At 59.0% G+C, this 229,754-nt stretch carries 200 protein-coding genes, 5 tRNA genes, 1 other RNA gene, 4 pseudogenes and 1 riboswitch (2 of these 211 only partly in view); of the genes and pseudogenes, 127 read left to right on the forward strand and 83 right to left on the reverse strand.

The annotated features are described in order from the left end of the window. Positions 1 to 369: the 5' portion of a glycoside hydrolase family 17 protein gene (locus POF45_RS24765; RefSeq protein WP_282316967.1), read on the reverse strand. It extends 1,227 nt beyond the left edge of the window; the window shows 369 of its 1,596 coding nt (coding positions 1–369); the start codon lies at positions 367 to 369; the stop codon falls past the left edge of the window. A gap of 300 nt (positions 370 to 669) precedes the next feature. Here POF45_RS24765 and POF45_RS24770 point away from each other — a divergent pair, with 300 nt between their 5' ends. The 3 genes from POF45_RS24770 (at position 670) to POF45_RS24780 (ending at position 3,694) form a co-directional block, all read left to right on the forward strand. Continuing rightward, entirely contained in the window at positions 670 to 1,521 is an 852-nt protein-coding gene (locus POF45_RS24770; protein ID WP_259500872.1) for a glycine betaine ABC transporter substrate-binding protein, read from the forward strand. 206 nt (positions 1,522 to 1,727) lie between these two features. Then, positions 1,728 to 2,039, forward strand: a complete 312-nt coding sequence (locus POF45_RS24775; protein WP_259500876.1) for a DUF485 domain-containing protein — start codon at positions 1,728 to 1,730, stop codon at positions 2,037 to 2,039. Beyond that, positions 2,036 to 3,694, forward strand: coding sequence for a cation acetate symporter (locus POF45_RS24780; RefSeq protein WP_282316968.1), 1,659 nt, complete (start codon positions 2,036 to 2,038; stop codon positions 3,692 to 3,694). The genes POF45_RS24775 and POF45_RS24780 overlap by 4 nt, the downstream gene beginning before the upstream one ends. A gap of 1,682 nt (positions 3,695 to 5,376) precedes the next feature. Here the strand turns inward: POF45_RS24780 and gltA are convergent. Then, positions 5,377 to 6,666, reverse strand: coding sequence for a citrate synthase (gene gltA / locus POF45_RS24785; protein ID WP_071486445.1), 1,290 nt, complete (start codon positions 6,664 to 6,666; stop codon positions 5,377 to 5,379). 349 nt (positions 6,667 to 7,015) lie between these two features. Between gltA and sdhC the strand changes: the two genes are divergently transcribed. The 12 genes from sdhC (at position 7,016) to POF45_RS24845 (ending at position 21,561) form a co-directional block, all read left to right on the forward strand. After that, positions 7,016 to 7,402 carry a succinate dehydrogenase, cytochrome b556 subunit gene (gene sdhC / locus POF45_RS24790; protein ID WP_259500882.1) on the forward strand — a complete coding sequence of 129 codons (387 nt, stop codon included), beginning with the start codon at positions 7,016 to 7,018 and terminating at the stop codon, positions 7,400 to 7,402. Beyond that, the gene (gene sdhD, locus POF45_RS24795; protein WP_259500884.1) at positions 7,396 to 7,764 is read left to right on the forward strand and encodes a succinate dehydrogenase, hydrophobic membrane anchor protein; all 369 of its coding nucleotides are present in this window, start codon (positions 7,396 to 7,398) and stop codon (positions 7,762 to 7,764) included. Before sdhC ends, sdhD begins: the two co-directional genes overlap by 7 nt. A 3-nt stretch (positions 7,765 to 7,767) precedes the next feature. Then, complete coding sequence (sdhA, locus tag POF45_RS24800; RefSeq protein WP_259500887.1) at positions 7,768 to 9,540, forward strand: succinate dehydrogenase flavoprotein subunit; 1,773 nt, start codon at positions 7,768 to 7,770, stop codon at positions 9,538 to 9,540. Positions 9,541 to 9,551: 11 nt separating this feature from the next. Further along, positions 9,552 to 10,256 (forward strand): succinate dehydrogenase iron-sulfur subunit, encoded by a 705-nt coding sequence (locus tag POF45_RS24805; protein WP_259500889.1) that lies wholly within the window; start codon positions 9,552 to 9,554, stop codon positions 10,254 to 10,256. 261 nt (positions 10,257 to 10,517) lie between these two features. Beyond that, the gene (locus POF45_RS24810) at positions 10,518 to 13,349 is read left to right on the forward strand and encodes a 2-oxoglutarate dehydrogenase E1 component (protein ID WP_259500892.1); all 2,832 of its coding nucleotides are present in this window, start codon (positions 10,518 to 10,520) and stop codon (positions 13,347 to 13,349) included. Between the two features lie 44 nt (positions 13,350 to 13,393). Beyond that, a complete protein-coding gene (gene odhB, locus POF45_RS24815; RefSeq protein WP_259500895.1) occupies positions 13,394 to 14,614 on the forward strand; it encodes a 2-oxoglutarate dehydrogenase complex dihydrolipoyllysine-residue succinyltransferase in 1,221 nt (406 codons plus the stop codon). 98 nt (positions 14,615 to 14,712) lie between these two features. Next, positions 14,713 to 16,149, forward strand: coding sequence for a dihydrolipoyl dehydrogenase (lpdA, locus tag POF45_RS24820; RefSeq protein WP_259500897.1), 1,437 nt, complete (start codon positions 14,713 to 14,715; stop codon positions 16,147 to 16,149). 201 nt (positions 16,150 to 16,350) lie between these two features. Continuing rightward, positions 16,351 to 17,517 carry an ADP-forming succinate--CoA ligase subunit beta gene (sucC, locus tag POF45_RS24825; RefSeq protein WP_092271323.1) on the forward strand — a complete coding sequence of 389 codons (1,167 nt, stop codon included), beginning with the start codon at positions 16,351 to 16,353 and terminating at the stop codon, positions 17,515 to 17,517. Beyond that, positions 17,517 to 18,398 (forward strand): succinate--CoA ligase subunit alpha, encoded by an 882-nt coding sequence (sucD, locus tag POF45_RS24830; RefSeq protein ID WP_008148605.1) that lies wholly within the window; start codon positions 17,517 to 17,519, stop codon positions 18,396 to 18,398. The genes sucC and sucD overlap by 1 nt, the downstream gene beginning before the upstream one ends. A 387-nt stretch (positions 18,399 to 18,785) precedes the next feature. Further along, the gene (brnQ, locus tag POF45_RS24835) at positions 18,786 to 20,099 is read left to right on the forward strand and encodes a branched-chain amino acid transport system II carrier protein (RefSeq protein WP_259500905.1); all 1,314 of its coding nucleotides are present in this window, start codon (positions 18,786 to 18,788) and stop codon (positions 20,097 to 20,099) included. Positions 20,100 to 20,422: 323 nt separating this feature from the next. Continuing rightward, the gene (locus POF45_RS24840) at positions 20,423 to 21,160 is read left to right on the forward strand and encodes a DUF599 domain-containing protein (protein ID WP_282316969.1); all 738 of its coding nucleotides are present in this window, start codon (positions 20,423 to 20,425) and stop codon (positions 21,158 to 21,160) included. Then, entirely contained in the window at positions 21,160 to 21,561 is a 402-nt protein-coding gene (locus POF45_RS24845; RefSeq protein WP_259500907.1) for an MAPEG family protein, read from the forward strand. Before POF45_RS24840 ends, POF45_RS24845 begins: the two co-directional genes overlap by 1 nt. A 68-nt stretch (positions 21,562 to 21,629) precedes the next feature. Here POF45_RS24845 and POF45_RS24850 read toward each other — a convergent pair whose 3' ends face one another. Then, on the reverse strand, positions 21,630 to 21,881 hold the full coding sequence (locus POF45_RS24850) for a hypothetical protein (protein ID WP_259500909.1): 252 nt from the start codon (positions 21,879 to 21,881) through the stop codon (positions 21,630 to 21,632). A 157-nt stretch (positions 21,882 to 22,038) separates the two neighbouring features. On the opposite strand from POF45_RS24850, the gene POF45_RS24855 reads away from it, so the two are divergent. From POF45_RS24855 to POF45_RS24870, 4 genes are all read left to right on the forward strand, one after another. Further along, positions 22,039 to 22,515 carry a PaaI family thioesterase gene (locus tag POF45_RS24855; RefSeq protein WP_259500912.1) on the forward strand — a complete coding sequence of 159 codons (477 nt, stop codon included), beginning with the start codon at positions 22,039 to 22,041 and terminating at the stop codon, positions 22,513 to 22,515. Further along, complete coding sequence (locus tag POF45_RS24860; protein ID WP_259500914.1) at positions 22,512 to 22,964, forward strand: PaaI family thioesterase; 453 nt, start codon at positions 22,512 to 22,514, stop codon at positions 22,962 to 22,964. The genes POF45_RS24855 and POF45_RS24860 overlap by 4 nt, the downstream gene beginning before the upstream one ends. An 81-nt stretch (positions 22,965 to 23,045) precedes the next feature. Beyond that, complete coding sequence (gene htpG, locus POF45_RS24865; RefSeq protein WP_259500916.1) at positions 23,046 to 24,950, forward strand: molecular chaperone HtpG; 1,905 nt, start codon at positions 23,046 to 23,048, stop codon at positions 24,948 to 24,950. A gap of 65 nt (positions 24,951 to 25,015) precedes the next feature. After that, entirely contained in the window at positions 25,016 to 25,744 is a 729-nt protein-coding gene (locus tag POF45_RS24870; protein WP_259500918.1) for a dienelactone hydrolase family protein, read from the forward strand. A 151-nt stretch (positions 25,745 to 25,895) separates the two neighbouring features. On the opposite strand, the gene POF45_RS24875 is transcribed toward POF45_RS24870, so the two are convergent. Beyond that, the gene (locus tag POF45_RS24875) at positions 25,896 to 26,756 is read right to left on the reverse strand and encodes a pirin family protein (RefSeq protein ID WP_259500920.1); all 861 of its coding nucleotides are present in this window, start codon (positions 26,754 to 26,756) and stop codon (positions 25,896 to 25,898) included. Positions 26,757 to 26,817: 61 nt separating this feature from the next. Continuing rightward, positions 26,818 to 27,234 carry an OsmC family protein gene (locus POF45_RS24880; RefSeq protein WP_259500923.1) on the reverse strand — a complete coding sequence of 139 codons (417 nt, stop codon included), beginning with the start codon at positions 27,232 to 27,234 and terminating at the stop codon, positions 26,818 to 26,820. 310 nt (positions 27,235 to 27,544) lie between these two features. Between POF45_RS24880 and POF45_RS29935 the strand changes: the two are divergent. Then, positions 27,545 to 27,958, forward strand: a pseudogene (locus tag POF45_RS29935) (MCP four helix bundle domain-containing protein); the annotation flags it as partial. A gap of 105 nt (positions 27,959 to 28,063) precedes the next feature. Next, positions 28,064 to 29,107, forward strand: coding sequence for a methyl-accepting chemotaxis protein (locus POF45_RS29940; protein ID WP_431978633.1), 1,044 nt, complete (start codon positions 28,064 to 28,066; stop codon positions 29,105 to 29,107). A gap of 129 nt (positions 29,108 to 29,236) precedes the next feature. Here the strand turns inward: POF45_RS29940 and POF45_RS24890 are convergent, their stop codons facing one another. Genes POF45_RS24890 through purM form a run of 3 tightly spaced genes read right to left on the reverse strand, consistent with a single transcriptional unit; the run spans position 29,237 to position 31,667 of the window. Further along, complete coding sequence (locus POF45_RS24890; protein ID WP_259500926.1) at positions 29,237 to 29,950, reverse strand: DUF3108 domain-containing protein; 714 nt, start codon at positions 29,948 to 29,950, stop codon at positions 29,237 to 29,239. A gap of 8 nt (positions 29,951 to 29,958) precedes the next feature. Beyond that, the gene (purN, locus tag POF45_RS24895; protein ID WP_259500927.1) at positions 29,959 to 30,609 is read right to left on the reverse strand and encodes a phosphoribosylglycinamide formyltransferase; all 651 of its coding nucleotides are present in this window, start codon (positions 30,607 to 30,609) and stop codon (positions 29,959 to 29,961) included. Beyond that, complete coding sequence (purM, locus tag POF45_RS24900; RefSeq protein ID WP_259500929.1) at positions 30,609 to 31,667, reverse strand: phosphoribosylformylglycinamidine cyclo-ligase; 1,059 nt, start codon at positions 31,665 to 31,667, stop codon at positions 30,609 to 30,611. The genes purN and purM overlap by 1 nt, the downstream gene beginning before the upstream one ends. Positions 31,668 to 32,048: 381 nt before the next feature. On the opposite strand from purM, the gene POF45_RS24905 reads away from it, so the two are divergent. The 5 genes from POF45_RS24905 (at position 32,049) to POF45_RS24925 (ending at position 36,766) form a co-directional block, all read left to right on the forward strand. Beyond that, positions 32,049 to 33,104 carry a DUF2066 domain-containing protein gene (locus tag POF45_RS24905; RefSeq protein ID WP_259500931.1) on the forward strand — a complete coding sequence of 352 codons (1,056 nt, stop codon included), beginning with the start codon at positions 32,049 to 32,051 and terminating at the stop codon, positions 33,102 to 33,104. Positions 33,105 to 33,137: 33 nt separating this feature from the next. Then, positions 33,138 to 34,211, forward strand: coding sequence for an AI-2E family transporter (locus POF45_RS24910; protein ID WP_259500933.1), 1,074 nt, complete (start codon positions 33,138 to 33,140; stop codon positions 34,209 to 34,211). Positions 34,212 to 34,440: 229 nt separating this feature from the next. Next, on the forward strand, positions 34,441 to 35,145 hold the full coding sequence (gene hda / locus POF45_RS24915; protein WP_054049492.1) for a DnaA regulatory inactivator Hda: 705 nt from the start codon (positions 34,441 to 34,443) through the stop codon (positions 35,143 to 35,145). Positions 35,146 to 35,370: 225 nt separating this feature from the next. Beyond that, entirely contained in the window at positions 35,371 to 36,009 is a 639-nt protein-coding gene (locus POF45_RS24920) for a C40 family peptidase (protein WP_259500935.1), read from the forward strand. Between the two features lie 220 nt (positions 36,010 to 36,229). Then, entirely contained in the window at positions 36,230 to 36,766 is a 537-nt protein-coding gene (locus POF45_RS24925; RefSeq protein ID WP_259500937.1) for a C40 family peptidase, read from the forward strand. Positions 36,767 to 36,838: 72 nt separating this feature from the next. On the opposite strand, the gene POF45_RS24930 is transcribed toward POF45_RS24925, so the two are convergent. Both POF45_RS24930 and POF45_RS24935 read right to left on the reverse strand, forming a co-directional pair. Continuing rightward, positions 36,839 to 38,152, reverse strand: a complete 1,314-nt coding sequence (locus POF45_RS24930) for a PQQ-dependent sugar dehydrogenase (protein WP_259500939.1) — start codon at positions 38,150 to 38,152, stop codon at positions 36,839 to 36,841. Between the two features lie 71 nt (positions 38,153 to 38,223). Next, entirely contained in the window at positions 38,224 to 38,808 is a 585-nt protein-coding gene (locus POF45_RS24935) for a hypothetical protein (RefSeq protein ID WP_259500941.1), read from the reverse strand. Between the two features lie 164 nt (positions 38,809 to 38,972). Further along, a riboswitch (cobalamin riboswitch) is annotated at positions 38,973 to 39,208 on the forward strand. Between the two features lie 81 nt (positions 39,209 to 39,289). On the opposite strand from POF45_RS24935, the gene cobO reads away from it, so the two are divergent. From cobO to POF45_RS25000, 13 genes are all read left to right on the forward strand, one after another. Then, complete coding sequence (gene cobO, locus POF45_RS24940) at positions 39,290 to 39,901, forward strand: cob(I)yrinic acid a,c-diamide adenosyltransferase (protein WP_259500943.1); 612 nt, start codon at positions 39,290 to 39,292, stop codon at positions 39,899 to 39,901. Further along, positions 39,898 to 41,280 carry a cobyrinic acid a,c-diamide synthase CobB gene (locus tag POF45_RS24945; RefSeq protein WP_259500946.1) on the forward strand — a complete coding sequence of 461 codons (1,383 nt, stop codon included), beginning with the start codon at positions 39,898 to 39,900 and terminating at the stop codon, positions 41,278 to 41,280. The genes cobO and POF45_RS24945 overlap by 4 nt, the downstream gene beginning before the upstream one ends. After that, positions 41,277 to 41,927: a 5,6-dimethylbenzimidazole synthase gene (gene bluB, locus POF45_RS24950; protein ID WP_259500949.1), complete on the forward strand. Its 651-nt coding sequence runs from the start codon at positions 41,277 to 41,279 to the stop codon at positions 41,925 to 41,927. The genes POF45_RS24945 and bluB overlap by 4 nt, the downstream gene beginning before the upstream one ends. Continuing rightward, entirely contained in the window at positions 41,924 to 42,832 is a 909-nt protein-coding gene (gene cbiB / locus POF45_RS24955; protein ID WP_259500976.1) for an adenosylcobinamide-phosphate synthase CbiB, read from the forward strand. Before bluB ends, cbiB begins: the two co-directional genes overlap by 4 nt. Further along, a complete protein-coding gene (gene cobD, locus POF45_RS24960) occupies positions 42,825 to 43,817 on the forward strand; it encodes a threonine-phosphate decarboxylase CobD (protein WP_259500988.1) in 993 nt (330 codons plus the stop codon). The genes cbiB and cobD overlap by 8 nt, the downstream gene beginning before the upstream one ends. Further along, positions 43,814 to 45,265 carry a cobyric acid synthase gene (locus POF45_RS24965; protein WP_259500990.1) on the forward strand — a complete coding sequence of 484 codons (1,452 nt, stop codon included), beginning with the start codon at positions 43,814 to 43,816 and terminating at the stop codon, positions 45,263 to 45,265. Before cobD ends, POF45_RS24965 begins: the two co-directional genes overlap by 4 nt. A gap of 350 nt (positions 45,266 to 45,615) precedes the next feature. Further along, positions 45,616 to 46,137: a bifunctional adenosylcobinamide kinase/adenosylcobinamide-phosphate guanylyltransferase gene (cobU, locus tag POF45_RS24970; RefSeq protein WP_259500993.1), complete on the forward strand. Its 522-nt coding sequence runs from the start codon at positions 45,616 to 45,618 to the stop codon at positions 46,135 to 46,137. Next, positions 46,134 to 47,189 carry a nicotinate-nucleotide--dimethylbenzimidazole phosphoribosyltransferase gene (gene cobT, locus POF45_RS24975; protein ID WP_259501002.1) on the forward strand — a complete coding sequence of 352 codons (1,056 nt, stop codon included), beginning with the start codon at positions 46,134 to 46,136 and terminating at the stop codon, positions 47,187 to 47,189. Before cobU ends, cobT begins: the two co-directional genes overlap by 4 nt. After that, positions 47,186 to 47,761, forward strand: coding sequence for an alpha-ribazole phosphatase family protein (gene cobC, locus POF45_RS24980; protein ID WP_259501005.1), 576 nt, complete (start codon positions 47,186 to 47,188; stop codon positions 47,759 to 47,761). Before cobT ends, cobC begins: the two co-directional genes overlap by 4 nt. Positions 47,762 to 47,763: 2 nt before the next feature. Then, positions 47,764 to 48,495 (forward strand): adenosylcobinamide-GDP ribazoletransferase, encoded by a 732-nt coding sequence (locus POF45_RS24985; RefSeq protein ID WP_259501007.1) that lies wholly within the window; start codon positions 47,764 to 47,766, stop codon positions 48,493 to 48,495. A gap of 89 nt (positions 48,496 to 48,584) precedes the next feature. Further along, positions 48,585 to 48,989, forward strand: a complete 405-nt coding sequence (locus tag POF45_RS24990; RefSeq protein ID WP_259501020.1) for a MarR family winged helix-turn-helix transcriptional regulator — start codon at positions 48,585 to 48,587, stop codon at positions 48,987 to 48,989. 52 nt (positions 48,990 to 49,041) lie between these two features. Continuing rightward, positions 49,042 to 50,250 (forward strand): MFS transporter, encoded by a 1,209-nt coding sequence (locus POF45_RS24995; RefSeq protein ID WP_259501028.1) that lies wholly within the window; start codon positions 49,042 to 49,044, stop codon positions 50,248 to 50,250. Positions 50,251 to 50,440: 190 nt separating this feature from the next. Further along, entirely contained in the window at positions 50,441 to 50,992 is a 552-nt protein-coding gene (locus POF45_RS25000) for a glutathione peroxidase (protein WP_259501029.1), read from the forward strand. An 88-nt stretch (positions 50,993 to 51,080) separates the two neighbouring features. Here the strand turns inward: POF45_RS25000 and POF45_RS25005 are convergent, their stop codons facing one another. The 3 genes from POF45_RS25005 to POF45_RS25015 all read right to left on the reverse strand — a co-directional run bounded on the left by POF45_RS25005 (position 51,081) and on the right by POF45_RS25015 (position 53,482). Beyond that, positions 51,081 to 52,352: an OmpP1/FadL family transporter gene (locus tag POF45_RS25005; protein ID WP_259501032.1), complete on the reverse strand. Its 1,272-nt coding sequence runs from the start codon at positions 52,350 to 52,352 to the stop codon at positions 51,081 to 51,083. A 146-nt stretch (positions 52,353 to 52,498) separates the two neighbouring features. Beyond that, on the reverse strand, positions 52,499 to 52,981 hold the full coding sequence (locus tag POF45_RS25010) for a hypothetical protein (protein WP_259501034.1): 483 nt from the start codon (positions 52,979 to 52,981) through the stop codon (positions 52,499 to 52,501). A 276-nt stretch (positions 52,982 to 53,257) separates the two neighbouring features. After that, positions 53,258 to 53,482 carry a hypothetical protein gene (locus POF45_RS25015; protein ID WP_007945191.1) on the reverse strand — a complete coding sequence of 75 codons (225 nt, stop codon included), beginning with the start codon at positions 53,480 to 53,482 and terminating at the stop codon, positions 53,258 to 53,260. A gap of 936 nt (positions 53,483 to 54,418) precedes the next feature. Between POF45_RS25015 and POF45_RS25020 the strand changes: the two genes are divergently transcribed. After that, positions 54,419 to 54,742, forward strand: coding sequence for an SEL1-like repeat protein (locus POF45_RS25020; RefSeq protein ID WP_259501037.1), 324 nt, complete (start codon positions 54,419 to 54,421; stop codon positions 54,740 to 54,742). 175 nt (positions 54,743 to 54,917) lie between these two features. After that, the gene (locus POF45_RS25025; RefSeq protein WP_259503123.1) at positions 54,918 to 56,282 is read left to right on the forward strand and encodes a DNA recombination protein RmuC; all 1,365 of its coding nucleotides are present in this window, start codon (positions 54,918 to 54,920) and stop codon (positions 56,280 to 56,282) included. 141 nt (positions 56,283 to 56,423) lie between these two features. Here the strand turns inward: POF45_RS25025 and POF45_RS25030 are convergent, their stop codons facing one another. Beyond that, positions 56,424 to 59,894 carry a hybrid sensor histidine kinase/response regulator gene (locus tag POF45_RS25030; protein ID WP_259501048.1) on the reverse strand — a complete coding sequence of 1,157 codons (3,471 nt, stop codon included), beginning with the start codon at positions 59,892 to 59,894 and terminating at the stop codon, positions 56,424 to 56,426. A gap of 178 nt (positions 59,895 to 60,072) precedes the next feature. Continuing rightward, positions 60,073 to 60,612 carry a TetR/AcrR family transcriptional regulator gene (locus POF45_RS25035; protein ID WP_259501051.1) on the reverse strand — a complete coding sequence of 180 codons (540 nt, stop codon included), beginning with the start codon at positions 60,610 to 60,612 and terminating at the stop codon, positions 60,073 to 60,075. Between the two features lie 91 nt (positions 60,613 to 60,703). On the opposite strand from POF45_RS25035, the gene POF45_RS25040 reads away from it, so the two are divergent. The 4 genes from POF45_RS25040 (at position 60,704) to POF45_RS25055 (ending at position 65,483) form a co-directional block, all read left to right on the forward strand. Continuing rightward, the gene (locus tag POF45_RS25040; RefSeq protein WP_259501054.1) at positions 60,704 to 61,894 is read left to right on the forward strand and encodes an MFS transporter; all 1,191 of its coding nucleotides are present in this window, start codon (positions 60,704 to 60,706) and stop codon (positions 61,892 to 61,894) included. 46 nt (positions 61,895 to 61,940) lie between these two features. Then, positions 61,941 to 62,252: a cupin domain-containing protein gene (locus POF45_RS25045; RefSeq protein WP_259501057.1), complete on the forward strand. Its 312-nt coding sequence runs from the start codon at positions 61,941 to 61,943 to the stop codon at positions 62,250 to 62,252. 106 nt (positions 62,253 to 62,358) lie between these two features. Then, complete coding sequence (locus tag POF45_RS25050; RefSeq protein WP_259501058.1) at positions 62,359 to 63,510, forward strand: TDT family transporter; 1,152 nt, start codon at positions 62,359 to 62,361, stop codon at positions 63,508 to 63,510. A gap of 98 nt (positions 63,511 to 63,608) precedes the next feature. After that, positions 63,609 to 65,483, forward strand: coding sequence for an MFS transporter (locus POF45_RS25055; RefSeq protein WP_282316970.1), 1,875 nt, complete (start codon positions 63,609 to 63,611; stop codon positions 65,481 to 65,483). A gap of 124 nt (positions 65,484 to 65,607) precedes the next feature. Here POF45_RS25055 and sugE read toward each other — a convergent pair whose 3' ends face one another. The 3 genes from sugE to rdgC form a co-directional block, all read right to left on the reverse strand. Continuing rightward, positions 65,608 to 65,922 (reverse strand): quaternary ammonium compound efflux SMR transporter SugE, encoded by a 315-nt coding sequence (sugE, locus tag POF45_RS25060; protein ID WP_123599434.1) that lies wholly within the window; start codon positions 65,920 to 65,922, stop codon positions 65,608 to 65,610. 118 nt (positions 65,923 to 66,040) lie between these two features. Beyond that, positions 66,041 to 67,006, reverse strand: coding sequence for a bile acid:sodium symporter family protein (locus POF45_RS25065; RefSeq protein WP_282316971.1), 966 nt, complete (start codon positions 67,004 to 67,006; stop codon positions 66,041 to 66,043). Between the two features lie 174 nt (positions 67,007 to 67,180). Further along, positions 67,181 to 68,101 (reverse strand): recombination-associated protein RdgC, encoded by a 921-nt coding sequence (gene rdgC, locus POF45_RS25070; protein ID WP_259501067.1) that lies wholly within the window; start codon positions 68,099 to 68,101, stop codon positions 67,181 to 67,183. 159 nt (positions 68,102 to 68,260) lie between these two features. On the opposite strand from rdgC, the gene POF45_RS25075 reads away from it, so the two are divergent. The 4 genes from POF45_RS25075 to POF45_RS25090 all read left to right on the forward strand — a co-directional run bounded on the left by POF45_RS25075 (position 68,261) and on the right by POF45_RS25090 (position 68,791). Continuing rightward, positions 68,261 to 68,336: transfer RNA gene (locus tag POF45_RS25075), tRNA-Val, on the forward strand. A gap of 19 nt (positions 68,337 to 68,355) precedes the next feature. After that, a tRNA-Asp gene (locus POF45_RS25080) sits at positions 68,356 to 68,432 on the forward strand. A gap of 187 nt (positions 68,433 to 68,619) precedes the next feature. After that, positions 68,620 to 68,695: transfer RNA gene (locus POF45_RS25085), tRNA-Val, on the forward strand. A gap of 19 nt (positions 68,696 to 68,714) precedes the next feature. Then, positions 68,715 to 68,791 (forward strand) — tRNA-Asp (locus tag POF45_RS25090). A 144-nt stretch (positions 68,792 to 68,935) separates the two neighbouring features. On the opposite strand, the gene POF45_RS25095 is transcribed toward POF45_RS25090, so the two are convergent. Together POF45_RS25095 and POF45_RS25100 are read right to left on the reverse strand one after the other, a co-directional pair. After that, positions 68,936 to 70,072: a catalase family protein gene (locus POF45_RS25095; RefSeq protein WP_282316972.1), complete on the reverse strand. Its 1,137-nt coding sequence runs from the start codon at positions 70,070 to 70,072 to the stop codon at positions 68,936 to 68,938. A 28-nt stretch (positions 70,073 to 70,100) separates the two neighbouring features. Continuing rightward, positions 70,101 to 71,909 carry a di-heme-cytochrome C peroxidase gene (locus POF45_RS25100; protein WP_282316973.1) on the reverse strand — a complete coding sequence of 603 codons (1,809 nt, stop codon included), beginning with the start codon at positions 71,907 to 71,909 and terminating at the stop codon, positions 70,101 to 70,103. Positions 71,910 to 72,179: 270 nt separating this feature from the next. Between POF45_RS25100 and bamJ the strand changes: the two genes are divergently transcribed. The 9 genes from bamJ to POF45_RS25150 all read left to right on the forward strand — a co-directional run bounded on the left by bamJ (position 72,180) and on the right by POF45_RS25150 (position 82,530). Next, positions 72,180 to 72,896: a BamJ family beta-barrel-assembly machinery protein gene (bamJ, locus tag POF45_RS25105; protein WP_259501072.1), complete on the forward strand. Its 717-nt coding sequence runs from the start codon at positions 72,180 to 72,182 to the stop codon at positions 72,894 to 72,896. Positions 72,897 to 73,189: 293 nt separating this feature from the next. Then, positions 73,190 to 73,660, forward strand: a complete 471-nt coding sequence (locus POF45_RS25110) for a YkvA family protein (protein ID WP_259501075.1) — start codon at positions 73,190 to 73,192, stop codon at positions 73,658 to 73,660. 99 nt (positions 73,661 to 73,759) lie between these two features. Continuing rightward, positions 73,760 to 74,101 (forward strand): helix-turn-helix domain-containing protein, encoded by a 342-nt coding sequence (locus POF45_RS25115; protein ID WP_259501077.1) that lies wholly within the window; start codon positions 73,760 to 73,762, stop codon positions 74,099 to 74,101. Continuing rightward, positions 74,098 to 74,469, forward strand: coding sequence for a hypothetical protein (locus tag POF45_RS25120; protein ID WP_003223109.1), 372 nt, complete (start codon positions 74,098 to 74,100; stop codon positions 74,467 to 74,469). Before POF45_RS25115 ends, POF45_RS25120 begins: the two co-directional genes overlap by 4 nt. Next, a complete protein-coding gene (locus tag POF45_RS25125; RefSeq protein WP_259501082.1) occupies positions 74,470 to 74,877 on the forward strand; it encodes an SEL1-like repeat protein in 408 nt (135 codons plus the stop codon). Between the two features lie 222 nt (positions 74,878 to 75,099). Continuing rightward, entirely contained in the window at positions 75,100 to 79,860 is a 4,761-nt protein-coding gene (locus tag POF45_RS25130) for an RHS repeat-associated core domain-containing protein (protein ID WP_282316974.1), read from the forward strand. Positions 79,861 to 79,875: 15 nt separating this feature from the next. Then, the gene (locus tag POF45_RS25135; RefSeq protein ID WP_349016871.1) at positions 79,876 to 80,295 is read left to right on the forward strand and encodes a hypothetical protein; all 420 of its coding nucleotides are present in this window, start codon (positions 79,876 to 79,878) and stop codon (positions 80,293 to 80,295) included. Positions 80,296 to 81,190: 895 nt separating this feature from the next. Next, positions 81,191 to 82,117 (forward strand): RHS repeat domain-containing protein, encoded by a 927-nt coding sequence (locus POF45_RS25145; RefSeq protein ID WP_431978618.1) that lies wholly within the window; start codon positions 81,191 to 81,193, stop codon positions 82,115 to 82,117. Further along, on the forward strand, positions 82,114 to 82,530 hold the full coding sequence (locus POF45_RS25150; protein WP_282316976.1) for a hypothetical protein: 417 nt from the start codon (positions 82,114 to 82,116) through the stop codon (positions 82,528 to 82,530). The genes POF45_RS25145 and POF45_RS25150 overlap by 4 nt, the downstream gene beginning before the upstream one ends. A 308-nt stretch (positions 82,531 to 82,838) precedes the next feature. On the opposite strand, the gene POF45_RS25155 is transcribed toward POF45_RS25150, so the two are convergent. Continuing rightward, positions 82,839 to 84,629, reverse strand: coding sequence for a bifunctional diguanylate cyclase/phosphodiesterase (locus POF45_RS25155; protein ID WP_259501096.1), 1,791 nt, complete (start codon positions 84,627 to 84,629; stop codon positions 82,839 to 82,841). A 133-nt stretch (positions 84,630 to 84,762) separates the two neighbouring features. Continuing rightward, positions 84,763 to 86,844: a carboxy terminal-processing peptidase gene (locus POF45_RS25160; protein WP_259501097.1), complete on the reverse strand. Its 2,082-nt coding sequence runs from the start codon at positions 86,842 to 86,844 to the stop codon at positions 84,763 to 84,765. Positions 86,845 to 86,982: 138 nt separating this feature from the next. Here POF45_RS25160 and POF45_RS25165 point away from each other — a divergent pair, with 138 nt between their 5' ends. Then, positions 86,983 to 87,945 (forward strand): NAD(P)H-quinone oxidoreductase, encoded by a 963-nt coding sequence (locus POF45_RS25165; protein WP_259501098.1) that lies wholly within the window; start codon positions 86,983 to 86,985, stop codon positions 87,943 to 87,945. Between the two features lie 133 nt (positions 87,946 to 88,078). Here the strand turns inward: POF45_RS25165 and POF45_RS25170 are convergent, their stop codons facing one another. The 6 genes from POF45_RS25170 to POF45_RS25195 all read right to left on the reverse strand — a co-directional run bounded on the left by POF45_RS25170 (position 88,079) and on the right by POF45_RS25195 (position 93,435). Then, positions 88,079 to 88,732 carry an HAD family hydrolase gene (locus POF45_RS25170; RefSeq protein ID WP_259501099.1) on the reverse strand — a complete coding sequence of 218 codons (654 nt, stop codon included), beginning with the start codon at positions 88,730 to 88,732 and terminating at the stop codon, positions 88,079 to 88,081. A 34-nt stretch (positions 88,733 to 88,766) separates the two neighbouring features. Continuing rightward, positions 88,767 to 89,756 carry an ABC transporter ATP-binding protein gene (locus POF45_RS25175; protein ID WP_259501101.1) on the reverse strand — a complete coding sequence of 330 codons (990 nt, stop codon included), beginning with the start codon at positions 89,754 to 89,756 and terminating at the stop codon, positions 88,767 to 88,769. Further along, a complete protein-coding gene (locus tag POF45_RS25180; RefSeq protein WP_259501103.1) occupies positions 89,753 to 90,553 on the reverse strand; it encodes an ABC transporter permease in 801 nt (266 codons plus the stop codon). Before POF45_RS25180 ends, POF45_RS25175 begins: the two co-directional genes overlap by 4 nt. Continuing rightward, positions 90,540 to 91,376 (reverse strand): ABC transporter permease, encoded by an 837-nt coding sequence (locus POF45_RS25185; protein ID WP_259503124.1) that lies wholly within the window; start codon positions 91,374 to 91,376, stop codon positions 90,540 to 90,542. Before POF45_RS25185 ends, POF45_RS25180 begins: the two co-directional genes overlap by 14 nt. Positions 91,377 to 91,381: 5 nt before the next feature. Continuing rightward, the gene (locus POF45_RS25190) at positions 91,382 to 92,188 is read right to left on the reverse strand and encodes an alkaline phosphatase family protein (protein WP_282316977.1); all 807 of its coding nucleotides are present in this window, start codon (positions 92,186 to 92,188) and stop codon (positions 91,382 to 91,384) included. Positions 92,189 to 92,367: 179 nt separating this feature from the next. After that, the gene (locus POF45_RS25195; RefSeq protein ID WP_259501107.1) at positions 92,368 to 93,435 is read right to left on the reverse strand and encodes an ABC transporter substrate-binding protein; all 1,068 of its coding nucleotides are present in this window, start codon (positions 93,433 to 93,435) and stop codon (positions 92,368 to 92,370) included. A 349-nt stretch (positions 93,436 to 93,784) separates the two neighbouring features. On the opposite strand from POF45_RS25195, the gene POF45_RS25200 reads away from it, so the two are divergent. The 3 genes from POF45_RS25200 to POF45_RS25210 all read left to right on the forward strand — a co-directional run bounded on the left by POF45_RS25200 (position 93,785) and on the right by POF45_RS25210 (position 95,735). After that, a complete protein-coding gene (locus POF45_RS25200; RefSeq protein WP_282316978.1) occupies positions 93,785 to 94,498 on the forward strand; it encodes a UTRA domain-containing protein in 714 nt (237 codons plus the stop codon). A 114-nt stretch (positions 94,499 to 94,612) separates the two neighbouring features. Then, positions 94,613 to 95,185 carry a chromate transporter gene (locus POF45_RS25205; RefSeq protein WP_259501113.1) on the forward strand — a complete coding sequence of 191 codons (573 nt, stop codon included), beginning with the start codon at positions 94,613 to 94,615 and terminating at the stop codon, positions 95,183 to 95,185. Position 95,186: 1 nt separating this feature from the next. Next, positions 95,187 to 95,735 carry a chromate transporter gene (locus POF45_RS25210; RefSeq protein ID WP_282316979.1) on the forward strand — a complete coding sequence of 183 codons (549 nt, stop codon included), beginning with the start codon at positions 95,187 to 95,189 and terminating at the stop codon, positions 95,733 to 95,735. Between the two features lie 5 nt (positions 95,736 to 95,740). On the opposite strand, the gene POF45_RS25215 is transcribed toward POF45_RS25210, so the two are convergent. The 8 genes from POF45_RS25215 to minC form a co-directional block, all read right to left on the reverse strand. Then, on the reverse strand, positions 95,741 to 97,909 hold the full coding sequence (locus POF45_RS25215; RefSeq protein ID WP_259501127.1) for a mechanosensitive ion channel domain-containing protein: 2,169 nt from the start codon (positions 97,907 to 97,909) through the stop codon (positions 95,741 to 95,743). Between the two features lie 77 nt (positions 97,910 to 97,986). After that, a complete protein-coding gene (locus POF45_RS25220) occupies positions 97,987 to 98,163 on the reverse strand; it encodes a hypothetical protein (RefSeq protein WP_282316980.1) in 177 nt (58 codons plus the stop codon). Between the two features lie 156 nt (positions 98,164 to 98,319). Next, complete coding sequence (locus tag POF45_RS25225; protein ID WP_259501132.1) at positions 98,320 to 99,609, reverse strand: M18 family aminopeptidase; 1,290 nt, start codon at positions 99,607 to 99,609, stop codon at positions 98,320 to 98,322. A gap of 70 nt (positions 99,610 to 99,679) precedes the next feature. After that, positions 99,680 to 100,777, reverse strand: coding sequence for a hypothetical protein (locus POF45_RS25230; RefSeq protein WP_282316981.1), 1,098 nt, complete (start codon positions 100,775 to 100,777; stop codon positions 99,680 to 99,682). 48 nt (positions 100,778 to 100,825) lie between these two features. Continuing rightward, positions 100,826 to 101,461, reverse strand: coding sequence for an RluA family pseudouridine synthase (locus tag POF45_RS25235; RefSeq protein WP_003223144.1), 636 nt, complete (start codon positions 101,459 to 101,461; stop codon positions 100,826 to 100,828). A 91-nt stretch (positions 101,462 to 101,552) separates the two neighbouring features. Next, positions 101,553 to 101,807, reverse strand: a complete 255-nt coding sequence (gene minE / locus POF45_RS25240) for a cell division topological specificity factor MinE (RefSeq protein ID WP_007898843.1) — start codon at positions 101,805 to 101,807, stop codon at positions 101,553 to 101,555. Beyond that, the gene (minD, locus tag POF45_RS25245) at positions 101,807 to 102,619 is read right to left on the reverse strand and encodes a septum site-determining protein MinD (protein WP_259501137.1); all 813 of its coding nucleotides are present in this window, start codon (positions 102,617 to 102,619) and stop codon (positions 101,807 to 101,809) included. The genes minE and minD overlap by 1 nt, the downstream gene beginning before the upstream one ends. A 201-nt stretch (positions 102,620 to 102,820) precedes the next feature. Then, a complete protein-coding gene (gene minC / locus POF45_RS25250; protein ID WP_259501138.1) occupies positions 102,821 to 103,558 on the reverse strand; it encodes a septum site-determining protein MinC in 738 nt (245 codons plus the stop codon). 118 nt (positions 103,559 to 103,676) lie between these two features. Here minC and POF45_RS25255 point away from each other — a divergent pair, with 118 nt between their 5' ends. Further along, positions 103,677 to 104,609, forward strand: coding sequence for a lipid A biosynthesis lauroyl acyltransferase (locus tag POF45_RS25255; protein ID WP_259501139.1), 933 nt, complete (start codon positions 103,677 to 103,679; stop codon positions 104,607 to 104,609). A 37-nt stretch (positions 104,610 to 104,646) separates the two neighbouring features. Further along, positions 104,647 to 105,807 (forward strand): patatin-like phospholipase family protein, encoded by a 1,161-nt coding sequence (locus POF45_RS25260; protein ID WP_282316982.1) that lies wholly within the window; start codon positions 104,647 to 104,649, stop codon positions 105,805 to 105,807. Between the two features lie 108 nt (positions 105,808 to 105,915). Here the strand turns inward: POF45_RS25260 and POF45_RS25265 are convergent, their stop codons facing one another. The 7 genes from POF45_RS25265 to puuE form a co-directional block, all read right to left on the reverse strand. Then, positions 105,916 to 106,707 carry an outer membrane protein OmpK gene (locus tag POF45_RS25265; RefSeq protein ID WP_259501143.1) on the reverse strand — a complete coding sequence of 264 codons (792 nt, stop codon included), beginning with the start codon at positions 106,705 to 106,707 and terminating at the stop codon, positions 105,916 to 105,918. Positions 106,708 to 107,285: 578 nt separating this feature from the next. Next, entirely contained in the window at positions 107,286 to 108,644 is a 1,359-nt protein-coding gene (locus POF45_RS25270; RefSeq protein WP_259501145.1) for a nucleobase:cation symporter-2 family protein, read from the reverse strand. A 165-nt stretch (positions 108,645 to 108,809) separates the two neighbouring features. Then, positions 108,810 to 110,108 carry a urate hydroxylase PuuD gene (locus POF45_RS25275; protein WP_259501147.1) on the reverse strand — a complete coding sequence of 433 codons (1,299 nt, stop codon included), beginning with the start codon at positions 110,106 to 110,108 and terminating at the stop codon, positions 108,810 to 108,812. Between the two features lie 50 nt (positions 110,109 to 110,158). Next, positions 110,159 to 110,662, reverse strand: a complete 504-nt coding sequence (locus POF45_RS25280) for an ureidoglycolate lyase (RefSeq protein WP_109628737.1) — start codon at positions 110,660 to 110,662, stop codon at positions 110,159 to 110,161. 151 nt (positions 110,663 to 110,813) lie between these two features. Further along, on the reverse strand, positions 110,814 to 111,809 hold the full coding sequence (gene alc / locus POF45_RS25285) for an allantoicase (protein ID WP_259501151.1): 996 nt from the start codon (positions 111,807 to 111,809) through the stop codon (positions 110,814 to 110,816). Positions 111,810 to 111,897: 88 nt separating this feature from the next. Further along, the gene (uraD, locus tag POF45_RS25290) at positions 111,898 to 112,413 is read right to left on the reverse strand and encodes a 2-oxo-4-hydroxy-4-carboxy-5-ureidoimidazoline decarboxylase (protein WP_282316983.1); all 516 of its coding nucleotides are present in this window, start codon (positions 112,411 to 112,413) and stop codon (positions 111,898 to 111,900) included. Further along, positions 112,410 to 113,336 (reverse strand): allantoinase PuuE, encoded by a 927-nt coding sequence (gene puuE / locus POF45_RS25295; protein WP_282316984.1) that lies wholly within the window; start codon positions 113,334 to 113,336, stop codon positions 112,410 to 112,412. Before puuE ends, uraD begins: the two co-directional genes overlap by 4 nt. A 421-nt stretch (positions 113,337 to 113,757) precedes the next feature. On the opposite strand from puuE, the gene uraH reads away from it, so the two are divergent. Beyond that, positions 113,758 to 114,111, forward strand: coding sequence for a hydroxyisourate hydrolase (gene uraH, locus POF45_RS25300; RefSeq protein ID WP_008031462.1), 354 nt, complete (start codon positions 113,758 to 113,760; stop codon positions 114,109 to 114,111). A 200-nt stretch (positions 114,112 to 114,311) separates the two neighbouring features. On the opposite strand, the gene POF45_RS25305 is transcribed toward uraH, so the two are convergent. The 7 genes from POF45_RS25305 to POF45_RS25335 all read right to left on the reverse strand — a co-directional run bounded on the left by POF45_RS25305 (position 114,312) and on the right by POF45_RS25335 (position 119,549). Further along, the gene (locus tag POF45_RS25305) at positions 114,312 to 114,938 is read right to left on the reverse strand and encodes a LysE family translocator (RefSeq protein WP_282316985.1); all 627 of its coding nucleotides are present in this window, start codon (positions 114,936 to 114,938) and stop codon (positions 114,312 to 114,314) included. Between the two features lie 64 nt (positions 114,939 to 115,002). Next, positions 115,003 to 116,352, reverse strand: a complete 1,350-nt coding sequence (locus POF45_RS25310; RefSeq protein WP_409077924.1) for an NCS2 family permease — start codon at positions 116,350 to 116,352, stop codon at positions 115,003 to 115,005. Between the two features lie 415 nt (positions 116,353 to 116,767). After that, complete coding sequence (locus POF45_RS25315) at positions 116,768 to 117,139, reverse strand: glutathione S-transferase N-terminal domain-containing protein (RefSeq protein ID WP_282316986.1); 372 nt, start codon at positions 117,137 to 117,139, stop codon at positions 116,768 to 116,770. Positions 117,140 to 117,239: 100 nt separating this feature from the next. Further along, entirely contained in the window at positions 117,240 to 117,785 is a 546-nt protein-coding gene (gene folE / locus POF45_RS25320; RefSeq protein ID WP_003204506.1) for a GTP cyclohydrolase I FolE, read from the reverse strand. Positions 117,786 to 117,862: 77 nt separating this feature from the next. Further along, positions 117,863 to 118,420 (reverse strand): Smr/MutS family protein, encoded by a 558-nt coding sequence (locus POF45_RS25325; protein ID WP_259501184.1) that lies wholly within the window; start codon positions 118,418 to 118,420, stop codon positions 117,863 to 117,865. An 86-nt stretch (positions 118,421 to 118,506) separates the two neighbouring features. Next, positions 118,507 to 118,827 (reverse strand): hypothetical protein, encoded by a 321-nt coding sequence (locus POF45_RS25330; RefSeq protein ID WP_259501185.1) that lies wholly within the window; start codon positions 118,825 to 118,827, stop codon positions 118,507 to 118,509. 131 nt (positions 118,828 to 118,958) lie between these two features. Beyond that, positions 118,959 to 119,549: a cysteine hydrolase family protein gene (locus tag POF45_RS25335; RefSeq protein WP_259501187.1), complete on the reverse strand. Its 591-nt coding sequence runs from the start codon at positions 119,547 to 119,549 to the stop codon at positions 118,959 to 118,961. 238 nt (positions 119,550 to 119,787) lie between these two features. Between POF45_RS25335 and prmB the strand changes: the two genes are divergently transcribed. Then, complete coding sequence (prmB, locus tag POF45_RS25340) at positions 119,788 to 120,696, forward strand: 50S ribosomal protein L3 N(5)-glutamine methyltransferase (RefSeq protein ID WP_259501191.1); 909 nt, start codon at positions 119,788 to 119,790, stop codon at positions 120,694 to 120,696. A 129-nt stretch (positions 120,697 to 120,825) separates the two neighbouring features. On the opposite strand, the gene POF45_RS25345 is transcribed toward prmB, so the two are convergent. Both POF45_RS25345 and POF45_RS25350 read right to left on the reverse strand, forming a co-directional pair. Continuing rightward, the gene (locus tag POF45_RS25345) at positions 120,826 to 121,617 is read right to left on the reverse strand and encodes a hypothetical protein (protein ID WP_259501192.1); all 792 of its coding nucleotides are present in this window, start codon (positions 121,615 to 121,617) and stop codon (positions 120,826 to 120,828) included. Positions 121,618 to 121,712: 95 nt separating this feature from the next. Next, the gene (locus tag POF45_RS25350; RefSeq protein WP_259501193.1) at positions 121,713 to 122,678 is read right to left on the reverse strand and encodes an alpha/beta hydrolase; all 966 of its coding nucleotides are present in this window, start codon (positions 122,676 to 122,678) and stop codon (positions 121,713 to 121,715) included. 130 nt (positions 122,679 to 122,808) lie between these two features. Between POF45_RS25350 and aroC the strand changes: the two genes are divergently transcribed. From aroC to mtnC, 5 genes are all read left to right on the forward strand, one after another. Then, complete coding sequence (aroC, locus tag POF45_RS25355) at positions 122,809 to 123,900, forward strand: chorismate synthase (protein WP_259501201.1); 1,092 nt, start codon at positions 122,809 to 122,811, stop codon at positions 123,898 to 123,900. Between the two features lie 35 nt (positions 123,901 to 123,935). Then, positions 123,936 to 125,081, forward strand: a complete 1,146-nt coding sequence (locus POF45_RS25360) for an MFS transporter (protein ID WP_259501203.1) — start codon at positions 123,936 to 123,938, stop codon at positions 125,079 to 125,081. Further along, the gene (locus tag POF45_RS25365; protein WP_259501205.1) at positions 125,078 to 125,698 is read left to right on the forward strand and encodes a methylthioribulose 1-phosphate dehydratase; all 621 of its coding nucleotides are present in this window, start codon (positions 125,078 to 125,080) and stop codon (positions 125,696 to 125,698) included. Before POF45_RS25360 ends, POF45_RS25365 begins: the two co-directional genes overlap by 4 nt. Before the next feature lie 99 nt (positions 125,699 to 125,797). After that, positions 125,798 to 126,343 carry a 1,2-dihydroxy-3-keto-5-methylthiopentene dioxygenase gene (locus tag POF45_RS25370; RefSeq protein ID WP_259501208.1) on the forward strand — a complete coding sequence of 182 codons (546 nt, stop codon included), beginning with the start codon at positions 125,798 to 125,800 and terminating at the stop codon, positions 126,341 to 126,343. A 4-nt stretch (positions 126,344 to 126,347) separates the two neighbouring features. Beyond that, positions 126,348 to 127,031, forward strand: a complete 684-nt coding sequence (gene mtnC, locus POF45_RS25375) for an acireductone synthase (protein ID WP_259501209.1) — start codon at positions 126,348 to 126,350, stop codon at positions 127,029 to 127,031. A gap of 151 nt (positions 127,032 to 127,182) precedes the next feature. Here mtnC and POF45_RS25380 read toward each other — a convergent pair whose 3' ends face one another. Further along, positions 127,183 to 127,461, reverse strand: coding sequence for a DUF3509 domain-containing protein (locus POF45_RS25380; RefSeq protein ID WP_259501211.1), 279 nt, complete (start codon positions 127,459 to 127,461; stop codon positions 127,183 to 127,185). A gap of 382 nt (positions 127,462 to 127,843) precedes the next feature. Here POF45_RS25380 and POF45_RS25385 point away from each other — a divergent pair, with 382 nt between their 5' ends. The 10 genes from POF45_RS25385 (at position 127,844) to POF45_RS25430 (ending at position 136,947) form a co-directional block, all read left to right on the forward strand. Beyond that, complete coding sequence (locus POF45_RS25385) at positions 127,844 to 129,682, forward strand: long-chain-acyl-CoA synthetase (RefSeq protein WP_282316987.1); 1,839 nt, start codon at positions 127,844 to 127,846, stop codon at positions 129,680 to 129,682. 95 nt (positions 129,683 to 129,777) lie between these two features. After that, positions 129,778 to 130,296 carry an ankyrin repeat domain-containing protein gene (locus tag POF45_RS25390; protein WP_259501214.1) on the forward strand — a complete coding sequence of 173 codons (519 nt, stop codon included), beginning with the start codon at positions 129,778 to 129,780 and terminating at the stop codon, positions 130,294 to 130,296. 197 nt (positions 130,297 to 130,493) lie between these two features. Further along, positions 130,494 to 131,024 carry a hypothetical protein gene (locus POF45_RS25395; RefSeq protein ID WP_282316988.1) on the forward strand — a complete coding sequence of 177 codons (531 nt, stop codon included), beginning with the start codon at positions 130,494 to 130,496 and terminating at the stop codon, positions 131,022 to 131,024. A gap of 71 nt (positions 131,025 to 131,095) precedes the next feature. Beyond that, positions 131,096 to 131,287, forward strand: a complete 192-nt coding sequence (locus tag POF45_RS25400; protein ID WP_003223221.1) for a PLDc N-terminal domain-containing protein — start codon at positions 131,096 to 131,098, stop codon at positions 131,285 to 131,287. 262 nt (positions 131,288 to 131,549) lie between these two features. After that, the gene (gene speE, locus POF45_RS25405; protein WP_282316989.1) at positions 131,550 to 132,425 is read left to right on the forward strand and encodes a polyamine aminopropyltransferase; all 876 of its coding nucleotides are present in this window, start codon (positions 131,550 to 131,552) and stop codon (positions 132,423 to 132,425) included. Positions 132,426 to 132,591: 166 nt separating this feature from the next. Continuing rightward, positions 132,592 to 132,825 carry a hypothetical protein gene (locus POF45_RS25410; protein ID WP_259501221.1) on the forward strand — a complete coding sequence of 78 codons (234 nt, stop codon included), beginning with the start codon at positions 132,592 to 132,594 and terminating at the stop codon, positions 132,823 to 132,825. 212 nt (positions 132,826 to 133,037) lie between these two features. After that, on the forward strand, positions 133,038 to 133,385 hold the full coding sequence (locus POF45_RS25415) for a ribonuclease E inhibitor RraB (protein ID WP_259501223.1): 348 nt from the start codon (positions 133,038 to 133,040) through the stop codon (positions 133,383 to 133,385). Positions 133,386 to 133,768: 383 nt separating this feature from the next. Continuing rightward, a complete protein-coding gene (locus tag POF45_RS25420; RefSeq protein ID WP_282316990.1) occupies positions 133,769 to 135,178 on the forward strand; it encodes a circularly permuted type 2 ATP-grasp protein in 1,410 nt (469 codons plus the stop codon). Positions 135,179 to 135,190: 12 nt separating this feature from the next. Beyond that, the gene (locus tag POF45_RS25425; protein ID WP_259501228.1) at positions 135,191 to 136,141 is read left to right on the forward strand and encodes an alpha-E domain-containing protein; all 951 of its coding nucleotides are present in this window, start codon (positions 135,191 to 135,193) and stop codon (positions 136,139 to 136,141) included. Continuing rightward, entirely contained in the window at positions 136,138 to 136,947 is an 810-nt protein-coding gene (locus POF45_RS25430) for a transglutaminase family protein (protein WP_259501229.1), read from the forward strand. Before POF45_RS25425 ends, POF45_RS25430 begins: the two co-directional genes overlap by 4 nt. 169 nt (positions 136,948 to 137,116) lie before the next feature. Here POF45_RS25430 and POF45_RS25435 read toward each other — a convergent pair whose 3' ends face one another. After that, positions 137,117 to 137,938, reverse strand: a complete 822-nt coding sequence (locus POF45_RS25435; protein ID WP_282316991.1) for a c-type cytochrome — start codon at positions 137,936 to 137,938, stop codon at positions 137,117 to 137,119. Between the two features lie 579 nt (positions 137,939 to 138,517). On the opposite strand from POF45_RS25435, the gene POF45_RS25440 reads away from it, so the two are divergent. The 3 genes from POF45_RS25440 (at position 138,518) to POF45_RS25450 (ending at position 142,709) form a co-directional block, all read left to right on the forward strand. Further along, positions 138,518 to 139,723, forward strand: a complete 1,206-nt coding sequence (locus POF45_RS25440) for an acetyl-CoA C-acetyltransferase (protein ID WP_282316992.1) — start codon at positions 138,518 to 138,520, stop codon at positions 139,721 to 139,723. Between the two features lie 24 nt (positions 139,724 to 139,747). Beyond that, positions 139,748 to 141,892, forward strand: a complete 2,145-nt coding sequence (locus POF45_RS25445) for a 3-hydroxyacyl-CoA dehydrogenase NAD-binding domain-containing protein (protein ID WP_282316993.1) — start codon at positions 139,748 to 139,750, stop codon at positions 141,890 to 141,892. 94 nt (positions 141,893 to 141,986) lie between these two features. Beyond that, the gene (locus POF45_RS25450; RefSeq protein ID WP_259501234.1) at positions 141,987 to 142,709 is read left to right on the forward strand and encodes an amidotransferase; all 723 of its coding nucleotides are present in this window, start codon (positions 141,987 to 141,989) and stop codon (positions 142,707 to 142,709) included. A 125-nt stretch (positions 142,710 to 142,834) separates the two neighbouring features. On the opposite strand, the gene POF45_RS25455 is transcribed toward POF45_RS25450, so the two are convergent. The 3 genes from POF45_RS25455 to POF45_RS25465 all read right to left on the reverse strand — a co-directional run bounded on the left by POF45_RS25455 (position 142,835) and on the right by POF45_RS25465 (position 145,579). Then, complete coding sequence (locus POF45_RS25455) at positions 142,835 to 143,806, reverse strand: magnesium and cobalt transport protein CorA (RefSeq protein ID WP_259501235.1); 972 nt, start codon at positions 143,804 to 143,806, stop codon at positions 142,835 to 142,837. A gap of 145 nt (positions 143,807 to 143,951) precedes the next feature. After that, a complete protein-coding gene (locus tag POF45_RS25460) occupies positions 143,952 to 144,674 on the reverse strand; it encodes a 1-acylglycerol-3-phosphate O-acyltransferase (protein ID WP_259501238.1) in 723 nt (240 codons plus the stop codon). A gap of 215 nt (positions 144,675 to 144,889) precedes the next feature. After that, on the reverse strand, positions 144,890 to 145,579 hold the full coding sequence (locus tag POF45_RS25465) for a crotonase/enoyl-CoA hydratase family protein (protein ID WP_259501240.1): 690 nt from the start codon (positions 145,577 to 145,579) through the stop codon (positions 144,890 to 144,892). Between the two features lie 309 nt (positions 145,580 to 145,888). Here POF45_RS25465 and POF45_RS25470 point away from each other — a divergent pair. Continuing rightward, positions 145,889 to 145,978, forward strand: a tRNA-Ser gene (locus POF45_RS25470). A 233-nt stretch (positions 145,979 to 146,211) separates the two neighbouring features. Here the strand turns inward: POF45_RS25470 and POF45_RS25475 are convergent. The 3 genes and pseudogenes from POF45_RS25475 to POF45_RS25485 form a co-directional block, all read right to left on the reverse strand. Then, positions 146,212 to 146,443, reverse strand: a pseudogene (locus POF45_RS25475) (site-specific integrase); the annotation flags it as partial. Continuing rightward, a complete protein-coding gene (locus POF45_RS25480) occupies positions 146,383 to 146,556 on the reverse strand; it encodes a hypothetical protein (protein WP_282317475.1) in 174 nt (57 codons plus the stop codon). The gene POF45_RS25480 and the pseudogene POF45_RS25475, both read right to left, overlap by 61 nt. 90 nt (positions 146,557 to 146,646) lie before the next feature. Then, positions 146,647 to 147,822, reverse strand: a complete 1,176-nt coding sequence (locus tag POF45_RS25485; RefSeq protein ID WP_282316994.1) for a hypothetical protein — start codon at positions 147,820 to 147,822, stop codon at positions 146,647 to 146,649. 291 nt (positions 147,823 to 148,113) lie between these two features. Between POF45_RS25485 and POF45_RS25490 the strand changes: the two are divergent. Then, positions 148,114 to 148,327 (forward strand): annotated as a pseudogene (locus POF45_RS25490) (phage terminase large subunit family protein); the annotation flags it as partial. Between the two features lie 35 nt (positions 148,328 to 148,362). Next, positions 148,363 to 149,371, forward strand: a pseudogene (locus tag POF45_RS25495) (phage portal protein). 91 nt (positions 149,372 to 149,462) lie between these two features. Here the strand turns inward: POF45_RS25495 and POF45_RS25500 are convergent. Together POF45_RS25500 and POF45_RS25505 are read right to left on the reverse strand one after the other, a co-directional pair. Next, on the reverse strand, positions 149,463 to 149,909 hold the full coding sequence (locus POF45_RS25500; RefSeq protein ID WP_282316995.1) for an N-acetyltransferase: 447 nt from the start codon (positions 149,907 to 149,909) through the stop codon (positions 149,463 to 149,465). A 66-nt stretch (positions 149,910 to 149,975) separates the two neighbouring features. Continuing rightward, the gene (locus POF45_RS25505) at positions 149,976 to 152,078 is read right to left on the reverse strand and encodes a P-loop ATPase, Sll1717 family (protein WP_282316996.1); all 2,103 of its coding nucleotides are present in this window, start codon (positions 152,076 to 152,078) and stop codon (positions 149,976 to 149,978) included. Positions 152,079 to 153,158: 1,080 nt separating this feature from the next. Here POF45_RS25505 and POF45_RS25510 point away from each other — a divergent pair. The 3 genes from POF45_RS25510 (at position 153,159) to POF45_RS25520 (ending at position 156,144) form a co-directional block, all read left to right on the forward strand. Then, positions 153,159 to 153,923, forward strand: coding sequence for a hypothetical protein (locus tag POF45_RS25510; RefSeq protein ID WP_282316997.1), 765 nt, complete (start codon positions 153,159 to 153,161; stop codon positions 153,921 to 153,923). Continuing rightward, entirely contained in the window at positions 153,923 to 155,173 is a 1,251-nt protein-coding gene (locus POF45_RS25515) for an AAA family ATPase (RefSeq protein WP_259501264.1), read from the forward strand. Before POF45_RS25510 ends, POF45_RS25515 begins: the two co-directional genes overlap by 1 nt. A 74-nt stretch (positions 155,174 to 155,247) precedes the next feature. Continuing rightward, positions 155,248 to 156,144 carry a hypothetical protein gene (locus POF45_RS25520; RefSeq protein WP_282316998.1) on the forward strand — a complete coding sequence of 299 codons (897 nt, stop codon included), beginning with the start codon at positions 155,248 to 155,250 and terminating at the stop codon, positions 156,142 to 156,144. A gap of 52 nt (positions 156,145 to 156,196) precedes the next feature. Here POF45_RS25520 and POF45_RS25525 read toward each other — a convergent pair whose 3' ends face one another. Continuing rightward, entirely contained in the window at positions 156,197 to 157,042 is an 846-nt protein-coding gene (locus POF45_RS25525) for a hypothetical protein (protein ID WP_259501269.1), read from the reverse strand. Positions 157,043 to 157,582: 540 nt separating this feature from the next. Beyond that, on the reverse strand, positions 157,583 to 157,870 hold the full coding sequence (locus tag POF45_RS25530) for a hypothetical protein (RefSeq protein WP_259501273.1): 288 nt from the start codon (positions 157,868 to 157,870) through the stop codon (positions 157,583 to 157,585). A 248-nt stretch (positions 157,871 to 158,118) separates the two neighbouring features. On the opposite strand from POF45_RS25530, the gene POF45_RS25535 reads away from it, so the two are divergent. The 3 genes from POF45_RS25535 to POF45_RS25545 all read left to right on the forward strand — a co-directional run bounded on the left by POF45_RS25535 (position 158,119) and on the right by POF45_RS25545 (position 159,408). Further along, entirely contained in the window at positions 158,119 to 158,307 is a 189-nt protein-coding gene (locus POF45_RS25535; RefSeq protein WP_259501275.1) for a hypothetical protein, read from the forward strand. A 343-nt stretch (positions 158,308 to 158,650) separates the two neighbouring features. After that, positions 158,651 to 159,019: a bacteriocin gene (locus tag POF45_RS25540; protein WP_259501278.1), complete on the forward strand. Its 369-nt coding sequence runs from the start codon at positions 158,651 to 158,653 to the stop codon at positions 159,017 to 159,019. 128 nt (positions 159,020 to 159,147) lie between these two features. Then, positions 159,148 to 159,408, forward strand: coding sequence for a hypothetical protein (locus tag POF45_RS25545; RefSeq protein ID WP_282316999.1), 261 nt, complete (start codon positions 159,148 to 159,150; stop codon positions 159,406 to 159,408). Positions 159,409 to 159,482: 74 nt separating this feature from the next. On the opposite strand, the gene POF45_RS25550 is transcribed toward POF45_RS25545, so the two are convergent. Then, positions 159,483 to 159,860 carry a hypothetical protein gene (locus POF45_RS25550; protein WP_282317000.1) on the reverse strand — a complete coding sequence of 126 codons (378 nt, stop codon included), beginning with the start codon at positions 159,858 to 159,860 and terminating at the stop codon, positions 159,483 to 159,485. After that, entirely contained in the window at positions 159,853 to 164,664 is a 4,812-nt protein-coding gene (locus tag POF45_RS25555; protein WP_282317001.1) for an RHS repeat-associated core domain-containing protein, read from the reverse strand. The genes POF45_RS25550 and POF45_RS25555 overlap by 8 nt, the downstream gene beginning before the upstream one ends. Before the next feature lie 258 nt (positions 164,665 to 164,922). Between POF45_RS25555 and POF45_RS25560 the strand changes: the two genes are divergently transcribed. After that, positions 164,923 to 165,618, forward strand: coding sequence for an HAD-IA family hydrolase (locus POF45_RS25560; protein ID WP_282317002.1), 696 nt, complete (start codon positions 164,923 to 164,925; stop codon positions 165,616 to 165,618). 71 nt (positions 165,619 to 165,689) lie between these two features. On the opposite strand, the gene POF45_RS25565 is transcribed toward POF45_RS25560, so the two are convergent. Continuing rightward, positions 165,690 to 166,436: a 3-oxoacyl-ACP reductase family protein gene (locus tag POF45_RS25565; RefSeq protein WP_282317003.1), complete on the reverse strand. Its 747-nt coding sequence runs from the start codon at positions 166,434 to 166,436 to the stop codon at positions 165,690 to 165,692. 124 nt (positions 166,437 to 166,560) lie between these two features. On the opposite strand from POF45_RS25565, the gene POF45_RS25570 reads away from it, so the two are divergent. Continuing rightward, positions 166,561 to 167,484, forward strand: a complete 924-nt coding sequence (locus tag POF45_RS25570; RefSeq protein WP_259501303.1) for a LysR family transcriptional regulator — start codon at positions 166,561 to 166,563, stop codon at positions 167,482 to 167,484. Positions 167,485 to 167,607: 123 nt separating this feature from the next. Here POF45_RS25570 and POF45_RS25575 read toward each other — a convergent pair whose 3' ends face one another. Continuing rightward, positions 167,608 to 168,348, reverse strand: a complete 741-nt coding sequence (locus tag POF45_RS25575) for a phosphoadenylyl-sulfate reductase (RefSeq protein WP_259501306.1) — start codon at positions 168,346 to 168,348, stop codon at positions 167,608 to 167,610. 173 nt (positions 168,349 to 168,521) lie between these two features. Here POF45_RS25575 and thrH point away from each other — a divergent pair, with 173 nt between their 5' ends. Then, positions 168,522 to 169,139 carry a bifunctional phosphoserine phosphatase/homoserine phosphotransferase ThrH gene (gene thrH, locus POF45_RS25580; protein ID WP_259501309.1) on the forward strand — a complete coding sequence of 206 codons (618 nt, stop codon included), beginning with the start codon at positions 168,522 to 168,524 and terminating at the stop codon, positions 169,137 to 169,139. An 85-nt stretch (positions 169,140 to 169,224) separates the two neighbouring features. On the opposite strand, the gene pabB is transcribed toward thrH, so the two are convergent. From pabB to rloA, 4 genes are all read right to left on the reverse strand, one after another. After that, the gene (gene pabB, locus POF45_RS25585) at positions 169,225 to 170,562 is read right to left on the reverse strand and encodes an aminodeoxychorismate synthase component I (RefSeq protein ID WP_282317004.1); all 1,338 of its coding nucleotides are present in this window, start codon (positions 170,560 to 170,562) and stop codon (positions 169,225 to 169,227) included. Positions 170,563 to 170,778: 216 nt separating this feature from the next. Continuing rightward, complete coding sequence (locus POF45_RS25590) at positions 170,779 to 171,765, reverse strand: alpha-L-glutamate ligase-like protein (protein WP_259501313.1); 987 nt, start codon at positions 171,763 to 171,765, stop codon at positions 170,779 to 170,781. Beyond that, the gene (gene rloB, locus POF45_RS25595) at positions 171,765 to 173,297 is read right to left on the reverse strand and encodes an osmotic stress tolerance membrane protein RloB (protein ID WP_259501314.1); all 1,533 of its coding nucleotides are present in this window, start codon (positions 173,295 to 173,297) and stop codon (positions 171,765 to 171,767) included. Before rloB ends, POF45_RS25590 begins: the two co-directional genes overlap by 1 nt. A 5-nt stretch (positions 173,298 to 173,302) precedes the next feature. Beyond that, positions 173,303 to 173,839 (reverse strand): retropepsin-like aspartic peptidase RloA, encoded by a 537-nt coding sequence (rloA, locus tag POF45_RS25600; protein ID WP_259501315.1) that lies wholly within the window; start codon positions 173,837 to 173,839, stop codon positions 173,303 to 173,305. Between the two features lie 299 nt (positions 173,840 to 174,138). Here rloA and POF45_RS25605 point away from each other — a divergent pair, with 299 nt between their 5' ends. The 6 genes from POF45_RS25605 (at position 174,139) to prpD (ending at position 182,687) form a co-directional block, all read left to right on the forward strand. Beyond that, positions 174,139 to 174,864: a GntR family transcriptional regulator gene (locus tag POF45_RS25605; protein ID WP_409077925.1), complete on the forward strand. Its 726-nt coding sequence runs from the start codon at positions 174,139 to 174,141 to the stop codon at positions 174,862 to 174,864. Then, complete coding sequence (gene prpB / locus POF45_RS25610; RefSeq protein ID WP_259501317.1) at positions 174,861 to 175,751, forward strand: methylisocitrate lyase; 891 nt, start codon at positions 174,861 to 174,863, stop codon at positions 175,749 to 175,751. The genes POF45_RS25605 and prpB overlap by 4 nt, the downstream gene beginning before the upstream one ends. Positions 175,752 to 175,815: 64 nt before the next feature. Next, positions 175,816 to 176,943 carry a bifunctional 2-methylcitrate synthase/citrate synthase gene (prpC, locus tag POF45_RS25615; protein WP_259501319.1) on the forward strand — a complete coding sequence of 376 codons (1,128 nt, stop codon included), beginning with the start codon at positions 175,816 to 175,818 and terminating at the stop codon, positions 176,941 to 176,943. 202 nt (positions 176,944 to 177,145) lie between these two features. Further along, positions 177,146 to 179,743, forward strand: a complete 2,598-nt coding sequence (acnD, locus tag POF45_RS25620; RefSeq protein WP_282317005.1) for a Fe/S-dependent 2-methylisocitrate dehydratase AcnD — start codon at positions 177,146 to 177,148, stop codon at positions 179,741 to 179,743. A 67-nt stretch (positions 179,744 to 179,810) separates the two neighbouring features. After that, on the forward strand, positions 179,811 to 181,001 hold the full coding sequence (prpF, locus tag POF45_RS25625; RefSeq protein WP_282317006.1) for a 2-methylaconitate cis-trans isomerase PrpF: 1,191 nt from the start codon (positions 179,811 to 179,813) through the stop codon (positions 180,999 to 181,001). A gap of 201 nt (positions 181,002 to 181,202) precedes the next feature. After that, positions 181,203 to 182,687: a 2-methylcitrate dehydratase gene (gene prpD, locus POF45_RS25630; protein ID WP_282317007.1), complete on the forward strand. Its 1,485-nt coding sequence runs from the start codon at positions 181,203 to 181,205 to the stop codon at positions 182,685 to 182,687. Positions 182,688 to 182,723: 36 nt separating this feature from the next. Here prpD and POF45_RS25635 read toward each other — a convergent pair whose 3' ends face one another. After that, a complete protein-coding gene (locus POF45_RS25635) occupies positions 182,724 to 183,656 on the reverse strand; it encodes a DMT family transporter (RefSeq protein WP_259501328.1) in 933 nt (310 codons plus the stop codon). Positions 183,657 to 183,748: 92 nt separating this feature from the next. On the opposite strand from POF45_RS25635, the gene POF45_RS25640 reads away from it, so the two are divergent. Then, positions 183,749 to 185,158 carry an aminotransferase-like domain-containing protein gene (locus tag POF45_RS25640; RefSeq protein ID WP_282317008.1) on the forward strand — a complete coding sequence of 470 codons (1,410 nt, stop codon included), beginning with the start codon at positions 183,749 to 183,751 and terminating at the stop codon, positions 185,156 to 185,158. Positions 185,159 to 185,418: 260 nt separating this feature from the next. Here the strand turns inward: POF45_RS25640 and ppsR are convergent, their stop codons facing one another. Next, positions 185,419 to 186,237 (reverse strand): posphoenolpyruvate synthetase regulatory kinase/phosphorylase PpsR, encoded by an 819-nt coding sequence (gene ppsR / locus POF45_RS25645; protein ID WP_201196270.1) that lies wholly within the window; start codon positions 186,235 to 186,237, stop codon positions 185,419 to 185,421. Between the two features lie 174 nt (positions 186,238 to 186,411). Here ppsR and ppsA point away from each other — a divergent pair, with 174 nt between their 5' ends. From ppsA to POF45_RS25690, 9 genes are all read left to right on the forward strand, one after another. Beyond that, positions 186,412 to 188,787: a phosphoenolpyruvate synthase gene (gene ppsA, locus POF45_RS25650; protein ID WP_259501331.1), complete on the forward strand. Its 2,376-nt coding sequence runs from the start codon at positions 186,412 to 186,414 to the stop codon at positions 188,785 to 188,787. A gap of 94 nt (positions 188,788 to 188,881) precedes the next feature. Further along, positions 188,882 to 189,877: a lysophospholipase gene (locus POF45_RS25655; RefSeq protein WP_259501332.1), complete on the forward strand. Its 996-nt coding sequence runs from the start codon at positions 188,882 to 188,884 to the stop codon at positions 189,875 to 189,877. Between the two features lie 115 nt (positions 189,878 to 189,992). After that, positions 189,993 to 190,484: a ribonuclease E activity regulator RraA gene (rraA, locus tag POF45_RS25660; RefSeq protein WP_282317009.1), complete on the forward strand. Its 492-nt coding sequence runs from the start codon at positions 189,993 to 189,995 to the stop codon at positions 190,482 to 190,484. A 38-nt stretch (positions 190,485 to 190,522) separates the two neighbouring features. Next, entirely contained in the window at positions 190,523 to 191,518 is a 996-nt protein-coding gene (locus POF45_RS25665) for a zinc transporter ZntB (protein ID WP_259501337.1), read from the forward strand. Positions 191,519 to 191,581: 63 nt separating this feature from the next. Then, on the forward strand, positions 191,582 to 191,830 hold the full coding sequence (locus POF45_RS25670) for a CrfX protein (protein WP_259501338.1): 249 nt from the start codon (positions 191,582 to 191,584) through the stop codon (positions 191,828 to 191,830). Between the two features lie 2 nt (positions 191,831 to 191,832). After that, positions 191,833 to 192,657, forward strand: coding sequence for a mechanosensitive ion channel family protein (locus tag POF45_RS25675; RefSeq protein WP_008027407.1), 825 nt, complete (start codon positions 191,833 to 191,835; stop codon positions 192,655 to 192,657). Positions 192,658 to 192,744: 87 nt separating this feature from the next. Further along, positions 192,745 to 193,335 carry an RNA polymerase sigma factor SigX gene (sigX, locus tag POF45_RS25680; RefSeq protein WP_259501343.1) on the forward strand — a complete coding sequence of 197 codons (591 nt, stop codon included), beginning with the start codon at positions 192,745 to 192,747 and terminating at the stop codon, positions 193,333 to 193,335. Between the two features lie 107 nt (positions 193,336 to 193,442). Beyond that, positions 193,443 to 194,417 carry an OmpA family protein gene (locus POF45_RS25685; RefSeq protein ID WP_259501345.1) on the forward strand — a complete coding sequence of 325 codons (975 nt, stop codon included), beginning with the start codon at positions 193,443 to 193,445 and terminating at the stop codon, positions 194,415 to 194,417. 177 nt (positions 194,418 to 194,594) lie between these two features. After that, a complete protein-coding gene (locus POF45_RS25690; RefSeq protein WP_259501347.1) occupies positions 194,595 to 195,614 on the forward strand; it encodes a quinone-dependent dihydroorotate dehydrogenase in 1,020 nt (339 codons plus the stop codon). Between the two features lie 162 nt (positions 195,615 to 195,776). Here POF45_RS25690 and rmf read toward each other — a convergent pair whose 3' ends face one another. Next, complete coding sequence (gene rmf, locus POF45_RS25695; protein WP_003223300.1) at positions 195,777 to 195,992, reverse strand: ribosome modulation factor; 216 nt, start codon at positions 195,990 to 195,992, stop codon at positions 195,777 to 195,779. A gap of 533 nt (positions 195,993 to 196,525) precedes the next feature. Here rmf and rlmKL point away from each other — a divergent pair. Continuing rightward, positions 196,526 to 198,796 carry a bifunctional 23S rRNA (guanine(2069)-N(7))-methyltransferase RlmK/23S rRNA (guanine(2445)-N(2))-methyltransferase RlmL gene (gene rlmKL, locus POF45_RS25700; protein WP_259501352.1) on the forward strand — a complete coding sequence of 757 codons (2,271 nt, stop codon included), beginning with the start codon at positions 196,526 to 196,528 and terminating at the stop codon, positions 198,794 to 198,796. Positions 198,797 to 198,937: 141 nt separating this feature from the next. Continuing rightward, entirely contained in the window at positions 198,938 to 201,328 is a 2,391-nt protein-coding gene (locus tag POF45_RS25705) for a sensor domain-containing diguanylate cyclase (RefSeq protein WP_259501358.1), read from the forward strand. A gap of 136 nt (positions 201,329 to 201,464) precedes the next feature. On the opposite strand, the gene dacB is transcribed toward POF45_RS25705, so the two are convergent. After that, positions 201,465 to 202,925: a D-alanyl-D-alanine carboxypeptidase/D-alanyl-D-alanine endopeptidase gene (gene dacB / locus POF45_RS25710; protein ID WP_259501362.1), complete on the reverse strand. Its 1,461-nt coding sequence runs from the start codon at positions 202,923 to 202,925 to the stop codon at positions 201,465 to 201,467. Positions 202,926 to 203,159: 234 nt separating this feature from the next. On the opposite strand from dacB, the gene POF45_RS25715 reads away from it, so the two are divergent. Continuing rightward, positions 203,160 to 203,504: a YggL family protein gene (locus tag POF45_RS25715; RefSeq protein WP_259501363.1), complete on the forward strand. Its 345-nt coding sequence runs from the start codon at positions 203,160 to 203,162 to the stop codon at positions 203,502 to 203,504. Positions 203,505 to 203,567: 63 nt separating this feature from the next. Here the strand turns inward: POF45_RS25715 and POF45_RS25720 are convergent, their stop codons facing one another. Further along, positions 203,568 to 204,758, reverse strand: a complete 1,191-nt coding sequence (locus tag POF45_RS25720; protein ID WP_282317010.1) for a benzoate/H(+) symporter BenE family transporter — start codon at positions 204,756 to 204,758, stop codon at positions 203,568 to 203,570. 358 nt (positions 204,759 to 205,116) lie between these two features. On the opposite strand from POF45_RS25720, the gene POF45_RS25725 reads away from it, so the two are divergent. Next, complete coding sequence (locus POF45_RS25725; protein WP_259501367.1) at positions 205,117 to 205,881, forward strand: GntR family transcriptional regulator; 765 nt, start codon at positions 205,117 to 205,119, stop codon at positions 205,879 to 205,881. Between the two features lie 84 nt (positions 205,882 to 205,965). Here POF45_RS25725 and guaD read toward each other — a convergent pair whose 3' ends face one another. The 4 genes from guaD to xdhA form a co-directional block, all read right to left on the reverse strand. Next, positions 205,966 to 207,270, reverse strand: a complete 1,305-nt coding sequence (guaD, locus tag POF45_RS25730) for a guanine deaminase (protein WP_259501370.1) — start codon at positions 207,268 to 207,270, stop codon at positions 205,966 to 205,968. 24 nt (positions 207,271 to 207,294) lie between these two features. Continuing rightward, positions 207,295 to 208,137, reverse strand: coding sequence for a xanthine dehydrogenase accessory protein XdhC (gene xdhC / locus POF45_RS25735; RefSeq protein WP_282317011.1), 843 nt, complete (start codon positions 208,135 to 208,137; stop codon positions 207,295 to 207,297). A 138-nt stretch (positions 208,138 to 208,275) separates the two neighbouring features. Continuing rightward, a complete protein-coding gene (gene xdhB / locus POF45_RS25740; RefSeq protein WP_259501375.1) occupies positions 208,276 to 210,675 on the reverse strand; it encodes a xanthine dehydrogenase molybdopterin binding subunit in 2,400 nt (799 codons plus the stop codon). Next, entirely contained in the window at positions 210,668 to 212,122 is a 1,455-nt protein-coding gene (gene xdhA, locus POF45_RS25745) for a xanthine dehydrogenase small subunit (RefSeq protein WP_282317012.1), read from the reverse strand. The genes xdhB and xdhA overlap by 8 nt, the downstream gene beginning before the upstream one ends. A 266-nt stretch (positions 212,123 to 212,388) precedes the next feature. On the opposite strand from xdhA, the gene POF45_RS25750 reads away from it, so the two are divergent. The 6 genes from POF45_RS25750 (at position 212,389) to ffs (ending at position 221,799) form a co-directional block, all read left to right on the forward strand. After that, positions 212,389 to 213,048, forward strand: coding sequence for a GntR family transcriptional regulator (locus POF45_RS25750; protein ID WP_259501379.1), 660 nt, complete (start codon positions 212,389 to 212,391; stop codon positions 213,046 to 213,048). A gap of 2 nt (positions 213,049 to 213,050) precedes the next feature. Further along, the gene (gene smc, locus POF45_RS25755) at positions 213,051 to 216,539 is read left to right on the forward strand and encodes a chromosome segregation protein SMC (RefSeq protein WP_282317013.1); all 3,489 of its coding nucleotides are present in this window, start codon (positions 213,051 to 213,053) and stop codon (positions 216,537 to 216,539) included. A 258-nt stretch (positions 216,540 to 216,797) separates the two neighbouring features. Further along, positions 216,798 to 217,664 carry a cell division protein ZipA gene (gene zipA, locus POF45_RS25760; protein WP_259501390.1) on the forward strand — a complete coding sequence of 289 codons (867 nt, stop codon included), beginning with the start codon at positions 216,798 to 216,800 and terminating at the stop codon, positions 217,662 to 217,664. A gap of 235 nt (positions 217,665 to 217,899) precedes the next feature. Continuing rightward, a complete protein-coding gene (ligA, locus tag POF45_RS25765) occupies positions 217,900 to 220,257 on the forward strand; it encodes an NAD-dependent DNA ligase LigA (RefSeq protein WP_282317014.1) in 2,358 nt (785 codons plus the stop codon). Positions 220,258 to 220,413: 156 nt separating this feature from the next. Continuing rightward, entirely contained in the window at positions 220,414 to 221,577 is a 1,164-nt protein-coding gene (locus POF45_RS25770; protein WP_282317015.1) for a zinc-binding metallopeptidase family protein, read from the forward strand. Between the two features lie 125 nt (positions 221,578 to 221,702). Beyond that, positions 221,703 to 221,799, forward strand: an RNA gene (ffs, locus tag POF45_RS25775) — signal recognition particle sRNA small type. A gap of 184 nt (positions 221,800 to 221,983) precedes the next feature. Here ffs and POF45_RS25780 read toward each other — a convergent pair. After that, positions 221,984 to 222,298: a helix-turn-helix domain-containing protein gene (locus tag POF45_RS25780; protein ID WP_123403304.1), complete on the reverse strand. Its 315-nt coding sequence runs from the start codon at positions 222,296 to 222,298 to the stop codon at positions 221,984 to 221,986. Between the two features lie 416 nt (positions 222,299 to 222,714). Between POF45_RS25780 and POF45_RS25785 the strand changes: the two genes are divergently transcribed. After that, the gene (locus tag POF45_RS25785; RefSeq protein ID WP_259501396.1) at positions 222,715 to 224,415 is read left to right on the forward strand and encodes a putative bifunctional diguanylate cyclase/phosphodiesterase; all 1,701 of its coding nucleotides are present in this window, start codon (positions 222,715 to 222,717) and stop codon (positions 224,413 to 224,415) included. A gap of 47 nt (positions 224,416 to 224,462) precedes the next feature. Here the strand turns inward: POF45_RS25785 and POF45_RS25790 are convergent, their stop codons facing one another. Continuing rightward, positions 224,463 to 225,212, reverse strand: coding sequence for a substrate-binding periplasmic protein (locus POF45_RS25790; RefSeq protein WP_259501397.1), 750 nt, complete (start codon positions 225,210 to 225,212; stop codon positions 224,463 to 224,465). Positions 225,213 to 225,356: 144 nt separating this feature from the next. Here POF45_RS25790 and dnaX point away from each other — a divergent pair, with 144 nt between their 5' ends. From dnaX to recR, 4 genes are all read left to right on the forward strand, one after another. Continuing rightward, positions 225,357 to 227,441: a DNA polymerase III subunit gamma/tau gene (gene dnaX / locus POF45_RS25795; protein WP_282317016.1), complete on the forward strand. Its 2,085-nt coding sequence runs from the start codon at positions 225,357 to 225,359 to the stop codon at positions 227,439 to 227,441. 64 nt (positions 227,442 to 227,505) lie between these two features. Then, positions 227,506 to 227,844, forward strand: a complete 339-nt coding sequence (locus POF45_RS25800) for a YbaB/EbfC family nucleoid-associated protein (protein WP_007905413.1) — start codon at positions 227,506 to 227,508, stop codon at positions 227,842 to 227,844. 270 nt (positions 227,845 to 228,114) lie between these two features. Then, positions 228,115 to 229,149 (forward strand): NADP-dependent oxidoreductase, encoded by a 1,035-nt coding sequence (locus POF45_RS25805; protein ID WP_282317017.1) that lies wholly within the window; start codon positions 228,115 to 228,117, stop codon positions 229,147 to 229,149. Between the two features lie 66 nt (positions 229,150 to 229,215). After that, on the forward strand, positions 229,216 to 229,754 hold the 5' portion of the coding sequence (recR, locus tag POF45_RS25810) for a recombination mediator RecR (RefSeq protein ID WP_123512184.1). Its footprint extends 64 nt past the window's final position; the window shows 539 of its 603 coding nt (coding positions 1–539); the start codon lies at positions 229,216 to 229,218; its stop codon lies beyond the right edge, outside the window.

The raw sequence follows: 229,754 nt of genomic DNA on the forward strand, positions 1-229,754 counted from the left end.
CATCAGCTTCAAGCCGTGTTTGCGCGCCAGATCCGGCAGGGCTTCAAGGCCGGTCATGGAGTAGGTGCGGATGCACTCGAAGCGGGTGGCCAGCAGCGCGAGGTCGGCGTCCATGCGCTCGGGGCGCAGCTTGAACGGCACGTCGAACGGCGATTGATCCTTGTCGAACGGCGTGTAGGAGGCGCATTGCAGCTTGTGCGTGGCAGTGGCGGCGTCCGGCAGGATCACCGGTTTGCCGAGGCCGTACCAGAAGCCGCAGAGGGCAAACAGGCCCAGCAGGCAGGCGAATAGATAAGCAAGGAAAGGGAAGCGTGATGTCGCGGGCATGATCAGGCCGTCTGGGAACAAAGGCGCGCATGTTACCTGCATTTACCCCGCGCTTGGTGGCCTGCATGGTTTTGACATGCAAAGTTCGGGCGGATTGGACGATGGCCTGGCGGTGGTCTTGATTAATGGCGTTCTGATGTCGTTTCTCGTTGCCTTGAGGTCGCTGACAGAGCAGGTCGTGCGTGGCAGCAGGTTGATTATCGAGGCGTCAGTGTGCTCATTGATCAATCGCGCTGATGATCGAACGAGTTTGCGGTGAGGCGTGATGGGGCGCTGTGCACCATAACAATACGTTGACGCCGCTCGGCATCCGTCGGGCGCAGCACTTTCGGGGAAGTAACGATGAAGATGCGACGACTTTTAGGCGCCAGTGCCGCTCTGGTGCTGGCGATTGGCTCCACATTCGCCAATGCCGAGAGCAAGACCCTGAGCATCGGCTACGTTGACGGCTGGTCCGACAGTGTCGCGACCACCCACGTCGCGGCCGAAGTGATCAAGCAGAAGCTTGGTTATGACGTGAAACTGCAAGCGGTCGCCACCGGGATCATGTGGCAAGGCGTGGCCACCGGCAAACTCGACGCCATGCTCTCCGCCTGGCTGCCCGTGACCCACGGTGAATATTGGGCCAAGAACAAGGATCAGGTCGTCGATTACGGCCCGAACTTCAAGGACGCGAAAATCGGCCTGATCGTGCCGGACTACGTCAAGGCCAAGTCCATCGAGGACCTCAAGACCGATGACAGCTTCAAGGGCCGCATCGTCGGTATCGACGCCGGTTCAGGCGTGATGCTCAAGACTGATCAGGCGATCAAGGATTATGGCCTGACCAACTACACCCTCAAGGCCAGTTCCGGCGCCGGCATGATTGCCGAGCTGACCCGTGCCGAGAAGAAAAACGAATCCATCGCCGTCACCGGTTGGGTGCCGCACTGGATGTTTGCCAAGTGGAAACTGCGCTTCCTCGACGACCCGAAAGGCGTCTACGGCGCGGCTGAAACCGTGAACAGCATCGGCAGCAAGGAACTGGCGACCAAAGCACCGGAAGTGGCCAAGTTCCTGAAGAACTTCCAGTGGGCATCGAAAGACGAAATCGGCGAAGTCATGCTGGCGATTCAGGACGGCGCCAAACCTGAAGTCGCGGCCAAGGATTGGGTGGACAAACACCCGGATCGCGTTGCCGAGTGGATCAAGTGATCTGATCGAAAGCGTCAGTCAGCACCCTCCAGAGCCCCTTGGCATTTATGCCAAGGGGCTTTTGCTTTTCCCCACATTTGTTTTTGTTTTCTGAAAAGTGGCAAAACCGTCATGTCGTTCTAATACTAAGGTCGTCTGGAACCTGTTCCGCAGCCGCATAAAGTGGATACGTTCCAACAATAATCTGTGCTGCGAGGATAAAAACAATGAACGACAGCATTTACCTCTCGATTCAAAACAGCCCGCGTTTCAAGGAGCTGGTTAGCAAGCGAGAAAAGTTCGCCTGGATTCTCTCGGCGATCATGCTTGGGCTGTACTCCGGATTCATCCTTTTGATTGCCTACGGGCCGCATGTGCTGGGGGCGAAAATCAGCCCTGAGTCATCGATTACCTGGGGAATACCGATTGGTGTCGGGCTGATTCTTTCGGCCTTTGTCCTGACGGCGATCTACGTGCGACGCGCCAATGGCGAATTTGACGACCTGAACAATGCGATTCTCAAGGAGGCTCAGCAATGATCCGGCGTCTAATGGCTCTATTGAGCATCGCAGCCTTCGCCCCTGGCGCCTGGGCGGCTGAAGCCCTGACCGGCGAAGTGCACAAACAACCGCTTAACGTCTCCGCGATCCTGATGTTCGTGGCCTTTGTCGGCTTGACGCTGTGCATCACCTATTGGGCTTCCAAGCGCAACAATTCGGCGGCTGATTACTATGCGGCGGGCGGCAAGATCACGGGCCTGCAAAACGGCCTGGCGATTGCCGGTGACTACATGTCGGCGGCGTCCTTCCTGGGGATTTCCGCGCTGGTGTTCACCTCTGGCTACGATGGCCTGATCTACTCGATCGGCTTCCTGGTGGGCTGGCCGATCATTCTGTTCCTGATCGCCGAGCGCCTGCGCAACCTGGGCAAATACACCTTTGCCGACGTGGCGTCCTACCGTCTGGGGCAAACCCAGATCCGTACGCTGTCAGCCTGCGGTTCGCTGGTGGTGGTGGCGTTCTACCTGATCGCGCAAATGGTCGGTGCCGGCAAGCTGATCCAGCTGCTGTTCGGCCTGGACTACTACGTTGCGGTAATCCTGGTCGGTATCCTGATGTGCCTGTACGTGCTGTTCGGCGGCATGCTGGCGACCACTTGGGTGCAGATCATCAAGGCGGTGCTGTTGCTGTCCGGTGCCTCGTTCATGGCGCTGATGGTGATGAAGCACGTCAACTTCGACTTCAACACGCTGTTTTCCGAGGCGATCAAGGTTCACCCTAAAGGTGAGGCGATCATGAGCCCGGGCGGCCTGGTGAAAGATCCGATCTCGGCGTTCTCGCTCGGCTTGGCGCTGATGTTCGGTACGGCTGGCCTGCCACACATTCTGATGCGCTTCTTCACCGTGAGTGACGCCAAGGAAGCCCGTAAGAGCGTGCTGTATGCCACTGGCTTCATTGGCTACTTCTACATCCTGACCTTCATTATCGGTTTCGGCGCGATCCTGCTGGTCAGCACCAACCCGGCTTTCAAAGATGCGGCTGGTGCGTTGCTGGGTGGCAACAACATGGCGGCAGTGCACCTGGCTGACGCGGTGGGTGGCAGTATTTTCCTGGGCTTCATCTCGGCGGTAGCGTTTGCCACCATTCTGGCGGTTGTTGCTGGCTTGACGCTGGCGGGTGCCACGGCGGTGTCTCACGACCTGTATGCCAGTGTGATCAAGAAGGGCAAGGCGAACGACAAGGATGAAATCCGCGTTTCGAAAATCACTACCGTTGCCTTGGGTGTGCTGGCGATTGGTCTGGGTATTCTGTTCGAAAGCCAGAACATTGCGTTCATGGTCGGCCTGGCGTTCTCCATTGCGGCGAGCTGTAACTTCCCGGTGCTGCTGCTTTCCATGTACTGGAAGAAGCTGACCACGCGCGGTGCGATGGTGGGTGGCTGGATGGGGCTGATCAGTGCGGTGGGGTTGATGGTGCTTGGGCCGACTATCTGGGTGCAGATTCTGCATCATGAGAAGGCGATTTTCCCGTACGAGTATCCGGCGCTGTTCTCGATGGCCATTGCGTTTGCCGGGATCTGGTTCTTCTCGATTACTGACAAGTCTGCGGCGGCTGACAAAGAGCGGGAGCTGTTCTTCCCGCAGTTTGTGCGTTCCCAGACGGGGTTGGGGGCGAGTGGGGCGGTTTCTCACTAAGGCTTCAAGGTTGGTTGTTTAAGTTGTGTTGAAGGGAATGCCCTGGTCGAGAGATCGGGGCATTTTTTTTGGGCGGTAATCGGCCTCTGGGCCGACCAGGTTCTTGTTGGTGGAGTACATATCCGTTGCTGCGGTCACGGGGGCTTAGGGTTTCGCCCTTACGGCGACTCACTTTTTTTTCAAACGCCAAAAAAAAGTAAGCAAAAAAAGGCTCGCCCCGAGCGTCCGGCCCCTCGCTAAGGCTCGGCGTTCCTTCGTTCCGGTATTCATCTGGGGGCATCGCCTACGGTCTGCTTCGCGACGACCTCCTCTCGATGTGTGCGGCTTCGCCGCACGGCGCTACGCGCCTGACCCCCAGATGAACACCTCCACTCAGCCTCCCGAAGGGGCGGGTAGATCAAGAGCTGCAGGCGAGCTAACGCTCGGCCTGATGAGTGGTTAAGAACGGCGGGTGTATGGGGGGCGGCTTCTGCCTTTGCTTTGAAGGCGGCCTGACAGCCGACCGATCTCCCTCAGATGCACCCGGTTCAAACTGTGGGAGCTGGCTTGCCTGCGAAGACGCCCAGCCAGCCAACCAATCTCCCCCTGCTGCACCCGGTTCAAACTGTGGGAGCTGGCTTGCCTGCGAAGACGCCCAACCAGCCAACCAATCTCCCTCAGATGCACCCGGTTCAAACTGTGGGAGCTGGCTTGCCTGCGAAGACGCCCAACCAGCCAACCAATCTCCCTCAGATGCACCCGGTTCAAACTGTGGGAGCTGGCTTGCTCGCGAAGGCGGCCTGACAGCTAACCAATCTCCCTCAGATGCACACGGTCCAAACTGTGGGAGCTGGCTTGCCTGCGAAGACGCCCAACCAGCCGACCAATCTCCCTCAGATGCACCCGGTCCAAACTGTGGGAGCTGGCTTGCCTGCGAAGACGCCCAGCCAGCCAACCAATCTCCCTCAGATGCACCCGGTTCAAACTGTGGGAGCTGGCTTGCCTGCGAAGACGCCCAGTCAGCCGACCAATCTCCCTCAGATGCACCCGGTCCAAACTGTGGGAGCTAGCTTGCCTGCGAAGACGCCCAACCAGCCAACCAATCTCCCTCAGATGCACCCGGTTCAAACTGTGGGAGCTGGCTTGCCTGCGGAGACGGCCTGCCAGCCAACCAATCTCCCTCAGATGCACCCGGTTCAAACTGTGGGAGCTGGCTTGCTCGCGAAGGCGGCCTGACAGCCGACCGATCTCCCTCAGATGCACCCGGTTCAAACTGTGGGAGCTGGCTTGCCTGCGAAGACGCCCAACCAGCCAACCAATCTCCCTCAGGTCCACACCGCTCAAAACTGTGAGAGCGAGCTTTACGGGCAAGTCGAACCGTCGCACCGCTTACTCCACAAGCCAGGCCGGCCCGCAGGCCGCCTCGTTTTTGATGTTGACGCACCGCCCCATCGAGGGCATGCCGAGCCTTGGCGAGGCACCGAACGAAAGGGGCAGAAGACCTTTGGTTACTTTGGGGCTCTTCCAAAGTGACTCGCTGTAAGAGCGAAACCCTAAGCCGCCGTGACCGCAAAAACGGATATGTACCCAACCCCAACCCCAACCCCAACCCCAAAACAACAAAAGCAGCACAAACAAAAACGGCCCCTATATAAATAGAGGCCGTTCCCGGTACAACTCAAGACATTATCGCAAGACAAATCTTATTTGCGGTCTTCCAGCTTGGTGATATCACGCGACTCGTAACCCGTGTACAGCTGGCGCGGACGGCCAATCTTGTACGGGCTGGAGAGCATTTCCTTCCAGTGCGAAATCCAGCCAACGGTCCGCGCCAGAGCGAAGATCACGGTGAACATGCTGGTCGGAATGCCGATCGCCTTGAGGATGATCCCCGAGTAGAAGTCGACGTTCGGGTACAGCGAGCGTTCGATGAAGTACGGGTCGGTCAGGGCGATCTCTTCCAGGCGCATGGCCAGTTCGAGTTGCGGATCGTTCTTGATCCCCAGTTCCTTCAGCACTTCGTCGCAGGTCTTCTTCATTACGGTGGCGCGAGGGTCGCGGTTTTTGTAAACCCGGTGACCGAAGCCCATCAGCTTGAACGGATCGTTCTTGTCCTTGGCCTTGGCGATGAACTTGTCGATGTTCGAAACATCGCCAATTTCGTCAAGCATGGTCAGAACGGCTTCGTTCGCACCGCCGTGGGCAGGGCCCCACAGTGCGGCGATGCCGGCGGCGATACAGGCGAACGGGTTGGCACCCGACGAGCCGGCCAGACGTACGGTAGAAGTCGATGCGTTCTGCTCGTGGTCGGCATGGAGGATGAAAATCTTGTCCATGGCCTTGGCGAGCACCGGGCTGATCGGTTTGATCTCGCACGGGGTGTTGAACATCATGTGCAGGAAGTTTTCCGCGTACGTCAGGTCGTTGCGCGGGTACATCATGGGTTGGCCCATGGAGTACTTGTAAACCATCGCGGCCAGGGTCGGCATCTTGGCAACCAGGCGGATCGCGGAAATTTCGCGATGCTGCGGGTTATTGATGTCGAGGGAGTCGTGGTAGAAGGCCGAGAGGGCGCCGACTACGCCGCACATGACGGCCATCGGGTGGGCGTCGCGACGGAAGCCGTTGAAGAAGGTCTTCAACTGCTCGTGAACCATGGTGTGGTTCTTCACGGTGCTGACGAACTGGGCCTTCTGTTCTGCGGTCGGCAATTCGCCGTTGAGCAGCAGATAGCAGGTTTCCAGGTAGTCCGACTGTTCAGCCAGCTGTTCGATCGGGTAGCCGCGGTGCAGCAGAATGCCGTTGTCGCCGTCGATATAGGTGATTTTCGACTCGCAGGAGGCGGTCGACATGAAACCAGGGTCAAAGGTGAAACGGCCCGTGGCCGTCAGGCCCCGAACGTCGATTACATCGGGACCAACGGTGCCGGTTAAAATGGGCAGCTCGACGGGGGCTGCGCCCTCGATGATCAACTGCGCTTTTTTGTCAGCCATGTGGCCTCCTATTTATGCTTGAAATCATCAGACAGACCCCCCACGCAGGGCCCGCACCACTATAGTGAGATAAATTCGAATGTCAATTTGCCTAAAGTCTTGCTCCAGAAGGCTTTAACCGCACTTTTTCCTCGAAATTACCTGCCATTTACGCCTTTTATCCGACTTGTGCAATGCGCTATTAGGGGGAGGTGAACGCGTTGTCATTAGTAGCCTAACTGTCTATACTCGGCCACCGACCGCCAGAGGCTTTTGGGCCTGCTTTATTGGGGGTCGCATCCCTGGGTGGTGGTTACCTGACCAGTGCACTCCCCAACAACTTTGCCCTGATTGTTAGGGGCTCTTCAGTGTGAAAAAAGCCGTGAAAAGCCAACGACCTGTAAACCTAGACCTAAGGACCATCAAACTCCCCATCACCGGCGTTACGTCGTTTCTTCACCGTGTTTCCGGCATCATCCTCTTCCTGGGCCTGGGCTTCATGCTGTATGCATTGAGCAAATCCCTGGGTTCCGAGGAAGGTTTTGCCGAGGTGAAGGCATGCTTGACCAGTCCGCTGGCCAAGTTCGTAGCATGGGGCCTCCTCTCCGCCTTGCTGTATCACATGGTAGCCGGCGTGCGCCATTTGATCATGGACATGGGCATCGGTGAGACGCTGGAAGGCGGCAAGCTGGGCTCGAAAATCATTATCGCCGTGTCTGCGGTGTTGATCGTTCTGGCGGGAGTTTGGATATGGTAACCAGCGTTACGAACCTGTCGCGTTCAGGCCTCTATGACTGGATGGCGCAACGTGTGTCTGCGGTCGTTCTCGCGGCTTATTTCATCTTCCTGATCGGATACCTTGCGGCGCACCCTGGCATTGACTACGTCCAATGGCACGGTCTGTTCGCCCACAACGGGATGCGTATCTTCAGTCTGCTGGCCCTTGTGGCCCTGGGCGCTCACGCCTGGGTCGGCATGTGGACCATCGCGACCGACTACCTGACGCCGATGGCGCTGGGCAAGTCCGCGACTGCAGTACGTTTCCTTTTCCAGGCAGTATGCGGCGTCGCGATGTTCGCTTACTTCGTCTGGGGTGTGCAGATTCTCTGGGGTATCTGATCCATGGCTAACATTCCAACGATTTCTTTCGACGCCATCATCATTGGTGGTGGCGGTGCCGGCATGCGCGCAGCGCTGCAGCTGGCGCAGGGTGGTCACAAGACTGCCGTGATCACCAAGGTTTTCCCGACCCGTTCGCACACTGTATCCGCCCAGGGCGGCATCACCTGCGCCATCGCGTCTGCTGATCCGAACGATGACTGGCGCTGGCACATGTACGATACCGTCAAGGGCTCCGACTACATCGGTGACCAGGACGCTATCGAATACATGTGTCAGGAAGGCCCGGCTGCTGTTTACGAGCTGGACCACATGGGCATGCCGTTCTCGCGTACCGAACAAGGCCGTATCTACCAGCGCCCATTCGGCGGTCAGTCGAAGGACTACGGTAAAGGCGGGCAGGCTGCCCGTACGTGCGCCGCGTCCGACCGTACTGGCCACGCGCTGCTGCACACCCTTTATCAGGGCAACCTGAAAGCCGGTACCGTGTTCCTCAACGAGTACTACGCAGTCGACCTGGTGAAAAACCAGGACGGCGCATTCGTCGGTGTGATTGCCATCTGCATCGAAACCGGCGAAACCACCTACATCCGTGCCAAGGCCACCGTTCTGGCTACCGGTGGTGCAGGTCGTATCTACGCATCCACCACCAACGCCCTGATCAACACCGGTGACGGCGTCGGCATGGCCCTGCGTGCTGGCGTGCCGGTACAAGACATCGAAATGTGGCAGTTCCACCCGACCGGCATCGCCGGCGCCGGTGTTCTGGTGACAGAAGGTTGCCGTGGTGAAGGTGGATACCTGATCAACAAGCACGGCGAGCGTTTCATGGAGCGTTATGCTCCGAACGCCAAAGACCTTGCCGGTCGTGACGTTGTTGCCCGTTCGATGGTTAAAGAAATCATCGCCGGTAACGGTTGCGGTCCGAATGGCGACCACGTACTGCTCAAGCTCGACCACCTTGGCGAGGAAGTGCTGCACAGCCGTCTGCCAGGCATCTGCGAACTGTCGAAGACTTTCGCACACGTTGACCCGGTGGTTGCTCCGGTTCCGGTTGTTCCTACCTGCCACTATATGATGGGCGGTGTTCCGACCAACATTCACGGTCAGGCGATCACCCAGGATGAAAACGGCGTTGACGCGGTCATCCCGGGCCTGTTCGCGGTAGGCGAAGTGGCTTGCGTATCGGTTCACGGTGCCAACCGTCTGGGCGGTAACTCGTTGCTCGACCTGGTGGTATTCGGTCGTGCAGCCGGTCTGCACCTGGAAAAAGCGCTGACCGACGGGATCGAATACGACGAAGCCACTGACGCCGACATCACGGCGGCCCTGGCGCGTCTGTCCGCTCTGAACGAGCGTACCGAAGGCGAAGACGTGGCAACCCTGCGTCGCGAGCTGCAAAACTGCATGCAGAACTACTTCGGTGTGTTCCGTACCGGCGAATACATGCAGAAGGGTATTGCCCAGCTGGCTGATCTGCGTGTGCGCATCGCCAACGTCAAGATCAACGACAAGTCGCAGGCGTTCAACACTGCGCGTATCGAAGCGCTTGAGCTGCAGAACCTGCTGGAAGTGGCTGAAGCCACCGCCATCGCTGCCGAAGTACGTAAAGAGTCCCGCGGCGCTCACGCCCGTGAAGACTTCGAAGACCGTGACGACGAAAACTGGCTGTGCCACACCCTGTACTTCCCGGGTGACAAGCGCGTGACCAAGCGTGCCGTGAACTTCTCGCCGAAAACAGTTCCGACTTTTGAACCTAAGATTCGGACTTATTAAGGGTGGCTGCCATGTTGAAAGTCAGTGTTTATCGTTACAACCCTGATCAGGACGCTGCGCCGTTCATGCAGGAATTCTCGGTCGATACCGGTGGTAAAGACCTGATGGTGCTGGACGTGCTGGCCCTGATCAAAGAGCAGGACGAGGGTTTCTCCTATCGTCGCTCTTGCCGTGAAGGTGTTTGCGGTTCCGACGGCATGAACATCAACGGCAAAAACGGTCTGGCCTGCATCACGCCACTGTCTGCCGTTGTAAAAGGTAACAAGTTGATCGTTCGTCCGCTGCCAGGTTTGCCGGTTATCCGTGACCTGGTCGTCGATATGAGCATCTTCTACAAGCAATACGAGAAGGTTAAGCCTTACCTGCAGAACGACACGCCGGCTCCGGCCATCGAGCGTCTGCAGTCTCCTGAAGAGCGTGAGAAGCTCGACGGTCTGTACGAGTGCATCCTGTGCGCTTGCTGCTCGACCTCTTGCCCGTCCTTCTGGTGGAACCCGGACAAATTCCTGGGTCCAGCTGCACTGCTGCAAGCGTATCGCTTCCTGGCAGACAGCCGTGACACCAAGACGTCCGAGCGTCTGGCTTCACTGGATGACCCGTTCAGCGTATTCCGCTGCCGGGGCATCATGAACTGCGTCAACGTATGTCCGAAAGGCCTGAACCCGACTAAGGCCATCGGTCACATCCGTAACATGCTTCTGCAGAGCGGCGTGTGATTCAGCTGTTGTACCCGTAGGACCGCAGTACCGAAGATGCTACGGCGCAGGCTTCAACCGGCGCCGTAGTTTTAACCTGAGCAGCAGCTCATGAAGCTGCGGCTCTTATTTTGAAGAAATGAGACAAGCAGGGGCATCCGGGCTGGTACCCGGACTATCAGCGTGATCCTAAGTGGCTTGTTTTAGTCGCTGCATTCGGACTTCTGCAAGTGTGCTCGGTGTCGACGCCGGTGGTGTTCCCCTAACCGAGGGTGACCAAGCATGCAAGAAAGCGTGATGCAGCGCATGTGGAACAGCGCCTACCTATCCGGTAGTAACGCTGCCTATGTGGAAGAGCTCTATGAGCTCTACCTGCACGACCCTAACGCTGTGCCAGAAGAGTGGCGCACCTACTTCCAGAAGTTGCCTGCTGATGGCAACACTGCCACCGATGTTTCGCACTCCACGATTCGCGATCATTTCGTCTTGCTGGCAAAGAACCAGCGCCGCGCCCAACCGGTTTCCGCCGGCAGCGTGAGCAGTGAGCACGAGAAGAAGCAAGTTGAAGTGCTGCGATTGATCCAGGCCTACCGTATGCGTGGCCACCAGGCAGCCCAGCTTGACCCGCTGGGGCTGTGGCAGCGTCCTGCACCTGCAGACCTGTCGATCAATCATTACGGCTTGACCAATGCCGATCTTGATACGACCTTCCGTGCCGGCGACCTGTTCATCGGCAAAGAGGAAGCGAGCCTACGCGAAATTCACGAAGCGTTGCAGCAGACATATTGCCGCACCATCGGCGCTGAATTTACGCACATCGTCGATTCCGAGCAGCGCCACTGGTTCCAGCAGCGTCTGGAAAGCGTGCGTGGCCGTCCGGCGTTCTCTGCCGACATCAAGAGCCATCTGCTTGAGCGCGTTACCGCCGCTGAAGGCCTGGAAAAATACCTGGGCACCAAATACCCGGGCACCAAGCGTTTCGGTCTGGAAGGTGGCGAGAGCCTGATCCCGTTGCTTGACGAGCTGATCCAGCGTTCCGGTTCCTACGGCACCAAGGAAATCGTTATCGGCATGGCCCACCGTGGCCGTCTGAACGTGCTGGTCAACACCTTCGGCAAGAACCCGCGCGAGCTGTTCGACGAGTTTGAAGGCAAGAAGAAGGTCGAGCTGGGTTCCGGTGACGTCAAGTATCACCAGGGCTTCTCGTCCAACGTCATGACCGCCGGCGGTGAAGTTCACCTGGCGATGGCGTTCAACCCGTCCCACCTGGAAATCGTTTCTCCAGTGGTCGAGGGTTCGGTTCGTGCCCGCCAGGATCGTCGTAACGATGCTACCGGCGAGAAAGTGCTGCCGATTTCCATCCACGGTGATGCTGCATTCGCAGGTCAGGGCGTGGTCATGGAAACCTTCCAGATGTCGCAGACCCGCGGCTTCAAGACTGGCGGTACGGTCCACCTGGTGATCAATAACCAGGTCGGCTTCACCATCAGCAATCCGGAAGACTCGCGCTCCACCGAGTACGCGACCGACGTTGCGAAAATGATCCAGGCGCCGATCCTCCATGTGAATGGTGATGATCCGGAAGCTGTATTGTTCGTGACCCAGCTGGCCATTGACTACCGCATGCAGTTCAAGCGTGACGTGGTGATCGACCTGGTCTGCTACCGTCGTCGCGGCCACAACGAGGCCGACGAGCCAAGCGGCACCCAGCCGCTGATGTATCAGCAGATCGCCAAGCAGCGCACCACCCGTGAGCTGTATGCCGAACGTCTGATCCAGGCCAATGTGCTGGAAGAAGCGCGTGTTCAGGCGAAAGTCGATGAATACCGCAACGCGCTGGACAACGGTCTGCACGTGGTAAAAAGCCTGGTCAAGGAGCCGAACAAAGAGTTGTTCGTGGACTGGCGTCCGTATCTGGGCCACGCCTGGACTGCGCGTCACGACACCACGTTCGATCTCAAGACCCTGCAAGAGCTGTCCGCCAAGCTGCTGGAAATTCCGGAAGGCTTCGTGGTTCAGCGTCAGGTCGCGAAGATCTACGAAGACCGTCAGAAAATGCAAGCCGGCGGCCTGCCGATCAACTGGGGTTACGCCGAAACCATGGCGTACGCGACCCTGGCGTTCGAAGGTCACCCGATTCGCATGACCGGCCAGGACATCGGCCGCGGTACGTTCTCGCACCGTCACGCTGTCTTGCACAACCAGAAAGACGCGGGCACCTACATCCCGTTGCAGCACCTGTACGCCGGCCAGCCACGTTTCGATCTGTACGATTCGTTCCTGTCCGAAGAAGCCGTACTGGCGTTCGAATACGGTTACTCGACCACCACGCCTGAGGCGCTGGTGATCTGGGAAGCCCAGTTCGGCGATTTCGCCAACGGTGCCCAGGTGGTTATCGACCAGTTCATCACCAGCGGCGAGCACAAGTGGGGCCGTCTCTGCGGTCTGACCATGCTGCTGCCACACGGTTATGAAGGTCAGGGTCCGGAGCACTCTTCGGCTCGTCTGGAGCGTTACCTGCAGCTGTGCGCCGAGCACAACATCCAGGTGTGCATGCCGACTACCCCGGCCCAGATCTACCACTTGCTGCGTCGTCAGGTGATTCGTCCGCTGCGCAAGCCGCTGGTCGTGCTGACTCCGAAGTCGCTGTTGCGTCACAAGCTGGCCATTTCGACCCTGGAAGATCTGGCCGAAGGTTCGTTCCAGACCGTGATCCCGGAAATCGACGTACAAGACCCGAAAAAGGTCGGTCGCGTTGTTCTGTGTAGCGGCAAGGTCTACTACGACCTGCTGGAAAAACGCCGTGCCGAAGGTCGTGATGACATCGCCATCGTGCGTCTCGAGCAGCTGTACCCGTTCCCTGAGGACGACTTGATTGAAGTCCTGGCTCCTTATTCCAACCTCAAACACATCGTTTGGTGCCAGGAAGAGCCGATGAACCAGGGTGCCTGGTACTGCAGCCAACACCACATGCGCCGCATCATTGGCGGTCACGACAAATCTCTCGTACTCGAGTACGCGGGCCGTGACGCTTCTGCCGCACCTGCTTGTGGTTATGCATCGATGCACGCTGAGCAGCAGGAAAAACTGCTGCAAGACGCCTTTACTGTTTAACGCCTTCGCGCTGACTGAAACCGAATTTTAAGGACCCACAGATAATGGCTATCGAAATCAAAGCCCCCTCGTTCCCGGAATCGGTTGCCGATGGCACCGTTGCCACCTGGCACAAGAAACCAGGCGAGGCCGTCAAGCGTGACGACCTGATCGTCGACATCGAAACCGACAAGGTCGTGCTCGAAGTGTTGGCCGAAGCTGACGGCGTCCTGGGCGCCATCATCGCCAACGAAGGCGACACCGTCCTGTCCAACCAGGTTCTGGGCTCGATCGAAGCGGGCGGCGCTGCTGCCGCTCCAGCGGCTGCCGCTGCTCCGGCCGCTGCACAGGCTGCCGCTCCAGCTGCCGAAGGCGAAGACGATCCTGTTGCTGCACCGGCTGCTCGCAAGCTGGCTGAAGAAAACGGCATCAACATCGCTTCCGTTGCCGGCACCGGCAAAGGCGGTCGTGTGACCAAGGAAGACGTCGTTGCTGCTGTTGCTGCCAAGAAAGCCGCTCCGGCTGCCGCGCCTGCCAAGGCTGCTGCTCCGTCCGCCGCTGCTCCTGTGTTCGCCGCTGGCGACCGCATCGAGAAGCGCGTACCGATGACCCGCGTTCGTGCCACCGTAGCCAAGCGTCTGGTTGAAGCTCAGTCGAACATGGCGATGCTGACCACGTTCAACGAAGTCGACATGACCGAAGTCATGGCCCTGCGTTCGAAGTACAAGGACCTGTTCGAGAAGTCCCACAACGGCGTACGCCTGGGCTTCATGTCGTTCTTCGTCAAGGCTGCCACCGAAGCGCTGAAACGCTTCCCGGCTGTCAACGCCTCGATCGACGGTGCCGACATCGTTTACCACGGCTACGCCGACGTGGGTGTTGCTGTTTCCAGCGACCGTGGCCTGGTTGTGCCGGTTCTGCGTAACGCCGAACTGATGAGCCTGGCTGAAATCGAAGGCGGCATCGCCACCTTCGGCAAGAAGGCTCGCGACGGCAAACTGTCGATGGACGAAATGACCGGTGGTACGTTCACCATCACCAACGGTGGTACCTTCGGTTCGATGATGTCGACTCCGATCGTCAACCCGCCGCAAGCGGCCATCCTGGGCATGCACAACATTCTTCAGCGCCCTATGGCGATCAACGGTCAGGTGGTTATCCGTCCGATGATGTACCTGGCCCTGTCCTACGATCACCGTCTGATCGATGGCAAAGAAGCTGTGACCTTCCTGGTTACCATCAAGAACCTGCTGGAAGACCCGGCTCGTTTGCTGCTGGATATCTGATAGAAGCGGCTGCAGGCTTCAAGTACCGGGCTGCAGAAACAGGCAGCCTGGCTTGAGGCTTGCGGCTTCAAGCTTGCCGTTTAAAGAGGATTTTTTGAATGACGCAGAAATTTGACGTAGTAGTGATCGGCGCGGGCCCTGGCGGCTATGTAGCTGCCATCAAGGCGGCGCAGTTGGGCCTCACCACTGCCTGCATCGAGAAGTACACCGACAAGGAAGGCAAACTGGCGCTGGGCGGTACTTGCCTGAACGTTGGTTGCATTCCATCCAAGGCGCTGCTGGACAGCTCCTGGAAGTTTCACGAAGCCCAGGACGGCTTCGCGATCCACGGTATCAACCACGCTGGCGTGACCATGGACGTTTCGGCGATGGTCGGCCGCAAGGCCAACATCGTCAAAGGCCTGACCTCCGGCGTTGCGACCCTGTTCAAAGCCAACGGTGTGACCTCGATCCAGGGCCACGGCAAACTGCTGGCCGGCAAGAAAGTCGAAGTCACCAAGCCTGACGGTTCGGTAGAAATCATCGAAGCCGAGAACGTGATCCTGGCTCCAGGTTCGCGTCCGATCGACATTCCACCGGCTCCGGTTGACCAGAACGTGATCGTCGATTCGACTGGCGCTCTGGAATTCCAGTCCGTACCAAAACGTCTGGGCGTGATCGGCGCTGGCGTGATCGGTCTGGAGCTGGGTTCGGTCTGGTCCCGTCTGGGCGCAGAAGTGACCGTTCTCGAAGCGCTGGACACCTTCCTGATGGCGGCTGACGCTGCTGTTTCCAAGGAAGCGCTGAAAACCCTGACCAAACAGGGTCTGGACATCAAGCTGGGCGCTCGCGTTACCGGTTCCAAAGTGAATGGCGACGAAGTCGTTGTGAACTACACCGATGCCAACGGCGAACAGAACATCACGTTCGACAAGCTGATCGTAGCCGTTGGTCGCCGTCCGGTGACCACTGATCTGCTGTCCGCTGATTGTGGAGTGACCCTGGATGAGCGCGGTTTCGTGCACGTTGACGATCATTGCGCCACCACCGTACCGGGCGTTTACGCCATCGGTGACGTGGTTCGCGGCATGATGCTGGCGCACAAGGCCTCGGAAGAGGGCATCATGGTTGTCGAGCGCATCAAGGGCCACAAAGCCCAGATGAACTATGACTTGATCCCTTCGGTTATTTATACTCACCCGGAAATTGCATGGGTCGGTAAAACCGAGCAAGCCTTGAAAGCTGAAGGCGTTGAAGTTAACGTCGGCACCTTCCCGTTTGCAGCCTCTGGCCGTGCCATGGCCGCCAACGATACCGGTGGTTTCGTCAAGGTCATCGCAGATGCCAAGACCGACCGCGTATTGGGCGTCCACGTGATTGGCCCAAGCGCTGCAGAACTGGTTCAGCAGGGCGCGATCGGTATGGAATTCGGCACCAGCGCTGAAGACCTGGGCATGATGGTTTTCTCCCATCCGACCCTGTCCGAAGCCTTGCACGAAGCAGCTTTGGCAGTGAATGGCGGCGCCATCCACATCGCCAACCGCAAGAAACGTTAAGACAAGACAATAAGAAACCACGGCGGTATGGCCCGTCGTGAGCCTTGCGTGCAAGACTCACCGCGGAATGTCCGCCGGACGCAGCCTTGCGTAGTCTCACCGGTTATCCGGAACACCTACGCAAGCAGCAGTCACAGGTGGTGCGGCACTTGAACAAGTGCAGCACCGAATGCGCAGTACCTAACGAAGACGGTAATAAGCATGAATCTTCACGAGTATCAGGGTAAGCAGCTGTTCGCTGAATACGGCCTGCCAGTATCCCAGGGTTTCGCCGTAGACACCCCGGAAGCAGCAGCAGAAGCGTGCGACAAGATCGGCGGGACCGAATGGGTTGTCAAAGCCCAGGTTCACGCAGGTGGTCGCGGTAAAGCGGGCGGCGTAAAGCTGGTTCGCAGCAGAGAAGACGCCAAAGCATTCGCTCAACAGTGGTTGGGCAAGCGTCTGGTGACTTACCAGACTGATGCCAATGGTCAGCCAGTGACCAAAATCCTGGTTGAATCGTGCACTGATATCGCTAAAGAGCTGTACCTGGGCGCTGTCGTTGACCGTTCGAGCCGTCGCATCGTGTTCATGGCTTCCACCGAAGGTGGCGTGGACATCGAGAAAATCGCTCACGACACCCCTGAGAAAATCCTCAAGGCCACTATCGATCCACTGGTTGGCGCTCAGCCATTCCAGGGTCGCGAGCTGGCATTCCAGCTGGGTCTGGAAGGCAAGCAGGTTGCTCAGTTCGCCAAGATCTTCGTAGGTCTGGCCAAGCTGTTCAAGGATCACGACCTGGCTCTGCTGGAAGTGAACCCGCTGGTGATCAAGGCTGACGGCGATCTGCATTGCCTCGACGCCAAGATCAACATCGACGCCAACGCCATGTACCGTCAGCCTAAGCTGAAGACTTTCCACGATCCGTCGCAAGACGATCCGCGCGAAGCGCACGCTGCCAAGTTCGAACTGAACTACGTGGCACTGGAAGGCAACATCGGTTGCATGGTCAACGGTGCTGGCCTGGCCATGGGTACCATGGACATCGTCAACCTGCATGGCGGCAAACCAGCCAACTTCCTCGACGTGGGCGGCGGTGCTACCAAAGAACGCGTTACCGAAGCGTTCAAGATCATCCTGTCCGACACTAACGTCGCTGCAGTACTGGTCAACATCTTCGGCGGCATCGTTCGTTGCGACATGATTGCCGAAGGCATCATCGGTGCAGTGAAAGAAGTCGGCGTGAAAATCCCGGTTGTTGTTCGCCTTGAAGGCAACAACGCTGAGCTGGGCGCTAAAGTACTGGCAGAAAGCGGTTTGAACATCATCGCGGCTACCAGCCTGACCGACGCTGCTCAACAAGTTGTCAAAGCTGCGGAGGGCAAGTAATGAGCGTCCTGATCAATAAAGACACCAAAGTTATCTGCCAGGGTATTACCGGTTCGCAAGGTAGTTTCCACACCCAGCAAGCCATCGAATACGGCACCAAGATGGTTGGCGGCGTAACTCCGGGCAAAGGCGGCACCGAGCACCTGGGCCTGCCAGTGTTCAACACCGTGAAAGACGCTGTAGCTGCCACTGGCGCCACCGCCAGCGTGATCTACGTTCCAGCTCCTTTCTGCAAGGACTCCATCCTGGAAGCGGCATTCGGCGGCATCAAGCTGATCGTTTGCATCACTGAAGGCATTCCTACCCTGGACATGCTGGATGCCAAGGTCAAGTGCGACGAGCTGGGCGTAGTCCTGATCGGTCCTAACTGCCCAGGCGTGATCACTCCAGGCGAATGCAAGATCGGCATCATGCCAGGTCACATTCACTTGCCAGGCAAGGTCGGTATCGTTTCCCGTTCCGGCACCCTGACCTACGAAGCTGTGAAGCAGACCACTGACGCCGGTTTCGGTCAGTCGACTTGCGTCGGCATCGGCGGTGACCCGATCCCGGGTTCGAACTTCATCGACATCCTGAAGCTGTTCCAGGAAGACCCGAAGACCGAAGCGATCGTGATGATCGGCGAGATCGGCGGTTCGGCTGAAGAAGAAGCGGCTGCCTACATCAAGGCACACGTGACCAAGCCGGTTGTTTCCTACATCGCTGGTGTGACTGCCCCTGCAGGCAAGCGCATGGGCCATGCTGGCGCAATCATCTCTGGCGGCAAGGGCACTGCAGACGAGAAGTTTGCTGCCCTGGAAGACGCAGGCGTTAAAACCGTGCGTTCGCTGGCAGACATCGGCAAGGCTTTGTCCGAGCTGACCGGTTGGGCGATCAAATAAGCCACGCGCTTAGCTGACGCTTTACCAGACAAAGGCCACCTTCGGGTGGCCTTTGTCGTTTGCGGGATGATCGTTCCCAGGCTCTTGTGGCGAGGGGGCGTGTCGGAGCGCCGCGCCGCCGAACGGGGGCGAGCCGCCTCGCCACAGGGTTCTGTGTCGGTAAATTAGATATGTAAACGCGACATTCGAATGTCGCAGATCGGATACTTCGCCCCCTAACAGTGCGTTTGTCAGACAAATTCGTTACGCTAGCCGCCATTTTGCGTTTGCGGCCCACAAGGCAGCTACGCGCTAAACGGGTCAGTCCTATACGGATCGACAGCATTTCCCTCACCCATCAGGGAAATCCCTCTCTAAATTCCGATTCAGTAGTGTGGTATTTCCTTAATGAAAGTGTTGAAAGGCCAGGACATCCTGGCACTTGGTTTTATGACCTTTGCCCTGTTCGTCGGGGCCGGCAACATCATCTTCCCGCCTATCGTCGGTTTGCAGTCCGGGCCTCATGTCTGGATGGCGGCGCTGGGTTTCCTGATCACCGCGGTCGGTTTGCCGGTGATCACCGTGGTCGCCCTGGCCAAGGTCGGTGGCGCGATGGATGCCTTGAGCAGCCCGATCGGCAAAGTCGCCGGCGGTCTGTTGGCGGCAGCGTGCTACCTGGCGGTCGGCCCGCTGTTCGCGACGCCGCGTACCGCCACCGTATCGTTTGAAGTCGGCCTGGCGCCATTGACTGGTGAGAGCCCGCTGGCACTGTTCCTCTACAGCTCGGTGTACTTCCTGCTGGTGTTCTTCATCTCGCTGTATCCGGGCCGTCTGCTCGACACGGTAGGGCGTTTCCTCGCGCCGCTGAAGATCATCGCCCTGGCGGTACTTGGCATCGCCGCGTTCGCCTTGCCAGCCGGTGATATCGGCGTGGCCACGCCTGAATACGTGGCGGCACCGTTCTCCCAGGGCTTCATCAATGGTTACCTGACCATGGATACCCTGGGCGCACTGGTGTTCGGCATTGTCATCGTCAACGCCATTCGCTCCCGTGGCGTCGAGTCGCCAGCGTTGATTACCCGTTACGCGATCATTGCCGGGCTGATTGCCGGTGTCGGTCTGGCGCTGGTGTATGTCAGCCTGTTCCGCCTGGGTTCGGGCAGCCATGAAGTGGCAGCTGGTGCCGCCAACGGTGCCGCTGTGTTGCACGCCTACGTGCAACACACCTTTGGTTCGTTGGGCAGCGGTTTCCTGGCGGTGCTGATCTCGCTGGCGTGCCTGGTGACGGCGGTAGGCCTGACCTGCGCTTGCGCCGAATACTTCAGCCGTGTGCTGCCATTGTCCTACAAGACCCTGGTGATCATCCTGGCCGCGTTCTCGCTGCTGGTGTCCAACCTGGGCCTGACCAAGCTGATTGCGTTCTCGATCCCGGTACTGACCGCGATCTACCCGCCGTGCATCGCGCTGGTGGCCCTGAGCTTCTGCAAGGACTTCTGGCGTGAGCAGGGCCGCATTGTCGGTCCGGTGATGCTGGTGTCGTTCATTTTCGGCATGATCGATGCGCTCAAGGGCGCTGGTCTGGCGGACTGGATGCCGAGCCAACTGTCTCATCTGCCGCTGAGCGAGCAAGGTCTGGCGTGGCTGGTGCCGTCGGTGATGACCCTGGTGGTGGCCGCCATCTGCGACCGCCTGCTGGGCAAGCGCAGCGAAGCCCTGGCTTGACCTGAACGCCCGCCACAAGCGGGCTGCCGGCCAAAACAGAAATGCCCCGTATCAATCGATACGGGGCATTTTTTATGGGCGTCAGGCAGTAATACCGATCAGTTAAGACACAAAACCTTGTGGGAGTGAGCTTGCTCCCACAAGGATTGCGGTGTGCAAATCCTTAACTGGCCGGCATTAGCACTCAGGCAGTGTCTTTTTCCCGGAGTCAGCAGTCGAAGCACTGCCCGGATCCAATGCGTACACGGATTCTTGTGCTGAGGGGATAAATCCCTTCACCACACGAGCCAACGTCCACACTGTTTTTCTATCAAAGGACCTGCATGTCGTTCATCCAAGCCAACCTGATCCACCTGCTTGCCGCACTCTGGTTTGCCATCTGCTGGGGCGGTTACACCCGCTATGCATCCTGGAAGGGCCGCGACACCGCGTGCCTGGCCAGCGTGCTGCACCTGTATCGCGAAGACTGGATGCGCCGCATGCTGTTGCGTGACAACCGCATTGCCGACGCCAGTGTGATCGGCAACCTGGAGCGCAACGCCTCGTTCTTCGCCTCCAGCACCTTGATCATCCTGGCCGGCATTCTTACCGTGCTCGGCGCCTCCGAAAGGGCCGTGTCGTTGCTGGCGGATATCCCGATGGTGCAACAGGCGTCCCAGGGCATGTCGGAAATCAAGCTGCTGTGCCTGGCCCTGGTCTTTGTCTATGCGTTCTTTACCTTCAGCTGGTGCATGCGTCAGTACAATTTCGCGGCGGTGCTGGTGGGGTCGGCGCCAATGATCGGCGAACGTCACGTCTGCGAGCAGGAGCGCAAGGCGTTCGCCTCCCGGGCAGCACGGGTCATTTCCATGGCCGCCAACCAGTTCAACTTCGGCCTGCGTTCTTATTATTTCGGCATGACCATGCTGGCGTGGTTCGTCAGCCCCTGGTTATTCATGTTGATGAGCGCCGGCGTGGTGTTGGTGCTCTATCGTCGGGAGTTTCATTCCGACGTACTCGACGTGATGGTCTATACCCCTACAGAGGCGCCAACGCCTGACATCAACAAGGAGGTCGTTTGATGAGTATTCCGTTCTGGTGTGTGTTCATTAGTGCATTGCTGATCTATGTGGCGCGCATGCCTGTGGCCAAGGCCATGAAAGAGCAGGGCGGTTACAACAACCATTTGCCACGCCAACAGCAGGCACAACTGACCGGCCTTGGCGCGCGAGCACTGGCGGCCCATCAAAACAGCATCGAGGCGTTTATCCTGTTTGCGGTGGGCGTATTGATGGCGCATACCACCCAGACGGCGGGCTGGCTGATTGACTCACTGGCGATCATCTTTGTGATTGCGCGAGTGCTTTACCTGGCCTTTTATCTGACGGATCGTCCGTCGCTGCGCAGCCTGGTCTGGATGGTCGGCCTGGTCTGTTCGTTAGTGCTGATGATTAGTCCGACTTTTAGAACCATCCTGCTCTAACAGAGCAAATAACAGGCAAAAGAAAACCCGCACTTGGCGGGTTTTCTTTTATCACGCTAAAAACTGTTTCAGTTTTTGGCGGGGGCGTCAGCCGGAGCAGCTTCTTTTGCTGCTGCGTCGTTCGATTCAGCCTGATCTTTGGCAGCTTCGGCGTTTTCTTTCGCCGCGTCGTTCACTTTATCCTGAGCTTCGTTCATTTTTTGCTGGGCTTGCTCAGCATGTTGGTTAGCATCTTGAGCTTTGTCCTCGGATTTTTTATCGCAGGCAGCGAGACCGAGGGAAGCGGTCAACATCAAGGCAATAGCTAAAGTCTTACGCATGGGGTGTTTCTCCTTATGGAAAATATCTACTGGCCTTTCGAACGCACCCCACAACGATAAGTTCCTCATTTCATACAGATATATAAGTTTATTCTGAATGGAACTTTTGAAATCTCCTACGTGGCTTAGAACGCGCACTAACACGAGTATCCACTGAATGGCCGATAACCCCGTTTTTGAGCGCGCGACGCGATTCATGTCGGCCCTCAGGCATTGTCAGGTGCTGGGCTTGCGGGTGCACAGCGCCAGCAGCGAAGGGCTGACAGTGATCCTGCCGTACGGCCCGCAGATCGTCGGCAACCCGCAAACCGGCGTGATCCATGGCGGCGCCATTACCTCGTTGATGGACACCGCCTGTGGCATGGCCACGCTCTGTGTATTGCCCGAGTTCGAAGTCTGCCCGACCCTGGACCTGCGCATCGACTACATGCACGCCGCCGAACCGCACAAGGACGTCTATGGCTTTGCCCAGTGCTATCGGGTGACCACTGATGTGATCTTCGCCCGCGGTTTCGCCTATCAGGACGACCCTGAGCAGCCGATTGCCCATGTTGTCGGTACATTCATGCGCATGGGCAAGGGCATCAAAGGCACCAAGGGTTTTGGCGGCGCGATTGCCGGAGGTGCGAAATGACTGATGCCTTCAAGGAACAGCTGCAACAGGCCCATGCGCAGGGCGACTATGCCGCGCTGCTGCAACTGATTCCCTACGCCAAACTGATTGGCGTCGAATGCTCGCGGGTCGGAGATGAACTGCTGTTTCGCCTGCCGGCCAACAAGGACAACATTGGTAACCCTTTATTGCCGGCGATTCATGGCGGCGTGATTGCCGGGTTCATGGAGCTGGCGGCGGCCCTGCACCTGCTGGTCTTCACCGGTTCACCGGGAGTGCCGAAGATCATCGACTTCTCACTCGATTATCTGCGCGCCGGGCATTTTCGCGACACCTGGGCCCGCTGCCAGGTCTGCCGCCAGGGCCGTCGGGTGGCCAATGTGGCGATTACCGCCTGGCAAACCACCGAAGCGCAGCCCATCGCCACGGCTCGCGCACATTTCAAAATCGACGAGCCCTTGAAATCCTGAACTCAGCCCCAAACTCTGATGACAACCCGCCGTCGACCCTGAAGGTCGCGGCCACTGCCATCTGATTGGAGTTTGATGACCATGAGTGTGGAAACTCAAAAGGAAACCCTGGGCTTCCAGACCGAGGTGAAGCAACTGCTGCACCTCATGATCCATTCGCTGTATTCCAACAAGGAAATTTTCCTTCGCGAATTGATCTCGAACGCCTCTGACGCTGTCGACAAATTACGCTTCGAAGCCCTGTCCAAGCCTGAGTTGCTGGAAGGTGGCGCCGAACTGAAAATCCGTGTGAGCTTCGACAAGGACGCTAAAACCGTCACCCTCGAAGACAACGGTATCGGCATGAACCGCGACGACGTGATCACCCATCTGGGGACCATCGCCAAGTCGGGCACTGCCGATTTCATGAAAAACCTTTCTGGCGACCAGAAAAAAGATTCTCACCTCATCGGCCAGTTCGGTGTGGGCTTCTACTCGGCGTTCATCGTTGCCGATAAAGTCGACGTGTTCAGCCGTCGTGCCGGTAGCCCGGCCAGCGAAGGCGTGCACTGGTCGTCCAAAGGCGAAGGCGAGTTCGAAGTTGCCACCGTCGAGAAGGCTGATCGCGGCACCCGTATCGTCCTGCACCTGAAAGCTGCCGAAGACGAATTCGCCGATGGCTGGCGTCTGCGCAACATCATCAAGAAGTACTCCGACCACATCGCTTTGCCGATCGAGCTGCCGAAAGAAGTGACGGCTGTCGAAGGCGAAGAGAAGCCAGCCGTTGAATGGGAAACCGTCAACCGCGCCAGCGCCCTGTGGACTCGCCCTCGCACTGAAGTGAAGGACGAGGAATACCAGGAGTTCTACAAGCACATCGCCCACGACTACGAAAACCCGCTGGCCTGGAGCCACAACAAGGTCGAAGGCAAGCTGGAATACAGCTCGCTGCTGTACGTGCCGGCCCGTGCTCCGTTCGATCTGTACCAGCGTGAAGCGCCGAAAGGCCTGAAGCTGTACGTGCAGCGTGTGTTCGTCATGGACCAGGCTGAGTCGTTCCTGCCGCTGTACCTGCGCTTCATCAAGGGCGTGGTCGATTCCAACGACCTGTCGCTGAACGTGTCGCGGGAAATCCTGCAGAAAGACCCGATCATCGACTCCATGAAGTCGGCGCTGACCAAGCGCGTGCTGGACATGCTGGAAAAACTGGCGAAGAACGAGCCTGAGCAATACAAGGGCTTCTGGAAGAACTTCGGTCAGGTCATGAAAGAAGGCCCGGCAGAAGATTTCGCCAACAAGGAAAAAATCGCCGGTCTGCTGCGTTTCGCGTCGACCAGCGGCGAAGAAGGCGAGCAAGTGGTTGGCCTGGCCGACTACCTGGCCCGCGCCAAGGAAGGTCAGGACAAGATTTACTACCTGACCGGCGAAACCTACGCACAAGTCAAAAACAGCCCGCACCTGGAAGTCTTCCGCAAGAAAGGCATCGAAGTGCTGCTGCTGACCGACCGCATCGATGAGTGGCTGATGAGCTACCTCAGCGATTTCGACGGCAAGAGCTTTGTCGACGTGGCGCGCGGTGACCTGGACCTGGGCAACCTGGACTCGGAAGAGGACAAGAAGGCTGCTGAAGAAGTCGCCAAGTCCAAAGAAGGCTTGGTTGAGCGTCTGAAAGCTGCACTGGGCGACTCCGTTGCCGAAGTGCGGGTTTCCCACCGTCTGACCGATTCCCCGGCGATCCTGGCCATCGGCGAACAGGACCTGGGCTTGCAGATGCGTCAGATCCTCGAAGCCAGCGGTCAGAAAGTCCCGGATTCGAAGCCGATCTTCGAATTCAATCCGGCTCACCCGCTGATCGAGAAACTCGACAACGAACAGAGCGACGAGCGCTTCGGCGACCTGTCGCACATCCTGTTCGATCAGGCGGCCCTGGCGGCCGGCGACAGCTTGAAAGACCCGGCCGCGTACGTGCGCCGTCTCAACAAGCTGCTGGTTGAGCTGTCGGTTTAACTGCGTTGTACAAAAACCCGCTTCGGCGGGTTTTTTCATTCTGGTGCCTTTCCTGAGGGTTGTTCATGAGTCAAATCACTGTTCGTTCCGTCGCTTATCAGATCGACGGCCAGCCGTATGAAAGTCGTCTGGCCTTCGATGCCGATCACACCGGGCCGCGTCCTGGCCTGTTGATGGCGCCGAACTGGATGGGTATCAGCGCTGGCGCCGAAGAAATCGCCAAAGCGGTGGCGGCCAAGGGCTATGTGGTGTTGATCGCTGACCTCTATGGTCAAGCCGTTCGCCCGCAGAGCAACGATGAGGCGGGCGCGGCGATGATGCCGCTGAAAAATGACCGTGGCCTGTTGCGCCAGCGTATGCAGGCGGCTTTCGAGCAGTTACAGGCGCAGGGTGATGCGGCTGTCGATACCGCCAAGCTGGCGACCTTCGGTTTCTGCTTTGGGGGTTGCTGCTCGCTGGAACTGGCGCGCACAGGTGCACCGATCAAGGCGGCAGTGTCGTTCCATGGTTCGCTGGACACGCCAAACCCGGCTGATGCGAAAAACATCAAGGGCGCGGTGTTGGTATTGCATGGCGCCTCCGACCCGTTGGTGGCGAAAGAACAACTGCCTGCGTTTGAAGAAGAAATGAACGCGGCGGGCGTGGATTGGCAGTTGCTGAGCTATGGTGGTGCTTTCCACTCGTTCACCGACCCTCACGCCAATGTGCCGGGCATGATGATGTACGACGCCAAAATCGCCGGTCGGGCGTTTGTGTCGATGCATAACCTGCTGGATGAAGTGTTCAAGGGCTGATTGTTTTAGCTCTGACATCGTGGTTGTCAGGGCGGGCCTCTTCGCGAGCAGGTCGAATCGTCGCACCGTCGCTCCCACAGGGAAATGCATTTCAATGTGGGAGCGATGATTCGACTTGCTCGCGAAAGCGATGTAATGACCACCGAAGATCTCAAGGTAACTCGATTCTGTCGGTTTCGCCTGGCACTGTCGGCCAATCCCCAGCCGCCCAGCGCCGACGGGCCTCATCAATGGCCGCCGGATCACTTGCCACAAAATTCCAGTTGATCCGCCGTGGCCCGTCCAGTGTCGCGCCGCCGAACAACATCGCATGACAGTCGCTCTCGGCGAACAGGGTCATTTCCTCCCCGGCAGGCAACACCACCAGCGTATTCAGCTCCAGCGCCTCGCCATCAAGCTGCGCCTCGCCGCTCAGCACATACAGCGCGCGCTCTTCATGCTCGGTTGGGATCAGCAAAGTCGTCGCCGTTTGCAGGTTCAGCTCCGCATACAACGTAGGAGAAAGCACCGGCACCGGTGATTCCAGGCAAAAGCCTGACCCGGCAATCATTCGGATCTGCACCCCAAGGTTATCGCTGGTCGGTAAGGTCGTCGCCGGGTGGTGGCTGTAATGGCCCGGCCCTTGTTCATGAGCCTTGGGGGAAGCGAGCCAGACCTGCACGCCGTGCATCGTGAAGCCGCTGTTCTTGAGCGGCTCCGGCGTACGTTCTACATGGGCAATGGCGCTGCCGGCAGTCATCCAGCTGACATCGCCGCTATCCACCACCTGATCCGATCCCAGGCTGTCCTTGTGCTGGATCTGCCCCTGGAACAGGTAGGTGAGGGTCGACAGACCAATGTGCGGATGCTGACGGATGTTCATGCCTTTGCCCGCCGGATAACGGGTTTCAAGCATGTGGTCGAAAAACACGAAAGGCCCGACGCTGCGGCATTTGGCAGACGGCAACGGGCGAAGAATCGGCTGGCCTTCGACATCTTCGGCGCGGGGGCGGATCACGAGCGCTGTGTTCATGGTGCGTTCCAGGCTGAGCGGGTAATGCGCCGAGCATAACCCGCTTGCCCGGCCTTTGGCGCTATTGGCTGAAGGCGCCTTCGCCGCGGTGGGTTTCGATGCTGACCTGCGCCGTGGTCATCAACTTGTGGATCGGGCAACGATCGGCCACGCGGTGCAGTTCTTCGCGCTGGGCATCGGACAGTGCGCCTTTGAGGGTCAATTTGACGTGCAGGGCATATTTGCCTTGCTGCTCTTCGCTGTTGTCGCGTTTGACCTCGACGGTTACCCCAGTCAGCGGAATGTCTTTCTTCTTGGCGTACATCTTCAGGGTCAGGGCTTTGCAGGCGCCCAGCGCGGCATCGAAATAGTCGTGAGGCTCAGGCGCCGAGCCTTCGCCGCCAGCGGAAACCGGCACATCGGCAAAGAGTTCGTGGTCATCGATCTGGACGCTGTGACGAAAGCCATCGGCGGAAACAGTATTGACGGTAACAGTCATGGGGCACCTCATCGGCAGTAGTAAAGGATCTGAAGTTATAGAGCATTGGCTCTGTTGCGCGTTCCACTTTTTTGCAGCCACGCATATCCCTGTGGGATTTGCGTGGCTGAAACGTTCCTGCCTGATGATCGAAGTAGTAGGGCACTTTGATATCACGTTTTCGTCTTACGCAAATTCTCTCCTGGCCGATACCGTCTAGAGCACCAGCTGCAGGGTTGATGCAGCGCTTTTGGAAGGAACCAAGGCAATGAGTATCCGGAGTCTCAATATCGCGCCCAGGGCAAGCCTGGGGTTTGGCCTGTTGGCGTTGATGGTATTTGGGTTGGGCGCGTTCGCGCTGCTGCAAATGTCGAACATGCGCAAACAGTCCGATCAGGTCGACAACAACTGGCTGCCGAGCGTGATGGCCGTCGGCGACATGAGTCAGGACATGCTGCGGCTGCGGGCCTTGACCATGCGCCTGCTGATCAACCGTGATCCGCAGGCACTGGCACAGAACGTCAACAAGATCGATGAACTCAAAGCCGTCATCGGCGAAGCGCAGAAGCGCTACGACGTGTTGATCGCGCTGCCTGAGGAGCGTGCGTTGTTCGACCGTTTCAAGTCCGACGAGCAAAAGTACCTCGGATTTCAGGGGCAAGTGATGACCTTGTCCGCGCAGAACCGCGTGGAAGAAGCGTCGGCGATCCTCAACAGTGAAATGAGCCCGCTGGCCGATGGCATTGCGGTCACGCTCAAGGAACTGGTCGAGCTGAACAAGCACCACGCCAACCTCGCCACCGAGGCCGGACGTCTGGTGTTCAGCAATTCCAGGGTCTGGGTAGGCGTGATGATTGCCATCACCGCGCTGCTGACCATCGGCCTGGCTTTGCTGCTGACGCGCAGCATTGTCTTGCCGCTGTCACAATCGCTGAGGGTCGCGGAAGTGGTCGCTGGGGGCGATTTGACCGGTGATATCACCATCACCGGCCGGGATGAGCCCGCGCGTCTGTTGCACGCCCTCAAAAGCATGCAGCAGAGCTTGCGGGAAACCATTCGGCGTATTTCAGACTCGTCGAGCCAGTTGGCTTCGGCCTCGGAGGAACTCAGTTGTGTCACCGAAGACGCGACCCGTGGCCTGCATCAGCAGAGCCTGGAAATCGAGCAGGCTGCCACGGCGGTCAATCAGATGACGGCGGCGGTGGAGGAGGTGGCAAGTAATGCGGTGGCCACCTCCCAGGCGTCTCGGGAGTCTGATCGAATTGCCCAGCATGGTCGCGAACAAGTGCACCAGACGGTGCTGTCGATCGAATCCCTGGCCGAGGACGTTACATCCAATGCGGCTCAGGTCGAGGACCTGGCGCAGAAAGTCTATGGCATCAGCAAGGTGCTGGACGTGATTCGCTCGATTGCCGAGCAGACCAATCTGCTGGCATTGAATGCGGCCATCGAGGCGGCCCGGGCCGGGGATGCCGGGCGCGGTTTTGCGGTGGTGGCGGATGAGGTGCGGGCGCTGGCTCATCGCACTCAGCAATCGACCCAGGAGATCGAGCAGATGATTGGCGGCATCCAGCAAGGCACCGATTCGGCGGTCAGTTCGATGCAGCAGAGCAATACTCGGGCTCGCTCGACGCTGGAAGTGGCGAAGGCTGCCGGCGTTGCGCTGGAGGAGATTGCATCGGCGTTTACCCTGATCAATGAGCGCAACATCATCATCGCCAGTGCGTCGGAGGAGCAAGCGGCTGTGGCGCGGGAAGTGGATCGCAACCTGATGAATATCCGCGACCTGGCCATGCAGACTTCGGCAGGGGCGAACCAGACCAGTGCGGCCAGTCAGGAGTTGTCGCGGCTGGCGGTGGACCTGAACACGATGGTGGCACGGTTCTCGGTCTGAACTCGGCAGGGGAGCGCAACGCAGTACCTGTGGCAGCGAGCTTGCTACCACAGGTTCTTCAGCCGAGCCGATAGCTTTATTCAAGGCAAAAAAAACCCCGCAATGGCGGGGCTTTTCAGGTCTGGCGGATCAGCTGCCTTTGACAGCCTTGCCGTTGACCGTACCGTCGAGGAGCATGATGTTGTACTCCTTGCCGTCGGTTTCAACCTGTTGCAGGCGTACCAGCAGGTAATCCCAGTCCTTGGCGAACCACATGACGGTGGTGCGCTTGGTTTGTGTCGGATCACGCACGCGTTCGACCTTGATCGCATCGATCTGGCCAGCCTTGGTGTCGACTTTTTCCGAGCCCAGGACGCGGAAGTCATAGGTGTCGACATCACTACCATCAACCACCTGATAGCTCATGCTTTTCTTGCCGGCGGCCACATCGTGTTGCAGGGCCAACTGATAAGTGGATTTGTCGACCATGCCACGGTTCAGCGGAACCTTGACCGGGTCGCCGCGATCGGTGCCAGTGACCATTTTGGTGGTCCAGTCGAAATCCAGGTCAGCCTTCTTGGCTTTGCCAAGCCCGCCACGTTCGAAGTGGTAGGACTGAGGCAGCAAAGTGTCCTTGTCCAGGGTCAGGGTGCTTTCTTCGTTCAGGCTGGCGATCATCATCGAAGCCTTGAAGCTGAGCTTCCAGACGCCATTGGCTTCTTTGGTCAGGCTGCGTTCAGCGGTGCCGCTCATGGGCAACTGCTTCCAGTCAGCGGTGTAGCTGGCGGAGAAAGGTTGAAGGTCTGCCGCCTGTGCCAGTGGCAGGGCGAACAGAGCGCAAGCGAAGAGCAGGGCGCGACGCATAAAATCTCCTAGGTTCGAATCAAGTGGCCGCTGGCCGCGAGTAACTTGCCATCCAGTAAAGCACCTTGCTCACCGAGGGATAAACGACCTTCGGCGAACCAGCGTACGGCCATCGGGTAGATCAGGTGTTCCTGAACGTGGACCCGCTGTGCCAGCAACTGTGGCGAATCGTGCAACTCTACCGGTATAACTGCCTGTACGACCAGTGGTCCGCCATCGAGTTCCTCGGTGACGAAGTGCACAGAGCAGCCGTGTTCGGTGTCGCCAGCCTCCAGCGCTCGCTGGTGAGTGTGTAACCCTTTGTATTTGGGTAGCAGCGAAGGATGGATATTGAGCAGGCGACCCTGATAGTGGCGAACGAAATCGGCGCTGAGAATGCGCATGAAACCGGCCAGTACCACGAGCTTTGGGTTGAAAGCGTCGATCAGTTCGATCAACGCCGCATCGAAGGCCTCGCGGCCCTCGAACGCCTTGTGATCCAGGGCGCGGGTGTCGATACCCGCATCCCTGGCCCGTTGCAGGCCGTAGGCGTCGGCGCGGTTGGAAATCACCGCAGCGATGCGGACCGGGCTGTCGCCGGTCCGCGTGCTGTCGATCAAGGCCTGCAAGTTGCTGCCGGTGCCGGACAGCAGCACCACGACATCACAAGTGGCGGACATTAATGAGCCTTGAGGTTCTTCAGTTCGACTTGTGCCGCGCCTTCGGCTGCGGTGGCGATCTGACCGATGACCCAAGGCTGCTCGCCGGCTTCACGCAGGACGTTCAGGGCGGTTTCAACGTGCTCCTGAGCCACGCAGATGACCATGCCTACGCCGCAGTTCAGTACGCGGTGCATCTCGGTTTCGTCAACGTTGCCTTGCGCTTGCAGCCAGTCGAATACGGCCGGGCGAGTCCAGCTTGCAACGTCAACGACAGCCTGGGCGCCTTTTGGCAGGACGCGCGGGATGTTGTCCAGCAGGCCGCCACCGGTGATGTGGGCCATGGCTTTGACGGCGCCGGTGTCTTTGATCAGCTTGAGCAGCGGCTTCACGTAGATGCGGGTCGGGGCCATCAGCAGGTCGGTCAGCGGTTTGCCGTCGAGCTGGATGTTTTCGATGTCGGCACCTGCCACTTCGATGATCTTGCGGATCAGCGAGTAGCCGTTGGAGTGCGGGCCGGACGATGGCAAGGCGAGCAGGGCGTCACCGGCAGCGACTTTGGAGCCGTCGATGATTTCGGATTTTTCCACGACGCCAACGCAGAAGCCGGCCAGGTCGTAGTCTTCGCCTTCGTACATACCCGGCATTTCAGCGGTTTCGCCGCCGACCAGGGAGCAGCCGGACAGTTCGCAGCCTGCGCCAATGCCGGTCACGACCTGGGTCGCGGTTTCGACGTTGAGCTTGCCGGTGGCGTAGTAGTCGAGGAAGAACAGCGGCTCGGCGCCACAGACCACCAGGTCATTCACGCACATGGCCACCAGGTCGATGCCGATGCTGTCGTGTTTGTTCAGGTTCAGTGCCAGGCGCAGCTTGGTGCCCACGCCGTCGGTGCCGGAAACCAGCACAGGCTGCTTGTAGCCAGCCGGGATTTCGCAGAGGGCGCCGAAACCGCCCAGGCCGCCCATGACTTCCGGGCGCGCAGTGCGCTTGGCGACGCTCTTGATGCGTTCGACCAATGCTTCACCGGCGTCGATGTCTACACCGGCGTCCTTGTAGCTCAGGGAGGGTTGCTTGCTCATGATCCAGGCCTTTAGGGGGGATTCAGGGGTAACGACCGAGTCCAGTGGGACCGTTGAAATCGGCGAGGGCGATGGCCGTACGCGAATTCCAGGGGCCCGGCTGTTGCCGGTCTGCGAAGGCGCGCGATTTTATCAGGCTTGAGGGGCAGCGGCCATCCTCAGGCCGACGGCAGGGGCATATCCGCTTAAAAAAACCATGATTGGCGGTGTTGATGGTGTCTGTGCTGCCTGTATAAGGTATCGCTATTAACCGTCTATCGTTATGACAGTGCAAAAACTTGCCGGGCCCGGGTGAATGTTTTGCCCAGGGCGACGGTCACAGCCTTGCTCAATCTGTTCATGCGGTCTGTTCCAGCCGCTCTTGTCGTCAGGAATCTTTTCATGCGTTTTTTCAAATTCTTGTTTGTGGGCTGTTTGTCTCTGGTCAGCCTGGCGAGTCATGCCGAAACCGTCAAAGGCCTTTATCAGGTCAGTGAGCCGGTCAGCAGTCAGGCGCCGGAGGAGCGTGATCAAGCCACTCAGCGTGCTCTGGATACGCTGGTGCTGCGCCTGACCGGCGACCCGAAGGCGCCGCAAAACCCGGGGTTGGCCGCGATCCGCAAAGACCCGCAACAGATCATCAGTCAGTTCGGCTTTGATGCCGGGCCACCAGAGACCCTGAAAGTCGATTTCGATCCCGTCAGCACCGAGCAGGCCTTGCGCCGTGCCGGTTTGGCATTGTGGGGCGCCAATCGCCCGTCGATCCTCGGCTGGTGGCTGAGCGATAGCGCTGACGGCTCAAGCCTGGTGGGTGACGGCCAGGCGACTGCCGCGCCATTGCGCCGCGCTGCGCAACACCGTGGTCTGGCGCTGCGTCTGCCGCTCGGGGATTTGAGCGAGCAACTGGTCGCCACCGCGCCCAATCTTGAAGGCTCCGACCCCGCGCCATTGCGTGGTGCGTCGGAGCGCTATGGCGCCGACGCCCTGCTGGCGGTTCACGCCCACGAAGAGGGCGGCCAATGGCAGGCCAAATGGCACTTGTGGCTGGGCGATCAGAAAGAAGCCGGCAGCGTGCAGGGGGCTGATATCAATGCGGTGGCCGATGCGGTGATGCTGGCCGTCAGCGAGCGCATGGCGCCTCGTTTTGTCGTCAAGCCCGGTACATCGGGCGAACAGGTGCTGGAAGTGCAGGGCATGACTCTTGAGCACTACGCGACCCTCGGTCATCTGCTGGAGCCTTTCGGTGGGCATCTGCTGAGTGTTGATGGCGATCGCATTCTCTATCGCGTCAACGGCAGTGCCGAGCAGTTGCGGGCGCAATTGTCGCTGGCGAAATTGCAGGAACTGCCGGCTGAAGCGGCCGTGCCTGTCGCGCCAGTTACACCGGCGGCCGACGGTTCAGCCCCAGTTGCAGCGCCTGCACCGGGTCAAGCGGCGCAATTGCGTTTTCGCTGGTAAGTCTTTTTTCCTTATATAGATGTGGAGTGATTCATGGGCGATACGCGGCGTTGGTTCTGGTTGGGTGGGGTGGTTCTGCTGTGCGTGTTCGTCTGGCTGTTGCATCCGATCCTGACGCCATTTCTGGTGGCGCTGCTGCTGGCCTATCTGTTCGACCCGCTGGTGGATCGGCTGGAGAAGCTCGGCCTGTCGCGTACCTGGGGTGTGGTGACGGTGTTTGCACTGTTCACCCTGATCGTCACCACGTTGCTGCTGGTGCTGGTGCCATTGCTCGCCAAGCAATTGTTCCGCTTGTACGAACTGGCGCCACAGATGCTCGACTGGCTGCAACACACGGCGGTGCCTTGGGTGCAGTCGAAGCTGGGGCTGGCGGACGGTTTCTGGAAGTTTGACAAGGTCAAGGCCGCCATCAGCGAGCACATGGGCCAGACCACCGACATTGTCGGCGTGGTCCTGAGTCAGGCAACGGCCTCAAGCCTGGCGCTGATCGGCTGGCTGGCCAATCTGGTGCTGATCCCGGTGGTGAGCTTCTACCTGCTGCGGGACTGGGACGTGATGATGGCCAAGATCCGCAGCCTGCTGCCCCGCGATCGTGAAGAGCGCATCGTGGCATTGGCCGGGGAATGCCATGAAGTGCTCGGGGCGTTCGTGCGCGGGCAGTTGCTGGTGATGTTGGCGCTGGGCGTAATCTACGCCGCGGGTCTGATGCTCGTCGGGCTGGAGCTTGGACTGTTGATCGGCCTGATCGCCGGTCTGGCGGCGATTGTGCCGTACATGGGTTTTATCATCGGCATTGGCGCGGCGCTGATCGCCGGTCTGTTCCAGTTCGGCGGCGACCTGTACCCGATGATCGGTATTGTCGCGGTGTTCATGGTCGGGCAGGCGCTGGAAGGCATGGTGCTGACGCCGTTGCTGGTGGGTGATCGCATCGGGCTGCACCCGGTGGCCGTGATCTTCGCGATCCTGGCCGGGGGCGAGCTGTTTGGCTTCACGGGGGTGCTGCTGGCGCTGCCGGTGGCGGCGGTGATCATGGTGCTGGTGCGTCACGTGCACGATTTGTACAAAGATTCGGATATCTATAGCGGTGTCGACGAGCCGGAGTTATAGGCCTCCTCGATTATCCGCAGCGGGCGGCCTGGCCTTTGTCAGGTTGGCCCGCGTTCCCTGTGCAGCTGTCACATGCGCTGCCAAAAAAACTGTCATGAAACCAGTGCGTTAACGCAAACCTTTGATTTTGCTTGTGGTCTGGCGCATTGTGCGGGCTGGCTCACGGGTATAAACTTCGCAAACTTTACACAGAGGCCACTAACGGTTCCTTTGGAACTGTTCAGTCAGCATGAAACCGATTCAGCTGCCCCTAGGTGTGCGTCTGCGTGATGACGCTACCTTTATCAATTACTACCCAGGCGCCAATGCCGCTGCACTCGGCTATGTCGAGCGGCTATGCGAAGCCGACGCCGGCTGGACCGAGAGCCTGATCTATCTGTGGGGCAAGGACGGGGTAGGGCGCACGCACCTGTTGCAGGCCGCGTGCCTGCGCTTCGAGCAGATGGGGGAGCCCGCTGTGTATCTGCCATTGGCGGAGCTGCTGGATCGCGGTATCGAAATTCTCGACAACCTTGAGCAGTATGAGCTGGTCTGCCTCGATGACTTGCAGGCAGTCGCCGGGCGAGCGGATTGGGAAGAGGCGCTGTTCCACCTGTTCAACCGTTTGCGTGACAGCGGTCGGCGTCTGTTGATTGCAGCTTCGACCTCGCCTCGCGAACTGCCAGTGAAGCTGGCGGACCTCAAATCACGCCTGACCCTGGCGCTGATCTTCCAGATGCGTCCACTGTCGGACGAAGACAAATTGCGTGCCCTGCAATTGCGTGCGTCTCGTCGCGGACTGCACCTGACTGACGAAGTTGGCCATTTTATTTTGACTCGCGGCACCCGTAGCATGAGCGCGTTGTTCGAGCTGCTGGAACGTCTCGATCAGGCCTCGCTCCAGGCTCAGCGCAAGCTGACCATCCCCTTCTTGAAAGAAACCCTGGGCTGGTAGCCGGGCCCCGGAAATAGGGGGTTCTAGCGGCGTTCGGCATATTTCAGGCGCCAGAAAATCCGCTTTCCTGCAAGGTTGCAGGCCGCGTCAGTTTTTAAAATGGGCTTAAGCGCTTAGATGTTAACGAGAAACCGATAAGTCACATCTTGATCGATTGAATTTGCAAATGAGGTCGATAGCGGGCATAGTCTCGGCTTCTTTACAACTTCAGCCACGGTCGTGCCCATGCTAAATCGCTTCGCACCCCTCGTGCCTCTCGCACTCGTCACCCTGTTGTTTGGTTGCGCTGCGCACTCTCCAGTGTCTCAGCAAGCGCAATCCCAACAGGTTAAAAATTCTGCTACTGCACAATCTTCCGTTATTTATCAGGAAGCTCTTTATCAAGAAGAGACGGCCACCGAAAAAGAACTGGCAAGCTTCGCCGACGGCAAGTCGTACCAGCTTCCGGTTCTGGCCGACAGCATCCTTGAACGCGGCATGTCCCTGATCGGTACCCGTTACCGTTTTGGCGGCACCTCTGAAGCCGGTTTCGATTGCAGCGGCTTCATCGGGTACCTTTTCCGTGAAGAAGCCGGCATGAATCTGCCGCGCTCCACACGCGAAATGATCAATGTGGACGCTCCGCTGGTCGCTCGCAACAAACTCAAACCTGGCGATTTGCTGTTCTTCGCGACCAACGGTCGTCGTGGACGCGTCAGCCATGCCGGCATCTACCTGGGTGATGATCAATTCATCCACTCCAGCAGCCGCAAAAGCGGTGGCGTACGGGTAGATAGCCTGGGCGACAGCTACTGGAGCAAGACTTTCATCGAAGCCAAGCGAGCACTCGCCATGGCGCCGACTGTGGTCACCGCTCGCAAGTAAACAGAGCCTTTGTCATCACGCCTGTGGTGACAAAACAGCCCTTGATGAGCGAGTAGACGGATAGTTTGTAAGGCGAACTTAAAGTCTTACTTGAAGTTTGCCGCGTAGCCGCTAGAATCCTGATCTATTATTGATGGCAAACCGCCTGCGCTCCGCGTAGGCGGTTTTGTTTTCTGCCTCCCCGGTAGAAAACGCCGCAGCCAGATCAGGGTGTTTCCTTATGACGACGTCGGCCCGCCTCACCCTAATGCTCCTCGCAGCGCTGCTCAGTGCCTGCGCCAGCCGCACACCGCCTCCTGCGCCGGTGGTTCGCGCTCCGATGGTCTTCAACAACACTCAAGACTTCTCTCCTGAAGCGCAAGACGTGCTGTTCCGCGCCTTGGGTCTGGTGGGCACGCCTTATCGCTGGGGCGGCAATACGCCGGATTCGGGCTTCGATTGCAGCGGCCTGATCGGTTACGTCTATCGCGATGTCGCGGGCATCACCCTGCCGCGCTCAACCCGCGAGATGATCGGCATGCGTGCGCCTGATGTCGGCAAGGAAGGTCTGCAAACCGGCGACCTGATTTTCTTCGCCACCAATGGTGGTTCCCAGGTCAGCCATGCGGGGATCTACGTGGGTGAAGGTCGCTTCGTGCATGCACCGGCCACCGGCGGCACGGTGAAGCTGGACAGCCTGTCCAAGGCGTATTGGCAGAAAGCCTATCTGAGCGCCAAGCGCGTGTTGCAGCCAGAGCATCTGGCGCATAACCCCTAGCCACACCTCAAATCAAATGTGGGAGCGACGGTGCGTCGCTCCCACATTGGTCATGCGTTGGTTGGACGGTGTTTATTTAGCCGCCGAAATCCGCCAAATCTTGTTCCCCACGTCATCCGCTACCAGCACGCCACCCTGCTGGTCGACCACTACACCCACCGGCCGGCCCATGGCGTTTTCATCCTTGTCGAGAAAGCCCGTGAGCAGATCAACCGGTTGCCCATTCGGTTTGCCCGCCGTAAATGGCACAAAAATCACCTTGTAACCACTGTGCGGTTTGCGGTTCCACGAGCCGTGCTGGCTGACGATTGCCCCATCGGTGAAGGGTGCCGGCAGTTTGCTGCCCTCGGCGAAGCTGAAGCCGATGGACGCCGTATGCGGGCCGACCGCGTAATCCGGAGCGATAGCCTTGTCGACCATGGCCGGGTCTTGCGGGCTCACGCGCACATCGACGTGGTGGCCGTAGTAGCTGAACGGCCAGCCGTAGAAAGCACCGTCCTTGACCGAAGTGATGTAGTCCGGCACCAGGTCGCTGCCAATCTCGTCGCGCTCGTTGACCGAGGTCCACAGCGCACCGCTGGTCGGCTCCCAGCCCATGCCGTTGGGATTGCGCAGCCCTGAAGCGAAGATCCGGTGGTTGCCGGTGGCGCGGTCCACTTCCCAGATCGCCGCACGGCCTTCTTCTTTGTCCAGACCGTTTTCGCCAACGTTGCTGTTGGAGCCGACCGTGACGTACAGCTTGCTCCCGTCCTTGCTGGCGATGACGTTCTTGGTCCAGTGGTGATTGATCGTGCCGCCAGGCAGGTCGGTGACCTTGATTGGTTGTGACTTGATCGTCGTATCGCCGGTTTCGTAGTGAAAACGCAGCAAACGATCAGTGTCAGCGACATACAGGTCGTTGCCGACCAGGGTCATGCCGAACGGTGAGTTGAGGTTTTCCAGAAACACTGTGCGGGTTTCTGCTACGCCGTCGTGGTCCTTGTCCCGCAGCAGGGTAATGCGGTTTGCGCTCGGAACGCCGGCGCCAGCCTTGCCCATGACTTTTTTCATCACCCAGCCACGAATGCCGCTGCTGTCGTCCGGCTTGGGCGGGGCGTTGGTTTCAGCCACCAGCACGTCACCGTTAGGCAGCACGTACAGCCAGCGCGGGTGATCCAGGCCTTCGGCAAACGCAACCACCTGAGTACCGTTCGCCGCCACCGGTTTGCTGCCGACAGGCCAGCCAATGGCCGGGGCGATGTTCACTGTCGGGATCAGGGTCTTGTTCGGCTCGGGCAGTTTGGGTGACGGCCCGGTGCCGTCGGAGACTTGCAAGCTGGAGGATTCGCCACAGGCGGCGAGCCCTCCGGCGAGAGCGATGACGAAAATGAACTGAGGCTTGAGCATACTGATCTTCTTCCCTATGAATGCAGTGGTCCTATTCATAGAGAAGCGTAGACGATCGATGGTTCAACCCGTCAGCCCCGGGCTTCCTTGAACAGCACGGCGATGCCCGGATGATAGTTGCCGGCTTCGTTGCGCAACTTGCGGTAGGCATAAGGGAAATACCAGGCCACGGCGCAGCAGTGCTCTTGTTGCAGGTCGTCGACCATGTCTTGCAGTTCTTCCGGGGAGGCGCTGTGCTGGGCCTTGTGCGGGGCGACGAACAGGCAGCCGAGCTTCAGGTCGCTGGCATAGCTGATGCGTTTCGCGTCGCTGGTGATGTCCTGCAACGGCTGGCTCAGGTTTAGGCTGTTGACCCGTGGCCAGCGCTGGGTGGTTTGCAGCCATGCGCGTTCTTCGCTGCTGGCAATCAACAGGTCGGCGCGTGCATTGCGCTCGCCGTCTTCGTGCTGCTTGCGGGTCGGCGTCTGTTGCAGCGTGACCATCTGCGCCATCCAGGCCGCGGCGGAGAGCAGCCCGAGGTTGGCTTTTTCGTCGTTCCAGTAGGGCGTGTCGTGATCGCCCCGGACGGCGTTGTAGCGGTCGATACAGTCGAACCAGCGTTCCAGCAATGGGCGCAGGAATTCCAGCTTCGGGTTGCTGATGATCATGCCTTGCATGTTACTCACCCTTGTTATTGTGGTCTCAGATTGTGGCTATTTGATATCACTGTGAAGAGTGTGGCACAAGAATGGCGCCGGTAAATTGATCGACGGCAGTTTTTCGCCGGGCGGTGTCCCGGCTTTACCCGGCTTTAATTGACGCTCCAGCGCCAACCCTCTAACCTTCGCGGCTTGTTTCAGGTGCTCTGTGACTGTGGTCGACAGAGTGAAACAGGGAAGTCGGTGAGTGAGCTTTTCCCGCGAAGAGCCTGCACGATCCCGACGCTGCCCCCGCAACGGTAAATGAGCGAAAACTGCGTCTTGAGCCACTGTGTCGAACCTCGACATGGGAAGGCGCGCAGTCCGGCAGAACCTGCCGCTCATGAGTCCGGAGACCGGCCTGATCCATCCAGCGGCATCACGGTGGGCGATGCCAGGCTTTTTGCCGTCTATTCCTGTGCCTGCCCGCCGTTATCCAGCCTCAACGGAGAGCTCCCCCATGACCGATACCCCCGAACGTGACGAACGCCATCTGGCGCGCATGTTGCGCAAAAAAGCCGTGATCGACGAACGTATCGCCAACTCGCCGAACGAATGCGGCCTGCTGCTGGTGCTGACCGGCAACGGCAAAGGCAAAAGCAGCTCGGCGTTCGGCATGCTCGCCCGTTCCATGGGCCACGGCATGCAGTGCGGTGTGGTGCAGTTCATCAAGGGCCGCAACAGCACCGGCGAAGAATTATTCTTTCGCCGCTTCCCCGAGCAGGTGCGCTTTCACGTGATGGGCGAGGGCTTCACTTGGGAAACCCAGGACCGCCAGCGCGACATCGCCGCCGCCGAGGCCGCGTGGGTCGTGTCCCGCGAATTGCTGCGCGATCCTTCTATTGGCCTGGTGGTGCTGGATGAGCTGAACATCGCCCTTAAGCACGGCTATCTCGATCTGGATCAGGTGCTCAGCGACTTGCAGGCCCGTCCGCCCATGCAGCACGTGGTGGTGACCGGTCGCGGCGCCAAGCCGGAAATGATCGAGTTGGCCGACACCGTCACCGAGATGGGCATGATCAAGCACGCGTTCCAGGCCGGGATCAAGGCGCAGAAAGGCGTCGAACTGTGAATCAACCACGTCATTGCCCGGCGGTACTGATTGCCGCGCCGGCCTCCGGTCAGGGCAAGACCACCGTCACCGCCGCACTGGCCCGGTTGCATCGCAATCAGGGGCGCAAGGTGCGCGTGTTCAAATGCGGCCCGGACTTTCTTGACCCGATGATTCTCGAGCGCGCCAGCGGCGCGCCGGTGTATCAACTGGACATGTGGATGGTCGGCGAGCAGGAAAGTCGTCGACTGTTGTGGGAAGCCGCCCTTGATGCGGACCTGATTCTGATCGAAGGCGTCATGGGCCTGTTCGACGGCACGCCGTCCAGCGCCGACCTGGCGCGACACTTTGGCGTCCCGGTGCTCGGCGTGATCGACGGCACCGCGATGGCCCAGACCTTTGGTGCACTGGCCTTGGGCCTGGCGCGTTATCAGCCGGACCTGCCGTTTGCCGGCGTGCTGGCCAACCGCGTCGGCACCTTGCGCCACGCCCAGTTGCTGGAAGGCAGCCTGACCGAGGGCTTGCGCTGGTACGGCGCCTTGTCCCGGGAAACCGGAATCGAGTTGCCGAGCCGTCATCTGGGGTTGGTTCAAGCCAGCGAGCTGAACGATCTCGACGTGCGTCTTGATGCGGCGGCCAATGCGCTGGCCAGCAGTTGCGAGGTAGCGCTGCCCCCGGCGGTGGAGTTCGCCGCACCGGATGTGATCGAGGCCGAGCCGTTGCTGGCTGGCGTTCGCATCGCCGTGGCCCGCGACGAAGCGTTCGCGTTCACCTACGGTGCGAGTCTGGACCTGCTGCGTGCCATGGGCGCCGAACTGCTGTTTTTCTCGCCGATCCGCGATACGCAGTTGCCGGAAGTTGACAGCCTCTATCTGCCGGGCGGCTATCCGGAATTGCACCATGTCGCGTTGTCGCAGAACAGCGCGATGCTGCAAGCGATTCGTCAGCACCACGCGGCTGGCAAGCCGTTGCTGGCCGAATGCGGCGGCATGCTGTATCTGCTCGATTCGTTGACCGATGTCGAGGGCACGCGTGCTGAACTGGTGGGACTGCTGAGCGGCGATGCGGTGATGCAAAAGCGCCTCGCTGCCTTGGCGTTGCAGGCGGTTGAGTTGCCGGAAGGCCTGCTGCGCGGGCACACCTATCATCACTCCCTGACCAGCACCGAACTTGAGCCGATTGCTCGCGGCCTGAGCCCGAACGGTGGGCGCGGGGCAGAGGCGGTTTATCGCGAGGGGCGGATGACGGCTTCGTATGTGCACTTTTATTTCCCGTCGAATCCTTCGGCGATCGCTGCACTGTTTGCGCCTGATCCTGAGGCCGCTTTTGCGAGCAGGCTCGCTCCCACAGGGGAATGCAGTTCAAATGTGGGAGCGGGCTTGCCCGCGAAGAGGCCATGACCGACAACGCCTTTTCTGAAGCCGAACGCGCAGCGGTCTATCGCGCCATCGCCGAACGCCGCGACATGCGCCACTTCAGCGGCGGCACCGTCGAGCCCGAACTACTGCGGCGTTTGCTTGAAGCCGCCCATCAGGCGCCGAGCGTCGGCCTGATGCAGCCCTGGCGTTTCATCCGCATCAGCGACCGGGCCTTGCGCAGCAAGATCCAGAAACTGGTGGAAGAAGAGCGCGTGCGTACCGCCGAAGCCCTCGGCGAGCGCACCGACGAGTTCATGAAACTCAAAGTCGAAGGCATCCACGACTGCGCCGAGGTGCTGGTTGTCGCGCTGACGGATGATCGCGAACGGCACATTTTCGGTCGTCGCACGCTGCCGGAAATGGACATGGCCTCGCTCTCCTGCGCGATTCAGAATCTGTGGCTGGCCTCCCGTGCCGAAGGGCTGGGCATGGGCTGGGTCTCGCTGTTCGAGCCGCAAGCCCTGGCCGATCTGCTCGGTCTGCCGGCTGGCGCCAAACCGCTGGCCGTATTGTGTCTGGGACCGGTCAAAGAGTTCTATCCGGCACCGATGCTGGTGCTCGAAGGCTGGGCGCAAGCGCGTCCGCTGAGTGATCTGCTGTATGAAAATTATTGGGGAGTGAGTCAATGAGTGTGGCGTTGTTGAGTGTCGCCGCGGTCGCGCTGGATGCGCTGCTGGGTGAACCCAAACGCTGGCATCCGCTGGTGGCGTTCGGCCGGTTTGCCGATCGCATCGAACAGCGTTTCAACTCCGGTGGTCGCGGCTGGCGCAGTCATGGCGTCACGGCCTGGGTGATCGCGGTGTTGCCGCTGACCTTGCTCGCCACGGCATTGTCCTGGGCGCCTTATGTGGGCTGGATCGTCGAAATTCTGGCGTTGTATTGCGCCCTCGGCATGCGCAGCCTCGGTGAACATGTCGAACCGGTGGCCAAGGCTCTGCGCAGTGATGACCTGGAACAGGCGCGCAAGCGTGTCGGTTATCTGGTGAGCCGCCAGACCAGCGAACTGGACAAAACCGAAGTCGCCCGCGCCGCCACCGAATCGGTACTGGAAAACGGTAGCGATGCGGTGTTTGCCGCACTGTTCTGGTTTGCAGTGGCCGGCGCGCCCGGCGTGGTGCTCTATCGCTTGAGCAACACCCTCGACGCCATGTGGGGTTATCGCAACGAACGCTTCGAGCGTTTTGGCTGGGCGGCGGCAAAAATCGACGACGTCCTCAACTACATTCCTGCACGCCTGGTGGCATTGACCTACGCGTTGCTGGGCAAAACCCGACTCGCACTGAAATGCTGGCGCACTCAGGGCCCGACGTGGGACAGCCCTAACGCCGGTCCGGTGATGGCAGCGGGTGCCGGTGCGCTGGGTGTCGAGCTGGGCGGCGCGGCGATTTATCACGGCGAATTGCATCAGCGCCCGCCACTGGGCGAAGGCGTGCCGGCGGATGCCGACTCCATCGACCGTGGCTGGCAATTGGTCCAGCGCGGGGTATGGTTATGGCTGCTGATTCTCTGCCTGGGGGCTGAATTCTATGCTTGAGCACGGTGGCCGGTTGCGCAAGGCCGCGCTCGAATACGGCATCGCCGAAGCCGACTGGCTGGACCTGTCCACCGGCCTGGCGCCGTGGCCGTTTCCGGTGCCGGACATCCCGTTGCGGGCCTGGGCCCGTTTGCCGGAAACCGACGACGGTCTGGAGCAAGCCGCCTGCGACTACTATGGCGCCGCCCAGGTGCTGCCGGTGGCCGGTTCGCAAATGGCCATTCAGTTGCTGCCGCGCCTGCGCCGCACCGGCAAGGTTGGCGTGTTGTCGCCGTGTTATGCCGAACACGCTGAAGCGTGGCGGCGTAACGGCTACATCGTGCGCGAAGTGCTGGAGCAGGAAGTCGACTTCTTTATCGACAGCCTTGACGTGCTGGTGGTGGTCAATCCGAACAACCCGACGGGCCTGAGCCTGACCCCGAACCGTCTGCTCGACTGGCACTCGCGGTTGGCGCAACGCGGCGGCTGGCTGGTGGTGGACGAAGCGTTTATGGACAACACACCACAGCTGAGTCTGGCGCCGTTCGCCAATCAGGTCGGCCTGATCGTGTTGCGCTCCTTCGGCAAGTTCTTCGGTTTGGCCGGCGTGCGCCTGGGCTTCGTGCTGGCCGAACGCAAGTTGCTCAAATTGCTGGCCGAGCAAGTCGGGCCGTGGGCCGTCAGCGGGCCGACCCGGGTGTTGGGCCAGGCCTGTTTGCAAGACACCGAAGGCCACGCCCGGCAACGGCTGCGCAGCGAGGAGGCGAGTCAGCGGCTGGCGGTGTTACTGGAGCGATATGGCTTCAGGCCCCAGGGCGGTTGTGCCTTGTTCCAGTGGCTGATCACTGACAATGCTGAAGCGCTGCATGCGTTCATGGCTCGACGCGGCATTCTGCTGCGCCTGTTCGTCCATAACAGCAGCCTGCGCTTCGGTCTGCCGGCCGATGACGCCGATTTCAGCCGTCTGGAGCAAGCCCTGCAAGCCTATGCCAAGGAAAACCCATGACGACCTTGATGGTGCAGGGCACCACCTCCGACGCCGGTAAAAGTACGCTGGTGACCGCGTTGTGCCGCTGGGTCACCCGTCACGGCGTGGCGGTGGTGCCGTTCAAGCCGCAGAACATGGCGTTGAACAGTGCGGTGACCGCTGACGGCGGCGAGATCGGTCGCGCCCAGGCCGTGCAGGCTCAAGCCGCCAATCTGCAGCCGCACACCGACATGAACCCGGTGTTGCTCAAGCCCAACAGCGACACTGGCGCTCAAGTCATTATTCATGGTCGCGCCGTCACAACGATGAACGCTGTGGCGTATCACGACTATAAAGCCATCGCCATGCAAGCGGTGCTGGCCTCCCATGAACGGCTGAGCGCCGCGTATCCGGTGGTAATGGTGGAGGGCGCCGGCTCCCCGGCAGAGATCAATCTGCGGGCCGGCGACATCGCCAACATGGGCTTTGCCGAAGCGGTGGATTGCCCGGTGCTGCTGATCGCCGACATCAATCGCGGCGGGGTGTTTGCCCACCTCGTCGGTACGCTGGAACTGCTGTCGCCGAGCGAACAGGCGCGGGTCAAAGGCTTCATCATCAACCGTTTTCGTGGCGACATCGCCTTGCTGCAACCGGGTCTGGACTGGCTCGAAGCGCGCACCGGAAAACCGGTGATCGGAGTCTTGCCCTATGTGATGGACCTTCACCTGGAGGCCGAGGACGGCATCGACCAGCGCCAGACCGACAAGGCTGACCGGGTGCTGAAAGTGCTGGTGCCGGTATTGCCGCGCATCAGCAACCATACCGATTTCGATCCGCTGCGCCTGCATCCACAAGTTGACCTGCAATTCATCGGCCCCGGTCAGCCGATTCCACCGGCCGACCTGATCATCCTTCCCGGCTCGAAAAGCGTGCGCAGCGACCTGGCTTATCTGCGCGCCAATGGCTGGGACACCGCGATCCATCGGCACCTGCGCTACGGCGGCAAGTTGCTGGGAATCTGCGGCGGTTTGCAAATGCTCGGCGAGCAGGTACACGACCCGTTGGGCCTTGAGGGCATACCGGGTTCCAGTGCTGGTTTGGGCTTGCTGGCCTTCGAAACGCAGCTAGAAGAAGAGAAGCAACTGCGCAACGTTCGTGGGCATCTGGCACTGGAGAATGCCGAGGTCAGCGGTTATGAAATCCATGCCGGCGTGACCACCGGTGCGGCGCTTGAAAATGCCGCCGTGCATCTGGACGATGGTCGCTGTGATGGCGCGCAAAGTGCGGATGGGCAGATTTTTGGCACGTACCTGCATGGTCTGTTCGAGTCCCCGGCGGCGTGCAGCGCGTTGCTGCGTTGGGCGGGATTGCAGAATGTGCAGGATGTGGATTATCACGGGTTGCGCGAGCGCGATATCGAGCGACTGGCGGATCTGGTGGAGAAACATCTGGATACCGGGTTGTTGCGTGAGCTCTGTGGGTTTTGAGGTGATTGTTCCGGCCCCTTCGCGGGCAAGCCCGCTCCCACAGTTGGTGTGTGTTGGAGCAGGATTTTTTGATCAATGCAGAACCCTGTGGGAGCGGGCTTGCTCGCGATGAAAGTCGGCACACCACCTGTTAAAAGGTTAAACCCTGCTCCCGCTGAACCAGCTGGATACCGGACTTTGCATGAGCTCTGGCGGTTTTGAGGTGATTTTGAATTCGTCATCGCGGGCAAGCCCGCTCCCACAGTTGATGTGTGTTGGAGCAGGATTTTTTGATCAATGCAGAACCCTGTGGGAGCGGGTTGCCCGCGAAGGGGCCAGTTGGCTCGCCCTACATTTATCAGGATGTAACCATGCTCCAACTGATCCTCGGCGGCGCCCGCTCCGGCAAAAGTCGCCTGGCGGAAAAACTCGCCACCGACAGCCATTTGCCAGTGACCTACATCGCTACCAGCCAACCGCTGGACGGCGAGATGAACGAGCGCGTCGCCCATCACCGGGCCCGTCGTCCCGCTGAGTGGGCGCTGATCGAAGAGCCGCTGGCGCTCGCCCGCATCCTTCGCCAGAACGCCCGCGCCGATCACTGCCTGCTGGTGGATTGCCTGACGTTGTGGCTGACCAATCTGCTGATGCTCGATGATGCGCAGCGCCTGGCTGCCGAGCGCGATGCCTTGCTGGAGTGCCTGGCGTCGTTGCCGGGTGAAATCATTTTTGTCAGCAACGAGACCGGAATGGGTGTCGTGCCGCTGGGCGAATTGACTCGCCGCTATGTCGATGAAGCCGGTTGGCTGCATCAAGCCCTGGCTGAGCGCTGTCAACGTGTCGTCCTGACCGTCGCCGGCCTGCCCCTGACTTTGAAAGGAACTGCGTTATGACTCAATCCTGGTGGCTGAACCCGTGCCAACCGATCGATGCGCCAGCCGCTGAGCAAGCCGAGGCTCGTCAACAGCAATTGACCAAACCGGCCGGTTCCCTCGGTCGGCTGGAGTCGGTGGCGGTGCAACTGGCCGGGTTGCAGGGGCAGGTCAAGCCGAGCCTCGATCAGGTCTGGATCGCAATTTTTGCCGGCGACCATGGCGTTGTCGCTGAGGGCGTATCGGCGTTCCCGCAGGAAGTCACCGGGCAGATGTTGCACAACTTTGTCAGCGGCGGCGCGGCAATCAGCGTGCTGGCGCGACAGTTGGGCGCGTCCCTGGAAGTGGTTGACCTGGGCACCGTCACGCCGACGCTGAATCTGCCGGGCGTGCGGCATCTGAACATCGGGCCGGGAACGGCGAATTTCGTCAACGGCCCGGCGATGACCCAGGCTCAGGGCGAACGGGCGTTGCAGGCCGGTCGCGATAGCGTGCAGCGGGCCATCGCGGCCGGCGCGCAGTTGTTTATCGGCGGCGAGATGGGCATCGGCAACACCACCGCCGCCAGCGCCCTGGCCTGCGCCTTGCTCGATTGCCCGGTGGTGCATGTGACCGGGCCGGGCACGGGTCTGAATGCGGCGGGTGTCAGTCATAAAGCGCAGGTCATTGAGCGTGCGCTGGCATTGCATGCCGCTCAGCGTGGCGAGGCGTTGCAAACGCTGTTCAACCTCGGCGGTTTTGAAATTGCCGCATTGGTTGGTGCGTATCTGGCCTGTGCCCAGCAAGGTGTCGCAGTGCTGGTGGATGGCTTTATTTGCAGCGTTGCCGCGTTGGTCGCAGTGCGCCTGAATCCGGAGTGCCGTCAGTGGCTGCTGTTCGGCCATCGCGGTGCCGAGCCGGGCCATCGTCATGTGCTGGAGAGCCTGAGCGCCGAGCCCTTGCTGGATCTCGGGCTGCGCCTGGGCGAGGGCAGTGGTGCCGCGTTGGCGGTGCCGTTGCTGCGTCTGGCTTGTGATCTGCACGGGAAAATGGCGACTTTCGCCGAAGCGGCGGTGGCGGATCGCCCGGCATGATCTTGCGCCTGGACCTGCTGCGCCACGGCGAGACCGAACTGGGCGGCGGCTTGCGTGGCAGCCTCGACGACGCGTTGACCGACAAGGGGTGGGCGCAGATGCGCGCGGCGGTCATCGCGCGAGGGCCTTGGGATCGCCTGATCAGCTCGCCGTTGCAGCGTTGTGCGCGGTTCGCTGAAGAGCTCGGCGCGCAACTCAATCTGCCGGTGCAGCTGGAAAAGGATCTGCAAGAACTGCACTTTGGTGAGTGGGAAGGGCAGAGCACGGCGGACCTGATGAAAACCAGCTCGCAGGAACTGGGGTTGTTCTGGACCGATCCCTATGCCTTTACGCCGCCGCACGGTGAACCGGTGACGGACTTTTCGGCGCGGGTGCTGGCGGCGGTCGAGCGGCTGCACGCCGCGTATGCGGGCGAGCGTGTGTTATTGATCAGTCATGGCGGAGTCATGCGGTTGTTGCTGGCTCAGGCTCGCGGCTTGCCCCGTGAACAGTTGCTCAATGTCGAGGTCGGCCACGGGGCGTTGTTTTCGCTGTCGGTCGAGCCCGGTGTATTGCTCAAGGAAGCGCACTGACCATGCTGCCGTTCTGGATCGCCCTGCAATTCTTGAGCAGCCTGCCGATTCGTCTGCCGGGCATGCCTGCGCCTCAGGAACTGGGGCGGTCGCTGCTGTTTTATCCGCTGGTGGGGTTGCTGTTCGGCTTGATTCTGTGGGCATTGAACGGGCTGCTGGCCGGGGCGCCATTGCTGCTGCACGCGGCGCTGTTGCTGACGGCCTGGGTGTTGCTCAGCGGTGCGTTGCATCTGGATGGCCTGGCTGACAGCGCCGATGCATGGCTCGGCGGTTTTGGTGATCGCGAGCGCACGCTGACGATCATGAAGGACCCGCGCAGCGGGCCGATTGCGGTAGTGACGCTGGTGCTGGTGTTGCTGCTCAAGTTCGCCGCGTTGCTGGCGTTGATCGAGGTGGGGCATGGCGTTGTCCTGATCATCGTGCCGGTACTGGGGCGTGCGGCGCTGTTGGGATTGTTTCTGACCACGCCTTATGTGCGAGCCGGTGGATTGGGGCAGGCGTTGGCGGATCATTTGCCGCGAAGGGCAGGTTGGTGGGTGATGGCGCTCAGTGCGCTGGCGTGTGTCTTGATTGCGGGGCTGAGCGGGCTAGTTGCGGTTGCGCTGGCGACGGTGGTGTTTGTCTGGTTGCGGCAGGTGATGATGCGGCGGTTGGCTGGGACCACAGGGGACACGGCCGGGGCGTTGCTGGAATTGCTGGAGATGGCGGTGCTGGTGGGGCTGGCGTTGGTCTGAGGGATTTGGGGTGAATATCCATCCCTTTCGCGAGCAGGCAACCTCATATGTAACTTGATTTAACACAGTCGCGGGTATATACACGCACCATGCTCGATTCCCAATGTTTATGTATCAACCTGCGTCGCGCCGCACGTGGCGTCAGCAGGCACTACGACGGCGCGCTCGATGGCTTCGGGATCAACGTTGCCCAGTATTCTTTGCTGTGCAATTTGCAGCGTCTGAACCAACCCAGTATCTCGACCCTGGCCGAAGCCATGGGCCTGGATCGCAGTACGCTGGGGCGCAATCTGCGGGTGCTGGAGGGCGAAGGCCTGGTGGCGCTGGCCGAAGGCGAAGACATGCGCAATCGCATCGTCCGCCTGACCGAAGCGGGCCTGGAGCGCCTCACAGTAGCCTTGCCGGCCTGGGAGGCGGCGCAACAGCGGTTGGTTGACCGTCTGGGTGCCGAGAAACGTGAAACCTTGCTGCGACTGCTGGACGAACTGGCGTGACGCCGGTTTTTTCGATCTTAAGCGGGTATATACCCGCGACCGGAGAACAACAATGACATCGATGTGGCGTACGTGCGGCTGGGTATTGGTGGGGAGTGCGCTGATTCTGGCGTTGTCGCTGGGTATACGGCACGGCTTTGGTCTGTTCCTGGCGCCGATGAGCGCCGAATTTGGCTGGGGGCGGGAAACCTTTGCCTTCGCCATCGCCTTGCAGAACCTGATCTGGGGTCTGGCACAGCCGTTTACCGGCGCCCTGGCCGACCGTTTCGGGGCCGCGAAAGTGGTGTTGATCGGTGGTGTGCTGTACGCCTTGGGCCTGGTGTTCATGGGCATGTCCGACTCGGCGCTGACCTTGTCCCTGAGCGCCGGCCTGTTGATCGGTATCGGCCTGTCCGGCACTTCGTTCTCGGTGATTCTCGGCGTGGTCGGTCGTGCCGTACCGCCGGAAAAACGCAGCATGGGCATGGGGATCGCCAGCGCCGCCGGCTCTTTCGGCCAGTTCGCCATGCTGCCCGGCACGCTGGGATTGATCGGCTGGCTCGGCTGGTCGGCGGCGCTGTTGGTGCTGGGCCTGCTGGTGGCGCTGATCGTGCCGCTGGTGACCATGCTCAAGGACAAGCCGTTGCCTGTTCTTGGTCACGAGCAAAGTCTGGGTGAAGCGCTGCGCGAAGCGTGCAGTCATTCCGGTTTCTGGCTGCTGGCGTTCGGCTTTTTTGTCTGCGGTTTTCAGGTGGTGTTCATTGGCGTGCACCTGCCGGCCTATCTGGTGGATCAGCACCTGCCGGCCACCGTTGGCACCACGGTGCTGGCGTTGATCGGCCTGTTCAATATTTTTGGCACGTACACGGCGGGCTGGCTCGGTGGGCGCATGTCCAAGCCGAGGTTGCTGACGGCGCTGTATCTGCTGCGGGCGGTGGTGATTGTGTTGTTCCTGTGGGCGCCGGTGACGACTACCACGGCCTACCTGTTTGGCATGACCATGGGCTTTCTGTGGCTGTCGACGGTGCCTTTGACCAACGGCACGGTCGCGACGTTGTTCGGTGTGCGGAACCTGTCCATGCTCGGCGGGATTGTGTTCCTGTTTCATCAGCTCGGCGCGTTTCTCGGTGGCTGGTTGGGCGGGGTGGTGTATGACCGGACCGGGAGCTACGACCTGATCTGGCAGATTGCAATTGCCTTGAGCCTGATGGCGGCCGCCCTGAACTGGCCGGTACGCGAGCAGCCGGTGGCACGTTTGCAGTCGCAACTGAGTGCCGCATGAACAGCCTCTGGCCCCGAATAGCGTTGATCACGGTTTGTGCCTTGCTGCTGGCCCTTTCCTGGTGGGGTTGGCATAAGGGCGGGCTGGCGTTGTTGCAGTTGGGGATGAGTGTTTGCTAGATCGTTGCTTGCCAGGGCGAAGCCTCGGCGAGTAACTTTCCAAGCTGACGACCTCTCAAGGATGTACCGACATGCTGATGCGCTGGCTTGCAATCCCCGCGTTGCTGATGGCGTTTACCGGCCTGGCTCAGGCGGCTGAATGCCCGGAGTTGCTGCAGGGCTCGTTGCCCAAGCTGCGCGCCAAGGAAACCATCGATTTGTGCCAGCGCTTTGCCGGCAAGCCGCTGGTGGTGGTCAACACCGCCAGCTTCTGCGGCTTCGCACCGCAGTTCAAAGGCCTTGAAGCGCTGTATCAGCACTACAAGGGCCAAGGGCTGGAGGTGATCGGCGTGCCGTCCGATGACTTCAAGCAGGAGTCAAAGGACGGCGCCGAGACGGCCAAGGTCTGCTACGTGAATTACGGCGTCACCTTCACCATGACCGAACCGCAACAGGTTCGTGGTGACGGGGCGACTCATCTGTTCAAAGTGCTTGCCGAGCAGAGCGCCGCGCCGAAGTGGAATTTCTACAAATACGTGGTCGATCGCCAGGGCAAGGTGATCGCTCACTTCTCCAGCCTGACCAAGCCCGACAACCCGCAATTCATCGAAGCGGTGGAGAAGGCGCTGGCCTCGAAACCCTGATTGTCGCCCACTAAAAAGCCCCGCCTCTGTACAAGAGCGCGGGGCTTTTTTGATTCAGGTGGCGAGAGATCAGCCTCGCCGTGAATCATCAGAAGCGGTAGGTCGCGCCAACACCGAAACCGCTCGCCCAGTTTTGATACTTGGCGTTGTAGGTCTGGCCTTGGGCATTGCTATTGGACACATTGACCGACTCTTCGCGCAGGTACGAATACGCAACGTCGATGGTCAGGTCATCAGTCGGGCTGTAGCCGGCACCGAAGCTGATCGCTTTACGATCACCTGTCGGGATGCGCGGGGAGCGATCAACGTTGTTGGTTGGCGCCTGGTCAACCGACAAGCCGGAGCGCAGGACCCACTGCTTGTTCAACTGGTAGGAAACACCGATGGCGTGAGCCCAGGTGTCGTGCCAGTTCTGCTCTTCGGTGATGGTGCTGAACTGACCGCTCAGGGCCGTTGGAACACCTTTGTTTTCGACAGTGATTGCTTGCAGCTGGCTCCAGCGAGTCCAGGTGCTACCTGCGTAAACGGTCCACTTGTCATCGATCTGGTGAGTGACCGAGAAGTCCACCGACTCAGGGGTGGTCAGGTCAAGCGAAGCATCGTACTTCTGGTTGACGGACTGACCGAGCACACCCAGAAGTCCGTAGTTGACCTTGGTGTCACCGTCGAGCTTGTACTTCACTTTCGAGTGGTAGGTCAGGCCGACGCGAGTGTTGTCGGTGGCTTGAACCAGTACGCCGATGTTGTAGCCAAGCGCTGTGTCGTCACCCTTGATCTTGACTTGGCCATCCGGCGCGGCCTGGGTAGCCGAAATGTTCGATTCCAGCGTACCGTCGATGCGGTTGATGGTCGGGCCGAAACCGATGGACACCTTGTCGTTGAAGGCGTAGCTGACGGTCGGTTGCAGGGTCACGACTTTAACGTTGCTTTCGCTGCCAAAGTAGCGGCCGGCGAAGCCGTTTTCGTATTTGGTGATCAGGCCGAACGGAGCATACATGCCGATACCGACTGCCCAGTGATCATCGATGGGCTTGACGTAGTAGCCCATCGGCACGGCGATGAACGGAACCATGTCGCCTTTGTTGGTGCCGCTGTTAGGGCTGGAGCTGGCTTTGCTGATATCGGTGTGTGCATCGAGCATTGCAGTACCGCCGGAAACCTGTTCGCGCTTGATGCGGGACATGCCGGCAGGGTTGCCATAAATTGTGCTTGCGTCATCGGCAGAGGAAGATCGCCCGGCAAAACCTGTACCCATCCCGCTGATACTTTGTTCGTTGATGGCAAAGCCAGCTGCGAAAATCTGGGTGGATGCCAAGGTAACGGCGAGGCTAAGGGTGGTTTTGAGCATTACTTTTTTCATTATTAGAACTCCTGGTGATCACCGGGGCGAAAATTACCAAGATTTTCGTTCCAGCGCTATAGTCCGTATGGCTTGAGTTAGAGCGGTTTTGTAGGACAATCCGACCAGATTCGGCGCGTGTTGCAGGATCTTTCAAAACTGGCCGGTCAGCAAGCGACCTGATTCATCGGTGAAACACAGGTCTGCCACGCGCTGGTGAAATCGCGCAAGCGGCCTTGGGGCTGAAAAATCTGTCGCCAGATACGGGCCATGGCCAGCAGGTTTTCGGGTTCGGGAAGTTGCGGGTTTTGCTCTTCGACCAGCAGCCAGGCGATGGCCGTGGCATAACGCAGATTGACGGTGAGTTCCAGGTGCGGACTGCTTAAGAAGGCATGCTGGCTGGCGAGTCCTCGAACCAGGCTCGCCCGTTCCGGATCAAGCGCCAGATAGTGATCCCAGAGCGCTTTGTGCCGGGGTTCGGCGATGCGGTACAGGCCGTGGCCGCGGCGGTCGTGCAGGGCTGAACCGAGCGCCGACTGGCTGGCGGCGATGCCCAGCAACAGGGATTCGGCAGTTGCGCTATGGCGTCCGAGATAAATCAATGTCGGACGGATCACATAGCGGCACAGTTCGCTGGCAGCGATACCCATAAAGCCCTCGAAACCTGAAAGGGGTGGCGATACCTGAATGGGAGCTTGGCAGCAGTGAATCGACTCAGGCTCGCCGGAAGCGGATCAAGCCGCTTGAGTTGAAGTGTAGTGTCATATTCGTGCCGTAAAGGCCTGTTTTTAAAATATTTCCGGCATCGAGTTATAACCGTTATACCGGTTAGTGCTTAAGCACGGATGCGCTGAGGTGAAATATCGGGCAATAAAAAGCCCTGCTTTCTGGGCAGGGCTTTTGAGGGTTTCAGCCTTTCTGGCGTATCAGGCAATCAGTGCCTGACGGGTACGCTCGATCACGGCCTGCAGCGGCTCGGCGCTGGAGTACTGATCGGGGTACAGGCGTTCGCTGTGACGAGCGATGCCGTGTTCGTTGACCAGAGTGAAGCTGAAGCAGCCTTTGCGAGCAGCCATGATCAGGCAGTTCATTGGTGCAAAAGCGTTGGTTAGGGTGCGAATCGCATCCTGAGTGTGGATTTGAGTAGTCATTATTAGGTGTTCCTACAAGCGACACGGATAAGAACCGTGCAAAGTTAAAACGTTCCAGTGACGACGACCACCATTGGTCTATCGAAGAACCCGACTGGAACAAAGCAGCCAGTTTGAAGCGCTGATAATTGGCGCGCTTGGGCTGGCAGGTAGGTACTTAGGAGGGCAGGCAGCACATCAAGGGCAAAGGTTCTGGGCCCGGGGTGAAGATCCTGATCAATTTGCAGGTTGGTTCGGTCAGAGTAAGTGAACTTCGCAACACCCTTTGCTTTCGATTCAAAGGCTGTGTTGACGCAAGGTTTACCTGGAAACCATCGAGGTGGTCGATCCCGCTTTGTCGGTGGAGGCTTCTCAATGGAAGGCTGACCGGGGGGATTTGTTCGACCAGAATTGACTTTCAGCTTGGTACTAACGCCGCGGATAGTAACGGATTGAATTTCGGAATGGAAGTGTGTTAGCCAAAAAGAATGCCATTAACGCGACCGGCGGTCGTTTCATCATTGGGTTTGGTCATGGCTCCATGTCGCAACTCTGCTGGGCGTGGCATTGCCAACAGCTTGCCGAGAGTTGTTACCCAAAAGCGCTGAAAAGGTGCATCGATATAACCACATGAGAGTCACTTGTGCACATTAGTTGCGCAAGCGGTCACATCGCTGTCACCTTGCCTTGCAGTCCTGTGGGTGCCTGTGTTGAAAATTTAAGTCAATGAAAAACATCGCTTTTTTTTGTTGGTGAAAAAATCGTCAGTTTGACTGCGAGCCCCATTCCACAGGGGTTTGCGCGAGTTAAAGGGAGGTTGTCCACTGAGTTATCCACAGCTTCTGTGGATTGTCCCAAGCGCTTGCTCTAGGACGGGCGTGCAGGTTTTTTTTCGACTTTACCTGTACGAAAAAAAGAGTAGAGTGGCGCGCCCTCCGATCTGTCCCACAGTGTTTTATGAAGTTTCGCTCAGTATCAGATTCTGTTACCGCCACGCCCTCCAGTGTTACCACGCCCAAGCGCTTTTCCATGCGCGTGGCCGAATGGCTGCTCGACAGCCCGCGCCTGGGTGATAACCGCAACGTCAAACATTTTGCCGGGCGTTTGCTCAAGCAACCGGCCCGTGAAGGCGTCGTGGCTGCGCAAAGCCGCCTGGGCCAATTGATGTGCCGCGAGTGTGGCAACGCCCGGGATCGGCGTATTGGCCAGGACTTGCTGCGCCAGGCCGCGCGTGCCGGGGATCGACGCGCTCAGCGCGAGCTGGGTCTGATCGCAGACTGAGCTGTCCAAGACCTGACACCTTGGTTAACCTTCAGGCTTTATATCTTCGGCGGGAATCGTTATGGCGATGGACTTGACCAGCATATTGCTCGGTCTGGCGGGGGCTGCGTTGCCATTGCTGGCGTTGGCCTGGCAAATCCAGCGCCGGGCGAGCGCGGGGCAGGCCGAAGTGGCCTTGCTGGAAGAGCGTCTGACCATGGCCCAGCTGGCTCAGGACGGCTTGAATGCGCAGCTTGAAACCTGTCGTGACGAAATCGGTGACCTGAGCCAGGCCAATGCCGCCAAGCAAGCCGATCTGGCCGCCGTGCGCCGGGAAGTCGAACTGCTGCAGATCGAACGCGACGACGCCCGTGACGCGGCGCATGCCTGGAATCTGGAGCGTGCCGGCAAAGAGACCGAGCTGCGCCGTCTGGATGCCCAGGCCGCCTCGCTCAACGCCGAACTGCGCGAACAACAGGAAAGCCATCAACAACGCCTCAACGACCTGCAGGGCTCACGCGACGAACTGCGGGCGCAGTTCGCCGAGCTGGCGGGCAAGATCTTCGATGAGCGCGAGCAGCGCTTTGCCGAAACCAGCCAACAACGCCTGGGCCAACTGCTCGATCCGTTGAAGGAGCGCATCCAGTCCTTCGAGAAGCGTGTCGAGGAAAGCTATCAGGCCGAGGCGCGCGAGCGCTTCTCCCTGGCCAAGGAGCTGGAGCGCCTGCAGCAGCTCAACCTGCGCCTGAGCGACGAGGCCACCAACCTGACCCGTGCCTTGAAAGGGCAGAAGACCCAGGGCAACTGGGGCGAACTGATCCTCGAACGAGTGCTGGAACACGCCGGCCTGGAAAAGGGCCGCGAATACCAGACCCAGGTCACACTCAAAGGCCCGGACGGCGAGCGTTTCCAGCCGGACGTGATCATCTATCTGCCGGGAGACAAGCAAGTGGTGGTCGACTCCAAAGTCAGCCTCACCGCTTACCAGCAATATGTTGCGGCGGATGATGATGCCATCGGCCAGATCGCCATCAAGCAGCACGTACTGTCCCTGCGTAATCACGTCAAAGGCCTGTCCGGCAAAGACTACAAGCGGCTCGATGGGTTGCACAGTCTGGATTTCGTGCTGCTGTTCGTCCCGATCGAAGCGGCGTTTTCGGCAGCGCTACAGGCCGAGCCGACCCTGTTTCAAGAGGCGTTCGACCGCAACATCGTTATTGTCAGCCCGACCACGTTGCTCGCCACGTTGCGAGTCATCGACAGCTTGTGGAAGCAGGAGCGCCAGAGCCAGAACGCCCGGGAAATCGCCGAGCGGGCAGGGTGGCTGTACGACAAGTTCGTGCTGTTCATCCAGGACCTGGACGAAGTCGGCAATCGCTTGCAGCAACTGGACAAGGCCTACAGCTCGGCACGCAACAAGCTGACCGAGGGGCGTGGCAACCTGGTCAGTCGTAGCGAGCAACTGAAGTTGCTGGGCGCGAGGGCGAGCAAGAGCTTGCCGGCGGATTTGCTGGAGCGCGCAATGACGGATGTCGATGGTTTGGCCGAGTTGCCGGAATAGCCAAAAAAGCATCGCGAGCAAACTCGCTCCCACAGTGGATTAGTGTTGTTGCACACCTCTGATCATCAACACAGAGCCTGTGGGAGCGAGCGTGCTCGCGAAGGCGTCAATTGATCCAGTGAAGAACTTGACCCTGGCGCATTACAACGGCAAATGCCGACTCAACAACGCCCGCAACGCCGCCGGTTTCACCGGTTTGGCCAGGTAATCCAGTCCCGCTGCATGCACTTGCGACACCGTTTCCGGGCGCCCATCGGCGCTGATTACCACACCCGGCACCGGCTCGCCCAAACGGGTGCGAAGCCAGGCCATCAACTCAGTACCCGTTTCGCCATCGTCCAGGTGGTAATCCACCAGCGCCAGTTGCGGGCGCACCCCATCGTTCAGTAGCGCCGCACACTCCTCGCGATTACGCGCCGTCCAGACCTGGCAGCCCCAGCGCGTCAGCAGGCTGTTCATGCCGATCAGAATGCTGTCTTCGTTATCGATGCACAGTACCTGTGCACCGCTCGACAACTTGCCATTGAGTTCGGCGACCTGCGCCGGTGCGGCGAGCTGCGTCCGTGCCAGCGGTACGCTGACGCTGAACACGCTGCCGTGTCCCGGCCAGGAGCGCACCCGCAGTTTGTGCCCCAGCACCCGGCACAAGCCATCGGCAATCGCCAGACCCAGGCCCAAGCCTTTTTCGGCGCGGGTCTGATGGCTGTCGAGGCGTTTGAATTCTTCGAAAATCACTTGCTGCTTGTCTTCAGCAATCCCCGGCCCACGGTCCCAGACTTCCAGGCACAGTTCACCCTTGCGGCGCCGAACCCCCAGCAGCACAGGGCCTTTGGCATAGCGAAAAGCGTTGGTCAGAAAATTCTGCAAAATACGCCGCAACAGTTTGATGTCGCTGTCGACACGCAACGTGCTGCCACGAACGCGGAATTTCAGGCCTTGATCATGAGCCAGCGCCTTGAACTCGGCGCCAAGAATGTCGAACAGTTCATTGAGGACGAATGGCTTGGGATCGGGATTGATCTTGCCGTTTTCCAGACGAGAAATGTCCAGAAGATCGCTGATCAGGTCCTCGGCGGAGCGCAACGAACTGTCCAGGTGTTGCACCAGTTTCTGCGCCTCGCCGGACAGGCCATCGTCCTGATGCGAGAGCGCTGCGGAAAACAGCCGCGCTGCGTTCAGTGGTTGCATCAGGTCATGACTGACCGCCGCCAGAAAACGGGTTTTCGACTGGTTGGCCGATTCGGCGGTGCCCTTGGCTTCGGTCAGTGCGACGTTGAGTTGCGACAGTTCGTGGGTGCGTTCGACGACTCGCTGTTCCAGCCCTTCGTTGGCCTCGGTCAGCGCCTGCTCGGCCTCACGGAACGCGGTGATGTCGGTGAAACTCATGACGAAACCGCCGCCGGGCATCGGGTTGCCGATCAGCTCGATCACCCGGCCATTGGGGAACTGGCGCTCGGAGGTGTGGGCGCGGCCCTGACGCATCCAGTGCAAGCGCCGGGCGACATGCACTTCCGCCTCGCCAGGACCGCACAGGCCGCGTTCGGCGTTGTGGCGAATGATGTCGGCAATCGGCCGGCCGACACTGATCAAGCCGTCCGGGTAGTTGAACAGCTCCAGATAACGCCGGTTCCAGGCCACCAGTTTCAGCGACTGGTCGACCACGCTGATGCCCTGGGTGATGTTCTCGATAGCGCCTTGCAGCAGGGCGCGGTTGAATTGCAGGACTTCCGAGGCCTCGTCGGCGATTCGGACTACATCCTCAAGCTGCATTTCCCGACCTTCGATGGCGGCTTTTACCACCGCACGCGTCGAAGAAGCGCCGAGAACACCGGCCAGCAAGCGTTCGGTATGGGCGATCCACTCGCCGTCGGCATTCTGGTTCGGATTGAAGCCTTTGCCCTGGCGGTAGGCGAATCGGATAAAACTCTGCCGGGCCCGCTCTTCACCGACGAAGCGCGCGGCGAGTTTCAGCAAGTCATCAATCTGCACCGATAACATGGAGCGGGCGCTGGGGCGGGTATTGATTTCCTGACCGATGAAGCGCCCGGCCTGCCAGTGCTCCGATACGCGGGTACGCGATAGCACTGAAACCCAGGCGAACAGCGTGAAGTTGCCAGCCAGCGACAACACCACGCCTTGGGTCAGCGGGGTGATCGGCAGGTTCAGCGGGTTGCTGTGCAGCCACGCCAGGCCCGGGAAACTGCTCAGGGACCAACCGAGGCTGCGGGCCGCGATGGGTAAAATCAACGTGTAGAACCACAGGAAAGTGCCAGTGGCGAGCCCGGCAAATACACCGCGCCGGTTGGCCTGTTTCCAATACAGCGCGCCGAGCATCGCCGGGGCCAATTGAGTGACGGCGGCAAACGCGATCTGGCCAATGGTGGCCAGACTTGCCGTCGAGCCCAACAAGCGATAGCTGACGTAAGCGAGCAGCAGAATCACCACGATGGTCACTCGGCGCACCGAGAGCATCCACTGGCGAAACACCTCGAACGGGCGCTCGGCATTATTGCGGCGCAACAGCCACGGCAGCAGCATGTCGTTGGACACCATGGTCGACAACGCCACGCTGGCGACGATCACCATGCCGGTGGCGGCGGATGCACCGCCGATAAACGCCAGCATGGCGAGCGCTGGATGCGCCTGCGCCAGCGGCAGGCTGATGACGAAGGAGTCCGGCAGCACCGAACTGGGTAGCAACATCTGACCGGCCAGGGCGATGGGGACTACAAATAACGCCGCCAGGGCGAGATAAGCCGGGAACACCCATTTGGCCAGGCGCAAATCCTGCGGCTCGATGTTTTCGACCACGGTGACGTGGAACTGTCGAGGCAGGCAGATGATCGCCATCATCGCCACACCGGTCTGCACCACCATCGATGGCCAGTTGACTGTTTCCTTCCAGTATTCTTCAAGACGCGGGGCTAGCATGGCCTGGTTGAACAGGTCGTCGAAGCCGTCATACAAGCCGTAGGTCACAAAGGCGCCGACCGCGAGGAAGGCAAACAGCTTGACCAGCGATTCGAAGGCTATCGCCAGCACCATGCCCCGGTGGTGTTCGGTGGCGTCGAGGTTGCGGGTGCCGAAGACGATGGTGAACAGCGCCAGTACCAGCGACACGATCAATGCCGTGTCCTGGGCGCGAGTGCCCATGGCGTCGGCCCCGGCGCCGATCAACAGGTTAACGCCGAGCACGATGCCCTTGAGCTGCAAGGCGATGTAGGGCAGCACGCCAACCAGGCAGATCAACGCCACCACCACTGCCAGCGACTGGGATTTGCCGTAGCGGGCGGCGATAAAGTCGGCGATGGAGGTGATGTTCTCCTGCTTGCTGATCAACACCATTTTTTGCAGGACCCACGGTGCGCACACCAGCAACAGGATCGGCCCCAGGTAAATCGGCAGGAAAGACCAGAGTTGTTCGGCGGCCTGGCCCACGGCGCCAAAAAATGTCCAGCTGGTGCAGTACACGGCCAGCGACAGGCTATAGACCCAGGCGCGCATGCGTGGCGGCAACGGCGTGCTGCGCCGGTCGCCGTAGAAGGCGATGGCGAACATGATGGCCATATAGGCCAGGGCGACGGCGGCGATCAGCCCGCTGGACAGCGACATGGAAACTCCAGACAAAAGACACCCGGGATTCACGCCCGGCCCGACAGTCTCGCACGAGCGCTGCGGTTAGTCAGTGTCGACCAAGGTCGTGGCGCGGCGGGGTGTCGCAGGTCGGCTGTCTGAGGGATCTCAGGTGTTTTTGGGGGGCTCTTCGCGAGCCGGCTCGCGAAGCGCGACCCTACTGACTAAATGCAATTTCGATCAGCCGATGCAATTCCTCAACCTCCAGCGCCGCGGCTGAAAACAGGATACGAAACACCGTTGGTGCCACCACCAGATTGATCAGCCGGTCAACGCCAGGGTTCGGTTCCCCCGGATAGCGATCCAGAATCGTCTGCAATTGACCACCGATAATGGACACGCAATACCCCGGCGTGGCGCTGGATTGCACGTCGCGCATCATGTTGCGGCCGGGCTCGGAACTCATCTCGTCCAGGTATTGCTCGGCCCAGGCGCGCACATCGCAGCGCAGGTTGCCGGTATTGGCCGGCTCGCTGTCCGGGCGCATGCGGGCGAGGGCGACATCGGCCAGCAACGCCGACAAATCACCCCAACGCCGGTAAATGGTCGACGGCGTCACCCCGGCCCGAGCGGCGATTTGCGGCACCGTCACGGTGGCGCGGTCCTGTTCTTCCAGGAGGTCGCGCACTGCCGAATGAATTGATTCCTGGACCCTGGCACTGCGGCCGCCGGGTCTTAACGCTTCTTTAATAGCCATGCATCGGACCTTAACACAAAGAATTTGCTTTAAGCGCAGGTCGGTAGCACACTCCGCAAAAGCAAAAAATTAGCTTTTGCGGAGTGTGCTCATGTTCAGTTCAGTTTCAAACCGTTCCAGCCTGTGGTTCCTGGCGATTACCTTACTCAGTTTTCTCGCCGCTTCCACCGCACCGACGCCGCTGTATCACCTGTATCAGGAACATCTGCAGTTCTCGGCGGCGACCCTGACCCTGATCTTCGGCGTATATGCCATCAGTCTGCTGGCGGCATTGCTCACGGTCGGTTCACTGTCGGATTACCTGGGACGCAAACCGGTGATTTTCACCGCTGTGCTGTTGAACATGCTCGCGATGCTTGTGTTTATCAATGCCGACAGTGTCGCCTGGCTGATCAGTGCGCGGGTGCTTCAAGGGTTTGCCACGGGCATGGCCACGGCAGTATTGAGTGCAGCGCTACTGGACACCGATCGTCAGCAGGGTCCGCTGGTCAACAGCGTTGCGCCGCTGCTGGGGATGGCGCTGGGCGCCATGGGCTGCGGCTTGCTCGCCGAGTTTGCGCCGTTGCCGTTGCAACTGACTTTTTGGGTGCTGTTCGCGCTGTTTGTGATGCAGGGGCTTTACGTGTGGCGTTTGCCGGAAAGCGTCAGCCGGCAACCGGGGGCCTGGGCCTCACTGCGTCCGACGCTGCATGTGCCGATTCAGGCACGCCGCGCCCTGTGGCGAGTGCTGCCCATTGATATCGCCGTGTGGGCACTCGGCGGCTTCTTTGCGTCCCTGGCGCCGTCGCTGGTGCGTACGGCTACCGGCTCGACCTCGAACCTGATTGGCGGGGCGACAGTCGCCGTCCTGACGGTGACCGGTGCGGCCATGATCTACACCTTGCGCAACCGCCCGGCGGACAAGGTTCTACGCTTGGGCGCGAGCCTGCTGCCGGTCGGCGTTGCGCTGATCTTGCTGGCGGTGCACAGCGCCAGTCTGCCGCTGTTTTTCGTTGGCACACTGATCGCCGGCGGTGGTTTCGGCGCCGGTTTCCTCGGCGCCTTGCGCAGTGTCGTGCCGCTGGCCTTGCCCCACGAACGAGCCGGTTTGATGTCGGCGTTTTATGTACTCAGTTATCTGGCGTTCTGCCTGCCCTCGTTGTTGGCCGGCAATCTGACGCGCGCCTACGGCCTGGTGGCGACTACGGATGGATATGGTGCGGTATTGATTGTCCTGTCGGTCGGCGCGCTTCTGGTGTTGATACGCCAGCAACCCGTCAAAGTCTGTGGCGCCGATGCGTGATGATCGTTAGCCTTGGTGCCGCCACTTTATTTCGACGGACCGACGCATGAAAATCATCCGCAGCAAGTCTTTCACCGCCGAGCGTGCGTGGGGGGCGCTGGATATCGCCAACATGAACGGCATCACCACCCGGTTGCACTGGACCGACCAGCCGTACAAATGGCACGTCAACGATGGCCAGGAAGTGTTTGTGGTGCTCGATGGCCGGGTACAGATGCGTTATCGCGAGGGCGGTATCGAGCAGCAGACGCTGCTGGAGGTTGGCGATATCTTTTATGCGTCGATTGGCACCGAGCATGTGGCGCATCCGTTGGGCGCGGCGCGGGTATTGGTGATTGAGACTGAAGGCAGCGTCTGAGGGCTATATCAGAGAAATAGATAACAGTTAGAGATATTACCCGTTATATAGATATTCGATCAGGATCTATGATGGGCTCTACCTCACAGGAGGACAGGAGTTCGCCATGACATGCCCCAATACTGCCAAACCCGGCACCCGATCGCTCAGCCATTTGCAGAACCCGCGCGAGGTCATTCGCCAATTCACGCCGAACTGGTTCGCCGCGACCATGGGCACCGGTGTGCTTGCCTTGGCGCTGGCCCAATTGCCCGTTGCCATACCCGGTCTGCGGGCGGTTGCCGAAGGCCTTTGGCTATTCAACATCGTGCTGTTTACCCTGTTCACCGTGGCTTATGCCGCGCGCTGGGTACTGTTCTTTGATGAGGCGCGGCGGATTTTCGGCCACTCCACGGTTTCGATGTTTTTCGGCACGATCCCGATGGGCCTGGCGACGATCATCAATGGTTTTCTGGTGTTTGGTCTGCCGCGTTGGGGCGACGGCGTGATTCAGGTGGCTGAAGTGCTGTGGTGGCTGGACGTGGCGATGTCGCTGGCGTGCGGGGTGCTGATTCCCTACATGATGTTCACCCGCCAGGAACACAGCATCGACCAGATGACTGCCGTTTGGCTGTTGCCGGTGGTTGCGGCTGAAGTCGCCGCCGCCAGCGGTGGCCTGCTGGCGCCGCACCTGGCAGATGCCCATTCGCAACTGGTGGTGCTGACGACAAGCTACGTCCTCTGGGCATTTTCCCTGCCTGTAGCGTTCAGCATTCTGACCATCCTGCTGCTGCGCATGGCCTTGCATAAATTGCCTCACGAGAACATGGCCGCTTCGAGCTGGCTGGCCCTGGGACCGATTGGCACTGGCGCACTGGGCATGTTGCTGTTGGGCGCTGACGCGCCGGCGATCTTCGCCGCCAATGGCTTGCCGGGCATTGGTGAAATCGCTGCCGGCCTGGGTCTGGTTGCCGGGATTACGCTGTGGGGTTTTGGCTTGTGGTGGATGCTGATCGCGGTATTGATCACCGTACGTTATCTGCGCGCCGGCATACCATTCAATCTCGGCTGGTGGGGTTTTACCTTCCCGCTGGGCGTGTATTCGCTGGCAACGTTGAAGCTCGCCAGCACCTTGAACCTGACGTTTTTCAGTGTGTTCGGCAGTGCGCTGGTGGCGTTGCTGGCGGTGATGTGGCTGATTGTCGGCAAACGCACGGTGCAAGGCGCATGGCGCGGAGAGTTGTTTGTCTCGCCGTGTATCGCAGGATTAAAGAAATAACCGGCAAAGTTTAGGTAATGTGTGGCCTGGATCGATGTTCGACACTCCAATAACAGCATCCAGGCCACGCTCTACCCAAACTCAGGGACACACGGAAGATGAGTCATTCCTCGCAGTTCACCTTGCTTCGCACCCGGCGCTTTCTGCCATTTTTCGTCACACAGTCCCTCGGGGCGTTCAACGACAACATTTTCAAGCAGTCGTTGATCCTCGCCATCTTGTACAAGTTGACCATCGAGGGGGATCGCTCGATCTGGGTCAATTTGTGTGCGCTGTTGTTTATCCTGCCGTTCTTTCTGTTCTCCGCGCTCGCCGGGCAGTTCGGCGAGAAATTTGCCAAGGACGCGTTGATCCGTCTGATCAAGCTCGGCGAAATCGCCATCATGGCAGTTGGCGCCGTCGGCTTTCTGTTCGATCACCTGTCGCTGATGCTGGTGGCGCTGTTCGCGATGGGCACGCACTCGGCGCTGTTCGGGCCGGTGAAATACTCGATCCTGCCCCAGGCCCTGCGTGAAGACGAGCTGGTGGGCGGCAACGGTCTGGTGGAAATGGGCACGTTCCTGGCGATTCTGGCCGGGACCATTGGCGCCGGGATCATGATGTCGTCCGCGCATTACGCGCCCTTCGTTGCCACGGCGATCATCGGCGTGGCGGTGCTCGGTTACCTGGCCAGTCGCAGCATTCCCCGAGCCGCCGCCGCGACGCCGGAGATGCGTCTGAACTGGAACATTTTCAGCCAGTCCTGGGCCACGTTGAAACTGGGGTTGGGGCAAACGCCCGCCGTGTCGCGGTCGATTGTCGGCAACTCGTGGTTCTGGTTTGTCGGGGCGATTTACCTGACGCAGATCCCGGCCTACGCCAAGGAGTGGATGCACGGCGACGAAACGGTGGTGACGCTGATTCTGACCGTGTTCTCGGTCGGCATCGCCCTGGGTTCGATGCTCTGCGAGAAGCTCTCCGGGCGCAAAGTGGAAATCGGTCTGGTGCCGTTCGGCTCGTTCGGGTTGACGGTATTTGGCTTGCTGCTGTGGTGGCATTCGGGCGGCATTCCGGACAGTGTGACCGGCCATGGCTGGGTGGAGATTCTCGGCTTTGGTCATACCTGGCTGGTGTTGCTCGACATCCTCGGTCTGGGCGTCTTCGGTGGTTTCTACATCGTGCCGTTGTATGCGTTGATCCAGTCGCGCACCGCCGAGAACGAGCGGGCGCGGGTGATTGCCGCCAACAACATTCTCAACGCGCTGTTCATGGTGGTCTCGGCGATTGTCTCGATCGTGCTATTGAGCGTGGTCAAGCTGTCGATTCCGCAGCTGTTCCTGGTGGTGTCGCTGCTGAACATCGGCGTCAACGCCTACATCTTCAGCATCGTGCCCGAGTTCAGCATGCGCTTCATGATCTGGCTGCTCAGCCATTCCATGTACCGCGTTGAACACCGCCATCTGGATTTGATTCCGGATGAAGGCGCGGCGCTGCTGGTTTGCAATCATGTGTCGTTCGTCGATGCGCTGCTGATTGGCGGCGCGGTGCGTCGGCCGATTCGCTTTGTCATGTACTACAAGATCTACAACCTGCCAGTGCTGAATTTCATCTTCCGCACTGCCGGGACAATTCCTATCGCCGGGCGTCAGGAAGACATCCAGATCTACGAAAAGGCCTTCACGCGCATTGCCCAGTATCTGAAGGATGGCGAGCTGGTGTGCATTTTCCCCGAGGGCAAGTTGACGGCTGATGGCGAGATCAATGAGTTCAGGGGTGGGCTGACACGGATTCTCGAAGAAACACCGGTGCCGGTGATTCCGCTGGCGTTGCAGGGGTTGTGGGGGAGTTTCTTCAGTCGCGATCCGGACAAGGGCTTTTTCCACCGGTTGTGGTCGCGGGTGACGTTGGTGGCGGGGACGCCGGTGGCGGTCGAGGCGGCGCAGCCTGCCAGGTTGCAGCAGTTGGTGGGGGATTTGCGCGGCACCGTCAGGTAGGCGGTGACCCTGCTGGCCGCATCGCGGGCAAGCCCGGCTCCCACAGGTTTTGTGTTGTGTCACACATTTTGGACACGCATAAACCCCTGTGGGAGTCGGGCTTGCCCGCGATGAGGCCGGTGGCCTAAGCGCTGATCTTGAGTCCAACTAGCCCGGCAATGATCAACGCCACACTGGCCAGCCTGAACAGCGCCATCGATTCACCAAACAGAATGATGCCGGCAATCACCGTACCCACGGCGCCGACCCCGGTCCAGATCGCATACGCCGTGCCCAACGGCAATTCCTTCATCGCAAGGCCCAGCAGGCCAAGGCTGATGGCCATGGCCGCAACGGTCAGGGCGGTGGGAAGAGGGCGGCTGAAGCCGTCGGTGTATTTCAGGCCGACGGCCCAGCCGACTTCGAACAGGCCGGCGAAAAACAGAATGATCCAGGACATGAAAGACCTCCATCGATTGACGGGGTCGTCCCCAGATTAATGACTCGATCGAGCCGCAGGGTCGTCCCCGCGTACGCCGTAGAGTGCCCGTCATTAATCGCTGGATCAAGTTTGCGGCTTAGTTGGTTGCCTGCCGGGCTGCTGCTTCCCGGTCTTGTTTCTCACTCATACGGCGGAAATACGTCGAGAGCAACGCCCCGGAAATGTTGTGCCACACACTGAACAGCGCGCTCGGCACCGCCGCCAGCGGCGAGAAATGCGCGCTTGCCAGCGCCGCCCCCAAACCGGAGTTCTGCATGCCAACTTCCAGCGCCAGGGACTTGCGCTGAGCCAGCGGCAACTTGAACAGGCGCCCGGTGAAATAACCCAGCAGATAGCCGAAGCTGTTATGCAGCATCACCACCGCCATGATCAGCAGGCCGGACTCGGCGATTTTCGCCTGACTGGCCGCCACGACGGCGGCGACAATAATGACGATGCTGACCACCGACACCAGCGGCAACACTTCCACGGCGTGACGAACCTTGTTGCCCAGCACACGTTGCGCGATCACGCCGAGCACAATCGGCAGCAGCACCACTTGCAGGATCGACCAGAACAGCTCCATGAACGACACCGGCAACCACGCCGACGCCAGCAGCCATATCAGCGCGGGGGTCAGCAGGGGGGCGAGGAGGGTGGTGACGGCGGCGATGGCCACCGACAGTGCCAGATCGCCACGGGCCAGCCAGGTCATTACGTTGGACGACGTGCCGCTTGGGCAACAGCCCACCAGAATCACCCCGACGGCGATTTCCGGCGGCAGGTGGAACGCCTGGCAGAGCAACCACGCCATACCGGGCATGATCACGAAATGGGCAACCACGCCCAGCGCCACGCGCCACGGATGGCGCGCGACTTCGGCGAAGTCTTCGAGTTTGAGGGTCAGACCCATGCCGAACATCACCAGGCCCAATAGCGGCACGATGGCGCCTTTCAGGCCGATGAACCAAGCCGGTTCAAGGAATGCCAGCACGGCGAAAATCAGCACCCAGTAGGCGAATGTGTTGCCGACAAAGCGGCTTAATGCAGCCAGTGCGCGCATGGTCTGATCCTTGTTATTAGTGGCGATTGCAGGGTGGAAATCCAATCAAGGTGGGAGCCGGGCTTGCCCGCGATGGCGGTGGGTCAGGCAACGTTTGAGCTGACTGATCCACCGCCATCGCAGGCAAGCCAGCTCCCACATTTGATCCGGTTTCTTCAGGGAAACCGGTTGTTCTTAGATCCCCTGCGGAATCTCTTCCCCGCCCAACGCCTCGACCAGCGCCGGCAGGAAGTCGCCGAAGGTGAGCATCATCAGGGTGAAGCTGGCGTCCTGTTGGCCCAGGGCTTCGTCGCCGCCGTCCTGTTCAGCCTGATCCTGCAGCAGATCTTCGAACTTCAGGCGCTTGACCGTCATCTTGTCGTCGAGCATGAACGACAACTTGTCCTGCCAGGCCAGCGACAGCTGAGTGACCACTTTGCCAGTGCTCAGGTGCAACTGGATTTCGTCGCTGGTCAGGTCCTGGCGCTTGCAACGCACAATGCCGCCATCTTCGTGGGTGTCGCGCAATTCGCACTCGTCCAGAACGAAGAAGTCGTCCGCGGCTTTTTGCGTTTTGACCCAATCGGTCATGACCGCGGTCGGTGCCATTTTCACGGTCAGCGGACGCACCGGCAGCGAGCCGATCACTTCACGCAGGGTCGACAGCAGGTCCTCGGCGCGTTTCGGGCTGGCGGAGTTGACCAGGATCAGCCCCTGTTTCGGCGCGATGGCGGCGAAGGTCGACGAGCGACGAATAAAGGCACGAGGCAGGAAGGCGAGGATGATTTCATCCTTGATCTGATCGCGCTCCTTTTTGTAGACCTTGCGCATTTGCGTGGCTTCGATCTCTTCGACCTTTTCCTTGACCGCGTCGCGCACGACGCTGCCCGGCAGAATGCGTTCTTCCTTACGTGCTGCGATCAGCAGGAAGTCGCCGCTGACGTGTACCAGCGGAGCATCTTCGCCTTTGCCGAACGGCGCGACGAAACCGTAGGTGGTCAACTCCTGGCTTGCACATGGACGCGCCAGTTTGGTGGCCAGTGCAGTTTCCAACGCCTCGGCATCAAAAGGCAGATCTTGGGTCAGGCGATAGATAAGCAGGTTTTTGAACCACATGGGGTGAGTCTCTCCTTTATACAAAGGAGGGCATTATTCTCTTCGCGGTGCTATAGGCCAACCCTTCTCTAAGCCTTTGGAAGGCCTGAAAAAATTATTTAAAAAAGTGCTTGCCAGAGGTTGGGTCGCTCCGTAGAATGCGCGCCACACCGAAGCGAAGGGTGATTAGCTCAGCTGGGAGAGCGTCTGCCTTACAAGCAGAATGTCGGCGGTTCGATCCCGTCATCACCCACCATTCGTTTCATGTGTTACGCGCAGCGGTAGTTCAGTCGGTTAGAATACCGGCCTGTCACGCCGGGGGTCGCGGGTTCGAGTCCCGTCCGCTGCGCCATATTCGGTAACCTGGAACGCTGAACGCCAGGTCACCACGGAAAAGCCCGCTTAGGCGGGTTTTTTTCTGTCTGTTGTTCCTGCAGGATGTGTTGTTTCATCGGTTTTCAGATTTTTTTGAAAAAAATTCAATTAAATCAACACTTTACGAAAACCTGTGGCATAATGTGCCCCGCAACGAAGGTAAAGGGTGATTAGCTCAGCTGGGAGAGCGTCTGCCTTACAAGCAGAATGTCGGCGGTTCGATCCCGTCATCACCCACCATTTACTTTCAATGTTACGCGCAGCGGTAGTTCAGTCGGTTAGAATACCGGCCTGTCACGCCGGGGGTCGCGGGTTCGAGTCCCGTCCGCTGCGCCATATTCGGTAATCTGGAACGCTGAACGCCAGGTCACCACACAGAAAGCCCGCCAAGTGCGGGCTTTCTGCTGTCTGGAGATTGGCTTTTTGCCTGCCTTCAATGAAAAAGCGACCTCAGGGTCGCTTTTTTTGTTTCTGCTGTCCTTATTGCTCGGCATTACGTCTGTGGCGGTAATCGCTGACCGCTTCATACACAGCTTTACGCAAACGATTGATGCCGCCCACCGGTCGATGCGCCTCCAGGCCAAACCACGGGTTGAACGACTGGTTGTCGCATTGCAGATTCAGTACAGGCGTATCGAAATCCTGCGCGGGGATGTTGATCCGCGCCACGGTTTCGAAAGGAGCATCGCTTTCACGCCATTCAATGCTGGTGTCTTCGATGGGCATGTACTTGCTCGGGTCCTGACGCTGGATCTGCAAGACAAAGCAGGCGGGCACGCGGTCGGTCGACAGTTGCTGATTGAGCGCGTTGCGCAAGAAGTTCGGCAAGCTGTGATTCTGGGCGGGCAGGGTGTAGTCCGGGCAGCTTGCGGGGTCCGGCATGACCCGGAACTTGGCGTTGGCTTCACCGAATTTATAGGGCGAAACCGAAAAATAGGTGGTCCGTGTCGGGCTGTCCGGGGCAGGGGAGAGCGTTTTCAAGGCGATAAACAGATGGCGGACCTGCCAGGTGCGCGGGTCCCCGCTTGGGAAAAACGCCATCGCGGTCTTTCCGTCAGCCTGAGCGGCCATATTCTGACGATACTCGGCGACATTGCTGACAAAGAAATTCGGATGACTGAACATCACAAAATCCTGCTCGCCGCGTCCTTGCTGATCGGCTGACAATTGCTGGCCCGTCACATCGAACAACTTGATCGCCATGCCCCGTGCATCGCGGATGCTGTCGAATTGCGGGTAGGCGTTGCCGTTGGACAGCCGAATCAGCGCCTGCCAGGTTTTGCCGGGCTCACTGAACACGCCCTGACGCAATTCTGGCGCAAGATCCGGCAACACCTGCACCTGGGCTTTCACGCAGCCATGCGCCTTGGCGTGGGCATCACGCAGGTAGCGGGTGTTTTCCCGGTGCTGATCGACGATGCGCACGGCAGTCTGGATGATGTCCTGGGTCATCGCCGCTTCGCCGTCCGGGATCTGTTCCTGCGCCGATACCGGCCCGCTGTGCTGCCAGGCAAACCAGGCTGTCGCCAATGCCCAGCCGAGCAGCCCGAGGCCGAGCAACAGCAGGAGCGCCTTGATGAGAAAAGCGCCGAGGCGCAACCAGAGTGTGATCAGCATGGCAAAGTCCTTGGTGTCGAGGCGAAGGTCATGGCACTTGCGACTCCAGTGGGCCGCCCAGCACTTTCAGGTACTCCAGCAGCGCCCAGCGTTCCTGCGGCTGCAGCAAGCGACCGATCACACCATTCGCTCGCTCACCGGCGCGAAATTCATGGCCACTGTTGTGATTGCCGGTGATGCGTGTGTCGAACAGGAAGCCGTTATTAAAGGCTTCGGTGCGGTAACCGAGGTATTTGGGATCGTATTCGAAGGTGCCTTTATAGAAGGTGGTTGCACGCTCGTCCTGCGGCGAGAGCAACTGATAAAGGCTCGGCACCGAGCCGTTGTGCAGAAACGGCGGCGTTGCCCACACGCCTGCCAGTGGCCGGGCCTTATAGGCACGTAATTCACGAACGCCGATCGGCAGGCCGAAGCCGTCGAGCTGCGGTTTCTCGGTTGGCGTGACATCAGCCTCGCGATACGCACGGTTCTCCACGAACGCAGTGACGTAAGCCAGCCCTTTGGCCACTGACAGCGTGCTCAGGTCCAGCGGTTCGGAAGGCGCCGGGTGCAGCTGTACATCCAGCTGCCCCAGTTCTGCCGGGTCCCATTGCAGTGCCGTCAGGTCGAAGCGGTGGTCGGCGATGTTGTTGGCGGCACCGGGGTCGGTACCGATCACGTCCACCGACAGCATTTTCAGGTGTTGCAGTTGCCGTCCTTCGCTTTGGGTAACGGCAGGCACGTGACAGCCTGCGCAGTTTTCAGTGAACAGCGCTCGACCTTTGGCCGCGAGGGTTTTATCGACACTGCCCAGCAATGCCTCGGGCCAGGCAGGTGGCTTGAGGTGTTGCAGGGTTTGTTCAATCCGGTTCAGATCGCGGACTCGTACGCTCGATGGATAACGTGCATCGCCTTCAAGAGGTTGGCCGTCGGCATCGAACAAATTCAGCGTGGCACCCACCCCGAGCGCTTCACCGATATTGCGCGCCATCGGTTGCTGTGCCGAGCCGTTCCACTGTACCCAGTCAAACGTCCACATGTCCCACAGCTGCGGGTAGTCCACCGGGGCATTGGCTACCCGGTAGTTGTCGGGAGAAATCGCGTCACCGAACGTGGCATTGGCGATACGCCCGAAGGCATCGGTGCGACCGGGACCTTCCTCGGTTGGATAGAGCCCGCGATGGGTGTCGTTCCAGGCGACTTTGAGGAACGTATCGAGTGAGTTTTTGAAGTCTTTGCGCAGGGCCTGCTGCCCGGAGTCGTAGTCCGACCCCAGAACGTTGCGGGCGAAACGCTCAAATTTCCACGGGTTGTAGTATGTCGATACAAGGCTGGCCACCAAGGCCTGACCGAAACTGCCGCCGCGCAACGTCGGTACGCTTGATGGCAGAACATGCTGGGCCGAGCCTCCGTCGATGCGCACCGCCTGTGCGTTGAAATGCAGTTCTCCGGTGTGACATGCGGCGCAGGTGATGTCCAGATATTGGGCCTGGTCGCCGGAATTCTGGTGGCGGGCGAAACCCACGGGCAGGTTGCCGGGGTTGTTCGGCGTGGCTTTTTGGCCTGGGTCAATCAGAAAACCGAAACGCGCCAGGTACTCCGGCGCGGCAAAACGCTGTTGCGAAAAAGGCAATTCAAGCGCCGTGAACCAGTCGTAGTGCAGCCCTTTGACCTGCGTGCCCTGGGGCGTGAAGTAGTAAATCTGTCGGTCGGCGGCACTCCACTGCTCCAGGTAATGCACCTGCTCGGCAGGTATATAAACCGGCAGTTTCGGATAGGCCACGTAGTACAGCACCACGGCCAGGCCCAGCCCCGGCAGGGCGACCATCAACATCAGCAAACGGAATAAGAGACGCAAGATGAACATCCTTGTCGAGTTGTGGTTCTCTTATGCCTGAGCGAATGGTGCAGTATCAAGAGGCCATTACGCCAGATGTCGTGGGATCCGGCCTCTGCCTTTGTGGGCTCAAGCTGACAGAATCTTCATCGTGTCATTTCTGAAATGCGTTAAAACACCTGAACTTATCAGAAGTTTCCTGCTCTCATGCCGGTAGCCATTGGTCGTGGCCGCCTGATAAGCTCGCGGCTTTACTCGATTGCCCTTTAGGCGCATGAACAAGGAAATAGCATGAAACAGCATCGGTTGGCGGCGGCGGTGGCCCTGGTTAGCCTGGTACTTGCGGGTTGTGATTCGCAGACCAGCGTAGAGCTGAAAACCCCGGCGCAAAAAGCTTCCTACGGGATTGGCCTGAACATGGGCAAAAGCCTGGCTCAGGAAGGCATGGATGATCTCGATTCCAAAGCCGTAGCCCAGGGCATCGAAGATGCCGTCGGCAAGAAAGAGCAGAAGCTGAAAGACGACGAATTGGTTGAAGCCTTCGCCGCGCTGCAAAAGCGTGCTGAAGAGCGCATGGCCAAGATGAGCGAAGAGTCGGCAGCCGCTGGCAAAAAATTCCTCGAAGAAAACGCCAAGAAGCCAGGTGTCGTCACCACGGCTTCCGGTCTGCAATACGAAGTGGTCAAGAAAGCCGACGGCCCACAGCCCAAGCCTACCGACGTAGTGACTGTTCACTACACCGGCAAGCTGACCAACGGCACTACCTTTGACAGCTCCGTGGATCGCGGTAGCCCGATTGATCTGCCGGTTAGCGGTGTGATTCCGGGTTGGGTCGAAGGCCTGCAGCTGATGCACGTCGGCGAGAAGTACAAACTGTACATCCCTAGCGACCTGGCTTACGGCGCCCAAAGCCCAAGCCCGGCGATTCCAGCCAACTCCGTGCTGGTATTCGACCTGGAACTGCTGGCAATCAAAGACCCAGCCAAAGAAGACGCTGCTGCCAAGTAACCAGCGCCTGCTTTGACAACAACGCCTCGCTTATGCGGGGCGTTGTTGCATCTGGCGTTTGGCGATGGACAAACAATGCGAACCGATGGTGTAGGCTGGAGTCATAGCCATTGAAGGCGTCGTGCTAGACGCAGACCGGCGCCAAGTCAATGAAATCTTGGGTTTTTTTATGTGAGTAAAAAACGCCCGATCTGAGCTCAGCCCTTATGAAACGGGGCTTTCAGCCGTGAAAAATAGCTCTGTTCACAAGGTTATCCACAATTTGTGTGGATAACATTTCAGAGGGAGGAAATATGAAAGCACCGTGGAATTTCGCCCGTTTCCTGCCCCTGGCCGGACGTCTGCTGGCCCGTGGCCGTTTGCCAGCCCTGTTGTTCGCCGTGGCCCGCAAAGGCGCCAGTGAGGGCAACCGGCTGGGCAAGCTCAAGGATGACTTGCGCTTGCTGCAGGCACTTTGCCTGGCCTACTGGCGCGGCGACTACCGGGCGATCAGCCGTAAGTCGATGCTGACCGTTGTCGCAGGCCTGATGTATTTCCTCAGTCCCTTTGATGCCATCCCCGATTTCATCCCGGTGTTTGGCATGCTCGATGATATCGCCGTGCTGGCCTGGGTGATGAAAACCCTCGACGATGAGCTCAGCGCCTTTCGTGCCTGGCGTGATCGTCAGGTGCCGGAAAAACTGGCCGTGGTCGAACGTCTGCCCGATACCCCGGAGCAACTTCAGCTTCAGGGGCCGAAAGAAGACCGGGCCGAATCGGCTTAAGCCATAGATTCATGCCCCCCGCGACCGTGGCCGCTGTTAGGATTACACTTCAAGGGAAAAGTGCCGACTCGCTAAGTGTCGTTGTCCTACGGGGAAGTCATGGATATTCAGATAATCACTCGCGAAGGCGAGCCCGAGTATGCGGTTGTGCCGTGGGCTCAGTATCAGGCTCTACTCAAAGCGGCAGGCATCAACGAGCAACCGCCACAAGACGCCGTAGTGCGCCGTGCGGCCTCGCCAGACCAGATTCTTCCGGGTCTGGATCAACTACGCAGTTTGCGCGAAGGGAAGGGCATCGCCATCGAGGCGTTGGCCCGCACGGTAGGCATCAGCCCGTCTTATCTGGCCTTGATCGAAAGTGGCGAGCGTCTGCCTGACGCTGCGATTCGCCGCAGCCTGGCCTGGGAATTGACGGTGCCAGGATGGAGGGATGAGTCGTGAGCGTACGCATCAGTCGTCAACATTGGGACGGGTTGCTGGGTGAACTGGATCAGGCACGGCGTCAGCGCCATCTGCTGACGTATCGAGCGCTGCTGGAGCGTTTGCAGTTGCCGACGCCGGCCATGCAAACCCTGACCGCGGCCCTTGAACACCTGGCCGCGCTGGACGCCAAGGCCGAGCAGCCGCTGCGCAGCTCGCTGGTCATCAGCCAGGGCGCGAGCCGTCTGCCACGCACCGGTTTCTTTGAATGCGTCGAGCGCCTTGGGCGTTTTTCCGGGCCGTCCGACGGCGTGGCCGCCGCGTCTTGGCACGCTTCGGAAGTGGTGCGGGTATTTGAATACGAATACCCCGAGTCGGCAGAGGCCTGAGTGCTGTTACAACTCAAGGCGCGGGCCGGTTACTGGCTGGCCCGCCGGTTGTTTCACTGGTCGTGGTTTGTCCGCCAGCCACGAGGCTGGCGCTGGCTCGAAGGTCAGTTCGCGCGCATGGCCAACCTTGGCGATGTTGGCGCGCAGAGCTTCTATGGCCACATCCTGACGTTTCGCGGCATGGGCCTTGGGGCTCGCGAGGAGGGCGTGCGATTGCTGCGCCTGGCCGCGTTGGCGGGGGATGGCAAGGCGGCGTATCAGGTCGGCGTCATCAGCCTTGCCGGAACGCCGTCCAAAGCCCCGGATGCGGTTGAGGCTGCACGCTGGTGGGGCATGGCGGCCAAGGCCGGCCATCCATTGGCTGAACTCAAGTTGCAAGAGCTGGCATCTCGCGGCCCGGCGCAATAACCCCATCGTTGTCCGATGTACAAACGTGGCGTGAGAGCAATCTCCCGCCACGTTTTTGTTTCCGCGATTGTGGATTGAAAGAGAAATCCTACAGAAGCGGCTGACTTGCCTGACTTCTTTCCTGTCTGATCCCCCGCAAAGTCTTGCGCGCCATTTTCTGCGCGAGGGATTGCTCATGTTTGCCCCGATTTTTCTTCCCGTTCCACGCCGCCCGGTGTGTTGATGGAACACGTCGACCGCATCGAGCGGGAACTCGACAGTTTCAAAGACACCCTGACCCTGTACCGCCAGCAACTCGACCACTGGTTTAACTGGACGGCGGATGCGATCAGCCATGCCGCCGATTTGCCGTCGCTGATGAGCATGGACCGGCGCCTCAAGTTCGGTAACACCCGTAAAACCGTGGGCATGAAGGATGCCGATTTTTTCTCGATGGTCGCCACGTGCCCGGCCAGCGGAATTCTGGAAATCGAGAGCCAGTTCGAATCGGTCTACGACATTCCATTGGGCAACATTCAGGTGGATGTGATTGCCCGTGATGGCGGTGAAATAACGCCCGTCATGCTTGATGAAAACGGCAAGGGCAGGTTTGAAGGCACTCCCGGCAAGCAATATCGCGTTCACGTCCACAGTCAGGTCAGCCCGGACCAGGTCGAGGATCTTTTCACGTCTTACGATGGCCTGACCAAGGAGCTGGAGGACTGGCTGCGCAATGAGTGGAAGGTGTTCAAGCCGCAGTGGTCGCAGTCAACATCGGCCGCCGTGGGCAATGGGTTGCTGGCCGGGAGCCTGGCGGCAATCACCGGTGTCTGGGATGGCATCAGCCTCGTTTTCAACACCCTGAAAGATCCAGGCAAGCTTCTTGAGGAGTTGGGCAGTGGCGCCCAACAGTTGATCGACCTGGCAGAAAAGTCCCCGGACGCATTCGAAAAAGCCATGCTGCTCGCCAGCGATGAAGCGGTGCTTTGCCTGTTGATGCGCGCTGCGAGTCTTTGGTTCGAAGCACTACCGCCCAGCCAGATCGCTGGCATCTCGGCAGAAACGGCCAGCCAGGTCATCGTCTCGCTGCTGATCGATATTCTGATTGCCCTGGTGCTAGCGGCTACGGGTGCCGGAATTCCTTTGGCCAAAGCCTGGCTGATCTCTCGCGGAGCCAAGTACGGCTGGTTGCTGGCGAATCTGGCAATACGCTTCGTCGAAGCCGTTTTCTCCATCCTCAACAACATCACTCAATACGTCGACCGCTACAAAAAGATCGCCGCCCGAGGCGTGGTTGCCGCGGTTAAAAAAGGCCAGATGCAACTGAGCTGGAACCCCCGGCGCAACACCGTCATCAAGCATAAAGAACACCACGACGACGCCCCGAAACAGGCGAAAAATCCCAACGGCGACAGCGCCGAACCCGCCGACAAAACCGCGACCAACAAATGCCCGGTATCGATGGTCACCGGCGAGGAACTGCTGACCCTCACCGACGGTTCGCTGGACGGCATCCTGCCGTTCGATTTCACCCGGCTCTACCGCACCAGCGCCGCCGAGATTGACGGCGGCCTCGGTTATGGCTGGAGTCACAGCCTGGCCCATCGCCTGGAAATCGACGGTGACGGCATCCTCTGGATCGACCACGAAAACCGTCGCACCTTTTTCCCGCTGCCAAATGCGCAACGCCCGGCGATCCACAACAGCCTGTCGGGCGCGGCGATTTACCTGGGCAATGACTCCGACGAACTGATCCTCGCCCAGGCCGGTGAAGAGGCGCGGTTCTACCACTTCCACAACGGCCGGCTGACGGCGATCAGCGACGCCTACGACAACCGCCTGCACATCACCCACGACCGTCGCGAGCGTATCAAACGCCTGGATAACGGCGCCGGTCGCGCCTTGCTGCTGCGCTATGACCGCGCTCACCTGATCGCCGTCGATTACCAGTCTTTTCGCCCGGCCCCAACGGCCGACGAGGCCTGGCACACCGAGCTGACATGGGTCCGTTATCGCTATGACGAACGCCATCGGCTGATCGAAGCGACCAATGCTGCCGGCGAAAGCGAACGCTACGACTACAACGAACAGCACGTCATCCTGCAGCGGCAGTTGGGCGGTGGGGCGAGTTTCTTCTGGGAGTGGGAAAAGTCCGGCAAGGCTGCCAGATGCATCCGCCACTGGGCGTCATTTGCCCAGACGGATGCGCGCTACGTCTGGGACGACGAAGGCAGTGTCACCGTCAAGAACATCGACGGCAGCGAAGAGGTGTATGTCCACGACGAGCGCGCGCGGTTGGTGCGCAAGGTCGAGCTTGACGGCGGCGAGCACCTCAAGGCCTACGACGACAACGGCCGACTGATTGCCGAGCAGGACCCGCTCGGGGCGCTCACGCAATACCGCTACGACGAAGTCGGACGCCTCGTGGCGCTGATTCCGCCCGCAGACGAGCCAACGGCCTACGAATACCGCAACGGCTTCTTGCATGCCCGCTATCGTGGCGACGCGGTGTGGACGTACCGGCGCAATGCTCAGGGCGACATCACCGAGGCCGTCGACCCGCACGGGCAGGTCACGCATTACCACTACGACGCTCAGGGACGACTGCTGTCGATCCGCTACCCGGACATCAGTCGGCACGTATTCGTCTGGAACGGCTTGGGGCAACTGATCGAAGAAACCCTGCCCGATGGCAGTCATCGGCGTTATGCCTACGACGTACTGGGGCGGCGGACTACCACGCAGGATGAACACGGCGCCGTTACCCGTCATGAATGGGATGCCGTTGGCCGACTGATCCAGACCACTCTACCGAGTGGTGCAACACGCGCTTTCAGCTACAACGCCTACAGCCAGATCACCGCCGAACGGGATGAACTCGGTCACGTCACCCGCTACGAGTATGCCGATGACTTGCATCAGGTCAGCCGGCGCATCAACCCCGACGGCAGCCAGCTCAGGTACCGCTACGACAACGCGTTGCTATTGCTCACGGAAATAGAGAACGAATCCGGTGAAAAATATCGGCTGGATTACACCGCCAATGGCTTGATCCGACAGGAAACCGGGTTCGACGGTCGTCGCACGGCTTATGCCTACGACCTCAACGGCCACCTGCTGGAAAAGACCGAGTTCGGCGATGACGACTCAACGCTTGTCACCGCTTATGAGCGGGATGCGGCAGGGCGCTTGCTGCTCAAGACCCTGCCCGACGGCATCAAGGTCGCATACCGCTACGATCGCCTTGGGCGCCTGGTGGGCGTCGACGACGGCCACGACCATCCCCTGGCCTTCGAGTACGACCAACAGGATAGGCTGATCACCGAGCATCAGGGTTGGGGCACCTTGCGTTATGCCTACGACGTCTGCGGCCAGCTCAAACAGCTGCGCCTGCCGGACAACAGCAAGCTCGACTACCACCACGCCAAGGGCGGCGCACTCACCGCCATCGACCTCAATGGTGCGCGGCTCACCAGCCATCAATTCGAATTCGGTCGCGAACAGCAGCGCCAGCAAGGCCAGCTCATCAGTCAGTACCACTATGACGAACAGGGCCGGTTACAGGCCCACGCCGTCAACCAGCAGTCCCGGCCGTTGTACCTGCGCCACTACCGCTATGCGGTCAACGGCAACCTGGCGTCCGTCGCCGACAGCCGATACGGCCAGCGCAGCTATTACTACGATGCCCTCAACCGCCTGACCCGCGTGCGTCACACGCGCAACGAGCCCCCGGAAAGCTTCGCCCACGACCCGGCGGGCAACCTGCTGATGCAGGATCGAGCGGGACCGACGACCGTCAAAGGCGACCGCTTGCTGCTGCAAGGCGACCGGCATTACGACTACGACGCCTACGGCAACCTGATCCGCGAGCGGCGCGGCACCGGGCAGAAACGGGTCACTGAATACGCCTACGATTGTCAGCACCGGCTGATCGGCATCGCGCTGCCAGACGGCCGTTGCGCCCGTTACCGCTACGACGCCTTCGGCCGGCGCATCGCCAAAACCGTCGATGGCAAAACCACCGAGTTCTTCTGGCAGGGCGATCAACTCGTCGCCGAAAACGGCGAAGACCACCACCGCAGCTACGTCTACGAACCCGGCAGCTTCCGCCCGCTGGCCATGCTCGACGGCGAAGGCCCACACAAGGCCTGCCCCTTCTACTATCAACTGGACCACCTCGGCACACCCCAGGAACTGACCGATTACGGCGGCGAGATTGTCTGGTCCGCCCGATACAACGCCTACGGCAAAATCACCGACCTGACCCACGGCGCCAGCGAACAACTCGACCAGCCGCTACGGTTTCAGGGGCAATATTTCGACGCCGAGAGCGGCCTGCACTACAACCGCCATCGGTACTATGATCCGGGAGTCGGGCGGTACCTGACGCCGGACCCGGTGAAACTGGCGGGAGGGCTGAACCCGTATCGGTACGTGCCGAACCCGACGGGGTGGGTTGATCCGTTGGGGTTGAGCGGCAACTGCCCACCACCGAATAAGCCGGGGTGTAAAGCGCCGGATGATACTGCGGGCGCTAAGGTTGATGAGGGTGGGCCGGCGCTTCCAAAGCTGCGACCAAAAGAAGAGGCAAAGCGAAAAGTCTTATCTTGGGAAAAAAAATATGACATGCATAGTGTTGCGAAGCACGGGCCAGAAATCCCGGACGAGGCTCTGAAGCAGCGCTCAATTGATGGTTCTCATCCAACAAAAAAAGGTAAAAAAGAAGGAGTTAACTCGAGCTCTCAATTTACGTGTTGGACTTTGCAGTGCCAAGCGATTGAATATGCTATCTCGAAGATGGATAAGGAAGTGCCTGAACCTACTGGATATGACACAAAAGGTAATCCTGTTGTTAGAGTCAAAATACCTGGGGCCGGACGAGGGTATAAGCCAAATGATAAAGATCGTGATAATCCAAAATATGTGGAAGTCATGAATGAGGCGGAAGTTAGATTTGATAAGAAAAATATCAAACGACCATTCACGGCTTTTCCAAGAAACTAGAGAGGAGTAATTTTGTTGAAATCTCCGTTTGAGAATGTAAGTCTGTCATGGGAGCCCCGCCTATCTTATATTTTGGGGGGGCTTGAAGTTTATGATCGGGAGGAGGACAGAGGTGAGGCTCTCAAAAAATATAATCCTAATGATATTCAGGACCGTTGCGAAATAATTAAAAAATTCGTGCTACGTGATTTGGATTATCTAAGCTATAGGCATCGATTTGCTCTGTTCAAAGTATTGGAAATGGCTTTAATTGATAAGGGGTTCGATTTCTCTGCTCAGTTTGAAAGCGATTACGATGAGTGCAGTACTATAGTTTGGGATGAAACAGAGATAGAGGATGCTCGTGGATTTTTTGAAGAAATATATAGGCTGGCAGGCGAAGAATGGAGGGAAGACCTAAATAAAGCAAGGCTGGAAGATCAATCTACTTGGTAGTGTGGAAGTATGTTAGTTGATCGATGGATTGGACGGCCGTACATTCCGATATCTTCTTGTTTTTTAGGGTGTTTTGATATTTATGATCGTGAAGAAGCTTTAGGCGAAGAGCTGGATGGATTCGATCCCAATGACCCGGTAGACAGGAAGGAGCTCATCCTTAAGTATTGCCTCCCGAAAAAAACGCTCATATCGAAAGCGCCTTCTCTACAAATGGTCGGAAGAGGCGCTTCAGGATAAAAATTATGACTTTCAGTCGCTGCTGAAATATGCGCCAGAAGCGCACTCATCATTTCCTGATGGATGAGATGGAAAATACTAAATTTTTTTTGAGGACGTTTTTCGATTGGCACCTGTTGAATGGAAAGATGATCTGCAAAAAGCCAGCCTCGAAGATCAATCCACTTGGAAAAACGTAGATTAGATCGTACAAGTCCGAAGTTTTCGCGCGGTTTCGCCGGAACTTCCTCAATGATTCTCCAGGGACTTGTCTTGCTCTGTGCCATTCCATTGCATGATGGCTTTGACGTGCTGGATATGATCGGGCGGCGATTGCAGGCAAGACCTTCGAACATCGGCTAGCAAGTATTCAGTCGAAAATGACGTTGTCCGCGCAGACGCTTTCGCGGGCAAGCCCGCTGCCACATTGGATCAAGTCGGGCACGAAAATTGTGTACGCCATCAGACCCTGTGGGAGCGGGCTTGCCCGCGAAGGCGTCCGTTCAATCACCGCTGCCCTATGAGCCGTTCATCCTCACATCCAGGCACCGCCAAATTATTAGTCACATGCACGCCATACGCTCGCAGGTAAGAAGAACATGGTTACTAATCAAAAAATTTCAACGCCTGAAACCGCAGCTACGTCTACGAACCCGGCAGCTTCCGCCCGCTGGCCATGCTCGACGGCGAAGGCCCACACAAGGCCTGCCCCTTCTACTATCAACTGGACCACCTCGGCACACCCCAGGAACTGACCGATTACGGCGGCGAGATTGTCTGGTCCGCCCGATACAACGCCTACGGCAAAATCACCGACCTGACCCACGGCGCCAGCGAACAACTCGACCAGCCGCTACGGTTTCAGGGGCAATATTTCGACGCCGAGAGCGGCCTGCACTACAACCGCCATCGGTACTATGATCCGGGAGTCGGGCGGTACCTGACGCCGGACCCGGTGAAACTGGCGGGCGGGCTGAACCCGTATCGGTACGTGCCGAACCCGACGGGGTGGGTTGATCCGTTGGGGTTGAGCGGCAACTGCCCACCACCGAATAAGTCGGGGTGTTCGAAGCCGGATGAGGTGGGTGGGGCGGTTGTTGATGAAGGAGCGCCGGCGCTTCCGAAGCTGACGGGGGAGCAGCGGCGGGCGAGGATAGAGACTCTTAAGGATGAGGTTGCTAAGCGCTGGGTTGAGCGTTTTGAGGATAAATATCCCGGAATGCACTCTATTGGTAAGCATGGTGCCGCGGTTCCTGATGCGGTCATTCGTCAGCGTGCTATTGATGGGACCGACCCAATTACAAAAAAGAAAGCAAAAAAGGGGAACTTAAGCTCTCAATATAAGAGTTGGAGTTTACATATGCATACCTTGAATGGTGATATGACGAGGGTTGTTAGGGGTATGGCGCAGTTTACGGGAACTGATGTGAACGGCTATCCAATTGTCCGGCGTGATAACGAAAATGTAGGGAGAGGTTATAAGCCCAATAAAAAAGACTCCCAAAAACCTAATCTCCTTGAGTTAATGCATGGTTCTGAGACGAAGTTTAGTAACGGGGAAAACCCTGTTCCATTTACCTCGCATCCGGTTGATATGAAATGATAAAGCACCCATTTTTAGATATTGAGTATAAGCCAAGTGTCCGTGAACTAATCGGTGTGTTCGATGTGTATGATCGGGAGGAAACTCTTGGTGAAGAATTAGATGCGTATGATATTAACCAATCGGCAGATCGGAAGGGTCTCGCAGAAAAATACATAGTAGGTACTAATGACTATTTGAGTTATAGGCATAAGTTCATATTGGTTAACGCTCTGTATCTAGCGCTGCAAGATCGTGAGTATGATTTTCAGGCTTTGCTAGAGCATGACTGCGAAAGCACCAATCGCTTTCCAGACTGTTGGGATGAAATGGACGAGCCTCGCAAATTTTTTGAGGATATTTACGAAGTTCTTAGTGCTGCGTGGAATGACGAACTCAAAAAAGCAAATCTCGAAGATAGAGCTGCTTGGTGAGGTATTTGATTTTTATCATGGGTCTTAGACTTGGTAGGGTTTGTAGGTGATCCTTGCAGCTTATATAGATGTTATTTTGTAAATCTTGCGGGTTGTTTTTATGGGTATTCGGCTAGCGTAATGTTCTTTCATTTAATTTTTCTAAAATTTCGAACATTGGCTAGCGACTGTTCAGTTGTGAATGACGTTGTCCGCGCAGACGCTTTCGCGGGCAAACCCGCTCCCACATTGGATCAAGTCGAGCACGAAAATTGTGTACGCCATCAGACCCTGTGGGAGCGGGCTTGCCCGCGAAGGCGCCCGTTCAATCACCGCTGTCCTATGAGTCGTTCATCCTCACATCCAGGCACCGCCAAACTATCAATCACATGCACGCTATACCCCGGCACGTTCTTCGCGTGGTGTTTGGCCTGGGACGCCATCTCGGCCAACTGGCTCGCATCCAGCCCCGCGCAAGCCTCTGGGTGCAGGTGCACCACACCAATCGACAATGACAGCAGCGGGAATTCCTGTCTCATGCCCTGGCGGTTGGGGGCGGTGAAGCAGCCGGCTTCCAGATGTTCGCTGCGATAGAAGCGTCGGCATTGGCTCTGGAAGTCGTCCAGCAACTGGTTCAAGCGTTTGCGCCAGTCTTCGGGGCCGAGTACCAGCAGGAAATCGTCGCCGCCGATATGCCCGACAAAGTCGCGGGACGGGTCGACGCGGTCGTTCAGGCATTGCGCCAGGCACAGCAGGACTTCATCTCCACGCCCGTAGCCGTAGATATCGTTGAAGGGCTTGAAGCTGTCGATGTCCACATAGCAGATCACCGACTCCCGCGCCTGTTGCAGCAGGCGGGTCAGGCATTGCTGAATCGGCACGTTGCCCGGCAGCAAGGTCAGCGGGTTGGCGTAGCGGGCCTGCTGGATCTTCAGTTCGGTGATCAGCTTCAGTACATCAATCACCCGACCCAACCCCAGATAACCGCCGTTGAGGGTGATGATGAAATCTTCTTCGATGCGTTGCCTGGCACGACTGGTGATCAGTCGGCTGACCTGTTGCAGCGATTGGCTCATTTCCACCGCAAGAAAATCATCATTCATCAGACGGCTGATGGGCTTGCGGGCGAACAGGTCGGTGGCAAACGGCTTGAGTAGCGCATCCGAGAGCGAATGGCGGTGGACGATGCCACAGGGGTGGCCCCACTCATCAAGCACCGCCAGCGAGTTCAGGTTGGCCTGGCGGCGAAATGCTTCCAGCACCGTCGCGGTCGGCGTATCGCGGGCCACCGCCGGCTGCTCGTTGAGCAGGGCGCTGAGGTCGCTGCCTTCATCGTTCAGCGCCACGGCGGTGCTGTCGTGTTTGGGCATCAGCGCCCGAGCGTCACGAGGCGGCTGCTCCTGTGGGCGGCAGAGCAGATAGCCCTGCACCAGATCGACGCCCATTTCGGTCAACACCGCCAGTTCTTCCGGCAGCTCAATGCCTTCAGCTATCACCTGCGCCCTGGAGGCCTTGGCGATTTGCAGGATGGAGCCGACGAACTCGCGCTTGAGCGCATCCTGATGAATGCCGTCGATGAAATGCCGATCGATTTTCACGTAGTCCGGACGCAGTTCGGACCAGAGTCGCAAGCTCGAATAACCCGCGCCGAGGTCGTCCAGCGCAATGGAAAAGCCCATCGCCCGATAGTGATGCAAGGCGTTTTGCAGCAATTCGAAATCATCGGTCGGGGTCTGTTCGGTGAGTTCGATCACCACCTGACTCGGTGGAATACCGAAATCCTGCAACAGCTGCAAGGTGCGGCCGGGTTGGTGCGAGGTTTCCAGCAGGGATTCAGGCGAGACGTTAAGGAACAGCTTGCCGGGCAGTTGCTGTTCGTTGAAACGCCGGCAGGCACTTTGTCGGCAGGCAATTTCCAGTTCGCTCAGGCGCCCGGCCTGGCGAGCGACGGCGAACAGCGCGATAGGGGAGTGCAATGGGCTGTTTGAGGGGCCACGACTCAGGGCTTCGTAGCCCAGGATGCGGCGTTCGGAGAGGCTGATGATCGGCTGGAACAGGCTGTGCAAACCGCTTTGAGCCAGTATTGAACTCAATGCACTCAGCTGTTCGGTCGTGGTCATGGCGTTCTCTGGCGATAAAAAAAGGACTGGGAGCAGACTCCCGTTAAAGAGTGCTCCCAGTCCCTTATTTCACGACAGAATGATGACTGTTTGATGACGCTCCGGGGAGCGGCACCATTAAATTGCCATCACCTTACTTCTTTGCGACCTGGTTACTCAGCTTCAGGTAATCGAGCAGGACGCGCCCGGTTTCGCTCAGGTAAGCATCGTCTTCCGGTTTGATCTTGTCCGGCTCGGCCGCGATGGCGTCTTCGTCTTCTTTCTTCAGTTCTTTGAGCGGTGCTTCACCCTTGGCCTTGCGACGGATATTCTCCATAACAAGCTGCTTGGCATCGATATCGGCATGTTGTGCACGACGATCGGCTTCGTTGAGGCTGACGGTTTTTTCTTCCATCAGCTTCTTGGCCAGGGCCAGCTTGTCGCGGATGAACACGAACTCTGCGTCTTTGGCCGAACGGGCGTCATGCTCGGACTTGAGCTGAGCGATGTAAGGCTTGAACGGGTCGACCGCCGGCTTGATGGCCGCCTTGATGGTGTCCCACGGCATGGCTTCCGGCAGGGCGCTTTCGCCGATTTCCTTGGTGTCGATGATCGACGGGAAATCAACATCCGGCAGTACGCCCTGATGCTGGGTGCTCTGCCCGGAAACCCGGTAGAACTTGGCCAGGGTCAGTTTCAGCTCGCCATGGTTGAGCGGCTGAATGGTCTGCACGGTGCCTTTGCCGAAGGTCTGGCCGCCGATGATCAGCGCGCGGTGGTAGTCCTGCATGGCGCCGGCAAAAATCTCCGAAGCCGAGGCGGACAAGCGGTTGACCAGCAACGCCATCGGACCTTTGTAGAACGCGCCCGGATTTTCATCCTCAAGCACGTCAACCCGGCCATCGGCATTACGTACGAGTACGGTCGGGCCCTTGTCGATGAACAGGCTGGTCAGCTCGGTGGCTTCTTGCAAGGAGCCGCCGCCATTGTTGCGCAGGTCGATGACCACGCCATCAACCTTGTCTTTTTGCAGCTCGGTCAGCAGTTTTTTGACGTCGCGGGTGGTGCTCTTGTAATCCGGATCGCCAGCACGGAATGCCTTGAAGTCCAGATAGAAGGCCGGAATCTCGATGACGCCGAGCTTGTAGTCCTTGCCGTCCTGTTTCAGGTTGAGGATCGACTTTTTAACGGCCTGATCTTCAAGCTTCACCGCCTCGCGGGTAATCGACACGGTCTTGCTGGTCTGATCGTTTGGCGCATTGCTGGCCGGAATCACTTCCAGGCGCACGACTGTGCCTTTCGGACCACGGATCAGCTTGACCACTTCGTCCAGACGCCAGCCGACCACGTCGACCATTTCTTTGCTGCCCTGGGCAACGCCGATGATCTTGTCGGCCGGTGCCACCTGTTTGGTCTTGTCGGCAGGGCCTGCGGGCACCAGACGCACGACCTTCACCTGATCGCTATCGCTCTGCAACACGGCGCCGATGCCCTCAAGGGACAGGCTCATGTTGATGTCGAAGTTCTCCGCGTTATCCGGCGACAGATAATTGGTGTGCGGGTCGTAGGACATGGCGAAGGTGTTGATGTACGCCTGGAAGATGTCTTCCGGACGAGTCTGGTCCAGGCGCGACAACTGGTTCTTGTAGCGCTTGGTCAGGGTGTCCTGAATCTGTTTGGAGTCTTTGCCGGCGATCTTCATTCGCAGTACTTCGTCCTTGACGCGTTTGCGCCACAGGTCGTCAAGCTCTGCGTTGGAGGTTAGCCAAGGGGCGTCCTTGCGATCGATCAGCAAGGTTTCCTTGGTGCTGAAGTCCATCTTGTCGACGCCCTTGTTGAGCTCGGCAATGGCGAAGTCCAGACGCGATTTGACCCGGTCCAGATAGCGCTTGTAGATGGTAAACCCAGGGTTGAGGTCGCCGCTTTTGAGGAAGCCGTCGAACTGGGACTTCCACTTGTCGAATTCGGTGATATCGCTGGCCAGGAAATAACTGCGCGATGGATCCAGGAGCTTGAGGTAGCTCTCGTAGATGATCACCGAGCGTGCGGCATCCAGTGGCGGCTTGCTGTAATGATTACGTTTGAGCAGCTCGACGACGTTCAGGCTGGCGATCACTTCGTCACGATCAGGCTGAAGGTTGTCCCAGCTATTGGCTGCAAACGTATTGCTCGACATCGGCAAAAGGCCGATACCAATGAATAGGGCTAGGGCGGTGCTGGGAAACAAATGCTTCATGCTGATTCGACGCGGGGACAATTGATCACGCATATTAGGCCGTCTTTGAAGTCGCCGGTACCACGAGGGCCGGTCGCATAATGCAAAAAGCCCGGCGCTATAGCAGCGGGCTCAGTCCAGACTCACTATGGAGGCACTGTGAAAGCATTGCAAGGCGTGGAAGGTCAAGTGGCATGGGTTGAAGCACCGAGTCCTGCGTGTGATGTAGGACAAGTGCGCATTCGAGTGGCGGCAGCGGGCCTTAATCGCGCCGATTTATTACAGAAGGCCGGGCTCTATCCGCCCCCTCCCGGTGCCAGCCAAGTGCTCGGTCTTGAGTGCTCCGGGGTCATCAGCGAAGTCGGTCCGGGCTCGGCCTGGCAGGTGGGCGACCGGGTCTGTGCCTTGCTGGCCGGGGGGGGCATGGCGCAAGAAGTGGTGGTCGACGGGCGGCATGTGTTGCCGGTTCCCGAAGGCGTGTCGTTGGTGGAAGCGGCAGCGTTACCGGAGGTGTATGCGACCGTTTGGTTAAATGTATTTCATCTTGCAGCGCTCAAGCCCGGTGAGAAAGTTCTGCTGCACGCGGGTGCCAGCGGAATTGGTTCAGCCGCCATTCAGTTGTGCAAGGCGTATGGCAATCCGTGCTGGGTCACCGTCGGTTCCGCGGAGCGTCTGGCGTACTGCGAAGCCCTCGGCGCCCAGGGCGGAGTGGTGCGCACCGGCGACCTGGAAAGCCTGAACGACCTGGGGCCGTTCAACGTGATTCTCGACCCGGTGGGCGGCAACTATGCCGCGCTCAACCTGAAGCTGCTGGCGCAGGACGGCCGCTGGGTGTTGATCGGTTTGATGGGCGGGCGCGAGGCGAAGCTGGACCTGGCCCAGGTGCTGGCCAAGCGAGTGCAGTTACTGGGGTCGACCTTGCGCAGCCGCGATGATCAGTTCAAGGCGGATTTGTTCAGTGACTTGAACCAGCATGTCTGGCCATTGTTTGCCGAAGGGCGCTTGAGTCCGCAACTGGCCAAGACGTTCCCGATCAAGGATGCCGAGGCGGCGTTTGCCGAGTTGGCGAGCAATAAGGTCGCGGGGAAACTGGTGTTGGTGATCGATGAAAGCCTGACCTGATCCCGCGAAAACATCTCAGGCTCAACGCAATCCTTGTGGGAGCGTGGCTTGCTCGTGATTCAGGCGACACGGTTTTTCAGTTGAACCGCGTCATCGTTCATCGCGGGCAAGCCACGCTCCCACAGGTGGTCTATTACTTCCAGAGATGGATTGGCCAGCCGGCTTTTTCGGCGTGCTCAAGCAACACCGGATCCGGATTGACCACGTGCGGGAAATCCACCTTCAGCAACAACGGCAAGTCGTTGCGTGAGTCGGAGTAGAAACTCGCGCCCTCAAGGTTTTCCTCTTCGGCATCCAGCCACTCGAGCAACCGGGCGATCTTGCCTTCGCGGTAGGTCAGGGTGCCGACCGTGTGACCGCTGTAGACCCCGTGGGCCACTTCCAGTTCGATCGCCAGAATCTCGTCGATGCCGAGGCGATCGGCAATCGGTCGCACCAGGTGCGTGCCCGAGGCCGAGATCACCAGAATCCGGTCGCCGGCCTTGCGGTGCGCGGCGATGGTTTTAGTCGCGTCACTGAAAATGATCGGCTCGATATAGTCTTCCACCCACGGCCCGACCAGATGCGCCACCTCTTCTGCCGTGCGACCAATCATCGGCTCCAGGCTGAAGGTCATGAAGTCCTCCATACGCAATTTGCCGTGGCTGTAGGCGTCCATCAGTTCGTTGTTCTGCCGCATGAACGATTCGGGATCGACCCAGCCCAGTCGGCCCATCTGTTCGCTCCAGAGGGTGGCGCAGTCGCCGTGGATCAGGGTTTCGTCCAGATCAAAAATTGCCAGGGCCATCAGTGCAGTTCTCTCTTCAACATCAGCAAAGTCATCAGGCTACCTCACACAGGGCCGTCGGATCGATGGAAAGCGCCAGACGCTGACCATCGGGATGCAGATCGGCTGCCGAGCGGTTCAGCACATCAACCACCAATTCCACGCCCCGGGCTTCGACCCGATAGCGAATCACGTTACCCAGCAAACTGTGGCTGCGTATTTGCGCATCGAGCTCGCCATTGAGGCTCAGTTCGATGGCCTCCGGGCGAATCGCGATGCGCCCGCTGATCGGCCGTTGCAGCAACTGGGTGGCGCTGTCGGCGTCCAGCAGGTTGTAGTTGCCGATGAAGCCTGCGGCGAAGACATCGACGGGCGCGGTATAGAGGGTCTCGGCGTCGCCGCTTTGTACGATTTTTCCCTGATTCATCAGGAAAATCCTGTCAGACATGGTCAGGGCTTCTTCCTGATCGTGTGTGACGAAGATCGTGGTCAAGCCCAGTTCGCGCTGAATCTGACGGATCTGTTCGCGCAGGTGCTTGCGAATCCGTGCATCGAGTGCCGACAGGGGTTCATCCAGCAGCAACAGGCGCGGACGGGTCACCAGCGAGCGAGCCAGTGCCACACGCTGGCACTGGCCGCCGGACAGCTGGTGCGGGTATCGAGCGGCGAAATCATTGAGCTCCACCAGTTTCAACACTTCGCTGACGCGCTTGTGGCTGTCGTCGGCGTTGACCTTCTGCATGCGCAATCCGAAGGCGACGTTCTGCTCCACGGTCATGTTCGGAAACAGTGCATAGCTCTGGAACACCATGCCGATCCCGCGTTTCTGCGGACTCAAGGGCACGATATCGACGCCATCGAGCAGGATCTTGCCGCCATCCACCGGGGTCAGCCCGGCAATGCAACGCAGCAGTGTGGACTTGCCGCAACCCGATGGGCCGAGCAGGGTGACGAATTCGCCCTTCTGGATTTCGGTGTTGATGTCGCTGAACACCGTTGTCCCTGCGTAATTTTTTTGAAGGTGTTGGACGCTGACATAGCTCATTCGCTTTTGTCCTTGTTCAAGATATTGGCCGCCCAGGTCAGAACCAGCACAAAGAAGAAGTAGGAAATCACCAGCGCACTGGTGAAATGGCCGCTGCTGTTACGCATGTTGTTGAGGTAGACCTGCAGGGTTTCGTAGCGGGTGCCGACGAGGATGTTGGCGAACACGAACTCGCCGAACAGGAACGAGAACGACAGCAGCAACGCCACCATCAACCCCTTGCGCAAATTTGGCAGCACCACCAGGAACGCCGCTTGCCAGGTGCTGGCACCGAGCAGTTGGGCGGCGTCCATCAGGTCGCGCAGATTGATCGCCTGCAGGTTGTTGGTGATCGCCCGGTACATGAACGGCAGCGCCACGGTGAAGTAGCAACCGATCAGGATCCATGGCGTGCCGACCATCGCGAACGGCCCGGAGCCATAGAGCTGCAACAGCCCCACCGACGACACCACCGGTGGCACGGCGAAGGGCAGCAGGATCAGGATGTTCATCAGCGCGTCGAGTTTCGGGAAGTGGTAATGCACCACGAACAGCAGCGGCAGAATCAGCACCACCGACAGGATCAGCGAGCCGACGCACACCAGCAGCGACTGGCCAAATGCGTTGAGAAAGCGCGGGTCGCTCCACAGTTGTACGTACCATTTGAAGGTAAAGCCGCTGGGCAGAATGGTCGCCGACCAACTGCTGGCGATCGAATAGATCAGCGTGCCAAGCAGCGGCAACAACAAAATGGCAAACAGCAGGTACACCACGACCCGGTGATAGACACCGACGGGCCCCAATTCAGCGCGAGACATGGTAGCTCCTCTTCAACAGCAACTGATGCACGATGGTCACCAGGGTCATCAACGCCACGAGCACCACGGCCAGGGCACTGGCCATGTTCGGGTCCAGGGAAATGTCGCCGGAGACCATCGCTGCAATACGGATCGGCAGCACGTTGAAGTTGCCGGTGGTCAACGCGTACACCGTGGCGTAGGCGCCGAGGGCGTTGGCCAGCAGGATCACGAACGTGCCGAGCAGCGCCGGCGTCAGTACCGGCAAGCCGATGTGTCGCCAGAACTGCCAGCCATTGGCGCCCAGCAGTGCGGCGGACTCGCGCCAGTCTTCGCGCAAGGCGTCGAAAGCCGGGTAGAGCAGCAGCACGCCGAGGGGAATCTGGAAGTAGGTGTAGAGAATGATCAGACCGGTTTTCGAGTACAGGTTGAAATCCTGAATGATCCCGGCCTGTTTGAGCATGATGGTGAAACTGCCGTTGAAGCCCAGCAAAATAATGAACGCAAAAGCCAGCGGCACACCGGCGAAGTTGCTGGTCATGTTGGCGAAGGCATTCACGAAATTGCGCAGTTTGGAATCGACCCGGCGCAGGGAATAAGCGCCCAGTACCGCGATGATGATCCCGAATACGCTGGACCAGAAACTGATCTCCAGGCTGTACTGGATCGCTTGCAAATAGAACTTCGAGCTGAAGATCTTGCTGAAATTGGCAATGCCCCAGCCGAACTCTTCCGATTGCAGGCTGTTGATCAGCACCCAGCATAACGGGGCGATCTGGAACACGATGAAAAAGATTGCGAAGGGCACCAGGCACAAGGCGGCCAGCCATTTACCGCGCATCATTGACTTCACTTGAGCAGCTCCCGGCACACAGGTTTGTCGTGGGCCACACCCAGCAGTTCGCAGACGGTGCCGCAGAGTTCAGTCTGTTTCGGTGCGGCGCCAGCGTCGAAGCTGAACGCATTGCCGAGAACAAACAGCGGCACTTCGCGCTCTGCTGCCAACAGGCCGTTGTGGGAGCGGTCGTTGTTCATGCCGTGGTCGGCAGTCACCAGCACCTGATAGCCGGCGTCGAGCCAGGCTTGCAGGTAGTCGGCCAGAATGATGTCGGCCGAGCGGGCGCTGTTGCGGTATTGCGCGGTATCGAGGCCGTGCTTGTGCCCGGCGTCGTCGATGTTCATGGGGTGCACCAGCAGAAAGTTCGGCGTGTGACGCAGGCGCAGGTTCTCGGCGTCGGCGAACAGGTGCGAATCCGGGTAGTGGTCGTTCCAGTAGAAATGAGCGTGCTGGATCGGCAGTTGCGGGTCGTCGGTGTGACGGTCCCTTGCGGCCACGAAGGGCGAACGGTTATACAGCTCGCTGACCCAGTGATAGGCCGCCGCCGCAGTAACAAGGCCGGCGTCGCTGGCGTAGTGATAGACGCTGCGCTGGTTGGACAGGCGCGAGACGTTGTTGTGGACGATGCCGCTGTCGATCGGCGCAACGCCGGTCAGGATGCATTCGTACAGCGGTCGGGACAGGGCCGGCAGTTCGCACTCCAGTTTGTAGAGCGCCGCGCGTCCTGCGCCAACATAAGCCTGCAGGTGCCCCATGGCGTGGCGCGCAACCTCGTAATTGAGGCCGTCGAGCACGACAAGGATGACGTTGTGCTTCATAGGGGCAATGACTCCGGGAAACAGATTTCAAGTACACAACCAATCCCCCCTGTGGGAGCGAGCCTGCTCGCGAAGGCGGGGTATCAGTCAACACATAAGTTGAACGTGAATCCGATTTCGCGAACAGGCTCGCTCCCACAGTGGATCTTCATCAGATCACCCAGCGGGTGACCCATTCGTTATTGCATATTGACGATGACTTCTTCGTTCCACTTCTGTGGCAGGGCCTTGGAAGTCTTCTCCCATGCATCCGCGTCCTTGATCGGCGTGACTTTCTTGTATTGCTCGTTGGGCAGCAGCTTGGCTTTCACGTCTTCCGGCAAGGTCAGGTGTTCGGCGCGGATTGGACGAGCGTTACCACGCGCCAGATTGGTCTGGCCGGCGTCGCTGAAGATGTACTCACGGGTCAGCTTGGCCGCATTCGGGTGCTTGGCGTATTTGTTGATGATGGTGGTGTAACCGGAAATCACCGAGCCGTCAGACGGGATCAGCACGACGTAGTCATCCGGGTTGGCCATCTTGGCTTTGTAGCTAAGGCCGTTGAAGTCCCAGACCACGCCCACTTCCACTTCGCCTTTTTCCATGGTGGCGATGGTCGGGTTGGCCAGCGACAGGCGACCCTGCTTGGCGATCTCGGCAAACATCAGCAGTGCAGGCTCGATGTTCTTTTCGTCGCCGCCATTGGCCAGCGCGGCAGCCAGTACGCCGTTGGCTGCCTGAGCGGCAGTGCTCACGTCACCGATGGAGACTTTGTATTTGCCGGTCTTCAGGTCTGCCCAGCTTTTCGGTGCATCAGAACCGTGCAACAGCTTTTTGTTGACGATGAAGGCGATGGTGCCGGTGTAGGCCAGGGCCCAGTTGCCGTCCTTGTCTTTAGCCCAGTCCGGGACTTGCGCCCAGGTGGTTGGTTTGTACGGCTGGGTCACGCCTTGCTTGACGGCGATCGGGCCGAAGGCGGCGCCCACGTCACCGATGTCGGCGCTGGCGTTGTCTTTTTCAGCGGCGAACTTGGCCACTTCCTGGGCCGAGCTCATGTCGGTGTCGATGTGTTTGAGGCCATAGGTCTTGGCCAGGTCGTCCCAGGTGCCTTTCCAGTTGGCCCAGTCATCGGGCATGCCGACACTGTTGACTGCGCCTTCCGCTTTCGCAGCGGCTTCCAGGGTCTTTAAATCGGTATCAGCCGCCATGGCGGCGGTGCACATGGCAATGGTCGAGCCTAACAGTGATGCCAGGAAAAGCTGTTTCATCCGAAGCTCCTTTGGGCGTTATCAACGCTGCGATTGCGGTTGTGTTGGTCTAGGTCAGCAATACCTGAGCCAATTTAGGTGAGCTGGATGACACTTTGATGTCGGTGCCATCCGCGCCCACCGTTTTTTGGCTCGGCGATGGAGGGTGCGAGATAAGCGTAGACCATCACCAAAAGCCCTGTTTGCAAGGACTTGGCCGCTTATTTGCAGTGTTGTTTTCAGGCCGTTCGGCGGGTTTGTCATCGATCAGTCATATGTATTGCCTAGGCTTGCAATACGTTTCAGGACGCGCCATCCGGTGTCGTTCTGCCCCGAAACAGTGCTGGTCTAGTCCAGATAGGTAACGTTGATGCGCGTCGAGACAACCAAGGCAGTGACAACCATCGGCCAAGTACTTCGGGAACAGCTCGACCACGGCCTGTTGGCGGCCGGCAGTAAACTGCCGGCCGAGCGCAAACTCAGTGAGTTGTTCGGCACCACGCGAATCACTGTGCGCGAGGCGTTGTTGCAACTGGAGGCGCAGGGGCATATTTATCGCGAAGAACGCCGTGGCTGGTTCGTGTCGCCACCGCGCCTGGCCTACAACCTGATGCAGCGCAGCCACTTTCACGCGATGGTCAGTGCGCAGGGCCGAGTGCCGTCCACCGAAGTGATCTCGGCACGCTTGCAACCGGCGTCGGCGGCGGTGTGTGCCTGGCTGCAATTGCCGGCGTTGTCGAGTGTGATCCAGATTTGCCGGGCACGGCGCATTGACGGGCGGCTAGTACTGTATGTAGAGCACTACCTGAATCCGCAGTTTTTTCCCGGGATCCTTGAGTTCGATTTGAATCAGTCAATTACCGAGTTGTATGCACGCAACTACGACTTGCACTACGGCCGGGTGCGATTCGAAATTGTACCTACGTCATTGTCGGCGGATGCGGCGGCGGCTCTACGGGTGTCGGTGGGCAGCCCGGGGTTGCGTATTGCCCGGGTCAACTACGATCAGCATGAGCGGTTGATCGACTGTGATCTGGAGTTCTGGCGCCATGATGCGATTCATGTCGGAGTGGATGTCGCCTGAGGCCAGGCAACTGAAAATATCCGCTACAAAAAAGAACGCATGATTCCGGTGGCAACGGCGCCCCGCTAAACTCTCTTGGCCAATCTCCCGATGCCTTTTTCTGCAGGGTCTGCCATGCCGACGCCCGACGCTTCTCTCGACGCCCCCGTCCCCAGTTTGTGGCAGCTGTTCTACAACTTTGTCTGGGTCGGCCTGTGTGGCTTTGGCGGAGTCATGCCCTGGGCCAGGCAGATGATGGTTGATCGCCGACGCTGGGTCAGCGAACAGGAGTTCAATGAACTGCTGAGCACCGGCCAGTTTTTCCCCGGCCCCAATATTGCGAACGTCGGGATCATCTACGGTCGTCGACTGCATGGCTTGCCGGGGGCCTTCGTCACTGTCTGTGGCTTGTACCTTTTCCCTTCGCTGATCACCGTGCTCGCCGGGTTCGCCTACGCCAAGTGGTGGAGTCATGCGGTTGTACAGGAGGTCTTTGGCGCGGTGATGCCGATTGCTACCGGCTTGATGCTCGGCACGACGCTGCGACTGCTCAAGGCCATGCCCCGCACCCTGGCCAATTACAGTGCTTTTGTCCTGACTTTCGTATTGATGGCGGTGCTGGTGCTGCCGCTGTGGAGTGTATTGCTGATCTGCATCCCCGCGTCCCTGGCCTTGAGTTTCATTGGCAGCGCCAAGGCGGCCAACTGATATGCAGAGCATCCTGCTGCACCTGATGATCCAGTGCGCACTGTGGTCGCTGATGTCCATTGGCGGCAATACGGTCGCGCTGAGCGATATTCACCGCTACACCGTCACCGACATGAACTGGATCACTGACGGCCAGTTCGTCGCCTTTTTCGCCTTATCCCAGGCGCTGCCGGGGCCCAACGGCATGTTTCTGGTCTTTATCGGCCAACAGGCCGCTGGCGTGCCGGGAGCGATGGTTGCGCTGCTGGCCAAGCTGCTGCCTTGCTCGGTGCTGACGTATGTCGGGGCAGGCTGGCTGCAAAGGCACAGCGAAACGCCTTGGGTGCAACGGGTCAAACGCAGCCTGGTGCCGATTTCCATCGGGCTGATCCTCGCCGCCAGCTACATTCTGATCCGCAGCCTGGAAACCAGCGCCCCGAGTGTGCTGCTGACCCTGGCCAGTGCGGCGGTGGTGTATTTCAGCCGGATCAATGCGATCTGGCTGATTATCTTCGGCACTGCGCTGGGGCTGTTGAGTGCATGGCTGGGGGCTGGCTGGTTTCAGGCATGAGGTCTTCACTCATGGCTGCTTTCCTTTTGCGCGCCGCCGCCAGCGGTGATCACTTGCACGCTCATCCGCGGCGTCGCCAGATCCAGCCCGGCTTCATCCAGATGGCGCTTGAGTGACAAGTTGAACGCCCGCGACACTTCCCACTGCTTGATCGGCGCGGTCTTGAACCGGGCGCGAAGAATGGCGCTGCCGGACTCGAAACTTTCCACGCCCTGAATCTCCAGCGGTGACCAGATGTTGCGTCGTTGCAGCGGATCGGTGCGCATTTTCTGGCCGACTTCACGCATCAGTTTGATCGCATCGTCGATCTCCATGTTGTACGGCACCGCCACCCGGAAGATCGCGTAGCCGAATTCCCGGGAGTAGTTCTTGATGCTTTTGATTTCGCTGAAGGGAATCGTGTGGACGATGCCGTCGATGTCGCGCAGGCGCACCGTGCGGATGGTCAGGCCTTCGACGGTGCCCAGGTGGCCGCCGACGTCCACGTAGTCGTCGATGGCCAGGGAGTCTTCGATGATGATGAACAGACCGGTGATCAAATCCGCGACCAGCGACTGCGCACCAAAACCGATGGCCAGGCCGATCACGCCGGCACCGGCCAGCAGTGGCGTGACGTTCATGCCCATGTTGGCCAGGGCGACGATCAGCGCAATGATGAAGATCGCCACGAACAGCACGTTGCGGATCAGCGGCATCATCGTTTGCGCTCGGGCGTTGGCCAGGCCTTTGCGTGAGCGGGTGAGGGCGTGGTGCACGGCGGTGTCGCTGAGAATCCAGATCAGCCAGGCGAAGATCAGTGTCCCGCCGAGGCTGAACAGCTTGACGCTGACTTCATGGCCTTCGCCTTCGGTGAAGGCAATCAGCGACATGCCCCACACCCGCAGGCCGAGTTCGATGAATGTCAGCCAGACCAGCAGATGCGCGAGGGTGTAGAAGAAGCTTTTCAGGCGCTCGGAATACAGCGCATGGCGTTTCACGCCCCGTTGCGGTTTGAGCGAATGGCGGCGTACCAGCCCGTTGATGACCATGCACAACACCAGCAGCACGGTGCAGATCAGCGACTGACGCAGCGCTGTGCTGGTGTCGCCGGCCGAGAAAAAAGTCGCAAACAGCGAGATGCCCACCAGCACCAGCGCCGGCAAATACCAGAAGGTCCCGAGAATATCGATGGTGTCGCTCAGGGCGCGCCGGGTCAGGCGTCGGGACAGCGGCTGGTTGCGGATCAAGTGTGCGATGGGGCGTCGGAACCGCAGGATAAACAGACCGGTGGACAGCGCCGCCAGCACATTGGCGAGCGTTGCGGCAGTGTGGGCCAAGTGGCTGCCGAGGCTGTCGACCAGTCTTGGATCGCTGATCGCCTCGCCGAAGGCCGCGAAGCTGCCGATCAGCCACAGCGGACGAAAGGCCTGATGGCGCAGGATATACAGGGCGCGGTGACGGTGCGGGCCGTCGAGTACGGAAAACGCGATCACACAGATTGCCGAGAAACAGGTGCCGACCACCAGCGCATAAGCCAGCACCATGGCCAGACTCTTGCCCAATGACGAGGGCAGGGCGTAACTCATATAGACGGTAATCACCAACGCGATCAGCCACGGCCCGAGCTTGCGCAAGGCGAAGCGCAGCATGTCCAGCGCCTTGGGGTGTTGCGGCAGTTCCTCGGTCAGCCCGAAACGCATGCGTACCCGATGGCCGAGCCAGATCAGCGCGGCAGCCAGCAAACTCCAGACCATCAGAATCATCGCGAAGCCGAAGATGATCGGCAGCCATTCGTTGCTCGGCACGATCAATGCCGCGAGTTCATCCTTGGCCAGGTCAAACTCTTCGGACCAGCGGGTGATCGGGCTGTCGGCTCCGGAAAACTGCTTTTCGAAACTGGCCAGCGTGCCGCCGATCAAGCCGAGCACACCTTCTTCGGGCGTCGCCTGGGCTTTTTTGGTGACGTCACGCAGCTTTTTCAGGTCCGCCAGCAGTTTGGTTCGCTGTTGATCGTTCTCCAGGGACTTGATTACTTCGTCCAGCGATTGCCCCAGCGGTTCTTGCGCCTCGGGTTGGGTTTTGGTCTGACTGGTAAGCAGCCCCGGCAAGCTGACTGCCTGCGCAGGTGCCATCGGCAGCAACGTCATGAGGCAGACAAGGAGTAAACAGGGCAGGGCGAAAAGACGAGCGAACACTAGGCGGTCAACCTCGGGATGAGCGGATCGACCGAGTGTACGAGCCCGTCAAAATCAATGCGAGCCGCGACGCGGATTTATTCGTTGAGTTTGGCGAGGATCTTGTAAACGACAGTGGCGAGGATCAGCAGCATGCCGACCCACATGGCGAAGACGCCGGCGTTCTTGTCACGGAAATTGAAGCCGACGGCGAGCAGGACCATCCCGCATAGAATCGGAATCAGCATGGCGTGGAACGAAGACATCGAAATCATGGTGACAGCCTTGTCGTAGGGGGTATTTGAAGTCTAGGTGGCTTTTGGCGAGCGGGGGTGATGTGGATCAGAAATCAGCCGCCTGCATCCATCAGCGGCTGAACCGGCGCCTTCGCGAGCCGGCTCGCGAAGGCGTTGCGACGAAACTTCAGAGGGCTACGGCAACTCGCGGCAGGCGTAGAACGCGCTCAGCACTTTGACCAGGTGTGCCAGGTCATGGCTGCCGCACAGCTCGCGGATCGAGTGCATGGCGAACGTCGGCAGGCCGATGTCCACGGTGCGCACGCCCAGGTGGCTGGCGGTGATCGGGCCGATTGTCGAGCCGCAACCCATGTCGCTGCGGACCACGAAGCTTTGCACCGGCACTTCTTCGGCCATGCACAGATGGCGGAAAAAGCCTGCGGTTTCGCTGTTGGTAGCGTAGCGCTGGTTACTGTTGACCTTGATCACCGGGCCGGCGTTGAGTTTAGGGCCGTGGTTGGCGTCATGCTTCTCGGCGTAGTTGGGGTGTACGCCGTGGGCGTTATCCGCCGAGACCAGCAGGGATTTCTGAATGGTGCGTACGAACTCGTCACCTTCAGGCAACAGGCGACGCAGGGTTTGTTCCAGCATCGGGCCATCGGCACCGCACGCCGAGCAGGAGCCGACTTCTTCGTGGTCGTTGCACACCAGCACGCAGGTTTCATCGGTTTCGGCGTTCAGCAGCGCTTGCAGTCCGGCGTAGCACGACAGCAGGTTGTCCAGGCGTGCGCCGGCAATGAAGTCGCCATGCAGACCGATGACTGCTGCGCTTTGGGTGTCGTAGAAGCTCAACTCGTAGTCGAGTACCACGTCAGCGTTCAAGCCATGCTCGCGGGCGAGTTGATCGGTCAGTACGGCGCGGAAATCCACTCGCTCGTCACCGGCGAACTGCGCAAGGATCGGCGGCAATTCAGTCTGGGCATTGATCGCCCAGCCCTGATTGGCTTCACGGTTCAGGTGAATGGCCAGGTTGGGGATGATCGCAATCGGCGCCTTGAAGTCGATCAGCTGGCTTTCGACCTTGCCGTCGCGGCGGAACGTCACGCGGCCGGCCAACGACAAATCGCGGTCGAACCAAGGCGCGAGCAATGCGCCGCCATACACTTCGACGCCCAGTTGCCAGAAGCCCTGGCGTTGCAGTTCCGGCTGCGGCTTGACGCGCAGGCACGGGCTGTCGGTGTGGGCGCCGACCAGGCGGATACCGCCGTGCAGCGGCGAGTGGCGGCCCATCTTGAAGGCGACGATGGAGGAATCGTTACGGGTGACGTAGTAACGACCGTTGGCCTCGGTGGTCCAGGGATCGCGCTCGTCAAGCCGCACAAAGCCCGCCGCTTCCAGGCGCTGAACAAGGCTGGCGGTGGCATGAAACGGGGTAGGGGAGGCCTTGAGGAAGTCGATCAGGCCTTGGTTCAACTCTTCGCGCATAAGAAGCTCCAGACAGCAGTGGCGGGAGTTTAACGTATTGATCGCAGGCTTTGGGCATGACGTGAGTCGGTCACGTCAGCACCCGATTTTTCAAATACTTCATGATCACCCGTTCATCTTCGGTCTTTTGCGGCTTGGGCAATTGCTCTGGCCAGTGATGATGAGTGTTCAGCAGTTTTTTCTGACGGGTTTTGTCCCAGCGCAGAATCTCTCGTGAAGCACATTCCCACCATTCGTGCCGGCAGACATCGTAATACGGATCGGCGGGGGCGGCGCTGCCATAGAGCAAGTCGCGGCCGACCTTTCTCAGGGGGCCGCGCTGATTGCGCAGCTTCCATTTGATTTTCAGTCGATGCCAGGCTGACGGGAAAGGTTTGCTGCGTGGCACGTCGCGGCACAGCTCGACCAGCTCCTGGCTGAACGCTTCACCGTGCTGCGAGAAAAAGTACGCCTGCATCGCGTGGAAAAAGCGTTTTTCGGCGAAGTAGTGATAGACGTATTTTTTTGCCTCGGTCACGGGTTTGCCGCACATCGCGAACGACAGGGCGATCTGTTCGATGGTGTGGATATCGAAACCGCCACGGGTCCATTCGTCGATCAGTTTGATGGACTCGTCGAATAGCGGGCTGTCCTGGTCGGTCACCCCGCACAGGCCGCTGTTGTAGAGTTTGAAACCGTTTTGCCGGTCTATGCCGTGTGCGCTCAGGCAGCGGCCAAGTCGCACGTAATCCTGACGATCATAGACGTCCTGCCAGTTGTACTCGAAGCGGTCCATCAGGTACTGACCGGGCTGGATTCGCTGGAATATCTGGCTCGGGTCGCAGATGAACAGGGTGTCGGTGTCGACGAACAGGGTCTTTTGCGCGTACTTCAGGCCCTCGGCAATGGCGCAGGCCTTGCGGCGGTGGTGATAGCCGTTGCGGCCTTGCCACAGCGTCAGGGTTTCCTCGCTCAGGAATACCGTTTCAACCGGCCAGCCGGCATAGTCCTCGGGGCGATCAGTGAGGATTCTGATGCTCGGCATCGTGCCGGCCTTGCCATGAGACAGTGCGGTCAAAATGCTGAATTTGGCTTCGCGACGATAAACGTCCTGATTGCCATAGATCAGATAAAGCAGTTGCTGCCGGGTTTTCTCGACAGGTGTTACCAGGGACTCGGAACAGCTCATCCGGACTACATCCTTTTCGTTAAAACGCACCTTGCACTCGGGCAGGGTTTAAAACGGTGCAGGGCACTCGAAGCGCAGGCGTTCACCGGTTTGTGGGTGAGTGAAGCTCAGCATGCTGGCATGCAGGCACAGGCGTGGCCAGGCGGCGAGGGCCTGTTCGTGGGCATAGAGCCCATCGCCCAGCAGGGGGTGGCCAATGGACAGCATGTGTACGCGTAATTGATGGGATCTGCCAGTGATGGGGGTCAGTTCCACGCGGCACCAGTCGCCGCAACGCTCCAGTACGCGCCAGAAGGTCAGGGCGTGTTTGCCGAATTCATGGTCCACCACATGGCGTGGCTTGGTCGGCGGGTCGTAGCGCAAGGGCAGGTCGATGCTGCCGCTGTCCAGTTCCGGTTGGCCCCAGGCCAGGGCGGTATAGGCTTTTTCGGTTTCGCGATCATGAAACTGCCGAGACAGTTCGCGGTGCGTGTCCGGGTCACGGGCCAGCAAAATGATGCCGGAGGTTTCCCAATCGAGCCGGTGGACGATTCGCGCTTCGGGGTAGCCGTTTTCTTGCAGGCGGGTGATCAGGCAGTCCTTGTTGTCATCGGCCCGGCCAGGGACTGAGAGCAACAGGGTCGGTTTATCCACCACCAAAACGGCGGCGTCCTGATGAATGATGCGGATGTTGGACAACGGCATTAAAACAGCCTCGTAACAAACGCCAACGGCGGGTCAGGTCCCTTTCTTCAACAGAAGGGACCTGAGCCGCCGTGGCTCCAGCCGGATCGACTCAGCGATCTGGCAGGGTGATATTGAGTTCCAGAATCGAGCAGCTGCCCTGGTTTTCCAGAGCGACGTGCACATCATCGGACCCGATATTGACGTACTTGCGGATCACCTCGACCAGTTCCTTCTGCAAGGCTGGCAGGTAGTCCGGCGTACTGCGCTGGCCGCGTTCATGCGCCACGATGATCTGTAGACGCTCTTTCGCTACCGACGCGGTGCTGACCTTTTTGCTGGCACGAAAGAAGTCAAAAAGATTCATTATCTACCTCCAAACAGGCGCTCGAAGAAGCCCTTCTTCGTAACATCGAGGAAACGATGCTCCACGGTTTTGCCCAGCAGACGATCAACGGCATCGCTGTACGCCTGACCGGCGTCGCTCTGGTCGTCGAGAATAACGGGCACACCCGAGTTGGAAGCTTTCAGTACTGCCTGGGATTCCGGAATCACGCCCAGCAGGGTCACGGCCAGAATCTCTTTGACGTCTTCGACGCCCAGCATTTCGCCGTCGCTCACGCGTTGCGGGTTGTAGCGGGTCAGCAGCAAGTGTTCCTTGATCGGGTCCTCGCCCTTTTCAGCGCGGCGGGACTTGCTGGCCAGCAGGCCCAGCATGCGGTCCGAGTCACGTACCGAAGACACTTCCGGGTTGGTCACGACGATCGCTTCATCAGCGAAGTACATGGCCAGGTGAGCGCCTTTCTCGATACCCGCCGGGGAGTCGCAGACCACGAACTCAAATTGTTCCTTGAGCTCCATCAGGACTTTTTCCACGCCTTCCTGGGTCAACGCGTCTTTGTCGCGAGTCTGGCTGGCGGCCAGCACGTAGAGGTTTTCCAGGCGCTTGTCTTTGATCAGGGCTTGCTGCAGGTTGGCTTCGCCGTTGACCACGTTGACGAAGTCGTACACCACGCGGCGCTCGCAACCCATGATCAGGTCGAGGTTACGCAAGCCGACGTCGAAGTCGACGATCACTGTTTTGTGGCCGCGCAGAGCGAGGCCGGTACCGATAGCGGCGCTGGTGGTGGTCTTACCCACACCACCCTTGCCGGATGTAACCACGAGAATCTTGGCCAAGGTGTTTCACCCCTAAGGAAAAAGGACTTTTAGCCCCTGAAAAACATCTCTTGAAAAACTACTGCAGTCGGACAGCCTTGGCTGGAATCCGGTCCTGGGCGGGGTTTACGTTGGGTAAACACTGCTTTTGGCCTTTTTCCCACTTCGTTTGAGCCGTTTTCGCTACGTTTTAGAGATGCTTGGAAAATGCGGCAGTATCCGTTAAAGCCGAATGATGTTCAACACGTCGCCCGACAGGCTGACCTGCACCCCGGCACCCCATAACGGGTCGCGACGCAGGTCTTCGGAAACCTTGTAATGCCCGGCGATGGAGATTAGTTCAGCGCTCATTTGCTGACAGAAAATTCTGGCCTTGGTGTCGCCTTTTACGCCGGCCAGCACGCGACCGCGCATAGGGCCGTATACATGGATATTGCCATCGGCGAGAAGTTCCGCGCCCGGACTTACCGACGAAATGACCACCAGATCGCCACCCTGGGCATAAATCTGCTGCCCGCCGCGTACTGGCGAAGTGATGACCTTGGTCGGTTTGATGGTCGGTTCCGGTGGTTTTTCCGGCTTTTTCGCAACGACGCCTTCGGTCGGGTCCAACGGACGCTCGCGAGCGCCCGATGGCGGCAGCACCGGCAAATCCACGGCGATGGCAGCAGCGATGTCTTCGATGCGGCTGGCGCGGATCGCCAGGGTACGCAGGCCGTGCTGGCGGCATACGCGCATCAGCCCCGGCAAGTCGACCGCGCCTTCGCTGGCCGGGAGTTTGTCCAGGGCCAGGACCAGCGGCGCATTGCTGAAGAAGTTCGGCGCCTGGGCAACCTTGGCGGCCAGCTGCCGATCAAGGTTTTCGAGGTCGTTACGGGCCAGTTCCAGCACCGTAATGGCGAGCATGCTGCCCTTCAACTGGAACACGGGCTCTTGGTCTAGCGATTCGGTTTGGCTCATGGTCGGCATACAACGGCTTGTCACTAAAAGTGCCGAGACTTATAACGAGAACGCCCGCGAGCCGCAAGCCGGGTCGAACGATGTAGAATGCGCGGCCATTGTCTTGACGGAAGCTTTAATGGATCGCCCGCGTTTTCGAGCAGCATTTCTTTCTCCGCGTTTCTGGCCGCTGTGGTGCGGGCTGGGGCTGTTGTGGCTGATTGTGCAGTTGCCGTATCCGGCGTTGCTGTTTGTCGGCCGCGCTCTGGGTGCGTTGATGTATCGGGTGGCCGGCGACCGACGGCGCATTGCCAAGCGCAATCTGGAGCTGTGCTTCCCGGAAAAAACCGCCGTGGAGCGCAAGCGTCTGCTCAAGGAAAATTTCGCCTCCACCGGCATCGCCTTCTTTGAAATGGCCATGAGCTGGTGGTGGTCGCGTCAGCGGCTGGCGAAGCTGGCGCACGTCGAAGGCCTGGAACACTTGAAAAAAGCCCAGCGCGACGGCAAGGGCGTGATTCTCATGGCCCTGCATTTCACCACGCTGGAAATCGGTGCGGCGTTGCTCGGTCAGCAGCACACCATCGATGGCATGTACCGCGAGCATAAAAATCCGCTGTTCGACTTCATCCAGCGTCGTGGCCGCGAGCGGCACAACCTCGATTCACTGGCGGTGGAACGTGACGATGTGCGTGGCATGCTCAAACTGCTGCGCGCAGGCCGTGCGATCTGGTACGCACCGGATCAGGACTATGGCGCCAAGCAAAGTATCTTCGTGCCGCTGTTCGGCATTCAGGCCGCGACCGTGACCGCCACCAGCAAGTTTGCACGGCTGGGCAAGGCGCTGGTGGTGCCGTTTACTCAAGAGCGTCTGGCCGACAACAGCGGTTATCGGCTGGTGATTCACCCGCCGCTCGACGGTTTTCCCGGCGAGACCGAAGAGGCGGACTGCATCCGCATCAACCAATGGGTTGAAGGCGCCTTGCGTGATTGCCCGCAGCAATACCTCTGGGCCCATCGCCGCTTCAAGAGCCGCCCACCGGGCGAGCCGAAACTGTACGCCAAGCGCGGCTGACCCCGCGTTTTTTCCTTAAGCACCATGGAGTGTTGCGATGAGCCCAGCTGAACCGGTTACAGGATTGATTCTTTCCGGCGGCGGGGCTCGGGCGGCCTATCAGGTGGGTGTGCTGGCGGCAATTGCCGAATTGCTGCCGCCGGGGGCGGACAACCCTTTTCCGGTAATCGTGGGCACCTCGGCCGGGGCGATCAACGCCGTCAGCCTGGCCAGTGGGGCGATGGATTTTCGTGGCGCCATCGAGCGTCTGACAGCCTTCTGGCAGGGCTTTCGCAGTCATTTGGTATTGCGCAGCGACTGGCCCGGCGTCATCCATCAGGCCAGCCGTTTTGTCAGCCACAGTTTGCTCGGCCTCGGCGCGCATGTGCCCGTAGCGCTATTGAACAGTTCGCCGTTGCGCGGACTGCTCAGCGACAAGCTGCAAATGAACGGCATCGCCGAGGCCATCGCGCAGAAGCAATTGCACGCGGTGGCGGTGACGGCGTTCGGTTATGAGTCCGGTCAGGCGGTGACCTTCTATCAGGGGGGCCGCACCATTGATGCCTGGCTGCGCCACCGGCGGATCGGCATCCCGACCCAATTGTCCGTCGAACATCTGCTGGCCAGTTCCGCCATTCCCTTGCTGTTCGCGCCGGTGAAAATCGGTGAAGAATATTTTGGCGACGGGGCGGTACGGCAGTCGGCCCCGATCAGCCCGGCCCTGCACCTGGGCGCGAGCCGGGTGCTGGTGGTGGGCGTCAGCGGCAACCCGCGCGGCGTGGATCCGCAGCAGCCGCTACAGCGCACCTACACCGGTCAGCAGCCGACGCTGGCGCAGATCGGCGGGCACATGCTCAACAGCACCTTCATTGACAGCCTGGAAAGCGACATCGAGTTGTTGCAGCGTCTGAACCAGTTCAGCCACCTGATGCCCGCTGGCACGCCAGTCCGTGAACTGGGCGTGGCGCCGGTGGACGTGCTGGTGATTTCGCCGAGCCAGCCGATTGATGAAATCGCTGCGCGCCATCGTCAGGAGTTGCCGGCAGCATTGCGCCTGTTTCTACGCGGACCGGGTGCGACCAAGACCAGTGGGGCGGGGGTGTTGAGTTATCTGTTGTTCGAGTCTGGGTATTGCAGCGAGTTGATTGATCTGGGGCGCCGGGATGCATTGGCGAAGAAGGAAGAGTTGTGCCGGTTTCTGGGAGTTAACGGGGCTTGAGATTGGCGGTGCGGCTATCGCCAGCAAGCTCGCTCCCACATTTGATCGCATTCTCATGGGAGAACACCATCACCTGTGGGAGCGAGCTTGCTCGCGATGCTTTTACGATCAGAAGTGGAACTTGACCAGGAAGCTCGTCACGTTCTGATTGGTCGTGAACGCACGGGTGTCATCAATCCCGTACTTGTCTTTCCAGTAGTCGTATTCCACACCCACATACAACTGCTTCGCACCGAAATTCAGTGCCTTGCCCAAGTCGTATTTGACCTGCGGGTTGAAGTGCAGGTTGGCGTGGTAGTCGCCACGGGCGTTGGTGTCGTTGTCGACCACCCAGTCCATGTAGCCATCGATCAGCACGCTCGAATCGCCGACCGGGATGGTGTAGGACCAGACCGGGGTGATTTGCCAGACATTGTTGCCCGGACGGTCGCCATCGGGGTGACGCTGGTAGAAGTTCAACTGGAAGTAGTCAAAGCCAGGGATCGCCAGGTCGAAGCCAGGACCGATCAGGTAGGACTCGACATCGCCTTCACCAAACTCGTACGTCATCGCCAGCAGCACGTCTTTGATCGGGCCGAATTCGATCTTCTGGTCCAGCACCTTGCCCAGCGAAATACGCGGGCTGAACTCACCGTAGGTGGAGTTCGGGCCGGAATGGGCGTCGTCCTTGCCGTTGTAGAAGATCTTGTCGACGAACAGGAAGTTATCCCCGTATTTCCAGGCGTCGGCGTGCTCGAAGGTGATGGTCTGCTGGATGGCCGGGTTGACCTTGAAGTCCTTGCCGTAAAGGTAGGTCAGGCTGTTGTTCTGCCACAGCAGCAGGTCGCCATCGCCGGCCATCGCCTGGCCGCCGGCCAGCAAGGATCCCGCGAGCATCAGGCTGGTGCACGTACGTTTCATTCGGTTGCTCCCAAAAAGTAGGTGGTTCCACGTTATTTTTTTAAGGTCGGCGCTCTGGTGTGGCGCCTGTTGGTGCGGCTGTAAAAACTCATCCAATCGGTCAGCTTTAGTGCTGTTAGCAAGAGCTGAGCCAGGGCTTTCGAAAAGCAAAAAAACTCCCGTTCGGCAGCTCGAAAGCTGTCGATTGAGAGGTTTTTGTGAATGCCTTGGTACTGGCCAGCGCCGGGATAAGTTGGCTTTCTGGTCAGGAATTAAATCCGGGCTTTTTTTTAGACCGAATTCGGGCGGCCGCGGAGAATACTGACTCCTTGGCCAGGTCTCAAGTGCCCTGCAACAGCGCACCGACGACAGGTTTGGGGCAGGGACGGCGGCAGCCGGCCTGTCGTTGCCAAACGACAGACTTGAGTGGGTAAAAACCATCTGTTGCTTCCTCTTGTTTTTATTGTTGAGGCGCAGGCAGTTGCTGACCTGTGGGAGCGGGCTTGCTCGCGAAAGCGTCGGATCAGTCAACGGTGATGTTGAATGTAATGACCTCTTCGCGAGCAAGCCCGCTCCCACAGGGCTTGGTGTTGTCCGGGCTAGTGGGTATGAGCCTGGCAGTCGTTCATCGCGGCGCGCTCGCGGCCGCCAAGGATGTTGAACAGCAGGTTCAACGACAGGGCACTCAAGGTCGCCATGGCGATGCCGCTGTGGGTGATCGGGCTCATCCACAATGGCAGGTGGGCGAAGAACTCCGGTTTCACCACCGGGATCAGGCCCATGCCGATGCTCACCGCTACCAGCAGCTGGTTACGGCGATCACCGATGTCGGCCTCCTGAAGAATCTTGATCCCGGTGGCGGCGACCATGCCGAACATCGCAATCGCCGCACCGCCCAGAACGGCCGGTGGAATCGAGGCGACCAGGAACGCCGCTTTCGGCAGCAGGCTCAGCACCACCAGCAAACCACCGGCGACGATGGTCACCGAGCGGCAACGCACGCCGGTCATCTGCACCAGGCCGATGTTCTGGGCAAACGAGGAGTGGGTGAAGGTGTTGAAGAAGCCGGCGAAAAATGACGCGCCGGCATCACACAGCAGTCCGCGACGCAGCATGCGTGGGCAGACTTCCTGACCGGTGATCTTGCCCAGCGCGAGGAACATGCCGGTGGACTCGACGAAGATGATCACCACCACCAGGCACATGGAAAGAATTGGTGCGAGTTCAAATTTCGGCATGCCGAAGTGCAGCGGGGTGACGATTTGCAGCCACGGCGCCTGCGCCATTCCGCTGAGGTCAACCATGCCGATCAGGCCGCACAGTGCGTAACCCAGGCACATGCCGATCAGCACGGAAATGTTGACCCAGAAACCGCGCATGAAGCGGTGGATCAATAGAATGGTGGCCAGCACCAGCGCGGCGATGGCGAGGTAAATCGGTGAACCGAATTGTGCCGCGCCAGCACCGCCGCCGGCCCAGTTCACGGCCACGGGGAACAGCGACAGACCGATCGAGGTGATGACCGTGCCGGTCACCAGCGGTGGGAAGAAACGCACGACCCTGGACATGAACGGCGCGATGATCATGCCGAAGAACCCGGCGGCGATGGTTGCGCCGAAGATCCCCTGCAAACCGACACCCGGCATGCCGGCCATGGCGACCATGCTGCCGACCGCCGCGAAACTGGCGCCCATCATCACCGGCATGCGGATGCCCATCGGGCCGATGCCGAGCGATTGCACAATGGTGGCGATCCCGGCCACCAGCAGGTCGGCGTTGATCAGGAAGGCGATTTCTTCACGACTCAGGCCAGCGGCCTGTCCGATGATCAGCGGCACCGCGATGGCCCCACCGTACATCAGCAGAACGTGTTGCAGGCCGACCAGGATCAGTTGCAACAGGGGCAAACGCTGAATGGCGGGTGCGTCGGGGATGCGCGCTTCGGATAGCTCGGACATGCAACACCTCGGATCTTTTTTATTCTTGTGATTTACAACTGCGATGCTGCTGGCAGTTGTATTCGAATCAGGTGGGCCGCGTTGCGGCCAATCGCGGGCAAGCCCGCTCCCACAGGGATCGATGGAGTCCTTGTGGGAGCGAGCCTGCTCGCGAAGCTTTTTTACTTAATTGACCTGCGCCCCCTGGTTGATCCAGGCGCCAATCAGGTCACGTTCCTGCTGGGTCATCTGGGTGATGTTGCCCAGCGGCATGATCTGGCTGGCGACGGCTTGTGCCTGGATACGCGGGGCCAGTTGCTGGATTTGTTGCGGGGTATCGAACATCACGCCGGCCGGTGCCGCACTGAACAGCGGGCTGGTCGGTTTGGCCGAATGGCAGACGGCGCAGCGTTCCTGGATCACGCTGTGAACCTTGTCGAATACAGGGCCCTGATTCGAGGCCTGAGCCGGTGCAGCGGCCGGTGCGGCAGGCGCGGCTTCAGCCGGTTTGGCACCACCGCCCAGAGCCGTTTCCGGCAATGGTTGATACTCTATTTTTGCCGGTGCCTTGGCCACGTCCGGGGTGGTCATCGGTGCGGGACCGGTGACGTACGCCAGGCTGATCATGCCAACCGCCGCCACCGGCAGTGTCCAGGCAAATTTGTGGCTGTTGTGGCGGGTGTTGAAGTAGTGACGCACCAACACCGCCAACACCGCGATCCCGGCCAGGATCAACCAGTTGTACTGGCTGCCGTAGGTGCTCGGGAAGTGGTTGCTGATCATGATGAACAGCACCGGCAAGGTGAAGTAGTTGTTGTGACGCGAACGCAGCAAGCCTTTGGCCGGCAGCGCCGGATCGGGTGTGCGGTTCTCGGCAATCGCCGCCACCAGCGCGCGCTGGGCCGGCATGATGATGCGGAACACGTTGCCGACCATGATGGTGCCGATGATCGCGCCGACGTGCAGGTACGCACCACGACCGCTGAACACTTTACTGAAGCCGTAGGCGGCCGCAATGATCAGCACGAACAGGATGCCACCAAGCAGGGCAGGGCGTTTGCCCAGGGCCGAATCGCAGAGGAAGGAGTAGACGAACCAGCCGATGAACAGCGAGCCGATACCGATGGCCACGCCTTCTGGGCCGCTCAGGGTGCTGCCCGGAGCCAGCAGGTAGAGCGTCGGGTTGGAGTAGAACACCACGCACAGCAGCGCGATCCCCGACATCCAGGTGAAATAGGCTTCCCATTTGAACCAGTGCAGGTTGTCCGGCATGGTCGGTGGGGCCAGTTTGTATTTTTCCAGGTGGTAGATACCGCCGCCGTGGATCGCCCACAGATCGCCCGCCAGACCACTTTTCGGGTTGACCCGATTGAGGTTGTTTTCCAGCCAGACGAAATAGAACGACGCACCGATCCAGGCCACGCCAGTAATCATGTGAACCCAGCGCACGCTCAGGTTCAGCCATTCCAACAGATGTGCTTCCACAGTCTTTACCTCTCGCCTGTCACTCTGTCGTCGAGTGATCAGACCTTCTCTTATTGGTGGGGGGCGAGGATCAGACGCTCATCCTCTTTGAAAAAATGCTCATCGCAGTTATTGCCTGTGCCACTGCGATCAACCACCAGGAAGTCATCCCGCTTTTCGATCGTCAGCACCGGGTGGTGCCAGACGCCGCGATGGTAATTGATGCCCTGCCTGCCGTTGGTGACGAAGGCGCGGACCAAGCCTGATACAGGTTCATCGCCAAGTGGCGCGACCACGATCAGAAAGGGGTTGCCGAGCAGCGGAATGAAAGCCTGGCTGCCCAGCGGGTGACGCTCCAGCATGCAGACGGTCAGCGGCATGTCCTGCGCATCGGCGCGGAAGATGCTGATGATTGCGTTGTCTTCTGGCGTGGCGGTCTGCACCGTCGCCAGTTTATGAAAGCGCATGGTCGAACCGTTGTTGATCATGAAGTGATCGCTGCCATCGGTTTCGATCACGTCACCGAAAGGGGCGAAGGCTTCTTTGGTCAGCGGTTCAATCGTTAGTGTGCGCATGCTGGTCTTCTTACCTTGAATTCTGTGTTGTTTATTGTGGCGAGGGAGCTTGCTCCCGTTGGACTGCGCAGCAGTCCACTTTCTTCCTGGAGAAAAGCGGGGCCGCTTCGCAGCCCAGCGGGAGCAAGCTCCCTCGCCACAGGTTCACCGCTTACTTGGCGACCTTGCCCAATACGCGCAGGCGGCTTACACCACCATCCGGGAACACGTTCAGGCGGATGTGGGTGATCGGGCCCAGCGCCTTGATCTGTTCGGCGAAGGTGTGTTCGGCGTGCATTTCCAGTTTCTGTGCCGGCAGCAGTTCGCGCCAGAACAGCGATTGAGTTTCGATCTGGCTGTCGGTGCCGCCCTTGACGAACGCGCCCTGGATCGAGCAGGTGTCCGGGTAGTTGCCCTTGAAGTGCAGGGTGTCGACGATGACTTTCTCGATCTCGCCGGCATGACCCAGCGCCACGATCACCCAGTCGTTGCCCGGCGTGCGACGACGCGCGGTTTCCCAGCCGTCGCCCATGTTGATGCCACGGCCCGGGTTGAGGATGTTGCTCATGCGACCGAAGTGTTCGTCGGAGCAGGCGAGGGCGCGGCCACCGTTGAGGGCTGCGGCCAGGTCAACCTGTTCGTTGTCGCCAACCGCCGACCAGTCGCGGAACGGAATACCGTAGACACGCAGACGGGCCACGCCGCCATCCGGGTAGATGTTGAAGCGCAGGTGGCTGAACGCCTGGTCGTTATTGATTTCGTGGTAGTGATGGCTATTGCCTTGCAGCTCGACGGCAGACAGCACTTCAACCCACTGGGTGTTTTCGGTTGGTTCGCCTTCGGCCAGGAAGCAGGCCTCCAGGGACGCCGATGGCGGGAAGTTGCCGGTGAAGAATGAAGTGTCGATGTCCACGCCTTTGATCGAACCCGGCACGCCCAGGCGGATCACCGCGCTGTCGTAGCCTTCAAAGCGCTTGCGGCGCGACTCCCAGCCGTCCATCCACTTGCCGTTGTCATCGAACACGCCCTCCTTCCATACGGCCGGGGTCGGTTGGAACAGACGATTGGCGTCTGCGAACCAGTCATCGGTGACCGAGATGATTTTGGTGCCCAGGCGGGCGTCGGCCAGGTTGACGAACTTCTCGAAAGGTACGGCGTAAGCTTTCATTCTTCTTGTCTGCCTTTAATAAGTTGGCTTGGGATGCTTGCAGGGCCCTGGGTGATGTATGCGTTCAGTGTCGCTCGGGCCAAGCGCGCTATAGGGTCAGTAAACGAAACAACGCAATCTTGTTGATCTGCGCCAGCGCGCATTTGAACTCGGTGTTTTCCGGGTTGTGAATGCGCGTTTCGAACGCCGCGAGGATCTGATGCCGGTTGCTGCCTTTTACCGCCATGATGAAGGGAAACTTGAACTTGGCCTTGTAGGCGTCGTTCAGCTCGGTGAAGCGCTGGAACTCTTCGGCCGTGCATTGGTGAATACCGGCGCCAGCTTGTTCATGGGTGCTGGCTTCGGTCAGTTCGCCCTGGACGGCAGCTTTGCCGGCCAGGTCGGGGTGAGCGTTGATCAGAGCCAGTTGACTGGCGTGATCGGCACTCAACAGGATGTCGCTCATGCGTTGGTGCAGGGCTTCGATCTCGTCGATCGCCGCGTCCTGCCCCAGGTCGAAGGCCTTCTCGGCCACCCATGGCGAATGTTCGTAGATGTCGGCAAAGGCTTTGACGAACGCGTCGCGGCTCAGGGTCGATGGCTTCAGGGTTTGAAAGGTGCTCATTTTGCAGCCCCTTGGTACGGATGGGTTTCGTGCCAGTGGCGTGCGATGTCGACACGACGGCTGAACCACACCTGTTCATGACTTTTAGCGTATTCGATAAAGCGCTTGAGCGAAGCGAGTCGCGCCGGACGGCCGATCAGGCGACAGTGCAGTCCGATGGACAGCATCTTCGGTGCGTCGGCGCCTTCGGCGTACAGCACGTCAAACGCGTCTTTCAGGTATTCGAAAAAGTCGTCGCCCTTGTTGAAACCCTGAACCTGAGTGAAGCGCATGTCGTTGGTGTCCAGGGTGTACGGGATCACCAGGTGCGGCTTGCCGGTCGGGTTGTTCGGTTCCCAGTAGGGCAGGTCGTCGTCATAGGTGTCGCAGTCGTAGAGGAAACCGCCTTCCTCCATCACCAGGCGACGAGTGTTGGGGCCGGTGCGGCCGGTGTACCAGCCCAGTGGGCGTTCACCGGTGAGTTCAGTGAGGATGCGGATCGCTTCGAGCATGTGCTCACGTTCCTGCGCTTCGTCCATGTACTGGTAGTCGATCCAGCGATAGCCGTGGCTGCAGATCTCGTGGCCGGCCTCGACCATGGCGCGGATCACATCGGGGTGGCGCTGGGCGGCCATGGCCACGGCGAAGACGGTCAGCGGGATATCGAATGCCTTGAACAGTTTCAGGATCCGCCAGACGCCGGCACGGCTGCCATACTCGTACAGCGATTCCATGCTCATGTTGCGCGCGCCTTGCAGCGGTTGCGCCGAGACCATTTCCGAGAGGAAGGCTTCAGACTCTTTATCGCCGTGCAGGATATTGCGCTCGCCACCTTCCTCGTAATTGAGCACGAAGGACAGGGCGATACGGGCATTGCCCGGCCAGTGTGGGTGTGGAGGGTTACTGCCGTAACCGACCAGGTCGCGTGGGTAGTCAGCGCTCACTGCAGTGTTCCTTCTTGTTCGTAGTTGCCTGTTAGTGCGGCGGCCTGGCGATGGATGACAGGCTGGCGTCACAGCGATGGGCTGATTGTATACAACTTTATATTCACTTTGTAAGCCTGATTTTTTGCATTTTTCACCGACTGTCATCAAAGGATGCTACTGCAAGAAACCTGCCTGAGTGGTCAGCTAATGGATGGAAGGTCCTCTGTTCGCAAGGTTTGATGGCAGATTGGCGGCAAAGACCCGGATGGCGGGGATCGCTGCAAAAATGTCGTTTTTATTGTGTACAATTTTTTTGAAAAGTGTCTTAATCAGTCGCTCGCCGCAGCTTTTCGTGCTCCGAAACGGTGCGGTCTCCTTTTCACCTGACTTCGGGAGGCGCGAGGTCTGACTGCTCCACGCAGGCAGGCGCGCAGAATCAATGGGACGTTTGACAACACACGTTTTGGACGCTGCACATGGTTGCCCTGGCAGCTCGATCAAGGTCGAGTTGTACCGCGTTGAAGGCTCGCAGCTGGAATTGGTCGCCAGCGCGATAACCAACAGCGACGGTCGCGTCGATGCACCGCTGCTGCAAGGCGATGACTACCGTACCGGGGTTTATCAGGTCCAGTTTCATGCGGGCGATTACTACCGCGCCCGTGGCGTCCAGTTGCCGGAACCGGCGTTTCTGGATGTGGTGGTGCTGCGGTTCGGCATCTCTGCCGAGCAGGATCACTACCACGTACCGTTGCTGATTTCGCCGTACAGCTATTCCACGTACCGGGGCAGCTGACCCCAAGCGGCTGCCTCCTCCGAGAAGCGACTGCGCATATAGCTTCTTTGGTCTTTCGCCCGCTCACACGGCGGGCTTTTTTTTGTCTTCAGGAAAGTGGTGTTGCTAAGGACGCCTTCGCGAGCAAGCTCGCTCCCACACTGATCTGTGTCGTTCACAAATCCCCTGTGGGAGCGAGCTTGCTCGCGATGCTTTTGCTCTTAGCGGCTCAACAACGAAGCCGCCCCAGCCCCACTGAACAACCCCGCACTCACCCGGTTAAACCAGCTCTGCCCCTTGCCGCTGCGCAGATACCGCGCCGCGCCATGCGCCCCAAGGCCATAAGCCAATTTGCACAGCAGGTCCAGCACTGTCCAGGTGGCAATCATCACCAGCAACTGCGGCAGGAACGGCTGGTTTGCATTTAAAAACTGCGGCAGGAACGCGGCAAAGAACAGAATGTCTTTCGGGTTGCTGGCGCCGAGCACAAACGCGCGCCCGAACAGTGCGCGAAAGCGTGGCACTGGCGCGGCCTGGGGCACTTGTGCGCCCACCGATGGCCGCCGCGATTGCTGCCAGCTCTGCCAGGCAAGGTAGAACAGGTACAGCGCACCAACGATTTTCAATGCACTGAACAACTGCTCCGACGCCAACAGCAGAGCGCCAAGTCCCAGCGCCGAGGCACTGAGCAAACAGATCGAGGCAATCACCCCGCCGAGAAATGCCGGGTAGGAACGGCGCAAGCCGTAATTCAAACTGTTGCTGATCATCAGCAAAGACAATGGCCCCGGGATCAGGATCACCACCAGCGCGGCGCCGCTGAACAGCAGCCAGGTTTCCAGACTCATCACTTTCCTCCTAATGTGCAAAAGCCCCACCCGATGGGGTGAGGCTGTTTGAAGCTATGACCGCTTACAGGAAAATGAACTTGGCGATAAAGATCGCGCAAAGCACCCACAAGCTGACGGAAATTTCCTTGTACCTGCCGGTGCCGGCCTTCAGCACCACAAACGTGATAAAACCCAGCGCGATGCCGTCGGCGACCGAGAAGGTCAGCGGCATCATGATCGCGGTAACGATCGCCGGAATGCTGTCGGTCGCTTCGTCCCAGTTGATGTGCGCCATACCGCCCATCATCAGCATCGCGACATAAATCAGCGCACCGGCGGTGGCGTAAGCAGGGATCATGCCGGCCAGCGGTGCGAAAAACATCGCTGCAATAAATAGCACACCTACGGTCACGGCGGTAAGACCAGTCCGACCACCTGCGGCGACACCCGCGGCACTTTCCACATAGCTGGTGACCGGTGGCACACCGACCATTGCTCCGAATACGCTGGAGGCGCTGTCGGCTTTCATGGCGCGGGACAGGTTTTCAATCCGGCCATCGGCATTCACCAGGTTGGCGCGCTGGGCAACGCCCATCAACGTGCCGGCGGTGTCGAACATGTGCACAAAGAGGAAGGCCAGCACCACACTGATCATGCTGACGTTGAACACGCCGGCAATGTTCATGGCCATCCAGGTCGGGGCCAGACTCGGCGGGGCGGACATGATGCCCGCGTAGTGCACCAGGCCCAGACCCCAACCGGCGAGGGTGACGGTGATGATGCTGATGAGGATCGCGCCGAAGACCTTGTGGTAGCTGAGTACCGCGATCATCAGGAAGCAGATGGCGGCCAGCAGCGGGCCGGGTTCACGCAGCGAGCCGAGCTTGATCAGGGTTGCCGGGCTGGCGACGATGATCCCGGCGGTTTTCAGGCCGATGATCCCCAGGAACAGCCCCACACCCGCGCCCATGGCGAAGCGCAGGCTCACCGGGATGCTGTTGAGCAGCCATTCGCGAATCCGCGAGAACGTCAGGATCATGAACAACACACCGGAGACGAACACCGCGCCCAGGGCGGTTTCCCAGTTGTAGCCCATGGTGCCGACCACGGTATAGGTGAAGAACGCGTTCAGGCCCATGCCCGGCGCCAGACCGACCGGCCAGTTGGCGTACAGGCCCATCAACAGGCAACCCAGTGCCGCGGCGATACAGGTGGCCACGAACGCCGCGCCGTGATCGATGCCGGCATCGGCCATGATGTTGGGGTTGACGAAGATGATGTAGGCCATGGTGATGAAGGTTGTCAGACCGGCAATCAGCTCGGTCTTCACCGTGGTGCCATGCAAGGTGAGTTTGAAGATGCGCTCCAGCCAGCCGTTTTGTAACGGCGGCGAGAGTTCCAGCGACGGGGCTTCGGATTTGCGGCTTTCCACAGCGAATACTCCTCAAGAGTTTTATTGTTATTTCCAGGGCCGGACCCATGAGGGTGGCAGCGGCCCTTTGAGGCTCTGGCGAATTTGTTGACCGTATGGTCAGGAACTCGCACGCAGTGGATTATGCTTTTGTATACAAATAAAGCAAATAATGTTTTTTGTTTTGTTGACTGAAAGATTGGCGATTGGGGTATATCGGCTGGCTGGGGGATTTTTAGAGGAGGGTAGAAACAGAGAAACCGGCTTGAGGGCCGGTTTCTTTTTGTCTGGAATTTGTAGTGGCTGTACTGACGCTATCGCGAGCAAGCTCGCTCCCACAGGGGGCCATGTTCAAATCTAGAGGTCCAATTCTCCACAAGACCAATGTGGGAGCGAGCTTGCTCGCGATGAGGTCATCAGTTACACCACAAAACCATCAGGCTGCCGCAAACCGCTTATCCAGATAATCAATGATCACCTTGGACTCATACATCCAGGTGGTCTGGCCATTTTCTTCAATGCGCAGGCATGGCACTTTGATCTTTCCGCCTTGCTCCAGCAGCGTCTGGCGATCCTGTTCGTTGTTTTTCGCATCACGCAATGCCACCGGCACATTCAGGCGGCGCAGGTTGCGGCGGGTTTTCACGCAGAACGGGCAGGCGTGGAACTGATACAGGGTCAGGTCCCTGGCGGCGGCATCGACCTGGGCCTGAGCGGCGGCAGGGCGCTGCTTCTTGCCCGGACGGGTGAGGAAGTCGATGAAGATGATCAGCTGGCCGAGACCAACACGAAGCGCTTTGACGAACACGATGTAAGCCTCAAAGGACAGCAAAGGGGCGCGCAGCTTACCTGATTTTTCACGGGCGAAAAAAAACCGGCGATGAGCGCCGGTTTCTTCGTGCCGCCAATTACTTGATCAGGCTGAGAAACTCGCTGCGCGTTGCCGCGTTCTCGCGGAATTCACCGAGCATCACCGACGTGATCATCGAGGAATTCTGTTTCTCCACACCGCGCATCATCATGCACATGTGCTTGGCCTCGATCACCACTGCAACGCCCAGGGCGCCGGTGACCTGCTGGACCGCATCGGCGATCTGGCGGCTGAGGTTTTCCTGGATCTGCAGGCGGCGGGCGTACATATCGACGATTCGCGCGACTTTCGACAGCCCCAATACCTTGCCGCTCGGAATGTAGGCGACGTGGGCCTTGCCGATGAACGGCAGCAGGTGATGCTCGCACAACGAGTAGAGCTCGATGTCCTTGACCAGCACCATTTCGCTGTTATCGGAGCTGAACAAGGCACCGTTGGTGACTTCTTCGAGTGTCTGTTCATAGCCGCGGCAGAGGTACTGCATGGCTTTGGCGGCACGCTTTGGCGTGTCGAGCAGGCCCTCGCGGGACACGTCCTCGCCCAGTTGGCCGAGAATCGCGGTGTAATTCTGTTCCAGGGACATGAAACTACCTGTGGGGATTTTCGCAAAGGACAAGGGTACGGTGGCGGACACGGCGCTGCAAGTTTGGTGTAACAGCTTTACTCGTCGCGACCTTCCATCATGGTGCGTTTGAGCATCACGTAGACCGCTCCGGCGCCACCATGCCGGGGCTGGCACGAGGTGAACCCCAGTACCTGAGAGTGCTGTCGCAGCCAGGTATTGACGTGGCTCTTGATCATCGGCCGCTTGCCGTCCAGCCGCACGGCCTTGCCGTGGGTGACGCGCACGCAACGAATTTCGAATTTGGTCGCCTCGGCCAGGAATGCCCAAAGGGTTTCCCGGGCTTTTTCCACGTTCATGCCATGCAGGTCGAGGCTGCCTTCGAACGGAATCTGGCCGATCTTGAGCTTGCGTATCTGGCTTTCCTGCACGCCGTCGCGAGCCCACATCAACTCGTCTTCCGGTCCGACGTCGATCACGAACTGATCGGACAGACCATCGACAGTAGTGGCATCGGTGCGCACGGTGGCGGCCTGGCGGAGCTTGGCGATTTGCGCGCGGTCGGCCTTGGGTTTGCCGGTTTCGGCGCGATCATGCTTGATCGGCTTGACGCCTTGGATCGCACTTTTGAACAGGGAAAAATCGTCGTCTTGCATGTCAGCCTCCGCGAAGGTCGGCCAGTTTACCCAAGTCGAGGCGCTATCCATAACAATTGGGCCCGGCAAAGTGCCGGGCCATTGATTCAGTCGTGTTTTTTCATCAGGTGTGGCGACATGTTCAGCTCTCGCGACTGACGCGAACGACGTCGGCAGCGACGCCACAGCCAGACCCCGATATACAACACCAGCAGGCCGATCGCCAGAATGATTGCCGAGCCCAGCGGGCTGGCATTCAATTCGCCGAGCGCGGGCGGGCGCCCCAGCAGGCTGGCTGCACCGGCCATCGCCAGCAACACACCGCACATTGCCAGCAAGGCCGCAAAGGCGGCACCGAAGCGAAAACGCCAGTTGCTTCGGCCTTTGGGCCGCAAGCGGCGTGCGTCAAAACCATCGGATAACTTCATTCCGACCTTCCTCAATGGGTATCGGCCCTTCGACCGGGAGTTGACCGGGATGTTCCTGAGGCTAAGACAATTGCAGCAAACGAGAGGCTTTTGCGGATGAGCGGCGGCATGGACCGCTCATCGAGAGCCGATCAGATCAGATCGTGGGTCAGGGCGAGGGTGGCGAAGTTGTCCGCCATGATTGCCATTTCGGTCTGCTGAACATGCTCGGCGCTCAGCACGCCGCCCTTGTAAGGCAGGTCGCGCGTGGCGCACGCGTCTTCCACGAGGGTGCAACGAAAGCCCAGGTTTTTTGCGGCGCGCACCGTGGTGCTGACGCTGGAATGGCTCATGAAGCCGCAGACGATCAGGTCGAGCGAGCCGAGGTCCTGCAGACGGTCGTACAGCTCGGTGCCATGGAACGCGCTCGGCAGCAGTTTGCCGATGATGGTCTCGTCGGCGTGCGGCTCCAGCCCCGGGATGAACTCACCGCGCTCGCCCTGCGGATCGAACAGGCCACCCACGGTGCCCAGGTGGCGCACATGCACGATGGGCCGGCCGGCTGCACGGGCAGCGGCTACCAGTTGCTTGATGTTCGCGACCGCAGCATCCATGCCGCTCAGGGCCAGCGGACCACTGAGGTATTCTTTCTGGGCATCGATGATGACAAGGGTCGCATGGCTCAGATTGGCCGCTGCGTAACCGCGACCGCTGAGTTGAAACATCGTTTTTGGAACGGACATTCTGGGGCTCCTTTGAGTGGGGCTTTTGCGACATTGTCCTCTGGCTGAGCGGTTCTGTGAATCGCTACCATCGCAGGCACCGTCGTTGCTGGCTTACAGCCTTGTCAAGATACTCATTCTGTTCAATAGGCAGATGAAAAAACGGATAACTCCTACATCTGATCCGTTGTTTTCCCGCGTCGTCGAGATGCGATTAGGCTGTTAGAATCGCCAGTCGTTTTTTCAGGAGTTTGCCCCCGTGATCACTTCCCGACTTCGTACCCTGCGCGACCACATCCGTTGGGCCGTCAGCCGCTTCCATGGGGAGGATCTTTTTTTCGGCCATGGCACCGACAACGCCTGGGACGAAGCCCGGCAATTGGTGTTGGGTGCGCTGCACCTGCCGTGGGAAATTGCTGACAGCTATCTGGACTGCAATCTGGAAGACGATGAGCTGGTCAACCTGCAGCGCATGCTCAAGCGTCGCATCGAAGAGCGCATTCCGACCGCTTACCTGCTGGGCGAGGCGTGGTTCTGTGGCATGTCGTTCATTGTCGATGAGCGCGTGCTGATCCCGCGCTCACCGATTGGCGAGCTGATCGAAAAACGTTTCGAACCCTGGCTGGGCGCCGAGCCTGGGCGAATTCTTGACCTGTGCACCGGTTCCGGCTGCATCGGCATTGCCTGTGCGTTCGAGTTCCAGAACGCCGAAGTGGTGCTGGCCGACCTGTCGTTCGAAGCGCTGGAAGTGGCCAACCAGAATATCGAGCGTCATGGCGTCGATGAGCGCGTCTATACCGTCCAGGGTGACGGCTTCGACGGTTTGCCGGGTCAGCGTTTTGACCTGATCGTGTCGAACCCGCCTTACGTGGATGCAGAAGATTTCGCCGACATGCCGGACGAATACCAGCACGAGCCGGAACTGGGCCTGGCCTGCGGCGACGACGGTTTGAACCTGGTACGCCGGATGCTCGCCGAAGCGGCGAATCACCTGACCGAGAAGGGCTTGTTGATTGTCGAAGTGGGCAACAGCCAGGTGCACGTCGAAGCGCTGTACCCGGAAGTCGATTTCGCCTGGCTCGATTTCGAGCGTGGCGGGCATGGTGTGTTCATGCTGACCGCCGAACAGTGCCGCGATCATCAGGCGCTGTTCGCGTCCCGCGTCTGACAGGGCAGGTTCCTGTGGTGAGGGGATCAATCCCCTCACCACAAAAAGAGTTGCCGCCTCATTGAGGCACGACATAAAACCTGTGGGAGCGTGGCTTGCCCGCGATGGCCGCGCCGCGGTTTCAAACGGTCAACGGTGTGTGGCAATCCAGATCAACAACCCCGCCTGAAACACCGCAAACGCCACCAGGCACGTAATCGTAAAGCGCAGCCCCGCGTCTTCGCGCTTGTACTTGCTGACCTTCTCTTCGTGCTTCTTGAGTTTGACTTCCTGCTCGGCCAGGTTCTGCTCCGCCTGCTGCAGCATCTGCGCGGCTTCGAGAATCTCGACGATTTGCAGTTTTTCGCTGTTCCAGTCGGTCAGCAGATCGCCCACCTGAACCTCTTTGACACTGCCCTTCAAATGCTGGGCGTCGGCATACACCACGTCAAACCCGTGTACCCGCAAGAAGTGATCGCGGCGCAGTCGCGTGTCTTCGTTCAGAGCGTCCTTGTTATTCAGGTCGCTGCCGTCGACGGTGTAAGCGGGCCAGCGTTTTTTCGCCCAGGTGATGCCCTGGGCGGCCATGAAGCGGCCAATGCCACGGTTCATCGGTTCTATCTGCAAGCCGCTGTCCGGGCCGAAACGCACGCGCTTTTCGCCATGGTCGACCCACACGTCGAGGATGTTCTGCTCCTTGCGCACGCGCTGGCCCGGCAGTTTGATGCTCATGCGCATCAGGCTGTGGGCCTTGTCGTTGCGTTCGGCGTAACCAAATTCGACAAAGCGCAATGGCCGGCCACCGGTATTGCGGTCGGTCTGCAATGGCGCCAGGCGAAGCATCTTGTGGTGCTCGGCGTGGACGTCCGCCCATGGCAGCTCGACCGCTGGCGGTGTGTCTTTTTCAGCGGTGGTGTCGGGTGAAGTCTGGGTATCAGTCATAACGGCGAGATCCTGTCCAAGCGCTTATCGCCAGTCCTGCGCTGGCAACAAACGGCTTATCGGCCGTTTTTTTCAAGACTGGAGGGCAACAGCGCTTAACGGGTGTGAAGTCCGTCAATAAATCCGATTATTTTCTCTCCCAGCTCCGCCGCCAGCGGCAGCTTTGGATCTTTATAAGAGGCCAACTGCTGCTTCAGATCCATGGGCACGATGCGCATGACATGATTCATACCCTCGACTACGGCCAGTTCAGCGTCGGGTTTCGCCGCTTTGAGTGTTTGTGCGTCACCGACGCTGACCTGAATGTCGTGGCTGCCCTGAACAATCAGCGCCGGTATGTTCAATCGGGAAAAAGCGGCCGCTGGGTCCTGACGGAACAGTGAGATCAGATACGGCTGCACGCTTGGGCGGAAAATGACTTCCAGCGGTTGTGGCACGTTGTCATCAACCTGGCCGGCCTTGAGGCTGTCCAGCAATTGGTTGCTGCGCAGCATCAGTTGCGGCGGCAGTTGATTGCTCAGTTGCTGGCGCAGTACCTGATCGATAGGCCGGCCGCTACCGGACACCGAGATCAGTGCATCAGCACCACTTTTCGGCGCAGCCAGCGTCGCAATCAGCGCGCCTTCACTGTGGCCCAGCAGAATCAGCTTGCCCATTCGCGGGTCAGCCTTGAGCTTTTGACTCCAGGCCACGGCGTCGGCGACATAGGCGTCCACCGACAGATTGCGCTCGTCCGGCGTCGCCGCAAGGCTGGCTGCCACGCCGCGTTTGTCGTAGCGCACACTGGCAATGTTGTGGTTGGCCAGCAACAAGGCCAGCCGTTTGAGGCTGTCAGTGCGCCCGCCATCGGTGTTGTTGCCGTCACGGTCTGTAGGACCGGAGCCTGAAATGATCAGGACAACCGGCACCGGTTTGTCGGATTTTGGCAGCAACAACGAGCCGAAAAGCTCGCCGCTGCCGGTGTCCAAAGTGATCGGTTGTTGCAGGACTGTCGCCTGGACTACGTTAGACAACAGGCCGGTCATCAGGGTAAGGCTCAAGACAAGAACTCGCAGCATCATCACGCCATCATTCGCAAAGGTGCCGATTGGACTCGCAGGCACCCATAAGGTTCGAGGATGAACTAGTTCGGTTGCCTGCGTATACTGGCGCGCATTACGTATTCAGGTTCGATTACACGGAGCGTCCCGCATGTCCGGCAATACCTACGGCAAGCTGTTCACTGTCACCACCGCAGGCGAAAGCCATGGTCCGGCGTTGGTCGCCATTGTCGACGGCTGCCCACCGGGCCTGGAGATCTCCCTTGAGGATCTGCAGCGCGACCTCGACCGGCGCAAGCCCGGCACCAGCCGCCACACCACCCAGCGCCAGGAAGCCGACGAAGTCGAAATCCTTTCCGGCGTGTTCGAGGGCCGCACCACCGGTTGCGCCATCGGCCTGCTGATCCGCAACACCGACCAGAAGTCCAAAGACTACTCGGCGATCAAGGACTTGTTCCGCCCGGCTCATGCCGACTACACCTATCACCACAAATACGGCGAGCGCGATTACCGCGGCGGCGGTCGCAGCTCGGCCCGTGAAACCGCCATGCGTGTCGCGGCGGGGGCGATTGCGAAGAAATACCTGGCCAGCCAGGGCATCGTCATTCGCGGTTACATGAGCCAGCTCGGGCCGATTGAAATCCCGTTCAAGACCTGGGATTCGGTCGAAGAGAATGCGTTCTTCAGCCCCGACCCGGACAAAGTGCCAGAGCTGGAAGCCTATATGGACCAGCTGCGCCGCGACCAGGATTCGGTCGGCGCCAAGATCACGGTCGTCGCCGAAGGCGTGATGCCGGGCCTCGGCGAGCCGATCTTCGACCGCCTGGACGCCGAACTGGCCCATGCACTGATGAGCATCAACGCAGTCAAGGGCGTGGAAATCGGTGCCGGTTTCGCCAGCGTGGCCCAGCGCGGCACTGAACATCGCGATGAAATGACCCCCGAAGGTTTTCTCAGCAACAACGCGGGCGGCATTCTCGGCGGCATCTCCTCCGGTCAGCCGATCGTTGCGCACCTGGCCTTGAAGCCGACGTCGAGCATCACCACGCCGGGCCGTTCGATTGATGTGCATGGCAACCCGGTAGACGTGATCACCAAGGGCCGTCATGACCCGTGCGTCGGCATCCGTGCCACGCCGATTGCCGAAGCGATGATGGCCATCGTGCTGATGGACCACCTGCTGCGTCATCGCGGGCAGAACGCCGAGGTGCGGGTGAGCACCCCGGTGCTGGGTCAGCTTTGATGGCTGACTTAAACGCCGCTGCGGTCTGAAAGACTTTGGCGGCGCTCCCGTACTGGCGGCTTTCCAGTTTCTATCTGTTCTATTTCGCCTTGCTCGGGTCGACAGCGCCGTTTCTGGCGCTGTACTTCGATCACTTGGGTTTTTCCAGCGCGCGCATTGGCGAACTGGTGGCTATTCCGATGCTGATGCGCTGCGTGGCGCCGAACATCTGGGGCTGGCTCGGTGACTACACCGGCCGGCGCCTGGCCATCGTGCGCTTTGGCGCGATCTGCACACTGCTGTCGTTCTCGCTGATTTTCGTCAGCAAGACCTACGCCTGGCTGGCGATGGTCATGGCCTTGCACGCGTTCTTCTGGCACGCGGTGTTGCCGCAGTTCGAAGTCATCACCCTTGCGCATTTGAAGGGGCAGACCTCGCGCTACAGCCAGATTCGCCTGTGGGGCTCCATTGGTTTCATCATCACCGTGGTCGCGCTGGGGCGGGTCTTCGAATGGCTGAGCCTGGACGTGTACCCGGTGGCGCTGGTGCTGATCATGGCCGGGATCATCGTCAGCAGCCTGTGGGTGCCCAACGCGCAGCCGGTGCAGAGCGAGCGGGTGGCGGGAGAGGGTTTTCTCAGGCAATTGCGCAGCCCTGGCGTGCTGGCGTTCTATGGATGCGTGGCGCTGATGCAGATGAGCCACGGACCGTATTACACCTTTCTGACGTTGCACCTTGAACGACTCGGTTACAGCCGTGGCGTGATCGGCATGCTCTGGGCGGTGGGCGTGGTGGCCGAAGTGCTGATGTTCCTGGCCATGAGCAAGATCCTCGCGCGTTTTTCCGTGCGCCGGGTGTTGCTGGCGAGTTTCCTGCTGGCCGCCCTGCGCTGGCTTCTGCTGGGCTCCTTTGCCGAATACCTGTGGGTGCTGCTGTTCGCGCAGGTGCTGCACGCGGCGACCTTCGGCAGCTTTCACGCCTCTGCCATCCAGTTCGTGCAACGTAGCTTCGGTGCGCGCCAGCAAGGGCAGGGCCAGGCGCTTTATGCGGCACTGGCCGGCACCGGCGGCGCCTTGGGCGCGTTATATTCCGGTTACAGCTGGAATGCCCTCGGCCCCACATTGACCTTTAGTATTGCCAGCGTCGCAGCCTTCGCCGCTGCCGTTATCATTGCCACCCGCATGCAAGAGGACAGGCCATGAGCCTTACCCGTGAACACCTCGCCCAGGAAATCATCGACGCCGGGCGTTTCCTGTATGGCCGCGGCTGGTCGCCGGCCACCAGCAGCAACTATTCGGCACGTCTGTCGCCGAGCGAAGCGCTGCTGACGGTCTCCGGCAAGCACAAGGGCCAGCTGGGCCCGGACGATGTGCTGGCCACCGACCTGTCGGGCAATAGCCTGGAACCGGGCAAAAAGCCGTCCGCCGAAACCCTGCTGCACACCCAGCTGTACAGCTGGCGCCCGGAGATCGGCGCGGTGCTGCACACGCACTCGGTGAATGCTACGGTGCTGTCTCGCCTGACGCCGCAAGATTTCATCGAATTCGAAGACTACGAGCTGCAAAAAGCCTTCAGCGGCATTTCGACCCATGAGTCCCGCGTGCGCGTGCCGATTTTCGACAACGATCAGGACATTGCGCGCCTCGCCGCCAAGGTGCAGCCTTGGCTGGACGCTAATCCCGATTGCGTCGGTTATCTGATTCGCGGCCACGGCCTCTATACCTGGGGCGCGCGCATGAGTGATGCCCTGCGGCAAATCGAGGCGTTTGAATTTTTGTTCGAATGCGAGTTGAAGACTCGCAGCGTGTTGAACCGTTAACGGCTTACTTCCACAGAAGTCGCCTCTCGCCTGATACAGCGTCACGCCCGACCGGTAGCCAAAAGCCGGACGGCGGGGCCGATACCGAGGAATTGCCCCATGAGCAGCCTGTCCGTTTATCACGTTTCCAGCCCTGACATCCCCAACAAGGTGTTGACCCACTTTGAAGACATCGCCTCGACCCTGGCCGAGCAGGGCGTGCGTTTCGACCGCTGGCAAGCTGCGGCGAAGATCCAGCCCGGCGCGAGCCAGGAAGAAGTGATTGCCGCCTACCAGGTGCAAATCGACCAACTGATGACCGAACGTGGCTACATCACGGTCGATGTCATCAGCCTGAACAGCGATCACCCGCAAAAAGCTGAATTGCGCGCCAAGTTCCTCGATGAACACCGCCATGGCGAAGACGAAGTACGATTTTTCGTCGCTGGCCGTGGGCTGTTTACCCTGCACATCGACGATTACGTCTACGCCGTGCTCTGCGAGAAAAACGACCTGATCTCGGTCCCGGCCGGCACCGCGCACTGGTTTGACATGGGCGAGCATCCGCACTTCGTGGCGATCCGCCTGTTCAACAACCCCGAAGGCTGGGTCGCCAAGTTCACCGGCGAAGACATCGCCAGTCGCTTCCCGCGCCTGGAGGACTGAGCCGATGCCGATTAAAGCGATTCTCACCGACATCGAAGGCACCACCAGCGCGGTGAGTTTTGTGTTCGACGTGTTGTTTCCCTATGCCGCCAGACACCTGCCGGATTTCGTCCGCCAGCACGCCGGGCGCACCGATGTCGCCGAACAACTGGACGCTGTACGCCGGGACAGTGATGAGCCAGGTGCCGATGTCGAGCGGGTGATCGAAATCCTCTTGGGCTGGATCGCCGAAGACCGCAAGGCCACGCCGCTCAAGGCATTGCAAGGCATGGTCTGGGAGCAGGGCTATCAGGCAGGGCAGTTGAAAGGGCACGTTTACCCGGACGCCGTTGAAGCGCTCAAGCGCTGGCATCAGGCGGGTTATCAACTGTTTGTTTATTCGTCCGGGTCGATCCAGGCGCAGAAACTGATCTTCGGCTGCTCGGAGGCGGGGGACTTGTCGCAGTTGTTCAGCGGTTATTTCGACACGACTTCGGGGCCCAAGCGGGAAGCGCAGTCTTATGAGCGCATTACTCAAGGCATCGGCGTTGAGGCTGGGCAGATTCTGTTTCTGTCGGACATCGTTGAAGAGCTTGAGGCGGCGCGTGCTGCAGGGATGGCCACTTGCGGGCTGGCTCGCGAAGGCGGGGAGTTGGCAGGGCATGTGACGGTGGACAGTTTTGCGGGGATTGATCCTGCGGCGTTTTAACCCAAACCAGATTTAAACACATACCCCTGTGGGAGCGAGCTTGCTCGCGATGGCGTCGGATCACTCAACAGTGATGTTGAATATGACCCCGCTATCGCGAGCAAGCTCGCTCCCACAGTTGTTTTGTGGTGTATCTGAAATACAGAACACCTTACGCCGAATGATAAGTCGGCAACGCAAATCGCTGCTGGCTTTGCAGCATCGAAATCTGTGGCAGTTCGCTGGCTTGTTCAGCCAGGTCGCGGCGGATGGCGCTGATTACCCACGACAGCTGATCACCCGCATGCAATTGCTGATAAGAAATCGAGCGCTTGAAGACTTTACCTTCGTTGCTGCGCAGGGTCAGCAAGATGCCACCGTCAGGACGAGCCTGGGTGGTCACGTCGAAGTTGGAGAACAGGGAAGTAAATTTTTCTTGGATCAGGCTCATGTCTATCAGCTCCGTTAGTACTTGTTGGCAAGCATGCGGAGGTAGTTGCAGCGATTGTGCCAGCACTGAGATTATAAAAAACCGTTATAAATCAGTAAGTTGAATTTATGTCTGTTTTTTGGTTTCGTGCAATCTGCATGAATGGCCATCGTGCATCCTGCATTTTGCGAGATTGGCAGCGATTCGATGGAACCAATGCATGGGCCGGCGTTCGCGTTTGCGGATGTGTCGGCAGCGGATACAAAACATTGCAAAAACCGCGTGTACAGCGTTGCAAGCGCTGACGTATTTTCGGCTCACGCAGCGCTTTGGCGCTGCTCGCACCCCATGTTCGCCCGACAATAAAAAACCGATCCGCCAGACCGGGTCGACGGGAGCAACCATGAGCCGCACGCCGAGCGACACGATCACCTGGGGCATGATGCTCCGCAAACTGCCGACCATCGCCAAAGCCATACCCCGTGTGGTCAAGGGCATGAAGGCCGCCAACGTCAAGGACCCGACCCAACCGTGTGGCCTTGGCTGGACGTTCGAGCAGGCGACCTTGCGCAATCCTGATGGTCTGGCGTTGTTGCAGGACGAGGTGGCGCTGACCTACACACAGGCCAACCAATGGGCCAACCGTATCGCTCATCACTTGACTGCCCAGGGCATTCGCAAGGGCGATGTGGTGGCAGTGTTCATCGAGAACCGCCCCGAACTGCTGGTGACCATACTGGCTGTGGCCAAGGCCGGTGCCGTCAGTGCGCTGCTCAATACCGCACAAACCCGCGACACTCTGGCCCACAGCCTGAATCTGGTGGCACCCGCGGCGATCGTTGTCGGCGAAGAACTGCTGGCGGTGTATTCGGCGGTTCGCGAGCGAGTCTCCATCGACGCCTCGCGCACCTGGTTTATCGCCGATCAGCACACCTTCAGCCAGCCGGGCATTTCGCCCGAAGGCTTTATCAACCTGATGACGGCCAGCCTCGACAGCCCCGTCGAGAACCCTGCCAGCAGCCAGCAGGTGTTTTTCGACGACACCTGCTTTTACATCTACACCTCGGGCACCACCGGGTTGCCCAAGGCCGGGGTGTTCAAGCACGGGCGCTGGATGCGCAGCTCCGCCAGTTTCGGCCTGATCGCCCTGAATATGCGCCCCGATGACGTGGTCTATTGCACCTTGCCGCTGTACCACGCCACCGGGCTCTGTGTGTGCTGGGGCTCGGCCATTCGCGGCGCTTCGGCGTTCGCCATTCGGCGCAAGTTCAGCGCCAGTCAATTCTGGCGCGACGTGCGCAAGTACCGCGCCACTACCCTCGGGTACGTTGGCGAATTGTGCCGCTATCTGGTCGACCAACCGGCCAGTTCCGATGACCGCATGCACAGCGTGACAAAAATGATTGGCAACGGTCTGCGGCCCGGCGCCTGGGGTGAGTTCAAAACGCGCTTTGGGGTGGTGCATATCTGCGAGTTGTACGCCGCCAGTGACGGCAACATCGGCTTCAGCAACATCCTCAACTTCGATAACACCATCGGTTTTTCCCTGATGAAGTGGGAGTTGGTGGCCTACGACCATGACACCGGCACGCCGACGCGCAACGCCCAAGGCTGGATGACTAAAGTCGGCAAGCGCGTGCAAGGGTTGTTGCTGGCCAAAATCGACGACAAGGCACCGCTGGACGGCTACACCGATCCGCAGAAAACCGCAAAAGTCGTGCTGCACGACGTGTTTGAAAAGGGCGACCGTTACTTCAATACCGGCGATCTGCTGCGCAATATCGGCTTCGGCCATGCCCAGTTCGTTGACCGGCTGGGGGATACGTATCGCTGGAAAGGCGAAAATGTTTCCACCACCGAGGTCGAGAACATCCTGCTGCAACACCCGCATATCGCCGAGGCCGTGGCTTATGGCGTGGAGATTTGCAACACCAACGGCCGTGCCGGCATGGCTGCGATCACTCCGGCCGAATCGTTGGCGACCCTGGATTTCAGTGAACTGTTGGCCTTTGCCCGTCAGCAGATGCCGGCGTACGCAGTACCGTTGTTCCTGCGGGTGAAGGTGAAGATGGAAACCACCGGGACTTTCAAATACCAGAAAACCCGACTCAAGGACGAAGCCTTCGACCCTGGTAAGACGGGGGATGATCCGGTCTACGCCTGGCTGCCAGGCACCCAGACGTACGTGCGGGTCTGCGAGCAGGTGTTGGCGGATATTCATGCGGGTAAGTACCGCTATTGAATCTGGCTATGGCGGCCCATGAGAAAAAAGGAGTGACAGGCGCCGGAGCCGTCGGGAAACTGTCGGCTTTCCGATTGACCGAGTATGGAGTTCCCATGTCAGACCAAAGCCGCCAGATGACCCCCGAAGAAGCTGCTGAATTTGCCGAACAGGTGTTCAACAAAGCGCGCGAGGGCGATGCGGCCATGATGGCGGCGCTGTTGGCCAAAGGCTTGCCGCCAAATCTGCGCAACCACAAGGGCGACACCTTGCTGATGCTGGCCGCCTACCATGGCCATATCGACACGGTAAAAGTGTTGCTGGAACACAAAGCCGACCCGGAAATCCGCAACGACAACGGCCAGAGCCCGATTGCCGGCGCCGCGTTCAAGGGCGACCTGGCGGTGGTCAAGGCGCTCGTCGAGGGTGGCGCCGAAGTTGAAGGCTCGTCTTTCGATGGCCGTACCGCGCTGATGATGGCGGCGATGTTCAACCGCGTTGAAATCATCGACTACCTGATCAGCAAAGGCGCCGACCCGAAAGCCAAGGACGCCAACGGCGTGTCCGCGCTGGACGCGGCCAAGACCATGGGCGCGGTGGACACCACGGCGCAGTTGCAGAAACTCATCGGCTGATCCGATGCCATTCCCTGTGGCGAGGGGGCTTGCCCCCGTTGGGTCGCCCAGCGGCCCCAATCAGCGATCGCGGTCTTTCAGGTAAACAGCGTTTGCCGGGTTTACGACTGCTTCACAGCCGAACGGGGGCAAGCCCCCTCGCCACAGATGCGCTATCCTACGCGGCCTCAAATTTCCCTCGCTACAGGACCCGCCCCATGAAAGCCGCACTCGTCGAACTCATCAGCAAAATCAGCTCCGGGTGCATGGGCGAAGACGAAATCCTGAAAGTCGCCGACGAGGCCGCTCAGGCTTACGCCGACCCCGAGGCTTTTCTGACGGCCAACCCGGACATCCTCTACGACGAGACTTTCCCGATCCCGTTGGGCGAGTGGGTAGTGGTGGGCAGTCTGCCGGAGACCGTGTTGTTCCAGGCCGACACCTATATGGACCTGTTCGCGCAGATCGTCGCCTCCTTCGGCCCGGGCGTTGATTTCAATATCAAGCCCAAGCAACTGGCCAAGACCGAAGCCCTGACCGCGCTCAATCGCATCCAGGTGCAGATGGGCAGCATGAACAAGGAAAACGGCGGCTACGTGCTGATGAACTTCAGCCAATTGCTCGACGATGAGCTGCAAGTGGTACTGGTCTACGGCAACGACGTACCGCGCGTGCTGGAGCTGTGCGCCGAGGTCGGCATCGCGGCGGCGCCGTCCCTGGAAGCGCTGAAAGTGGCGATCCACGTTTAACGCAATAATACGGAACCCTTGTCAGGGCCGACTATCCTAAGAGTGCATGCCACTATCTTGGGAGCGACACCATGGGTTCCACGTTCAACGGCCTGATTGGCCTGATCATCCTTGCCCTGGACATCTGGGCAATCATCAACGTGCTGAAAAGTGGCGCCGAAACCGGGATGAAAATCCTCTGGGTGCTGTTGATCATCCTCCTGCCAGTGCTGGGCCTGATCATCTGGGCGATTGCCGGGCCACGGGGCAATGTGCGGATCTGATCCCTCACAAACAGCACAAAACCCCTGTGGGAGCGAGCCTGCTCGCGAAGGCGCCGGCACATTCGACACCAATGTGGCTGACAGACCGCTTTCGCAGCAGGCTCGCTCCCACAGGGTGGATTGTGGCGGGCCGGCAACTGACGTTCGACCTGTCATGCTCCGCAACGTAGAATGCGCGCCATCCCGGCCAATCGAGCCGAGCGATTGACTATCATGGGCGGGTAACCGTCCGTTGCCAGCCGCATTCACCGGAGCACTTCCCATGAGCACCACCAAGACCAGCGAATACCTGGAAACCCTCTACGAAGGCTACGGCCAGCGTTTTCGCATGGAAAAACTGCTGCACGAAGTGCGCACCGAACACCAGCACCTGGTGATTTTCGAAAACCCGCGCATGGGTCGGGTGATGGCGCTGGACGGTGTGATCCAGACCACCGAAGCCGACGAATTCATCTACCACGAAATGCTCACTCACGTGCCGATCCTCGCCCATGGCAGTGCCAAGCGCGTGTTGATCATCGGCGGCGGTGACGGTGGCATGTTGCGTGAAGTGGCCAAGCACGGCAGCGTCGAGCACATCACCATGGTCGAGATCGACGGCACCGTGGTCGACATGTGCAAAGAATTCCTGCCAAACCACTCCAAGGGTGCATATGACGATCCACGCCTGAACCTGGTGATCGATGACGGCATGCGTTTCGTCGCCACCACCACCGAAAAATTCGACGTGATCATCTCCGATTCCACCGATCCGATCGGTCCGGGCGAAGTGCTGTTCTCCGAGAACTTCTACCAGGCCTGCCACCGCTGCCTGAACGAGGGCGGCATCCTGGTGACCCAGAACGGCACGCCATTCATGCAACTGGGCGAAGTGCAGACCACCGCTGGCCGCCTGCGCAGCCTGTTCCCGGACTGGCATTTCTATCAGGCTGCCGTGCCGACCTACATCGGCGGCGCGATGACCTTCGCCTGGGGTGCAACCAACACCGCCTATCGCAAACTGTCGCGTGAAACCCTGCAACAGCGTTTTGCCGGCAGCGGCATCGTCACCCGTTACTACAACTCGGAAATCCACATCGGCGCGTTCGCCATGCCGCAATACGTGCTGAACGCAATCAACAAGCCGAGTAACGACTAACAATCCCTGATTCAAACTCAATACCCTGTGGGAGCGAGCAAGCTCGCTCCCACAGGTGTTTTTCCATGTCTGAATGTCTGTACGCCGCAATCCGTTTGAACGATCAGTCAGGGCAAAAGTCCAGATAGATGTAAGCCCATTTGCGGGTTTGATCGAGGAGGCACTGATGCAAAAGTGGAAAATCACTTTCCTGGATGATCATGGCGAAACCGTCAATGAAATCTTTGAGTGCGACGAGTGCCCGGATCACGAGCACGCCGCCAAACTCATCAAGGCCCGGTTTCTTCCTGTCGCTGCCGAACTGGATCTGAATGATCTGGAAGGGCGAACGGATGATGCGAGCGTCAAAGACCTGAAAACCCAATACAGCATCCAGATCCTCGGCATTACTCCCATCTGATCCATCATCTGTCACATTTATAACCAGGCCTTGGCAGCAGCGCTTTATTGGCGCTACTCTGCAAACGAGATCAGCGAATGACTCGCTAAGGTCTGGTCTTGTCAGCTACATGCTTGCTTCCCACCGGCAACGTTGTTGCCGCGTCGCTCTCACCATTCGGTTGCGGGCGCTGGGATCGGAAAGTCTATCCATCAATTTGAGGGGGACGTTTCATGAGCACAGCCTATCAAGAAGACATCAGCACCAGCGTGCTGCGCCGCATGAAAGAGGGCGGTTTCGATTTTTCCCGATTCCATCCCATCGAGTTCTACGCCATTTTCCCGGACGAGGAGCGGGCCCGCAGGGCGGCAGGTCATTACCGTTACCGTGGTGAATCATTGAATGCGCAAATCAGTGTGCGCGACGACGGCGCATGGGCGCTCGAACTGAGCAAGGTCATGTACGCGACCTACGATGACATTGGCGATTTCGAGCAGGGTTTCGAGGCGGTGGTCGAGCCTCTGGGCGGCATCATTGAAGGATGGGGCGTCAAGCAGGAGGTACGCGGGTTACTCGCCTAACGCTTCTGTAACACTCGGCAACGGCTGACCCATGGGTTGGCCGTTTTTGTTGGTGGGTTTTAGAAAGGTCTTTTGATCCATAACGTTTCAAAAACCCAAAAAAAACCGCCTGAGCAGGCGGCCAAAGGGAAGTTCGAGAGGTTTTTCAGCAGATGCGCCGATTATCCGCATCGCCGCCCGGGCAGTGAAATCAACTCTGACTATGCTGGTGATAGGCGCCACCATGCGTCGCAATGAAGCGGGGGCGATCAGGCTGGGGCATTTGCTGCACAGGATTGGTGCGAAGGAACGCGGGCAATTATCCAACTGATTGATATAAAAGCGTTTATGCCGATGGCACGGGCCTTGCGAAGCCTAGATGTCCGGGTGACAAGGAGTACGGCATGATCCGCACCTATTTTGATGAGATGTACGATGCCGGTGGCCATGTCCGCCCGCATTATCGGGAGTTTGCCCGTTGGCTGGCCGAAACGCCTGACGAGCTTTTGGCACAACGGCGACGCGAGGCCGATCTGCTGTTCCATCGTGCCGGGATTACCTTCACACTTTATGGTGATGAGCAGGGGACAGAGCGCCTGATTCCTTTCGACACCATTCCCCGCAGCATCCCCGCCAGCGAATGGCGGATCGTCGAACGTGGCTGCATCCAGCGGGTCAAGGCGTTAAACATGTTCCTCGCCGACCTTTATCACGAGCAGCGCATCATCAAGGCCGGCATCATTCCGGCCGAGCAGGTGCTGGCCAACGAGCAATACCAGTTGGCGATGCAAGGGCTGGATCTGCACCGCGATATCTATTCGCACATTTCCGGCGTCGATCTGGTGCGCGATGGCGACGGCACGTACTACGTGCTTGAAGACAACCTGCGTACCCCCAGCGGCGTGAGCTACATGCTCGAAGACCGCAAGATGATGATGCGCCTGTTCCCCGAGTTGTTCGCCGCGCAGCGCATAGCCCCTATCGACCATTACCCGAACCTGTTGCTCGACACCCTGAAAAGCTCCAGCCCGATCGACAACCCGAGCGTGGTAGTACTGACGCCGGGTCGCTTCAACAGCGCGTTTTTCGAGCATGCGTTTCTGGCGCGTGAAATGGGCGTGGAACTGGTGGAAGGCGCGGACTTGTTCGTGCGCGACGACAAGGTGTTCATGCGCACCACAGACGGGCCGAAAGCCGTTGATGTGATCTACCGTCGCCTGGACGATGCGTTCCTTGATCCGCTGGCCTTCAACCCGGACTCGATGCTGGGCGTGCCCGGGCTGTTGTCGTCCTATCGCTCCGGCAACGTGGTGCTGGCCAATGCCATTGGCACCGGCGTTGCGGACGACAAGTCGGTGTACCCGTTCGTGACGGACATGATCCGTTTTTACCTGGATGAAGAACCGATCCTGAAGAATGTGCCGACGTGGCAGTGTCGTAATCCCTCTGAACTGTCCCACGTGCTGGCCCACCTTCCAGAGCTGGTGGTCAAGGAAACCCAGGGCTCAGGCGGTTACGGAATGCTGGTGGGGCCGGCGGCGACCGTAGCGGAAATCGAGTCGTTCCGCGCACGAATCAAAGCCAAGCCCCACGCGTATATCGCGCAACCGACGCTGTCGCTGTCGACCTGTCCGACCTTTGTCGAGAACGGTATTGCGCCACGCCACATCGACCTGCGTCCGTTTGTATTGTCTGGCCGCGAAACCCGGGTTGTGCCCGGCGGTTTGACCCGTGTGGCCCTGCGCGAAGGCTCTCTGGTGGTGAACTCATCCCAGGGCGGCGGAACCAAGGACACCTGGGTGGTCGAGGATTGAAGGAAGCCTGCCATGCTAAGTAGAACTGCCTCGGATTTGTATTGGATGTCGCGTTACCTGGAGCGGGCGGAAAACCTCGCACGGATGCTCGACGTCAGTTATTCGCTGTCGCTGATGCCGCAAGACGGTCGCGGTGACGGTCTGCACGAACTGGCCATGCCGTTGCTGATTACCGGCACGCTGGATGATTATCTGGAGCGCCACGGCGAGTTGCATGCCGAACGGCTGCTGCATTTCTTCGCCCTGGATGCGGCCAACCCGGCGAGCATCTACAGCTGCCTGGGTTCGGCGCGGGCCAGTGCCCATGCAGTTCGTGGGCGAATCACCGCCGACATGTGGGAAAACATCAACGCCACCTGGCTGGAAATTCGCGGCATTGCCGAACAGGGCCTGAGTCGCTACGGCATGAGCCGTTTCTGCGAGTGGATCAAGGAGCGTTCGCACCTGTTTCGCGGCGCGTCCTACGGCACCATCATGCGTAACGATGCGTTCCGCTTCATTCGTCTGGGCACCTTTATCGAAAGGGCGGACAACACCTTGCGCCTGCTCGATGCCCGCTACGAAATGGCCGGCGATCAGGCCGAAGCGGTCAGCGACGGCACGGCGCACGCGTATTACCAGTGGAGTGCACTGCTGCGCGCCTTGTCTTCGTTCGAGGCCTACACCGAGATTTACCGCGATGCGCCCGGTGCCCGGCATGTCGCCGAATTGCTGTTGTTGCGCGCCGACGTCCCGCGTTCATTGCGGGCTTGCACCGAAGAAATCGACCAGATTCTCGCCAGCCTGCCGGGGGCCAATGGCCGTCCGGCGCAGCGTCTGGCGGCGGAAATGGACGCACGCCTGCGCTACACCGGTATCAACGAAATTCTCGACGAAGGCCTGCACGCCTGGCTGACCGAGTTCATCCCGCTGGTGCGCCAGCTGGGCAACGCCATTCACAGTTCCTACCTGGAGGCTGCATGAGACTTTCCATTAGCCACGAAACCACCTATCACTACGAAGATCAGGTGCGGGCGAGCATCCAGTATCTGCGGCTGACCCCCCACGACAGCGAGCGCCAGCATGTGCTCAGTTGGCAGCTCGACCTACCGCGCCCGGTGCGTGCGCAACTCGATCCGTTCGGCAACATCCTGCATGTGCTGACCATGGACGAACCCCATGAAGCGATCATCATCGGCGCCCGTGGCCAGGTCGATATCGACGAGTTGTCCGAGGCCGAACATGAAAGCCAGTCGGCGCTGCCGTTCCTGCGCTTTACGCGCCTGACCGAACCGGACGAAGCCTTGCGCGCGTTCGCGGAAAAGGAATGCAAAAAGCGCCGGGATCGCACGGCGCTGATTGATTTGATGCACGGCTTGAACTCGCACATGACCTACACGCCGGGCTCCACCGAAGTGGACACCAGCGCCGCCCAGGCTTTTGCCGGACGTTCCGGTGTATGCCAGGACCACGCCCATGCGTTTCTCGCCTGCGCTCGCAGCCTGGGGATTCCGGCGCGGTATGTGTCGGGGTATTTGTATAGCGAGAACAGCGAGCATCTGGCCAGTCATGCCTGGGCGGAAGCCTGGCTGGATGACGCCTGGTACAGCTTCGATGTCACCAACGAACTGGCCCGACCCGAGCGCCACCTGAAGCTGGCAGTGGGCCTGGATTATCTGGACGCCTGCCCGGTACGCGGCATGCGCCGGGGCGGTGGCAGTGAGCAGATGCATGCAAAGGTGTTCGTGTCACCGATGCCTGCTCCGGTGATCTCGGTGCAACAGCAGTAATCCGGGACACCGCTTCGCGAGCAGGCTCGCTCCCACATGGGGTCTTCATTGAACACAGGGTGTGGGTTCGACACCGAACCAATGCGGAAGCGGGCTTGCTCGCGAAAGCGGTATGTCAGTAAAAGCTGTACTGATTGAAAAGACGCCATCGCGAGCAGGGGCATTGTGGTCAGGGCTTAACTTTGCGCCCTGCCATATGCTTCAAATACCCCACCAGCATCTCCAGATCCCCATCCGGCAAGACCACCGCTGAAAACCCCGGCATCTTGGCCTGCGGCCACTGGCGCAAACTCTGCGGGTCGCGAATGTAGCGCCTGAGGAAATCGGCCCCAAAGTATTCGGTCGGGTTATACGGGATATTCAAATCCGGCCCGAACTGCGCATCGCCCGCGCCATTGAGTCGATGGCACGCCAGGCAGTTTTTCTGAAATAACGCGAAGCCTTTGTTGATCGGATCGTCCCCCTTCAGGGCCGGGTCCGGCAGCAGCGCAGGAAAGCGTTCCGCCACCGGCGCCAGACGCTTGATGCTGGCAACTTCGAATGGCCATTGTTCAGGGCTGATATGGCCGGCCTGCGGATCGGTCCACACCAGGTAGAACGGCCCGGCACTGGGCTTGCCCTGCGACAGTGGCGGCCATGGGTTGGCCGGGTCCTCAATCGCCAGCCAGGCGCGAGCGCCCTTGGCATCAAGCAACGGCGCGGCCGACAACTCCGCCGCAAAACCGTCCAGTGCCACGGCCTGCAGGTGATCATCAGGCTTGATGCCCGTCAGCAACGCCGCCAATGGCACGGCGCGATAGCTCATGTCCCGTTTGTAGGAAACGTCGTCAGTGATGGTGATGGTCTGTACCAGAGGATGCTTGAGCAGCTCCTCGGTCTGCCAGGTGCGGCTGTTCGCGCCCAGCTCCAGGTTGAGCTGTGCGGCATGGAGGGGCATGCCGAACAGCAGGGCCCCAAGCACAATGAGCGTTTTCAAATGATCGCCGTCCATGTCGTGGAAGTACCAAAGGTTGGCACACCCACGTCAGGCCGGGTAGCAAGCCCGTCCTGTTTTTTTAAAGACGATGTAAATTCGTGGCGCTTGAATCAGCCGATCACCTTGGTCAGGTTCGGCAAAATCAACAACAGCGTGGTGGCGAAAAGAATGAGACCTGCTTGACGTACTTTCGAATGTTTGAACATGGCTGACCGCCTTTTTTGTTATTTCCTGATGCCTGCCTGCATTTCTCCATGACGGCAAGCGCATAACTTCCTGTAGTCCGAGTGCCCCGGCAAAACCCGACGACAACTTCGTACAGCTTCACATTAGGGCCCGCGGCGGGCTTGGCTTAGATCCATTTCGTATGTATATGTCATTAATCGTGATTAAAAAGGCATGAGGCTTATTGCCAGCTGCTTTGGCGCCCGTTTGCTAGACAGCTTGCTGACCTGAAACGGTTAATCTGAGCGTTGACGACCGTCCGTCTGAGCGTGACCGTCAACGTCTGTGAGCACTGTGGTCATTGAATCCGTCGCCGCTCGGCTTAAGGTATGACTCTGCAATCACGCATCGCACAGGTTCGAGGACGTCATGACCCAAGCTTTGATTTTCGACGCGCTACGCACGCCCCGCGGCAAAGGCAAGGCCGATGGCGCGCTGCACAGCGTCAAACCGGTGAATCTGGTGGCCGGCCTGCTCAGGGCGTTGCAGCAGCGTACGTCGCTGGACACCAGCCAGGTCGATGACGTGGTGCTCGGTTGCGTCACGCCGATTGGCGATCAGGGCTCGGACATTGCCAAGTCCGCCACTCAGGTCGCGGACTGGGATGTCAGTGTGGCGGGCGTGCAAATCAACCGCTTTTGCGCCTCGGGACTGGAAGCGGTGAACCTGGGTGCGATGAAAATCCGTTCCGGCTTCGAAGACCTGGTAGTAGTTGGCGGTGTCGAGTCCATGTCCCGCGTGCCAATGGGCAGCGACGGTGGCGCCTGGGCGCTGGACCCGGAAACCAATCTGCACAGCCATTTCACCCCGCAGGGCGTGGGCGCCGATCTGATTGCCACGATTGAAGGCTTTAGCCGTCAGGACGTCGATGCCTACGCGCTGCACTCGCAGCAGAAGGCCGCACGGGCGCGAGCCGACGGTTCGTTCAACAAGTCGTTGGTGCCGGTGCAGGACCAGAACGGCATCATCCTGCTCGATCACGATGAATTCATCCGCGCCGAATCCACCCTGGAAGGCCTGGGCAAGCTCAAACCCAGCTTCGAGATGATGGGGCAGATGGGTTTTGACGCCACGGCGTTGCGGGTCTACAGCCATGTGGAACGGATCAACCACGTTCATACACCCGGCAACAGTTCCGGGATTGTCGATGGTGCGGCGCTGATGCTGATCGGTTCCGAAGCCTGTGGCCGGGCGCTGGGGTTGCAGCCACGGGCACGGATCGTCGCCACGGCGGTCACCAGCACCGACCCGACCATCATGCTCACCGGTCCGGGGCCGGCCACGCGCAAGGCATTGGCCAAGGCCGGGTTGCGGGTTGAAGACATCGACCTGTTCGAGGTCAACGAAGCGTTTGCCTCGGTGGTGCTGAAATTCATCAAGGACATGGCCATCGACCCGGACAAGGTCAACGTCAACGGCGGCTCCATCGCCATGGGCCACCCGCTGGGCGCCACAGGGTGCGCGATCCTCGGCACGCTGCTCGATGAACTGGAAACCCGGCGCTTGCGCTATGGCCTGGCAACATTGTGTGTCGGCGGCGGCATGGGCATTGCCACCATCATCGAACGCCTCTGAGCCCCGACTTCAAGGAAATGTGACATGACCGAAGCCATTCGTTACGAAAAAGGGCAGGACCGGATCGTCGTCCTGACCATCGACATGCCGGGCCAGAGCGCCAACACCATGAATGCGGTGTATCGCGAGGCCATGGCCACGTGTGTGGCTCGTTTGCAGGCCGACAAGGAGTCGATTGCTGGCGTGATCATTACCTCGGCCAAGAAAACCTTCTTTGCCGGTGGCGATCTCAACGAGCTGATCAAGGTCGGCAAGCCCGAAGCCAAAGCCTTCTACGACATGGTACTGACGCTCAAAGGGCAACTGCGCGCCCTGGAAACCCTGGGCAAACCAGTGGTCGCGGCGATCAATGGCGCGGCGTTGGGCGGCGGTTGGGAAATCTGCCTGGCCTGTCATCACCGTGTGGCGCTGGACGATTCGTCGGTGCAGCTCGGCTTGCCGGAAGTGACCCTCGGCCTGCTGCCGGGCGGCGGCGGGGTGGTGCGCATGGTGCGCATGCTCGGGTTGGAAAAAGCCCTGCCGTATTTGCTCGAAGGCAAGAAAGTGCGGCCGCAACAGGCGTTGCAGGCTGGCTTGATCGATGAGCTGGCGGCGGATCGTGATGAGCTGCTGACCAAGGCGCGGGCGTGGATTATCGCCAACCCGAACGCGGTGCAGCGCTGGGATGTGAAGGGCTATCAGATCCCGGGCGGCACGCCGTCGAATCCGAAAGTCGCGCAGATGCTGGCTATTGCACCGTCGATCCTGCGCAGCAAAACCCAGGGCTGCATGCCCGCACCGGAGAAAATTCTTTGCGCGGCGGTTGAAGGCGCCCAGGTGGATTTCGACACTGCACACCTGATTGAAACCCGCTACTTCACCGAGCTGACCACCGGCCAGATCTCGAAAAACCTGATCGGTACGTTCTGGTTTCAACTCAACGAAATCAACGCCGGCGGCTCGCGGCCTCAGGGTTTTGCACCCTATGTCACACGCAAAGTCGGCGTGCTGGGCGCGGGCATGATGGGCGCCGGCATTGCGTTTGTCAGCGCCAGCGCCGGCATCGATGTGGTGCTCAAGGACGTTAATCTGGCCGCCGCCGAGAAGGGCAAGGCGCACTCGGCATCGCTGCTGGACAAGAAAGTCACTCGTGGTCAGCTGAACGCGCAGCAACGCGACGCGGTGTTGGCGCGTATCCACACCAGCGAAAGCGATGCCGACCTGGCCGGTTGCGACCTGATCATCGAAGCGGTGTTTGAAGACCGTGAGCTGAAAGCCAAAGTGTCAGCGGCTGCGCAGGCGGTCGTCGGCGCGGATGCGGTAATCGCCTCCAACACCTCGACCTTGCCGATCAGCGGCCTGGCCAATGCGGTGCCGGATCAGAGCAAGTTCATCGGTCTGCATTTTTTCAGCCCCGTTGAAAAAATGCCCTTGGTGGAAATCATCAAAGGCGCCTGCACCAGCGACGAAACGTTGGCTCGTGGTTTCGATTTCGTCCTGCAAATCAAGAAAACCCCGATTGTGGTCAACGACAGTCGCGGCTTCTTCACCTCGCGGGTATTCGGCACCTTCACCAATGAAGGCATTGCCATGCTCGGCGAAGGCGTTAGCGCGCCGATGATCGAGACTGAAGCGCGCAAGGCCGGGATGCCGGTCGGGCCGCTGGCGATTTCCGACGAAGTGTCCCTCAGCCTCATGAGCCATATCCGCCAGCAAGCGGCCAAAGACCTGCAAGCCGAAGGGAAATCGCTGATTGAACACCCGGCCTTTGCCGTGATCGACCTGTTGCTCAACGAGTACAAGCGTCCGGGCAAAGCCGCGGGCGGCGGCTTCTATGAGTATCCGGCGGGTGGTCAGAAGCACCTGTGGCCCGAATTGAAAACCCGCTTCGAGAAAGCTGACGGGCAGATTTCGCCCAAGGACGTGCGCGACCGCTTGCTGTTTGTACAAGCCATCGAAACCGTGCGTTGCGTGGAGGAGGGCGTGCTGACTTCGACGGCGGACGCCAACGTCGGCTCGATTTTCGGCATCGGCTTCGCCGCCTGGACCGGTGGCGCGCTGCAATTCATCAATCAGTACGGCGTGAAAGACTTCGTCGCCCGGGCCCAATACCTGGTCGAGCAATATGGCGAGCGCTTTACGCCACCGGCTTTGCTGCTGGACAAAGCCGCCAAAGGGGAGGCGTTCTAAGCGCGAGATGATGCCTTTCGGGCTTGCCTTGTCACAGTGTTTCAAGGCAGGCTCTGGGGTGTTCATTATTCCCATCACGTGTCAGGTATTTTTTATGTCGTTACGCATCTGCATTCTGGAAACCGACATCCTGCGTCCGGAACTGGTCGATCAATATCAGGGTTACGGACAGATGTTCCAGCGCCTGTTCTCGCAGCAGCCCATCGCCGCCGAGTTCAGCGTCTACAACGTGATGCAGGGCGACTACCCCAGTGACGAGCTGAACTTCGACGCCTACCTGATCACCGGCAGCAAAGCCGACTCCTTCGGTACCGACCCTTGGATTGAAACCCTGCGGGCCTATCTGCTGAACCGTTACGAGCGCGGTGACAAACTGTTGGGCGTGTGCTTCGGCCATCAACTGCTGGCACTGCTGCTGGGCGGCAAGAGCGAGCGGGCGACGCAGGGTTGGGGCGTGGGCACTCACAACTACAAGTTGGCCGCCAAGGCACCATGGATGAGCCCGGTGCGCGAGGAGCTGACGTTGTTGATCAGCCACCAGGACCAGGTCACGGCGCTGCCGGAAAATGCCACGGTCATTGCCTCGAGTGATTTCTGCCCGTTCGCTGCGTATCACATCAACGATCAGGTGCTGTGCTTCCAGGGGCACCCGGAATTCATTCACGACTATTCCCGGGCGTTGCTGGAGATTCGCCAGCAGGCGTTGGGTGAGCAGGTGTATCAGAAGGGCGTTGCGAGCCTGGAGCATCAGCACCATGGCGCTACGGTGGCCGAGTGGATGATGCGGTTTGTGGCGCATAAGCCTGAGGCGGCTTGAACTAAAGGCATCGCGAGCAAGCTCGCTTCCACATTGGATCGTCGGCGTTCACGCAATAGGTGACACGCTGGAGATCATTGTGGGAGCGAGCTTGCTCGCGATTTTTTCAGGCGCCTCGGTCTTGACTACAGCCACCCCGACCTTTTGAAACTCGCCCACAAACTCACACAACCCACACTGATAAAACCCAACACCGCAAAATACCCGTAGTGCCAACTCAGCTCCGGCATGTTCTGAAAGTTCATCCCGTAGATCCCGGCCACCGCCGTCGGGAATGCCAGAATCGCCGCCCACGCTGCAAACTTGCGCTGCACCACGCTCTGGCGTGACGCCTCCAGCAACACCCCCACCTCGATCGTCTGGCTCGCGATATCCGCCAGAGTGGTCAGGTCTTCCATCTGCCGTGTGACATGAATCTGCACATCGCGAAAGTACGGGCGCATGTTCTTGTCGATGAACGGGAAGCTCAGCTTCTGCAGTTCTTCACCGATTTCCACCATCGGCCCGGCATAACGGCGCAAGCGCAAAACGTCCCGGCGCAGACCGTGGAGTTTCTGGATATCGCGCTCATTCAACGCACTGCACAGCACGTTGCGCTCCAGGTCATCGATCTCGGCATGAATCGCCTCGCCCACGGGCTGGTAGTTTTCGATCACAAAGTCGAGGAGGGCATAGAGTACGAAATCTTCCCCATGCTCTAGCAACAGCGGACGCGCCTCACAGCGCTGGCGGACATGGGCGTAGGACGCCGAATGGCCGTTGCGCGCGGTAATGATGTAGCCCTTGCCGGCAAAAATGTGAGTCTCGATGAACTCCAGCTTGCCCTCATGGCGGATCGGCGAATAGGTGACGATAAACAGCGCATCGCCGAAGGTTTCAAGTTTGGGGCGACTGTGTTTTTCCAGGGCGTCTTCGATGGCCAGTTCGTGCAGGTTGAACTGGCGTTGCAGGTTGCTCAGCTCCTGGGCGTTCGGCTCTTCGAGGCCGATCCAGACAAAGTGACCCGGCTTGGCCGCCCAGGCGGCGCCTTCGTCGAGGGTGATATTGGTGACTTTCTTACCGGCGCTGTAAACCGCAGCAGCAACAACTCTACCCATGATGTTGGTTCACTTCTTATGAGCGTTTTAGATGAAAAGATGGCAGTGCCAGGCAGTGCTCAGCTTAGCCTTGTCTGCTGCTTGAGAGTCAGCAAACTGTGCAGAGTTTGCCGGCAAAAGAAAACCCGCACTGGGCGGGTTTTTTTCAGGCGGCTTGCAGTTGCCGATCCATCGTGGCGATGCATTCGCGCATCTGTTCACGGCATTGGGCTATCAGCATCGGCATGTCGTCCATGGTCAGTCCGGCTGTAGGAATGGCCGGCAATGAGCGAATCAGGATCTTCCCGCTGCGCCAGCGATTCAAGCGCATGTGCTTGACGTAACTGCTGACGCACACCGGGACAATCGGTACACCGGCGGCAATCGCCATCTGGAACGCGCCTTTCTTGAAGGGCAGCAACTCCTCGCCCATGTTGCGCGTGCCTTCGGGGAAGACCCAGATCGACGTGTCCTTGTGTTGCAGGGTATGAGTAGTCGTCAGCATCGACTTGCGCGCCTTGAGCGCGTTGCCCCGGTCGATCAGCACATTGCCAGCCAGCCAAAACAGCTGTCCGAACAGTGGCACCCATTTCAGGCTCTTTTTACCGATGCAAACGGTGCGGTAGGGCACCACATTGCCGAACACAAAGAGATCGTAGTTGGACTGATGGTTGGCGACGATCACACAGCTCTCGGGTTTATCCCTCAACCCCCGAACGTCGGCTTTCACGCGCAAACGCAAGATACACATCGCCGGCCACGCATACAGCCGCGCGCACAAACGACTGTTGTCCGGGTTGAACGGGCGGCACAGCCCGAGAATGACCCCCAGCACTCCAGCCAGAACAAAGTGCAGGCCCATCAATAACATACGAAACACAAACAGCATTTACAGGCCCCACCGGGACAAAAGGTGGCGCAGTGTACGGATGTGCACTGTTTTCGGCAATTGCCGCTATAGAGCGGGGAGATAGGCGATGTTTAAGCGCATGTTTCAGGTCTGCGGGTCAGACCCGGCCTAGAGCGGTTACAGACTTTTAAACACGGCGCGTAAGAAAAAGCCCAACACGACGGTCGGGCTTTTCGTTGTAGCTGTTTTCGGGCTCAGCCCATGTGTTCCTGATCCTGGATGATCGCGTTGTCCAGCGTCTCCAGCAGCGCCTTGCGCACTTTCAGCTTGGTGTTCTTGTGGGCGGTCATGTTGATCTTCTTCAACTGACGCGCCGCCGCCAACGCAGCACCTTGCAACTCTTCAGCCGACACCACCAGATCCAGGAAGCCGGCAGCCACGGCGCTCTGCGGGTTGAACATCTCGCCATTGATCACCGAGCGATGTAGCGCCGAATTGCTCAGGCGATCACGCGCCAGCTCGATACCGGCGTGGTGCATGGTCATGCCGATCTGCACTTCGTTCAAACCGATGCTGAACGGGCCATCGACACCGATGCGGTAATCCGCCGACAACAACAGAAACGCACCCTTGGCCACCGCGTGCCCAGGGCACGCGACGATCACCGGGAACGGGTGCGACAACAGACGACGGGCCAGGGTCGAACCCGCCGTCACCAGCGCCACCGCTTCTTTAGGACCGGCCGTCATCACCTTCAAATCGTAACCGCCCGACAAAATGCCCGGCTGACCGGTAATGATCACTACCGCACGATCAGTTACCGCCTGATCCAGCGCCGCATTGAACGCAGCAATCACGTCCGGGGAAATGGCATTCACCTTGCCATTGCTCAACGTCAGGGTCGCGATACCGTCTTCGAGGTGGTAGGAAATCAACTCACTCATGACGCTATTCCTTGTATGAAAGTTGAAGCAGACGTTACCCACCGCCGCAGGCCAGGTAAAGCGCCGTGACTGACCCGCCAGTCACCCTTTTCCGGTCCGCCCAGCGTAGCCCGCCGCACCGGCCATGCATTCCCTTCTATATAGAAGAGGGCGCGAAGCCAGAGATTGGCGGGTTTGCCATGGTCTGCCGCCACTCGAAAGACCGAACCGCGTTAACCGCATGAAAATTCTCAAAAAAATGTTTGCCATAAGAAAAGCTTTCGACTACATTAGCGCGCCTCGACAGACAGAACTTGTTTGAAGAGATACGGTGAAGTGTCCGAGTGGCTTAAGGAGCACGCCTGGAAAGTGTGTATACAGGAAACTGTATCGAGAGTTCGAATCTCTCCTTCACCGCCACATTCAGTAAACACAAACCCCTGATTTTCCTAGAGAAAGTCGGGGGTTTGTGGTTTCTGGCGTCTGGAAAAAGGCGATATGGAAGGAATATGGGCTGATGTTTTGGTCAGCGTTTGCTCATTCGCATAGGCAAGAATCGAGGACGGAACGTCAATAGACTTTTTCGGTCAGGCGCATTTTATAAAGGCCCCAACCGATCTCCGATGAGAAAGGTCTTCATTTTTCTACGCCCTTTGCTCCGCAATCCAGTCAATCGACACCAATCCCGTGGTCAACAACTGACTGCTGTAGGTATGCCGACACTGTCCTGCCCCGCGATACCGAATCCCGGCTGCATTCAAGTGAGCCTTGAAAAATCGGACCCGCACGACGAAGTCACTGACATGTGGCAAACCGCTTTTTGTTCAGTCAGACGAAGTGCAATTTGTATTGCCGCACGGTGTTGTTATCCCGTTCAGCGATATTTCGCAGGTTTCATGCGTGATGCTGTCTGCCGTGGTGGTGTCGATCAGGGCTCTGTTGGTTTGCGCTTCGGCGGCGCCTTCCTTGACCCGCATGCCGTGGAGATAATCGGCCATGGTTTTGCCTACGCAGTAAATGAGATGACAGTGCACAGACTGCCGCGCGCCCCCCGGATGGGCTAGAGCAGAGGTTTGTATGGGAAACTGCTACAGGGAGTCGGCTTCATCAATTTTATCGTCTTTGGTGGGACGACGCACCTTCTCCCAAACAACTTTGGCGTTGTTGTAATCAAGGTAGATATATCCATTTTTGGCGGGGCCCTCTGCTTGTAAAACAATCGGGTTTTCAGCCCTTTGGCCCATTACGATCTGCGGTTTTTGCCCGAATTTCGGAAGGCCAACAAGGGGGTTTTCGCTACCATGTTTGGGAGAGTATCCTTGCTGTTTGGTATTGCCACTTCCAACGCTCATGAATCTTCTTCCCAAATGATCAAGAGCCTTGGTGTGTATATTTTTAATAAGGTCTATGTCACCTGCTATGAAATTTTTTGCGTATTTGCTTTCCTTCAGTTCGCTTGCATCTATTCCTGTGGTTCGGATATCAGCTCCTTCGTCCCACCAAATTCCGGTGTCGTTATCTGCGAATCGTGTATTGATGAATGTAGTGATTTCTTGTTCGCCTCCGTTGGTGTTGTCTTTTATGTCTGCACGAAACTTTGTTTGCAAATTTTGATACCATTTTGAATGAGTATTAGCTTTTGTGGCTTCTGAATCTTTTAATTTTTTATGGTTGTTCCACTCGATATCTGTTTTTTTGCCTTTTGACCCATATGGGTCGAAAAGCTTAAAATTTCTTGGACTCAAAATCGTCATTGCACCGCTGTACATAACAATTTTTTGAACATTTATCTCAGAGAGGGCATCAAGAACATTGTTGATGCTGATCTCATATTGATCTTCAACCGCTAAATGACATGCTAGAAATACAATTTTCTTGAATTTTTTTTTCGAAAGCCCAAGGCATTTTATCACCCAAGCCGCCACATCTCCTGGAGAGTAACCTCCAATTCCAGTGCTTCTGTTTCCATGAGCATTTATATAAAGGCATATCTCACTGTCATCATCGGGCGCCTCTACGTTTACTCCGATAGGGGGGGATGAAGAACTTACACCAATATTTGGGGCAATGTTTTGGATGTCTGGTTTGTTTGTGCTCAGTAATAACGCTGGGGCCGAAAGCGCTTGGGGGGTTACGGCCCCATGAAATCTGTAGACTTTGGCGTTTTTGCCACCTTTTGCAAGTTTGTAAAATAGAGAGCCAGAGGATTCATGTATATCATTATCGCCGCTATCTTTAATTATCATGCAGATGATGTAGTGCATGTTTAGACTCCTTTCTACTATTTATGGAAGGTTAGGGTAGGGTGTAGGGGAGTTTGTCATTGGGTTGAAAATCCAAGACTTATTACTCAGCTAAGCATGCAATTCCTGTTTCTTCCACAATCTAATGAACTAGAGCATCAATTGAACGTATACCGGGTCATGCTATATGTATTTTTTGTTCAGGTAGGGATCGTGCAACCGTCAGGGCTTAGTCAGCCTTCAGTCAGCATGTCGTCGTGAAATTCACCTGCCTCAATGGCGCGCAGCAGATCCAACTGGGTAGTGGCAGCGAAACCCCGCCGGGTCCTCAAGGCCCACGACATGATCCACAAGGGTAGATGCCGGCTGGACCGACATGGCTCAGTCGCTGATGGCGATTCGCAAGACGATCACCGCCGGCGGACGCCAGTACACCTACACCGCAGGGCGCAACGACAACACCGGTCACGCCGATTTGGCGTGGGCGCTCTTTCACGCATTGCACAACGAACCGCTTGAGGGGTAGACCGCGGCCAATACCGGGCGTATGGAGATTTACTGATGACCGAACAACTCACCAACCAGACGTTGCCCGCGACCATACCCGTCACCGGCGCCGGGACTCAGGTGTTTTCCTTCGGCGAACCGACGCCGGTTCTGGGTGGATGGGAGGTTTTCGATTACTTGGGGTGCTGGTTCAACGGGCGATGGTATGAGCCGCCGTTGTCGCTGGACGGGCTGGCCCGCTCGGCGGGGGCGAGCGGGCATCTGAATTCGGGGCTGATGTTCAAACGCAATCTGTTGAGCAAGACGTTTATCCCGCATCCGCTGCTGTCGCGGGCTTCGTTTGAGCAGTTTGCTTTGGACTTTCTGTGTCTGGGCAATGGCTACCTTGAGGGGCGCCGCTCGCGGTTGGGCGGGGTGCGCAAATTGGAAACGCCGTTGGCCAAGTACATGCGCGCCGGACCGGAAGGGCAATTCTACCAGGTGCGTGGGTGGAAGGACGAACATGCCTTTGGCCCGGACAGCATTTTTCATCTGCGTGAGGCGGATTTGCACCAGGAGATTTATGGACTGCCGGAGTGGATCAGTGCTTTTGCAGTCGGCGCTGCTGAACGAGTCGGCGACGTTGTTTCGGCGCAAGTATTACGAGAACGGCAGTCATGCCGGGTTCATCTTGTACATGACGGACGTGGCGCAGACCGAGGCGGATATTGATGCGTTGCGCAAGGCATTGAAGGAATCGAAGGGGCCAGGCAATTTCCGGAATTTGTTCGTCTATCCGTCGACCGGCAAGAAGGACGGAATTCAGCTGATCCCCTTCAGTGAGGTGGCGGCTAAGGATGAATTCAATTCGATCAAGAATCAGACGCGAGATGACGTGTTGGCCCGCCTGCGAATTCCACCGCAGTTGATGGGGATTGTTCCGCAGAATGCGGGCGGGTTTGGGTCAATCAGAGATGCGGCGCTTATTTATGTCAGTAACGAGCTGGAACCGCTTCAGACGCGAATGTTGCAACTAAATGATTGGCTCGGAGAAGAGGTAATACGATTCAAAAAAACGAGTTAGCCCCGATTAACATGGGCTTGCATTATACTGGCGCACTTTCGGGATCGCAGATACATAAATAGCACTATATTATAACTGAAGTCGGGGTCGGCTATAGTGACATATTTGTAAATTCTTTTGTTTTTTGCTTTCGGTCAAGTGTGCACGCTACATTGAATACTGTACCCAATAGATGATTGTGGGGACCATGCCCCTGAAGGCCAAGCCTTCTTCCAAATGCCTCTGAGTTTTCGTTGGTGCACTCCATCCCGATTTTACTGTAGCCAAGAGTTGACGCGCATTCGACTAGAAACTCCATAAAGTTCCTGCCATAGCCCCTACGACGGTCTTTGAAACCAATTCGGGCAATTACCAAGGTTTCTGAGTCCCAAATGCCGCCCGGAGGTGGTGTAACACGCAGGTAAAATTCGTAATCTTCTCCATGTGCATTCACGGTATGTCCCATCACTGATTCGCCAAAGCTTTTTGAGTTGGAGAATTCCCGAGAAAGATAAACGGTGAGAAGAGCCAAAATTTTGTTGGCATTCTCCTCGGCCATCTTTCGTGCGGTGTTATTCTCATCGAAAGTATTAAGGCTATGTTTTAAAATGAAGTTTTCTATTTTCTATTTTCTTTTCGGTTTTCTGGTATAGGTTGTTTTTAGTTGTAGGTAGTTTCTTTCGTAGTTGTCAAGTAGTGAAAACATTAATCTATCGATTGCATCATGTTTTTCGGGGTTTCTAAGTTTTTGTAAAAGTTTGCATAAGTAGCGGGCTGGAAGTTTGATAATTAAGGTGGAATGGGACTTGTGCATTTCACGGACCCAGTCTAGCTCGGTTCCCGTCATGTGCTCGTCTTCGTCCCTTGTTATTATGAAACCTAATTTTCCGTATGGTCCGGTCAAGTAGGATTGAAGTTGCCGATATTCATCAGGGCCGAGGCCAGAGTAGTTTTTCGAATCAAATACAACATGGCGAACTTTATAGTCCTCATGGACGCGCTTCCAAAAGTCCGAGCCGGAGCGATTGGTGCCAACAATGTCCCTGCGTTGAACTGCTTGACCATTTGGTGCTAATTCAAGATTGATGAGGTGAGAAGCGAATATGATGCGCAATGTATCAAGGCACCAGTGTTCGAACTCTCTCGCACCCTCTCGGCCTAAAGGTATTTTATCTAGCTGTGAAACAGTTTGTCCTATTTTAATCTTTCGAATTTCTGGTGTTACAGATTGTACTATGATGTCGTATTCGTCATTAATTTCCTCTGCTTCTTCGGGAGCAAGTGCATTGCGGGAGAGGTTTAAACCCAGCCAATAACAAGGGTGAATTAATATTTTATCTCGACTCTCGAACCCTTTGTCTGGGGTCCTTCCATCGTGACAAAATGAAAAGGCCGAAGTGTTGCTGTCGTGGGTGCCAATGAAACCTACACTGTACAGAGACTGAAGAAGCCCGCTCGCTTGTAGAATTCTTGTTTCCGCTAAAGACTCATGGTTGCTAGTGTCCTCACTTGAGTCTATGTGATGTTCCATTGCCTCAATAGCGCTTCCTACCAGTAATTCAGGCTCTCCATCTTTGAATGAGCTGGTGACCAGTTGTATTGATGGAAATATTTTTGAGTATTCTTTCCAAAGATCCTCGAGGCGTGCTACGGATATGGATTGTGCGGCATGATCAAGATCTTTTATGATTGCAGTTTCTCTTGAATGCCGCGCAGCACAAAAAAATGTCTCATTTAATAGCGATAATAGGTCGCGAGGTCTATATAAGGTGAACTGTAAGCACTTTTTAAAGCCGTCGCGTCCTTGAAGTTCACCAGCAGTGACTCTATCCCAAACCTTTTGATCTTTTTCAACGGCTATGTTGAAAGATAGCTTCATGCGTGCTGTAACTAATGTAAGAAGCTGTGCCCAATCCCAATGGAGGCGTATTACTTGTCCTTCGATATTTCTTGAGTAATCGGGGTCTTCTTTTGCAAGTGTCCGATATATGTTGTCACGAAGGAAAACTATAGGTCTAATTAGGTGGGATCTTTTGTTTAGTTCAATCGCTGCGTAGGTCAGGCCCGCGATCATTCCTATTCCCACGGCATCGGATTCATATCCTTCGTCTAGTCGATCCATCAGCACAACAACTCGCCGATCCGCCTTATCGAAAAGTCCCAAAACTTTTTCTTCTACCTGGCTTAATTCAAGGTTGCCTGGAAGATCTCCAACCGCTTCTTCTTGGTGAATTGAGGTTAAGAATAATTTCGCGATGTTTCGGCACTTGGTTAGATAACCGCTTTTCGTTTCGTTCCATCGTGTGAGGTGTGAGCTAAGAAGGCTGTCTCGTTCTATTAAGGAGCTTAGCTTGTAGTTTGAGGAGACGTAATTCGCCATCTCCATAAGTATTGTGTATTTCCACAATAATTTTGTAACTGCTCTGGAAAGATTAAATGATTCTGCAAAGGGCTTAAGTAATGATCGAAATCCAATTATTTCTGTGTCTTCTGGAGAGAAGCATATAACGATTACTTTTTTATCTTTTTTCCAATGTTTCTGTAGTTCAATATATAAAGCGCTCTTACCTGTTCCTCTGCGTCCGACTACGACGGTCCTATCATCTGACTCAATTAGTGAGCGAAAGTCGGCGGTGGCGACGAAAGCATCTGACAACATCCGACTATCATTTTCTGCTGTTGTATCTCCTAGAGAGTTAGCTCTTATTGGTTGAGTAATACTATTCATTATCTCGCTCTCCTTAGCTTGGGTTGGCGGCTGGCTTTTTATGATGACTTTTGATCGCAACATATTGTCTCTCTGCCCAATCAAGACGCACCTTCATTGGCGGCCTACATTTCAGCATTGCCAATTTTCTGAAATATATCCTGAAAATAGACATGAAAAGGCCTTTCGAAAGAATTTTTTCAAAGTAACCATCTGTTGGCGGCGCGCGCCGTCGTCCCCCACCTCGCCTGCGGGCTAAATAGGTCTTTTTTCCGCAGTCCTACACGAGGCCGAACGCGGGCAGGGCTGGCTGGTGCCATGGTGATCGAGTGAGGCAAAAAGCCCGCGAATCCCTGCGAAGGGTAGGGCACCTGATGCGTCTTCCCATGCTCGTTTGTTCGCCAGGCATGAGTCAGCGTTCGGCGCCGATTTTCAGGAACGCAGTCTGAAAAAAGTAATGTGGTAATTCGGATATCGGAGCACTGCTGAAAGCCCCGTATTCATTGGCTTTCTGGATTACTTTAGAAAATAATTTCGAGTAATGAAAAAGGTAATGTAATCGTAAGCGACTGTTTTATAAGGGATACAGAAAAATAAAAATTACTTCCTTAAAAGGTAATTGTCTTACCTCTACGTTACTTAAAAATTACCTTCTGCCGATCCTTTGCAGGCCAGTTAAATCAAGGCTCTCAGGCAGATCAGCGGATCAAGTTACCAAAGTTGCTTTTTTCGGTGCCGCTCCTGAAAAACGGATAACCCCTGTAGCCCGGCTCTCCTTCACCGCCACATTCAGTAAACACAAACCCCTGATTTTCCTAGAGAAAGTCGGGGGTTTGTGGTTTTTGGCGTCTGGAAAAGAGGGTATGGGAACAATATGGGAATACCGGTCAATTCTTTCAGCCGTTTTTAGAGTTGAAAACTGAGACGTCTGAAGAATGTTTCCGTACAAATCCAGGGCGATGGTGATCAGCGACCATAATCTGATTTTCCCTTTTGCCGATTTCATACAACTGCAGCATTGTATGGCGTCTGTTACACGCCTCCATTTCCGTCTTTCACCATCCCTGATGTAAGCTCGCTGCTCGTGATAAGCACGGCTGGATGAGAAAACCATGGATTGCTTTGAAAGCCCTGCTTCAGGAATTGTTCTCAATGAACTCTCCTGAACCCAAACCCCTGCTAGCTCTTAATCCAGACAGTAAATACAAAAGCCTTGGGACATTGTCCAAAACGGTTATCGCGACTGCCTTGTTAGTGGCAGCCGTTTCGGGTGCTGCTCTTTTCATGTCCGGCTCGGGTTTCTTTGCCGCGCCTCAAGGCGACTCCGTCAGCAGTGCCGAGCAACAGGCGCGCATCGCCGCCCTCAACGCGCTGGGCGCATTGTCGCTGGCCATCGTTCCTGCCGCTGATGTGCCCGCCGCACTGCAGAGCATGCATCTCGACCCGTCGGCAACGGCGGCTCTGGTCACGGAGCTTGCCCCGCATTTGCCAGTGGCTCCTGGAAACACGCCCTCGGCCGATGTCCAGCAAGTACCTGGCGGCGCAGTCCCCGACAGCAGTGCACTGCCGTCTCCCGCCACCGAGCCATCCATCCGTTTTGCCTGGGTCACCTTATGGGACTCTGATGTGGAGGACGGTGATGCCGTGCGTATCCAGAGCGGTGGTTATTTGAGGACTGTCATGCTGACCAAACAGGGCATAACCTTTGCCATACCCGTTCCCGCCGATGGAAAAATAGCCCTGACAGGTGTCCAGGATGGCGACGGTGGTGGTATCACCGTCGGCTTGGGATCAGGTGGCGTCAAGGCCGTCCTGCCGATCATGAGCGTTGGTCAGATACTCACCTTGAACGTCAAGGCCAACTGATGCGTTGGCTGAGTTCGCTGGCGATACGGCTGGGGCCGATCGCATTTGTCGTGATGACGCTTGTGGTTGTCGCGCAATTCTGGATGCAACATCACCCCAACAGTACCGATATCGGTCAGTACGGGCAGGATGTCGCTGATTTTCTGCATGCGCATGCCTGGACCCTGCTCGCGTTTGCGGGTGTTTTCTGGCTGGTCACGTTTGCAGGGCTATTCCATGAGCAAGAACGCCGCAAAAGCCCTAATGTCAGCAAAGGAAATCGGATCATGGATGCACTGGACAGGCTCACAAATCGCCAATCGCTGGAACAGAAGCTGGCTCGGGAACCCGAGTCCGTGGTCATCGACTCGGAAAAGCTGGCTGCAGCGCTCAAGAGCAAGGTCATTGGCCAGGACGCGGTCTGTGACGACATGGCCGCTCAGATCAGGCGGCGCCTCGCGCTCAAACAGCGCAACAAGCCTGTCGGCGTTTTCATCCTGGCCGGGCCACCGGGGACCGGTAAAACCTACCTCGCCAAATGCCTGGCAACCGAGTTGCAACGCAATCTGTTGCACTTCGACATGACCCAGTTTTCCAGTGGTGCGCATGCCGCCACGCAACTGTTTGGTGCATCCAAAGGCTATGTCGGCTCCAATACCTACGGCAAATTGACTGCTGCGTTGCGCGATACGCCGGATGCCGTGGTGCTGCTGGATGAAATAGAGAAGGCGCACCCGGATATTCACAAGAATTTCCTGACGGCCTGGAACGATGGGTTCGTGACCGAGGCCTCCGACGGTCGACAGATTTCGACGGCCAACGCCATTTTCATCATGACCACGAATGCCGCTACCGATGCCCTGCAGTCGCTGGGTGTCACTTTCGCCAACGATGCCGATGAGTTGCGTCGCGCCTCGACCAATGCGCTGCGCGAAGTGGGTTTTGCGCCGGAAGTGTTGAACCGTATCGACCGGATCTTTGTGTTCAGGTCGCTTTGCGGTCTGGATGTCGCTCGTGTCACCGCGCTTGCAATCGAAGCCATGATCCAGAGCTATGGACTGGAGGTCGCAGCCGGTGGTATCGACTCGGATATCCTTGTCGACATGATGCGTCGCCAGCAACGGCTGGGGAGTGGTGCATCGTCACGCGATCTGCTGCGAGCGGTTGAAGAGTCGATTGCCGACACGCTGATCGACGCTCGAGAACAAGGCCACACGAAAGTGGTGTTGCTCTCGGTTGATGGTTACGTTATCGCCAAACCCGAACTATGAATCCAGTGTTGAATGATGGCAAAGCTGTGTTCAAGTCGCTGTGGGCTCGTGCTCCCTGGTGGCGTACTTGCCTGATGGCTGCGACGTTACTGTCGACGGCGGTGGTGCTTTTTCCTCCGTCCATGGGCACGACGAATCGAAATGCGTCGCGCGCGCTACCCGAACAGGTGGCTTATCAACCGCAGCGCAACCCGACAAGCCCGCATTCTCAACAGGGCAGGGCTACGCCATCCACCGCCAATATTTCTCTCGCGACTCCCGGCGCTGCGTCCCCCCAGGATCCATCAGGCCTGGACAGAGCCTTGATTGGCCGTACCTATACCGGGACGGTCAAGGTGGATGGGTATGAAGTGCCGCTTCCGGCCGGGCAGTGGGCCATGCTTGCCAATAGCTCTGTTCGTACACTCAAGGCATCCGGCATGGCTTACTTTTTTGGACGCATCGAGAAAAAGCGCCTGGTCGGTGTTGTTCAGATCATCGGGTTGAAAAGCAATGAGCGTCCCGGTGATGGGTTCAAGCAAGCCAATGGATGTGTGGCTGGCAATCCGGACCTGAATTATGTGTTCATCGAATCGATAACGCCTTTTGAACATCAAGGGTGCTGGAGCATGACGAACATCTATACCCCGCCCTATCTGCAATGGGCTGATCCGGCAATCAAGATTTCCTTCCTGGATCGCGCAGCAGCGGGGGACATGGCTGCGAAGGGGGTGACCTATCCGCAGGACTTTATGGTGCTGAGATTCTTTCGTGCGGAAAAGTGGGGGCTGCTTGAGGCCAGCTATTGGTTCAGTCCGGAACTGGAGGGAATTGCCTCCAGCAGTGTGCTGTCTTTTCGCGAAGCTGACTGGCAGGTGAGGAATATTTCCCGCTTTCCCGAAAAGCTGGCCTACGCAGGCAAGCTGAAAAAATGGGGCGCCGCGTTTTGGCCAACATTTCAGCAAGCTTTTGCAACAGGCGGCCCGTTGTAACTTGCAGGCTGAGCCCCGAGTCGCTCCGGATTTACGGAGTGGCCCCGTGTAGTCATGCCTCAGACCTCTCTTCCCTTACCTGTTTTATCTCGTTTTTCTTGAAGTCATGCCATACGTCATGTTCGAACCTGGTCATTGAGCAAATATTTTTTTGCAAGAGGCTAACGGAAAACAAGCTGCCGATGTCGTCAGCTTTGTCGCCGTTTTGAATTCTGGCGTCCTCGCTTCCGTTAGCGATTGCCGAAGTGCGTGAACGAATGCTTTTGAATTCTTTATAAACTTTTTCGTAGGGAGTGGTTAGCTCCACCGTTAGCGTGTCTTTATTCCTGTAACCGCTATAAATCGGAATGATGGAAAACCCTTCATCAACATTTGAGTCGTGATCCTGCAGGCTGCCGATGCTTTGTACGCAGCCGATGTAAACTTTGCGATCTTCCATGCTGAACATGTAAAGGTGCTTTTCTGAAAGAGAGTGAAGCAGGAGCGCCTGATTAGTGCTGGTGGGGAGCATTGTTTCCAATATGAAAAATCGGGTCAGGTAGTCGTTTTTCAGGTTGTATTTGAATTGGATTAATTTGAATCTGGCTTTCGCAATATAATAGGTGAAAAAAGGCGCGGTAAAAATGCAGAAAATCAGTATGGAGAAGATATGTCGTTCTTTCGCCCCCGTTAGCTCTTGCTCGACAAATAAGTCGGCGAGACCAAAGTACCCATTGGTGAGGTATTCAATAATGAATGAAAAAAGCAGGCATGGGAGTGTGACCAGGAAACCTCTCAGCGCAATGTGAAAGTACAGGGTCTGCCCTTCGTATTTGGAGGTCAGGGTTTTGTCGTAAAAATTATATCTGCAATAGATGAAACCGCAGATCAGGATAGGCAGTACAAGAAGGAAACCCATTGTTGTCCTTAACTGGATTTTGATATTACTTTTTTCGCTTCTTCACACGCATTTAAAAAATTGGCGTCATGGAGAATCGTTGAGGGGGGAATAGAGACGCCTCCTTTCGTGGTAACACGAACTTCACCCTCCATACGATTGATGCGCTCGGCGATAGCCAGCAGTTCCTTCGATGGGGGCGATACGCGATCCAGAAAAGATATCCAAAATCCTTTTTTCCTCATTATGTTTCTCCCTGATCCTTTGGGTGAGGTTCTTCCCAAAGGATAGCAGCAATCCACCCTCCCAGCGCTTCAAGTCGGTTGGTCGTTATTCGCGATAGGGTGGCCGGCACATGGGGATTTTTCGAGGGTGTTCTCAAACGTTGGGCCGTGCATTGAGGGAGACACCTGTTCAGGTGACCAAAGCGCACAAGGAACGGGCGGATGTGATGGTGGCGCTTGAATACGGGATCAGCGTGCCATCGGGCAAGGGAGCGCTTGTCTGGTAAATAAGCGGTTCACAGGCCCATTCGTGGGAATGGACCCGTTTCGCTCGGCTTCAACCCTGCTTTGTGAGTACGACGGTGCCGTTGGGGGTGTAGGTCAATGGCGTGTCGACGACCGGGGTGTCCGGTGTGACGCCAATCGATGGCTCTGTTTCTGTTGGGCGACTTGGGTGGTAAATGACCCCAGGCTCCAGCGGTTTGTCCGGGTATTTGATGGTGATTTCGCCCGACGCGACCTTCTCTTTGAATTTGGCCGCGGCCTCCTTGCTGGCTGCGATCTGCTCAGGGGTGAGCTTGACGGGTGTCATGTCTTTCAGTGACGGCAATCCGTTGAGTTCCATGTTCTCTCCGTGAAATTTTTTGGTCAGGAACAAGGGCAACGGCGTGTGGAAGAAAATCTTTAGCGTTTCAGACGAGTGGGTTTCGTTGGCGGGTACGCCTTGCAGAGCTGGTGATGAGCCACTCGTCGGGCGTGCAGGAATCTGAACCGCAAGTCCATAAATGACCGGCTAGTCTGAAAAGCCTTGGTGGTCGATATTTTTCAGGCAAAGGACTTGCCGGTATCGACCCTTTTGAAAGGGGCGAAAAAATGGCTGATCCGTACAACGAAGACGACGGGGCTGAGTTTCCGATCAACAATTGCGTTAAATGTGGCCAGACTGAATACGTGGCTGGCTTTGGTGAAGATCAGGTCAAGAATGGCAAGATGAAGTCGGCGGCACCCCGAGGACCGAAGGCGAAATTCATGCCCAAGGTGGCAGTGCCCTCCAGGAAGTAACCGAACATCCAGCAGACCCCGCCATCGAGCGGGGTTTTGATTTTTTACAGGGCGAGATTCAGGTCAAAATGCGTGTTGTCCTCGGGTAATATCCTTCGAAAATGGCGACTTTCCTTTCACATTCTTTTCACACCCTTCTACGTAGTCTCAGCTCATCCGTTAGAAAGCAGTACTCCAGCCCGTTTCCCCAGCGGGCTTTTTTTTGCCTGCGATAAAACCTTTTCCATAAACGCTGTCCAACCGTCGCGATCCGCGGTGGCGGGCCTGTTCGGCTGGACTTTCACCGCGCTAAAGCATTCAATCTCCGCCCTTTCGGTTCCCCCCCATTTTTGAGGTTTTCGTCATGCGTTTAACACTGCCCGCTCTGGTTCTGGGCCTTTTGGTTGCTCAAGGTGCAATGGCCGGTGAAGGTTCTTCCGCGCTGGGTGGCGGTCTGGGTGGCGCGCTGGGTAATGTGGTCGGCCAGAAAATGGGCGGCAGCACCGGCGCGGCTATTGGTGCCGGCGTTGCGGGTGCAGCGGGCAGCGCCATTGCTGCGCCAAAGGGCAGTCGTACCAAAGCAGCGCTTGGCGGTGGTGTTGGCGCAGCGGGCGGTTCGGTGATCGGCAACAAGCTGGGTGGCAAGAGTGGCGCTACCATCGGCGCAGGCTTGGGCGGTGCCGCAGGCGGCGCGGTAGGCACCAGCCTGTCCAAAGGCCACAAGCGTCACTGATCCGCATCGATCAGCACAAGAGCCCGGCGAAATGCCGGGCTTTTTCGTTTCTGTAGGCAGGACTTCGGAACGTTCGGCTGTGGGCCGCCTCGAACGTCATACACTCCCTGAGTTTTGCGAGGCACGCCATGACGCCGGAAACCGAAGGCACGCAAGAGAACGGCCCGGATGGACTGCCGTTTATCAACGATCCTGGCAATGAGGATCCAGGGTCGCTGATGGATGATGCGACGGTGCCGCTTAACGATTCTGATGATGCGGGGGATGTGGGAGGGGTTGAGGATGATGAAGAGGACGAAACGCCCGAGTATCCGCTGCCGTCGCCGACTGATTCGCTGAGTCGTGATGAGCGGCCGCCTGAGGATGATGGGGTGGAGGAGGCGAGCTGAGGCGTGCCGCTATTGCCGCTCGTTGAGCGAGCGGCAAACTTTTCGATTTCTTCGGGCAGTTTATTGAGCCAAATCTATAAAAAATTCACATCTATTCTATCTACTTCAAGTTGTATGAAGGCGCCATTCAACTCGGGATGGTCATAATGTATGTCTTCGTCATACAGGTCTGTAAAAGACTTAAAGATATCGCCTATAAGTGTTCCGTATAAAAAATAGGAGTAGCCTCTTGCTTTTTTTTCAGCAAGCACAGCGACTGCAGGTGACGTCGAGACATGGTATGAATCAGGTAGGTTCATCGTCAGCTCAACGCTATAGCTTTCCCCTGCTTTTATTGCATGCGGGCATGAATTTATGAAACACTCAATAGTGTATCCTTCAATCAGTAATGTTGCGTGTTCTTCGTTCTCTTCGCTAATGTGAAGAAGTTTGGCTGTTTTTATATTATTCATGATAAGGCCTGATGGTTTTGTCGTGAGCATCATTGTTGATTGCCTTCCAGAAATCTTTACCAGTCTTGGTGTGAAGTGTGGTTATTTCCTGCTGGTTGTTTGTGCCGACAAATGAAAATTTCGCTTTTCCTTTGCTGTTGTTGCTCAAAAACATTACAAATCCTGTTCGGTATTCATTTTTGTAAGGGTATTGGACTCTTACCCCGCTATTTATGACATAACGTGCAGTGTCCAGGTACTCATCGGTATTTTTTGCGCCAAATTCGTACCCGTGTTTCTCGAAGTGATCATTGAGTTTATCCTGTGTTCTGAAATCAGTAGGCCTTTTGTTCGGAGTCGGTGTGGTTGGTATTCCTTCATCAATTTTGAAATTTCCTGCCAGTTCCCCATCCCCACCCAACGCCCCCTTACACCCAACCCCACCCGGACAATCATTCAATCCCAGCGGATCAACCCACCCCGTTGGATTCACCCCATACCGATACCCGTTCAGCCCGCCCGCCAGCTTCACCGGATCGGGCGTCAGATACCGTCCAAGGTCCGGGCTGTAATACCGATGCCGGTTGTAATGCAGCCCCGTTTCCGCGTCGAAATACTGCCCTTGGAATCGCAGCGGCTGATCCAGTGTCTGCCGTGTATCCGATTCGAGGTGCGCCAATTGCCCGTAGGCGGTGTACCGGGCGGACCAGGCGATCTCGCCGCTGTAATCGGTTAGTTCCTGCGGGGTGCCGAGGTGGTCGAGTTGGTAGTAGAACGGGCAGGCCTGGCGAGGGCCTTCGCCGTCGAGCATCGCCAGCGGGCGGAAGCTGCCGGGTTCATAAACATAACTGCGATAGTGTTCAGGACTGTTCTCGGCGACGATCTGGTCGCCTTGCCAGAAAAACTCGGTGGTTCTGCCGTCGACGGTTTTGGCGATGCGTCGACCAAAGGCGTCGTAGCGGTAACTCGCACAACGGCCCTCCGGCAACGTGACGCCCACTAACCGGTGCTGGCAGTCGTAACGGTATTCGGTAACAAGGGTTTGCCCGGTGCCGCGTCGCTCACGAATCAGGTTGCCGAATGCGTCATGGTCATAGTGGCGATCGCCTTGCATCAGCAGGCGGTTGCCGCTGACGCTCGTCGGCCCCGGACGATGCTGCATCAGCAGATTGCCTGCCGGGTCGTGGGCATAACTTTCCGGCAGTTGATCCCGGGAGTGACGGACGCGGATCAAGCGGTCGAGAGTGTCGTACTGATAACTGCGCTGGCCGTGGCGGGTGTCGGCGATGTGGTCGAGATTGCCGTTGGCGCTGTAGGCATAGTCGCGGCGGTACAGGGCAAATTGCTGTTGGCCTACAGCATGGGCTATCAGGCGGCCCTGATCGTCGTGCTGGTATTCGCTGAGCAACAGGCCTTGTTGGCGCTGTTGCTCGCGCCCCGCGATAAAAGTGTGGGACGTCAGCCGTGCGCCATTAAGGTCGATGGCTGCCAGTGCGCCGCCCTTGGCGTAGTGGTAATCGAGTGTGCTGTTGTCTGGCAGGCGCAGGTGGTTGAGCCGGCCACAGGCATCGTAGCCATAACGCAAGGTGGCCCAGCCCTGATGCTCGGTAACCAGGCGGTCTTGGCGGTCGTATTCGAACGCCAGCGGATGATCGTGACCGTCGGTGACACTGATCAGCCGGCCAAGGCTGTCATAGTGGTATTCGACCGTTTTCCCGTCGGGCAACGACTTGACCAGCAGCCTTCCCGCCGCATCCCGCTGATAGCCGGTAATCAGCTGTGAGCCGTCGTCGCCGAACTCGATTTTTTCCAGCAGGTGGCCGTTGAGGTCGTAGGCATAAGCGGTACGACGACCGTCGAATCCGGTTTCTTGTCGGATCAAGCCGTTGGTGGTGTAGTCCAGCCGATAGTGTTCGCCGGACTCGTTTTCGATCCCGGTCAGCAGCAGTCGCGCGCTGTCATAGCGGTACTTGAGCTCAGTACCGTCGGCATTGATCCGGCGGCTGACCAGGTGCAAATCGTCGGCGTATTCATAACGGGTGACCCGGCCCAGTTCATCCCGTTCGGCGGTGATCTTGCCGTACGCGTTATAGCTGAATGCGCGGGTGGCGCCTGTCGGCAGGATGATCTGGATCAGTCGGCCGATGGCGTCCCATTGGTACCGGCTGACGGCACCGTGTTCATCCTCGGTGGTCGTCCGGTTACCGAGTACGTCGTAGCAATAGCGTCGTTGGGTGCCATCGGGCCGGGTTTCCTCGACCAGATGCCCGGCGGCATTCCAGGCCAACAGATGTCGGCTGTTGTCCGGATAGCGGGTCGACAGCAACCGGCCTTGTTTGTCGTAGTGGTAATGAGTGACATGGCCGTCAGGGTCGGTTGCCTCGGTGATGTCACCTTGAGCATTGCGTTGGTACTTCCATACCGTTTTGCCCCGACAACGGGCATGCAGAAAACCGTCGCGATACTCGTAGGACGTTGGCTCGTCTTCCGGTGGAATAACGGCAACAAGTCGTCCGACTTCGTCATATTGATACCGGGTAACCGCGCCGAGCGGGTCCTGTTCGGCAATCAGCCTCCCGCTGTCGTCGTAGCGTTTGTGATGCTCGCCGCCGTTGGCTTCAACCCGGCGTACCAACCTTGCCTGGTCATCGTGAACATAGGTTTCTTCGCTGCCATCGACGTTTTTGACCACCACGCCGCCGTGGTCATCCCAGATGTAAGCGGTGTCTATCTGCGCAAATGTCGCCCAATGCCGTGCACATCGCGCAGCCTTGCCGGACTTTTCCCACTCCCAAAAGAAACTCGCCCCACCGGCCAGTTGCCGTTGCAGGATCACGTGTTGGTCGTCGTAGTCGTAGCGCTCGGTTTCGCCGGCGGCGTTGGTTGCTTCGATCAGTCGATGACGGGCGTCGTAGCGGTAGGAAACCAGCGTTTGTGCTGTGCGCCAGGAGTTGGCCAACGTGTCGGCGGGGTGAAACGTCTGATACTCGATGGCGATCAGATGCCGTCGCTCGTAACTCAACAACAGCGAACGTCCGGCACCGTTGTCGAGGCGTTGAATGCGATCCTGATTATCGCGGGTGATGCGCAACCGGTTGCCGTATGCATCACTGATGGCGGTCAGTCGCCCGCCGCGAAAGTGATAAAAACGCGCGGCTTCCCCGGCCAAAGCGAGGATCAGTTCCTCCGGCTCGTTGCCGAGGTAGATCGCTGCGCGTGACAGGCTGTTATGAATCGTCGGGCGCTCGACACTCGGCAGCGGAAATGGCGTGCGCCGGTTTTCGTGATCGGTCCAGATGACGTGTGCGCCGTCGATGTCCAGTCGATGGGAGAGGGAATGACTCCAGCCCCAGCCGAGGCCAACATCCATTTCCACGGCGCTGGTGCGGTACAGTCGGGTGAAGTCGAACGGCAACACACCTTTGAGCGTGCCGTCGTGCAGGGTCAGCAATTCTTCGCCCGTGACCATCGACACCGGACAGCCGTTGGTGCAGGTCAATGCCGCGCAATCAGCGCTCTTTCCGTCAGGGTTTTTTGCCTGATCGGGTGCGTCGTCGTGATGTTGCTGTTTGTTCAGGCGGGTCTGGTTTTCGGATTTGTTGCGGGCAATGGCTACCGGGTTGTTGACCTTTACAGCTGGCGCATTTCTGGTCGAAATCTGCAATGGAAGCGCCGGTGCAGGCCGGATTGGCGCGTTCCGGGCATGCAGCATCAATGGCTTCAGAGCCCCCGCGTGAGCTGAAAGATCAGATCTGGCGGTGAGCCCGGCCATACGCAGGCTGGCGGCGGCCAGCCATTGTCGGGCCCGTGGCGATTTGACCTTGGCCAGTACCTTGGCGCTCATGCCGAGCTGCAGGCCGGCAGGCCCGGTAAAACGCGCCAGCAAAAAGCCGATCAGTACGCTGGCGCGAATTTCCGCGACCACCTCGGCAATGTATTGCGGCGGCAGCATCTTCAGCCAGCTGGTGAAGGCCGCCAGATGGACGAACATCAACGGCTCGTCGCTCAGCACCAGCAAAATGTTGGCGATGGCTTCGGTCGAGGCGTTCAGCAGCGCTTCAAGTTCGACTTCGCTCAGGTATTCAAGGAGTTTTTCGCTGTTGGCTTGCAGGTCCGCCAACAGCGCGTAGATCTGCTTCACGTCATCCCACGAGCCGTGCATGGATTTTTCGAAACCCTGCCAGTCTGCTTGTTGCAACTGGCCATAACGCTCGGTGAAACCGGCCGCGGAAAACTCGGCCCACAGCGGCTGGAATTCAGCGGTCCATTCGCTGCGCAACCAGCCTTGCAGTTCATCGATGACGCTCTGGTAGGAGGCGTAAAGCGCTTTGACCTGTTCGGGGGAAACATCAGGAAAGAAGGTGATGCGATAGCGGTGGCCCCGCCAGCAGTCGGGAACTTCGAGAATACCGGTGGGGCCGATGGTGGAGTGGACGGGCTCATCGAACGTCAGCTCGCCGTTGTGCCCGACGATGACCCGCTCAAGCATGACCGGTGTGTTGCCAATCGGTACAAACCCTGCGGTGTCGAACATATGCACCAGGGTTAACGGGCCGCTGGCCGGGCACATGGCGAGGGTTGAGCTGACGGGGGCAGTGGATTTTTTCGGCGCGCTGAGGCGAACCTCATGGCCTACGTTGAAGACCTGTTTGACGTCCAGGGCCCAGCCGGTCCAGAAGCTTTCTGCCCAGGCTTCGTAATCATTGAGACAAAACCGGAAATCGCCGATCAGCGCCTCAAAGTCAGGCTGTTCGGGGTTCATGGCGGCGACCACCAGCAGGCCGATGCTATTGTTCAAGGCCAGCAGCCTATCGGGTTTGAACATTCGCACTCCCTCGCGCGGGTCAATTAGGTGCGCGAGACTTTGCGGGGGATCAACGAGGAAATAAGTCGGGAAAGTAGGCGTTTGATGTAGGGCAAATCGCTAAATCATGGCGAGTCATTCGGTGCGGAGTTTTTATTGGCGGGAATTGACCGTTGCCCTGGGCCGGTTGCGATCGTTATGCTGCTGAAACCTTTAATCGATCACGGATCCGGCCGTACCTCAGCCGCCTGGGATGTCATTAAAAACGGATCAGATGCGATGAATGCACCGCTTAAAGAGTTGGGCCCGATCAAAGCCGTGATTTTCGATATGGACGGCTTGCTGCTGGACACCGAGGGCATCTACACCGAGGTCACCTCGATCATCGCCAAGCGTTATGGCCGTACGTTCGACTGGAGCATCAAACAGAACATCATCGGTCGTGGCGCGGGTGATCTGGCGCGCTATGTGGTCGAGGCACTGGATTTGCCTATCACGGCCGAAGAGTTTCTGGTGATTCGAGAGCCGCTGATGCGCGAGCGATTTCCCTCGGCGCTGGCGATGCCGGGCGCGGAGCAACTGGTTCGGCATTTGAAGGCCAATAACATCCCGATTGCGGTGGGTACCAGTTCTTCGCGTCAGTCCTTCGGCCAGAAAACCACCTTGCACCGTGACTGGTTTGCGCTGTTCGACTTTATCGTCACGGCTGACGACCCCGAGGTTGGCGCGGCGAAACCGGCGCCGGATATTTTCCTGACGGCGGCCCGGCGTCTCGGTGTTGCACCTGAAGATTGCCTGGTGTTCGAGGATTCGCCGTTCGGCGTCACCGCTGCGAAAGCGGCCGGGATGACCGCCATTGCAATCCCGGACGCGGCCATGGCCGATGAAAAATACGCCCATGCCGACAGCATTCTGCGTACGCTGAAAGCGTTTGAACCAGGCGCCTGCGGCTTGCCGGCGCTGGATTGGGCCTGATAGCTCGGTACAAAAAAAACGCCGGCAACCTGTCAAGGGTTGCCGGCGTTTTTGTTTGCGCGTTCAGTGCATCAGGCGCCAAAGCCGCCATCGATGGTCAGGCTGGCGCCGGTGATGTAGCCGGCTTCCGGGCCGACCAGGTAGGCCACGAAACTGGCTATTTCTTCCACATGGCCATAACGACCCACTGCCATCAACGGGATCAGGCTGTCGGCAAAATCGCCGTCGGCCGGGTTCATGTCGGTGTCGACCGGGCCGGGCTGCACGTTGTTGATGGTGATGCCGCGTGGGCCGAGGTCACGAGCCAGGCCTTTGGTCAGGCCGACCAGTGCCGACTTGCTCATGGCGTACGGACCACCACCGGCAAAGGGCATGCGGTCGGCGTTGGTGCTGCCGATGTTGATGACGCGACCGCCTTCGGTCATGTGTTTGGCGGCGGCCTGGGTGGCGATAAACACGCTGCGTACGTTGATCGCCAACGTCCGGTCGAAGTCTTCGAGCTTGAAATCTTCCAGCGGTCCGACGGCCAGCACGCCAGCGTTGTTGACCAGAATGTCCAGGCGACCGAAGGCGTCGACGGTTGCGGCGACAGCATTGCGAATGGCGTCGGCATCAGCGCTGTCGGCCTTGATGGCCAGGGCTTTGCCACCGTTGGCGATGATGCTGTTTTGCAGGTCTTCAGCCTTGGTGGTGGAACTGACGTAGGTGAAGGCAACGCTCGCGCCTTCGGCGGCCAGGCGTTTGACGATGGCAGCGCCGATGCCGCGGGAGCCGCCTTGAATCAGAGCTACTTTGCCAGTGAGCTGTTGAGTGGTCATGTCGATCTCCAGAAGTGCAAGGCCGGATGCCTTGTGGTTGGCGTCGAGTATCGACTTCGCATTACCCTCTGTGTAGACCCTAATTACGATAGTCTGTGTAAACCAGAAGTTTATAGTGGCGGTTATGGAAACCTTCAGCAGTATCGAATGCTTCGTGCGCAGTGCCGAAGTCGGAAGCTTCGCCGAGGCAGCCCGGCGTCTGAGCCTGACCCCGGCCGCCGTCGGCAAGAGCGTCGCCAAGCTGGAGGCGCGACTGGGTGTTCGGCTGTTCCAGCGCAGCACGCGCAGCCTGACGCTGACGGAAGCCGGGCAGCTGTTTTTGGGTGAGGTCAGCACCAGCCTCTACACCATTCAAAACGCCGTGGCGAATCTGGCCAGCGCCGAAGGGCGCCCGGCGGGGACGCTGAAAGTCAGCATGGGCACGGTGTTCGGGCGTCTGTACATCGTGCCGTTGCTGGCTGAGTTTGTGCAGCGTTTTCCAGCGATCAGCCCGGACTGGCACTTCGATAACCGTCAGGTCGACCTGATTGCCCAAGGCTTTGATGCGGCGATTGGCGGTGGCTTCGAGCTGCCTCAAGGTGTGGTGGCGCGCAAGTTGACGCCGGCGCACCGGGTGCTGGTGGCTTCGCACGATTACCTGGCGGGACGTAAGGCGATTATCGAGCCGGACGATCTGGGGCACTGTGGCGGTATCCTGATTCGCTCACCGCAGACCGGTCGCGTGCGCTCGTGGCAGTTGACCAGTCGCACCGGAGACCATCGTCCCCTGGAACTCAAGGCGCGAATGACCATGAGCGATTCGGAAGCGGCCTGCGCCTGCGCGGCGCAGAATCTGGGCGTTGCGCTGGTGAGCATGCCGTTTGCCGTGGGCTACCTGGAGGCCGGCACCTTGCAGCGTGTGTTGCCGGACTGGTATGTCGACGATGGCAATATTTCAATCTATTACGCCGAACACAAGCTGTTGCCGGGCAAGACGCGGGCGTTTGTGGATTTTGTGATCGAGCAGTTTGCGAAGCAGGGGTTGGCCGCGCGGTTCAGTGCAATTTGAGTTCGGCTTTAGACCGAGGCGCGGCTTGCTCGCGAAGGCTGCCTGTCAGCCAACATTCATGTAGCTGACACACCGCTTTCGCGAGCAGGCTCACTCCCACAGGGGATATACAGGGCAGGGGGATTATGCCTTTGACTTGCCGATGATATTCCCCGCATGCAGCCCACACTCTTTCTGCGTCGCCTCTTCCCACCACCAGCGGCCTTCGCGTTCATGCTGGTTTGGCAACACGGGGCGGGTGCAGGGCTCGCAGCCGATGCTGATGAACCCGCGCTCATGCAGACTGTTGTACGGCAGTTCGAGCATGCGGATGTAGCCCCAGATCTCTTCGCTGGTCATTTGCGCCAGCGGGTTGAATTTGTACAGGGTGCGTTCCGGGGTTGAGAACGCGGTGTCGATTTCCAGCACCGCGACGGCGCTGCGGGTGCCGGGGCTCTGGTCCCGGCGCTGGCCGGTGGCCCATGCCGTCACGCCGGACAGCTTGCGGCGCAGTGGCTCTATCTTGCGGATGCCGCAGCATTCGCCATGGCCATCCTTGTAGAAGCTGAACAGGCCTTTTTCCTTCACGAACGGTTCAAGTTTCGTGTAGTCCGGCGACACCAGTTCAATGTCGATCTTGTAGTGCTCGCGCACCTGATCGATGAAACGATAGGTTTCCGGGTGCAGCCGGCCAGTGTCCAGGCTGAACACCTTGACGTTCTTGTTCAGCTTCCAGGCCATGTCCACGAGCACCACGTCCTCGGCGCCGCTGAAGGATATCCACAGGTCATCGCCAAACTCGGCGAATGCGAGTTTCAGAATGTCCTGGGCGGATTTGTTGGCATAGGTCGTGGCGAGTTCCACGACATCGAACGATGGGCTCATCAGGGCGGCTTCCTACAGGTCAATGGCGCTGGGCGCTCTATATGGAGCAGATGGTAACAAAATCCTGCCACCGCTGGCGCGCCCTCCGCGTTGCGCAGGTGGGGCTGAATCGCTAGAGTTCGGCAGTCCTTTTGCTCGCTCGACTCAATAATCAATACAAATGGGAGTGTCTTGTGGAAATTGCCTGTCTGGATCTTGAAGGTGTGTTGGTCCCGGAAATCTGGATCGCCTTCGCTGAAAAAACCGGTATCGAATCCCTCAGGGCTACCACCCGCGATATTCCCGATTACGATGTGCTGATGAAGCAGCGCCTGCGGATCCTCGACGAGCATGGCCTCAAGCTGTCAGACATCCAGGAAGTGATCGCCACGCTCAAGCCGCTGGACGGCGCCATCGAGTTCGTCGACTGGCTGCGCGAGCGCTTTCAGGTGGTGATTCTGTCGGACACCTTCTATGAGTTTTCCCAGCCGCTGATGCGTCAACTGGGTTTCCCGACCTTGCTTTGCCATCGTCTGATCACTGACGACGCCGGACGGGTGACCAGTTATCAGTTGCGCCAGAAAGACCCCAAGCGGCAGTCGGTCCTGGCCTTCAAGAGCCTGTACTACCGGGTGATTGCGGCGGGCGATTCCTATAACGACACCACGATGCTGGGCGAGGCGGATGCCGGGATTCTGTTCCATGCGCCGGATAATGTGATTCGCGAGTTTCCGCAGTTTCCGGCGGTGCACAGTTTTGCCGATTTGAAGCAAGAGTTCATCAAGGCTTCCAACCGGGCCTTGAGTCTGTAGTTGTCTGCTCGGACGCCTTCGCGGGCAAGCCCGCTCTCACAGAAGAACGCATTCCAATGTGGGAGCGGGCTTGCCCGCGATGCTTTTAAAGATTCTGCAAGGTTTCCAGCAATACTTTCACCTTGGTAATCGACTCCTGATACTCGGCTTCCCAGTCCGAGTCCGCGACAATCCCGCCGCCGCCCCAGCAGCACACCTGGCCGTCCTTGACCAGCAAGCTGCGAATGGCGATCGAGCTGTCCATCTCTCCGCGCACGTCCAGGTACATCAAAGAGCCACAGTACAAACCGCGGCGGGTCGGCTCCAGTTCGTCGATGATCTGCATGGCGCGGATTTTTGGCGCGCCGGTAATCGAGCCGCCGGGGAAGCTGCCGGCAATCAGGTCCAGTGCGTCGCGATCCGCCGCCAGCTCCCCGGTGACACTGCTCACCAGATGGTGCACGTTCGGGTAACTTTCCAGTCTGAACAACTCGGGTACGCGCACCGAGCCGATGCGGCAGGTGCGGCCCAGATCGTTGCGCAGCAGGTCGACGATCATCAGGTTTTCCGCGCGGTCCTTGGGGCTGGCCAGCAGTTCGGCGGCGTTTGCCGCGTCTTCGGCAGGCGTCAGGCCGCGGGGGCGGGTGCCTTTGATTGGGCGGGTTTCTACCTGCCGCTCGCTGACTTTGACAAAACGCTCCGGCGACAGACTCAGCACCGCGCCGCCGTCCGGCAGGCTTTGAAAGCCGGAAAAGGGCGTCGGGCAGGCGGCCCGTAGCGCGCAATAGGCGACCCAAGGATCCCCTTGGCACTGGGCCCGAAAGCGTTGGGCGAAGTTGACCTGATAGCAGTCGCCGGCCTGGATGTACTGCTGGATGCGTTCGAATGCCTGGCGGTAGTCGTCGGCGCTCAGGTCGGGGCGCATCGGGGCTTGCACCTGGAACGGCTCGACCGGTTCAGTCATCGGCTGACTGAACACATCGATCAACCGCTGCCGCCCACTGTCGCTGATGGACGGGTGGAATACCAATTGACTGGTCATGCGTTGGTGATCGCTGATCAAGGCCCAGTCATACAGGCCGAAGCGTGCATCCGGTAGATTCAGGTCATCCAGTGCCTGGCTTGGCATTTGCTCCAGATGACGGCCGAAATCGTAGCTCAGATAACCGATCAGACCGCCGGCGAACGGTAACTCATCCGCGACGGATGCTTCGCCGAGTCGTGTCAGATTATCGCGAAGACGTTGCAGGAAATCGCTGCCGCTTTCGTCAGGCAGAACCGCCAGTTGCTCCAGCGGCCAGGCGCTGAGTACATCAAAGCGCCCGCGATCGGCGCTGGGCCGGCCGCTGTCGAGCAGCACGGCACCGGGAGCATGATGGATTGCCGCGAAATAGTCGGCGGGGTTGGCGCGGTAGGGCAGCGGGTGTACGGAGCAGGTCAACATGGGCAGGGCAGATCGGCCATTGAGGCGGGGTGGCGATTGTAGTCCTCTGTGGGAATTGCTCCTAGAGGGGATGTCGGTGTCAGGTAGATTGGAGGCAGGGCCAAGGCGGTGGTGGCCAGAAATAAGCCATCGCGAGCAAGCTCGCTCCCACATTTGATCTTTGTCGCGACGTGTGGGAGCGAGCTTGCTCGCGATGGGAGGCAACTCGGTCCCGGCTCAGCCCTCGATCAGCGGAATATGCCCAAACATCTCTTGTACAAACTCAACCCGCTGCTGCGGTGTCTCGGTTATTCCGCGCGCCTTCAGCTCTTCCAGTCGCGCTTCGACGGCATGGGTACGCAGGGTCAGCCCACAATCGTTGGCAATCTGGATGTTCAAGCCTGGCCGGGCGTTCAGTTCAAGAATCAGCGGGCCTTTTTCCTGGTCCAGCACCATGTCCACCCCGATGTAACCCAGCCCACACAGCTCATAACAGCCGGCAGCGAGTTTCATGAAGCCGTCCCAATAGGGCAGTTGCACGCCATCCACCGCGTTGGTGGTGTCGGGGTGTTTGGTGATGATGTTGTTCAGCCAGGTGCCGCGCAGGGTCAGGCCGGTGGCCAGGTCCACACCCACGCCGATGGCACCCTGGTGCAGGTTGGCCTTGCCGCCGGACTGCCGGGTCGGCAGGCGCAACATGGCCATGACCGGGTAGCCCATCAGCACGATGATGCGGATGTCCGGCACACCTTCGTAGCTGATGCTCTTGAAGATCTGGTCCGGCGTGACGCGGTATTCGATCAGCGCCCGGTCACGGTGGCCGCCCAGGGAGTACAAGCCGGTGAGAATGCTGGAGATATGGTGCTCGAGTTCCTCGTGGCTGAGGATCTTGCCGGACACTGTGCGATAACGGCCCTCGAAACGGTCGGCAACAACAATAATCCCGTCACCCCCGGCACCTTGTGCCGGTTTGATCACGAAGTCGCTGCGCCCGCCGATGATCTCGCCGAGTTTGTCGATTTCCTTTTCCGTGGAAATCACCCCGTACATTTCCGGCACATTGATGCCGGCGGCGAGGGCGCGTTCCTTGGTGATGATCTTGTCATCGACAATCGGGTACAGGCTGCGCTTGTTGTACTTGAGCACGTAGTCGGCGTTACGCCGATTGATCCCCATGATGCCCCGGGCTTCCAGGGCCTTCCAGGTTTTCCAGAAGCCGAACATTACGAATCAGCCTTGAGGAAGGCTTTGAAACGGATCAGCTCGGTCAGGCGGTAGCCGCGATAGCGACCCATGGCCAGCATGAAACCCACCAGGATCAGCAGGATCGCCGGGAAGGTGAACACGAAGTACACCAGTTCCGGCACGCTCATGATCAGGTGCGCCAGGGACGCGGCGAACAGCGTGCCGATCGCCACTTTCAGCGCATGGCCGGAGCCGCGTTCTTCCCAGGTGATCGACAGTCGCTCGATGGTCATGGTCAGAATCACCATCGGGAACAGCGCCACCGACAACCCGCGTTCCAGGCCCAGCTTGTGGCTGAACAGACTGATGGCCGCAATCAGCACCACCACGAACGTCAGCACCACCGACAGCCTCGGCAGCATTTGCAGTTTCAGGTGTTCAAGGTAGGAGCGCAGCGACAGTCCCAGCGCCGTAATCACGGTAAATAGCGCGATGCCGAACCCCAGCTGGGTTTCGCGGAAGGCCAGGGCGATCAGCACCGGGGTAAAGGTGCCGAGGGTCTGCAGGCCGATCAGGTTGCGCAGGATCAGGATCACCAGCACGCCAATCGGGATCATCACCATGATCATGAAGGTCTGCTGGGTTTGCAGCGGCAAGCCGTACAGCGAATATTCGAGGAAGTTGGCGTCGGTGTTCTCGTCGGTCAGCTTGGCCAGGCGGATGGCGTTCATTTCGCTGTTGTTCAGGCTGAAGGTGACGTTGGCTTTTTTGCCGCCATCGACGGTAATCAGGTTGTCGTCGCCGGTCCACCACAGCAGGCGGTCGGTGGGCAGGCCCTGTTCGCCGGTTTCCGGGTTGAAGTACAGCCAGTCATTGCCGTTGAAGCTGCGCAGCCACAATTCCGGCGTCTGTGGCTGGTCGGCCACCAGGCGGATGGTGTGGACTTTTTCCACCGGCACATGGGCAATGGACAGCAGCAGCTCGACGATCTTGGCCTTGTGCGACGTCGACGGATCACCGCCCAGCAGCAGCTTGACGTTGTCGTCGTTGAGATTGTTGACCCGTTTGATCGCTTCGCCGATGAAGGTCTCGACGTCGGCCGAATGCTGGCGGATTGGCGCGAGCAAGGCTTCGGCGGCGATTTTTTCCGGGCCGTCCACAGCGATGCTGTCGCGGAAGGTCGGGCCTTTGATCTTGGATTTTTCACCGGTGTAGCGCTTGGTCAGCACCAGACGGTAATAAAGGGTCTGCTTGCCCTTGGCCCGGCGCGCCGACCAGGTCACCTTGCGGTTGCCATCGATGCGGTTCACCGCAACGCCGTAGTTATTGGAAATGAAACTCTCGTTCAGGCTCACGAAGTCGCGGCTCAGGGGCGGCACGAACATCTGGATCTTGACCGGGTCCTTGGCACTGGCGACGAACTCGACCTTGGCGTCGATGTTCCACAAGTCGTCGGTGGCGTCTTCGGTGACGGGAATGCCGAGCACGAAGATCTGATAGGCCGTAACTGAAATGCCCAGCACCACCAGGATGGCGATCAGGATTTTCAGGTGGAGGGTAAGAGAGCGCATTGGAATTACTCTGCGGTATGAGCGTCGGTGGCGCAGGCGGGTTTGCCAGCAGCGTATTTAAGACTGGGGTCGACCAGCGCATCGAAGCGTTTCAGCGCCTCGGAGCCGATCAAAAGCGGGTACTGGAAGGCGCTGCGGTCGGTCAGGTTGACTTCGATGCTGCGCAAGGCCGAGCCCATGCAGACGTCCAGCTCGATCACCGGGCGGGCGGTGAAGAGTTTGCCTTCTTCCGGGTCGTAGTCACCGGCGCGGCGCTTGATCTTGCTGACCCGGGCCAGCGGCCGTTCGATCGGGTGCGAGTGCGCGGCGTCGATGGCCAGGTAGAAGCGGACCCAGGATTCGCCATTGCGTTTGAAGCGTTTGATGTCGCGGGCACTCAGGGAGGCGGTTTTGGCCCCGGTGTCGAGCTTGGCCGCGACTTCCAGGTTGATGCCGTCCAGCGAGGCGTACTCGTTGAGGCCGTACACAGTCTTTTCCCCCGCCGCGGCGAAGCCGGGCAGGCAAAGCAGATAAAGGAAGGTGGGGAAGGGCTTGAGTCTCATAAATCCTGGTGCGCAGCAGTCCGTACTTCGATTCAAGGCCCTGGCATCACTGCGCAAGCTCCCTCGTAGGCCTGTCAGTTCTTCATGACACGCCGTGCAGATGCGACATCCAAATGCGGGCGGCATTCTAGCACGGTGGTTTTATGGCGCCAGCGCTGGCAGGGGGCTATAAGTTGTCATGCTGCGTCGTTATGGTGCGGGCGGTTATTAGACGATTGTCGACAATATCTATTTATCCTTTGACTGTTATATCTGTTTTCGCTAGTTTTTGCCGCATCAGCTTTAAAGGTGTCGACAATATGTTGGATCAACTCGATCCCCCGGTCATGGCGCAGGATGATTCGGAAACACTTTCCGAGAACGTCTTCCGGCGCATCCAGGCGGCCATCGTCAAAGGCGAGATCGCCCCCGGCAGCAAAATCTCCGAACCGGAGCTGGCGCGCACCTACGGCATCAGCCGCGGCCCGTTGCGTGAAGCGATCCATCGTCTCGAAGGCCAGCGCCTGCTGGTGCGCGTGCCGCATGTCGGCGCGCGGGTGGTGTCGCTGAGCCACGCCGAACTGCTGGAACTCTATGAAATCCGCGAATCCCTCGAAGGCATGGCCTGCCGCCTCGCCGCCGAGCGCATGACCGTCGAGGAAATCGACGAACTGCGCCGGGTGCTGGAAACCCATGAACGCGATGCGGCGTTTCAGGCCGGCGTCGGTTATTACCAGCAGGAAGGCGATTTCGACTTTCATTACCGGATTATCCAGGGCAGCGGCAACCGTACCCTGACCCAGATGCTCTGCGGCGAGCTCTATCAACTGGTGCGCATGTACCGCATCCAGTTTTCCACCACGCCCAATCGGCCGCGCCAGGCCTTTGCCGAGCACCACCGGATTCTCGATGCCATCGCCGACCGTGACGGTGAACTGGCCGAGTTGTTGATGCGCCGCCACATCGGCGCCTCCAAACGCAATATCGCCCGTCACTACCAGGACGGCGCCAACCATAAGACAGCCACTGAACGAGGTGAGTCATGAGTTCCAACAAGAGCACTCCAGGCCAGCGTTTCCGCGATGCGGTCGCCAGCGAGCATCCGCTGCAAGTGGTCGGTGCGATCAACGCCAACCACGCCCTGCTGGCCAAGCGCGCCGGTTTCAAGGCGATTTATCTTTCGGGTGGCGGGGTGGCTGCCGGCTCTCTCGGTGTGCCGGACCTGGGCATTACCGGGCTGGATGACGTGCTGACCGACGTACGCCGTATCACCGATGTCTGCGATTTGCCGCTGCTGGTGGACGTGGACACCGGTTTCGGCTCCTCGGCGTTCAACGTGGCGCGTACCGTGAAGTCGATGATCAAGTTCGGCGCGGCGGCGATTCACATCGAAGACCAGGTCGGCGCCAAGCGCTGCGGTCACCGGCCTAATAAAGAGATCGTGTCGCAGCAGGAAATGGTCGACCGCATCAAGGCCGCCGTCGATGCCCGCACCGACGACAGCTTCGTGATCATGGCGCGCACTGACGCCCTGGCGGTTGAAGGTCTGGAATCGGCACTGGATCGCGCTGCCGCGTGCATCGAGGCCGGCGCCGACATGATCTTCCCGGAAGCGATCACCGAGCTGGAAATGTACAAGCTGTTCGCCAATCGCGTGAAAGCGCCGATCCTGGCCAACATCACCGAATTCGGCTCGACGCCGCTGTACACCACCGAGCAGCTTGCCGGGGCGGATGTGTCGCTGGTGCTGTACCCGCTGTCGGCGTTCCGCGCCATGAACAAGGCGGCCGAGAACGTCTACACCGCGATCCGTCGCGACGGCACGCAACAGAACGTCATCGACACCATGCAGACTCGCATGGAGCTCTACGACCGCATCGACTATCACACTTTCGAGCAGAAGCTCGACGCGTTGTTTGCGGCGAAGAAGTAAAGATCTTTCGCGCACTCATGCATCAATTGCAGATTCCCTAAAAAATTCAAGATTGGAGACAGCAATGGCCGAAGCAAAAGTACTCAGTGGCGCCGGGCTCCGTGGCCAGGTAGCCGGGCAAACCGCACTGTCCACTGTGGGGCAGTCGGGCGCCGGCCTGACGTATCGTGGCTACGACGTTCGCGAACTGGCGGCTGACGCGCAATTCGAAGAAGTGGCGTACCTGCTGCTGTACGGCGAACTGCCAACCAAGACGCAATTGGCGGCCTACACCAGCAAGCTGAGCAAACTGCGCGACCTGCCACAGGCACTCAAAGAAGTGCTGGAACGCATCCCCGCCGACGCCCACCCGATGGACGTGATGCGCACCGGTTGCTCGTTCCTGGGCAATATCGAGCCGGAGAAAGATTTCTCCGTGCAACACGACGTGACCGACCGCCTGCTGGCGGCGTTCCCGGCGATCATGTGCTACTGGTATCGCTTCAGTCACGACGGCAAACGCATCAACTGCGTGAGCGACGAGCCGTCCATCGGCGGCCATTTCCTGCACCTGCTGCACGATAAAAAGCCGAGCGAGTTGCACGTCAAAGTGATGAACGTGTCGTTGATTCTGTACGCCGAACACGAGTTCAACGCCTCGACGTTCACCGCCCGTGTGTGCGCCTCGACCCTGTCCGATCTGTATTCCTGCGTGACGGCGGCCATCGGCTCCCTGCGTGGTCCGCTGCACGGCGGCGCCAACGAAGCGGCGATGGAAATGATCGAGCGCTTTTCGTCGCCCGAAGAGGCGATCAAAGGCACCCTCGGCATGCTCGAGCGCAAGGACAAGATCATGGGCTTCGGCCACGCGATCTATAAGGACAACGACCCGCGCAACGAGGTGATCAAGGGCTGGTCGAAAAAGCTCGCGGACGAAGTGGGCGACAAGGTCTTGTTCCCGGTCTCCGAAGCCATCGACAAGACTATGTGGGAACAGAAGAAACTGTTCCCCAACGCCGATTTCTACCATGCCTCGGCGTACCACTTCATGGGCATCCCGACCAAGCTGTTCACACCGATTTTCGTCTGCTCGCGCCTGACCGGCTGGGCGGCGCATGTGTTTGAGCAACGTGCCAACAACCGCATCATCCGCCCGAGCGCCGAGTACATCGGCGTCGAACAGCGCAAGTTCGTGCCAATCGAACAACGCTGAATGGTGAGGGCCGACACCGGGATCTGAGGTCAGCGCAGATCCCTGTGGGAGCGAGCTTGCTCGCGATAGCGGCGGGTCAGTCGACATCAATGTCGAATGTGACTCAGTCATCGCGAGCAAGCTCGCTCCCACAGTGGATTGTGTTCAGTTCAAGTCCTGTGCCAGGCCCCCCTTTTGAAATTACCGTGACCGAGTCCTGACGATGAACACAGAATTTCGCAAACCGCTGCCCGGCAGCCATCTGGATTATTTCGACGTCCGTGCGGCGATCGAAGCCATCCAGCCTGGCGCCTACGACACCCTGCCATACACCTCCCGGGTGCTGGCGGAGAACCTGGTGCGTCGCTGCGATCCGGCCACGCTGACCGATTCGCTGAAGCAGTTCATCGAGCGCAAGCGCGATCTCGATTTCCCGTGGTTCCCGGCCCGCGTGGTCTGCCATGACATCCTTGGTCAGACCGCATTGGTGGACCTCGCCGGCCTGCGTGACGCCATCGCGCTGCAAGGCGGCGATCCGGCGCAAGTCAACCCGGTGGTGCCGACCCAATTGATCGTCGACCACTCGCTGGCCGTCGAACGCGGTGGCTTCGATCCCGAGGCGTTCGAAAAGAACCGCGCCATCGAAGACCGTCGCAACGAAGACCGTTTCCACTTCATCAACTGGACCAAAAAGGCCTTCAAGAACGTCGATGTGATCCCGCCGGGCAACGGCATCATGCACCAGATCAACCTGGAGAAAATGTCCCCGGTGATCCAGGTGCGTGACGGCGTCGCGTTCCCCGACACCTGCGTCGGCACCGACAGCCACACCCCGCATGTCGATGCGCTGGGGGTGATCGCCATCGGTGTCGGTGGCCTGGAAGCGGAAAGCGTGATGCTCGGCCGCGCCTCGTGGATGCGCCTGCCGGAAAGCGTCGGCGTCGAACTGACTGGCAAGCTGCAGCCGGGCATCACCGCCACCGACATGGTGCTGGCGCTGACCGAGTTCCTGCGCAAGCAGAAAGTCGTCGGTGCCTGGCTGGAATTCTTTGGCGAAGGCGCGTCGAAGCTGACCCTCGGCGACCGTGCGACCATTTCCAACATGGCCCCGGAATACGGTGCCACGGCGGCGATGTTCTACATCGACCAGCAGACCATCGACTACCTCAAACTCACTGGCCGTGAAGACGAGCAGGTGCAGCTGGTCGAGAGCTATGCCAAGACCACCGGCCTGTGGGCCGACAGCCTGAAGAACGCGCAATACGAGCGTGGCTTGACCTTCAACCTGTCCTCGGTGGTGCGCAACATGGCCGGGCCAAGCAACCCGCACGCTCGCGTCGCGACCTCGGATCTGGCCGCGCAAGGCATTTCCGGTCATTGGGACGATGTGCCCGGCCAGATGCCGGACGGTGCGGTGATCATCGCCGCCATCACCAGCTGCACCAACACCAGCAATCCGCGCAACGTGATCGCTGCCGGCCTGCTGGCGCGCAATGCCAACCAGCTCGGGCTGACCCGCAAGCCATGGGTCAAGTCATCGCTGGCGCCGGGCTCGAAAACCGTGGCGTTGTACCTGGATGAAGCCGGTTTGACCGATGAGCTGGAGCAGCTCGGTTTCGGCGTGGTGGCCTTCGCTTGCACCACCTGCAACGGCATGTCTGGCGCACTGGATCCGGTGATCCAGCAAGAAATCATCGACCGCGATTTGTATGCGACCGCCGTGTTGTCCGGCAATCGCAATTTCGACGGGCGGATTCACCCGTACGCCAAGCAGGCGTTCCTCGCTTCGCCGCCGTTGGTGGTCGCCTATGCCATCGCCGGGACCATTCGTTTCGACATCGAAAAAGACGTGTTGGGCCTCGATGCCGAGGGCAAGGAAATCCGCCTGAAAGACATCTGGCCGAGCGACGAAGAGATCGACGCCGTGGTCAAGGCCTCGGTCAAGCCGGAGCAGTTCCGTCAGGTCTACATTCCGATGTTCGCCATCCATGAGGACACCGGCCCGAAAGTCACGCCGCTGTACGACTGGCGCGAGATGAGCACCTACATCCGCCGTCCGCCGTACTGGGAAGGCGCCCTGGCCGGCGCGCGTCCGCTCAAGGGCATGCGTCCCCTGGCGGTGCTGCCGGACAACATCACCACTGATCACCTGTCGCCGTCGAACGCGATCATGCTCGACAGCGCTGCCGGTGAGTACCTGGCGAAAATGGGCTTGCCGGAAGAGGACTTCAACTCTTACGCAACCCACCGTGGCGACCACTTGACCGCGCAACGCGCGACCTTCGCCAACCCGAAACTGTTTAATGAAATGGTTCAGGAAAACGGCAAGGTCAAGCAGGGTTCGCTGGCCCGCGTCGAGCCGGAAGGCCAGGTGATGCGCATGTGGGAAGCCATCGAAACCTATATGGAGCGCAAGCAGCCGCTGATCATCATTGCCGGCGCCGACTACGGTCAGGGTTCGTCCCGCGACTGGGCGGCCAAGGGCGTGCGTCTGGCGGGTGTGGAAGCGATTGCCGCCGAAGGCTTCGAGCGCATTCACCGCACCAACCTGGTGGGCATGGGCGTGTTGCCGCTGGAGTTCAAACCGGGCACCGACCGTCACACCCTGGCCATCGACGGCAGCGAAACCTATGACGTGCTCGGCGAGCGCACACCGCGTGCCGAACTGACGCTGGTGATCAACCGCAAGAACGGCGAGCGCGTCGAAGTGCCGGTGACCTGCCGCCTCGACACCGCCGAAGAAGTGTCGATCTACGAGGCCGGTGGCGTGTTGCAACGCTTCGCCCAGGACTTCCTCGAAGAATCGGCGGTTGCCGTTTAAATCACTGGGCGCGGGCAGGGGATTTCAGGTCCCCTGCCTGCTTTCAAGGTAAGGAGTAAAGAGCACCATGGCTCACGCACCTCAGATCAAGATTCCTGCCACCTACATGCGCGGCGGCACCAGCAAAGGCGTGTTCTTCAGCCTGCAGGATTTGCCCGAGGCGGCGCAGATTCCAGGCCCGGCCCGCGACGCCCTGTTGCTGCGGGTCATCGGCAGCCCCGACCCGTACGACAAGCAAATCGACGGCATGGGCGGTGCGACCTCAAGCACCAGCAAAACCGTGATCCTGTCGAAAAGCATCAAGGCCGATCACGATGTCGATTACCTGTTCGGTCAGGTGTCCATCGACAAGCCGTTCGTCGACTGGAGCGGCAACTGCGGCAACCTGTCGGCGGCGGTCGGTTCGTTCGCCATCAGCAACGGTCTGGTGGACGCCAGCCGCATCCCGCGCAACGGTGTGGCGGTGGTGCGCGTGTGGCAGGCCAACATCGCCAAGACCATCATCGCCCATGTGCCGATCACCGACGGTGCGGTGCAGGAAACCGGCGACTTCGAACTCGACGGTGTGACGTTCCCAGCCGCCGAAGTGCAACTCGAATTCATGGACCCGGCCGCCGAAGAAGAGGGCGCCGGGGGCTCGATGTTCCCCACCGGCAACCTGGTGGACGACCTGGAAGTGCCCGGCATCGGCACTTTCAAGGCGACCATGATCAATGCCGGCATCCCGACCATTTTCATCAATGCCCAGGACATCGGCTACACCGGCACCGAGTTGCAAAGCGCGATCAACAGCGACCCGAAAGCCTTGGCGATGTTCGAAACCATTCGGGCTTACGGCGCGTTGCGCATGGGCTTGATCAAGGATCTGGACGAAGCGGCCAAGCGTCAGCACACGCCGAAAGTGGCATTCGTGGCCAAGCCAGCCGATTACACGGCTTCCAGCGGCAAAGTGATTGCCGCCGGTGACGTCGACCTGCTGGTGCGCGCACTGTCGATGGGCAAACTGCACCACGCGATGATGGGCACGGCGGCAGTGGCTATCGGCACGGCAGCGGCGATTTCCGGGACGCTGGTCAATCTGGCGGCGGGCGGGACCGAGCGCAATGCGGTGCGCTTCGGCCATCCGTCCGGAACCTTGCGCGTGGGCGCGGAGGCCAGCCTGGTCAATGGCGAATGGAAAGTGAACAAAGCCATCATGAGCCGCAGTGCGCGGGTGTTGATGGAAGGGTTTGTGCGGGTGCCGGGCGACGCTTTCTGAGCCGGACACGGAACCCATGTGGGAGCGAGCCTGCTCGCGAAGACGGGCTGACATTCAACATTAATGTCGATTGAGACACCGCTTTCGCGAGCAGGCTCGCTCCCACAGTTTGATCGCATTTCAAAATAAGAACGTAGTAACCAACTGAGATTTGACTTGAACCGAGGTCCCATCAACGAACCACTTCAAGAGTGATCGAACATGAGCGCCAACGTCGACCTGAACAACCGCCCGGACTACGACCGTGTCTTGCAAGACATCGCCGATTACGTCCTGCACTTCAAAATCGAATCACAAGAAGCGCTGGACACCGCCCGCAACTGCCTGATGGACACCCTCGGCTGCGGCCTGCTGGCCCTGCGTTTTCCCGAATGCACCAAGCACCTCGGCCCTATCGTCGAAGGCACCGTCGTGCCGTTCGGTGCCCGTGTGCCCGGCACCAGCTATCGCCTCGATCCGGTCAAAGCCGCCTGGGACATTGGCTGCATCGTGCGCTGGCTCGACTACAACGACACCTGGCTCGCCGCTGAATGGGGGCATCCGTCGGACAACCTCGGCGGCATTCTCGCGGTGGCCGATCACCTGTCGCAAAAGCGCGTGGCCAATGGCGAGGCGCCGTTGACGATCCGTGTGGTGCTGGAAGCGATGATCATGGCCCACGAGATTCAGGGCGTGATTGCCCTGGAAAACTCCTTCAACCGTGTCGGCCTCGATCACGTCATCCTGGTGAAAGTGGCCTCGACGGCCGTCACCGCCAAGCTGATGGGCGCCAACCGCGAGCAACTGTTGTCGGCGCTGTCCCATGCCTTTGCCGATGGTCAGGCGCTGCGCACTTACCGCCATGCGCCGAACGCCGGTTCGCGAAAATCCTGGGCGGCGGGGGACGCGTCTAGCCGTGGCGTGCGTCTGGCCGATATCGCCATGCGCGGCGAAATGGGCATTCCCGGCGTCCTCAGTGCCAGACAGTGGGGCTTCTACGACGTGTTGTTCAGCCACACCAATAACGATCTGGCGCTCAAGCCTGAGGGTAAACGCGAGTTCAGCTTCTCCCGGCCATATGGCAGTTACGTGATGGAGAACGTGCTGTTCAAGATCAGCTTCCCCGCCGAATTCCATGCGCAAACCGCCTGCGAAGCCGCCGTCACCTTGCACCCGCAAGTGCGCAATCGCCTGCACGAGATCGACCGAATCGTCATCACCACCCACGAATCGGCGATCCGCATCATTTCCAAGGTCGGCCCGCTGGCCAACGCCGCCGACCGTGATCACTGCATTCAATACATGACCGCCGTGCCGCTGGCGTTCGGCAATCTGGTGGCGGAGCAGTACGAAGACGATTTCCATGCGGCGCACCCGATCATCGACGTGCTGCGGGACAAAATGGTCATCGTCGAAGACCCGCGTTTCACTCGCGAGTATCTGGAGCCGAACAAACGCTCTATCGCCAACGCGGTGCAGGTATTTTTCAAGGACGGCTCCAGCACCGAGAACGTGGTGGTGGAATACCCGATTGGCCATCGTCGGCGCCGGGTCGACGGCATTCCGTTGCTGGAAGACAAGTTCAAGGCCAACCTGGCGACCCGCTTCACCGCGCAACGCAGCGCCGAGATTTTTGCGCTGTGCAAGGATCAGGCAACGCTTGAGGCGACGCCAGTGAACCGGTTTGTCGACTTGTTCGTGATCTGACGCTGAACCCCTGTGGGAGCGGCCTTTGGCTGCTCCTCAGGCCTTGAGCCATTTCTCGACCGGCAATTTGGTAATGGCGAAACCGGTCAGCAAAATCGCGGAGTACAGCATCAATTCCCGCGACACACTCTGTCCCTCATACCAAGCCCCAATCACCACCGCGAACACCGGAAAAATGATGAACACAAACGACAGGATGATCGGACTCAGACGTTTGAGCAGCAGGAAATAAACAATGAATCCACCCACCGACGCCACCAGTCCCAGGTAGAGCAGGGCGCCCCACGAGCGTGTGCTGATGTCGCCCAGTACCGGGGCTTCAACCCACCATCCGGCCACGAACAGCATCAAGCCCGCCAGGCCGATGGGCAGCGTGTTGTAGGTGATCACGCTGATCGCCGTGCCGTGCTTCTTGGTCACCACGTAACACAGCGCATGCATCACCGCCGCCGCGAGAATCGCCAGCACCCCGAACAGCTCGGCATGATCCAGATGCAGTCCCTGGCTGCGGATAATCATGAACAGACTGGCGAAGCCGATGGCGATGCCGATCACTTGCGAAGGGTAGATTTTCTCCCGCAGAAACAACGCCGAAAAAATCAGGATGAACACCGGCATACAGCTGAACAGCAGCGCCGTGAGGCCGGACGACACGTGCATTTCGCCATAGTTGAGCAAGTAGTACGGCAGGCTGAAATACGACAGCGTGACGAACACGAAGAACCAGCGGCTTTGGCGTGGAAACAGCAGCGGTTCGCGACGCAGCAAGGCGAAGCTCAGGAACAGCGGAAAGGCGATCAGAAACCGCAGACCGGCGGCGGTCAGTGGCGGCACGCTTTCGACGGCAATCTTGATGCCCAGCCAGGTGGTGCCCCAACTCATGCACACAATCAGGAACAACAGGCTGGTAATCACCCCCGCCAGCCAGGGGCGGCGCAGGTTGGCGGTGGCGCTGAGGGCGATGGGCATGGTCGAGCTCCTTTCGTCGTCGGAATTGACCTGGTGGGTGAAAAGGTCTATCCCTGATTGAACCTGTTTTCAACACGCTATTCGGGCCGACAATGACTGTCAAAACAAGTATTGCCACGGTGTCAATCCTGCGAGAGGGCTTGGCCCATGGGCGCGGCGTCAAGTACAAGCGTCTGGCCGAGGCGATTGAAAAAAGCATTGGCGAGGGCTTGATCGAAACCGGCAGCAAGTTGCCGCCCCATCGGTTATTGGCCGACAGCCTGGGCGTGACCATCGGCACCATCAGCCGCGCCTATGGCGAACTGGAGCGGGTGGGGCTGGTGGTGGCGCGTGTGGGCGATGGCACGTATGTGCGTCAGCGCGGCATGGAACGACCGCGCGATGGTGGTTTTCGCAATGTCAGCGATGAGCCGCAGCCGTTCTTCGACATGAGCCGCAACCAGCCGATTCCGGGCCAGGAGTCGGAGTTTCTGCGTCAGAGCCTGCAAGCCCTGAGCAGCGATGCGCAAACCCTGCAATCGATCAGCGGTTACACCGCCGACAGCGGTTTGCTGCGTCATCGTGCGGCGGGCGCCCACTGGTTGAGGCATCAGGACTTTGTGCCGAACGCCGAGCAAATTGTCTGCGTCAACGGCGGCCAGCACGGTTTGCTATGTGTACTGATGGGCCTGCTCAAGGCGGGCGACACGCTGGTAACCGAGCATCTGACCTACCCCGGACTGATCAGCGTCGCCCGCATGCTGGGGATAAAACTCATCGGAATCGCCATGGACGATGAAGGATTGCGCCCGGATGAGCTGAATGACATTTGCCAGCAGCATCGTGTATCGGCGCTGTACTGCACGCCCACGATCCAGAATCCCACGGCGGCAGTGATGTCGGTGGCGCGCCGCGAAGCCATCGCTGAAATCTGTCGCCAGCACAATCTGCTGGTCGTCGAGGACGAAGCCCATGCCGTACTGGCGCGGCAGCGGCCCTTGCCCCTGAGCCACTTTGCCCCTGAACGATCGGTGTTGATCGGCAGCCTGAGCAAAGCGGTTTCGGCCGGGTTGCGGGTCGGTTATCTGCATGCGCCGCTGCTTTTGATCGGTCGCCTGAGTGCGGCTGTGCGCGGCACCTGCTGGATGGCCAGTCCGTTGACGATGACGTTGGCGAGCGAGTGGATCGAACGCGGCATCGCCGAGCAGTTGTTGGGACAGCAGATTGCCGAGATTGCCCGGCGCAAGGCGATGGTCAGCGGGTTGCTGGAAGGGCTGGCGTATAAGACCCACGCGAACAGCCCGCACTTCTGGATCGAGGTGCCGCAGCCGTGGCGGGCATCGCAGATCGCGGCGGAGCTCAAGCAGCGGGGTTATCTGGTGGCGACCGCTGAAGCCTTTGCGGTGGGGCATGGGGCGGTGGCGCAGTTTGTTCGGGCGAGTGTGTGTAATGCGGTGGCGGATGACCGGTTGTTGATTCGAGGGTTTGAAACATTGGTGGGGGCATTGGCTGAAACCGTGTAATCGTTCTTCGCGAGCAAGCCCACTCCCCCATTGGAATTGCCTCGTGCACCCATCCCCTGTGGGAGCGAGCCTGCTCGCGAAGCCTTTGGCAAGGCCTTGTTGCAGCGCCTGAAATAATTGTGGCGAGGGAGCTTGCTCCCGCTGGGCCGCGCAGCGGCCCCAATATCTGAAACCTCATTTGCTGAAGCGTACCGTGCTCACCGGTTTTGCGGCTGCTGCGCAGCCGAGCGGGAGCAAGCTCCCTCGCCACAGGGGGGGGATTACTTGAACCGCCGTTCCACCCCTTTCTCCACCAGAATCTTCGCCGAAATCTCTTCCACGGAAAAATGCGTGGAGTTGATGTGTGGAATATTCTCGCGTCGAAACAGATTCTCCACCTCACGCACTTCAAACTCGCACTGGGCGTAGCTCGAATAGCGGCTGTTGGGCTTGCGCTCGTTGCGGATCGCGGTCAGGCGGTCCGGGTCGATGGTCAGGCCGAACAGCTTGTGTTGATGGGCGCGCAGGGCGCTTGGCAGGGTCAGGCGCTCCATGTCGTCTTCGGTCAGCGGGTAGTTGGCCGCGCGAATGCCGAATTGCATGGCCATGTACAGGCAGGTCGGGGTCTTGCCGCAGCGCGAGACGCCTACCAGAATCAGGTCGGCCTTGTCGTAATAATGGGTGCGGGCGCCGTCGTCGTTGTCGAGGGCGAAGTTGACCGCCTCGATGCGTTCCATGTAATTGGAGTTGGTGCCAATCGAATGGGATTTGCCGACGGTGTAGGAAGAATGCTCGGTCAGTTCCTGTTCAAGAGGTGCCAGGAAGGTCGAGAAAATGTCGATCATGAAACCATTGGAGGTCGCGAGGATCTCACGAATGTCCTGATTGACGATGGTGTCGAAGATGATCGGCCGGAAACCGTCGGTTTCGGCGGCCTTGTTGATTTGTTGTACCATGGCCCGCGCTTTGTCCACGTTGTCGATATACGGGCGCGTGAATTTGCTGAAGGTGATGTTTTCGAACTGCGCCAACAGGCTTTGACCGAGGGTTTCGGCGGTAATACCCGTGCCATCGGAGATGAAAAAAGCAGATCGTTTCATTTGCACCTTTGGCCTTAAGCTAATGATCATTCTTGGATATGATAGGCGCGATTTGCCGGCCGCCAGTGGTCAGCATTCTCACTTATTTTCCAGGTCCAGGCCATACAGCCGGCAAAGGCTCCCCCGAGTCGTCGGCTTCTGAGCTTTTCCAACACAGTTAGTGGAGAGATCACCTTGGTAGAGTACGTAGTTTCCCTCGATAAGCTCGGCGTCCACGATGTAGAGCATGTGGGGGGCAAGAACGCATCCCTGGGCGAGATGATCAGTAACCTTGCAGGTGCCGGTGTATCGGTGCCCGGTGGCTTCGCCACGACAGCTCAGGCTTATCGTGATTTCCTGGAACTGAGCGGCCTGAATCAGCAGATTCATGACGCCCTCGATGCCCTCGACGTCGATGACGTGAATGCCCTGGCCAAGACCGGCGCCCAGATCCGCAAATGGATCATGGAAGCCGAGTTCCCCGAGAAGCTCAACGCCGAGATCCGCACCGCGTTCGCCACGCTGTCGGCCGGCAACCCTGACATGGCCGTGGCCGTGCGCTCTTCCGCTACCGCTGAAGACCTGCCGGACGCCTCCTTTGCCGGTCAGCAGGAAACATTCCTGAACATCCGTGGTGTCGAAAACGTCATTCGCGCCGCCAAAGAGGTGTTCGCTTCACTGTTTAACGACCGTGCCATCTCCTACCGCGTGCACCAGGGCTTCGACCACAAGCTGGTCGCCCTGTCGGCTGGCGTGCAGCGCATGGTCCGTTCCGAAACCGGCACCGCCGGCGTGATGTTCACCCTCGATACCGAATCGGGCTTCCGTGACGTGGTGTTCATCACCGGCGCCTACGGCCTGGGTGAAACCGTCGTACAAGGCGCGGTGAACCCGGATGAGTTCTACGTCCACAAAGGCACGCTGGAAGCCGGTCGCCCGGCCATCCTGCGTCGCAACCTGGGCAGCAAGGCCATCAAGATGATCTACGGCGAAGTGGCCACCGCCGGCAAGTCGGTCAAGACCATCGACGTCGACAAGGCTGATCGTGCGCGTTTCTGCCTCAGCGACGCTGAAGTCAGCGAGCTGGCCAAGCAGGCGATGATCATCGAGAAGCACTACAAGTGCCCGATGGACATCGAGTGGGCCAAAGACGGCGACGACGGCAAGCTCTACATCGTGCAGGCGCGTCCTGAAACCGTGAAGAGCCGCACCCAGGCCAATGTCATGGAACGTTACCTGTTGAAAGAAACCGGCACCGTGCTGGTTGAAGGTCGCGCCATCGGTCAGCGCATCGGCGCCGGCAAGGTCCGTATTATCAAGGACGTGTCCGAGATGGACAAAGTCCAGCCGGGCGACGTGCTGGTCTCCGACATGACCGACCCGGACTGGGAACCGGTCATGAAGCGCGCCAGCGCCATCGTCACCAACCGTGGCGGTCGTACCTGCCACGCGGCGATCATCGCTCGCGAGCTGGGCATTCCGGCCGTGGTCGGTTGCGGTAATGCCACCCAGCTGTTGAAAGATGGCCAGGGCGTCACCGTTTCCTGCGCCGAAGGCGACACCGGTTACATCTTCGAAGGCGAACTGGGCTTCGACATCAAGAAAAACTCCGTGGACGCGATGCCTGATCTGCCATTCAAGATCATGATGAACGTCGGCAACCCGGACCGTGCTTTCGACTTTGCGCAGTTGCCGAACGCCGGTGTGGGCCTGGCCCGTCTGGAGTTCATCATCAACCGCATGATCGGCGTGCACCCCAAGGCGCTGCTGAACTACGACGGCCTGCCGCAGGAAATCAAGGACAGCGTCGACAAGCGCATCGCTGGCTACAACGACCCGGTCGGCTTTTATGTCGAGAAACTGGTCGAAGGCATCAGCACCCTGGCCGCGGCGTTCTGGCCGAAAAAGGTCATCGTGCGTCTGTCGGACTTCAAGTCCAACGAATACGCGAACCTGATCGGCGGCAAGCTCTACGAGCCGGAAGAAGAAAACCCGATGCTGGGCTTCCGTGGGGCGTCGCGTTACATCAGCGAATCGTTCCGTGACTGCTTCGAACTCGAATGCCGTGCGCTCAAACGTGTGCGCAACGAGATGGGCCTGACCAACGTCGAAATCATGGTGCCGTTTGTGCGTACCCTGGGTGAAGCGAGCCAGGTGGTCGACTTGCTGGCCGAAAATGGTCTGGCACGTGGCGACAACGGTCTGCGCGTGATCATGATGTGCGAGCTGCCGTCCAACGCGATCCTGGCCGAAGAATTCCTCGAGTTCTTCGACGGCTTCTCCATCGGATCCAACGACCTGACCCAGCTGACGCTCGGTCTGGACCGTGACTCGGGGATCATCGCGCACCTGTTCGATGAGCGTAATCCGGCGGTCAAGAAGCTGCTGGCCAACGCGATTCAGGCGTGCAACAAGGCTGGCAAATACATCGGTATTTGCGGTCAGGGCCCCTCGGACCACCCTGATCTGGCCAAGTGGTTGATGGAGCAGGGCATTGAAAGCGTTTCGTTGAACCCCGATTCCGTGCTGGAAACCTGGTTCTTCCTGGCTGAAGGTCAGGCCCCGGCCTGATCAGTGAGTGAAGAGGCCGGTCGCTGACCGGCCTTTTTAAGATTCAAGTAGGGCGGGCTCCTCCGGATGCCGCCCTTTTTTGTGCAAGAGCATTATGCAAAGCAGCAGCAACCTATTTCCTGTCGCCCTGATCAGCGCCGAGCGGCGCGGCGATCTGAGCGAAGACGTTTATCGATTGAAACCCGCCAACAGCCCTGACGGCACCGTCGAGCTGGCGGTGACACGCCTGGGCATGGCCGATGGCTCGCACGTGCGCGGCGTTCCCGTGATTTTGCTGCACGGCAGCTTTTCCAATCGCCGCTTCTGGTTTTCGCCCAAGGGCCTGGGCCTGGGCGCCTATCTCACGCGTTTGGGGTTCGACGTGTGGATCCCGGAAATGCGTGGTCACGGCCTCTCCCAGCGCAACCAGAACTACCGCAAGAACCGCGTCGCGGACTACGCCCGTTACGATCTGCCAGCCATTGGCGCCTTCGTGCGCGAGCAGAGCGGCCAGGTCCCGCACTGGATCGGCCACTCGCTGGGCGGCATCACCCTGGCGGCAGCGCTGGGTGGGCAGTACATCGGCGAGCCGGTGGTGGCCTCGGCGGCGTTCTTTGGTACCCAGGTCAGTCGCACCTACTGGCCGCTTAAAATTCCGCCGGTTGAGTGGAGTGGTCGCTTTATTCTCAAGCGTTTTGCCCAGCTGTCCGGTTCACGGCTCAAGCGCGGCCCGGAGGACGAACCCATTGGCCTGGCCCTGGAAAGCATGCGTTGGTACGGCCTGTTCGGGCGTTTTGGCGATGCCGACAAGGATTGGTGGGCCGGTCTGGCCGAGGTTCAGGTGCCGACGTTGACGGTGAGCGCGGCCGGTGACCATCAGGACCCGGCCTGGGCTTGCCGCAAGCTGTTCGACCAGATCGGTTCCGAGCACAAGCAGTTCATCAATCTTGGACGCGAGCAGGGCTTTGCCGACAATTTCGGGCACGTTGAAATGCTGGTCAGCAAGGCGGCCCAGGCTGAAGTATGGCCGTTGGTGGCTCGCTGGCTGGCTGATCAGCAGGCGCCGCTGCTGGGCGACCGAGCGGATCCGGCTGCGGCGGTCAGAGCCTGATGCTCTGACAAGGGCATTTCGCTCTGGTTGGCTTGCGGCTAAGATATGACGCATTGCGCTTTTTCGGTCACTTTGCGACATCCTCGATTGTCTTCCTCTTTATAGGAGTTTCTCGATGAACCATTACCTCACGCCTGACCTGTGCGACGCCTATCCGGAGCTGGTCCAGGTGCTGGAACCGATGTTCAGCAATTTCGGCGGCCGTGATTCCTTCGGCGGCCAAATCGTGACCATCAAATGTTTCGAAGACAACTCGCTGGTCAAAGAACAAGTCGAGCTCAAGGGTGATGGCAAGGTGCTGGTAGTCGATGGCGGTGGTTCACTGCGTCGCGCGCTGCTGGGCGACCTGCTGGCCGAGAAAGCGGCGAAAAACGGTTGGGAAGGGCTGGTGATCTACGGTTGCATTCGCGATGTCGATGTCATTGCACAAACTGATCTCGGCGTGCAGGCGCTGGCCAGTCACCCGATGAAAACCGAAAAACGCGGGATTGGCGACCTCAACGTCGCAGTGACCTTCGCCGGTGTCACGTTTCATCCGGGGCACTACATTTATGCGGACAACAATGGCGTGATCATCTCGCCAAGCCCGCTGTCGATGCCTGAATAAGGCCCTGGCGGCTTTTTGTTTCAATAATAGGGGTGAGGATGTTCGAGGAAGAAAACGCGCAGTGGGGGCTGGTACATGCCCTGGTGCTGGACGGTAAAGGCGGTGCGCGTTCGTTAGCCCGGACTGAACTCGATGACTTGCAGCTGCAGGCCCATGAAAGCCTGTGGTTGCACTGGGATCGCAGTCATCCGCAGACCCAGACCTGGCTGCGCACATCCAGCGGCCTGAGCGAATTCAGCTGTGACCTGCTGCTGGAAGAGAACACCCGGCCGCGCCTTTTACAGCTTTCAGACAGCGAACTGCTGCTATTTTTGCGCGGAATAAACATGAATCCCGGCGCGGAGCCGGAAGACATGGTGTCAGTGCGGATTTTCGCCTCGGCCCAGCGCGTCATTTCCCTGCGTTTGCGCCCGTTGCGCGCCACTGACGAGTTACTGGTGCAGCTCGCCGAAGGCAAGGGACCGAAAACTGCGTCCGAAGTCATCCTGTACATGGCTCAGTACCTCACCAACAAGGTGCAGGATCTGGTCACCTGTCTCTCGGAAATCGTCGATGAGGAGGAAGAAAAACTGGATGCCGACGAACGGTATACTCCCGAGCACGGTGCCGTTTTGCAAATCCGTCGCAGGGCGGCCGGACTGAAGCGGTTTCTCGCGCCACAACGGGATATTTTCGGGCAACTGACGAGGATAAAACTGCCATGGTTCGTTGAAGACGATGGCGATTACTGGAACGAATTGAACAACAGCCTGACCCGTTATCTGGAAGAGCTGGAATTGACCCGCGAGCGCGTGGGGCTGGTCCTGGAGACTGAAGACCGGCGTTTGAGCGTGCGAATGAACCGCACCATGTATCGCTTCGGGATCATCACCGGGATCTTTTTGCCGATGAGTTTTCTGACCGGCCTGCTGGGGATCAATGTCGGTGGGATTCCGTTCTCCGCCAACCCTTATGGGTTCCTGATCGCGTGCCTGATGATGGTCACGGTGGCGCTCGGACAGTGGTGGTTATTCCGACGTTTGCGCTGGGTCTGATGATGAGCCATGTGACCTGTGCAATTTTGATCGCGTCTTTCACAGACATCACGAGAGGTGCGTATGCACGATCCGTTTGAACAGTCTTTACGTGACATGCTGAATGCTTCGCCGTCCGCCCGTGACGACGACGCCTGCCTGGGTCGCGTGCTGAAAACCGCCAACCGCCAGGTCGGCGCGGGCGATCTGTTCAGCCTGCTGGGCCGCTGGTTGCCCGCGCTGATGATTGCCGTGAACAACGGATCGGCCCACGTCTCGCCGGTTTCCCGCCTTCGTAAAACTACTGTTCGCACTGCTGATAAGGCTGATTGAATATGGAACTTGATCTCTGGACTCAGAGCCTCGTCACTGCCATGACCGCGTTGTGGACCAAGGTCGCCAACTTCATCCCGAACCTGTTCGGCGCACTGGTTGTGCTGCTGTTGGGCTTTGTGGTGGCCAAGTTGCTGGACACTTTGCTGTCCAAATTGCTCGCCAAATTGGGCCTTGATCGCCTGATGGGCGGCACCGGTCTGACCAAATTATTATCCCGCGCCGGGCTGCAGGTGCCGATATCGACCCTGATCGGCAAGATCGTCTATTGGTTCGTTCTGCTGATTTTTCTGGTTTCCGCCGCTGAATCACTTGGACTTGAGAGAGTTTCAGCTACTCTTGACATGCTAGCGCTGTATTTGCCGAAAGTATTTGGCGCCGCGCTGGTGTTGCTGGTGGGTGTTTTGCTGGCGCAATTGGCCAACGGGCTGGTGCGCGGCGCGGCAGAGGGCGTAGGGCTGGATTACGCCGCTGGCCTGGGACGGATTGCCCAAGGCCTGGTCATCATCATCAGTATTTCGGTTGCGATCAGCCAGTTGGAGGTCAAAACCGACCTGCTGAACCATGTGATTGTGATTGTTTTGATTACCGTTGGTCTGGCTGTTGCACTGGCCATGGGTTTGGGAAGCCGGGAAATTGCCGGTCAGATTCTTGCGGGAATCTATGTGCGTGAGTTGTATCAGGTTGGGCAACAAGTGCGTGTTGGCGAGGTCGAAGGTCAGATCGAGGAGATCGGCACGGTTAAAACCACATTGCTGACCGACGAGGGTGAGCTAGTCTCTCTCTCCAATCGGATCCTGCTGGAACAGCATGTGAGTAGCCGCTAATCCGGCAAACCCTGCTAATGTATGCCGCCGCAAAATGCCCTGTAAGGGCTGCGGCGGACATTGACCTGACTGTCGGCCCGACTTGTTTTGAATAAAGCTCAATCGCTCACCACGCGCTACGACCCCCGCGAGCTCTCTGATGAGGAGTTGGTCGCGCGCTCGCATACCGAGCTGTTTCACGTGACCCGCGCCTATGAAGAGCTGATGCGGCGTTACCAACGAACATTATTTAACGTTTGTGCACGATATCTTGGGAACGATCGCGACGCAGACGATGTCTGTCAGGAAGTGATGCTGAAGGTGCTGTACGGCTTGAAGAACTTTGAGGGCAAATCGAAGTTCAAAACCTGGCTATACAGCATCACGTACAACGAGTGCATCACGCAGTATCGGAAGGAACGGCGAAAGCGTCGCTTGATGGATGCTTTGAGTCTGGACCCCCTTGAGGAAGCGTCTGAGGAAAAGGCGCCGAAACCTGAGGAAAAGGGTGGACTCGATCGCTGGCTGGTGTATGTGAACCCGATCGACCGGGAAATTCTGGTGCTACGATTTGTCGCAGAGCTAGAGTTTCAGGAGATCGCAGACATCATGCACATGGGTTTGAGTGCGACAAAAATGCGGTACAAACGTGCTCTAGATAAATTGCGTGAGAAATTTGCGGGCGTTGCTGAAACTTAGTTCAGCGCAAATATCTCTTACGTGTAGGCAAGTTCTGTTAGACTTGCCGCCGAGTTGTCCCCCGGTTTGAGGGACTGCTTTAACATCACCAGATGGGGATTTAACGGATGAAACTGAAAAACACCTTGGGCTTGGCCATTGGTTCTCTTATTGCCGCTACTTCGTTCGGCGCACTGGCACAAGGCCAAGGCGCAGTTGAAGGCGAGCTCTTCTACCAGAAGCAGTACAACGACAGCGTTAAGCACGTCGAAGACGGCTTCAACCCTGGCGCCTCCATCGGTTACTTCTTGACCGACGACGTTTCGATCAACGCCAAGTGGGACCGTAACAACTACACCCGCTCGAACGATGGCACTGGTAGCCAGAAACTGCGCGGCGACAACTTCGGTCTGAACGCTCAGTACCACTTCAACAACGCTGGCGACATGTTCCGTCCGTACGTTGAAGGCGGCGTTAAATACGGCACCCTGACCAACGTAGCTGCTGACGGCCACAGCGGTCGCGACCAGTCCACCTACCTGACTGCTGGTGGCGGCGCCAAGCTGTACTTCGCAGAAAACTTCTTCGTCCGTGCTGGCGTTGAAGCTGACTACAAGCTGGACAACGGCAAGTGGAACTACATGCCAGTTGTTGGTGTGGGCGTGAACTTCGGTGGCGGCAACAAGCCGGCTCCAGCTCCAGTAGAAGCACCGGCTCCAGCTCCAGAGCCAGTTGCTGAAGCTCCAGCTCCTGAAGTTGTTCGCGTTCAACTGGACGTGAAATTCGACTTCGACAAATCTGTTGTTAAGCCAAACAGCCTGAGCGATGTTCGCAACCTGGCTGATTTCATGAAGCAGTACCCACAGACCACCACCGTTGTGGAAGGTCACACCGACAGCGTTGGTCCTGACGCTTACAACCAGAAACTGTCCCAGCGTCGTGCAAACGCCGTTAAAGAAGTTCTGGTCAAAGACGGTATCGCACCAAACCGTGTTAACTCGATCGGCTACGGCAAAACCCGTCCAATCGCTGATAACAAAACCGAAGCTGGTCGCGCTGCTAACCGCCGCGTAGAAGCTGAAGTTGAAGCTACTGCTAAGTAATTAGCCTGCAGCTCTGAAAAGCCCGGCTTAGGCCGGGCTTTTCTTTGCCTGCGATTTGGTAAATTCGCGTTGATGCAGGGCAGGGGGTGGCTGATTTTCCCGCATGTCTCGCCCTTGCACGCGATGCCCGGCTATAATCGGCGCCTCATTTCGCCGTCAATCGAGTCAAGCCTGCCCATGTACACCCTGGCCCGTCAGCTGTTGTTCAAACTTTCCCCGGAAACCTCCCACGATCTGTCCCTGGACCTGATCGGTGCGGGCGGGCGTTTGGGCCTCAACGGCTTGCTGTGCAAGGCTGCGGCGAAAATGCCGGTGAACGTTATGGGCCTGGAATTTGCGAACCCTGTGGGGCTGGCGGCCGGCCTGGACAAGAATGGCGCGGCTATCGACGGTTTTGCCCAATTGGGTTTTGGGTTTGTCGAAATTGGTACCATTACGCCACGTCCGCAGCCGGGCAACCCGAAACCCCGGATTTTCCGTTTGCCGGAAGCTGAAGCGATCATCAACCGCATGGGCTTCAACAACCTCGGTGTCGATCACCTGCTGGCCCGTGTTGCGGCGGCCAAATACAAGGGCGTGCTGGGCATCAACATCGGCAAGAACTTCGATACCCCGGTCGAGCGGGCAGTGGACGACTACCTGATCTGCCTGGACAAGGTCTACGCCCATGCCAGCTATATCACCGTCAACGTCAGCTCGCCGAACACCCCGGGCCTGCGCAGCCTGCAGTTCGGCGACTCGCTCAAGCAGTTGCTCGCCGACCTGGCCACGCGCCGCGCAGAACTGGCCCTGCGCCACGGCAAGCATGTACCGCTGGCGATCAAGATTGCACCCGACATGACCGACGAAGAAACCGCTCAAGTGGCCCAGGCGCTGATTGAAACCGGTATGGACGCGGTGATCGCCACCAACACCACCCTGAGCCGCGTCGGCGTTGAAGGGATGGAGCATGGCGACGAAGCAGGCGGTTTGTCTGGCGCCCCGGTTCGTGACAAGAGCACCCACACCGTCAAGGTCCTGGCCGCAGAATTGGCTGGCCGTCTGCCGATCATTGCCGTGGGCGGGATCACCGAAGGCAAACACGCCGCCGAGAAAATCGCCGCGGGTGCGAGCCTGGTGCAGATCTATTCGGGCTTCATCTACAAGGGCCCGGCGTTGATTCGTGAGTCGGTAGACGCCATCGCCGCCCTGCGCTAATCCCACAGGTGGTGTATTTACAGCTCAGGATGGGTTTTTCCGGGCAATAAAAAGGGCTCCTCGAAGGAGCCCCTGGGCCGAAGCCCGCCGTCCGGATGGGACGTGCGTGGTTAAGGTGTTACGTGTTCAAATTGTCGTGTCGCAGTGATTGGCCCTGTAAAATTAGCCGACGGCGTGAAGTTCGTTGAGTCTGTGGATTCCCGCAGTGCCGGTCATACCGTCCCAGTTGTCGCCGCGTCCTTCTCGCCAGCCGTTGATCCAGGCTTGGCGTACCGACGGTAGAGTAAATGGGCAAAGCTCACGGGATTTGCCACCAACGCCATATTGATATCCGCGCAAAAATGCTCTTTCCAACGGATCACGCTTAAGTCTTCTCATAGGGTGTTTCCCTCACTTGTTGACTGTATTTGTCGCGTCGACCTCTATCGAGGTCAGGCAGAAAATATTTCTGCCGTTGGTAGCTCGCTGCCGGCGTCGCGAGCCAAGGTGTTGACGTCATTGCGGCGTCAACCTGAGATGAGTTCTAACCAATGCGTCACATCGAGGGAATGACCGTTTTGTCATAAGGACGTAACCATTAAGGTGCTATGGCCATAAGTAACACGGCATTTGTAACGGGTTTGTTGCGCAAACCCCGGTATGATCAGCGTTGCGCTGTATGACAGGCTTAATCCTTTAGTGAGAATGCCCCACCGTTGCACTGGGGTACTATTCGACGAAGGGTCGAGTTATGACATTTTGTTACATCGACTTTTTTCTCTGCCCCTGCATCTAAGCTCCTTTGACCGAGCGAGCAGGGGTGGAACGGCACACCTTCGTGCCACGCGGGCGCTCTTTTAGAAAAGCGCCTGATTGAAAACCGGGCCGGCAATGCGTTGTCGGTTCACTTAGCCAAAGGCTCTGAAATTCCAATGTCCGATCAATTCGAAATCTTCCTCACTTGCCCCAAAGGCCTTGAAGGCCTGCTCATCGAGGAAGCCGTCGGGCTTGGCCTTGAAGAAGCCCGTGAGCACACCTCTGCCGTGCGCGGCATGGCCACCATGGAAACCGCTTACCGCCTGTGCCTGTGGTCGCGTCTGGCGAACCGGGTGCTGCTGGTACTCAAGCGCTTCCCGATGAAAGACGCCGAAGACCTGTACCACGGCGTGCTGGATATCGAGTGGCAAGACCACATGCTCAACGACGGTACCCTGGCCGTCGAATTCAGCGGGCATGGTTCGGGTATCGACAACACCCACTTCGGCGCCTTGAAGGTCAAGGACGCCATCGTCGACAAACTGCGCACGCCGCAGGGTGATCGTCCGTCCATCGACAAGCTCAATCCGGACCTGCGCATTCACCTGCGCCTGGACCGTGGCGAAGCCATTCTGTCGCTCGACCTGTCCGGCCACAGCCTGCATCAGCGTGGCTATCGCTTGCAGCAGGGCGCGGCGCCGCTGAAGGAAAACCTCGCGGCAGCCATCCTGATCCGTTCCGGCTGGCCACGTATTGCCGCCGAAGGCGGCGCGCTGGCTGACCCGATGTGCGGTGTCGGCACGTTCCTGGTCGAAGCGGCGATGATTGCCGCCGACATGGCGCCGAACCTGCGTCGCGAACAGTGGGGCTTTACCGCCTGGCTGGGTCACGTCCCGGCGCTGTGGAAAAAACTGCACGAAGAAGCCACCGAGCGTGCTGCGGCCGGCCTGGCCAAGCCGCCGCTGTGGATTCGCGGTTACGAAGCCGATCCACGCCTGATTCAGCCCGGCCGCAACAACGTCGAACGTGCCGGTCTGAGCGAATGGATCAAGATCTACCAGGGCGAAGTCGGTACGTTCGAGCCGCGTCCGGATCAGAACCAGAAAGGCCTGGTCATCTGCAACCCGCCATACGGCGAGCGTCTGGGTGATGAAGCAAGCCTGCTCTATCTCTACCAGAACCTCGGCGAGCGTCTGCGCCAGGCTTGCCTGAACTGGGAGGCGGCGGTCTTCACCGGCGCCCCGGATCTGGGCAAGCGCATGGGCATCCGCAGCCACAAACAGTATTCGTTCTGGAACGGCGCATTGCCGTGCAAGTTGTTGCTGATCAAGGTCACACCGGATCAGTTCGTCACGGGCGAGCGCCGTACGCCGGAGCAACGTCAGGTCGAGCGTGAGCAGGCCGAAGTCGAAATCGCCGACAACGACGTAGCGCCGGGCAAGTACGAGAAATACAACAAGAACGGCAACCCGATCAAACCGGCACCGGTGGTGATCGAACAGCCGCGCTTGAGCGAAGGCGGGCAGATGTTTGCCAACCGTCTGCAAAAGAACCTCAAGGCGCTGGGCAAGTGGGTCAAGCGTGAAGGCATTGACTGCTATCGCGTCTACGATGCCGACATGCCGGAATACTCGATGGCCATCGATCTCTATCAGGATTGGGTCCACGTTCAGGAATACGTCGCACCAAAATCCATTGATCCGGAAAAAGCCTCGGCACGGATGTTCGATGCCCTGGCTGCGATTCCCCAGGCACTGAACATCGACAAGAGCCGCGTGGTGGTCAAGCGCCGCGAACGTCAGAGCGGCACCAAGCAGTACGAGCGCCAGGCGGCCCAGGGCAAGTTCGTCGAGGTCAATGAAGGCGGCGTGAAGCTGCTGGTCAACCTCACCGACTACCTCGACACCGGTCTGTTCCTCGACCACCGCCCGATGCGCATGCGCATTCAGAAAGAAGCGGCCGGCAAGCGCTTCCTCAATCTGTATTGCTACACCGCGACCGCCAGTGTTCATGCGGCCAAGGGCGGCGCGCGCAGCACTACCAGCGTCGACCTGTCGAAAACCTATCTGGACTGGGCGCGTCGCAACCTGTCGCTGAACGGCTTCTCCGACAAGAATCGCCTGGAGCAGGGTGACGTGATGGCCTGGCTCGACACTTGCCGTGACGAGTTCGACCTGATCTTCATCGACCCGCCGACCTTCTCCAACTCCAAGCGCATGGAAGGGATTTTTGACGTGCAGCGTGATCAGGTGCAGTTGATTGACCTGGCCATGGCGCGGCTGGCACCGGGTGGGGTGTTGTACTTCTCCAACAACTTCCGCAAGTTCGAGCTCGAAGAGAACCTCACCGTGCGTTATGCGGTCGAGGAAATCACCGCCCAGACCATCGACCCGGACTTTGCCCGTAACGGCAAGATCCACCGTGCCTGGAAAATCACAGCCCGCTGATATCTGGCTGAACCGGATCCACAGGGCCTTGATTTTCAAAGGCTCGTGGATTTTCAGGGCTGGTCAAATTAATGGCTAATAGCTATAACTCAACTCAAGGCAACAGGGCTGTCCCGGCACCTGGCGTTTTGAGTTGCATTTATGTCGTTGCACGCCGTGCGCCCCAGGATCCTGGGCTTCATCAGCGAAGATGTTTCGGCCTGGCTGGTCGCGGCGCTGGTATTGCTCGCCGGTGGGGTGCTGACGGGGTTGCTGGCCTGGGCCACGCTGGATCTTTTTCAACATCAATTGCGGCAACGCTTCCAACTGCTTGCCAGTGAGCGTTACAGCCGTATCGAAGAACGCTTTGAAGATCAGGAGCAGCGCCTCGATGGCCTGCGCCGGTTCTTCGTCAATTCCGAGTCGGTGTCCCGTAGCGAATTTGACGGGTATGCCAAACCCCTTTTACGTCGCACCCAGGCCTATTCCTGGGCGCCGCGCGTTACCCGCGCCGAACGGCCGATCCTGGAACAGGCGGTACGCGACGAAGGCCTGAGCGGCTTCGGTTTTCGCGAGCTCAACGACGCCGGTGAGTTGGTGCCGGCAGCGGAGCGAGACCTCTATGTGCCGGTTCTCTATACACAGACCCAAAGTCACCTGCCCTCACCGCTAGGCTACGACCTGCTGGCCCAGCCACTGCGCCGAGCGACGATTGAGCGTGCTGATCGGTTGGGCAGCATGGCGGTGTCGCAGCCGCTGCATCTGGTCGGTATCGAGCCGTCCTACTCCCGTGGGGTATTGCTGGTCGCGCCGGTCCGGCGTCAGCAAACGCCGGACGCTGTCACGTTGGGGTATGTGATGGCGGTGGTCAGCATGCAACAACTGCTGGCAGACGGATTGCCGGAAGAAAGTCACGATTATCTGTCGGTGCGCATCCTCGACTTGTCCACTGAAGATCAGCATGAAGTGCTGTACGAATCGAGCAACCCGGCCGCGCCCAGCGAGCTGTCCTCGACGCGTCTGTTGCGCCTGGCTGACCACGATTACGAAGTGGACATGCTGCCCAGCGCCGTTTTCCTGCAAGCCAACCATTCTTCGGTCGGCAGCCTGGTGGTGTTGGGCGGCCTGCTCAGTCTGCTGCTCAGCGCCTTGCTGTATGTGTTGGTGAGCCAGCGTCAACGGGCGTTGAAAATGGTCGAGCAACGCACCCAGGAACTGCGCCAGCGCGAGCAAGAGTTGCGCGGCACCCATGGCCAGTTGCGTGGGGTATTGAACGCGGCGACTCAGGTGGCAATCATCGCCACCGATTTACGCGGTGTTATCAGCACCTTCAACGCCGGCGCCGAGCTAATGCTCGGTTACCCCGCTAATGAGGTAGTGGGCCACATGACCCTGGAAAACCTGCACCTGCCCCGTGAACTGGAAACGCGCTCGGCCGAGTTGAGTGCGCGCTATGGCAAGTCGATCCCAACCTGTCAGGCCATGCTCGTCGAGGGCGGCGAAGAGGGGGGGCATGAAGCCCGGGAATGGACGCTGGTGCGCCAGGATGGCAGTCATCTGGCGGTGAACATGCTGGCAACGCCAGTGCTGGATGATCAGGGTTTGTGGGTCGGCCACCTGGCGATCTGCATCGACATCACCGAGCGCAAGCGGGTGTACGAAGCCCTGGCGGCGCGGGACGTGTTGCTGAAGAAACTCAGCGCTCATGTGCCGGGCGGTATCTACCAGTTCAAGATGGAGTTCGACGGGCGCTTCAGCGTGATTTACGCCAGCGACGGTATCCGCGAAATCTACGAGCTTGAGCCTGATGTGTTGTTGCTCAATGCCGAGGCGATCTTCAGTCGCATTCATGCCCTGGACTCGACGCGTGTCCGCGCCTCGATCCGCGACTCGGCGGATACGTTGAGTCCCTGGCGCGAAGAGTACCGCGTGCAATTGCCCCTGCGAGGTCTGCGCTGGGTGCGCGGCGAGGCGACGCCGGAAGAGCTGCCCGGCGGGGGCGTGCTCTGGCATGGCTACATCTCGGACATCTCTGACCTTAAGCGGGTAGAGGAAGAGTTACGGGCGCTGTCGGTGACCGACGCCCTGACCGGCATTCACAACCGCCGTTATTTCCAGGAGCGGCTGACCAACGAAATGGCACGGGTCGAACGCGGTGGCGGTGAGTTGTCGGTGATCATGCTGGACATCGACCACTTCAAGCGCATCAATGACCAGCACGGCCATGCGGTGGGTGATCGGGTGTTGCAGGCGGTGTGCGAGCGGATAGGCCATCGTTTACGGCGCACGGATGTGTTCTGCCGTCTGGGTGGCGAGGAGTTCATGGTGTTGTGCCCGGACATCAACGTCCAGCACGCGCACATCCTGGCGGTGGAGCTGTGGCAGGGGTTGCGCTGCTCACCGTTCAATGAGGTCGGAACGGTGACCGCCAGTTTCGGTGTCGCCAGCTGGCGGGTGGGCGAGGGCGCGGATGCGTTGTTGCTGCGGGCTGACTCGGGTGTGTATGCGGCGAAGCAGGCGGGGCGGGATCGGGTTGAGGCGCCGGTGAATTGAGCGGTTATATGCCAACCCTGTGGGAGCGAGCCTGCTCGCGATTGCGGTCTTTCAGTCACATTGATGTCGCATGTGCCGCCGTCATCGCGAGCAAGCTCGCTCCCACATGTTGATCTCCAGTGTCTGGATGATCGGGTTACAACACCGAAGGCTCAGCCGCCAGTCTCGGCTGGCGATAAAGGTCCAGCATCACCTGATCCAGCACCGAGGACGCGCCAAACGGGGCCTTGTCGTTGATGATCGCCACCACCACCCAGGTGTTGCCATTGATATCGCGGCTGAAGCCTGAGATGGCGCGCACGGTGTTCAGGGTGCCGGTCTTGACGTGGGCTTCGCCCTGCATCGCGGTGCGTTTCAGGCGTTTGCGCATGGTACCGTCGGTGCCGGCAATCGGCAGCGAACTGATGTACTCGGCGGCATAAGGGCTACGCCAGGCGGCTTGCAGCATCGCGGCCATTTCCCGGGCGCTGACACGTTCGGCGCGGGACAGGCCGGAGCCGTTCTCCATCACCAGATGCGGCGCGGTGATGCCTTTTTTCGCCAGCCACTGACGCACGACGCGCTGAGCCGCCTTGGCGTCGTCACCGTCGGCCTCATTGCGGTATTTCTGGCCCAGGCTCAGGAACAGTTGCTGAGCCATGGTGTTGTTACTGTATTTGTTGATGTCGCGGATGATCTCCGCCAGATCCGGCGAGTAGGCCCGGGCCAGCACCTTGGCGCTGGACGGCGTCGGCGCCAGGCGGTCCTTGCCTTGAATGCTGCCGCCCAGCTCCTTCCAGATGGCCCGTACGGCGCCTGCGGTGTAGGTCGCATGGTCGAGTAGCGAAAGGTAGGTCTGGGAGCTGCAACCGTCGCCCAGCTGACCGCCCACGGTCACCGTCACGCTGCCGTCGGCCTGGGTCACCGGGTTGTAACGCACATCACCGGCACACTGTTTGGAGTTGACGGCTTTGACCTGGTTTTCGATGTGAATGCTGGCAATCGGTGGCTCCACCGAAATCAACACCCGGCCCGAATCGTTGCGAGCGACAAAGCGCAGGGCCTTGAGGTTGACCATCAGAGAGTCGGGCTTGACCAGGAATGGCTTGTTCTCGTCGTTGCCGTCGTCGTTGAACTCGGGCAATTGCGGTTGCACGAAGAAACTGCGGTCCAGCACCAGATCGCCAGTCACCTGAGTCACGCCGTTGGCGCGCAGGTCGCGCATCAGCAGCCAGAGTTTTTCCATGTTCAGCTTCGGATCACCGCCACCCTTGAGGTAGAGGTTGCCGTTGAGGATGCCGCCACTCAGGGTGCCGTCGGTGTAGAACTCGGTTTTCCACTGGTGATTGGGACCGAGCATCTCCAGGGCCGCATAAGTGGTGACCAGCTTCATGGTCGAGGCCGGATTGACTGAAACGTCGGCGTTGAAGATGGTCGGTGTGCCTGGGCCGTTGAGCGGAACCATCACCAGGGACAGGGCGTTGTCCTGCAACTTGCTGGCCTTGAGGGCTTTTTCAACGTTGGGCGACAGCGAAGTATTGATCGTGGCGGCAGTAACAGGGAGGGCCAGGGGAAGAAGAAAACCGGCCAGCAGCAAGGGACGCAAAGATTTGATCATATGAAGTGAAACCCTACAGTCGAGGGGAATAAAGACGAGGGCATGAAGATAAAATCCCTCAGTGGTCATGAAAGTGTCGGCATTATGCCCCAAGGTATAGCCGCTTGTGCCGTGCCCTGAGTGTCTAATCCGCTATTTTTTTACCGGCGGTAGGCTCGCGGCGACCGCAAGACGGGCAATTGGCGGCTTAAACTGCTAAAGTGCCGCCCGTTATTACTTATGAGGATTGTTCCAATGGCGACTAACCGTTCCCAGCGTCTGCGCAAAAAACTGTGCGTCGATGAATTTCAAGAGCTGGGTTTCGAACTGAACCTGGATTTCAAAGAAGATTTGGCTGATGAAGCCATTGATGCTTTCCTCGACGCGTTCCTGAAAGAAGCCATGGAAGCCAACGGTCTGGGCTACGTGGGCGGCGATGACTTCGGTCTGGTTTGCCTGCAGAAGCGTGGCTCGGTGTCCGAAGAGCAGCGCGCTGCTGTTGAAGCCTGGCTCAAAGGCCGCAGCGAACTGACCGAAGCAACCGTCAGCCCGCTGCTGGACGTCTGGTACCCGGAAAAGCCGATCAATCCGGTAGCTTGATGTTTCTGTTCTGAAAAAACGGCGGCCCAAGGGTCGCCGTTTTTTTGTGTGGATCTTTCGCTTTCAGGCCTTGCGCCAGTTCAGGATCAGCAGCGTCAAAACCCCTGCCACAATCCCCCAGAACGCCGAACCGATGGAAAACAGCGTCAGCCCCGATGCCGTGACCATAAAGGTGACCAGCGCCGCTTCACGTTCCTTGACCTCACTCATGGCAATGCTCAAGCCATTGATGATCGAGCCGAACAGCGCCAGCGCCGCGATCGACAGCACCAGTTCTTTGGGCAGCGCGGCAAACAGCGCCGCCAGCGTCGCGCCGAACACACCGGCAATCCCGTAGAAAATCCCGCACCAGACCGCTGCCGTGTAACGCTTGTTGCGATCTTCGTGGGCGTGCGGCCCGGTGCAAATCGCTGCGCTGATGGCCGCCAGGTTGATCCCGTGAGAGCCGAACGGCGCCAGCAACAGCGAGGCGATGCCGGTGGTGGTGATCAGTGGTGAAGCTGGCACGTTATAGCCATCGGCACGCAGCACGGCGATGCCGGGCATGTTCTGTGAGGTCATTGCCACCACGAACAGCGGAATGCCGATGCTGATGGTCGCGGCCAGGGAGAAATGCGGCGTGGTCCAGATCGGTGTCGCCAGTTCCAGATGAAAACCGCTGAAGTCCAGCAGCCCCATCGACCCCGACAGCGCGGTGCCGATCAACAGCGCAGCCAGCACGGCGTAGCGGGGCGACAGACGCTTGACCAGCAGATACGTGAAGAACATCCCCAGCACCAGCGCAGTGCGATGCTGCGCCGCGACGAAGATCTCGCTGCCGATCTTGAATAGAATCCCCGCCAGCAATGCAGCAGCCAACGATGCCGGGATCTTTTTCACCAGGCGCTCGAAGCTGCCGGTCAGGCCACAGATCGTTACCAGCACCGCACAGGTGATGTAGGCGCCGATGGCTTCGCCGTAGCTCACACCGCCAAGGCTGGTGATCAGCAACGCCGCACCCGGCGTTGACCAGGCGATGGTGATCGGCGTGCGGTAACGCAGCGACAAGCCAATCGAACACACCGCCATGCCGATGGAGATCGCCCAGATCCACGACGAAATCTGCCCGCTGCTCAGGCCCGCCGCTTGCCCGGCCTGGAACATCAGGACCAGTGAGCTGGTATAGCCGGTCATCATCGCAATAAAACCGGCGACGATGGCGGAGGGGGACGTGTCGGCCAATGGTCGGAGCTGCGTATGCGTGGCGTCGTTCATGACGGGGGGTGTTCCTTGTTCTGAAAAAGATGTCCGAAATGCCGCTGAACCCTGTGGGAGCGAGCTTGCTCGCGATAGCGGTTTATCAGTCACACAAATGTCGGATGTGCTGCCGTCATCGCGAGCAAGCTCGTTCCCACAGGAGAATTGTGTTCAGGCGGCGGATTACGGGTTCAAGCCTAAACTCAAATGTAACGGACCGTTGCAATACAGCCGGGGCAACAAACAGCCATACAGTCGTGTTGCCACCCTCCATTGTGTACAATCACCGTGTTATTTACGCGATACTTGCCAGCGACCCACTGTGCCGTATTACAGTCACGGTCAATTCGCCGCAGTTCTCCCGACTCGAGTGCCCATGAACGAACAGTTGCAGCCCCTCAAGAAACAACCGCGAGCAGGCAAAGCCGGCCGCAGCGGTACCCAGGACGATATTGTCTACGCGCATATCTTCGAGGCGATCCTCGAACAGCGTCTGGCGCCCGGTACCAAGTTGAGCGAAGAAGCACTGGGGGAGATTTTCGGGGTCAGTCGCACCATCATTCGCCGTGCGCTGTCGCGTCTGGCCCATGAAGGCGTGGTGCTGTTGCGTCCCAACCGTGGCGCCGTGGTTGCCAGCCCGAGCGTCGAAGAGGCCCGTCAGGTGTTCCTGGCGCGGCGTCTGGTGGAGCGGGCGATTACGGAACTCGCGGTCGAACACGCCACCGCCGAGCAGATCGCCGAATTGCGCCAGATGGTCAACGACGAGCGCGACAGCTTCTCCCGTGGCGATCGCGGTGCCGGTATCCGTCTGTCGGGAGAATTCCACCTGAAACTGGCCGAAGCGGCGAAGAATGCCCCGCTGATCAGCTTCCAGCGCAGCCTGGTGTCGCAGACTTCGCTGATCATCGCCCAGTACGAAAGCGGCAACCGTTCGCACTGTTCATACGATGAACACACCCAGTTGATCGATGCGATCGAGGCGCGGGACGGTGAGTTGGCGGTCAACCTGATGATGCATCACATGGATCACATCGACAGCAAACTCAACCTCGACGAAGAAAGCGCGTCGGATGATTTGCATGCGGTTTTCTCGCACTTGTTGCAGACCAGGAAGCCGGGGCGGTCGACCGCCAAGCTTTAAGTAAAACCGAGGCGGCCTGACAGGCGATAAAAAAATCCCCCGCAACCATCGATTGCGGGGGATTTTTTTATGTGCTGAGAAACCTCAGCGCTGATGCACCAGATTCCCCGCCGCATACGTCTGCAACACGGTCCGGTCATCCCCCAGCGTCATCAGCACAAACAACGTCTCGGCAATGTTGTTGGCCTGCTTCAGGCGATAACTCAATAACGGCGTGGCGTTGTAGTCCAGCACTAGGAAGTCAGCGTCAGTGCCCGGCAACAGAGTGCCGATCTTCTCTTCCAGACGCAGCGCCCGCGCGCCGCCCAGCGTCGCCAGGTACAGTGACTTGAACGGGCTCAGCCGCGCACCTTGCAACTGCATGACCTTATAGGCCTCGTTCAATGTCTGCAGCAGCGAGAAGCTGGTGCCACCGCCCACGTCCGTGCCCAGGCCGACATTGAGCTTGTGCTTCTCGGCCATCGGCAGATTGAACAGGCCACTGCCGAGGAAGAAGTTCGAGGTCGGGCAGAAGGCGATCGCCGAACCGGTCTCGGCCAGCCGCGCACATTCGTCGTCGCACAGGTGCACGCCATGGGCAAACACCGAGCGCTCGCCCAGCAGTTGATAGTGGTCGTAGACGTCGAGGTAGCCCTTGCGCTCCGGGAACAGTTCCTTGACCCACTCGACTTCCTTGAGGTTCTCGCTGATGTGGGTCTGCATATACAGATCAGGGTATTCGCCGAGCAACTGGCCGGCGAGGGTCAGCTGTTCCGGGGTGCTGGTCGGGGCGAAGCGCGGAGTAACCGCATAATGCAGGCGGCCCTTGCCGTGCCAGCGCTCGATCAGCGCCTTGCTTTCGACGTAGCTCGATTCAGCGGTGTCGGTCAGGTAGTCCGGGGCGTTGCGGTCCATCATCACCTTGCCGGCGATCATCCGCAGGTCCAGCTGCTGCGCAGCTTCGAAGAACGAGTTCACCGATTGCGGATGCACGCTGCCGAACACCAGCGCGGTGGTGGTGCCGTTGCGCAGCAGTTCCTTGATGAAAATGTCCGCCACTTCATCGGCGTGGGCCTTGTCGGCGAACTGGCTTTCGCACGGGAATGTATAAGTGTTGAGCCAGTCCAGCAGTTGCTCGCCGTAGGCACCGACCATGCCGGTTTGCGGCAGGTGGATGTGGGTGTCAATGAAGCCCGGCGTGATCAGCGCGTCTTTGTGGTGGGTGATCTCGATGTCGGCAGGCAGGGTCGGCAGCAGTTCGCTGGCATGGCCCAGGGCGCTGATCTGGCCGTTTTCGACCACCAGCAGGCCGTCTTCGAAATACTCGTACGAGGCTTCGATGCCAACTTCGGCAGGGTCGGCGATGCTGTGCAGGATGGCGGCGCGATAGGCTTTACGAGTCAGAGGCATTGGGGTTCTCATTTTCAAGTCTTGTCAGTTCGAAGCATGGCTGCGGCGTGAAACGGGCAGCAGTTTGGCAATCGGTTCGGCGCTGGCGGTCTGCTGGCCGAAATTGGCGTTGTAGGTGGCGATGATTTCGCCGGCGATGGAGATGGCGATTTCCACAGGCAACTTGCCTTTGACTTCGCCGATGCCCATCGGGCAGCGCATGCGTTGCAGCAACGCGCTGTCGAAACCACGATCGCGCAGGCGATGTTCGAATTTCACCCGTTTGGTCTTCGAGCCGATCAGGCCGAAGTAGGCGAAGTCATTGCGCTTGAGGATCGCGGCGGTGAGTTCGAGGTCGAGCTGGTGATTGTGGGTCATGACGATGCAGTAACTGCCGGCGGGCAGCTCATCGACTTCATCGACCGGTTCTTCGGCGACGATTTTACGCACGCCGTGGGGGATCTGCTCCGGGAATTCCGCTTCCCGGGAATCGATCCAGCGGACCCGGCAGGGCAGGCTGGCCAGCAACGGCACCAGCGCCCGACCGACATGGCCGGCGCCGAACACGGCGATCTGCGCCTGGACCTGGCCCATCGGTTCGAACAGCAGCACGGTGGCGCCGCCGCAGCATTGGCCGAGGCTGGCGCCAAGGCTGAAGCGCTCCAGATGGGTGTCCTGTTTGCCGCTGGCAAGCATCTGCCGGGCAATTTCCATGGCCTTGAATTCCAGGTGCCCGCCGCCGATGGTGTCGAAGGTGCGGGCGGCGCTGACGACCATTTTCGAGCCGGCATTGCGCGGCGTCGAGCCGAGCTCTTCGATGATGGTCACCAGCACACAGGGTTCACCCTGGGCTTGCAGGTCGGCGAGGGCGTCGATCCAGTTGTACATGTTTCACCTCGACATCTGTGTTGTCTGTTCCGGCCTCTTCGCGGGCAAGTCCGGCTCCCACATTGGAGTTGTATGGGTCCATGAATCACCCAATAACCCTGTGGGAGCGTGGCTTGCCCGCGAAGGCCGCGCCTGGGTTTAGAGCGGAGCCAACTCCGGCTCGGCTGCCACGGCTTTCGCCACCTTCAACTGGCGCATCTGCTCACACCCCCACAACACCCGTTCCGGGGTTGCCGGTGCATCGATGTTCGGTTGATGTTTGTAATCACCCAGACTCGCCACCGCATCCTTGATCGCACACCACGCCGCGATGCCGAGCATGAACGGCGGCTCGCCGACCGCCTTGGAATGGAACACCGTGTCTTCCGGGTTCTTGCGGTTTTCCACCAGCTTCACCCGCAGGTCCAGCGGCATGTCCGCCACTGCCGGGATCTTGTAGCTGGCCGGGCCGTTGGTCATCAGTTTGCCCTTGTTGTTCCAGACCAGCTCTTCCATGGTCAGCCAGCCCATGCCCTGGACGAAGCCGCCCTCGACCTGGCCAATGTCGATAGCCGGGTTCAGTGAGGCGCCGACGTCGTGCAGGATGTCGGTACGCAGCATCTTGTATTCGCCGGTCAGGGTGTCGACGATCACCTCGCAGCAGGCCGCACCGAAAGCGAAGTAGTAGAACGGCCGACCACGGGCCTGGCTACGGTCGTAGAAGATTTTCGGGGTCTTGTAGAAGCCGGTGCTGGACAACGAAACCTGATTGAAATACGCCTGCTGAATCAGCGCTTCAAAGGTCAGGATATGATCGCGAACCCGCACGTGGCCGTTGTGGAATTCCACGTCTTCTTCGCTGACTTTGTAGTGCCGTGCAGCGAATTCCACCAGGCGCTTCTTGATGATTTCAGCGGCGTTCTGCGCGGCTTTGCCATTGAGGTCGGCGCCACTGGAGGCAGCGGTCGGCGAGGTGTTTGGCACCTTGTCGGTGTTGGTCGCGGTGATCTGCACGCGATCGATTTCGACCTGGAACACCTCCGCCACCACTTGTGCGACCTTGATGTTCAGACCCTGGCCCATTTCCGTGCCGCCATGGTTCAGGTGGATGCTGCCATCGGTGTAGATGTGGATCAGGGCACCGGCCTGATTGAGGAAGCTGGCGGTAAAGGAAATGCCGAATTTCACCGGGGTCAGCGCCAGGCCTTTCTTCAGGATCGGACTATTGGCGTTGTAGCGCCGGATCGTTTCGCGGCGCTCCACGTACTGGCTGCTTTCTTCCAGTTCGGCAGTCATTTCCTCGAGCATGTTGTGCTCGACGGTCTGGTAGTAGTGAGTGACGTTGCGCTCGGTCTTGCCGTAGTAGTTGGCCTTGCGCACGGCCAGCGGGTCGAGGGCCAGATGCCGGGCGATGGCGTCCATCACTTCTTCGATGGCGACCATGCCTTGTGGGCCGCCGAAGCCACGGTAAGCGGTGTTCGAGGCGGTGTTGGTCTTGCAACGGTGGCCGTTGATGGTCGCATCGCCCAGGTAGTACGAGTTGTCGGCGTGGAACATCGCCCGGTCGACAATCGACGCCGACAGGTCCGGCGAGCAGCCGCAGTTGCCGGCCAGTTCCAGGGCAATCCCGTGCAGGCGTCCGGTGCTGTCGAAACCAACGTCGTACTCGACGTAGAACGGATGGCGCTTGCCGGTCATCAGCATGTCTTCGACACGCGGCAGGCGCATCTTGGTCGGCTGGCCGGTGAGGTGCGCAATCACCGCGCACAGGCAGGCGGGGCTCGCGGCCTGGGTTTCCTTGCCGCCGAAACCACCGCCCATGCGGCGCATGTCGACGACGATCTTGTTCATCGACACGTCGAGCACTTCGGCCACCAGCTTCTGCACTTCGGTGGGGTTTTGCGTGGAGCAGTAGACGATCATCCCGCCATCTTCCGTCGGCATCACCGAGGAGATCTGGGTTTCGAGATAGAAGTGTTCCTGGCCGCCGATGTGCAGGGTGCCTTGAATACGGTGTTCTGCCGTGGCCAGGGCGCCAGCAGAATCGCCGCGCTGGTGAGTATGGCTGTCGAGGACGAAATGGCGTTTGCGCAAGGCTTCGACCACGTCCAGCACCGGTTCCAGATCTTCGTATTCGATGATCGCCGCCATCGCGGCTTTGCGTGCTGTTTCCAGGTCTTTGGCGGCAACCGCGAGCACCGGTTGACCGACAAATTGCACGTCATCAATCGCCAGCAGCGGATCGCCCGGCAGCAGCGGGCCGATGTCTTTCAGGCCCGGTACGTCTTCGTGGGTGATCGCAATGCGCACGCCTTCGAAGGCGTAGCACGGCTTGGTGTCGATGCTGATGATTTTTGCGTGGGCACGGTCCGACAGGCGCGCATAAACGTGCAGCTGATTCGGAAACTCCAGGCGGTCGTCGATGTATTGCGCTTCACCGGACACATGCTTGGCGGCGCTGTCGTGCCTGACGCTGCGGCCGACACCGGTGGTCAGGTCCTGGGCGAACAACTCAGCCAGTTCGGCCTGGGTCTTCTCTACGGCATGATGATTAGACATAAGCGGTCACCCGAGTCTCGATGTGCGGCGTTTGCAGTTCGATGAAGTATTTACGCAGCAGGTTCTGCGCGCTGAGCAGGCGATATTCCTTGCTGGCGCGGAAGTCCGAGAGCGGCGTGAAATCGTCGGCCAGGGCAGCGCAGGCGCGTTCGACGGTAGCGTCGTTCCACTGGGCGCCGAGCAACACGGCTTCGCAGCTCTTGGCGCGTTTTGGTGTGGCCGCCATGCCGCCGAAGGCAACGCGGGCGTCGGCGATCACACCGTTTTCGATGCGCAGGTTGAACGCGGCGCAGACGGCGGAAATGTCATCGTCCAGACGCTTCGACACTTTATAGGCACGGAACAGTTGTTCCGCGCTGGCACGAGGAATGATGATCTTCTCGATGAACTCGCTTTCCTGACGCGCAGTGACCCGGTAATCGATGAAATAATCTTCCAGCGCCATGGTGCGGCGGGTTTCTCCCTTGCACAGCACGATCCGCGCACCAAGGGCGATCAGCAGTGGTGGCGAATCACCGATAGGCGAGGCATTACCGATGTTGCCGCCCAACGTGCCCTGATTGCGGATCTGTAACGAGGCGAAGCGTTGCAACAATTCGCCGAAATCCGGGTACTCGGTTTTCAAGGCGTCATAGCAGTCGGAGAGGGCAGTGGCGGCGCCGATTTCCAGGCGATCGTCGAAGCGTTCGATGCGCTTCATCTCGGCGACGTTGCCGACGTAAATCATCACCGGCAGTGTGCGGTGAAATTGCGTGACTTCCAGCGCCAGGTCGGTACCGCCGGCCAGCAGTCGGGCTTGCGGATAAGCGTCATAGAGGTCGGCCAGATCGGCCACGGTCAGCGGCACCAGGCAACGTTTGTCGCCGCTGTTGAGTTCGCCGATGTCGGTGGGAGCGATGGCTTTCAGGCGCGCAATGGTGTCGGCCTCACGCGCATCGAACTGATCCGGTTGTTTGGCGCAGCAGGACTGCTCGGCCGCTTGCAGGATCGGGCGATAGCCGGTGCAGCGGCAGAGGTTGCCGGCCAGCGCTTCGTGGGCCTTGTGCGAGTCCGGTTGATCGCTGTTCTTTTGCAGCGCGAACAGCGACATCACGAAACCCGGCGTGCAGAAACCGCATTGCGAGCCGTGGCACTCGACCATGGCTTTCTGCACGCTGTGCAGTTCGCCTTTGTGTTTGAGGTCTTCGACGCTGATCAGTTGTTTGCCGTGTAATGACGAAACGAACGTCAGGCACGAGTTGAGGCTGCGATAGCGAATGTGTTCGCGGCCATCGTCATCCGTTTGCAGTTCGCCGACTACCACTGTGCAAGCGCCACAGTCACCGCTGGCGCAGCCTTCTTTGGTGCCGGGTTTGCCCACATGTTCGCGCAGGTAATTGAGCACGGTCAGGTTCGGGTCCAGGGCGTGCTCGCTACGGAGTTCCTGGTTTAGTAAAAACTGGATCACGGAAGGCCTCGCAGACTCATTATTGTTGTTAACCCACTTGAGCCGAATTTATCAGGTCTGACTTTTCGGTCAATGATTTTCTGACTTAAAGGTCAGGAAAGTCGGTTTTGTCGATCAACAACACGCTCCATCAGTATTGACCCTCACGGGATAGCCTGCTTTTTGCTTGAATCGTGCCAAAAACCGCTGGGTGGGCACTCCGCCATGACGTACCAATTGCGCTACACTGCGCCGCTTGTGCAGATCGAAGAGTTTGAAGGACAACCATGACGTTCAAGGCGCCGGACAGCCTCGCCGAGCAAATTGCTCACCACCTCGCCGAACGTATCATTCGTGGCGAAATGAAGCCGGGAGAGCGCATCCAGGAACAGAAGGTCACGCTGGCGCTCAATGTCAGCCGCGGTTCGGTCCGTGAGGCCTTGCTGATCCTCGAGCGCCGCCATCTGGTCGCGATCCTGCCGCGACGTGGCGCTCATGTCACCGAGCTCACCGCGCACAAGGTGCAGAGCCTGTGCACGCTGATGAGCGAGCTGTACATCTTGCTCGGCAATGCGGTGGCCAATGGCTGGGAAGTTCAGGCCGACATGGCGCCATTCGTGCAGATCCAGCAGCGCCTGAGCGCCAGTTTCGAGCGTCAGGACATTCGCACCTTCGTCGACGACAGCTTCAATGTGATGCGCGCCGCGTATCCGTTTGCCAACAATCCGTACTTGCAGGAAACCGTCGAGAATCTGCAGCCGGCCATGAGCCGTGCTTACTTTCTTGCCCTGGAACAGCGCAAGGCCGAGATGAGCGAATTCATTGAGTTGTTCGAACGCCTGCTCGCCGCCGTATTGGCCCGTGACTTGCCGCAGATCCGCGTGGTGCTGACGGCCTATGCCCGGCGCAGCTGCGATCTGGTGGTTTCTGCCCTGACGGTCGCTTAAGCGTGCGGCTCAAGTGCATCAAGCTGGCGGGGTTCAAATCCTTCGTCGACCCGACCACGGTGAACTTCCCCAGTAACATGGCGGCAGTGGTCGGGCCCAATGGTTGCGGCAAGTCGAACATCATCGACGCCGTGCGTTGGGTGATGGGCGAGAGTTCGGCCAAGAACTTGCGCGGCGAGTCGATGACCGACGTCATCTTCAACGGCTCGACCAGCCGCAAACCGGTGAGCCAGGCGAGCATCGAGCTGGTGTTCGACAACTCCGACGGTACGCTGCTCGGTGAGTACGCCGCCTATGCGGAAATTTCCATTCGCCGCAAAGTGACCCGCGACAGCCAGACCACTTATTACCTCAACGGCACCAAATGCCGGCGTCGCGACATCACCGACATCTTCCTCGGCACCGGCCTTGGCCCGCGCAGCTACTCGATTATCGAGCAGGGGATGATCTCCAAGCTGATCGAGTCCAAGCCCGAAGACCTGCGCAACTTCATTGAAGAAGCCGCCGGCATCTCCAAGTACAAGGAGCGCCGCCGCGAGACGGAAAACCGCATCCGCCGTACCCACGAGAACCTGGCGCGCCTGACCGACCTGCGTGAAGAGCTCGAACGCCAGCTCGAACGCTTGCACCGTCAGGCCGAGGCGGCCAAGAAGTATCAGGAATACAAAGGCGAAGAGCGTCAGCTCAAGGCCCAGTTGTCGGCCCTGCGCTGGCAGGAACTGAACGAGCAGGTCGGTCAGCGCGAAGCGATCATCGGCAACCAGGAAATCAGCTTCGAAGCGCTGGTCGCCGAGCAACGCAATGCGGATGCCGCCATCGAACGCCTGCGCGACGGGCACCACGATCTGTCGGAGCGCTTCAATCTGGTGCAAGGGCGCTTCTATTCGGTTGGCGGTGACATTGCCCGGGTCGAACAGAGCATCCAGCACGGACAGCAGCGATTGCGCCAACTGCAGGACGACCTGAAAGAAGCCGAGCGCGCGCGTCTGGAAACCGAGTCGCACCTGGGCCATGACCGCACCTTGCTGCTGACCCTGGGCGAAGAGTTGGACATGCTCACCCCGGAGCAGGAAGTCACCAGCGCCGCCGCCGAAGAGGCCGCCGCCGCGCTGGAAGAATCGGAAACCACCATGCACGGCTGGCAGGAGCAGTGGGACGCGTTCAACCTCACTGCCGCCGAGCCGCGTCGCCAGTCCGAGGTGCAGCAGTCACGCATCCAGCAGTTGGAAACCAGCATGGAGCGTCTGGCTGACCGCCAGAAGCGCCTCGGCGAAGAACGCGCCTTGCTCTCGGCCGACCCGGAAGACGCGGCAATCCTGGAACTCAGCGAGCAGCTTGCCGCGAGTGAGGCCACGCTCGAAGACTTGCAAGCCAGCGAAGAGGCGCAGGTCGAACGCCTTGACCAGTTGCGTCAGGAACTGCAATTGGCGCTGCAAAATCAGCAGCAGGCGCAGGGCGATTTGCAGCGGCTCAACGGTCGTCTCGCGTCCCTTGAAGCCTTGCAACAAGCCGCGCTTGATCCGGGCACCGGCACCGCCGAATGGCTGCGTGAGCAACATCTGGCAGACCGCCCACGTCTGGCCGAAGGCCTGAAAGTCGAGGCGGGTTGGGAGCTGGCGGTGGAAACCGTGCTCGGCGCCGACCTGCAAGCGGTGCTGGTGGATGACTTCGGCGATTTCGATCTGGCCGGTTTCGCCCAAGGCGATTTGCGTTTGCTCAGCCCGGCCAGCGATGGCGTGCGCGTGCCAGGCAGCCTGCTCGACAAGGTCGAGGCGCAGATCGATCTGGCACCGTGGTTGGGGCAGGTCAAGCCGGTGGACAGCCTCGAACAGGCCTTGGCCTTGCGCAGTCAGCTGGCGGCGGGCGAAAGCCTGATCAGCCGTGACGGGTATTGGGTCGGTCGGCATTTTCTGCGGGTGCGGCGCGCCAGCGAAGCGGAAAGCGGCGTGCTTGCCCGTGGTCAGGAAATCCAGCAGTTGGGTCTTGAGCGCGACGAGCGCGAAGCCACGGTCGAAACCCTGGAAACCCAGCTGCAAAATCTCAGGGCGCAGCAGCGTCAGCAGGAAAACGGTCGCGAACATCTGCGCCGTCTGCTGCAAGACGAAGCACGTCAGCAAGGTGAGCTGAAGGCTCAACTGTCTGCCGGCAAAGCCAAGGCCGAACAGTTGACGTTGCGCCGTACGCGTCTCGACGAAGAGCTGACAGAGCTTGCCGAGCAGCGGGCGCTGGAGCACGAGAACATCGGCGAGGCACGCCTGCAATTGCAGGAAGCCCTCGACAGCATGGAGCTGGACACCGAGCAGCGCGAGTTACTGCTGGCCCAGCGCGACAGCCTGCGCGAGCGCCTCGACCGGGTGCGTCAGGAAGCCCGGCAGCACAAGGATCATGCGCATCAGTTGGCGGTGCGCCTGGGCTCGCTCAAGGCGCAACATGATTCGACTCGCCAGGCGCTGGAGCGGCTGGAAATGCAGTCCGAGCGCCTGACGGAAAAGCGCGAGCAGTTGAACCTCAATCTGGAGGAGGGCGAGGCGCCGCTGGAAGAGCTGCGGCTCAAGCTTGAAGAATTGCTCGACAAGCGCATGAGCGTCGACGAAGAACTCAAGACCGCGCAAATCGCCATGGAAGACGCCGACCGCGAATTGCGCGACGCCGAGAAACGCCGGACCCAGGCCGAGCAGCAGTCGCAGTTGATCCGTGGTCAGCTCGAACAGCAGCGCATGGAATGGCAGGCACTGACCGTGCGACGCAAGACCTTGCAGGATCAATTGCTCGAAGACGGCTACGATCTTCATGGGGTGCTTGCCACACTCGTGGCTGAAGCCAATGAGAAGGACGCCGAAGAGGAACTGGAGCGCATTGCTGCACGGATTCAGCGCCTGGGCGCGATCAACCTCGCGGCCATCGACGAATACACGCAACAATCGGAACGTAAACGTTATCTGGATGCGCAGAACGACGATCTGGTCGAAGCGCTGGATACGCTGGAAAACGTGATTCGCAAGATCGACAAGGAAACCCGTAACCGCTTCAAAGATACCTTTGATCAGATCAATGGCGGTTTACAGGCACTTTTCCCAAAAGTTTTCGGTGGTGGCAGCGCGTATTTGGAACTGACGGGCGAAGATCTACTCGATACAGGGGTGACGATCATGGCGCGGCCGCCAGGAAAGAAGAACAGCACCATCCATTTGCTCTCTGGTGGCGAAAAAGCCCTGACTGCTCTGGCCCTGGTATTTGCCATCTTCAAGTTGAATCCGGCGCCGTTCTGCATGCTCGATGAAGTTGACGCGCCACTGGATGACGCTAACGTTGGACGTTACGCACGACTGGTAAAGGAAATGTCGCAGACGGTGCAGTTCATCTATATCACTCACAACAAGATCGCCATGGAAATGGCCGATCAATTGATGGGTGTAACGATGCATGAACCCGGTTGTTCGCGTCTGGTAGCAGTGGATGTCGAGGAGGCGATGGCGATGGTGGATGCCTGAGTCGGCAGCGACAGGACGGGTATTCAAGTGCCGTAGACTTGATTACGCTGCCTTTACTTGCTGGCCAATCGACATATTCGCGCTAGCCATTGTGACAGACGGTGTAAAGTTGCCTTTGGTCGTGCTAGTTTAATGTCAATTTTTCGTATACGTGGGCAAAACGCCTGTCAGAACATAGAGTTGGCGCCACGTTTTAAAGCGGTTTGCGAGTTGTAAACCCCTTATTTTTCAGCATTTTTTATAGAGGCACGGGATTACATGGAAATCGGTCTGCGCGAGTGGCTGATCGTCATCGGCATTATTGTCATTGCCGGTATTCTTTTCGATGGCTGGCGTCGCATGCGCGGCGGCAAGGGAAAACTGAAATTCCGTCTTGACCGGAGCCTGTCCAACCTGCCGGACGAGGATACCAGCGCCGAGCTGTTGGGCCCGCCACGCGTGCTCGACACCCATAAAGAGCCGCAGCTGGACGAGCACGATCTGCCGTCGGTGAGCATGCCGGCCCGTGAGCCTCGCGAGTCGGGCTCCAAGCGCGGCAAGCGTGGCCATGGCGAGCCATCCCAGGGTGACCTGAACCTCAATCTGGACCTGGACGGCGGCCCGAGCTTCAGCAGCCGCGACGACGATTTCCCGGAGGCCAAGGTGTCGCTCAAGGCTTCGAGCCCGTCGGTGGCCGACAAGGATCAACCGCAAGCCGAAGAAGTACTGGTGATCAGTGTGATCTGCCGCGACGCCGCCGGCTTCAAGGGCCCGGCGCTGTTGCAGAACATTCTGGAAAGCGGTCTGCGTTTTGGCGAGATGGATATTTTCCATCGCCACGAAAGCATGGCCGGCAACGGTGAAGTGCTGTTCTCCATGGCCAATGCGGTCAAGCCGGGCATTTTTGACCTGGACGATATCGACCACTTCAGCACCCCGGCAGTGAGCTTCTTCCTCGGCCTGCCAGGCCCGCGTCATCCCAAGCAGGCCTTCGACGTGATGGTGGCGGCGGCACGCAAGCTGTCCCAGGAGCTGAACGGCGAACTGAAAGACGATCAGCGCAGCGTGCTGACCGCCCAGACGATCGAGCACTACCGTCAGCGTATCGTCGAATTCGAACGTCGCGCGTTGACCCAGAAACGATAAATCGAATGAATGGGGCGGGCTCTTGTGGCGAGGGAGCTTGCTCCCGCTGGGCTGCGCAGCGGCCCCATTCAAGCAACAACCTTAAATATTCAGACACTCCGTATTCGCTGGTTTTACGGCTGCTTCGCTGCCGAGCGGGAGCAAGCTCCCTCGCCACAGTGTCCATATCTTTAAGCTACTGTATCTAGAAGATTGAGCAGCCTCGGCTGCTCTTTTGCTTTATGAGAGAACACCCATGACCGCCGCCAAAACCCGCATTCTAGAGCTGCGCGCTGAGCTGGATCAGCACAACTACCGTTACCACGTACTCGACGAGCCGAGCATCCCGGACGTCGAATACGACCGCTTGTTCCACGAGCTCAAGGCGCTGGAAGCGGCCAATCCGGAACTGATCACCAGCGATTCCCCAACCCAGCGCGTGGGCAGCGCGGCACTCTCGGCCTTCACCCAGGTACGTCACGAAGTGCCGATGCTCAGCCTCGGCAACGCCTTTGAAGAAACCGACATGCGCGAGTTCGATCGTCGGGTGACCGAAGGCCTGGACCTGCCGGCCGGTGATCTGTTCGGCGGCGGCGCGGCGGTGGAATACAGCTGCGAGCCGAAACTCGATGGCCTGGCGGTCAGCCTGCTGTATCAGGACGGCGTGCTGGTGCGCGGCGCCACTCGCGGCGACGGTACCACCGGCGAGGACATCAGCATCAACGTGCGCACCGTGCGCAACATCCCGCTCAAGTTGCACGGCGAGGGCTGGCCGGCGACGCTTGAAGTGCGCGGCGAAGTGTTCATGTCCAAGGCCGGTTTCGAACGGCTGAACGCAACGCAACTGGAAGTCGGCGGCAAGACCTTCGCCAACCCGCGTAACGCGGCGGCTGGCAGCCTGCGTCAGCTCGATTCGAAAATCACCGCCAACCGTCCACTGGAATTCTGCTGCTACGGCATCGGCCAGATTTCGGCGGACATCGCCGACACCCACATCGGCAATCTCAAGCAATTGCAGAAGTGGGGCATGCCGATCAGTCATGAGCTGAAACTGGCCCATGGCATCGATGAGTGCCTGGATTACTACCGGGATATCGGTGAACGCCGTAACGGGCTGTCCTATGAAATCGACGGCGTGGTGTTCAAGGTCAACAGCATTGCGTCCCAGCGTGAACTGGGTTTCCGTGCGCGCGAACCGCGTTGGGCCATCGCCCATAAATTCCCGGCCATGGAAGAACTCACCGAGTTGCTCGATGTGGAATTTCAGGTCGGCCGCACCGGCGCCGTGACGCCGGTAGCGCGCTTGAAGCCGGTCAAGGTCGCGGGCGTGACCGTGGCCAACGCCACGCTGCACAACATGGACGAAGTGGCGCGCCTGGGCCTGATGATCGGCGACACCGTGATCATCCGCCGCGCCGGCGATGTGATTCCGCAAGTGGTGCAAGTGGTGCTTGAGCGGCGTCCGGATAATGCCAGGGCCGTGCAGATTCCCGAGCAGTGCCCAGTGTGCGGCTCCCATGTCGAGCGCACGCAACTGATCAAGCGCAGCAAGGGCCGTGAGACCGTCAGCGAAGGCGCGGTGTATCGCTGCGTCGGTCGCCTGGCCTGCGGCGCACAGCTGAAGCAGGCAATCATCCACTTCGTCTCCCGGCGCGCCATGGACATTGAAGGCCTGGGTGAGAAGAGCGTCGAACAGCTGGTGGACGAAGGGCTGGTGAATTCGCCGGCCGATCTGTATGCGCTGACGTTCGAGCAGATCGTCGACCTGGAAGGCTTTGCCGAGCTGTCGAGCAAGAACCTGCTGAGCGCCATCGAAGACAGCAAGAAACCGAGCCTGGCGCGCTTCATCTATGCCCTCGGCATTCCTGATGTCGGCGAAGAGACGGCCAAGGTCCTGGCGCGTTCTCTCGGCTCGCTGGAGCGGGTTCAGCAGGCGTTGCCGCAAGTGCTGACGTACCTGCCGGATGTCGGCCTGGAAGTGGCACACGAGATCCACAGCTTCTTTGAAGATGATCACAACCAGCAGGTAATTGCTGATCTGCTCAGGCACGGGATGCAGATTCAGGATCAGGGCGAGTTGGGCGCCGAGTTTGCCGCCAGCTCCACCTTGGGCGGCTTCCTCGACAAGCTGCACATCCCTTCGGTGGGGCCGGGCGGGGCGCAGAAACTGGCTGACAAATTCGGCTCGCTGGAAGGTGTGTTCCAGGCTGACTGGCTGGACATGCGCCAGGCGCTGCCGGAGAAACAGGCCAACTCGGTGCGCGAGTTTTTCGCCGTCGAAGCAAATCGCCAGATTGCCGAGGCCGCCGAAAAACAACTGCGCGATTTCGGCATGCACTGGCAGAGCGAGAAGAAAGTCGTCGAGGGTTTGCCGCTGGCCGGGCAGACCTGGGTGCTGACCGGCTCGCTCGAATTGATGAGTCGTGACGTCGCCAAGGACAAGCTGGAAAGCCTTGGCGCGAAAGTCGCCGGCTCCGTGTCGGCCAAGACCCATTGCGTGGTGGCCGGGCCGGGTGCAGGCTCGAAGCTGGCCAAGGCCAATGAGCTGGGGTTGAAGGTGCTGGATGAAGAGGCGTTTGTCGCTCGCTTGAAGGAATACAACATCACGATCTGATTCGATACCTGTGGGAGCGAGCCTGCTCGCGATTGCGGTGGGCCAGTCAACATTGATGTGGATGTAAGGCCGCATTCGCGAGCAGGCTCGCTCCCGCATTGAACGATCCCTGCCCGAGAATGATCTAGTCTTGGCACCCCTCAGGGAGAGATCGCCATGTACCGTTTCTTCGAACAGCTCAGCTCACGCATCGCTGCGCCCTTCATCGGCGAGAGCTCGCGCAACAGTAAGGTCTGGCAATGTCGCTGTGGGCAGTCACTGTTCTTTCGCAACAGCCAGTGCCTGGCCTGTTCGGCGGCGCTGGGTTATCAGCCGCAAGAAAGCCGACTGTCCTCGCTGCAACCCGGTCCCCATGCGGACACTTGGCTGCTGGACGCCGACCCTGAGGCCGGCGTGTTCCGCCGCTGCGCCAATCTCGATTCTCCCGCCGCCTGCAACTGGTTGCTGCCGGCCAACGATCACGACGCACTGTGCATCGCCTGCAGCCTGAACCACACCATTCCCGATCTCTCCATCCCTGAAAACCACGAACGCTGGCGCAAGGTCGAAACCGCCAAGCGGCGTCTGGTGGCGCAGTTGATCAGCCTCGGTCTGCCGGTGATTCCCAAGACCGTCGATGAGCAAACCGGCCTGGCGTTCGATTTCATTGGCGTTGACTTGGAAGGCAATCCGCCAACCACCGGTCACGCCAACGGTCTGATCACCCTTGACATCAAAGAGGCCGACGACGCCCACCGTGAACAGATCCGGGTGCAGATGCACGAGCCGTATCGCACGCTGCTGGGGCATTTTCGGCACGAGGTCGGCCATTATTATTGGGATCGACTGATCGCCAACAGTCAGTGGCTGGAACCGTTTCGCGGCCTGTTCGGCGACGAACGCGCCAGCTACGCCGAAGCGCTCGACCGGCACTATCAACAAGGCGCGCCGCTGGACTGGCAGCCACGCTACGTCAGTGCCTACGCCACCATGCACCCCTGGGAAGACTGGGCCGAAACCTGGGCGCACTACCTGCACATGATGGACGCCGTGGACACGGCGTTGGGCTTCGGCATGAGTGCCCGGGAAATGGATTTCGACTACCAGCCATTCCCGCTCAGCACGCTCTACGACCCGCAACATCCCGGCGGCGCGGCGTTCCTGTCATTCGTCAATGCATGGATCGAGCTGGCCGGCATGCTCAATGAGTTGTCGCGCAGCATGGGACAGCCGGATTTCTATCCGTTCGTGCTGCCGTCGGCGGTGATTGCCAAACTGCACTTCATCCATCTGGTGATTCAGCAGGAGGGCGGCCGGGCAGACGAGGTGTTGGCGCAATGAAATCCGCTGGTGCGCATGTCCTTGAACGGGCTCATGTTTTTTTATCCGCCCGAACGGTTGTAACTTCGTCTCAGACAGGTACAATGGCGCCGTTCGCCGCAAGGTGAACGTCGTTATGGTGACCCCATCGGTCCCCCCGCAACGATTACCCGTGAACCTGGTCAGAGCCGGAAGGCAGCAGCCACAGCGGGAACATTGTGTGCCGGGGTGTGGCTGATGGGGTTGCCTCCATAACGCCACGCGAAAGCTCTTTCGCGTTTTCTGCCCGAAAAACTGATTGTTCTGTCTGCCAATGGATATCGTCCATAAGCGGATTTTTGTCGTTTCCGGCTTTTGACGTCGAATCAAAAAAAGGAGGCCGACCCGTCGTATCAGGCGGGTCAGCCTCCTTTTTCACTTTCTGGCACTAAGGCTTGGACAAGGCCTGGTCAACCGCAGCGATCAGCTTTCCCAGATCCTTTGAGGTGGCTTTGTGTATGACGCTGAACAGGTACGCCCGCTGTTCGTCTTCATCGCCCAAATCGGCGAAAAACGCTTTCAGCTTCACGCCCAGCACGTCGGCAAGCAGGAAGAGGGCTTCCACGCTGGGGGTATAGGTGCCGGTTTCGAAGCGGCTGATGGTTTTGGGGTCAAAACCGGTTTTTTCGCCGAGTTCAGCCTGAGTAAGCCCCGCGACCTTGCGATAGCGTCGGATGGCCGGACCCAAACTTGAAATTTGCATCGCTCAATTCCCATTTAGAATCAAGAACTTAACGATAGATTTTTGCATTAGACAACTGCATGATCCATCACCTTGCTTTGCAAAATGTGATGCATTTCGTAGAATCTCCGCTCTGAGGGGACATTTGGTGACCTGTTTTCCGAAGTTCAGATGATGTGATGCTGCCAGCATTGCGTTCCCTGGATAGGTGTGGACCAGATCGCCGGCAACGCCGAACCCTTGCAAAATGTTACCTGGATCATGGTTTGCGCCGTGTTCGAGGTCATTCAGCCTAGTTGATTGGCGGCTGTCCCGGGGCCATCAACTGCTGTTCATGGAGTGATCACGTGTCTCTGCGCCGTACGTCTCAAAACATCTCTTCCGGGCATTGTGCGCTGGTCGAGCGGTACCACCGCTAGCGACAGTGAGCCTGACTCATGGAAGAGAAATACCGCAGGGCCGTAGATGCAGCCGCCTTATTTTCCGAAACCGACCTGAATGGCCGGATCACCCACGTCAACGACCGGTTTTGCGCCGTCTCCGGCTACCGCCGCGAGGAGCTGATCGGCCAGGACCATCGACTGCTCAATTCCGGTCTGCACGCCGCCGAGTTTTTTGCCGTGCTGTGGCGCACCATCGCCCTGGGCGATGTGTGGAAGGGCGAACTGTGCAATCGGACCCGCCAGGGTGCCCTGTACTGGGTCGATTGCACCATGGTGCCCGTGCTGGATGAGGTCACCGGCCGTGTGCACCGTTATCTGTCGATTGGTTTTGATGTCAGCGAAAAGCGTCAACTCCTGCATTCGCTGCAATGGCGAGTCGGGCATGACGTGCTGACCGGGCTGCCCAATCGCGCTTTCCTCTCTGATCTGCTGGATCAGGCGCTGGACTTCTCGCGCCAGGAAGACATCCCGCTGGCCGTGTGCATGCTCGACCTCGATGGCTTCAAGGCGGTCAATGACGGCTACGGTCACGCCAGTGGCGACCTGCTGCTGGTGGAAGTGGCCAGCCGTTTGCGATCCATCGTACGCGGCGAAGACGTGGTGGCGCGGCTGGCCGGGGACGAGTTTGTGCTGGTGCTGCGTTACGTTCGGGATTTGCAGGAATTGCGAGCAGCGCTGAACCGGGTGCTGGGCGCGATTTCTGCGCCGTATTCGCTGCATGGCAAGGCGATCAACGTGTTTGCCAGCATCGGTGTGACCCTGTTTCCGCATGACAACGAGGATGCCGAAACCCTGCTGCGTCACGCGGATCAGGCGATGTACGTGGCCAAGCAGAGTGGGCGTAATCGTTTTCACCTGTTCGATGTATCCCGGGACCAGGAAGTCAAAGCCACGCACCAGACCGTGGCGCGAGTGCGTCAGGCACTGGCGGCCGGTGAGTTGCGCCTGCATTTTCAACCCAAGGTCAATATGCGCCTTGGCGAGGTGGTCGGGTTCGAGGCGCTGTTGCGCTGGGAGCACCCGCAAAACGGGCTGGTGCCGCCACGGGAATTTCTGCCCCTGGTCGAGGAGACGGACCTGATCGTCGATATCGGCGAGTGGGTGATGGATCAGGTGTTGACGCAGTTGCACCGCTGGCAACAGGCGGGGCAGGGCTGGCCGGTGAGTATCAATATCGCGGCGCGGCATTTTCAGCGGGCGGATTTTGTCGACCGGCTTCGGCATGTACTTGCCCGTCACGGTCAAGTGGCGCCGCAGTTGCTTGACCTGGAAATTGTCGAGTCGGTGGCCATCGAGAATATCCAGCACGTCAGTACCTGTTTACAGGCGTGTCAGGCGCTGGGGGTGCAGTTTTCGCTGGGGGATTTTGGCACCGGTTATTCGTCCCTGAGCTACCTCAAGCGCTTGCGCACGCAAACCATCAAGATCGATAAATCCTTCGTGCGCGACATCCTGCACGACCACGACGATCTGGCCCTGACCACGGCAGTGATCGGCCTGGCCCGTGCGTTTGGTCGACAGGTGATTGCCGAGGGGCTGGAAAGTATCGAGCATGGCGAGTTGTTGATGCGCCTGGGGTGCGATGTTGCCCAAGGCTATTTCATCGCCCGGCCCATGCCGCCGGCCGAAGTGCCGGGCTGGGTCGCGGGGTTTGTCGCGCCGCCGCAGTGGCAGGTGCTGGACGAGGTGGGCTGAGTCTTGTGATCAACACCAATCCCCTGTGGGGGCGGGATTGGTGTTGATCAAGGCATGCGGGGCTCGGCGCCAATATACAACCCGATAATGTCATCAATCTCCCCCGACATTTGCATTCGCAGCAACGTGCGCAAGATCCGCTGCACCGGCACCTGCGGGTCGTTGCGCACGTAACAGCCGACACGTTGCTCCTGCAATACGGCAACGGCCTGCAACTGTTGCTCGGCCGGCAGGCGTTGATTGAACCAGTCCAGCGTCCACTGGTTGCTCACGGCGTAGCGATAGCGGCCGGCCACCAGCTTGTCCAGCACCTGATCCTGATTGCGCGCGTCTTCGCGCTGCAGGCGGTCGGCATCGAACAGCGGTTGCAGGGTGGGATAAACGTAGCCAAGTACCGTGCCCAGCGTTTGGCGCGGCAGATTTTCCGGCGCGATTGAGGTGGGCAAATCCCGACGGCTGATCAACAGGTCGCGTTGGGTAAATAGCGGGATGCTCCAGATATAGTCACCGGACTGGTTCGGCAACCAGGACTGCGAGACAAAACAGCGGACATCGACTTCGCCATGCTCCATCGCGCTTTGCACCCGTGCCCGAGGCAAGACATGAAACTCGGCCGGTACGCCGACCTGAGTCGCCAGGCTGAGCATGATGTCGTACAGGATGCCCTGGACCGGTCGTCCGCGATCGAGCTCCACCATCGGCATGGCCCAACTGTCGGCCATGACAAAGCGCAACGGCGTTTCAGCCGCCCCGACATTCAGGCATATCAACAGCAGTGCCCCCAAGGCCAGCCGCATAAACACTCCACCACAGATCAAACCCGAGCCGGAAAAAACCCTCGAAAGTGCAGCTTAGCCAGATAAGACGAGCGCACCGGATGCAATTTTGGCCTTGCTCCGCTAGCATTAGCCGCTTGTGTTCCTTCGTTGCGACGGTTTTCCATGAGTTATCAGGTTCTTGCACGTAAATGGCGTCCGCGCTCGTTCCGCGAAATGGTCGGCCAGACCCATGTGCTCAAGGCTCTGATCAATGCCTTGGACAGCCAGCGGTTGCACCACGCCTACCTGTTCACCGGCACGCGCGGGGTCGGCAAGACCACCATCGCACGGATCATCGCCAAATGCCTGAATTGTGAAACCGGCATCACTTCGACGCCCTGCGGCGAGTGCTCGGTGTGCCGCGAAATCGACGAAGGCCGTTTTGTCGACCTGATCGAAATCGACGCCGCGAGCCGGACCAAGGTCGAAGACACCCGCGAACTGCTCGACAACGTCCAGTACGCCCCGAGCCGTGGGCGCTTCAAGGTCTACCTGATCGACGAAGTGCACATGCTCTCCAGCCATTCCTTCAATGCGCTGCTGAAAACCCTCGAAGAGCCGCCGCCCTACGTCAAGTTCATCCTGGCAACCACCGATCCGCAGAAACTTCCTGCAACCATTCTGTCGCGGTGCTTGCAGTTCTCCCTCAAGAACATGACGCCTGAGCGCGTGGTCGAGCATTTGACCCATGTGCTGGGCGTCGAACAGGTGCCGTTCGAAGACGATGCACTGTGGCTGCTGGGTCGCGCCGCCGATGGCTCGATGCGTGACGCCATGAGCCTGACCGACCAGGCCATCGCCTTCGGTGAAGGCAAGGTCATGGCCGCCGACGTGCGGGCGATGCTCGGCACGCTGGATCACGGCCAGGTCTTCGACGTTCTGCATTCGCTGATCGAAGGCGACGCCAAGGCGTTGCTCGAAGCCGTGCGCCACCTCGCCGAACAAGGCCCGGACTGGAACGGTGTACTCTCGGAAATTCTCAACGTGTTGCACCGTGTCGCCATCGCCCAGGCCCTGCCTGAAGGCGTCGACAACGGCCACGGCGACCGGGATCGGGTACTGGCGCTGGCCCAGGCACTGCCGGCCGAAGATGTGCAGTTCTACTACCAGATGGGCCTGATTGGTCGCCGCGATTTGCCGCTGGCGCCAGACCCCCGTGGTGGCTTCGAAATGGTGCTGCTGCGCATGCTCGCGTTCCGACCGGCAGACACCACGGATGCGCCGAGGCAACCGCTAAAGCCAGTGGGGATCAGCCAGGCCACAGTTGATTCCGCAAACTCAGTGGCTGCCGCGCCGGTTGTTGCGCCGGTAGTCGCTGCGCCAGTTGCACCCGTTGCACCGGTGGTGACTGCGCCGGTTATTGCTCCGGTTGCAGAGCGTCAGCCCGAGCCGGTCGCCGCTGTGGTCGTGCCTGAGCCTGTGGTCGAAGCGCCGATTGCCGAGGACGTCGTCGACCTGCCATGGAACGATCCGGTCGAGCCTGAAGTGGCTCAGCAACCTGCGGTCGAGCCCGTGCTGGAAACCACTGGCGAGCAACCCGAGTTGCCGCCAATGCCGATGCCGACACCCGACAGCGTGGTGCCGGACGCGCCGCAATGGGCCGCTGCGCCGATTCCGGAGCCTTCCGTGGCCCAGGTCGATGCCGCCACGCCGGGCATGGACCAGGACGACGAGCCGCCGCTGGACGAGGACTACATCGAGCCGGACATGGATTCGGCCTACAGTTACCTGGACGAACTGGCCAGCGAGCACACCGCCGAACCCGCGCCGGAACCTGAACCCGAGCCGGCCGCCATGCCGGCCACCGGTCTGGCCCTGCAATGGCTGGAGCTGTTCCCGAAACTGCCGATTTCCGGCATGACTGGCAGCATCGCCGCCAACTGCACGCTGATCGCTATCGAGGGTGATAACTGGCTGTTGCACCTGGACCCGGCCCACAGCGCCCTGTTCAACGCGACCCAGCAGCGCCGTCTCAACGATGCATTGAACCAGTTTCACGGGCGTACGCTGAACCTGAGCATGGAGCTGATCAAGCCCGAGCAGGAAACCCCGGCCCAGGCCGCGTCCCGCCGCCGTGTAAACCGTCAGCGCGAGGCCGAGGAGTCGATCCACGGTGATCCGTTCATCCAGCAAATGATGCAGCAGTTCGGTGCCGTGGTCCGTCACGATACTATTGAACCTGTCGAAGCCCTGGTCAGTCAGGGCTAATAACTGAGGCGTTCGGCCAGCGGGGCGGGCGCCGTTTTTATCCAAGTACTTTGAGGTGATTACCATGATGAAAGGTGGCATGGCCGGCCTGATGAAGCAGGCGCAGCAGATGCAGGAAAAAATGGCCAAGATGCAGGAAGAACTGGCCAACGCCGAAGTCACCGGTAAAGCCGGTGGCGATATGGTCACCGTGGTGATGACCGGTCGTCACGACGTCAAGCGCGTGACCATCGACCCAAGCCTGGTGGAAGGTTTGAGCGAAGACGACAAAGAGATGCTGGAGGCCGTGTTTGCCGCTGCCGTCAACGATGCCGTGCGCAAGATCGAAGCCAACAGCCAGGACAAAATGTCCGGCGTGACCGCTGGCATGCAACTGCCGCCGGGTATGAAACTGCCATTCTGATTCGCCAGCGCTTCGGATGGGCTAAAAAAATGCCAGGCATAGCGCCTGGCATTTTTGTTTCTGGCTCAGAAATATGGGATGTCCATGAGAATGCCTTCGCGAGCAAGCCCGATCCCACATTGGGTCTGCGCCGCGCACAAATCCCCTGTGGGAGCGGGCTTGCTCGCGAAGGGATCGACTCGGTCCAACTGAATAAACATCGAACCCACCACCTCCATCAGGGTCTTCTCCCCTATACCACCGACATTCATCGATCAAGGAGACGCTCACATGCCACAAGCATTGATCCTCAACCAACGTATCGTCCTGGTGTCCCGCCCGGTGGGCGCGCCGACACCTGAGAATTTCCGCCTGGAACGCGTTGCCTTGCCGGAGCTGGCGGACGGTCAGGTGTTGCTCAAGACCCTCTATCTGTCGCTGGACCCTTATATGCGCGGGCGCATGAGTGATGCGCCGTCCTACGCGGCACCGGTAGAAATCGACGAGGTGATGACCGGGGGCGCAGTCAGCCGGGTGGAACACTCGTTGAACCCGAAATTTCAGGAAGGTGATCTGGTGGTCGGCTTGACCGGTTGGCAGAGCCACAGCATCAGCGATGGTCGCAATATCATCCCTGTTCCGTCCGGGTTGCCGAGCCCGTCGATGGCCCTGGGTGTATTGGGCATGCCGGGCATGACCGCTTACATGGGCCTGATGGACATCGGCCAGCCCAAGGCCGGCGAGACGCTGGTGGTCGCGGCGGCATCCGGGGCGGTGGGTTCGGTGGTCGGTCAGGTGGGCAAACTCAAGGGCTTGCGTGTGGTGGGTGTCGCCGGCGGTGCGGAAAAATGCCGCTACGTGGTCGAGGAGCTGGGTTTTGATGCCTGCATCGACCACAAGAGCTCGGGTTTCGCCAATGAGCTGGCCCAAGCCTGCCCCAAAGGTATCGACATTTACTACGAAAACGTCGGCGGCAAGGTGTTCGATGCGGTCGTGCCGCTGCTGAATGCCAAGGCGCGGATTCCCCTGTGTGGCCTGATCGCCGGCTACAACGCCCATGAAGCGCCCGCTGGCCCGGATCGCTTGCCGGCCTTTCAGCGAACCATGCTGACCAAGCGGGTGCGGATGCAGGGCTTTATCGTGTTCGACGACTATGGCGATCGTCAGCCGGAATTCATCAGCGCCATGACGCCCTGGGTACGTGAGGGCAAGGTGAAATTCCGCGAGGACGTGGTCGAAGGCCTGGAGCAGGCGCCCGAGGCGTTCATCGGGCTGCTGGAGGGGCGTAACTTCGGCAAACTGGTGGTGCGGGTCGCCCAGGACTGAGTATTTGACGCTGGCCGGAGGCGCGGGTATAAACCGCGTCTCGTTGTTTTTGTCGGACTTTCCCCCATGAGCTTCAGCCCTTTGATTCGCCAACTGATCGATGCCCTGCGCACGTTGCCGGGTGTCGGTCAGAAAACCGCCCAGCGCATGGCGTTACAACTGCTTGAGCGTGATCGCAGTGGTGGCTCGCGACTGGCCTTGGCGCTGAGCCAGGCCATGGAAGGTGTCGGCCATTGCCGTCTGTGCCGCACGCTGACCGAAGACGATCTGTGCCCGCAGTGTGCCGATACACGCCGCGACGACACGTTGCTATGCGTGGTCGAAGGCCCGATGGACGTCTATGCAGTGGAGCAGACCGGCTTCCGTGGTCGCTACTTCGTGCTCAAGGGTCATTTGTCGCCCCTCGACGGACTTGGGCCGGAAGCCATCGGCATTCCGCAATTGCTCGCCCGGATAGAAGAGGCGGGCACGTTCACCGAAGTCATTCTCGCCACCAACCCGACGGTGGAAGGCGAGGCCACGGCGCATTACATCGCCCAGTTGCTCAGCAACAAAGGCCTGATCGCTTCGCGCATCGCTCATGGTGTGCCATTGGGTGGGGAGCT

It is taken from the genome of Pseudomonas fungipugnans, from assembly GCF_029955235.1.
Lineage (GTDB): Bacteria > Pseudomonadota > Gammaproteobacteria > Pseudomonadales > Pseudomonadaceae > Aquipseudomonas > Aquipseudomonas fungipugnans.

Coding starts and splice junctions, on each gene's coding strand:
- POF45_RS24770 (WP_259500872.1), top strand. CDS start 670: ATGAAGATGCGACGACTTTTAGGCGCCAGTGCCGCTCTGGTGCTGGCG.
- POF45_RS24775 (WP_259500876.1), top strand. CDS start 1,728: ATGAACGACAGCATTTACCTCTCGATTCAAAACAGCCCGCGTTTCAAG.
- POF45_RS24780 (WP_282316968.1), top strand. CDS start 2,036: ATGATCCGGCGTCTAATGGCTCTATTGAGCATCGCAGCCTTCGCCCCT.
- gltA (WP_071486445.1), bottom strand. CDS start 6,666: ATGGCTGACAAAAAAGCGCAGTTGATCATCGAGGGCGCAGCCCCCGTC.
- sdhD (WP_259500884.1), top strand. CDS start 7,396: ATGGTAACCAGCGTTACGAACCTGTCGCGTTCAGGCCTCTATGACTGG.
- sdhA (WP_259500887.1), top strand. CDS start 7,768: ATGGCTAACATTCCAACGATTTCTTTCGACGCCATCATCATTGGTGGT.
- POF45_RS24805 (WP_259500889.1), top strand. CDS start 9,552: ATGTTGAAAGTCAGTGTTTATCGTTACAACCCTGATCAGGACGCTGCG.
- POF45_RS24810 (WP_259500892.1), top strand. CDS start 10,518: ATGCAAGAAAGCGTGATGCAGCGCATGTGGAACAGCGCCTACCTATCC.
- odhB (WP_259500895.1), top strand. CDS start 13,394: ATGGCTATCGAAATCAAAGCCCCCTCGTTCCCGGAATCGGTTGCCGAT.
- lpdA (WP_259500897.1), top strand. CDS start 14,713: ATGACGCAGAAATTTGACGTAGTAGTGATCGGCGCGGGCCCTGGCGGC.
- sucC (WP_092271323.1), top strand. CDS start 16,351: ATGAATCTTCACGAGTATCAGGGTAAGCAGCTGTTCGCTGAATACGGC.
- sucD (WP_008148605.1), top strand. CDS start 17,517: ATGAGCGTCCTGATCAATAAAGACACCAAAGTTATCTGCCAGGGTATT.
- brnQ (WP_259500905.1), top strand. CDS start 18,786: ATGAAAGTGTTGAAAGGCCAGGACATCCTGGCACTTGGTTTTATGACC.
- POF45_RS24840 (WP_282316969.1), top strand. CDS start 20,423: ATGTCGTTCATCCAAGCCAACCTGATCCACCTGCTTGCCGCACTCTGG.
- POF45_RS24845 (WP_259500907.1), top strand. CDS start 21,160: ATGAGTATTCCGTTCTGGTGTGTGTTCATTAGTGCATTGCTGATCTAT.
- POF45_RS24850 (WP_259500909.1), bottom strand. CDS start 21,881: ATGCGTAAGACTTTAGCTATTGCCTTGATGTTGACCGCTTCCCTCGGT.
- POF45_RS24855 (WP_259500912.1), top strand. CDS start 22,039: ATGGCCGATAACCCCGTTTTTGAGCGCGCGACGCGATTCATGTCGGCC.
- POF45_RS24860 (WP_259500914.1), top strand. CDS start 22,512: ATGACTGATGCCTTCAAGGAACAGCTGCAACAGGCCCATGCGCAGGGC.
- htpG (WP_259500916.1), top strand. CDS start 23,046: ATGAGTGTGGAAACTCAAAAGGAAACCCTGGGCTTCCAGACCGAGGTG.
- POF45_RS24870 (WP_259500918.1), top strand. CDS start 25,016: ATGAGTCAAATCACTGTTCGTTCCGTCGCTTATCAGATCGACGGCCAG.
- POF45_RS24875 (WP_259500920.1), bottom strand. CDS start 26,756: ATGAACACAGCGCTCGTGATCCGCCCCCGCGCCGAAGATGTCGAAGGC.
- POF45_RS24880 (WP_259500923.1), bottom strand. CDS start 27,234: ATGACTGTTACCGTCAATACTGTTTCCGCCGATGGCTTTCGTCACAGC.
- POF45_RS29940 (WP_431978633.1), top strand. CDS start 28,064: ATGATTGCCATCACCGCGCTGCTGACCATCGGCCTGGCTTTGCTGCTG.
- POF45_RS24890 (WP_259500926.1), bottom strand. CDS start 29,950: ATGCGTCGCGCCCTGCTCTTCGCTTGCGCTCTGTTCGCCCTGCCACTG.
- purN (WP_259500927.1), bottom strand. CDS start 30,609: ATGTCCGCCACTTGTGATGTCGTGGTGCTGCTGTCCGGCACCGGCAGC.
- purM (WP_259500929.1), bottom strand. CDS start 31,667: ATGAGCAAGCAACCCTCCCTGAGCTACAAGGACGCCGGTGTAGACATC.
- POF45_RS24905 (WP_259500931.1), top strand. CDS start 32,049: ATGCGTTTTTTCAAATTCTTGTTTGTGGGCTGTTTGTCTCTGGTCAGC.
- POF45_RS24910 (WP_259500933.1), top strand. CDS start 33,138: ATGGGCGATACGCGGCGTTGGTTCTGGTTGGGTGGGGTGGTTCTGCTG.
- hda (WP_054049492.1), top strand. CDS start 34,441: ATGAAACCGATTCAGCTGCCCCTAGGTGTGCGTCTGCGTGATGACGCT.
- POF45_RS24920 (WP_259500935.1), top strand. CDS start 35,371: ATGCTAAATCGCTTCGCACCCCTCGTGCCTCTCGCACTCGTCACCCTG.
- POF45_RS24925 (WP_259500937.1), top strand. CDS start 36,230: ATGACGACGTCGGCCCGCCTCACCCTAATGCTCCTCGCAGCGCTGCTC.
- POF45_RS24930 (WP_259500939.1), bottom strand. CDS start 38,152: ATGCTCAAGCCTCAGTTCATTTTCGTCATCGCTCTCGCCGGAGGGCTC.
- POF45_RS24935 (WP_259500941.1), bottom strand. CDS start 38,808: ATGCAAGGCATGATCATCAGCAACCCGAAGCTGGAATTCCTGCGCCCA.
- cobO (WP_259500943.1), top strand. CDS start 39,290: ATGACCGATACCCCCGAACGTGACGAACGCCATCTGGCGCGCATGTTG.
- bluB (WP_259500949.1), top strand. CDS start 41,277: ATGACCGACAACGCCTTTTCTGAAGCCGAACGCGCAGCGGTCTATCGC.
- cbiB (WP_259500976.1), top strand. CDS start 41,924: ATGAGTGTGGCGTTGTTGAGTGTCGCCGCGGTCGCGCTGGATGCGCTG.
- cobD (WP_259500988.1), top strand. CDS start 42,825: ATGCTTGAGCACGGTGGCCGGTTGCGCAAGGCCGCGCTCGAATACGGC.
- POF45_RS24965 (WP_259500990.1), top strand. CDS start 43,814: ATGACGACCTTGATGGTGCAGGGCACCACCTCCGACGCCGGTAAAAGT.
- cobU (WP_259500993.1), top strand. CDS start 45,616: ATGCTCCAACTGATCCTCGGCGGCGCCCGCTCCGGCAAAAGTCGCCTG.
- cobT (WP_259501002.1), top strand. CDS start 46,134: ATGACTCAATCCTGGTGGCTGAACCCGTGCCAACCGATCGATGCGCCA.
- cobC (WP_259501005.1), top strand. CDS start 47,186: ATGATCTTGCGCCTGGACCTGCTGCGCCACGGCGAGACCGAACTGGGC.
- POF45_RS24985 (WP_259501007.1), top strand. CDS start 47,764: ATGCTGCCGTTCTGGATCGCCCTGCAATTCTTGAGCAGCCTGCCGATT.
- POF45_RS24990 (WP_259501020.1), top strand. CDS start 48,585: ATGCTCGATTCCCAATGTTTATGTATCAACCTGCGTCGCGCCGCACGT.
- POF45_RS24995 (WP_259501028.1), top strand. CDS start 49,042: ATGACATCGATGTGGCGTACGTGCGGCTGGGTATTGGTGGGGAGTGCG.
- POF45_RS25000 (WP_259501029.1), top strand. CDS start 50,441: ATGCTGATGCGCTGGCTTGCAATCCCCGCGTTGCTGATGGCGTTTACC.
- POF45_RS25005 (WP_259501032.1), bottom strand. CDS start 52,352: ATGAAAAAAGTAATGCTCAAAACCACCCTTAGCCTCGCCGTTACCTTG.
- POF45_RS25010 (WP_259501034.1), bottom strand. CDS start 52,981: ATGGGTATCGCTGCCAGCGAACTGTGCCGCTATGTGATCCGTCCGACA.
- POF45_RS25015 (WP_007945191.1), bottom strand. CDS start 53,482: ATGACTACTCAAATCCACACTCAGGATGCGATTCGCACCCTAACCAAC.
- POF45_RS25020 (WP_259501037.1), top strand. CDS start 54,419: ATGAAGTTTCGCTCAGTATCAGATTCTGTTACCGCCACGCCCTCCAGT.
- POF45_RS25030 (WP_259501048.1), bottom strand. CDS start 59,894: ATGTCGCTGTCCAGCGGGCTGATCGCCGCCGTCGCCCTGGCCTATATG.
- POF45_RS25035 (WP_259501051.1), bottom strand. CDS start 60,612: ATGGCTATTAAAGAAGCGTTAAGACCCGGCGGCCGCAGTGCCAGGGTC.
- POF45_RS25040 (WP_259501054.1), top strand. CDS start 60,704: ATGTTCAGTTCAGTTTCAAACCGTTCCAGCCTGTGGTTCCTGGCGATT.
- POF45_RS25045 (WP_259501057.1), top strand. CDS start 61,941: ATGAAAATCATCCGCAGCAAGTCTTTCACCGCCGAGCGTGCGTGGGGG.
- POF45_RS25050 (WP_259501058.1), top strand. CDS start 62,359: ATGACATGCCCCAATACTGCCAAACCCGGCACCCGATCGCTCAGCCAT.
- POF45_RS25055 (WP_282316970.1), top strand. CDS start 63,609: ATGAGTCATTCCTCGCAGTTCACCTTGCTTCGCACCCGGCGCTTTCTG.
- sugE (WP_123599434.1), bottom strand. CDS start 65,922: ATGTCCTGGATCATTCTGTTTTTCGCCGGCCTGTTCGAAGTCGGCTGG.
- POF45_RS25065 (WP_282316971.1), bottom strand. CDS start 67,006: ATGCGCGCACTGGCTGCATTAAGCCGCTTTGTCGGCAACACATTCGCC.
- rdgC (WP_259501067.1), bottom strand. CDS start 68,101: ATGTGGTTCAAAAACCTGCTTATCTATCGCCTGACCCAAGATCTGCCT.
- POF45_RS25095 (WP_282316972.1), bottom strand. CDS start 70,072: ATGCTGATCACACTCTGGTTGCGCCTCGGCGCTTTTCTCATCAAGGCG.
- bamJ (WP_259501072.1), top strand. CDS start 72,180: ATGAAACAGCATCGGTTGGCGGCGGCGGTGGCCCTGGTTAGCCTGGTA.
- POF45_RS25110 (WP_259501075.1), top strand. CDS start 73,190: ATGAAAGCACCGTGGAATTTCGCCCGTTTCCTGCCCCTGGCCGGACGT.
- POF45_RS25115 (WP_259501077.1), top strand. CDS start 73,760: ATGGATATTCAGATAATCACTCGCGAAGGCGAGCCCGAGTATGCGGTT.
- POF45_RS25130 (WP_282316974.1), top strand. CDS start 75,100: ATGGAACACGTCGACCGCATCGAGCGGGAACTCGACAGTTTCAAAGAC.
- POF45_RS25145 (WP_431978618.1), top strand. CDS start 81,191: ATGCTCGACGGCGAAGGCCCACACAAGGCCTGCCCCTTCTACTATCAA.
- POF45_RS25150 (WP_282316976.1), top strand. CDS start 82,114: ATGATAAAGCACCCATTTTTAGATATTGAGTATAAGCCAAGTGTCCGT.
- POF45_RS25155 (WP_259501096.1), bottom strand. CDS start 84,629: ATGACCACGACCGAACAGCTGAGTGCATTGAGTTCAATACTGGCTCAA.
- POF45_RS25160 (WP_259501097.1), bottom strand. CDS start 86,844: ATGAAGCATTTGTTTCCCAGCACCGCCCTAGCCCTATTCATTGGTATC.
- POF45_RS25170 (WP_259501099.1), bottom strand. CDS start 88,732: ATGGCCCTGGCAATTTTTGATCTGGACGAAACCCTGATCCACGGCGAC.
- POF45_RS25175 (WP_259501101.1), bottom strand. CDS start 89,756: ATGAGCTATGTCAGCGTCCAACACCTTCAAAAAAATTACGCAGGGACA.
- POF45_RS25180 (WP_259501103.1), bottom strand. CDS start 90,553: ATGTCTCGCGCTGAATTGGGGCCCGTCGGTGTCTATCACCGGGTCGTG.
- POF45_RS25185 (WP_259503124.1), bottom strand. CDS start 91,376: ATGATGCGCGGTAAATGGCTGGCCGCCTTGTGCCTGGTGCCCTTCGCA.
- POF45_RS25190 (WP_282316977.1), bottom strand. CDS start 92,188: ATGAAGCACAACGTCATCCTTGTCGTGCTCGACGGCCTCAATTACGAG.
- POF45_RS25195 (WP_259501107.1), bottom strand. CDS start 93,435: ATGAAACAGCTTTTCCTGGCATCACTGTTAGGCTCGACCATTGCCATG.
- POF45_RS25200 (WP_282316978.1), top strand. CDS start 93,785: ATGCGCGTCGAGACAACCAAGGCAGTGACAACCATCGGCCAAGTACTT.
- POF45_RS25205 (WP_259501113.1), top strand. CDS start 94,613: ATGCCGACGCCCGACGCTTCTCTCGACGCCCCCGTCCCCAGTTTGTGG.
- POF45_RS25210 (WP_282316979.1), top strand. CDS start 95,187: ATGCAGAGCATCCTGCTGCACCTGATGATCCAGTGCGCACTGTGGTCG.
- POF45_RS25220 (WP_282316980.1), bottom strand. CDS start 98,163: ATGATTTCGATGTCTTCGTTCCACGCCATGCTGATTCCGATTCTATGC.
- POF45_RS25225 (WP_259501132.1), bottom strand. CDS start 99,609: ATGCGCGAAGAGTTGAACCAAGGCCTGATCGACTTCCTCAAGGCCTCC.
- POF45_RS25230 (WP_282316981.1), bottom strand. CDS start 100,777: ATGAGCTGTTCCGAGTCCCTGGTAACACCTGTCGAGAAAACCCGGCAG.
- POF45_RS25235 (WP_003223144.1), bottom strand. CDS start 101,461: ATGCCGTTGTCCAACATCCGCATCATTCATCAGGACGCCGCCGTTTTG.
- minE (WP_007898843.1), bottom strand. CDS start 101,807: ATGAATCTTTTTGACTTCTTTCGTGCCAGCAAAAAGGTCAGCACCGCG.
- minC (WP_259501138.1), bottom strand. CDS start 103,558: ATGAGCCAAACCGAATCGCTAGACCAAGAGCCCGTGTTCCAGTTGAAG.
- POF45_RS25255 (WP_259501139.1), top strand. CDS start 103,677: ATGGATCGCCCGCGTTTTCGAGCAGCATTTCTTTCTCCGCGTTTCTGG.
- POF45_RS25260 (WP_282316982.1), top strand. CDS start 104,647: ATGAGCCCAGCTGAACCGGTTACAGGATTGATTCTTTCCGGCGGCGGG.
- POF45_RS25265 (WP_259501143.1), bottom strand. CDS start 106,707: ATGAAACGTACGTGCACCAGCCTGATGCTCGCGGGATCCTTGCTGGCC.
- POF45_RS25270 (WP_259501145.1), bottom strand. CDS start 108,644: ATGTCCGAGCTATCCGAAGCGCGCATCCCCGACGCACCCGCCATTCAG.
- POF45_RS25280 (WP_109628737.1), bottom strand. CDS start 110,662: ATGCGCACACTAACGATTGAACCGCTGACCAAAGAAGCCTTCGCCCCT.
- alc (WP_259501151.1), bottom strand. CDS start 111,809: ATGAAAGCTTACGCCGTACCTTTCGAGAAGTTCGTCAACCTGGCCGAC.
- uraD (WP_282316983.1), bottom strand. CDS start 112,413: ATGAGCACCTTTCAAACCCTGAAGCCATCGACCCTGAGCCGCGACGCG.
- uraH (WP_008031462.1), top strand. CDS start 113,758: ATGGGACGTTTGACAACACACGTTTTGGACGCTGCACATGGTTGCCCT.
- POF45_RS25305 (WP_282316985.1), bottom strand. CDS start 114,938: ATGAGTCTGGAAACCTGGCTGCTGTTCAGCGGCGCCGCGCTGGTGGTG.
- folE (WP_003204506.1), bottom strand. CDS start 117,785: ATGTCCCTGGAACAGAATTACACCGCGATTCTCGGCCAACTGGGCGAG.
- POF45_RS25325 (WP_259501184.1), bottom strand. CDS start 118,420: ATGCAAGACGACGATTTTTCCCTGTTCAAAAGTGCGATCCAAGGCGTC.
- POF45_RS25330 (WP_259501185.1), bottom strand. CDS start 118,827: ATGAAGTTATCCGATGGTTTTGACGCACGCCGCTTGCGGCCCAAAGGC.
- POF45_RS25335 (WP_259501187.1), bottom strand. CDS start 119,549: ATGTCCGTTCCAAAAACGATGTTTCAACTCAGCGGTCGCGGTTACGCA.
- POF45_RS25345 (WP_259501192.1), bottom strand. CDS start 121,617: ATGACTGATACCCAGACTTCACCCGACACCACCGCTGAAAAAGACACA.
- POF45_RS25350 (WP_259501193.1), bottom strand. CDS start 122,678: ATGATGCTGCGAGTTCTTGTCTTGAGCCTTACCCTGATGACCGGCCTG.
- aroC (WP_259501201.1), top strand. CDS start 122,809: ATGTCCGGCAATACCTACGGCAAGCTGTTCACTGTCACCACCGCAGGC.
- POF45_RS25365 (WP_259501205.1), top strand. CDS start 125,078: ATGAGCCTTACCCGTGAACACCTCGCCCAGGAAATCATCGACGCCGGG.
- POF45_RS25370 (WP_259501208.1), top strand. CDS start 125,798: ATGAGCAGCCTGTCCGTTTATCACGTTTCCAGCCCTGACATCCCCAAC.
- mtnC (WP_259501209.1), top strand. CDS start 126,348: ATGCCGATTAAAGCGATTCTCACCGACATCGAAGGCACCACCAGCGCG.
- POF45_RS25380 (WP_259501211.1), bottom strand. CDS start 127,461: ATGAGCCTGATCCAAGAAAAATTTACTTCCCTGTTCTCCAACTTCGAC.
- POF45_RS25385 (WP_282316987.1), top strand. CDS start 127,844: ATGAGCCGCACGCCGAGCGACACGATCACCTGGGGCATGATGCTCCGC.
- POF45_RS25390 (WP_259501214.1), top strand. CDS start 129,778: ATGTCAGACCAAAGCCGCCAGATGACCCCCGAAGAAGCTGCTGAATTT.
- POF45_RS25395 (WP_282316988.1), top strand. CDS start 130,494: ATGAAAGCCGCACTCGTCGAACTCATCAGCAAAATCAGCTCCGGGTGC.
- POF45_RS25400 (WP_003223221.1), top strand. CDS start 131,096: ATGGGTTCCACGTTCAACGGCCTGATTGGCCTGATCATCCTTGCCCTG.
- speE (WP_282316989.1), top strand. CDS start 131,550: ATGAGCACCACCAAGACCAGCGAATACCTGGAAACCCTCTACGAAGGC.
- POF45_RS25410 (WP_259501221.1), top strand. CDS start 132,592: ATGCAAAAGTGGAAAATCACTTTCCTGGATGATCATGGCGAAACCGTC.
- POF45_RS25415 (WP_259501223.1), top strand. CDS start 133,038: ATGAGCACAGCCTATCAAGAAGACATCAGCACCAGCGTGCTGCGCCGC.
- POF45_RS25420 (WP_282316990.1), top strand. CDS start 133,769: ATGATCCGCACCTATTTTGATGAGATGTACGATGCCGGTGGCCATGTC.
- POF45_RS25425 (WP_259501228.1), top strand. CDS start 135,191: ATGCTAAGTAGAACTGCCTCGGATTTGTATTGGATGTCGCGTTACCTG.
- POF45_RS25430 (WP_259501229.1), top strand. CDS start 136,138: ATGAGACTTTCCATTAGCCACGAAACCACCTATCACTACGAAGATCAG.
- POF45_RS25435 (WP_282316991.1), bottom strand. CDS start 137,938: ATGGACGGCGATCATTTGAAAACGCTCATTGTGCTTGGGGCCCTGCTG.
- POF45_RS25440 (WP_282316992.1), top strand. CDS start 138,518: ATGACCCAAGCTTTGATTTTCGACGCGCTACGCACGCCCCGCGGCAAA.
- POF45_RS25445 (WP_282316993.1), top strand. CDS start 139,748: ATGACCGAAGCCATTCGTTACGAAAAAGGGCAGGACCGGATCGTCGTC.
- POF45_RS25450 (WP_259501234.1), top strand. CDS start 141,987: ATGTCGTTACGCATCTGCATTCTGGAAACCGACATCCTGCGTCCGGAA.
- POF45_RS25455 (WP_259501235.1), bottom strand. CDS start 143,806: ATGGGTAGAGTTGTTGCTGCTGCGGTTTACAGCGCCGGTAAGAAAGTC.
- POF45_RS25460 (WP_259501238.1), bottom strand. CDS start 144,674: ATGCTGTTTGTGTTTCGTATGTTATTGATGGGCCTGCACTTTGTTCTG.
- POF45_RS25465 (WP_259501240.1), bottom strand. CDS start 145,579: ATGAGTGAGTTGATTTCCTACCACCTCGAAGACGGTATCGCGACCCTG.
- POF45_RS25480 (WP_282317475.1), bottom strand. CDS start 146,556: ATGGCCGATTATCTCCACGGCATGCGGGTCAAGGAAGGCGCCGCCGAA.
- POF45_RS25485 (WP_282316994.1), bottom strand. CDS start 147,822: ATGCACTACATCATCTGCATGATAATTAAAGATAGCGGCGATAATGAT.
- POF45_RS25500 (WP_282316995.1), bottom strand. CDS start 149,909: ATGGCCGAGGAGAATGCCAACAAAATTTTGGCTCTTCTCACCGTTTAT.
- POF45_RS25505 (WP_282316996.1), bottom strand. CDS start 152,078: ATGAATAGTATTACTCAACCAATAAGAGCTAACTCTCTAGGAGATACA.
- POF45_RS25510 (WP_282316997.1), top strand. CDS start 153,159: ATGAGAAAACCATGGATTGCTTTGAAAGCCCTGCTTCAGGAATTGTTC.
- POF45_RS25515 (WP_259501264.1), top strand. CDS start 153,923: ATGCGTTGGCTGAGTTCGCTGGCGATACGGCTGGGGCCGATCGCATTT.
- POF45_RS25520 (WP_282316998.1), top strand. CDS start 155,248: ATGGCTGCGACGTTACTGTCGACGGCGGTGGTGCTTTTTCCTCCGTCC.
- POF45_RS25525 (WP_259501269.1), bottom strand. CDS start 157,042: ATGGGTTTCCTTCTTGTACTGCCTATCCTGATCTGCGGTTTCATCTAT.
- POF45_RS25530 (WP_259501273.1), bottom strand. CDS start 157,870: ATGGAACTCAACGGATTGCCGTCACTGAAAGACATGACACCCGTCAAG.
- POF45_RS25535 (WP_259501275.1), top strand. CDS start 158,119: ATGGCTGATCCGTACAACGAAGACGACGGGGCTGAGTTTCCGATCAAC.
- POF45_RS25540 (WP_259501278.1), top strand. CDS start 158,651: ATGCGTTTAACACTGCCCGCTCTGGTTCTGGGCCTTTTGGTTGCTCAA.
- POF45_RS25545 (WP_282316999.1), top strand. CDS start 159,148: ATGACGCCGGAAACCGAAGGCACGCAAGAGAACGGCCCGGATGGACTG.
- POF45_RS25550 (WP_282317000.1), bottom strand. CDS start 159,860: ATGAATAATATAAAAACAGCCAAACTTCTTCACATTAGCGAAGAGAAC.
- POF45_RS25555 (WP_282317001.1), bottom strand. CDS start 164,664: ATGTTCAAACCCGATAGGCTGCTGGCCTTGAACAATAGCATCGGCCTG.
- POF45_RS25560 (WP_282317002.1), top strand. CDS start 164,923: ATGAATGCACCGCTTAAAGAGTTGGGCCCGATCAAAGCCGTGATTTTC.
- POF45_RS25565 (WP_282317003.1), bottom strand. CDS start 166,436: ATGACCACTCAACAGCTCACTGGCAAAGTAGCTCTGATTCAAGGCGGC.
- POF45_RS25570 (WP_259501303.1), top strand. CDS start 166,561: ATGGAAACCTTCAGCAGTATCGAATGCTTCGTGCGCAGTGCCGAAGTC.
- POF45_RS25575 (WP_259501306.1), bottom strand. CDS start 168,348: ATGAGCCCATCGTTCGATGTCGTGGAACTCGCCACGACCTATGCCAAC.
- pabB (WP_282317004.1), bottom strand. CDS start 170,562: ATGTTGACCTGCTCCGTACACCCGCTGCCCTACCGCGCCAACCCCGCC.
- POF45_RS25590 (WP_259501313.1), bottom strand. CDS start 171,765: ATGTTCGGCTTCTGGAAAACCTGGAAGGCCCTGGAAGCCCGGGGCATC.
- rloB (WP_259501314.1), bottom strand. CDS start 173,297: ATGCGCTCTCTTACCCTCCACCTGAAAATCCTGATCGCCATCCTGGTG.
- rloA (WP_259501315.1), bottom strand. CDS start 173,839: ATGAGACTCAAGCCCTTCCCCACCTTCCTTTATCTGCTTTGCCTGCCC.
- POF45_RS25605 (WP_409077925.1), top strand. CDS start 174,139: ATGTTGGATCAACTCGATCCCCCGGTCATGGCGCAGGATGATTCGGAA.
- prpB (WP_259501317.1), top strand. CDS start 174,861: ATGAGTTCCAACAAGAGCACTCCAGGCCAGCGTTTCCGCGATGCGGTC.
- prpC (WP_259501319.1), top strand. CDS start 175,816: ATGGCCGAAGCAAAAGTACTCAGTGGCGCCGGGCTCCGTGGCCAGGTA.
- acnD (WP_282317005.1), top strand. CDS start 177,146: ATGAACACAGAATTTCGCAAACCGCTGCCCGGCAGCCATCTGGATTAT.
- prpF (WP_282317006.1), top strand. CDS start 179,811: ATGGCTCACGCACCTCAGATCAAGATTCCTGCCACCTACATGCGCGGC.
- prpD (WP_282317007.1), top strand. CDS start 181,203: ATGAGCGCCAACGTCGACCTGAACAACCGCCCGGACTACGACCGTGTC.
- POF45_RS25635 (WP_259501328.1), bottom strand. CDS start 183,656: ATGCCCATCGCCCTCAGCGCCACCGCCAACCTGCGCCGCCCCTGGCTG.
- POF45_RS25640 (WP_282317008.1), top strand. CDS start 183,749: ATGACTGTCAAAACAAGTATTGCCACGGTGTCAATCCTGCGAGAGGGC.
- ppsR (WP_201196270.1), bottom strand. CDS start 186,237: ATGAAACGATCTGCTTTTTTCATCTCCGATGGCACGGGTATTACCGCC.
- POF45_RS25655 (WP_259501332.1), top strand. CDS start 188,882: ATGCAAAGCAGCAGCAACCTATTTCCTGTCGCCCTGATCAGCGCCGAG.
- rraA (WP_282317009.1), top strand. CDS start 189,993: ATGAACCATTACCTCACGCCTGACCTGTGCGACGCCTATCCGGAGCTG.
- POF45_RS25665 (WP_259501337.1), top strand. CDS start 190,523: ATGTTCGAGGAAGAAAACGCGCAGTGGGGGCTGGTACATGCCCTGGTG.
- POF45_RS25670 (WP_259501338.1), top strand. CDS start 191,582: ATGCACGATCCGTTTGAACAGTCTTTACGTGACATGCTGAATGCTTCG.
- POF45_RS25675 (WP_008027407.1), top strand. CDS start 191,833: ATGGAACTTGATCTCTGGACTCAGAGCCTCGTCACTGCCATGACCGCG.
- POF45_RS25685 (WP_259501345.1), top strand. CDS start 193,443: ATGAAACTGAAAAACACCTTGGGCTTGGCCATTGGTTCTCTTATTGCC.
- POF45_RS25690 (WP_259501347.1), top strand. CDS start 194,595: ATGTACACCCTGGCCCGTCAGCTGTTGTTCAAACTTTCCCCGGAAACC.
- rmf (WP_003223300.1), bottom strand. CDS start 195,992: ATGAGAAGACTTAAGCGTGATCCGTTGGAAAGAGCATTTTTGCGCGGA.
- rlmKL (WP_259501352.1), top strand. CDS start 196,526: ATGTCCGATCAATTCGAAATCTTCCTCACTTGCCCCAAAGGCCTTGAA.
- POF45_RS25705 (WP_259501358.1), top strand. CDS start 198,938: ATGTCGTTGCACGCCGTGCGCCCCAGGATCCTGGGCTTCATCAGCGAA.
- dacB (WP_259501362.1), bottom strand. CDS start 202,925: ATGATCAAATCTTTGCGTCCCTTGCTGCTGGCCGGTTTTCTTCTTCCC.
- POF45_RS25715 (WP_259501363.1), top strand. CDS start 203,160: ATGGCGACTAACCGTTCCCAGCGTCTGCGCAAAAAACTGTGCGTCGAT.
- POF45_RS25720 (WP_282317010.1), bottom strand. CDS start 204,758: ATGAACGACGCCACGCATACGCAGCTCCGACCATTGGCCGACACGTCC.
- POF45_RS25725 (WP_259501367.1), top strand. CDS start 205,117: ATGAACGAACAGTTGCAGCCCCTCAAGAAACAACCGCGAGCAGGCAAA.
- guaD (WP_259501370.1), bottom strand. CDS start 207,270: ATGCCTCTGACTCGTAAAGCCTATCGCGCCGCCATCCTGCACAGCATC.
- xdhC (WP_282317011.1), bottom strand. CDS start 208,137: ATGTACAACTGGATCGACGCCCTCGCCGACCTGCAAGCCCAGGGTGAA.
- xdhB (WP_259501375.1), bottom strand. CDS start 210,675: ATGTCTAATCATCATGCCGTAGAGAAGACCCAGGCCGAACTGGCTGAG.
- POF45_RS25750 (WP_259501379.1), top strand. CDS start 212,389: ATGACGTTCAAGGCGCCGGACAGCCTCGCCGAGCAAATTGCTCACCAC.
- zipA (WP_259501390.1), top strand. CDS start 216,798: ATGGAAATCGGTCTGCGCGAGTGGCTGATCGTCATCGGCATTATTGTC.
- ligA (WP_282317014.1), top strand. CDS start 217,900: ATGACCGCCGCCAAAACCCGCATTCTAGAGCTGCGCGCTGAGCTGGAT.
- POF45_RS25770 (WP_282317015.1), top strand. CDS start 220,414: ATGTACCGTTTCTTCGAACAGCTCAGCTCACGCATCGCTGCGCCCTTC.
- POF45_RS25780 (WP_123403304.1), bottom strand. CDS start 222,298: ATGCAAATTTCAAGTTTGGGTCCGGCCATCCGACGCTATCGCAAGGTC.
- POF45_RS25785 (WP_259501396.1), top strand. CDS start 222,715: ATGGAAGAGAAATACCGCAGGGCCGTAGATGCAGCCGCCTTATTTTCC.
- POF45_RS25790 (WP_259501397.1), bottom strand. CDS start 225,212: ATGCGGCTGGCCTTGGGGGCACTGCTGTTGATATGCCTGAATGTCGGG.
- dnaX (WP_282317016.1), top strand. CDS start 225,357: ATGAGTTATCAGGTTCTTGCACGTAAATGGCGTCCGCGCTCGTTCCGC.
- POF45_RS25800 (WP_007905413.1), top strand. CDS start 227,506: ATGATGAAAGGTGGCATGGCCGGCCTGATGAAGCAGGCGCAGCAGATG.
- POF45_RS25805 (WP_282317017.1), top strand. CDS start 228,115: ATGCCACAAGCATTGATCCTCAACCAACGTATCGTCCTGGTGTCCCGC.